Raw genomic sequence first — 223874 nt, 5'->3', positions numbered from 1 at the left:
CGACGCCGCCTTGGACGACAGGTCCAGGCTGTCGCCGACGAAGTCCGCCAGGTCCTGGATCTCCGGATCCTGATAATAATGCGCCAGGATCACGGCGTTGCGGTCCTTGCGCAACCGATCGATCTCGGCCCGCAGGTCCAGTCCTGCCAGGCTGGTGGTCGGTGCATTCATCCCGCTTCTCCTCGGGGATGCAGATAGTGGGTCCGAACGGTCTTGTCAGGTGCCGGATTGAGCCTTGTCGATCACGGCAGCGCGAGGATCTCCGCGATCGACCGGCTCCGATCCAGCTGCGCATCGTCGCCGCCCGGCTCGCCTTCGTACCGCACGCGCACCGTCGCATCGACGCCAGCAATACGCAGCGGCCGCACCAGCAGCGCCGCGATCTGCGCCCGCCCGTTGCGCCGTGCCGCCGCCAGCCGTTCGGGCTTGTTCGCCTCGCGCCGCGCCACCGCCTGCGCGCCGGCCGATGCCTGCTTCTGCAACGCCGCCATCGCCGCGCGCGACACGAACAGCCCGCTCGTCCGGTCCACGGTCATCCGCGATTCGTCGACATTCACCGCATCGACCCGCACGTCGGGCACCGTCACGATCAGCGTGCGGCTCCGCGCATCCCAACGGTAATCACGCCGATCGAGCCGCGACAGGTCGACGAAGTAACTCGCCTCGAACGGCGCCTTCATCACGCGGTTCGACACCAGCATCCCGCCCATCCGCGTATCGGACGCGACGCTCTGCGCGATCCCGCCGATCCGCGACACGCGCAGGTCGCCCATCGGCATGAACGACGTCACCACCGCCTCCGCCACCGCGCGCCCGCCATCGTCGGTCTGCACCTCGTAGCGGCTGGTATAGTAACGATAGCCGATCAAGCCCGCGGCGACGGCCAGCACGATCACCGCGATCCCGATCGCCCAGCTCGGAACCAGTCCGCGCGGAGATGCCTTCAGCCCGTCCTCGCCCAAGTCTCGCCTCCGATCACCAGCCCGCGCCGTTCGAGATCGATCAGATGCGCCAGCACCGACCGCGCCGCCGCACCGCGTAAGCTTTCATCCAGCCCGGCATACATCGTCGCGACCAGTTCCGCGATGGTCGCCGGCGCATCGCGCAGCCGCCGCAGGACCTGCCCCTCGCGCTGCTTGCGGTGCCCCAGCATCCCGCGCACCAGCCGCTGTGGCCGATCGACCGGCTCGCCATGCCCCGGCCAGTAGACGACCTCGTCACGCCCGACCAACCGCTCCAGGCTGGCCATGTATGCCCCCATGTCCCCGTCGGGCGGCGACACGATCGACGTCGACCAGCCCATTACATGATCCCCGCTGAACAGCGCCTCCGCCTCGGGCAAGGCATAACAGAGATGGTTCGACGTATGCCCCGGCGTCGCCAGCGCCCGCAAAGTCCAGCCCTCGCCGGCAACCTCGTCGCCGTCGCCCAACACCCGGTCCGGCGTATACTCGAGATCATAGGCCGCATCGACGCCGCCATCCGCCCCCGCCGCCGGCACCAGCGCCGCACAGCCGACGATATCCGCGCCGGTCGCAACCTTCAGCAACGCCGCCGCCGGGCTATGATCGCGGTGCGTATGGGTGCACACGATCGCCACGACCCTCTCCCCCGCCGTCGCCGCCAGGATCGCCGCGACGTGGCGACCGTCCGCCGGCCCCGGATCGATCACCGCCACCTCGCCGTGCCCGACCAGATAGGTCTGCGTCCCGGTAAAGGTATAAGCCGAAGCATTGGGCGCGGTCAGCCGCCGCACCAGCGGATGCAGCATCGCGACATCGGACATGGCGGGCTCCTTCATCCAACGTAGCGCGAACCCAACGGCGTTATCCCGGCGAAAGCCGGGATCTCCCTCAGGTCAAGCACCACCCCAAGCCAGAACAAGATCCCGGCCTACGCCGGGATGACGCAGATGGGGGAGACCGAAGCAAAAGCCCTCCCCCCACCGGGGGGAGGGTTGGGTGGGGGGCGTGGCTTGAGAAGACGTCGCCCCCAGCCAAGGGGGGGGGGGGGCGTGGCTTGAGAAGACGTCGCCCCCAGCCAAAGCCCCCCCACCCCGACCCTCCCCCCCGGCAGGGGGGAGGGAGAAAAAACTCAGCCCCGAACCACCTTCTTCTCGTCCAGCAGCTCCGCCAGTTCACCCGCCTCGTACATCTCCATCATGATGTCCGAACCACCGACGAACTCGCCCTTCACGTACAGCTGCGGAATCGTCGGCCAATCCGAAAACTCCTTGATCCCCTGACGAATACCCTGGTCCTGCAACACGTCGACCGTCGCATATTCGACGCCGAGATGATCGAGGATCGCGATCGCCCGGCTGGAGAAACCGCATTGCGGGAACAGCGGCGTGCCCTTCATGAACAGCAGCACGTCGGCGGATTGCACGGCGGTGGCGATACGGGCCTGGGCGTCGTCGGTCATGGCTAAAGTCCTACTAGCAATGTCAGGGTCAGGAGGTGGGAACGCCCGTCTTCAGTTGCAACGCGTGCAGCACGCCGCCCATCCGCCCGCCCAGCGCGTCGTACACGCGGCGCTGCTGCGCGATCCGGCTCTGGCCGCGGAAACTCTCCGCCGTCACGGTCGCGGCATAATGGTCGCCGTCGCCGGCCAGGTCGGTGATGTGCACCACCGCATCGGGGATCGCGGCCACGATCATCGCAGTAATATCGGCTTCGGTCATCGCCATGATTACTGCGCTTCCATCAGCTGGCGGCGCGCCGCGATCGATCGTTCGCTCAACGCCTCGCGGATCCGCGCCTCGTCCATGTCGACGCCGGCCGACGTCAGGTCGCCCAGCAACTTGCGCACCACATCCTCGTCGCCGGCATCCTCGAACTCGGCCTGGATCACCGACTTGGAATAGGCGTCGGTCTCCTCCGCGGTCAGCCCCATCAGCGCCGCCGCCCATTCGCCCAGCAGGCGGTTACGCCGCGCCACGACACGGAACTGCATCTCGTCGTCGCGCGCGAACTTCGTCTCGAATGCGCGCTCGCGCTCGTCGAAGGTGGTCATCGCTGCTTTGTCCTCGGTCAATCGTCACCTACCGGGATAGGGCGCGCACCGCCGCCGTGCAATGCCGCCCGTCATGTCCAACCCGTAACGTCAGGCCTTCAACCGATCTCCACCACCAGCTTCCCGATCGCATCGCGCGAACCCAGCTTCGCGATCGCGCGGCCCGCATCGGCCAGCGCGAACCGCTCCGTCACCACCGGATCGATCCGCCCCTCCGCCCACAGGCGGAACAGCGTGTCGACATGCGCGCGGTTCGCCGCCGGATCGCGCATCGCAAATGCGCCCCAGAACACCCCACACACGTCGCAGCTCTTCAGCAGCGTCAGGTTGAGCGGCAGCTTCGGTATCCCAGCCGGAAACCCGACCACCAGATACCGCCCCTCCCACGCGATCGCGCGCAACGCCGGCTCGGCATAATCCCCGCCGACCGGATCGTAGATCACGTCCGCCCCGCCCGGGCCGACCGCCGCCTTGAACAAAGCCGCCACCGCCTTCGACTGATCCTTGTCGAACGGCGCACGCGGATACACCACCACCGCATCCGCCCCCGCCGCACGCGCCGCGTCCGCCTTCGCCTCGCTCGACACCGCCGCCACCACGCGCGCCCCGTGCGCCTTGCCCAGCCCGATCACCGCCAGCCCGACGCCACCCGCCGCGCCCAGCACCAGCAACGTCTCCCCGCTCCGCAACCTACCCCGATCGAGCAGCGCGTGGATCGTCGTGGCATAGGTCAGCAGCAGCGCCGCCCCGCCCGCAAAATGCCGCTCCGCCGGCAGCGGAAACGCCATCGCCGCCGGCACCGCCACCTGTTCGGCAAGGCCACCATGCCCGATCGTCGCCACCACCCGGTCGCCCACGGCCCAGCCCTCGACCTGCGGACCCACCGCCGAAACGACGCCCGCCACCTCGCACCCCGGCGCGAACGGCCGCTCGGGCCGCATCTGATATTTGTCCTCGATGATCAGCACGTCGGGATAGTTGATCGCACACGCCCGCACATCGACCAGCAGCTCGCCGATCCGCGCGACCGGCGCCGCCACCTCGCTCAGCACCAGCGTTTCCGGCCCACCGGGCGCGATCGACAGCATGGCCTTCATCGCATGGGTCCTCTCGGTCGCGTTTCTTCTCCGCCCCTTGTTCCCCAACTTTCCGTTAACGTAAAGCCCCGACCGCCAGCATCGCCGCAACCCACTCCGGCACCAGCGTTCCCGCCCGCCCCAGCCGCGTCTCGTCGAAGAAGATGCTCCCCGCCGACGGATCCAGGTTCAGCTCCAGCGTCTGCGCCCCATAATGCCGCGCGGTCTGCACGAACCCCGCGGCCGGATACACCGCCCCCGACGTCCCGATCGACACGAACAGGTCCGCATCGGCCAGCGCCGCCTCGATCGCATCCATATGATGCGGCATCTCGCCGAAGAACACGATGTCCGGCCTGAGCGCCGCGACCCCGCACACCGGACAGGCCGGCCCGCCCTCCAGCGCCCCGTCCCACGGCGTGCGCGCCCCACAGTCCCGGCACAGCGCCGACCGCAGCGTCCCATGCATATGCCACACCCGCTCCACCCGCAGGCCCGCGCGCTCCAGCAGGTCGTCGACATTCTGCGTCACGATCGTCAGCCCGCCGTCCCACTCGGCCGCCAGCCGCGCCAGCGCATGATGCGCCGCATTGGGCGCCACATCGGCCAGCGCCGCCCGCCGCCCGTCATAGAATCGCTGCACCAGCCCTTCGTCGCGTTCCAGCGCCTCGGGCGTGCAGACCTCGTCGATCGTATACGCCGTCCCGTCCGCCGTATCCCAGTAATTCACGCCCCCGACCGTCCGAAACGTCGGTATCCCCGACTCCGCCGACAACCCCGCCCCGGTCAGCACGACGATATTGCAGATCCCACGCATGGCCTCTTTCTAGCACGGGACCACCGATCGGAAACCTACCTGCCGCGGCCACATTGTCATTCTCATGACCGCTATCGCCCGATCTCGGACGTTCAGGTCGGTCACCCCTGTTTCCCGAACGGAGCAACATGTTCAGCGCGATCATTCCCGTTTCTTCATCTGCGAGCGGCAATTTTGGGAAAGGCCTATCGGGGACAGATTCCGGAAAAGCAGAAACCCCTTGCACCTGCAGGTACGATCGACACGGCGACTGCTCCGCTATACGGCCGTTTTTGGGAAAGCACGCATTGGATCGTGTTGCTTTGGTGTATTGTATAGGCAATACACGGCTATGCTTTTCGCCAAGGAACCGCTTTGATCTGGAAATACCGCTTCAGGTTCGGTCTCATACCTTTTGCGATAATGGCATCGACGGCGGGGAACGCATTCGGCGCCAAGCGGGTAGAGCCACGCTTTGAAAGGGCCGAGTGCGCCGTGAAAGTCGCGCCTGGCGAACGCATCGAGTGTGGCCTGTTGTTCGTGCCGGAGAACCGGCGAAAGGTTCGAAGCCGTACGATCAGCCTTCCGGTCATGATCTTCCGCAGTACAGCCTCCGCTCCCGCAGCCGACCCGGTCGTTTATCTCCCCGGGGGGCCGGGTCTCAGCAGCATCGACGGAAGGACGACAGGAAAGGGAAATCCCTTCCTCGCGGAACGCGACCAGATCCTCTTGGAAGGTCGGGGCAACAAGTTTGCCCGGCCTTCGCTCGGTTGCCCTGAGATAAACGAGCTTCGTGCCGCGAACGCAATGCCCGCCGCGCAGACATCGGCGGTCACACGCTGCCGGGCGGTGCTGGTCGCATCGGGAATCGATCTCGACGGGTACACCTCGGCCGAGGCCGCGGATGACCTTGACGATTTGCGTCTGGCGCTAGGTATCCGGCAATGGAACCTGATCGGATTTTCCTACGGTACGCGCCTTGCTCAAACGGTGCTGCAACGCCACCCGGAAGGGGTGCGTAGCGTCGTGCTGGATTCAGTGCTTCCCATCGACGTCAACTATGACGAGACGGCGGCCTCGTCGCTGCGTCGCGCGATCGATGCCCTGCTGGATGCTTGCAGCGTCGATCCGGTGTGCGACGTCCGCTACCCCGACCTGCGTGTCCGCCTTGCCGCGCTTGTCGCCGATGCGGATCGTACCGGTGTTCCGTTACCGGGTCGCGTGTTGCGCGGTCGCGATATCGTCGAGGCGGTAGGTGCCGGTCTGCAGCAACCCGGCGTTATCCCCGCCTTGCCGGGCATCATCAGCGCGGCTGCCGGGGGGCGGCTGACCGGACTGCTACCACTGACACAACAGGTCGCATCGAGCTTTAACTGGGGATTGCGCCTGTCGATCTGGTGCGGCGAGGAAATGCCGTTCGAGAAGACTACGCGGATGACCGCGCAAATATCCCCGGCACTGGGATTGGGAGGAACCGACAATCGCACGGCTACGCCAGAAATGTGCGCAGCATGGCGTGTATCTGCGCCCGATGCGCAAGCGAACGACCCGGTAAAAAGCGACGTGCCCGTCCTCATCCTCGCTGGCGAGTTCGATCCGGTCACACCGCCGGCCTGGGGCCGTCGTCTGCTTCTTACCATGCCCAATGCAAGGTTCGTCCAGGTTCCCGGCCAGTCCCATGGGGCCATGTTCAACCGTTGCGGCGGGCAGGTGACGTTGGCCTTCCTTCGCGACCCGCACGCGTCGTTAAACGGCGACTGCATTGCCAAGATGGCGGGGATCGTTTTCGGCATCGGTGAAGACGTTACTAAGCTAGGCCAGTAAGGTCTCAGAGGGTCAGCAATCGACGCGATCATTCCCGTTTGCTAAGCGCGAGAGGGATTTTGAGAAAGCGATCGCGTTCCCGAAATTCGATCCTTTTCGGGAGAGGCCGCAACTCAGCGCTATGTCAGCTATAAACAGCCGCTTCCCCGGAAGTGGCTAGCCCGCTAATCACCAAACCCGCGGTTTGCCGAACGTCACATTCATCATTCGCAAACCCCTGCTCCGCGTTTCCAGCGGGTCGCATCGGACGGGGTTAATCCCTATATCGCTGGCGAACATTCTGGAAACGCCGTGAAGATCCGCCTCGCCCTCATCCTGCTCGCCGTGCTGCTCGCGGTCGACCTTGGCGTCATGGCCGGGCGGGCGGACTGGTGGATCGTGCCGGGCGCGCTGCTCGGCTGGTATCTCGCCGACCTGATGTCCGGCGCCGTCCATATGTACATGGACTACAAGCCATGCCGCGAGGGCATCGGTCTCGACACGATCTACTTCTACGAAGGCTCACGCGAGTCCGACGAGTATATCAAGCTACGCGACGCCGCCTTCGCGCAGCTCGGACCGTTCGAGCGGCTGGTGTTCGATTTCAAGAACCACCATCCCCGCCCCGATGCGCTCGGCCGGCGCAACATCGTGCGGCTGATCGGCTCGACCGTGCTGTTCGCCACGCTGCCGTTCACCGCACTGTTGACGGTCGTCTGCCTGCTGCTGCCGCTCCCCGCCGGCGTCATCGCGGTCGGGATCACCTTCGCGATCGGTACCACCTTCGCGCAATATTTCCACGGCGCGCTCCACCGCCAGGACGTGCCGTGGATCGTCCGCGCCATGCGCGCCACGCGGCTCGTCATGCGGCCGCAGGACCACGCCCATCACCATGCCACGCTGACATGCGATTTCAGCACGAACAACGGCTGGTCCAACCCGCTGCTCAACCGCGTCTTCGCCTGGCTGCAACGCAGCGGCCGCCTGCCGCCCGAGGGCCTCGAACCCGCCCGCTAAAGCCTCAGCGCGCGGGGCCCTCGCGGTCCAACAGACTACCGCGGTACAGCCAGCGACTGGCGATCGACGCCAACACCGTCACCACGCAAAGTCCGCCCTGCACCGTCCAGCCCGGTTCGTCCCGTGCCACCACGACCGCCGCCACCGCGCTTGCAACGCAGGCGACCACGAGCGCCGGCGTCCACATCCGGACGGACCGCGGCGTAAAACTCGTCAACTCGGTCACCCAGTAGACCATCGGCAGCATCAGCAACCAGTAGAGCGGATTACCCCGCGCTTCGGGCAACGGCCCCGGCACGGCCGTCCCGACGACGGACATAGTCGAGAAAAGCGCCGCGATCAGCCCAAGGCTCGCCGCGATGTTGGACCGCTTGTCCTTCCGCAGGACCTGCCAATACTCGTTGTCGCGCCGCGCCATCGCGCGACCCTACCCGGTCGGCAGCCAAATCGACAACTGCCTAGTCGGCGGTCGCTTCCCACCGCTGCCGCACCATGGGTGACGACAGGAAACTGCGCGGCGGCTGCGTGCTGGGCGGCGGATCGCACAGCCCTTCCTCGATATACCGCATCGCCGCCATCAGGCCGGCGCGCGAAAACGGCTTGGGCACGATCCCGTGCGCGCCCGCGAAATCGTCCGGCACCTTCTTCGGGTTCGCGGTGACGAAGATCACCGCGGTTTCCTTCCAGTGCGCCTTGATGAACGCCGCCACGTCGAGCCCGTTCGATCCCTCGGCCAGCTGGATGTCGACGAACGCCACGTCCGGCGGCGCAAGCCCGACCAGCGAGCGCACGGTCGTCAGGCTCGATGCCTCGGCCACCACCTCGTGCCCGCAATCCTCGACGATCGCCTCGATATCCATGGCGAGCAGCGCCTCGTCCTCGACGATCAGGACACGCAGCGGGGGATGTGTCATCCGGGGCGTCCTTACTATGCGACGGGGAAGGACACTAATACGCACGTCCCGGGGTTGGCGTTCCGCCACACCGTCTCGGCCCGCAACTGACGCGACAAGCGCGACACCAAAGTCCGGCCGATCGTCTCGCCGACGGACTCGATCGCGAACCCCGGCCCGTCGTCGCACAGCATGATCCGGCCCATGTCGCCCTCGCGGTACACCTTCAGCGTCAGCGTGCCGGCACGGTCGTCCGCGAACGCATGGCGCACCGCGTTGACGATCAGCTCGTTCAGGATCAGCCCCAGCGCGGTCGCATCCGCCGCGCGGATCTGCAACGACGCCACCTTGGTCTCCAGCACGATATCGTCGCGCCCGCTGCCCGCCAGGATATCGCTCGTCAGGTCCTGCGCGAACGCGCCCGCGTCGAACCGGTGGATATCGCGGTTCTGGTACAGCCGGCGGTGGACGGTCGCCAGCGCATCGACCCGCTCCAGCATGGTCTCCAGCGTCACGCGCAGCGCTGGGTCCGGGATGGCGCGCGCCTGCAACCGCAGCAGCGACCCGACCATGGTCAGGTTGTTCTTCACGCGGTGATCCACCTCGTGCAACAGCAGCGACTTGGTCTCCAGCGCCGCTTCCAGGTCCGCGGTCCGGCTCTGCACCTGCGCCTCGATGTCGCTCTTCTGCACCGCGATGGCTTTGTGCGCCTCGACCCGCTCGGTCACGTCGAGCAGCGACGCGAAATAGAATTGCGTCTCGCCCTCCTCGCTCCGTACCGGGCTGACGTACAGCGCGTTCCAGAAGGTGCTGCCGTCGCGGCGATAGTTCAGCAGGTCGATGTTGATCGGCGTCTCCGCACGGATCGCCTCGCGCAGCCGATCGATCTCGCCGCGGTCCGTATCGGGGCCCTGCAAAAACCGGCAGTTCCGGCCGATGATCTCGCTCCGCGGATATCCGCTCAGGTCCTGGAACGCCTGGTTGGCGAACACGATCGGATTGTCCGGCTGGCGCGGGTCGGTGATGATCATCGGCATCCGCGTGCCGCGGATCGCGGCGGCGAACGGATCGCCGCGGCCCAGTTCGTGCAACACCTTCTCGGTCAGGTGCCAGTCTTCTTTCTGCTGCATGGATGCTCGTTTCCGTACGGTCTGGTCTGTCGTCCTGCGGCAGTCTGACATTAGAACCTGCCGCTTTGCCGACCGGTTCCGCAGATCGGAACGAACCCCGCCGCCGCTCATTTCTTTTGCTATGATAAGATCGGAGCGGGACGCGATCCGGAATGTCGCGATCGCCATCCCATTACGGGACGAGGCGGACTGCATCGCCGCCTGCCTCGACGCGATCGATCGCGCAGCCCAGCGCTATGCCGGCCGCGTCACTGTCATCGCCTTCGCCAATGGCTGCACCGACGACAGCGTCGCGATCCTCGCCCGCTACCGCCCGCAGCATTTCCGGCTGGATGCCCGCGCCGTCTCGATGCTCCCCGGCGCGCGCCACGCCGGCTGGGCGCGCCGCCTCGCGCTCGATGCCGCCGCCGACCGCCTGACGGACGACCAAGACCTGCTGCTCGGCACCGACGCGGATACGCTGGTCGCGCCCGACTGGATCGTGCGGACCGCCGCGCATATCGACGCCGGCCACGATGCGGTCGCCGGCCTCGCCCTCACGCTCCGCGCCGAACGCGCCGCGCTCGGCCCCGCGGCGGTCGCCCGGCTGAACCTGCTCGGGCGCTACTTCACCGCGATCGACTATCTCCGCGCACCGGCCGCGACCGACGACGCCTGGCCCTGCCACGGCTATGAGGGCGGCGCGAGCATGGCGCTCACGCTCGGCCTCTACCGCCGGATCGGCGGCGCACCCACGCCCCCCGTCGGCGAAGACCGCGCCTTGTTCGCCGCAATCCGCACCGCCGGCGGCCACATCCGCCACGCGCGCGACGTCCGGGTCTTCACCTCCTGCCGCACCGAGGGCCGTGCATCGGGCGGCATGGCCGAAACGCTCCGCACCTGGATCGAACAGGACGACGCCGAGCCGCTCCACGAAACCTACCCGGTCCATGCGATGATCGCGCCGCAGGACCATGACGACCGCCAACCGCTCAGCTTCGCGACGCTCCCCGCCGCAATGGCCACCGCGCGCCGCATCGTCCGCGCCCGCCGGTCCGCCACCGACACATCAGTCGGCCACGTCTTCCCGCCGCCACAGATCGAGCCGGTAGGCGTCGTGGCGCTCGGCATGGACGGCTGACACCGCGTCGCCCAGCGCAGCGCGCAACTCCGCCGTCGCCGTATCGGCCGGCTTCGGATAATCGGTCGTGCCCGTCCAGTGGACCAGCAACAAATGCGCGCCCGGCACCGTAGCCTCGCGCAGATACGCTCCCAGCCGCACGATATCCGGGCTGTCGAGATAATAGACGACCTCCGACAGCATCACGAGATCGAACACCCCCTCCGGCACCTCGTCCGGCACCGCCATCTTGGCGAACGTGACCTGCGGCAGCCCCGCGCACCGCTCCGCCGCCCGCGCCAGCGCCGTCTCCGACACGTCGACCGCCACCAGTGCGTCGCACCGCGCCGCCAGCCGTTCGGTCAGCACGCCGATCGAACAGCCGACCTCCAGCACCCGCCCGAACTGCTCCGCCGGCAGGGCGGCCAGCGTGCGGTCATACTTCGCCGCCTCATACTCGCTCGTCTCGAACTTCCACGGGTCGGGGTCGTCGCGGTACAGCTTCTCGAAATAGTCCGCGTCGATCGTCGTCTCACGCCGCATGTCGAACTCCTTCCAGCAACACAGTCCGCGGCCGTGCGGTCAGCGCGATCATCGCGCGCGGCAGGCGGAACGGATCGACTGCCCCCTGTACCCGCGTGCCCGTCTGGCTGCGATGGCAATCGATCGACCGCCGATGCGCCCGCCGCACACCCGTCACATCCACCGACACAACCCGCCGCCCGCTCAGCTTCGCGCCCAGCGCTGGATCGGTCCAGCCCCACACCAGATATTCGTACAACCGCACCCGCCCCCGCGCCGCAGTCACCACCGCCCGCGCCAGCGCCGCCGCCGCCTCGTGATCGCAATGCGCCTCTCCGGCCCAGCACACCGCCAGCGCCCGAATGCGATGCCGCACGATCAGTGCGCCCAACCGCCGAACCCCCGCCCGAAACACCTTATCCCCCACCATCGGCGGCGCCGCATCGCGCCACCCGAGATGCAGCGCCGGCCGCATACCCAATGCCCGCACCGCATGCCCCGCCTCCTGCCGCCGCACGCCCGCCAGCCGCCGCGGCCCCCAGCCCGGCGCCCCGACATGGCTCGCCGCCCCGTCCGTCAGGATCGCGACGCGCGGATCCGCCCCCGCCGCCGCCAGCCGCGCGAGCATGCCACCCGCGCCCAATGCCTCGTCATCCGGATGCGGCGCCAGCACCAGCCAGGGTCCCAGCGCCGCCAACGCACCCACGTCCAGCCCGCGCCCACGCCGCACAAGCCGCGCCCAGGTCCGCTGCCCCGGCGCTACCACCACCGATCGCTGCCCCAGCAGTCCTGCTCGATCCACGCCCCCGCCGCCCGGTCGCGCGCCTGGTCCGGCACCGGCTGGCGCAGATACAGTCCCAGGTCGCGCGTAATCCGGTCGATCCGGTTACCCGTGAAGAACGACGCCGTCCCCACGGCCCGCGCCGCCGCCTCCATCGTCGCCAGCCCGGCCTCCTCCACCACGCCGCGTGTCATCAGAACCAGCGCGACGGCATCCGGCTCGTCGGCCTCGGTCGCCTGCGCCGCGCGATCGACCCACAAGGCCGCCGACCGCACCGCCGCCACGCACGCCCCGAACCGCGCCCGCTGGATCGCGTCGCCGTCCTTCTTCGCGGCGATCAGATGATCGCGGTAATGCCGCAGCAGCGCGATCACGCCGCCCAGCTGCACCGCCGTGAACCGCCACGCCCCACCGCTGAACCGCGGCTCCGTCTCGTACACGTCGCCGCCGCCGATCATCGCGGCGTCCGGCACCACCATCCCGTCGAAATCGAACGCCCCGCTGCCCGTCCCCTTCATCCCCCGCACGGTCCAACCGCTCAGGTCGACCCGCGCCTCCTCCCAGCGCAGATCGACGAACACCAGCCGCTTGGCCCCGTCGGGCCCGCGCACGGTGATCAGCACGCGGTCGAGAAACCCCGCACCCGTCGCGAAACTCTTCTCGCCCACCAGCCGCCAGCCATCGTCCTGCGGCATCGCCTGCATCTCCGGCACCGGCCCGGTCGCCCACACGCCGAAAATCATCCCCGCCGCCAGGTCATCCGCCAGCATCGCGCGCTGCGCCGCATCGCCGTACGCATTGACCAACTGCGCGGCATTCACATGCCCCTCGAAGATCCGCCCCAGCCCCAGGTCCGCCCCACCGACCAGCCGCAACGCCTCGACCAGCGCCGCCGTCTCTTCGCCCGCCGCGACGGTCGCAAACGCCCGCGTCGCCCCCATGTCGCGCAACGCCAACATCTTCTCGGCCGGAAACACACCCTCGACGTCCGGATCGGCCCGATCCCACTCCAGAACCGCACTCCGCAAGGTCGGCATCAGATCGGCGTCGATAGCGATGACAGGGCTCCTCAAACTCCCCAACCGAACGGCGCACCGCGACCGACGTTCCCATGCGCCCCACACGTCCCGTACCCCGCGGATGCCGGGGTCCAGCTAAGTCACCAGCGCCACGCCGACAGAAGCAGGACTGGATCCCCGCCTCCGCGGGGATACGATCGAGGCGAGGACTCCAGGTCCATCAACAACCCCCATCATTGACCGCCCCCCGCCCCGCACCTAACCACACCGCATGACCGCCCCCATCATCCTGCTGGTCGAAGACGACCCCGGCCTCCGCACGCTCACCGCCCGCGCGCTCGGCGAGAACGGGTTCCAGGTCCGCCCCGCCGCCTCCGCACCCGAAATGTGGATCGCGTTCGAAGCCGGCCCGGTCGACCTCGTCCTGCTCGACATCATGCTGCCCGGCACCAGCGGCATCGACCTGTGCCGCCAGATCCGCCAGAAAAGCGACGTGCCGATCATCTTCGTCAGCGCTAAGACCAGCGAGACCGACCGCGTCATCGGGCTCGAACTCGGCGCGGACGACTATCTCCCCAAACCGTTCGGCACGCGCGAACTGCTCGCCCGCGTCCGCGCCGTCCTGCGCCGCGGCGGGCTCGACCGACGGCACGGCGAGGGCGGCGAGAACAAGGCCGAATTCGCCGGCTGGACGGTCGATTTCCCGCGCCGCGAACTGCGCTCCCCCAGCGGCGCGGTCATCGACCTGACCGGCGCGGAGTTCGACCTGCTCGCCTCGTTCCTGGATCATCCGCAACGCGTTATCGGCCGCGAACGGCTGATCGAACTGTCACGCACCCGGCTCGCCGACGCCTCGGATCGCAGCATCGACGTGCTGGTCAGCCGGCTGCGGCGGAAACTGTCGACCACCGACGTGCCCTCGCCGATCGTCACGGTCCGCGGCGCGGGCTACATGTTCAACGCGGTCGTGAACCGGACATGATGTTACGCGGCCCGGCATGAGGCTCGCCCGCCCCTCGCTCGGCCTGCTCGGCCAGATCTTCCTGATCGTGCTGCTCACCGTCGCGGTCGAATTCGGCGCCAGCACCTTCCTCTACGAACGCACCAGCCGGCTGTCCGCGCAGGAGGACGAGGCGCGCCGCGTCGCCGAACATCTCGTCATTTCGCGCCGCCTGCTCGCCGACAGCCCGGTTGATCAACGCCCCGCCATCGCCGAACAACTGACCACCGATCGCTACGACATCCAGTGGCGCCCCACCCGCACCGTGCCGCCCCCCGTCCCCGCCGAACTGCGCGAGATGCGGTTGCAGATCGTCGCCTGGGAACCGGTGCTCGCCAACACCGATCTGCGGCTCCGCCTGAAATCGCCGGGGGTCAGCAACATCGTGGTCGGCGGCCTCCGTTTGCCCGACGGCACCTGGATCGATTTCAGCACGGACGAGCTGCTCACCGGCACCACGCTCGCCTTCACGCGCATCGTCATCGCGCTGCTCCCCGCGCTCGCGCTCATCGGCATCGGCTTCCTCGTGCTGCGCGTTACGCTGCGCCCCATGCGGATGCTCGCCAACGCCGCCGACGCGATCGGCCACGGCGCGCCCACCACCTTGCCCGAACAAGGCAGCCGCGAGGTGCGCCAGGTCATCCACGCGTTCAACGATATGCAGGCCCGCATCCTGCAACTGATCGACGACCGGACCGAGGCGCTCGCCGCGGTCGGCCACGACCTGCGCACCCCCATCGCGCGCCTGCGCCTCCGCACCGACGCCGTCCCCGACGCGGCACTCCGCACCTCGATGGACGGCGACCTCGCCGAAATGGAGGCGATGCTCTCCTCGCTGCTGGCCTTCTTCGGCGGGGACAGCGATCCGGAGGCACCCGAGCGGATCGACCTCGCCGTCATGCTCGCCACTTTGGTCGACGACGCGACCGACCGCGGCCGCACCGCCGACTATGACGGCCCCGACCACTTCGACGCGCATCTCCGCCCGCTGGAGATCAAGCGCGCGGTCGCCAACCTCGTCGACAATGCGCTCCATTATGGCGAGGCGATCGTCGTGGCGCTGGTGGTGGAGCCGGGCCGCATCCTGATCCGCGTCGACGACGACGGCCCCGGCATCCCGCCAGACGCTCTCGAAACGGTACTGCGCCCGTTCGAACGGCTCGATCCCGCCCGCGCCCGCAATACCGAGGGGTTCGGCCTCGGCCTCGCCATCGTCGCGCGCGCCGTCGCCCGGGCGGAAGGGACGCTCGCGCTCATCAACCGTCCCGAAGGCGGCCTCCGCGCCGAAATCACGCTCCCGCACCGCTGAGGTCCGAGCAACACTTACTTACGCACCATCCCTATCGCAGCAAAACTGGTCTGGCACTTCGACCCTCAACGGGGCCGCACTCTGCGCCCCGACAGGATGGAGCAGAACCATGAACGAGCTGATCGGTCGCGTCTTCGGCTTCGAGAAGACCGAATATAAGAATCGCAGCAGCCTGTACGCGAAGCTCGCGTCGGACGGCCAAAGCCCCAAGGCGCTGATGATCTCCTGCGCGGACAGCCGCGTTGTGCCGGAACATATCATGCAGGCGCAGCCCGGCGACCTGTTCGTCTGCCGCAACGCCGGCAACATCGTGCCGCCCCATTCGCAGATGAACGGCGGCGTGTCCTCCACCGTCGAATATGCGGTCGTGGCGCTCGGCGTGCGCGACATCATCGTCTGCGGCCACAGCGATTGCGGCGCGATGAAGGGCCTCGCCAATCCCGAAGCACTCGGCGCGATGCCGATCGTCGCCGGCTGGCTCAAGCACGGCCACGGCGCCGCGCAGATCGTCTCCGACTGCTATCCCCACCTCGAAGGGGCCGACAAGGTCCGCGCCATCGCGATGGAGAATGTCGCGGCGCAGCTGACGCACCTCCGCACGCATCCGTCGGTCGCGGCCGGCATCGCCCGCGGCGAAATCGCGCTGCACGGCTGGTTCGTCGACATCCACGCCGGCACCATCCTCGGCCTCGACGGCAAGACCGGCCGCTTCGTCACGCTGCGCGAAGACGAGCCCCTGCCCGTCGCCGTCGAACAGGCCGCCCGCCACGCCTACGACGTCCACAGCCCCGCCCTGGAAGCGGCGGAGTAAGGCGGCGCGGCGAGCGAACTGCCCGCGCCACACACGTCATCCCGGCGAAAGCCGGGATCTCCCTCCGGTGAAGAACCCACCCCAGGCCCCAAGGGAGATCCCGGCCTACGCCGGGATGACGATAGTGGGGGCACGTCGGAAAAGACGGCGAGGAACGTCGCACACGCGGCGCAACCGGGTCAGCCCCACCCCAAACCGTCATCCCGGCGAACGCCGGGATCTCCCTTCGGTCGAACCAAACCCAAAGCCCAAGCGGCTACCGCCCCCAGCCGCCCCCAAGCGCCTGGTACAACGTCACCACCGCGGTCAGCTGATCCGTCCGCGCCTGGATCAGCGTCAGGTCCGCGGTCAGCAACCCGCGTTGCGCGTCCAGCTGCTCGATATAACTCGCATAGCCCGCCCGGTACCGGTTGGTCGCCAGCCGCAACGCCTGCGCCAGCGCCTCGCGCTGCAACCCGACCGCCTCGGCCTGCTCGCCCGACCGCCGCACGCCGGCCAGACTGTCGTCCACCTCGCGAAACGCGGTCAGCGCCGTCCCGCGATACGCGAACGCCGCCGCATCGCGCCGCGCGGTCGCTGCCTCCGCCCCGGCACGCACCCGTCCGCCGTCGAAGATCGGCCCCAGCACGCTCCCACCGACCGAGAACAAAGTCACCGGCGCCGCGATCAGCGACGACAGCGCCAGCCCAGCCGTCCCCGACAGGTTCAGCCGCGGCAGGTACAGCGCCCGCGCCGCCGACAGGCTGAGGTCCGCCGACGCCAGCCGATACTCCGCCGCGGCAATATCCGGCCGCCGCCGCAACAGCTCCGACGGCAGTTCGGACGGGATCGCCGGCGGCACCAGCGCCGCCAGCGGCCGCCCGCGCGCGATCGCCCCTGGCACGCCACCGGTCAGCACGCTCAAGCTGTTCTCCTGCCGGCTGATCGATAGTTCGACCTGCGGGATCAGCTGCGCCGCGCTCTGATATTCCGCCTCCGCCTGCCGCAGTTCCAGCAACGAGGTATAGCCCGTCAGCGCCCGCCGCTGCGCCAGCCGCAACGCCTCGTCGCGCGCCACCAGCGTCTCCTGCGCCGTCTGCAACCGCGCATCGAGCGCGCGGAGCGTGATGTACCCGTTCGCCGTCGTCGCCGCGACCGACAGCGCGGTCGTATCGCGCGACGCCTGCGCCGCCAGCAGGTCCGCACGCGCCGCCCGGTCCAGCGTCGCCAGCCGCCCGAACAGGTCGACCTCATACGCCACCTGTACCCCCGGCTGCCCGACCAGCCCGTCCACGCCCGTGCCCAGCGCCGTCAACGTCCGCTGCTCGGCGACACTCGCACTCCCGTTCAGCGAAGGCGACAACGCCGCCCGCGCCAACCGCTGGTTCGCCCGCGCCTCCGCGATCCGCGTCGCCGCGACCGCGAGGTCGGTGTTGTTCGCCAACGCCGCCTCGACCAGCTGGGTCAAAACGGGATCACCGAACCCGCGCCACCACTCCGCGGTCACCGGCGCCGTCACAGCAAACTGCGTCCGCCACCCCGCCGGCGCCGTCACGGCGGCAGCGACGGGCACTTCCGGCCGCGGCCCAGCACACCCAGCAAGGAGAATCGCAACCGCGACACCCGCAAGCCCTCTCCCCCCCGGGGAGAGGGTTGGGAGAGGGGGTGACGCCAGGTGAAACGCCCGACGCTCCGCGCTGACCTCCCCCCTCTCCCCAACCCTCTCCCCGCAGGGGCGAGGGGGCAGCAAAACCCTCACCGCCCCGTATCCACTCTGGCTTCCACCGACATCCCCGGCCGCAACCGCCGCGCCAGCGCCTGCCCCGGATCGATCGCGATGCGAACCGCGATCCGCTGCGGCACCTTAACGAAATTGCCGGTCGCCGTGTCGGTCCGGATGATGCTGAACTCGCTCCCCGCCGCGGGCGACAGGTTCTGCACCCGCCCGGTCAGCCGCGCGCCGCCCAGCGCGTCGACCGCGAACGACGCGCGCTGCCCCGCCGCCATCTTCGCGGTCTGCGCTTCCTTGAAGTTCGCGATCACCCACATCTGCTCGGGCACCAGGAACATCAGCTGCGTCCCCGCCGTCACATATTGCCCCACGCGCCCGCCGACCTCGCTCAGCGTGCCGGCCTGGGGTGCGCGGATGATCGTGTTGGCAAGGTCGATCCGCGCCAGGTTCAGCGCCGCGTCCGCGCCCTCCACCGCCGCCGCCAGCCCGCCGCGCCCGACCGCCACCGACCGCACGTCCTGTTGCCCGATCGCGCGCGCCGCCTCGGCCTGCTGCAACGCCGCCTCGGCCTGCAACAGCGCCGCGCGCGTCTGGTCGCGTTCGCGCAGCGACACCGACCCGTCGCTCGCCAGATCCTCGACCCGCGCCATATCGGCCTGCGCGCGCACCAGCTGCGCCCGCGCCCCCGCCACCGCGGCATCCTGCGACGCCACCGCCGCCTCGCGCGATCGGCGCGCTTGCGCGCTGTTGCTCAGCGTCGCCTGCTGCCCCGCGACGGTCGCCAACGCCTGCTCCACCCGCTGGCGGTAGATCCGGTCGTCGATCCGCACCAGCATCTGCCCGCGCGCGACATGCTGGAAATCCTGCACCGGCACCGCCACCAGATATCCCGACACCTGCGGGCTCACTACCGTCACCTGCCCCCGCACATAGGCGTTCTCGGTCGCCTGCGTATCCGACACGAACGGCGGCAGCCGCCACGCGTACAGGATCGCCAGCACGCCCGCGACGACCAGCACCGCGATCAGCGCGAGGCTCCCCAGGCTCTTCGCCGGCGGCCGCCACCGGCGCGCGGCTGGAGCAGGCGCGGGCGCGGCGACGGGCGGCGTTTCAGGGTCAGCGTCGGCCATGGCTCAACTCGTGGTCGCAGCCAGCGCGGCCCGGCGGCGGGCCCGCTGGATGCGGGTGATGTGGATCGACGCCCATAGCATGGTGACGAGCGCGATCACGCCGATCAATCGGAACACGTCGTCATACGCCAGGATATTGGCCTCGCGTGTCAGCGATTGCCCGATCAGCGCGACCCCCTCGGCCTGCCGCAACGCCGGATCGCCGATCACGCGCCCCAGCCCCGCCCCGCCCGCGGTCACCCGCGACGCCACGACCGGATCGGTCAGCGACACCTGATTGCCCAGCTGGATCAGGTGGACCCGCGTCTGCACCGTCTGGAACGTCCCGATCAACGCCGCACCGATCAGCCCGCCCAGGCTCTGCGTCACGCTGAACAACACCGAAAAACTCACGAAATAGGACGGCCCCGCCGCCAGCGCGCGCGTCAGCCCGACGAGCAGCGCCGGCCCGATGAACAGCAACGCCGCGAACCCCAGGATCGCCTGGCTGACGTACAGCTGCGGCGGCCGCGTCAGGTTGGTCGCCCCCATGTCCATGAACGCCCCGAGCGCGATCATGCCCAGCGCGATCAGGATCGGCTTGCCCAGGAAATTGGGGTTCAGCGTCAGCGACCCCACCACCATCCCCGCAATGCTCGCGAACAGGATCACGACGAACAGCCCGCGCATCTGCTCGTTGCCCAGCCCCAGCGTCGTCAACAACCCCACCGCCCCGGTCGTCTGCTCCGCCAACACGACGCGCGTCAGAATCGCCACCAGCGCGAACCGCAGGATGTCGCCGCTGCCCAGCCAGCGCGTGTTGAGTAGCGGGTTCTCGCGGCGGTGCTCGATCGAGAACCCGACCGTCAGCAGCACTACCGCCGCGCACAGCGCGTAGCCCAGCCACGGCGCCTCGAACCACCACAGCACGCGCCCCAGCCCCAACACCGCGGTCAGCAGCGCCAGCCCCGGCGCGACCAGCACGAAGGTCAGGAAATCGCCCCGCTCGAATGCCTTAAACCGCTCGCTCGGCGGCAACGGCAACCACCGCACCGCCGCCAGCGTCAACAACGCGAGACCAAGCTCGAACACATAGAATGTCTGCCACTGCCCCGCCTCCAGGAGTTCCGACGGGAACAGCCGGGCCAGCGGCGTCGCCAGCTGCGGTATCCCCACCGCGAACACCAGCCCCTTCAGCCGCCACGCCGGCTTGAACGCCTGCATCATGTACAGCAGCGCCAGCGTCGACAGCGACGCCGCCGCAATCCCGCTGAACGCGCGCACCACGATCGCCGACGCGAAACTATGCGCCACCAGATGCCCCGCCGTCGCCAGCACATAGCCGACGAGGAAAATCTGCACGAACAGCCGCAACCCGAACTGCTGCCGGAACTTCACCAGCAACAGGCCGCTGACCACGTTCGTCATGACATAGACGGTCGGCAGCCACGCCGCCTCGGCCGGATACAGCCCCAGTTCCCCCTGCAAACTTGTCAGGTTCGCGGTGACGATCCCGTTGCCCAGCCCGCCGGTGATCCCCGCCAGCGCCGCGATCCCGCCGAACGCCAGCCGTACCCGCATCGGATGATCCGGGATCGCCGGCGACCCGGGCATGATCGACCGCTCATGCGGCTCCGGCACCCACGTATCGGGCGCGCTCCACCACCACCCCCGCCCGCGCAGGCTCGCCGGGATCATGCGAAGGAAGGCCGGTTCATGACTGAAACATAGGCCGTCAACGTTAAAACATTAACCCCCCTCCATTTCAGGGGAGGGGCTCGCGAGACCTCAAATGCCCCCGTCGGTCGCCACATGTCCGACCTCGGCCAGCCGCGCGACCAGGTCCTCCGCGCACGCATCCAGCGCATCCTGCTCGGTCGACCGCACCACGAAATTGGCACCCACCCGCCCGTCGCGGAAGAACGGATAACTCCCGATCTGGCACGCCGCATGGTCGCGCTCGGTCTCGCGCAACGTGTCGGCGATCTCGCTTTCCGGCACCATGCAGCCGACGGTGCGCGACAGCAGCGGCCGCCCGCCCTCCAGCTGCCCCGACAGCGCCTCCAGCATCATCCCCGCGATGTGCGGCACGCCCGCCATGATGAAGATATTGCCGTGGCGGATCCCCGGCGCGCCCGACATCCGGTTCTCGATCAGGTCCGCGCCCTCCGGCACCCGCGCCATCCGCAGCCGCGCCTCGTTCAGCCCGCCGCGGCTGGCATAATAGTCCTCCAGCACGGCGCGCGCCTGCGGATGCACCACCACCGGCACGCCCAGCGCCACCGCGATCGCATCCACCGTGATGTCGTCGTGCGTCGGCCCGATGCCACCGGTCGTGAACAGATAATCCGCCTTCGCGGTCAGCGCATGGACCGCATCCACGATCACCGCCTCCACGTCGGGCACCACCCGCACCTCGACCAGCCTGATCCCCTGCAGGTTCAGCCACAGCGCCACCTGCGCCACGTTGCGGTCCTGCGTCCGCCCCGACAGGATTTCGTCCCCAATGACGAGGAGGGCGGCGGTCCAGATGCGTGTCTCGGTCATGGCCGCGGCATAGACCCTTCGCGCATGCTCGCAAAGCGGCGAACGTCGCGCTATATCCTGCATCATGACGGAATATCTGACCATCACCACCGCGGACCCGGTGACGCGCGACGGCGCGATCAAGCTGTACGATGCCGACGGTTTCGCCGGCATGCGCCGCGCCGGCCGGCTGGCCGCCGAAATCCTCGACGCGCTTGTGCCGCATGTCGTGCCCGGCGTCACCACCGCCGCGCTCGACCGGATCGTGGCGGACATGTGCCGCGCGGCCGGCGCGGTGCCCGCCACGCTCGGCTACCGCGGTTACACGCACAGCAGTTGCATCTCGATCAACCACGTCGTCTGCCACGGCATCCCGGGGCCGAAGACGCTGAAGGACGGCGACATCGTCAACGTCGATGTCACCCCGCTGCTCGACGGCTGGCACGGCGACAGCAGCCGCATGTACATCGCCGGTGACGCCGCGGTGAAGGCGCGCCGCCTGGTCGAGGTCACCTACGAATGCCTCATGGCCGGCGTCGCCGCCGCACGGCCCGGCAACACGATGGGCGACATCGGCCACGCGATCCAGGTCCACGCCGAAAAGCACCGCTACGGCATCGTCCGCGATTTCTGCGGCCACGGCGTCGGCCGCGTGTTCCACGACGCGCCGGAGGTCGTCCATCTCGGCCGCCCCGGCACCGGCCCCGAACTGAAACCCGGCATGATCTTCACGATCGAACCGATGATCAACATCGGCCGCGGCGACGTGAAGGTGCTCGACGACGGCTGGACGGCCGTCACGCGCGACCGCTCGCTGTCGGCGCAGTTCGAACATTCGATCGGCATCACCGACGACGGTTGCGAGACCTTCACGACCAGCCCCGCCGGTTTTCACGCACCCCCCTATATTTGATCGAACGTTTGCCGGCGTCCCACGTTGGCGTCGCGATACCGATCCGGAGACCTGACATGCGCGCCCTGCTGATCCCCCTGCTGGCCCTCGCCGCCGCCCCCGTTGCCGCGCAGGTCCCTGCCGCCGCCCCGGCCGCGGAAGCAGCCGTCCCGCTCCCCGGCGCCGAAACCACCCTCACGCTGAACGCAAAGGTCCTGGCCGAACTCCAGGCCCAGGCCGCCAATCGCGCCGCCCAGGCCGCCCAATATCGCGGCGCCGTCGCGGTCACGAACCAGCAGACGATCGAAGTCCAGCGCATCGCCGAAGAAACCGAAGCCGACTACGCCGCCCGCGTCGCCGCCTGGAAAGCCAAAACCGCCGAAGCCTGCACCGCCGGCAACGCCGAAGCCTGCGCGAAGATTAGGAACTAAGGCCGACCGCAACGCCGACTGTTCCCCGGCGAAGGCCGGGGCCTAGGTGGTCCCTCACGTAACAAGCGCGTCAGGACCGGGTCCCAGCCTTCATTTGGATCACTAATGCCGGACGAGTTCCACCGGTCCAAGGATACGCGGCGTTCTACCCAAAACCGCCCATCCCGAGCGCAGTCGAGGGACCCGTCGAGCGCAGCCGAGACGCCAACAGCGCCCCAAGGCTTCGCTCAGGGGAAAGTGATGCAACTTCGCTGTCGTCAACGGATCAGCACAACCTAGCACATCACCGTATTAACTAGATCCACCCACCGATCCGTTTGGTTCGAGCCTGTCGAGAACCCCGCGCGGAGTTCTCGACAGGCTCGAACCAAACGGGGATGGGGCATGCCTAGGGACCTGATGCGGTCACGCTCCACAACCAGCGGGTCTCAGAAGATCTAAGACCCGCGAACCCAACTACCCGGCAGCCACCGCCAGCGCAGTCATGTTCACCACCGTCCGCGCCGTCGCCGCAGACGTCAGCACATGGATCGGCTTCGACATACCCAACAGCATCGGCCCGACCACCAGTCCCTCGGCCGACGCCGCCAGCAGCGTCAGCGAGATGTTGGCCGAGTCCAAGGTCGGAAAGATCAACAGGTTCGCACTGTCGGTCAGCGCGCTCGACCCGACGATCCGCTCGCGCAAAGGCGCGCTCAGCGCGGTGTCGGCGTGCATTTCGCCGTCGATCTCCAGGTCCGGGTCCATCGCGCGGATCAGCTTCAGCGCCTCGCGCATCTTCCGCGGCTGGCGCGTATTGGCCGCCCCGAAATTGCTGTGCGACAGCAGCGCACCCTTCGGCACGATGCCGAACCCGCGCACCGCGCGCGCCGCCAGCACCGCCATCTCGGCGACCTCTTCGCAGCTCGGATCGACGTTCATGTGCGTGTCGCAGAAGAACAACGTCCGCTCGCCCACGATCAGCGCGGTCATCGCCGACACGCGCGTCACCTCCGCCCGGCGTGGAATGATCGGCAGGACATACGTCGTCTGCTGCCACCAGTCGGCGCTGCCCCCGCACAGCGCGGCATCGACATGCCCCGCCTTCAGCAGCATCGCGGCGCTCACCGCCGGCCGGTTGCGCAGCCGCCGTTCCGCCGCCGCCGGCGTCACGCCCTTGCGATCGACCAGCGCCTGGTAATCGGGCACCAGCGACGCGAACAGCTCGGTATCGGCGCCCGGATCGGCGATCTCGATATCCTCGCCCTCGCGAATGCGCAGGCCCAGCGCCGCGATCCGCGCCTCGATCACCTCGCGCCGGCCGACCAGCACGGGTTTCGCCAGCCGCTCGTCCACCACGATCTGCGCCGCACGCAGGATCCGCTCGTCCTCCGCCTCGGCATAGGCGATCCGCTTCGTCTCGGTCCGCGCGCGTTCGAACACCGGCGTCATCAGCTGGTTCGAGCGGTATGTGAACACCTGCAGCTTGCGGCGATACGCCTCGAAATCGGTGATCGGCCGCGTCGCGACACCGTCCGCCGCCGCCGCCCGCGCCACCGCGGGCGCGACTTCCGTCGCCAGCCGCGGATCGAACGGCGCGGGAATGATATGCCCCGGCCCGAACAACAGCGACCGTCCGCCATAGGCGCGCGCCACCGTCTCGTCCGGTTCCGCGCGGGCCAGCGCCGCGATCGCCTCGACCGCCGCGATCTCCATTCCCGGCGTGATCGCGGTCGCCCCGCAATCCAGCGCCCCGCGGAAGATATACGGGAAACACAGCACGTTGTTGACCTGGTTCGGATAATCCGACCGCCCGGTCGCCACGATCGCATCGGGCCGATGCTCGGCGATCAGCTCGGGCAGAATCTCCGGCTCCGGGTTCGCCATCGCCAGGATCAGCGGCTTGTCCGCCAGCAGCGGCAGCCATTCCGGCTTGAACACCCGCGGCGCCGACAGCCCCAGGAAGATGTCCGCCCCCGCGATCACGTCGGCCAGGTTCCGCGCATCCGTCTGGTGCGCATAACGCGCCATGTTGGGCAGCATGTCGGTTTCGCGATCGGCATAGATCACGCCCTTGATGTCGGTGATCGTGACGTTCTCGATCCGCATCCCCATCGCGACGAGCAGGTCGACGCACGCCAGCGCCGCCGCACCCGCGCCCGACGTCACCAGCCGGACATTCTCGATCGTCTTGCCCTGCAGCAGCAGCGCGTTGCGCACCGCCGCCGCCACCACGATCGCGGTGCCGTGCTGGTCGTCGTGGAACACCGGGATGTTCATCCGCGCGCGCAGCTTCGCCTCGATCGCGAAGCATTCCGGCGCCTTGATATCCTCCAGGTTGATGCCGCCGAACGTCGGTTCCAGTGCGGCCACCACCTCGACGAAATGGTCCGGATCGGTCGCGTCGACCTCGATGTCGAACACGTCCAGCCCGGCGAATTTCTTGAACAGGACGGCCTTGCCCTCCATCACCGGCTTGCCCGCCAGCGGCCCGATATTGCCCAGCCCCAGCACCGCGGTGCCGTTGGAGATCACCGCGACGAGGTTGCCGCGCGCCGTCAGCTCGCGTGCCTGGTCCGGGTCCGCGACGATCGCCTCGCACGCCGCGGCCACGCCGGGGGAATAGGCCAGCGCCAGGTCGCGCTGGTTCGCCATCCGCTTCGTCGGTTCGACCGACAATTTCCCCGGCTGCGGATACCGGTGATAATCGAGCGCCGCCTGCCGGAAATCATCGTCCATGCCGTACCGTTCCTCATGCCTGTCGTCGCGCACCCCTGCTCTAGGCGGCGACGTCCGCGATTGCCAGCCTCGCCAGTGCGATCGCGCCCATCGGCCCCGCCATCGCGCCCAGCTCCGGGCCGGACACGAACCGCTCAATGTCCCCCGCCACCCGCTCCGCATGCGCATAACCGCCCAGGCTGGCGACCAGCGCGGCGCGGATCCGCGGGATCAGGTGCGGCTGCCCCACCGGCACGCCCCCGCCCAGCAGGATGCGCTGCGGCGCGGTGGTCAGCACCAGATTGTGCAGCATCATCGCCAGCGCATGGACCACCCCGTCCCACGCCGGATCGTCCGGGGACAGCAGCTCGGCTGCTCGCCCACTGCGCGCCGCGATCGCCGGCCCCGCCGCCAGCCCCTCCACGCAATCACCGTGATAGGGGCAGTGCCCCGGCCAGTCGTCGCCCGCCATCCGCGCGATCCGCAGATGCCCCGCCTCCGGATGCCCCAGCCCGCGCACCGCCTGGCCATTGACGACGATCCCGACCCCGATCCCGGTGCCGACCGTCACATAGGCATGGCTCGCCAGCCCACGCGCCGCCCCCCAGCGCCCCTCGGCCAGCGCCGCCCCCGCCACGTCGGTGTCCAGCATCACCGGCAGCCCGGTCGCGGCGACCAGCGGCCCGACGATATCGACCCCCGACCACCCCGGCTTCGGCGTCCGCACGACATGGCCGTAATCGGGAGCATCCGGATCCAGCTCCAGCGGCCCGAAACTCCCGACCCCCAGCGCCCGCGCCCGCGTCCCCACGTCCCACTCGCGCAGCACCTCGACGATCCGCCCCAGCGTCGCCCCCGGCGCCCCCGTCGCGATCCGCTCCGTCGCCACCACCCGATCCGGCCCGGCCGCCAGGATACACACACACTTCGTTCCGCCCAGCTCGACGCCGGCATAGAGAGGTTCTGTCATGGAGGTGTTTTGGGGCAGCGCAACGAGAGTCCGCAAGCATGATCGAAGCAGCCCTTGTAAGTTCGGCGCCGTCATGGGTGAAAATGCGGTATCTGCCGCTGTCTCGCGTGCTAGAGTAGCGCTATGAAGATACTGTCAAAAATCCGGGCTGCCAGAACTTCTGACAGCACCGGCTCGACCGGCGTTGACGAGCAAGGTGACGCGGCCACCGTTCATATCGGACATCGCCGTCGAGATTGCTGGTGGGAACCAATTTACTCCCCCGACGTCACGATAAACAAGGAGGCATATGATTGGAACGCGACAAGGGACTCTGGCCCTTCCAATCGTTTCATTTCCGGGTCAAGCCTAAACAGTCAGATAACTCCGGGTGACACTTACTCTGTGAAGGGGAAAACCTTTACAAATTGTGATTTTCAAGGCGATTTTACGCCGGTTCCCCTAGTAATGTTTGACCAATGTCATTTTGTAAACTGTGACTTTGCTTACTCACGATGGAAGGATGCCCACTTCCGTCGCTGTACGTTCTCAGGATCCTCGCTATCTCTTGCGTCATTTAGTCGCTGTGATTTTCGTGATTGTGACTGGCAAAGCATGGGAGTCTCAAGTAGAATTGATCTGACTCACACATTCATTAGCAATCCGTCAATCTTGATTGATTCCTCCGTAAGTAATCGAAATTCTAACGACAAAACGCTTCGACATCGCCTAAACCAATGGTACCGCCTCAAAGGAACCAGGGCTCACTTCCTTCGGGGAGTTATGATTAGCCATCAAACAACAGGCGATGAACGAACATACTATCACACGGTTAAACTTCATGAGCTAAGACGGTCTACTGAACGCCTTTCATATGATCTGTTTCAGATTTACTCTCAGTCATACACGCAAAAGGCAGTCTTTCTGGCCAAACTTTTGCTTCATTTAGTTAATTACGTGATACTACGAGTGTTTGGCTGGCTAAACGGTTGGGGAGAGTCGGTTAGCCGACCATACCTAGCTTTGGTTACATGCTTTGTGTTCTTTGCTGAGGTGTATAAGCATTTTCCATCAAAGAATTTTAATGGGCATTCGTGGCAAAAAAGCTTTGACATCTCTTTGCTGGTAGGATTCACAAATCAATCCGAGGTAGTTGGAAGCACATTAAGTTTAATTCAAAATGTTCATGTTATTATCGCGATATCGATCTATTCCGTTTTCTTCGCGACTTTGATTTCCAAGCTTTCAAGGGCTCGTTGACCATGAAAACTTCCCTGATACTTTACGGTAGCCGTGCCCGTGGTGACTCACGAGCCACTTCCGATGTTGACCTTATACATGCAGTCGAGGGCCAAGGATTAGACGAACCTTTAGAAATAAATGGCGTAAGTCTTCATAGATATTCACAAGGTTGGCTGACACAACAAGCAACTGAGGGGAGTTTGTTTTCATATCATGTCGCTTTCGAGGGCATAGGACTTGATGATCCCGATAGTTTTATCTCAAAACTGAAATCGTCATTTCGAAAAAAGCCGTCCTACAGCTACGACGCAAAAGTCGCGGCTCTTATTCTTCAGTATTTTATTGAGCAAGACTGGAGAGGTAGCGACGAGGCGCGGAAAAGATTTGTCTGGGCTCTACGGACAATTCTGATTTGTTTCTCGGCAGAATCTGGATCGCCAGTTTTTTCATCAGCATCTCTTGAGGCGCTTTCGAAAACGGTTGGACTAGAAGATATAATAAACCGCCGTGCCACCGCGTCGGTGCTTGAGCTTACCGATATTGGTTCGCGCGTACTGGAAAAGTACTACCCACAGCTCAGCGCTCCGAACGGGGAATCACTGTCAGACTACTTAATATCTATAGGTGGAATCGCGCGTGATTCGGCAAGAATACTTGGCGAAATTGAAGCAGTGGAGTCGAGCGGTATATCGATCTACATGTAGCCCGGAATTGGTCATAAAATCTACTTCGCTTGACCAATAAAATTTTATTTAGCCGGAATATTTTTTGACCATATCTTTCTTGTTGGAGTTAGGCTGACGATACAGGCTTTCGTTAAGAAGCCCTCTAGGTTTGTCCAATTTTTAGATATATTAGATACTGCTGCACCTAATTGATCACCGGTTAGCCCGGATGCAATTGTTACGTGAGGAAACCAAGACCCTGGCCGATAAAATGACAGTGCCTTATTTTTGGATTTACTAAGCGCATGGTACTTTTCATGGAATTGCATGAGCCGTGGGGTCGGCAGGGGAGCAGCAAAAAGGACCGCGGTTTTTCCCATAAAACAACCTATACCGGGCATCGAAACCGACAAACCCGACAATTCGTCTGTCATAGTTTCTAGTGTCTCAGTCGCAACATCGATGTCTATATCGGCATACACAGCAACGGTTAGGTGATGTGCATGGCCAAACGTCCTTGGTGTGATGACTGAATCTTGAGCTGGTAAAATTCTATTTCCAATATCACACAATAGATCATCTGTGGACTGATCCAATTCAAGGTAAACTGCAAAGCTCATTTTTTCTTCTTACATTGCATTCTATTGGAAACGTTTAGCATTATTCTGAACGAGGACAAACATCCTAGACGCTCAGAGCGATGCCGGCACGGTATCACGTTTGGACCCGCTGGCCCCAGTCAGGTTGACTGAAAGCTCCTTGATGGTGGTTTGGATCGATCACCACCCCCCCCACCTTCCTCCCACCCCCATCTCACGATACGTTGACCCCTCCCCCGGAAAGGTCCCGCATGATTGCTCTTGCCCTGCTGCTGCTCGCCGCGACGCCCGATCCGCTGGCCTATACCGAGCAGGTCGAGGGGGTGCAGGCGCTGGCGCAGGTGCGGGGGTGGAATGCGGCGACGCGGACCGTGCTGGAGGCGACGCCTGGGTTCACCGCTACCCGCGCCCGCGCGCTCGCCCTGTTGCAGGACGATGCGCAGATCGCGACGCCGCAGATCGCCGGCGACAATATCCTCAACCTCTGGCGCGATGCGCAGAACCCGCGCGGCCTGTGGCGCATCTCTCCACTCGCGGCGTTCCGCGCGGGCAAGCCGCAATGGCGCACGCTGATCGATGTCGATGCGCTCGGCCGGGCGGAGGGCAAGAGCTGGGTCTGGCACGGCGCCACCTGCCGCGCGCCCGCCTATGACCGCTGCATGGTGTCGATCGCCGACGGCGGCACCGATGCGGGGGTGGAGCGCGAATATGACCTCGCCGCCGGCCGCTTCGTCCCCGGCGGCTTCACGCTGCCCGCCGCCAAGAGCGACGTCGCCTGGGGCCCGGGCGACAGCCTGTACGTCGCGACCGACTACGGCGCCGGCACGCTCACCACCTCCGGCTATCCGCGGATCGTCAAGCGCTGGGTCCGCGGCACCGCGCTCGCCGCCGCACCCGTGGTGGGCGAGGGGCGCGCCACCGACGTGCGGGTCGGCGTCACCACCATCGTCGACGGCACCACCGCCTGGCCGCTCTACATGCGCGGGCTCGATTTCTACCGGTCCGAACTCAGCCACGTCGCGCCCGACGGCCGGCTCGTCCCCTCGCCGCTGCCCGCCGACGCCGACATCCAGGACGTCATCGACGGCCGCCTGATCGCCAAGCTGAACAGCGCGTGGGGGGCTCAGCCGCAGGGCGCGCTCGTCGCCTACCGCATCGCCGACGTGCTGGCCGGCCGCCCGGTCACGCCCGAACTGGTGCTCGCCCCCACCGCCGCCCAGGCGATCGAGGAGGTCTCCGCCGGCAAATCCGTCCTGTGGGTGAAGCTGCTCGACGACGTGTCGGGCAAGCTCGTGGCACTCACCCGCCCCGCCACCCCCGGTGCGCAGGGCTGGACGCAGACCGCGCTCCCGCTCCCCGCCAACGCCACCGTCCACCTCGACACCGCATCGGGCGCGCAGGACCTCGCCTTCGCCACGGTGGAGGGCATGACGCTGCCCCCCACGCTCTACGCCGTCGCGCCGGGGGCCAAGCCAACCGTCGTACAGGCCCTCCCCGCCCGCTTCGACGCGAAGCGGTTTTCGGTCACGCAACGCTTCGCCACGTCGAAGGACGGAACGAAGATCCCCTATTTCCTCGTCCGCCGCGCCGGCGCCACCGGGCCCGTCCCCGCGCTGATCCACGCCTATGGCGGGTTCAAGGCCGCGCAGACGCCGACCTACCTGACCGAACAACCCTACCGCGCCGGCCCGGTCGGGCTGTTCTGGGCGGAACAGGGCAATGCCTATGTCCTCGCCAACATCCGCGGCGGCGGCGAATATGGCCCCGCCTGGCACCAGGCCGTGCTGCGCGAGAAACGCCAGAACGCGTATGACGATCTCCACGCCGTTGCGGAGGACCTGATCCGCACCGGCGTGTCCGCCCCGCGGAAGATCGCGGTGTCCGGCCGCTCGAACGGCGGGCTGCTCGTCGGCGTCGCCATGACGCAACGCCCCGATCTTTACGGCGCGGTCGTGATGGGGTCCCCGCTAATCGACATGCAGCGTTACTCGCACCTGCTGGCCGGCGCATCGTGGATGGGCGAATATGGCGACCCGGACGTCCCCGCCGACTGGGCGTTCATTCAACGCTACTCGCCCTTGCAGCAGCTGAAACCCGGCGTCCGCTACCCCGCGCCGTTCATCTACACATCGACCAAGGACGACCGCGTCCACCCCGCCCACGCGCGCAAGTTCGCCGCCCGCCTGGAACAACTCGGCGACCGCTTCTACTATTCCGAGGCACTCGAAGGGGGCCACGCCGCCGGCGCCGACCGCACCGAGGATGCGCAGCGCGCCGCGATGATCCTCGCCTACCTCAACCGCGAACTGGGCGGCTTTCCGCGTTGAAGGCATTCAGCGCAGCGTCATGCCGACCATGATCATCGTGGCCACATGATCGCCGCGCTGACCGCCCTGCTGCTCGCCGCCCCCACCGGCACGCTGACGCTCGACCGCGCCGACCCGGTCGTGTCCGCCACGATCGACGGCGTGCCCCTCCGCCTCCGCGTGGCACTCGACCAGCACGCCGTGGTCGAACTCAACCCCGACGCCGCCGCGCGTCTGCCCTCCCTCGAGTTCGAACGCGACGGCGGCGCACAGGTCGGCCGCATCGCGATCCCCGGCCGCGTCGCCCGCGCCCGCCTGATCGTCGCCGGCCGCAAGGTCGACGTCACCGCCTCCAGCTACCCGCGCCCCTGCTGCGCGAACGTCGACGGCGAGATCGCCCCCGACCTCCTCCCCTTCGCCGAACTCCACTTCACCTCGCCCGCCCCCGCGACGCGCACCCGAACCGTCAACTTCGCAATGGAACGCAGCGAGGATCTCGGCCTCTTCACCCGCGCCCGCACCCCCGGCGGCCCGGTCCTGCTGCTCTTCACGCTGAACCACGCCGCCACGCTCGCCACCGGCGCCGGTGCCGCGGTCCTCGCCCGCGGCGGCGCGGGCCGCTTCACCGCGACCACCGGCACCGAAACGCGCGCGTTCGGCATCCCCCGCCCGGTCCGCACGATGATCCTCGACCGCCCCGTCACGATCGCCGGCTTCACCGTCGCCTCGCTGTCGGTCCGCACCGCCGACTTCCGCGGCGACAACGCCCTCCCCCCGATCCCCGGCTCGGCCGAACCCGCCGCCGACATCCGCGTGACCGCCCGCGCGCCGGCACCACAACGCGCCATCCCCGCGGTCACCTTCGGCCGCGACCTGCTCGACGCCTGCCCCGACATCCGCTTCGCCGTCCCCACCCGCCGCCTGACGCTGACATGCACGCTCCCCTGACGCGCCGCGCCGCGCTCGCGCTGATCGCCGGCACGACCCTCGCGGCCGCCGCCCCGCGCCCGGACAACGCCGAACTGTTCGACCGCGTCTGGGACGAGGTCGACCGCCGCTACTGGGACCGCGACCGTTTGGGCGAAAGCTGGAACACCGCCTACGAACGCTACCGCCCGCAAGCGATCGCCGCCACAGACGAGGCCGCACTCTACCGCATCCTCGCCGCCATGCTCGCCACGGTCGGCGACAGCCATGTCTACATCCGCACCCCCGCCGCCGTCCGCCGCGATGCCGATGCGGACGCCGGCGCCGACAGCGCGCAGTTCGGCCTGTCCGCCTGGCCCACCGCCGGCGTCTGGCGCGTGCTCTCTGTCCGCGCGGACGGCCCCGCCGCCGCGGCCGGCGTCCGCCCCGGCTGGCTGATCGACACCGTCGACGGCCGCCCGGTCGACGACGACTGGCATCCCCGCGCCGGCCAGTCCGCGCGCTTCGCCTTCCGCGACCTGACCGACCGCCCCCGCACGCTTACCCTGACCAGCACACTGCTCCCGCCCGAACCGCCGCGCCGCGCCACCCGCCTGCCCGGCGACATCCTGCTGCTCGCCTTCGACGTCTTCGCCGGCGGCGAGGACCGCTGGATCGAAGACGAGATCGCCGCCGATCCCCCCGCCGCGCTCATCCTCGACCTGCGCGAAAACGAAGGGGGCGAGGCGCTCGCCGTCGCCCGTGTCGCCGGGACATTGTTCGACCGCAAGCGCACGCTCCTCCGCCGCGTCGCCCGCGGCAAGACGCTCGACGTCCCCACCGTCGGCGCGGGCCGGCGCAGCTACACCGGCCCGCTCGCTGTCCTGGTCGGCCCGCGCAGCGCGAGCGGCGCCGAGATCCTGGCCGCGCTCGTGCAGGACAGCGACCGCGGCCCCGTCATCGGTGGCACCACCGCGGGCGCGGTCACCGGTGCCGCGCAGACCAAACTCCCCGACGGCGGCGAACTCTGGGTCGCGGTGTTCGACATCCGCAGCGCCGCCGACGTCCGGCTGGAGGGACGCGGCCTCGTCCCCGCCATCCCCGTCACCCAGTCGCTCGCCGACCTCCGCGCCGGCCGTGATCCCGTTCTGGCACGCGCGCAATCCCTGCTCGCCGCCGATAATCCCGCCTGACGGACATCGCGTGAACCTGACGCGTTGAGCGCGTAATCAGGAGAATTTCATGCACCGTATCGACTGCGACGTCGCCATCATCGGCGCGGGCACCGCCGGCCTCGCAGCCTACAAGGCGGCCACCGCAGAAGGTGCCCACGCCGTGCTGATCGAACCCGGCCCCGGCGGCACCACCTGCGCCCGCGTCGGGTGCATGCCGTCCAAGGCGCTGATCGCCGCCGGCCGCACCGCACACCACGCCCGCCAGGCCGCGATATTCGGCATCACGGTCGGCGACGTCACCATCGACGGCCCCGCCGTGATGGACCGGGTCCGCCGTGAACGCGACTATTTCGTCGCCTCCGTGATGGAGGATGTCGCCGCGATCCCGGCCGACCGCCACATCACCGGCCACGCCCGCTTCACCGCCCCCGGCCAGCTCAGCGTCGATGGCGGCCCCGACATCGCCGCCCGCACGATCGTCATCGCCACCGGCTCCACCCCCTCGCTGCCCGAGCTTCTCGAACCGGTCGCCGAGCATGTCCGCACAAGCGACACGATCTTCGAGATCGCGACGATACCCGCCACGCTCGCGGTGCTGGGGGCCGGCGTGATCGGCCTCGAACTCGCCGCTGCCTTCGCCCGGCTCGGCACGCGCGTCACGATGATCGACAAGGGCGATGTCGTCGCCGGCATCGCCGATCCGGAGGCCGAATGCGTCGCCCGCGACCGGCTGGCGCAGGACTTCACCATCCACCTCGGCGCCGACCTGACCGCGGCGGACCTCGCCGACGGCAAGGTCCGCCTCGCCTGGGACGGCGACAATGCAGGCAACGCCGTGTTCGACCTAGTCCTCGCCGCCGCCGGCCGCCCGCCCGTATCCGACACGCTGAACCTCGACGCGGCCGGCCTCGACCGCGACGATCACGGCACGCCGCATTTCGACGCGGGCACCGGCCGCTGCGGCGACTCCATGGTGTTCATCGCCGGTGACGCCCGCGCCTGCCGCCCCGTCCTGCACGAAGCGGCACGGTCCGGCCGGCTCGCCGGGCACAACGCCGCACAGCCCGACGCGCTGCGCCGCGATCCGATCCTCCCGCCGCTCGCCATCACCTTCACCGATCCGCAGATCGCCATGGTCGGCTGCGAGTATGACGAACTGCCCAGCGACGGGGTGATCGGCAGCGCGACATTCGGCGACAATGGCCGCGTCCACATCGATGCGGCCGGCGACGGCATTCTGCGGCTCTATGCCGACCATGACGGCACCGTGATCGGCGCGACCATCGTCGGCCCCGACGCCGAACATGCCGCGCACATGGTCGCCCTCGGCCTCGCCTGCGGCCTTACGCTCGCCGAACTGGCGGACCAGGCCTACTACCACCCGACCGTGGCGGAAGTGCTGCAGAACGCGGCACGCGACGCGCTGTCCACGCTGGCCACCGATGATGCATGATGTTCATCGCGGGGTCAGGGGCGGGCGCGCCATCCTGCGCGCACCTCGCCCGGAGATCCATCGATGAAGACGTCCGCCTTCCTCCTGCTGCTCGTCGCCGCCGCGCCGGCCTTTGCGCAGGACATGGAAAAGGTCAGCGGCACGCCGCCCGAACGGATCCAGCAGCTCACCGTCTACGGCAAGGACCCCTGCCCGCGCAGCACCGGCGAGGAGGTGATCGTCTGCGCCCGCATGCCGGAGGGCGAACGTTACCGCGTGCCGAAACCGCTGCGCGACAAGCGCAAGGCCGACGCACCGGCGGCGATGGCTTGGGGCGCCCGCTCGATGGAGCTCGAAAATGTCAGCCGACAGGGTCTGCCCGGCAGCTGCAACACCGGCGGATCGAACGGCCAGACCGGCTGTTTCCAGCAATTCCTGGCGCAGGCCCGCGCCGAACGCGAACTCGCAAAGCGCCAGGCGGCGGAAGAACCCTGACACTATCCAGACGTCGCATCTGGACATTCGGGTCAGCAGAACATAGATTGAACAAATGGCGCAACTCGACACTCGTGGAAAGCTCGCCATCCTTGCCGATGCCGCGAAATACGACGCGTCCTGCGCCTCGTCCGGCACGTCCAAGCGCTCCAGCGCCGGCAAGGAAAAGGGGATCGGCTCGACCGAGGGCATGGGCATCTGCCACGCCTATGCGCCCGACGGCCGCTGCATCTCGCTGCTCAAGATCCTGCTGACCAACAGCTGCATCTTCGACTGCCATTACTGCATCAACCGCAAGAGCTCGAACGTCCGCCGCGCGCGCTTCTCGGCGGAGGAGGTCGTGAACCTCACGCTCTCCTTCTACCGCCGCAACTATATCGAGGGGCTGTTCCTCTCCTCGGGCATCATCAACACGCCCAACTATACGATGGAGCAGCTGGTCGAGGTCGCGCGCTCGCTGCGCGAGGATCACCAGTTCCGCGGCTACATCCACCTGAAGACGATCCCCGACGCCGACCCCGAACTCGTCCGCCAGGCCGGGCTTCACGCGGATCGCGTCTCGATCAACGTCGAACTGCCGACCGTCGGCGGGCTGAAACGGCTCGCCCCGGAGAAATCCGCCGACCGCATCGACGGCGCGATGCGCGAGATGAAGACGTCGATCGAGGACGGCCACGACGCGCGCAAGAAGTACCGCGCCGCCCCAAAATTCGCCCCCGCCGGCCAATCGACGCAGATGATCGTCGGCGCGGACAGCGCGAACGACGGCGATATCGTGACGAAGGCCTCGACGCTTTACGATCGGTTCGGCCTGCGCCGCGTCTATTATTCCGCGTTCAGCCCGATCCCGGACGCCTCCGCCATCCTGCCGCTCAAGCGCCCTCCGCTGATGCGCGAACACCGGCTCTACCAGTCCGACTGGCTGATGCGCTTCTACGGGTTCCAGCCTAAGGAGGTCGTCGCCGCGACCGATGCGGACGGCATGCTCCCGCTCGATATCGACCCGAAACTCGCCTGGGCGCTCAAGTTTCGCGAAACCTTCCCGGTCGACGTCAATCTCGCCCCGCGCGAACTGCTGCTCCGCGTTCCCGGCCTGGGTGTGAAAGCGGTCAACTCGATCATCGTCAGCCGCCGCTGGCGCGCGCTCCGCCTCGACGATGTCGGCCGCCTCACCGTCTCGATCGCCAAGGTTCGCCCGTTCATCTCCACCACCGACTGGCGCCCCGTCACGCTCACCGACCGCGCCGATCTGAAAACGCACCTCGTGCCCAAGAAGGAACAGCTCGAACTGTTCGCCGCGTAAAGCTGAACCAACGACGGTCCGCCCCGGAACTTCACGCTTTCCTAGTATCTTACCCCCTAGACCCGCCCCGATCGCAGTTCCGCATCGCACTCGGGGTTCTCATGCACGCATCGCACATCACCGTCGCCGCCTTCGCCATCATCGCCGCCCCCGCCGCGGCCCAGGACTACCCCGCCAGCCCCCCGCCAGCCCCAATGCTCCCCTACGCCCCCGTCTATGACGACGCGCCGGCCGACGTGTTCGCCGGCCCGCGCATAGAAATCCACGGCGGCTGGGACCATGTCGGTGTGCGTCTCAAGAACAGCTACACCGAAGCCGGCCAGGTCTCGACCGCATCGGTCAAGGGCCGCGACGACGGCATCACCTATGGTGGCAGCCTCGGCTGGGACATCGCGCTCACCCCCACGCTGATCGCCGGCGTCGAAGCCGGGATCGAGGACAGCTCGATCCGCGAATGCAGCGAAGTCTTCGGGCTCGACGAAGCCTGCATCAAGGCCGGCCGCACCGTCGAGGTCGGCGGCCGCCTCGGCCAGGCGCTCAGCAGCCGCGTCATGGTCTATGCGCGCGCCGCCTACGTCAATTCGCGGGTCAAGGCGAACTATGTCGATTTCGAAGGCATCCTCGACAATGAATCCGCCAAGGCCAATGTCGACGGCGTCCGGCTCGGCGCCGGGTTCGAGGCCGCGGTGACGCCCAACCTCTATCTCAAGGGTGAATATCGCTACACCGACTACAACAACTACTCGCTGACCACCAACTATTCGGACGGATCGTCCGACCGCACCACGCTCAGCCTCGATCGCCACCAGATCCTCGGCGGCATCGGCCTGCGTTTCTGACGCCTGCGTTTCTGACGTTCCTGTGACGGGTCGCGGCAACCCGCGGCCCGTTCATGCGTCTTGCACCCCATGCGCGTCGCGACCCTGGCATCGGAGGATGATTTCGACGGGTGGCGCGCCGCCGCCCGCACGCTGGCGCTGGCCCAGGTCGCACCACACGACGTCGTCTGGCAGGTTGGCGAACGCCCCGCCGATCTGTTCGGGGACGAGGCTTCGCCCGACGCCGCACCCGGCGCCTTCTCGGTCCCTCGTCCGTTCGTCGATCTTGCCCGAACCGCGCTCTGCCACCGCGATCCCGAGCGGTTCGCGTTGCTCTACACCCTGCTCATCCGCGTCCGCGCGCAGCAGGGCCTGCTCGACGACCGCGCCGATCCGCTCGTCCAGCGGATCGAGTTGATGGCCAAGGACGTCCGGCGCGACATGCACAAGATGCGCGCCTTCGTCCGCTTCCGCGAACTGGCGGTGGAGGGCGGCGAGACACGCTACGTCGCCTGGTTCGAACCCGACAACCACATCGTCCGGATCAATGCGGACTTCTTCGCGCGCCGCTTCGCCACGATGCACTGGTCGATCCTCACCCCCGAACTCTCGGTCCACTGGGACGGCACGGCGCTCGCCTTCGCCCCCGGCGCGCGCAAGACCGACGCCCCCGACGGAGATCCGCTCGAGGAGATGTGGAAGACCTACTATGCCGCGATCTTCAATCCGGCGCGGGTCAAGGTCGGCGCGATGACCAAGGAAATGCCGCGCAAATACTGGAAGAACATGCCCGAAACCGCGCTGATCCCCGATCTGCTCGCCGGCGCACAGAAGAGGGAGAGTGGCATGATCGAAACCGCCCATGCCGACATCGGCGACAATGCCCGCGCCGCCTGGGAGGCGCTCGCCGGGGAAGCCGCCGGCTGCACGCGCTGCCCGCTCTACGGTCCCGCGACGCAGACCGTGTTCGGCGAAGGCCCCGTCGACGCGCGGCTCATGTTCGTCGGCGAACAGCCGGGCGATCAGGAGGATATCGCCGGCCGCCCGTTCGTCGGGCCCGCCGGCCAGTTGTTCGACCGGGCGATCGCCGCCGCCGGCATCGACCGCACGCAGGTCTACATCACCAACGCGGTCAAGCATTTCAAGTTCGAGGAACGCGGTCGCCGCCGCATCCACGCGAAGCCCGGCGCACCCGAAATCGACGCCTGCCGCTGGTGGATCGACCAGGAACGCGTGCTGGTCCGCCCCGCCGTCACCGTCGCGCTCGGCGTCACCGCCGCCCGCTCGCTGCTCGGCAAGGTCGTCACCATCTCCGGCACCCGCGGCAAGCCGATCACCCTCCCCGACGGCGGCGAGGCGTGGATCACCGTCCACCCGAGCTACCTCCTCCGCCTCCCCGACAAGGTCCAGGCCGAGGAAGAATATGCCCGCTTCGTCGAGGACCTGAAGGTCGCACAAGCCCGGGTCGCGGCAACCGCCTGAACCGTCACGCCCCGAGGTCACCCCATCCCCCAACCCGTTTGGTTCGAGCCTGTCGAGAACTCCCCGCCAGGCCCGAACCCATCATCCGGCAAACGTCGTCGGATCCGGCCCGATCCGCCCGTCGCGTCGATCCAGCGCCGCGATCGCGCGCTCGTCGTCGGCATCCAGCGCGAAGTCGAAGATCGCGAAATTCTCCGCCAGCCGCGCCGGGTTGGTCGTCTTCGGGATCACCGTCAGCCCCGCCTCGATATGCCAGCGCAGCACGACCTGCGCCGGCGTCTTGCCGTGCTTTTCCGCGATCGCGGTGATCGCCGGATCGGCCAGCGCCGCGCCCTGCCCCAGCGGGCTCCAGCTCGTCGTCACGATGTGGTTCTCGTCATGATAGGCGCGCAGCTCGACCTGCTGGAAACTCGGATGCAACTCGATCTGGTTCACCGCCGGCACCACGCCCGTGTCGTGGATGATTCGCTCCAGATGATCCATCGTGAAGTTCGACACCCCGATCGACTTCACGCGCCCTTCCTCGCGCAACCGCACGAGCGCCTTCCACGTCTCGACGAACCGCGTCTCCTCGACGAACGGCCAGTGCAGCAGATAGAGGTCGACCCAGTCGAGCCCCAGCCGGTCGAAGCTCTTCTCGAACCCCTTCAGCGCCGCGTCATACCCAAAATCGTCGCGCCACAGCTTGGACGTCACGAAGATCGTCTCATCCCGCGCCCGCACGCCCGCCCCGGTGCCCGCTTCGTTGCCATAGATCGCCGCGGTATCGACCGCGCGGTATCCGGCATCGATCGCCGCCTGCACCACGCCTGCGGTGTCCCCGTCCGGGATCTGATACGTCCCCAACCCGATCTGCGGCATCGACCGTCCGTCGTTCAGGGAAATGCTGGGCTGCTCTGTCATTACGGATGCTCCTGTTCGGTTACCGACCAAACGCCCCGCCCGAACAATGGGATGCACCGCCCGTCGCGTCGGTCGCGGGATGACCCATGCCCTAACCCGCCCATCCCGAGCGAAGTCGAGGGCCCCGTCGAGCGCAGTCGAGACGCCGACATATCTGCACAGGACGACAGNTCCGTTCGGTTCGAGCTTGTCGAGAACCCACCCCACCCCGTTCGGTTCGAGCCTGTCGAGAACTCGCGCAGTTCTCGACAAGCTCGAACCGAACGGGAGGGGAAAAGGAAAGGCCAGCCCGGCGGAAAGCCCACACCTCCACCACGCCCCACCCGCTCGTGCTGAGTAGCGACCGAGTAGCGCCCCTCGGCGCGTACCGAGGGCGCGTATCGAAGCACTGCATGCAGCCTTCGATACGGGTGTTCGACTACGCTCAGCCCCTACTCAGGCAAAACGATATGGGTATTCACAGAGCCGCGGGGGGCCCGCAAAGCCCCCCCCCCAACCCCTCAGGCCCCGACAGCCTTCGTCAGCACCGGCTTCAACGCAGCCCAATCCGCCACGTTCGGCACCGGCTTGTTCGCAATCAAAAACGTCGGCGTCCCCTGCAGGTTGAACTCGCTCGTCGCACGCGCGCTCATCTTGCCCAGTTCGTCGACCGCGGCGGTATCGGTCAGGCACTTGGTCGCCGCCGCCTCCGGAATGCCGCGCGCGCGGAAGAAGTCGATCAGGCCCAGCTTCTTGCCCCATGCCAAGAACTGCGTCTGCGGCGGCATCGCCTGCATCTGGGTCTGCTCCGCCTCGGTCATGCCCTTCACCGCATCGAACAGCATCATCTGGTTCTCGAACATCTGCTGGCTCAACTGGAAATACGGCTCCGCTCCGCGGCACCGCGTCAGCAGCGCGGCCGGCACGTCGAGCACGTTCAGCATGTAGTTGCGGAATTCATAGCTGACCTTGCCCGGCGCGATGAACTGCGCCTTGAGCTCGGGCAGGCCCTCCTTCTCGAACACCGCGCAGTGCGAACAGCTCAGCGCGCCATACTCGACCAGTTTCACCGGCGCGTCCGGGTTGCCCATCCGGAACCCGCCGTCGGGCGTCTTGGACACGGTCTGCGTCCAGTCGCCACCGGCCGGCGCTGCGACCGGTGCCACCGGCGTTGCGGGCGCCTCGACCGAAGCGGTCGCGTTGCCCGCGCTGTTGCCGGCGTCCTTGCTGCCGCATGCGGTCAGCGCCAGCGTCGAAAGCCCGAGGGCGAGGAGGGTGCGGGTCATCATCTCAAGGTTCTCCGAAGAAAAAAAATGTCAGCGGACCGCGGCGGCGAGCCTGGGCTGCAACGTGGCCCAGTTGCTCGTCGCCGGCACGATCGCGCCGTTGATCAGGAATGTCGGCGTGCCGGTGATGCGCCGCTTGTTGAACGCCTCGTCGGTCATCGCCGCGACGATCGCGGTCTGTTTCCGGTCGGCAAGACACGCCGCGACCCGCGCCGGGGACATGCCCCGCGCCTGCGCTTGGCGGTCGAACCCGGCGGCCCGCGCCATCGCGGTCAGCGTCGCGGCGCCGTTGGGGTCCGCCGGCCGCCCGACCTGCGTATCGAAATACACCTGCGCCTTGGGCAGCCAGTCCGCCTGCGTCGCCAGGATCCGCTCGCTCGCCGGGAAATAGCCCGCCGGCCCCGCGCAGCGGCTGAGCAGCACGCCCGCGAAATCGAACCCGTCGCGCACCGAATTGCGCACCTCCAGGCTCACCAGCCCGCGCGCGATATAGTCGCGCTTCAACGCCGGCATCCCCTCCGCCGCGAACGCCGCGCAGTGCGAACAGGTCAGCGAGAGATACTCGACCAGCTTTACCTTCGCGCGCGGATTGCCCATCACATAGGTCCCGGCCGGCGTAGTCGCGATCGTCCGCGTCCAGTCGACCGCCGCGCGTTTCGCCGGAGCCGCGCCCGCACCCGCCACCAGCCCGCCGCCCCCGACCGCCGCCAGCATCGCCAGCCCGGCCGCCGCACCGCGCAACGCGGATTGTCCCCGAGATCGCCGAATCTCCATGCTCACCGCACCTTTCCCATCACCGGAATGTCCATCACCGGCGGCCCGTTCGACGTCGCCAGCGCCCCGGCCAGCCCGGCGAGGCATGCGCGCAATTCCGGATCCGCGATCGCGCGCAGGCTGTCGCCGATCTCGGTAGACACCGCCACCGCCGGCCGCAGCTTCGCGGGTGCCGGGCGCCGCACCGCCGCACCCTGGCGGATCGCGATCCGCGCTACCGCGGGATATCCGAAGAACCGGTTCACGCGCTCGACGATCGCGGGCGCCACATGCTGCATCATCACCGCATGCGCGCCCTCGACGACCAGGGTCAGCACGCCTTCGGACCGCGCACCGTGCGGAAACCGGATCGATTCGGGGCTCGACACGCCGGCATAGCGCTCGCCGACGATCTCGGGCCAGCGCGTCACGACCGACGACTGGACGAACCCGAACCGCCGGAACGCGGCACGGCCCACGTCGGGCAGCATGTCCGCCACCGCCCGCGCCGCACCGCCGCGCTTGCGCTCCGGCACGACGGCCGGCTTCGCCTTCGCTGCGGCGCGCGGCTTGACCGGCTTCGGCGCGGGCGCGGGTGTCTCTGGTTCCGTCATCCCCCGCTCCATGCCATAGCGGCCCCATGCCCGTCGATATGTCCGTCGTTCCGCCCGTCGATCGCGGCACTGATATTTCCGCCACCCTCCTCGCCTGGTACGACGCGCACCACCGTACGCTGCCCTGGCGCGCGGCCCCCGGCACGCCAGCACCCGATCCCTACCGCGTCTGGCTGTCGGAGGTGATGCTGCAACAGACCACGGTCGCCGCGGTGAAGGCGGCGTTCCTGCGCTTCACCACGCGCTGGCCGACCGTCGCTGATCTGGCGGCGGCCGACGATGCCGACCTGATGGCCGCCTGGGCCGGGCTCGGCTATTATGCCCGCGCCCGCAACCTGCTCGCCTGCGCCCGCGCCGTCGTCGCCGATCACGGCGGCCGCTTCCCCGATACCGAGGCCGCCTTGCGCGCATTGCCCGGCGTCGGGGCCTACACCGCCGCCGCGGTCGCCGCGATCGCGTTCGGCCGGCGGGCGGTGGTGGTCGACGGCAATGTCGAACGCGTCGTCACCCGGCTGTTCGCGATCGAACAGCCGCTGCCCGCCGCGCGCCCCGCGATCCGCGCCGCCACCGACACCATCACCCCGGACGCCCGCGCCGGCGATTTCGCGCAGGCCATGATGGACCTGGGTGCCACCATCTGCACCCCGCGCCGCCCGGCCTGCGCGATCTGTCCGCTGCGCGAGCGATGCGCCGCGGTCCACACCGCCGACCCCGCACGCTTCCCGATCAAGGCCGCCAAGACCGTCCGCCCCGAACGCCACGGCGCGATCTGGTGGATCGAGCGCGGCGACACCGTCCTGCTCGTCCGCCGCCCGGCGCGCGGGCTGCTCGGCGGCATGCGCGCGCTGCCGACCGGCGAGTGGACCGACACGCCGCCCGACGATCCGCCCCCGCTCCAGGCGGACTGGACCGCGCTGCCCGGCACCGTCACGCACGTCTTCACCCATTTCCGCCTGACGCTCACCGTCTTCCGCACGGTCGTGATCCGCGATATCGCGCCGGAGCACGACGGCGTCTGGTGGCCGCGCGCCACCCTCGCCGACGCCGGCCTGCCCACCCTGTTCGCAAAGGCCGCCACCCTGGCCATGGAGTCGCCGCGATGACCGACATTCCCCCCGATCGCCGCCCCTCCCATCTCGACTTCAGCCTCGTCCCCGGCTTCACCGGCTCCCCGCTCGACCGCGTCGACGCCTGGCGACAGGACCCGGCCGCGATCACGAAGGCGCTCAACGATCCGCGCGCTTGCCTGCTGCGCATGGAGGGGCTCGATCCGCTGCTCGACGCCGATGGCGCGCTCGACTGGGGCCATCTGGCGGAGGCGGCGTGGGACGCCGAACTGGCGCTGCTCGGCCTGATCGACGGCGTGCCCCGCTTCGTCGCACTCACCCCCGCCGTCCCCCACGCCGCACGGCGCAGCCCCGCGCTGAACGGCATGCTCGATCGTCTCGAGCCGGCACAGGCCGCCACCTACGCCGCGGCGCGCAGCCTGATCGACTGGCACGCCCGCCACCGCTTCTGCGCGAATTGCGGCACGCCCACCGCGCTCTACCGCGCCGGCTGGGGCCGCCGCTGCCCCGCCTGCCGCGCCGAACATTTCCCGCGCACCGACCCGGTCGTCATCATGCTGGCCGAACATGCCGGCTGTGTCCTCGTCGGCCGCCAACGCAGCTGGCCCACGGGTCGCTACTCCGCACTCGCCGGCTTCGTGGAGGTCGGCGAATCGATCGAGGAAGCCGTCGCCCGCGAACTGGCGGAGGAAGCCGGCGTCGCCGCGACCAGCGTCCGCTACCTCGTCAGCCAGCCCTGGCCCTTCCCCTCGCAACTCATGGTCGCCTGCATCGCCCCGGTCGCCGACGCCGCGCTGCAGATAGACCAGCACGAACTGGAAGACGCCTTCTGGGCCACCCGCGAAGACGTCCGCGCCGCGCTTGCTGCCGAACCCGGCGCGCGCTTCATCGCGCCGCCGCCCTACGCCGTGGCGCACACCCTCTTCGCGCGCTGGCTGGCAGAACAGGATGGCTGAACGCTGATCGATAGATTCAGGTCGGTCTACTTCCAGACCCGTTTGGTTCGAGCCTGTCGATCAAAGGCTCTCATGAACCCCGCGCAGCACCTTAATCCCCCCGGGCCCGCGCCTGCGGATAGGTCCCCAGCACCCGCATCCACTTGGTATGGAACGCCAGTTCCTCCAGCGCCCGCCCCAGCGCCGGATCGTCCGGCCGCCCGTCGACGTCGCAATAGAATTCGGTCGCCGCAAAGCTCCCGCCACGCTGGTAGCTTTCCAGCTTGGTCATGTTGATCCCGTTGGTCGCAAACCCGCCCATCGCCTTGTACAGCGCCGCCGGCACGTTCCGCACCTCGAACACCAGGGTCGTCATGCACGGCCCGCTCAGGTCCGCCCCCTCGGGCGCCCCGCGCGCCAGCACCACGAACCGCGTCATGTTATGGTCCGCATCCTCCAGCCCGCGCGCGATCACCTCCAGCCCGTACAGCCCCGCCGCCATCTCCGGCGCGATCGCCGCCTGACCCGGCGCGCCATCCTCCGCCACCAGCGCCGCCGCACCCGCCGTATCGGGATAGCTCACCGGCCGAATCCCGCGCGTCCGCAACCAGTCGCGGCACTGGCCCAGCGCCTGCGGATGGCTCACCGCCTCGCGCACGTCCGGCAGCGCGGTGCCGGCGCGTGCCATCAGGCAATAGCGGATCGGCATGAAATGCTCGCCGGTGATGACCAGCCCCGATTCGGGCAGCAGGAAATGAATGTCCGCCACCCGCCCGTGCAGCGAATTTTCGATCGGGATCATTGCGCAGTCGGCCCGCCCCTCGCGCACCGCGTCGATCGCATCCTCGAACGAAAAACACGGCAGCGGTAGCCCGTCCGGAAACGCCGTCATCGCCGCGATATGCGAATTGGCCCCCGGCGCGCCCTGGAACGCGACGGTCCGGTCGGGGGCGGCGGCGGAAGCGGCGGTCATCGCGGCGACGCGGGCTCGGGCGGGGGCGGGGTAGTTTTCCATGGGCGCCCCCGCGCTTACGGTCCGGGCGGCCAAGCGGCAAGCATGCTTGCGATGCGGCGGTTCGCCACTTAAAGGTCGGCGGTCCGGCGCGGTCATGATCGGGCACGGCACGACGCAGGGGAGTTTCACACGGCATGGACGATCGCGGCAATACCATCGCGGGCTGGGTGCTCTTCGGGGGCATCGCCGCCCTTGGCCTGTCGATCGTGACCGGTGAATATTTCCACGCCGAACGCCCGGAAAAGATGGGCTACGTCGTCGAGGGTGTCGAGGCGGAGGAAGGTGCCGGCCCCGCCGCCGCCGAAAAGCCGATCGAATTCTACCTCGCATCGGCCAGCCCCGAAAAGGGCGCCGAGGTCTTCAAGAAATGCGCCGCCTGCCATACGGACGCGAAGGGCGGCCCCAACGGCGTCGGCCCCAACCTCTACGGTTCGGTCAACAAGCCGCACGGCCATGTCGCCGGTTTCCCCTATTCCGACGCGCTGAAGGGCAAGCCCGGCGTGTGGGACTGGGCCAACCTCAACGCCTGGCTCACCAGTCCGAAGGCCTATGCCCCCGGCACGAAGATGACCTTCGCCGGCCTCAGCAAGCCCGAGGACCGCGCCAACGTGATCGCCTATCTGAACTCGACCAGCGACAGCCCGCTGCCGATGCCCGCCGCCCCGGCCGAGGCTGCCGCCGCAGCCCCCGCCGCCGGCGCCTCCGCGGCTCCCAGCACTCCGGAAGGCGGCGCCTCCACCGTCCAGACCGAGGCGCAGGCCGCCAAGAGCCCCAAGGGCAACATCGCCGGCGAAGCCGCCCCCGCAACCTCCGGCACCAGCGCGCAGGAGAAGTAGGCTTCTTCTCTCTGAGCCCCTCTCCTTCAGGGGAGGGGTTGGGGTGGGGGCAACAGCACCTCACCCACAACGTTGCGACGACGAATAGGTCAGCCCCACCCCAACCCCTCCCCTGAAGGAGCGGGGCCAAAAAGTCCGTCCGCTCCCCACACGCGTCGGAACCCCCTACCCACCCCCCAGCACGTTGATCGTAAACGCCACCACGCCCAGGTTGAACGCGAACGCCGCGATCGAGTGGAACAGCACCACCCGCCGCATCGCCCGCGCGCCGATCTCCACGTCGGACGTCTGGAACGTCATCCCCAACGTGCAGGAAAAATACATGAAGTCGCCATAATCCGGCTCCTCCGTGTCCGGAAATCGCAACCCCTGCCGATCGCGCCCGTCGTGCCCGGCCAGATAGAATAGATGCGCATAATGCAGCGCGAACACCAGGTTGCTGAACGCCCAGACGAGCGCCAGCGTCCCGAGGATCAGCCACACCGTTCCGCTGTCCGGCCTGCCCTTCTGCGCCAGTTCCGCCGCCACCGACACCAGCACGACCAGCATGACGAGCAGCGTGATCGCCAGCAATGCGGCGCGGTTCGCATCGTTCACCTTAGCCGTCGCGCGCATGCCCCCGGCGCGCATCCCGAACAGCGGCACGGTCGACAGCAGGAACGCCGCCCCCGCCACGTCGAACCCCGCCATCATCCCCAGTCGCCAGCCGAACAGCAGCGTCGCCACCGGCACCGCCACCGCGGCCAGCACACCGAACAGCACGAACCGCGGCGGCGCCACCGTCCGCCCCATCCAATCCAGTCCGCGCATCCCGTCCGCCTTTCCTTGTGGCACCCGATCGCCACCTTCTGCGCCAAGCATCTTGCCCCAAACCGCGCGCCCCGTCATAGAGCGCGCGAAACCGCCCGAAGGCAGGCCATGAAAACCCGTATCCACGTCACGCTCAAGACCGGTGTCCTCGATCCGCAGGGACGCGCCATCGCCCACGCCCTCGAAGGGCTCGGGTTCGCCGGCATCGGCGACGTCCGCGTCGGCAAGCTGATCGAACTCGAACTCGCCGACGGCACCAGCGATGCGGACATCGACGCGATGTGCCGCAAGCTGCTCGCCAACACGGTGATCGAAAATTACCGGATCGAGCGGGCCTGACGCCATGAAGACCGCCGTCATCGTCTTCCCCGGCTCCAACTGCGACCGCGACCTGGCCGTCGCGCTGCGCGATGTCACCGGCACCGCGCCCGTCATGGTCTGGCACCGCGACACCGAACTGCCGGACGGGATCGACCTGGTCGGCGTGCCCGGCGGCTTCTCCTACGGCGACTATCTCCGCTCGGGCGCAATGGCCGCGCGCAGCCCGATCATGCGCGCGGTTGCCGATGCGGCCGACCGCGGCGTCGGCGTGCTCGGCGTCTGCAACGGGTTCCAGGTGCTGACCGAGGCGGGTCTCCTGCCCGGCGCGCTCATGCGCAACGCGGGCCTCGGCTTCGTCTGCCGCGACGCCGCGCTGACGGTGGGCGACGCGGACAGCCCGTTCCTCAAGGGCTATGCTCCCGGCGAAACCGTCACCATCCCGGTCGCGCATCATGACGGCAACTATGCCGCCGACACCGAAACGCTCGACCGGATCGAGGGCGAAGGGCGCGTCGCGTTCCGTTACGCGGACCATGTCAACGGATCGGCCCGCGCCATCGCCGGCATCGTCAACGCGGGCGGCAACGTGCTCGGCATGATGCCGCACCCCGAACGCGCCGTCGAAGCCGCGCATGGCGGGCAGGACGGCCGCCGGCTGTTCGAGGCGTTCCTCGCCCGCTGACAACCCGAAGTGATGCGTCGAAGCAACAGTTTCGATTTAATGCAGCATTGATACATCCGCTGCATCGCGGACACCTCGCCCCCCGTACCTAGCCCGACCGCGGAACCGGTTGACGGTCAAGGGAGGCAAGAATCATGCAGAAGAACCTAAAGCGCGCGATCCTGTTCGGGGCGGGCGTCACCGTCATGGCGGGTGCCGCTTCGGCCCAGTCGGTCCAGACCTTGCGCAGCGGCACCAACGCCCTCGTCTCGGTCAACGCGGCCAGCCCGGGCACGATCACCCGCACCACCGCGATCACCGGCATCGCCGCGGGCCGCACGTTGCAGGGTTTCGACTACCGCCCGGCCAGCCCGCGCATCCTCTACGCGCTCGACAATGTCGGGCAGCTTTATTCGATCAACGGCCGCACCGGCGTCGCCGCCGCCGTGGGTTCGCCCATCACGCAGGCCGCCAACCCGACCGGTGCCGCCGCCGGTCTCGACTTCAACCCGACCGTCGACCGGATCCGCTACGTCAACGGCAACCGCACCGATCTGCGTCTGAACCAGACCAACGGCACGCTCGCCGCCACCGACGGTACGCTCAGCTACGCCGCGGGCGACGCGCGCTTCGGCACGGCCCCCGTGCTCGCCGGCGCCGCCTACACCAACAATGTCGCAGGCGCGACGACGACCACGCTCTACGTGCTCGACACGTCGGGCGGCACCGCGCGCCTCGCGACGCAGGGCAACGCATCCGGCACCGTCGGTCCGAACACCGGCACGCTTTTCTCGGTCGGCACCAGCACCGGCATCGCGACCAACGGCAATGTCGGGTTCGACATCACCCGCTCGGGCCAGGCCTATGCCACGCTCACCGACCCGACCACCGGCGTCACCTCGCTCTACACCGTCAACCTGGCGACCGGCACCGCGACCGCACTCGGCGCGATCTCGGGCAACACCACCTATAACGGCCTCGCCGCCGAACTGGCCTCGTTCCAGTCGATGGGCCTGACCCAGAACCAGCAGAATGTCGGCTTCGTGCTCGACAACTTCACCGGCACGCCGAACGACGCCACGCAGGGCATCTTCAACGGCATCGATGCGCAGACCGGCAATGCCGCGGCGCAGTCCGGCCTGCTCCAGTCGCTCACCCCGGCGGCGTTCCAGTCGCTGCCCGATATCTCCTACGGCGTGCTCGAATCGCAGGAATCGACCGTGCTGCGCTACACGCGCGATCTGCGCGGCAACGCCGTCAACACCGACGGCAGCCGCGTGACGCTCGATGAAGCCGGCAAGGTCGGCGCCTGGGTCAGCGGCGGCAGCCGGTTCGGCTCGGTCGACGCGGCGCAGGATCGCTACCGTACGAAGACCGATGAATATCACTTCCTCGGCGGCGCCGACTTCCGCCTGACGCCGAAAACCGCGATCGGTGTGTTCGGCGGCTACAGCAACACCGATGCAGACCTTGCGCCCGGCAACACCGCCAACGGCACGCTGGAAAGCTGGTTTGCCGGCGCTTACGCCACCGCCGGCGTCGGCCCGTTCTACGTCGATGCCTGGGGCAGCTATACGGACCTCGACTGGAAGCTTTACCGCAACCTCTCGTTCGGCAACTATTCCGGGTCCACCTTCGCGCGCACCGGCGGTCGCATCATCACCGGCGGTGCCGCCACCGGGCTGAGCTTCCAGATCCGCAATTTCGAGATCGAGCCGTTCGCGCAGGTCCGCTATGCCGATCTGAAGATCGACGGTTTCACCGAAACCAACGGCGCAGCGTTCGCGCTGGTCGTGCCGAACGACATGAACCGCGTCTCGATCCGCTCGAACGTCGGCGCACGGCTGGGCACGAAGTTCGAAGTGGGCGGCGCCACCATCCGTCCGCAGGTCCGCGGCGGGTATATGTATGAGTTTCGCAACCAGCGCCGCAACATCGTCGCCGGCTTCCAGCAGCCCGGAATCGGGTCGCAGTTCAACTTCGTCACGACGCCGTTGTACCAGGATTACTACAACGCCGGCGCGTCGCTCAACATCTCCGGCAACGGCCCGCTCTCGCTGGTCGCCGACTATGATGCGCAGTTCGACAACCAGCGTCAGTTCCACAACTTCACGATCGGCGCGCGCCTGGCGCTCTGATCACCCGGGCACGGTGGCGGCGCGCGGCGTCGCCACCTGCTTCGCTGCCCCGCACAGCCTTCCCGAACCCCCGCTTTTCGCCTATGCCTCCGCCCGAGCGCCCGTAGCTCAGTCGGATAGAGCACTAGCCTTCTAAGCTTGTGGTCGGTGGTTCGAATCCACCCGGGCGCGCCACATCGCTGTCCTTCAGCGTTTAGATTGCGCCGATTTTGCATACGTGAGTTGAAAGAATGGCCTCCTCATTGGCAATCATGCCGTTGATAAGTCAGCGCGTCAGCTTTTGACGGGCGGGCGGCAAACTGGTTGCCGAGGCTCAGCATGAGGTAGTAGCGCGACGCGCGGCCATGGACGCGGTTGCCACACGTTTCCTAACCACACTGTTGTCAATACGACCCTGCGATCCACGCTGCACCGCGCCGCAAGCCGCTAATTCCATCAAATAAAAATCGGACCGCGAAGTCTTCGCTGGCAGCACCAGAGCTTTGCAAACGGTGGGCGGCGATGTCGACGGGGCCGTCGTCCTACGGGACCACTTCAAGGTCGTAGTCTTGCGCGGTTTCATCGGCGAAGACGATCCTTAGGGGCACCACACCCTCACCGAGGATCATCTCCGACGGAACCTGAAGAATTGTGACGTTCTCGCCGTTCGCCGCGCGTGTGAACGGCAGCGGCTTACCAAGGTAGTTCACCGCGACTACCGACCTGAGGTTGCTTCCGTTTATCGCAATGCGCTGTGGCACACTTCGCGAGACGCTTGCCCCCTCCTTCAGGGTAGGCTTCTTACTGGATTCGGGGTCCTTGACCACCGGTAAGGTCAGCAGCGTTGACGCTGCCCGGTCCATGGAAAGCAGCACCGACTTGTATCTGCCCACGTCGTCCTTCGAGATGGTAAACAGGAGGAGCGCGTCGTTGATAATCTCTACCCTGATCCCAGCTGGGCGGACGATCTTGGCGCGCGAGAGTTGCGAGCCGCGCACCGCGAAGGTCACCTCGTTGTCCACGACCGAGAAGATCGAGATGCCAGCGGTCGCACCCTGTCCGTATTGGAGCTCGTAGGGGATCTCGTACTCGCGACCGGCGAGAAGCCGCTTGAGAACGAGCGACGTCTGCCCTTGGAGGAGTGACTGCGGAGCCAGGAACGCGATCTCCGTCGCGTTCCGGTACAGGAACGGCGCGTCCGCCAGTCCGTATGCCCTGCCAGCCATGATCGCCACCCAGGGATAGGGACCGCCAACCTGCGGCGAGAACTCCGGGCAGACCACGATCGGTAGTGTGACCTTGACCTGACTGTCGCTGAACGGAGTCACGGTTGCCATCTCGCCCCGCATGCTCCCCCGATCTATCGAACGTCGAGGCAGTCTGCAGCTAGCACCGTCACCACGGACCACCGTTGCGTTCAAGAGGCCTACAAGGCCGTCGCCCTTCGAGGGCGACCAGCCTGCGACCCTAGTTCGGTCGTTGAAGGCCTCCAACGGATAGGAGTTGCCTCCGATGCGCATGGTCGTCCCGGGCGGGAAGTTGCCTGCGAGCGTCACGATGCCGTCGGAAAGTCTTTCAACAGCCGGCTCCTCGGATGCGATCTCGCGCTCGCTGCCGTCGGAGCTTACGAGACGAGCGCCTCGCGTTGCGATGAGCTGAAGCGGCGTCGTGAAGCGCAGGCGACCCGCCGCGTTTGAAAAACCTATGTTCCCTGGACCCGTCACCAGATCCCCGAACGCCACCCGCGTCCCGGCTGGGTATGTTCCGCTCACGATCGCGGTGAGTGTGCCATCCCCGTTGTCCATGGTCGCAAGTCCGTCGATACGCGTGGTGCTGAACTCGGCCTGCGTTTCCGCCGGCGGCGCCTCCTCGCATGCGCCCTTGATGTAGTCGCCCGCACTCCCCGTTCTGCGATCGTACGCGCGCCAGCAGGTCATCGTCGTAATCATGATCGGGGCGGAACCGGACGGGCTGGAGCCAGGCGGGAAGGCGACCTGTGCGAACGTCTGACGCATGCCTTGCTGGATCGCGGAACGGCCAAGCACGGGTCGAAACTGCCACGCAAAGGAAACGCTGTTGCGAGGCGTGGCGCTCGGGGACGGATTGCCGTTCCCGGGCGTCTCGCAGCTTGCCCTCCGCAGCGGACGTGCGCGCTGTAGCGCAATCGTATCCTGGTCTCGGACGATATGGTAGGTCTGGCGTCCCTGCATGAAACCGCCACCTATGCTAACCACGTTGGCCAGGATGGCGCCTGCACCTAGCTGGCTGGAACTGTTGACCATGCTGGCGACGTTGTAGGTCTTCTCCCGCGGGAGAAGGTTCTGCAGGACGGGCGCTCCGGCTGTAGCGGACTTCGGATTGCAGATGGTCACTGTGACCTCCGCCACGGCGTTGCGGTAGCGTTTCGGCGCATCGACGCTGATCGGGAAGCCGAAGGTGACGTGCCGCCGACCGATGCCATCGCCGACATACTCGTCGCTAAGGGAGCCGCCGAGGAGGAGACGAAGGTTCATCAGCTCGTAGTTGAGCTGCACTTGCTCGTTGAGCGTATCTATCGCGGAGGTCGAGAACGCGGTTGGGGCCGTGGCGCTGGCATAGGCGGGAAGCGCGGGAATAGTAGGCGCGAACGCCCCGGCGGTCGTCTTCGTCGAGACGGTGTCACCGGGAGTCGTTTCCGTGGTGCCGGGATACTGACCCGCCGTGGTGACCACGGACGATGTCCGCCCCTGTCCCGCGATCGTCTCCAACGCGGGTAAGGACGGACCGGCAACCTGTAGCGAGAAGGATCGCTGCCTCGAGTCGTAACCCTGCAGAGAACCGAAGCGCTCGGCGATCGGCCCGCGATCGAGTCCGGACAGATCACCTAACCTGCCGGCCAAATCGAGAAGCATCAACTGCAGCGTGCGATCGTCATAGATTTTCGGCGAAGCCACGCTGATGCCGTTGCCAATCTCAGGCCGAACAGACTCCGACCGCCGAGTAGAACGAGGTGGATCATCACGCCCCTGCCCATCCGCTTCCGCAGCAAGTAGGGATATCGTCACGGCAGTAAGCGCAAGCCTGCCTGTTCCCCTAATCATGCCAGTACCTCCAGAACATGAAGCACTCGGTGCGAGGCGCCCCGGACGAAGCCCCGAACTCGCACCGTAAAGCCGACGTATCCACCGTAATTGCTGGAGAACATTTCCCATGCAGCACGGATTTGCGATGGATTGTACTCACCAATTCCTTGGGGATCGAGCTGCATGATCGCAATGACCTCGCTGTCGTCACCGTGCCATGTTAGCCAAGCGGACTGCTGGTGATTGTTGAGCTCGAGTACCCCGGAATACTGGCCCGACAAATGAAGGCTGTCACTGCCCATGTAAGCCCCTCCCAACGGAGGCATCCGCACGAGCCTCAGCGAATGCCGCGCATCACCACGCGAGAGTTACAAGGCCCGCTCCGATGATGGCAAAACAAGATATACTGGGTCAATACCATCTGTCGTACTTGTGAAAAATGAACATATACAGTCAAGGCGCAATCTCACAGATCATTGTGGATCGCGTAAAATGCGGCAGATTTGGCGTCGAGCCAGATCAACCTACATTTGGTGACATAGGCAATGCTGGACAGCGCCCGCCGGTCATTCAATTCCGCGGTCTCGATGAACCGCCGTTTACCGAAATGACCGGAAGAAGGCCCGCAGCTCAGTCGCGAGCAGTTCCGGTTTCTCCAACGCAGCGAAATGGCCGCTGGCCGGCATTTCGGTCCAGCGCCGCACGTCGAAGACACGCTCCACCCACGACCGAGGCGGCATGGCGATCTCCTTTGGGAACACCGAGACGCCGAGCGGCGGTCCGATCCGCTCGCCCGCCTCGAAGACAAGCGGTCGCAACCGGTTCTCCTTGTAGAGCCTGAGCGATCCGGTCAGGGACTCGCCGAACCAGTAGAGGGAGATGTCGGTCAGCACGTCGTCGAGCGAGATCACGCCCTCGAGGTCGCCGTCAACGCAGCACCGGGTGGTCTACCACGTCAGTAAGCGGACAACCTTGGCAAGCCGTCAGCACGGTGTCCGGCAACCCGCCCGGGACGCGGACGTGACCAGTCCCGTCGTGCGTCGACAGCTCGAAGCCCTCGCTGCGGAGGGACACGTCCAGCGACCCACCGACGATCCTCACTTCGACATAGTCGCCGAGCGCGCCTTCCGTGATGACTGCGTCTCCAATAAGGGAGGCCGGGGGCTTCACGTATCTACTTTCGATCCTGACGTTCCGGTCCCGACGTTGCCCCAACCGGCCATGTTCCGGTCCGGACTTCGTGGTAGAAGGCCACATGTGCCCCGGTCGGATCCGCTGGAGAGCGGAAGGGACGTCGGAGCCGGCTAGGGCCAATACGTCCGGTACCAGTGTGGACATGGAGTCCACGGTGGCGAGCAGGTAGGACCTGAACGAGGCGAGGCGCAGCGTCTCGACTAAGCGGTCGAGCATCAGTGCCTCATCGCGCGCGCCTGCCCGCGTCGTCGTGTGAGCGCGCTTCTGCATCGATAGCGCTCATGAAGGCGAACCCAGCGAATGGGTCGCGACGATCAGGTCGAGGAAGTGCCGGGTGAGCCTGTCAGCACCCTTACTGTAGGCCAGCTCACCCCAGTCATCCCAGCGATCGACCCGTGTCGCCAGCCACGCGAACATGTCATCGCGAGCCACGGCGTCCGTGAAAGCCATGGACCATGTCACACGGCGAACCGGCATGCGCGCACCGCCGCCGGCCTGCATGCCTGTGAGGGTCACGAGATGCGAAATCCCGACGCGTTCGCGCGCGAAGACATGGCGGCGAAGACCGATCGCCTGTTCGAAGATCCGCAGCGCACGCTCCCGGTCATCGTGTGCGGATCCACGGTCGCTCGCCGCCACTGCGTCGACGATATCCGCCATCGGCAAGCCTTCCCACTCCGGATCACGCGTGGCCTGGAGCATCATCAGGACCGAAAGACCCTCGGCGCTCAACCGCGCGTCGAGGGGGCTGACCTGGCCGACGTTGCCGTTGGACCTATCGAGCATTCCGAACGAATCAAGCCAGCACTGGTAAAAGCGCCAGAACAGGAAATTGCCGCCGAAGACATCGTGCTTACGACCGATGCCGTCGGGCCAGCGGCGGCCGATCGCGAGCAGCGTCCTCAGGAGCAGCTCATGCTGCTCCGTGGCGAGGTGGATGTCGGAGAAGCCGAGCTCGCCCTGCCAGAACGCGTCGCGCACCGACCGCCAGGTGCGCCCGTTCTCGTCCTCCAAGACGTTCCCGTTCGCGCGGAGCCACCATCCCCACGGCAGCTTGCCAGGCTGGCGCCAGTCCTTGTTCATGGTCAGCCTCCCCGCTGCGGATCGAGGCCGATCGCCGGCAGCGGCGGTCCCTCACGCGGCGGCATGGGCCTGCCTTCCGAGATGGCCTTCATCTGCGCGGCCAGGTTGAGGATCTCGCACACGACATAGGCGTCATCGCGGTATTCAGCCGCCGTCTCCGCCGCCATGAAGCGCCGGCGATGCCGCTGCGCTCCGGGCACGACGTCGTAGACGTGGTCGCAGCGGAAGCCGAACCACCATGCGTCGCCATGTGCGCGGTAGTCAGTCGCGTGCTGCAAAGGTGCCGCGGCGATCAACACATGGCAGATCCGCTGCGCCTCCAGGACCAGGCTGAGCCGGGGGCTCGGGCCGTCCTGGCAGACGCACGAGTAGGTCAGGCCGCCATGGACCTCGATGCCGAGATCCAACGGTACGGCCTTGTGCTCCCAGCCGAACAACGGGTGGCCCTCCGGCACACCGACGTAGCCGCTGAGGAACCCCTCCGGGCTGTCCCGCATCATGATGCACTCGTACCCCGTCGAAGGATCGAGCCACGCGACCTTGTCGGCCTCTCCGAGCCAGGGTCCGTTCTCCTTGGGCTTGGAGCCATCGATGAAGTAGACCTCGGCGGCCGGCACCGTCCGTCCGCTGGTCGCATAGTCGCGGCCGGTCACCCGCGTGACACCGTCCTGCCGGACGGCCTCACCACCGGTCCCCGCCAACTTCGCGAGGGCAAGGTCCGATCCGATCAGCGGTGCCGGCGCGGCTTCCGCGGCGACGGTGAGCGCGGTCGGCTGGACCGTGGCGCGGGCGGTCGACCGGCCGGTGGTGCATCAAACCTGCTGAACAGCGACCGCCGTCAGGCCCCGCATTGCGCGTGGTCGCTTCCGGCCAGCACCTATCTTGGCCGGTGGTGCCTTTCCGCGATGAGCTTCCGGCAGGCCGCGATCAGGGCCGGTTCGTGGATGCGGGCGTAGACGCGCTGGGTCAGGTCGATGCGCAGCCGTCGGCGCAGCGTGAGCGCCTGGATGACGGCCTCGCCGCCTTCGTAGCTGCGGGGCGCGATCGCGGCGGCCATCCGTCGATGCCCAGGAGCGGATTGACCGCCTGGACGGTCGGTTGCCCTGGGCGCTCAGGACCGTGCGCATCGAGATCACGGCAGGCACCGACCTTGACGATTCCACACGGCTCGTGGAGCGGCTGCGTGCGGCCGGCGTGCGTGCGAACCTGCAGCTCGCGCGCGTGCCGCGCCGCTTCGGGCGCTACTTCCGCGCGATCGTCGGCACGAGGCTGGGGCGGGTGGAGATCACACCGCTTCGGACCGAGCAGGGGGCGGCCGTCCCGGACAACGGCGACATCACACCGTGGACACTGGAGGAGGCGAACGCCGCCCTCCGGCTCGCCGTCGAGCGCCACAACGAGGAGGTCATGGCCGCTCTGCCGAAGGAAGAAGGCGGTCGGGTGCCGGACGACCTAGCGCAGACTCTGGAGGTGATGGCGGACGGCTGAACGTGCGGCCTCCGCTTGGCGCGTGGTCAGCGGCGGTTGGGGGAACCGCCACAGGACGGCTGCGACGGCGATCAGGTTTCCTTGCCCTTCCGCGCGCCCCCGCCGGTGATGCCAGCCGCAAAGGCCGAGCGCGGTCCGACCAGCCCGTTAGGTGGGGGTGCGCAGCTTGGACGGGTTCAGCCGCGTGCGACGTCGAACGCGGTCGGACCCGGCGCCCTGGCGTTGTGCGAGGCGATCGCCTCCTCGATCGCCTCGATGGCCGCCATGGGATCGATCGCCTGTTCCAGACGGGTCTCCCGCCGGCGCGTCGCGGGTCTGGCCCGCGCCCGGCGGTGGATGGCGGGGAGGGTGGTCAGGCGGCCGCCGAACGCCCGCGAGAGTTCGGCCTGCGGTCCGTGCGCCTCACCGCCCGTCGCGCAGAGGCCCGCATCGTCGAGCGCGGGACCGGCGGCGCGGCGGTCGTCCCCTTCCATTACGAGGTGGCGGGCGCCGGCACCGGCGGTGCAGAGGCCGGCGACGTCGGATACGATGTCGGAGACGGAAGGGGGATGCGCGGGGTCGGTCGAGATCCGGTGCGCCACGATCGTGCGTTCGGGCAGCAGGACGGCGGCGAGCAGCGTCGGCATCGCGCCGGCCGGCTGGCCCTCGACCGGAAGGTGGAACCATATGCGGCCGATGACTATCCTGCCGGGGCCGGGGATTGCGCCCTCGCTGTCCGCGCGGCTCCTGCGGACCCACGCCCAGACGGTCGGGCGGGAGGGCGGGGTGACTTCCTCCATGCCGCAGCGGCGCTCGATCTCTATGGAGATCGCGGTCGGGGTGGCATCGCGGTAGGCGCCGTCGATGACGTCGCGCGCGATCTCCGCGCCACGTGGGTCGATGCCGTAGTCGCGGGCGCTCGGACCGCGCTTGCCGACGACGATGAGGCTGGGGTTGCGGTGGTCCCGCCAGGCGCGCGCCAGGCGCTGGAACTGCCAGCGGCTGAGGCCGATCGTGCCCGCGATGCGGACTGCGTCCGCGTTGGTGGAGTCGGGAAGCGCCAGGTATTCGTTGATCGCGGCGATGCGGCGGCGGGCCTCAGGCACGCGCAGCGGATCGATGCCCGAGAAGTCGGGTTCGCTCATCTCTTTTTCACTCCGTCTGGTTGGTCCCACCTCCCGGTGCGGTGCTGCTGCTGGCGGGCGCGGGCGCGGTAATGCCCGTCGCCGGTGGCCGAGCGGCTCGACTCTCGTGCGTCGCCGCGAGGTTCCGCGTGCTGGCGGCGTCGATGCGGATGCGGGTCGGACTGGATGAGGGAAGTAGGCGTTGACCCTCTCCACGCCCGACGAACAGGGCAGTCCTCCCGGCATCACCCGCTGCTTAAGGGTCTGCTCGCTGCGTCTGCCTCCGCTTGAGCGTGGGTGCGGTGGGCAGCGGTTCAGATGGTCAGGCGGGCTTCGCCATCGCGGCTTGCACGATCACCTCGCTCTCCGCACCCAATGGGTGCAGCGCGTGCAGCGCCGCCTGCAGGAATTCGGTCGCCCGGAACGTATCGCCGTTCGCCGTGGTGTCGAAGGCGTCGCGCAGGGCCGGCGAGCCGACGCGCTGCCCGATGCTGAACCTGGCTTCAGCCTTTCGGAGCAGAGCCGCGATGCGCTCATGATGCCGAGCAACCTGCGCAAGGCTGTGGCTGACGAGACGGACAAGCTCTTGGACGCGACGCGTTCCCTAGGGTCCGCCGTGACGACCACGGCGCTAGGGACGTGGACATCGCGATCGCGCGCTTCACCCTGGTGAGAAACTCAACCTTCGCGAGCACGGACACGGGGGGATATCGGCCTCGTCCTGACAATCCACGTCGGGGTGGCGATCGCGAGCGATTGGTATCGCTTCAAGATCCAGCGCGACTGAGGGGCGACTGGCGCGAGTGGCTCTACCGGTTCCTGGGCGACGACGAGTAAGTTGGCGCTTCTCCAGCCCTGTCACCCATCTGTCGCGATCTCACTTTGAGCGAAGCTGCCGGGCTCCTATAAGGTTAACCGGGGGAGAAGAAAATGAGCAGCCAGTCACGATCGGACTCCGCAAACGTCGCACCAAGTGCCTCCTTGCCTTCGGCTAAAAGCAGACCATCGGTGACGATCCCCTATCGTGCCAACCTGCTTGGAAACATCGAGCAGGCCCTGAAGGGGCTGCAGGGCTATGGCATCATGGCACTGGAGCTGATCCAGAACGCCGACGACGCTGGCGCAGACACGTTGAGGTTCGACGTCACGGATGAAGCGCTGATCGTCTTCAACGACGGCAATTTCTCCAGTTGTGGGCTACACGACGCTGATTGCCCTTGGATCAGGTCGGGTGATCCGGACGGCCTGAGAAGGCCTTGCAACTTCCACGCGATCGCCGAGATGGGCAGCCGCAGTAAGGTCCCGGCAACCGAGCAGATTGGCCGCTTCGGCATCGGCTTCGTGTCGGTCTACCAGATCACGGACACCCCGATCGTGCAGTCCGCCGGGGTCGAGCTGCGGCTCAACCCGCAGACGCAGGAGGTCGTGAAGAGCGACATTGCGGGGGTGGCCGGGACCAGGTTCATCCTGCCCTGGGCATCGGTGCAGTCCGAAGTCCGGGACGGTTTGAACGCTTCGCCGACGCCGGTCGACGTCGCTGAGAAGGTAATCGCCGAGATCGAAACCGTCCTGCAGGGGAGCCTGCTGTTCCTCCGCCATGTCTCCCGCGTCGACTCCCATGTCTATCGCAGCTGCAACATATTGGACCGCAGCAGTCCGCACCGTAATCTCAAATCCGCACGCAATTGAATGCGACATCGCACGGCGGTTTGTCCCGATCATTCTACACGGAAGTCGCCCCGCGCCTCGGCACCACGCCACACGTCGTGTGCAGGGTGGCGCTGGGTCGGCGCAATAGGCAGGCGTGCGAAGCCGGCTTCGACCAGACGAGAGAGCGGGACATCATCGACGCCGTGATCGAGAGATCCGCGGATGCCGCTAAGCTCGTGGTTTCTCTGTTCGTCAGCCCGCGACACGAACTGCGTGCGGAGTGGACGGTCGCCACCGCTTGACCCCGCCCACTGCGGCAGGCAGATTCGCACCATAGATGGCCAACGTAACCGACCTACGGACGGACCTCGCCCGCCGCCTCCGACAGCAGCTCGGCAGCGACTTTGTCGTGGTGGCCGCACCGGACCATCCGCTCGTCATGCGGTCGGTTGACGTGCTGGTGGGCGGTAGGTCCGGCCTCACTGCCTTCGTGACGCCCTCTGCCGAGGAGCGCCGCCGACCAGCATTGCTGGGCGCGCGAGTAACTCTCAACAAGGTCGCGCTACCTCCGGAAACGCAGTTCGTTTACGTAGCGCGAGCGGACGACGACGCCCCCCTACTTCCGGGTCGGTTCGTCGAGCAGCTCAGCTTCGCGGATCGCGCGCTTACCCGCGCTGCGGTCGCCGTCGTCGAGCGCTCCGCCCAGGCACCGCGATCACCCTACGGCGACAAAGCCCGCCAGATATCCCAGTCGCGTTTCGCGGCAACATACCGGGTCGCCAGGCTGCTGAATTCTGAGCGCGCCCGCTCCACCACGGATGGGCCGCGGCGGAGCCGCGGCGCGAACTTGGCGTTCGATACTGTCAAGTCCATCCCAAGCGCCTTCGCGGACCGGCCACTGTCGACGCGCTCAATCATCGGCTTGTCTGTTCGCGGCGCCGACCGCTGGTTCGACCCGACCGATGACCAGCCTATGCCTACAAGCGAAGCGGCCGGCCTAGTGTTCTCCCCCGACTTCCCGCAATTGCACCACGACCCGGAGAAGGTCCTACGCGCGGCCGCGTTCGCCGGTTGGATCCTCACGCCGACGTCGTCCGAGCGCTCGCCCGAGCAGGTCGCGGACTTAGCGATGCGTTTCACGCGGCCGCAATGAGCAAGAAGTCCCGCCATCTGCTCATGCAGGCGCTCGTGCGCGCGTCGGTTCACTACGGCACCGACCCGCGCCTCAATCACGTCGAGAGCGAACTGTCTGAGCTCGGCGCCTGCGATCGCATCAAAACCGTCCCGCGGCAAAGGCTCTTGAAGGTGCTGCACGCCGGACGGGTCATCGACACTACGCTGGGCGTCATCCTCGACGCCGCCGGCAAACCGCAAAAATACGGGATAGGAAATCGCCTCGATCAGCTGAAAACGCTCCCTCCAGCGACCCGGGGTTACATGGACCACACCACCGTCGGCACCTACCGCCTTTCCGTCGCGAAGGTGCGCAACAAGTATGCGCACAACGCGGGCTCCTTCCCCACCTCGACGATCGAGACCGACAAGTTCGTGTCGGAAGTGCACGCCTGCATGGCGCTTATCCTATAGGCGCAGTCCCGAAGTCGTCTACGAGCCGGCCGCGATCACGGTCCCACTCGCCCAAACGCCAGCTCGCTCCAAACCGGCACTAGCAAGTCATCTACCGGGCTTCTCGTTGGGTAAGTGTGAGCATGGCCGCAGCGATAAACAGCAGCCGCATGGCGAATCGCTTCGTTTTCGATCACGCGTAACTAGCTGAGACGTCGGCTTTCGCAGGCTGGCGTGCTTTCTTCCTTCGCGCATGTTGGTCCGCCCAGCCCCTGCTTAGCATGACGTTCTAAGCTGGCGCAGATCTCGCGTCCCGATGGAATGTGATGCGGAGCATTGCCGCCTGCAACGTCGGTGCAGGCTTGTGAAAAATGAGGTCATGTGAAAAATGGCGCTTCCTTGGCGGAGCGGTGCAGGCTTACTGCTGAAGGACAATCGCTTCGTCAGAACCGCGTATCGATCCCCACCCGCACCGTCCGGGGGCGGAGCGGCGTAACCTGATCCCGGCCCGTGGCGAACGGGGTGCCCAGCGCGAAGCGGTTGCCGCGCGTGTTGACGATGTTGGTCATGCTCGCGGTGATGCCGATCCGCTCCAGCCCGATCCGCGCGGACAGCCCGCTGTCGAGATAGCTGCCCTGCAACTGGCCCAGCACTGGCCCGACGCCCAGCCGCGACGCGCCCACGTAACGCAGCCAGCCGTCGATCTTCAGGTCCGCGCGCGCGCTCAACGCCTGCTCGAACACCGCCCCCGCCCGCGCGGTCACGCGCGCGATGTTCGGGATCTGCATCCGCGCCAGAACGTCCGCGCGCGCGGTGGCCGGGTCGGCGCCGGCCAGGCTCGACAAAGCGGAGACCACCGCCTGCGACGGCTCGTCGATCCGGCTGGCATTGTACGTCGCCGCCCCCTCGATCCGCATGCCGGGCGCGATCCGCGCGCCCACCACGCCCTCGATCGTCCACAACCGCCCGTCGCCGATGTTGGCGGTGCTGGGCAAGCCCGATCCGTCGATGAAATCCGCCTGGATGTCGCGCCACAGCGTGCGCGCCACCGTCACCGCGACGTCCAGCCGGTCGACGTTCGGCCGGCCGGACCGCACCCCCGCCTCGATCGTCGCCACCCGGTCGCTCCGGAACCGCCGCACGAAATCGCCCTCGATCGCCAGCCCGCCCGGCCGGAACCCCTGCTGATACCGCAGGAACAGCTGCGCATGGCGCGTCAGGTCGACGATCGCCGCGGCGGACGGCAGCACGATCGTCTCCGCTCGGCTGGCCGCCACCGCCGCCAGCGCGGCGACCGACGGCTGCACCGCCCGCGCCACATCCGCCCCCTCGCCGTCCAGCACGGACCGCGTCACGCGCACGCCCCCGGTGGTGAGCAGCCCGGGCAGCAACCGCACGCTCCCCTCGCCGTACAGCGTCGTCTCCGCCACCCCGTTCACCACGCCCGTCGTCGGCGCCAGCGCGTCTGGTGCGCCGTACAGCCGCGTCAGCCGCGTCCGGTTGTGGACATAGCTGAACCCCGCCAGCCAGCCCGACCCGTCGCGCGCCGATTGCCACAACCGCGTCTCGTTCGCCCGCATCCGCGTCCGATTGGCCTGCGCGAACAGCTGCACCGGCCCGTCCGGCGGGGTCGCGTCATAACGTTCCATCAGGTCGTGGGCCGTCACGCCGCTGGTCGATCGGAACCGCACGTCGCCGAACGCACCCGACAACACCAGCTGCGCCTGCAGGAAATCCGCGCTGAACCCCTCCGTCACCGGCGCGGACCGCGTCAGCGGCACACCGTCGCGGTCGGCATATTGGCTGTCCTCCCCACGGATCCGCTGCCCGATCCCGACCAGCGCCACGCTCCAGTCCGCGCCCAGATCGAGCAGCGCGGTCGCCCGCCCCCCGGCGATCCGCGTCCGGTTCACATCGGTCCGGTCGAGCAGCGGCTTGTCGATATAACCGCCCTCGCTCGCGGCATCCGCGACGATCCGCACCGCCAGCCGGTCGGTCACCAGCGGCACGTTCAGCACCGCCTGCACGTCCGCTCCCGGCGCGCCGTTCTGCGTCGCCGACGCCCCGCCCGACACGCTCGCGCTGGCCCGCGCCAGATCCGGCGCATTGGGCACCAGCCGGATCAGCCCGCCCAGCGATCCCGCGCCGTACAACGTCCCCTGCGGCCCCTCCAGCACCTCGACCGCCGCCAGGTCGGACAGCCGCAAATCGGGGTCCGGCGCGTTGTAGCTCAGCCGCAGGTCGCCATAATATTGCCCGACGGTCGCCTGCGTCGGGCCGGTGAAGCTCGAATCGGCGATCCCGCGGATGAACAGCTTGTTGCGCCCCGCGCCCAGATAGGTCGACGCCACGCTCGCCGTCCGCGCGACCAGCCGGTCGGTCCCGCCCGCCCCGCCCAGGTCCAGCTCTGCGCCCGCCACCCGCACATAATGCCCCGCGAAATGGTCGCGGGTCGTGTCGCGCTTGCTCGCCGTCACGACGATGTCGCGGTCCGGCGACGCCATCGGCGCCGACGACGGGGCGGGGGCCGCCCGCCGTGCGCGCCGCGCCACCGCGACCGGCCGCCGCACCATCCGCCAGCTGCCCGGCCCGATCCGTTCGGCCGTCGCACCCGCGCGCCCGGCCACCACCGCCAGCGCCGCCGCGGCATCCCACCGCCCGCGCAACGCCGGCACGGGTCGCGACCACAAGCCCGGATCGGGCACGACTACGCTCATCCGCGCCAGCCGGCCGAGTGCCGTCACCTGCTGCCCCACGGTCCCGGCGGGCAGATCGATCGCGACCGTCCCGGCCACCGCGGGTGCGGTCGCCAGTCCGAATGCCGCGACCGTCCAGCCGAGCCTCACCGACCCAGCCTCATTGGCGCGGTTCCAGCGTCCAGCCGCCCGCATCCTGCCGCACATCCACATCGAGCAACGTGCCGAGCAGCGCCGGATCGTCCTTCAACCCCGCGGTCGCGATCGTGCCGCGGAACGTCCGTCCCGCCACCGCGGGTGCCGCCACCACCCGCCGCGCCAGCTGCCGCGACAGGTCCTCCGCCACCTCGCTCAGCGGCGCATTGTCGAACGCCAGCCGCCCGTCCTGCCAGCTGCCGACATCCGCCACCGCGCTCGGCTCGCGGCGCAGGGTCCGCCCGTCGGACAGCACCGCCTGACCGGGGTCGAGCCGCATCGCCGCGCCGGCCGGATCGACCATCACCGCGCCCTCCGCCACCGCGACGCGCGTGCCGCGACCGGTGATCTTCACGTCGAACACCGTGCCCAGATCGGTCAGCGTCAGGTCACCGACCCGCACGTCGAACGGATCGCGCGCGTCGTGCCGCACGCGGAACAGCACCTGTCCACGCTCCACGCTCGCCACCCGCGCATCGCCGCGGTCAAGCGCCAGCCGCGATCCGCCCGCCAACACGACGCTGCTCCCGTCGGCCAGCGCGACCACGCGCTGCTCGCCGGCCGCCGTCTCGACCGCGAACGGCTGCGGCCGCTCGCTCCACACGCCGACACCGACCGCCCCGACCAGCATCGCCGCCAGCGCACCACCGATCCAGCGCCGCGTTGGCCGCGCCACCGGCGCGACATCGTTCGCCGCCACCGGTTCCTCGGAGCCCACAACCGCCGCATCCTGCGCCGCCGCCGCGATCCGGTCGTAATGCGCGGAATTCGCCGGATCCTCTTCCAGCCACCGCATGAAACCGTCCCAGTCGGCCGCCTCCGGATCGGCCATCCGCACCGCCCAGTCCAATGCCTGTTCGTCCGCGCCGCCACGCCCGCCATTCATGATAGTCGTTCCTTCAACTCGGCCAGCGCGCGGTACACGGTGCGCAGGTCGCTCTCGACGGTGCTCAGGCTGACCCCCAGCTCCGCCGCGATCTGGCGCTGCGGCACGCCGTCGATCCGCGCGCGGCGAAAGATCGCCTCCGCCCGCGGCCCCAGCGCGGTCAGCGTCGCCGCCACCCGCGCCGCTTCCTGCCGCGCCACGATCGTCCGGTCCGCACTGGGATCGGGCGAGGCATCCCCGTCGCCGCGTTCCTCGATCCACGCCTGGTCGCGGCGCTCCGCCTGCCGCCGCGCGCGATACCGGTCGATCATCAGCATGTCGGCGGCGCGGAACAGATAGGCGACCGGATTGCCGATCGGCCCGTCCATCCGCCCCGCCAGTTTCAGCCACAGGTCGTGGACGATATCCTCCGCCGCTTCCCCCGCGCCGCGCGCGACCAGGAAGCGGACCAGCTTGTCGCGGTTCGCCAGGAAGACGGCCTCTAACCCGGTGGGCGACATGACAGAGACTATGACCGGTCGAACAGGGAAGTGAGCCGCCCGCCTAACCGATCGGCCGCGATCGGGATAGTGCCCGGTATGAAGGACGGCCGCGGCCATGCGCCCGTCCTACAACGCGATCTGCAACGCCGCGCGGGCGGACAGCGCGACATCGCCCAGCCGCTGCTCCGCCCCCACTTCGCCGCTCAGCCGCACCTCCGGCGCCCCGGTGATCGCGCGCACCTTACCCATCCAGCCGCTGTCGCGTGCTTCCGGGTCCAGCGTGAACGCGGTCCCGCTGCCGAAACTGGCGGTCGTGCGGCCGAGCGCGCCGGCCAGATGCTGGCGGCGGCCGCCCTCCACCTCGATCCGGCTCCACTGGTCGAACCGGTTGTTGCCGCCGAAGTTCAGCCCGGCCGCGACGCTCGCCGTGCCGGCCAGTTCGTCGCTGCGCCGCTCGCGCACCGTCAGGTCGAACGCCTTGTCGCCGCCGCTCTCGACATAGGCGTCTTCGTTCAACCGGTAATAATCGATCGCCAGCATGGGGCGCAGCGTGATCCGCCCGACCCGATGCTCGTACGACAGCGTCCCCGATCCGGTGTACAGCGTGCCGTTCCAATCCCCGTTCGCGCGCCGCGTCACCGTCTCGGTCCCGACCGTCCCCTCGAACTGCCGCACCGAATCGAACGAAACGAACGCCGCCGATCCGCGCGCACTGGCCGCGAACCCACCCCAGCGCCCGCGCCATGATCCGGCCAGTTCATACTGGTCGTGGTCGACGCGGTTCACCGCAACGCCCTCCGTATCGCGGCCGCTCAGATACGCGATCGTCACGCCGAAATTCCCGATCGACGTCCGGTGCTCGACCCCGCCGCTCAGGCCCCAGCCCCGCACATCGTAGCTGGTCGTGCCGCGCGTCGCCTTCGATGCGTCCCAACCGACCGGCGTGAACGTCATACCCCACGGCCCTTCCGCCAGATACGACCCCAGCGGATCGCTCGCCGGCCCGGCCACCGCGCGCGACGCCAGCGTCACGCTCTCGAACACGCCGCCGGCGTAGTTGGGCAGCATCTGATCGACCGCCGCACGGAACGCCGCGCCATCGTACAGCCCGCGCACGGCGGCGGCGACCTTCGCATCGCCGCCCAGCGCCGCATCGATCGAATCGAACGCGCTGGCCTGCGCCCGGTTGAACCCCAGCTCGGTCTTGGCCTTGCGCGTCACGTCGACCGCAATCTCGTTCGGCAACGTCGCGACGATCGCACTTTTGTACAGGAACGGCACCGACTGATCGGCCAGCGACAGGTTGTTCGTGCCGCTCAGCGTGCCCGACTGCAACACGACATAGCGCCCCGCAATATCGGCCCCGCCCGTCACGCGCAGCGCCAGCTTGCTGTCCGCGCCGATCGTCGTCGCCCCGCCAACCTGGATCAGGTTCGCGGTCGGGTTCGCCTTGTCCAACGCGACCGACAGGATCGATCCGGTCCCCAACGTCAGCGATCCGATGCGCGCCCCGCCGTCCACCGCGAATGTCCCGCCGCCCGCCGCGACCGTCACGGCGACCGCGCCGGCATTGGCCAGCTTGCCCGCGAATACGCCCTTGTCCGCGATGGTCAGCACGTCCTGTCCGCCCCCGGCGAAATCCGCCGTCCCGCCGAACCGCGCGGTCCCGCCGATCGCCAGCGAGTCCGCCCCGCTGCCGAACGTCGCCTTGCCGGAATAGCTGCTCGCGCCCGCCATGGTCAGCCGGTTGCTGCCCGCGCCGAACGCCACGTCGCCCGTGACGGTGCCCGCACCGATGTCCAGCGTGTCGTTCCCGCTCCCGAACCGGATCGCGCCGGTGATCGTCGGCGCCGCCGCACCGCTCGCCCCCGCAATTTGCTTCACCGTCGTGCCGCCGCTGTTCGTGGACAGGTCGATCGCAACATTGCGGATCGCATCCGCCCCCGACGCGGTGATCGACCCCGCATTCTCGACCAGCGTCACGCCGCCCGTCCGGTCGAGGATCGCGGTCGCCGCCCCCGCCGCATTTCCCGCCGTCGCCACGATGGCGCCGCTGTTGCGCACCGTGGGCACCGCGGCACCGGTGTCGATCAGCACCGCGATCGCCTGCGCGCCCGTGCCGCCCGTCGCGGCGACGCTGCCCGTCACCTGGATCACCGGCGTCTGCGCTCCAGCCCCGATCCGGATCGCCGTCGCGTCCGCTGCGACCGCACCGGCCTGCACCGTCCCGCCGACCGAAATCCCGTTGGCGATCGTCACCGCACCGCCCAGCCCGCCGACCTGCAACCCGGTCGCCGCAATCCCGCTATACAGCCCGCTGCCCGTTACCCTGCCATTCAGGACCAGCCCCGGCCCGGGTGTCGTCCCCGCCACCGGGCCGATCGTCACCGCGCGCGTCGCCGATCCGACCAGCATCGCCGGCGCGCCGCCATAGGCCGTCACATCCGCCGCCTTGCCGCTCGTGTTCGACAACGTCACGCCACCGGTCACATTGCCACCGACGATCAGCGCCGACCCGCCCTGCAACAGGTCGTCCGCATCCAGCTTCGCCCCGGCCGGCGGCGCGGTATAGCGGTATCCGGTCGCCGCGATCGCGCCCTCGATCACCACCGCGCCGGTGACATCACCGTTCAACCGCGCACCCACCGCGCCCTGGCCCAGCGCGGTGATCGTCCCGCCCAGCGTCACCGCACCGGTCACTGCCTGCAACTGGACACCCGTCGACCGATCGCCCGTGACGCTCGTCGTCCCGCCCGTCGTGAACGCCCCGGTCAGCGGACCACCCAGCACGATCCCCGTGGAATCCTGCCCCTCGACCATGATCTCGCCGCTATGCGCGATCGCGCCGGTGAACGCCCCCGCCGTGCGGATGCCCGCCCGCCGCGCCCCTTGCGCGAACGGCCCGTCCAGGTCCCCGTCCGTGTCGCCGTCGGTCGCCGTATAGGCCTCGTCGACGATGATTTTGCCCGTGTTGGTGATCCCCCCGCGCACCCCCGCCTGCGCCAGGATTCCGTTCGCATCGTTCGCGCCCGTCACCTGGATCGTGCCCGCGTTCGTCACACTGTTGTCGCTGTCGATCGTCACCGCATTGCCGCTGGCCGGCGTGACCGACCCGGCCGCCGCGATGCTGACATTGTCCGCCGCCCCGCCGCGCGCGGTCGCAGTCCGCACCGCCGTCGTCTGCCTGGTATCGATAACGGTCTGCGCCCCGGCCGACGCGGCCACGGACAAAGCGAGAATTGCGGTTGAGGCAAGCAGCAGGCGCACGGTGTCGATCCCCTTCGAACAAGTCGTCAGGGATCAGGACGGAGCCGCCGGGACGCAGCCTTGGATATCGCCATCATTCGCGACGCACCGGCCGGTCCGCGGCACGCTCCGCCTCGAAATGATCTGGCCTTCATCCGGTGCCGCGCTTAGTGCCGTGGGCAAATGATCAGAGCCAGGACAGGTTAGCCCGATGACGACCCAGACCCCCGGCGATCGGACCGTCGCGGATTTCGTGACTGCCCTGTACCGCGACGTGCTCGGCCGGGAACCGGATAACAGCGGGTTCGACGGCTTCTGCGACCGGCTACATCGCGGCGCGACCGAACCGGACGTCCTGAACGCGTTCCTCGAAGGGACGGAGTTCCGCGAAGGTCGGCGGACCCAGTGCGAGACGTTCCTGGCGGACTGGATCGTCAACGCCAACAGTTCGGGGTCCTTCCCGCTCGATTACGCCCCCCCGGGCGAGGCGGGCCGATCCTACCGGCAGCGCGTCCGGTCGGGCTTCCTCGATCGTTACTGCACCAACGGGATCGTGCTCGACGTCGGCTACAGCGGCTACGACAACCCCGACAATCTCACCGCGCTTCCCGATGCGATCGGCGTCGACCTCAACTATCCGGGCTATGACGGCACCCGCCTGCCGTTCGACGACGGCAGCATCGGCACCGTGTTCTCCAGCCACTGCCTCGAACATATCGCGGAGGATCTGGCCGTGATCCGCGACTGGCACCGCGTGCTGAAGGTCGGCGGCTTCATCGTCTGCATGGTGCCGCACATGGCACTGTACGAGAAGCGCGCCTCCCTGCCGTCGCGCTTCAACGAGGATCACAAGCGGATGTACACCTCCGCGTCGCTGGTCGCGAGCTTCGAACAGGCGCTGGCCGTCAACAGCTTCCGCATCCGTCATCTCCGCGAAAACGACACCGACTTCAACTATGCGATCGGCCCGGACCGGCATTCGGACGGAGCCTACGAGATCGAACTGGTCATCGAAAAGATCGCTTTGCCGGAGTGGACACTCGCCTGAGACCGGCGCTCGGGAACGGCTTGCGGCGCACGTCGTTCAACCGGGGAAGGAGAATGACGATGGCCGATGATAATCTCGAAAACCACGCCTCCGTCGCCGGTGCAGCAGCCGGTGGCCCGAACGGTAACGAGGCGGGCGATCCGAACCTGACCGAGGAACAGCGCATCGAACTGCGTCGCCGTCGTGCGATGGCCAGCGCCGTCGACGATGCCGACGCCAGCCACCAAGGCGGCATGGGCGCGCAGGGCGCCGCGGTCGATTTCGGCAAGCCGAAGAATTTCGGCCTTCCCGACTGACCCGATCCGGGCCGCTACCCACCGGTAGCGGCCCGTTCTACGGCATGAGTTCCCCGGCGCTGGCCGGGACCCGGACGCGAGACCTCGCCAACGAAAACCTCTAGCGCTCCCCACCTTGGCATGTAGTCTCCACGCTTCGTCTGATCGGAGCGCCCGAATGATCCTCGACCGCCGTGCCTTTGTCCTGTCGACCGCCGCCGCGGGGCTCCTGTCCGCCAGTGGTCGCGCCCTCGCCGCGATCGACCCGCGGCTCGGCACAGGGCTCGATGCCATTGCCAACGCCATCCTCGACACCTCGCCTGAAACCGCGAGCTATCTCGGCCTCGACAGCGGCCCCCGTGCCGCCGCGCGCAGCCAGCTGTCTGATCGCTCCGCCGCCGCCCGCGCCAGGGTGCAGACCGACATCGCGCGCTACCGCCGCATCCTCGCCGGGATCGACCGCGCCGCACTCTCCCCGCACGACCGGCTGCTCTACGATTCCGCCGCCTACGAACTCGCCAACGGCGCGGCCGGCGCAAACTTCGCTTATGGCGGCGTCGGCGTGCTCGGCGGCGGCAACCCCTATGTCATCAGCCAGCAGGACGGCGCGTACCAGAGCATCCCCGAATTCCTCGACTCGGTCCACCGCGTCGAAAACCGTGCCGATGCCGACGCCTATCTCGCACGCCTCACCGCCTTCCCCACCGCGTTGAACCAGGAAACCGAACAGGCGCGCCACGACGCCGGCTTGGGCGTGATCCCGCCCGACTTCCTGCTCGACACCGCGCTCGGCCAGCTCCGCGAACTGCGCGCGGTTCCGGCAGCACAGGCGCGCATGGTCACCTCGCTCACCCGCCGCACGACCGAAAAAGCCATCCCCGGCGACTGGGCCGCCCGTGCGACCAAGATCGTGTCGACCAGCGTCTACCCGGCGCTCGACCGCCAGATCGCGGCGCTTACCGCGATCCGCACGAAGGCCACGTCCGACGCCGGCGCCTGGAAACTGCCGCAGGGCGACGCCTACTATGCCTGGCTGCTGCAATACGCGACCAGCACGGACCTGACCCCCGACGCGATCCACAAGATGGGGCTCGACCAGGGCCGCGATCTCGACGGGCGGATGGAGGCGGTTCTCAAATCGCAGGGCCTGACGCAGGGCTCCGTCGGCGAACGGCTGGCCGCCCTCACCCGCGATCCGAAACAGCTGTTCCCCAACACCGATGCCGGCCGCGGCCAGGCGATCGCCTATGTGAACGAACAGATCGCCAAGCTCCGCGCGCTCCTGCCCCGCGTGTCGCGCATGACGATGCGCGCCGACCTCCAGGTCAAGCGCGTGCCGAAGGATATCGAGGCGGGCGCCGCGCTCGGCTACATGAACTTCGCCTCGCTCGACGGCTCGCGCCCGGCGATTTACTACATCAATCTCAAGGACATGGGGAACTGGCCGCGCTTCACCATCCCCTCGCTGTCCGCGCATGAAGGGCTGCCGGGCCACACCTGGCAGGGCGCCTATGTGGCCGAACATCGCGACGACGTGCCGCTGATCGGGTCGCTGATGGGCTTCAACGCCTATACCGAGGGCTGGGCGCTCTATTCGGAACAGCTCGTCGACGAACTCGGCTTCTACGCGGACGACCCGTTCGGGCGGCTCGGCATGTACCAGGCGCTGCGCTTCCGCGCGTCGCGGCTCGTCACCGACACCGGCCTCCATGCCAAGCGCTGGACCCGCACCCAGGCGATCGACTATCTCACCACCAGCACCGGCCGCGCCCGCGCCGCCTGCACCAGCGAGGTCGACCGCTACTGCGCCTCGCCCGGCCAGGCCTGCGGCTACAAGGTCGGCCATACCGAGATCGTCCGCCTGCGCGACAAGGCGAAGACGGCGCTGGGGCCCCGCTACGACGTGCGCGATTTCAACGACGCGGTCATCCGCGCCGGCGCCGTCCCGCTCACCGTCCTGTCCACCGCGATCGACGACTATGTCGCCACCGCGCGCAAGGCCTGAGCCTTACGATTGCGTCCAGCGTATCCGTGAATTGTAAAAATGCACTTGCGCGAAAGCCTGCTGCACTGCACAAAGAGTGTGCCTTTCAGGCATCCTCTCCTAAAACTTACGGGCTGGCCTTCGGGTCGGCCCTTTTTTTATGATTCGGCTTGGGCTATCGGAACCGCTCTGCAGCTCGACCGAACAAGTATAACTCGGAGCGGGGCCGCCGGCATGACCGGCAACGGCGATGCCGCAGCTGGGGGATGGAGCGCTCGCGCTCTCCCCCAGACGCCCGGGGGGACGGGGCAGAACTCAACTCACCCGAACACTCACTATCAAACACCCACCCCGTTTGGTTCGAGCCTGTCGAGAACCCCGCGCAGAGTTCTCGACAGGCTCGAACCAAACGGAACTGGGATAGAACCTCGCTCAGAACCGTCCATGCCGAGCGAAGTCGAGGCACCTCCCCCGAGCCAAGCCGAGGGGCGCCAACCCGCAAGCGCCCTCAGACCCTACAAATCCCCCGCATCCAATATGATCGCATGCTGCCCCTGCTCCGGCATCGTGGCCGCCACCCGCGTCGCCACCCGCTCGATCCGCGATCGCACCGTATGCGACATCGCCCCCGCCGGCCCGATCCCCAGCTTCGCATCCGCCCCCGCCGTAAGGCACACCACGAACGCGCGCGCATCGTAACAGGCGCGGTAACAGCTCAGCATCGGCATCTGCGCGGTGCCGCCCGCAACGGTCGGATCGCGCAACGGGTTGATGATCAGGGTCGGGGTACGGCGCATGCGGGTCTCTACCCCGAACCGCCGCCTCGCTCCACCCACGCCACCCACTGGACGGCACGTCCGGTCCGGCCGCCCGCGCGATCGCGATGATTGCGCTACCGACATGTTGCATTACCAAAAATGCACTTGCCGGATCGGCTGCTGCACCGCACAAGGGATAGGCCTTTCAGGCATCCTCTCCTAAGACTTACGGGCTGGCCTTCGCGCCGGCCCTTTTTTTGTGCCGCATCGGTCAACCTGATTCGCGCTGATACAAACTGCGACACGATTCCCCGTCCACCGGGATATCGCTGCGACCATGGTGCTCCATATTCCAATCAACGCCGACGGGATCGGCGTCGACCTTGAAAGGGAGACACACCATGAAGAAGTTCATCATCGCACTGCTCGCCGCCACCATCGCAACCGGCCCGGTTGCTGCCGCCCCCTACCAGCAGAATGACGGCCGCGGCCGCGTCGAACAGCGCGACCAGCGTCGCACCGTGGTCGTCAAGAAGACCGTCGTCCGCCAGGATCGCCGCGCCACGCCGCAGAAGGACCGCCGCTGGGCCAAGGGTCAGCGCTTCGAAAGCCGCTACGCGCGCAACTACCGCGTCATCCAGACGCCCCGTCAGTACCGCCTGAGCGCGGCACCGCGCGGCTACCGCTGGGTCCAGTCGGGCAATGACGCCGTCCTGATCGGCATCACCAGCGGCATCATCGCCGCGGTCTCCGCCAACGTGATCCGTTAAGCCAGCGGATCGGCACAGTCCCGGGGTCTATCCGACCCCGGGGCTTCGCCATGCCCGCCGGACTTGCTAGGCTGCCCCCATGTCGGACGAACCCCATATCCTGCTGGTCGACGATGCGCGCGACATCCGCGATCCGCTCGCCGCGTATCTCGGGCGCGAGGGGATGCGCGTCACCAAGGCGGAAAGCGCCGCCGCCGCGCGCGCCGTCCTCGCCGTCCATGCGATCGACCTCGTCCTGCTCGACATCATGATGCCGGGCGAGGACGGGCTGTCGCTCGCCGGCTTCCTGCGCGCCACCACGCAGATCCCGGTCATCCTGCTCACCGCCCGCGCGGAGGAGGTCGACCGCATCCTGGGGCTGGAGATCGGCGCGGACGATTATGTGACGAAACCCTTCTCCCCGCGCGAACTGCTCGCCCGGATCAAGGCTGTCCTGCGCCGCACCGCATCCGGCGGCACCGCGACCGTCCACGCGCCCGATGCGGACGGCTTCGCATTCGGCCCCTGGGTCCTGCGCACTGGCGACCGCGAACTGGTCGACGAGGCCGGGGTCGCCGCCCCGCTGTCGACCGGCGAATACAACCTCCTCCACGCCTTCGTCACGCACCCGCGCCGCGTGCTGACCCGCGATCAGCTGCTCGATCTCAGCCAGGGCCGCGAACTCGCCGCGTTCGAACGCAGCATCGACAACCATATCAGCCGCCTGCGCCGCAAGCTGGAGCTCGACCCCGCCGACCCGCGCCTGATCAAGACGGTCCGCGGCGGCGGCTACATGCTCGCCGCCGACGTGCGCCGGATATGATTCGCTTCCTGCCGCGCAGCCTCGGCGGCCAGATGGCGCTGCTGCTCGGCCTCGCGTTGCTCGTGGCGCAAATCGCGAATTTCGCGCTCATCCTGAACGAGCGGCAGAAACTCACGCTCGCGCAGAACCAAGGGCCCGCGATCGACCGGTTCGCCGGCGTCGCGGCCGATCTCGCCACCGCCGCCCCCGAATTCCGCGCCGCGCTCCTCGCCGACGCCTCGCACCGCGGCGCCCGCTTCGCCTGGTCGGCGGACAGCGGCGTTCCTTCCCTCGCCCGCAACGCCGCGGTCGAGGCGCGACTGGTCGAAGCGCTCGCCGATCTCGACACCCGCCCCGCCGCGGTCCGTGCCGCGATCACCGCGGCCCCCGCGCCCGCCCGGATCCCCGGCGCGAACCGCGCGCGTGCGCCGGAGTCCGCCGAACGCCAGCTGCTGATCCTCGCCGTCCGCGGGCGCGAGGGGCGCTGGCTGACCGCCCGGATCATCACCCCGCCGCGCGATCCGCGGCTCGGCATCCGGCTGGGCGCCGCCACGCTGCTGCTCTACCTGATCGTGCTCGGTGCCAGCATCGGCATCGCGATGCGGCTCGCCCGCCCGTTGCGCGATCTCACCCGCGCGGCCGATGCGTTCGGCGGGCGCGGCGATCCGGTCGCGGTGCCGGTCCGCGGGCCGGACGATCTGCGCCACGCCATCGTAGCATTTAACGCGATGAACGCGCGCGTCGTGGCGTTGCTCGACGAAAAGGACCGCATGCTTGGCGCGATCGGCCACGACCTGCGCACTCCGCTCGCCTCGCTCCGCATCCGGATCGAGGGGATGGACCCCGCCGACGAACGCGCCGCCGCGATCGCCACGATCGACGAATCGACCGCCATGCTCGAGGACATCCTCGTCCTCGCCCGCACCGGCCGGGTGCGCGAGGACGCCCGCCGCATGGACGTCGCCGCCCTGGTCGAGGCATTGGTCGAGGACTACCGCGACATGGGCCGCGCGGTCGCCTTCACCCCCGGCCCGCGCGCCATCGCCGACGTGCAACCCGTCCTGCTCCGCCGCGCGGTCCGCAACCTCGTCGACAACGCGCTCGCCTACGCCACCACCGCGACACTGTCGGTCTCCGCCACCGCCGACGCCGTGATCGTCAGCATCGCCGACGACGGCCCCGGCATCCCGCCGGCCGACCGCGCCCGCATGATGCAACCCTTCCAGCGCCACGACTCCTCCCGCAACCGCGACACCGGCGGCACCGGCCTCGGCCTCGCCATCGCCCGCAGCATCGCCGAAGGCCATGGCGGCACACTGACGCTGGGCGAGGCCGCGGGCGGGGGTTTGCTGGCGGAGATCAGGTTGCCCGCAACGCGATAAGGGTCACCCCAAGCCACTCCCCCTCTCCCCAACCCTCTCCCCGAGGGGAGAGGGAGTCAGTCACGCAGCGCACCCAAAAAACCCTCTCCCCTCCGGGGAGAGGGTTGGGAGAGGGGAACAACCTAACCCCGAGCGAAACGCCTGAAGTCACCGCCCCACATACCGATCCGGCCGATGCCACGCGATCAGCACCAGGCTGATCGCCGCCGCACTCAGCGCGGACCACCCCAACCGCTCCACGCTCACCACCGGCACCGCCGCCGCCAGGATCAGCACGTCGATCGCGATCTGCGTCCGCCCCGCATTCCACCCGCGCCGCCGCTGCAACCAAAGCGTGATCACCCCGGTCCCGCCCACACCCGCATCGTGCCGCGCGAGCGACAGGATTCCCATCCCGATCACCGTGCCCCCCACCAGCGCCGCGAACATGGGATGCACGTCCGCGATCGTCAGCGACAGCTTGGCCGCGGCCGAAATCGCCGCGATCCCGACATTCACCAGCACAGTCTTCACCGCGAACCGCGCGCCCATCACGCGGTGCGCGAACAGGAAGAACGGGATGTTGATCACCGTGAACAGCACCCCCACCGGCCACGGCACCAGATACGACACCAGCAGCGCGACCCCCGCAATCCCGCCGGTCACCAGCCCCGCCGCGTGCAGCAGCACCAGCCCCAGCACCAGCAGGATGCACCCGACGACCAGCGCATAGCCGTCCTCGACCAGGCTGTGCGCCGTCCCGCGTTCGGCACGCACGCGGGTGCGGCGGTTCGGCGTCGTCAGCGGTGTCGTCGTCATGGCGGTCAGCCCCGGATCGGCGTCAAAGAGAGTCCGGCATCCGCTCCACCGGCCCGCGCGCATGGGCGGTCCTGGCGACGCAGCCCTAACCCGCCCGGCGAACGGTGTCGATCGGACCATTTCGCTTGTCGCCGCCCCCACCGCTGCGCCAGGATGCGCCATGCCGATCGCCGCCCTTCCGCCGATGCTCCCGCTCGACCCGCGTCAGGTCGCCGTCCTGCGCGTCCGCGGCATCGCCAACGCCGCAGTATTGCTCGTCGCCGCCGGCATCGCGGAGGTCGCGCTGTTCGCCAACGACCTCCCCTCCGGCATCGTCGCGACCCTCGCGTTGCTCGCCGCCGCGTGGCTGATCCTGCTCGCCCCGCGCCGGACATGGCAACGCTGGTCACACGCCTTCACGAAGCAGGAACTGCACGTCGCCTCGGGCTGGCTGACGCAGGTCCACACCATCGTCCCCGTCGCACGCGTCCAGCATATCGATCTGGCGCAGGGCCCGGTCGAGCGGCGCTACGGCGTCGCCACGCTCGTCCTGCACACCGCGGGCACCGATCACAGCCGCGTCACCGTTCCCGGCCTGGCGCGCGCCGATGCCGAATCGATCCGCGACACGATCCGCGCCCGCCTCACCCCCGGCCTGACATGACGCCCGACACGCCGACCGCCGCCACGCCCCGCCGGCTCGACCCGCGCAGCGTCGCGCTGATGGCGGTCCGCAAGCTGCCGTCGATGGTGTTCGGCATCCCGCTGATCGCAACGATGTCGGCCACCGGCCGGGTCTGGCTGGCCTTGCTGGCGCTGGCCGCCGCGGCCGTCAGCCTCGGCGCGCTCTGGCTCCGCTGGCGGTCGTTCACCTACGCGATCGGCGCGGACGACATCACCATCACGCAGGGCATCCTCACCACCAACCGCCGCTCGATCCCACTCGACCGCATCCAGGACGTTTCGATCGAGCGCCGCCCGCTCGCCCGCCTGTTCGGCGTCGCCACCGTCCGGCTGGAAACCGGCGCCGGCGAAACCGACGAAGGCGTGCTCGACGCCGTCTCGCTGGCCGAGGCCGAACGCATCCGCGCGCTCCTCCGCAGCCCACGCAGCGCCGCCGCGCCCGACCTGCCTCAGCCCGCCCCGGAACGCACCATCTTCGCCATGGACGCCCGCCGCCTCGCGCAGATGGGCGCGTTCGGGTTCTCGCTCGTCTGGCTCGCCGCGATCGGCGCTGCGTTCCAGGCGATCGACGGCTTCATCGATTTCGACCGCGACGACATCCGCCGCACCATCGGCGCTGCCCCCGATCTCGCGGCGCACTGGGTATCGCTGCTCACCGTCGCCGCCACCTTGCTCGCGGTCCTCGCCGCGGGCGTGGTCGCGGGCTTCATCCGCACGGTGCTGACCCAGTACGGCTTCCGGCTGACGCTTGCCGACGGTCGCTTCCGCCGCGTCCGCGGGCTGCTGACCCGGACCGAGGTCGTGGTCGGCATCGCGCGCATCCAGCTCGCTTTGGTCGAACGCGGCCCCGTCTCCGGCCGGCTCGGATGGGCCTCGCTTCGCTTCCAGACGCTCGGTGGCAGCAACGACGCCGGCGGGCGCCAGGACATGGCCCCCTTCGCCCGCCCACCCGAAATCGCCGCGATCGTCACCGCCGCCGGCCTCCCCGCCTTCGATCCGCAGCCCTTGCGCCCCGTCGCGCCCGGCCATGTCCTGCGCAGCACGCTGATCCACGCCGGCCTCCCGCTCGTGGCAATCCTTGCCGCCGGCATCGTCTTCCCGCCCGCATTGTTCGGCCTGCTGCTCCTCCCCATCCCCGTCGGGGCCGCACTGCTCGCCCGCCGCCATCACCGTTACGCGCTGGTCGGCGACAGTCTCCAGGTCGCGCACGGCGTGCTGGCGCGGCGCGAATGGACCGTCCCGCGCGACGCGGTGCAGGCCGTCACCCTGTCGCGCACCTGGCTGCAACGCCGGCTCGACCTCGTCACCGTGCGCGTCGATACGGCCGGCGCACGCGGCCTCCACCGCCCCGATATCGTCGATATCGCACCCGCCGCCGCGGCCCGGCTGGCTGCCGATCTTGCCATGACCGAAATGAAATTGGAAACCGAACGCGATTCGGACGTTGCGACAGTCCATGCTCCCATCACGGAGCCGACAGACGAAAGGACATTCTCATGAGCATCACGACTCTCAAGGGCGACGGCAACGAAATCGGCGGCAAGTTCAAGGAAGCCGCAGGCGACCTGACCGGCGACCGCTCGCTTCAGTCCAGCGGCGTGGCCGACCAGGTGACCGGCAAGGTCCAGCAGGGCGTCGGCGCCGCACGTGATGCGATCTCCGGGAATGTCGCACCGCTCGCCGACAAGGCGAAGGGCTTTGCCAAGCAGCGCCCGTTCGCGACGGCCGCACTGGTCGGCGTCGTCGGCATCGCTCTGCTCAACACGCTGCGCGGTCGCTAAGACCGGCTGATTTCGCGGCGTCCCGGCTGGTCCGGGACGCCGCGAACCCTTATTCGAATTCCATGATCACCGCGTCGACCGCCAGGCTGTCGCCCGGTTCCGCATCCACACGCGCCACGGTCCCGGCCTTCTCCGCGCGTAGGATGTTCTCCATCTTCATCGCCTCGACCACCGCCAGCGGCTGACCCGCCTCGACCCGGTCGCCCGCCGCCACATGCACCGCGGTGATGAGGCCCGGCATCGGGCACAGCAGGAACCGGCTCAGGTCCGGCGGCACCTTCTCGATCATGTGCCACGACAGCGCCGCGATCTCCGGCCGCAGCACGCTCACCCGGTGGCTCGCGCCGCGCGTCGTGAACCGCCACTGCGTCCCTTTGCGCACCACGCGGATCGCCAGCGGCTCCCCGTCGATCGTCGCCTCCACCAGTCGCTGCCCGGACACATAAGGCGCATCGACCACCAGCGCGGTGCCGTCCACCGTCACCTGCTCGCCCTCGATCGCCACGTCGTGCGCCACGCCGTCGATCGTCGCGACCCAGGCGGAGACCTCGTCCGGGCCACCGTTCAACTGCCCGCTGATCCGACCGGCACGCGCAGCATCCGCGCTCGCGATCAGCCCCGCCACCGCAGCCAGCCGCGTGACCAGCGCCGTATCGGCCGGCGCGCCTCCGAACCCGTCGGGATATTCCTCCGCGATGAACCCCGTCGTGATCTCGCCCGACCGGAACCGCGGATGCTGCATCAGCGCGGACAGGAAATCGACATTGTGCCCGATCCCGTCGATCTCGAACCGATCGAGCGCCGCCACCTGCGCATCGATCGCCGCGATACGGTCCGGCCCGTGCGTGATCAGCTTGGCGATCATGGGGTCGTAGAACATCGAAATGTCCGACCCCTCGACCACCCCGTCGTCCACGCGCACATCGGCGGACACCGCCGGCGGGCGATAGCGCACCAGCCGCCCGGTCGAGGGCAGGAACCCGCGATACGGATCTTCGGCATAGACCCGCGTCTCCACCGCCCAGCCGTCCAGCCGCACATCGTCCTGCCCGAAACTCAGCCGCTCCCCCGCCGCCACCCGGATCATCTGTTCGACCAGGTCCAGTCCCGTCACATATTCGGTGACGGGATGCTCCACCTGCAACCGCGTATTCATTTCGAGGAAATAGAAACTGCGGTCCGCCCCCGCGATGAACTCGACCGTCCCCGCGCTGAAATAGCCGACCGCGCGCGCCAGTTCGACGGCCTGTTCGCCCATCGCGCGGCGCATCTCGGGCGTCACGAACGGCGACGGCGCTTCCTCGACCACTTTCTGGTGGCGCCGCTGCACCGAACATTCACGCTCGCCCAGATAGACGAGGTTGCCATGCTGGTCGCCGAGCAGCTGGATCTCGATATGGCGCGGGCTCTCGACGAACTTCTCGATGAACACCCGGTCGTCGCCGAAACTCGCCAGCCCCTCGCGCTTCGTCGCGTCGAACCCCTCGCGCACGTCACGCTCGCTCCACGCCAGCCGCATCCCCTTGCCGCCGCCGCCGGCCGACGCCTTCATCATCACCGGGTAACCGATGCCGCCGGCGATCTCGACCGCATGATCGGTATCGCGGATCTCGCCGATGAAGCCCGGCACCACCGACACGCCCGCCGCACGCGCCAGCTTTTTCGATTCGATCTTGTCGCCCATCGCCGCGATCGCCCCCGGCGGCGGCCCGATGAACGCGATGTCGTTCTCGGCCAGCAGTCGCGCGAACGACTCCCGCTCCGACAGGAACCCGTATCCCGGATGCACCGCCTGCGCGCCGGTCTCTTTGGCCGCGAGCAGGATCGCGTCGGCAAGCAGATAGCTGTCCGACGCCGGCGGTGGTCCCAGCCGCACCGACTGGTCCGCCATCAGGACATGCGGACTGCGCGCATCCGCATCGGAATAGACCGCCACCGTCGCGATACCCATCGCGCGCGCCGTGCGGATCACCCGGCACGCGATCTCGCCGCGATTGGCGATCAGGATCTTCTCGAACATGCTGGTCCTCTCCTGAGGGCTCTATATGTGCCCCGGCGCAGGCCGGGGCCTAGGTGAAACGGTGGCGTCCAGGCCCCCGCCTGCGCCGGGGAACGGTCACCGCTTCGCTACTTCGCCAACGCCGCCGACAACCGGATATCGGTCCCGCCATCCGCCGCATTGCGCGTTCCCGCCGAAATCCGCACCGCGCGCCCGTCGGGCCCGGCCGCCGACCAGTCGGTCACCGGCTGTCCCTTGCCCGACCGCGTCCGCCCGGTCTTGAGCACGAGCGCCTCCGCCACGCGAGCCGACAGGTTCAGATGATCGACGCTCGCCGCCGCGCGGCCCAGCACGGTGCAGCGCATCGCCCCGTCACGCGCCTGGCCGTAGGTCACCAGCGCGCGGTCTGCCCGCCACGTCTGCCCCGGCCCCGTATCGCGTCGCGGCACGCTCGCGAACTTCAGGTCCGACGCCGCCACCGCCGCCGCAAATGCATCGGCATCCGTCAGGTTCGGCAGGCACAATGTCTTGAACAGCGTCACTGCCGCCCCCGGATCGATCGCGACCCGAACTGGCGCAACCGGCGTACTGGCGGGCGCGGAGACCACTGGCGGATGCGCCCGCAACGTCTCCGCACCCGGCACGCCGCCCTGCGCGATCAGCAACGCGACCGAGACAGCGATCACGACACCGCGCCCATCGGGCTCAGCCCCAGCGCGGCGAACAGCGCGCCGTCCGCATCGCCGCCGGCATTGCCCGTCGTCAGCAACCGGTCACCCGTGAAGATCGAGTTCGCGCCCGCCAGGAAACACAGCGCCTGACACGCCTGGCTCATGCTCTCCCGCCCGGCGGACAACCGCACGCTCGACGTCGGCATCAGGATGCGCGCCACCGCCACCGTGCGGACGAATTCGATATCGTCGATCCGCGTTTCGCCGCCCGCGATCATCCGGTCGCCGATCGGCGTCCCCGCGATCGGCACCAGCGCGTTCAGCGGCACGCTTTCCGGGTGCTTCGGCAACGTCGCCAGCGCATGCAGGAAATCGACCCGGTCCGCGCGGCTCTCGCCCATCCCCAGGATGCCGCCGCAGCACACCGCCATGCCCGATGCGCGGACATTCTCCAGCGTATCGAGCCGGTCGCCATAGGTCCGCGTCGTCACGACCTCGCCGTAGAACTCCGGCCCGCTGTCGAGATTATGGTTGTAGTAATCGAGCCCCGCGTCCGCCAGCCGCTCCGCTTGGCTCCGGTCGAGCATGCCCAGCGTCATGCACGTCTCCAGCCCCAGCGCCTTCACTTCCGCCACCATTGCGGTCAGCGCCGGCATGTCGCGCTCCTTCGGGCTCCGCCACGCGGCCCCCATGCAGAACCGCTCGGACCCCGCCGCCTTCGCCTCGCGCGCCGACGCCACCACCGCGTCGTGATCCATCAGCTTGGACGCCTTCAGCCCCGTCTCGAACGAAGCCGACTGCGAACAATAACCGCAATTCTCCGCACAACCCCCGGTCTTGATCGAAAGCAGCGTCGAAAGCTGCACCCGGTTCGCGTCATGATGCGCCCGATGCACCTGCTGCGCTTGGAACATCAAATCCATGAACGGCAGATCGAACAACGCCGCGATCTCCGCGTGGCTGACCTGCTTCTGCTCCCCCTCCCGTTCAGGGGAGGGGGCCGGGGGGTGGGGGCTCCCTACAGCCGAAATACCGGTCGCCGAGGCAGTCCCCGCCTCCGGCTCGTCCTTCGTAAAGGGGTTAAGCACCTTCAAAAGACTGTCCATCACGTCACTCACTCCACACCCACCGGCGGCACATTGTGCCCCAGCAACTGCAACACCTGCGATGCTGCGTCCACCAGGTTGGTACCCGGCCCGAAGATCCCCTGCACCCCCGCATCGCGCAGGATCTGATAATCCTGCGCCGGGATCACTCCGCCCGCGATCACCTTGATGTCGCTCCGCCCCGCCTCGCGCAGGTGGCCGATCAGCTCGGGGATCAGCGTCTTGTGCCCGGCCGCCAGGCTCGATGCGCCCACCACGTCCACGTCGCGCGCGATCGCCAACTCGGCCGCCTCGCGCGGTGTCTGGAACAGCGGCCCGGCGACGATCTCGAACCCCAGGTCGCCGAACGCGGACGACACCAGGTTCGCACCGCGGTCATGCCCGTCCTGCCCCATCTTGGCGACCAGCATCCTTGGGCTCCGCCCCTTGCGCCGCGCGATCGACGACACGCCGTCCTTCAACCCGTCCCACGCCGCGTCGCCATCATATGCGCCGCCATAGATGCCCGACACCGGCGTCGGCTGCGTTCCGTACCGCCCGAACACCGTCTCCATCGCCGCCGAAATCTCGCCCAGCGTCGCCCGCGCCCGCGCGCAATCGACCGCCAGCGCGAGCAGATTCGCGTCGCCACCCGCCCCCTCGGTCAACGCCGCCAAGGTCGCCGCACAAGCCGCCTCGTCACGCCCGGCCTTCACGCGCGCGATCCGCGCCACCTGCGCCTCGCGCACCGCGACATTGTCGACGTCCAGGATGTCGATCGGGTCCTGATCGGGCAGCGTATATTTGTTCACACCGACGATCACCGCCTCGCCGCGGTCGACGCGCGCGGCGAAACCGGCCGCCGCCTCCTCGATCCGCCGCTTGGGCATGCCGCTCGCGACCGCCTTGGTCATGCCGCCCAGCGCCTCGACCTCCTCGATGATCGCCCACGCCTCGTCGTGCAGCTGCTTGGTCAGCGCCTCGACATAATAGGAGCCGCCCAGTGGATCGACGACCTTCGTGATCCCGGTCTCCTCCTGCAGCACGATCTGCGTATTGCGCGCAATCCGCGCGGAGAAATCGGTCGGCAGCGCGATCGCCTCGTCCAGCGCGTTGGTGTGGAGCGACTGCGTCCCCCCGAACGCGGCCGCCATCGCCTCCACGGTCGTGCGGATCACATTGTTGTACGGGTCCTGCTCGGTCAGCGACACGCCGCTCGTCTGGCAATGCGTGCGCAGCATCTTGGACCGCTCGTCCTTCGCGCCCAGCTCGGTCATCACGCGGTACCACAGCGTCCGCGCGGCACGCAGCTTCGACACCTCCATGAAGAAGTTCATGCCGATCGCGAAGAAGAACGACAGCCGGCCCGCAAACGCATCGATGTCTTGCCCGCGCGCGATGGCGGCGCGCGCATATTCCATCCCGTCGGCGATCGTGAACGCCAGCTCCTGCACCTGCGTCGCCCCGGCTTCCTGCATGTGATAGCCGGAGATCGAGATGCTGTTGAACTTCGGCATGTGCGCCGACGTGTATCCGATGATGTCCGCGATGATCCGCATGCTCGGTTCGGGCGGATAGATATACGTGTTGCGGACCATGAACTCCTTCAGGATGTCGTTCTGGATCGTCCCGTCGAGCAGGTGCTGCGGCACGCCCTGCTCCTCGCCCGCCACGATGAAGAACGCCAGGATCGGGATCACCGCGCCGTTCATCGTCATGCTGACCGACATCTTGTCGAGCGGGATGCCGTCGAACAGGATCTTCATATCGTCGATCGTATCGATCGCCACACCCGCCTTGCCGACGTCCCCGGTGACGCGCGGATGATCGCTGTCATAGCCGCGATGCGTCGCCAGATCGAACGCGACCGACAACCCCTTCTGCCCCGCCGCCAGGTTGCGGCGGTAAAAGGCGTTGGACGCTTCCGCGGTCGAGAACCCCGCATATTGCCGGATCGTCCACGGCCGCCCCGCATACATCGACGCCCGCACCCCACGCGTAAACGGCGCGAACCCCGGCAACCCGGGCTCGATTCCCACGACGTCCTCGGCGGTATAAAGTGGCTTCACCACGATCCCCTCCGGCGTCCGCCAGTCGAGATCGCGCCCCTTCACCTCCTTGGCGGCGGCGCGCTCCCAATCGGCCCGCGTCGGGTCCGCCTTAGGCTCCGGCTGCACCGATTCCTTAAGCGGAACACCCGGATCTTCGCCCGGAAGAATGGGCTCGACAGTCGAGCTCATCGCCCCCCCTCCCCTTCAGGGGAGGGGGTCGGGGGGTGGGGGCGACGTGCGTGGGGAATCCCAACAGCATTGCACCACCCACCCCCAGCCCCTCCCTTAAAAGGGAGGGGGGCCTGTCGTGCTTGAACCATCGTCATCGCCCCGAAAACTCCGCTTTGCGCTTCCCCACGAAAGCCATCACACCCTCCGCAAAATCCGCAGTCCGCCCAGCCGCCCGCTGGTCCACCGCCTCCCGCGCCAACACATCCACCAACGGCGCCGTCAGAGCCCCGGCCACGGCCCGCCGGATCATCCCCATCGCCCGCGTCGGCCCCGCCGCCAGCCTGACGGCCAGCGCCCGCGCCTCCACCAGCAAAGCCTCATCCTCGACAACCCGGTGAACCAACCCCCACTCCAACGCCAACTCCGCCGGCACCCGCTCGCCCAGTAGCATCATCTCCAGCGCCTTCGCCCGCCCCGCCGCCTTCGCCACCAGCCAGGTCGCGCCGAAATCCGGCACCAGCCCGATATTGACGAACGCCAGCAGGAAATAGGCCGACCGCCCCGCCACCACGAAATCCCCGTGCAGCGCGAGCGAACAGCCCGCCCCCGCCGCCGCACCCTGCACCGCCGTCACCACCGGGATCGGCAGTTCGGCCAGCTGCACCGCCAGCGGATTATAATGCGTCTCCAGCATCTGCCCCAGATCGGCCGGCAGCCCCGCCTCGCTCCGCGCGACCAGGTCCGCCCCCGAACAGAAGGCCCGCCCCTCGCCCGCGATCAGCACCGCGCGCGCACCCTCGTCCACCGCGCGGACCAACGCCGCACTCAGCTCCGCCAGCATCTCCGGCACGATCGCATTCAACCGCTCCGCCCGCGCCAGCGTGATCGTCGCGACCGCCTCCTCGAGCGCGTATCGGATGGTGCCATATTCGGTCACAGCGTCACTCCCAAACCCATCCGTCCATCCCGAGCGAAGTCGAGGGACCCTTCGAGCGCAGTCGAGAAGCCAACGCCTCGGCTACGCTCGGCGTGCGTGCCTCGACTGCGCTCGGCATGGACGGGACTAGAGTTGGCAATTCTCATCAATGCCCCGCCCCCACCGGCGCTTCCATCAACTCCACCAGAACCCCGCCCATGTCCTTCGGATGCAAAAACACCACCAAGGTCCCATGCGCCCCGATCCGCGGCGCCCCCAGCACCCGCGTCCCCTTGGCGCTCATCTCCACGACCGCCGCCGCGATATCGTCCACCTCGAAACACACATGATGCTGCCCGCCCGCGGGGTTCTTGGCCAGAAACCCATGGATCGGCGACGCCTCCCCCAACGGCTCGATCAACTCGATCTGCGTATTGGGCAGGTCCACGAAGCACACCCGCACCCCCTGCGATCCCAGATCGAACGGCTCCCCAACCGCCGCGCCGAGCACGTCGCGATACACCGCCAGCGACGCCTCGATCGATGGCGTCGCGATCCCGACATGGTTCAACCGGCCGATCGTCATGACGTCATCCCCACAGCATCAGCGGCCTCAAAGCGGAATATTGTCATGCTTCTTCCAGGGATTCTCCAGCACCTTGCCGCGCAGCTTGCGCAGGCCCAGCGCCACCCGCCGCCGTGTCGAATGCGGCATGATCACCTCGTCGATGAAGCCCTTGGACGCCGCCACGAACGGGTTGGCAAACCGCGCCTCATATTCCGCGGTCCGCTCCGCGATCTTCGCCGGGTCGCCGGCCTCGCGGCGAAAGATGATCTCGACCGCGCCCTTCGCCCCCATCACCGCGATCTCCGCGGTCGGCCACGCATAGTTCAGGTCGCCCCGCAGATGCTTCGACGCCATCACGTCGTACGCGCCGCCATAGGCCTTGCGCGTGATGATCGTGATCTTCGGCACCGTCGCCTCGGCATAGGCGAACAGCAGCTTGGCACCGTGCTTGATGATCCCGTTATGCTCCTGCGCCACGCCCGGCAGGAACCCCGGCACGTCGACGAACGTCAGGATGGGGATGCCGAACGCGTCGCAGAACCGCACGAACCGCGCGGCCTTCTTGGATGAGTTGATGTCGAGCACGCCGGCCAGCACCATCGGCTGGTTCGCGACGATCCCCACCGTGCGTCCCTCGACCCGCCCGAACCCGGTCAGGATATTGCCCGCATGGGTCGGCTGCGTCTCGAAGAAATCACCCTCGTCCACCACGCGCGCGATCAGCTCGCGCATGTCGTACGGCTTGTTCGAACTGTCGGGGATCAGCGTGTCGAGCGCCGGCTCCAGCCGGTCCCACGGGTCGGTCGTCGGCCGCACCGGCGGCTCGGCCCGGTTCGACGCGGGCAGGAAATCCACGAAGTCCCGCGTGGCGAGCAGCGTCTCGATATCATTCTCGAACGCTACATCGGCCACGCCGGACTTCGTGGAGTGCGTCACGGCACCACCCAGTTCCTCTTGGGAGACCACTTCGTTGGTGACGGTCTTCACCACCTCGGGGCCCGTGACGAACATGTAACTCGAATCCTTCACCATGAAGATGAAGTCGGTCATCGCGGGCGAGTACACAGCACCGCCCGCGCATGGCCCCATGATGACGGAGATCTGCGGCACCACGCCCGATGCCAGTACGTTGCGCTGGAACACCTCGGCATAGCCGCCGAGCGACGCGACGCCCTCCTGGATGCGCGCGCCGCCGCTGTCGTTCAGCCCGATCACCGGCGCACCGACCTTCAGCGCCATGTCCATGATCTTGCAGATCTTCTGCGCATGGCGTTCGGACAGCGACCCGCCGAACACCGTGAAATCCTGACTGAACACGAACACCAGCCGGCCGTTGACGGTGCCCGATCCGGTGACGACCCCGTCGCCCGGAAACACCTGGTCCTGCATGCCGAAATCGACGCAGTTATGCTCGACATAGGCGTCCAGCTCCTCGAACGACCCGGCGTCGAGCAGCACGTCCAGCCGCTCGCGTGCCGTCAGCCGCCCCTTGGCATGCTGCGCCGCCACCCGCGCCGGCCCGCCCCCGGCCCGCGCCTCCGCCCGCTTCGCTTCCAACCGTTCCAGGATCGCCAGCACGCTCGTCTCCTTGTGGGATCACCTCCTCCCACCCTGCGCCCGTCCAGGCAAATGTGAACTTGCAAAGTTGCGAAGGGCAAGTTTGCAGAATAAGCCTTCTTCTCCCCCTCCCTTTCAAGGGAGGGGGTCGGGGGGTGGGTAACGACGGGCGGGGCAGATCCCACCAGCGTTGCAAACGCGGACCTGTACCACCCACCCCCAACCCCTCCCTTGAAAGGGAGGGGGACAGCAGAACGCCAGGACAAACAAATGCCCACCCCCCGCCGCTTCGCAGGCCAGACCCTCAAGACCCTCCGCCGCACAGCCGCGCTCGGCCAGGCCGCCATGGCCCAGCGCCTCGGCGTATCCGTCAGCTACCTCTCGCAACTTGAAAACGACGACCGCCCCGTCACCGCCACGGTCGCCGCCGCACTCGCCCGCCACTTCCCGCTCGACTGGCAGGACGACGACGACGCCCCCGCCCGCCGCCGCGCCGCGCTCGCCGACGCGTTCGCCGACCCCGTCCTCGCCGCCCTGGGTTCCACCGAAGGCCTCGCCCGCACCGCCGAACAGACGCCCGCGCTGGCCGATCGCTTCCTCGCGCTTCACGCCGCCTGGCGCGCGGCCGAGGAACGCCGCCAGATCGCCGACGAAGCCACCGCCTCCGGCCTCGCCACCACCACCCGCCTCCCCTGGGAGGAGGTCCGCGACTGGTTCCACGCCGCCGGCAACTACGTAGACCCCCTCGACCGCGCCGCCGAACGCACCGCCGACGACCTGATCGGCCCGCCCACCTTCGACACGGCAAGCGATCCCGAAACCCCCACCACCGCCGCCCTCATCACCCACCTCACCGCGCTCGAAATCCAGGTCCGCCACAGCCCCCAAACCGACGCCCCCATGCGCCGCTACGACCCCGCGACACGCACCCTGACCCTCAACCGCGCGCTCCCGCACGAAAGCCGCCGCTTCCTGCTCGCGCACCAGATCGCCGCCGCCGCACAGGCCGACACCATCGCCGCGATCGTGGCGGACGCGGACATCAGCCCCGCCGCCCGCCCGCTGCTCGCCATCGGCCTCGCCAACCATGCCGCGGGCGCGCTGCTGATGCCCTACGCCCGCTTCGCTCGGGCAGCGCGTGCGACCCGGCACGATATCGACCGGCTCTGCCAGCGGTTCGACGTCAGCTTCGAACAGGCCTGCCACCGCCTGTCCACGCTGCAACGCCCCGGCCAGCGCGGCATCCCCGTCTTCTTCTGCCGCGTCGACATGGCCGGCAACATCACCAAGCGGCACAGCGCCACCCGCCTCCAATTCGCGCGGTTCGGCGGCGCCTGCCCGCTCTGGATCGTCCACGAAGCGGTCGCGATCCCCGACCGCATCCTTGTCCAGCTTGCCGAAACGCCCGACGGCGTCCGCTACGTCTCGATGGCCAAGGGCCTCGTCAAACCCAGCGGCAGCTTCGCCCGCGCCCCCCGCCGCTACGCTGTGGCGCTCGGCTGCGAGGCCGAACACGCCGCCGAATTCATCTACGCCGACAGCATCGGCGCCACCCCCACCCCGATCGGCATCAGCTGCCGCCTCTGCCCCCGCCCCGACTGCGACCAACGCGCCTTCCCCCCCGCCGACCGCGCTATCGCCATCGACCCGGACGTCCGCGACGTGGTGCCGTACCGGGTCCTTTGAGAGGGGCGCGAGGTCTCAAAACCCGTCCATCCCGAGCGAAGTCGAGGGACCCTTCGAGCGAAGCCGAGAAGCCAACGCCGCCTCCCGCACCACCCCTGAAGCTCCCCCAAAAACCGTTCGGTTCGAACCTGTCGAGAACTCGCGCAGTTCTCGACAGGCTCGAACCGAACGGCGTTCCGTATCACCCCACCCGACAAACCCCCGTCGACCCGCGCACCACCAGCTCATAATCCGGCACCGCCCCCGCCGCGTCCCCCCCGTCCGCATCCAGCAACAGGTCCGCCGCCGCATAGGCCAGCGCATGGATCGGCTGACGGATCGTGGTCAGCGGTGGCCACACCGCGCGCGCCAAGTCGATATCGTCGAACCCCGCGATCGACAGCGCGTCCGGCACCGCGAACCCGCGCTTATGCGCCGCCGCCAGCGCACCCGCCGCCATGTCGTCATTGCCCGCAAAGATCGCGGTCGGCGGGGACGCGCCGTCCAGCAGAACGCCCGCCGCCGCCTCGCCCGTCTCGAAATCGAACCCGCCCGCCACCACCAGCGCATCGTCCACCGCGATCCCCGCCTCGGCCAGCGCGCTGCGATACCCCTCCAGCCGGCGCTGCGCCGACACATGGTCGAGCGGCCCGTTGACGAACCCGATCCGCACATGCCCGAGTTCGATCAGGTGCCGCATCATCAGCGCCGCCGCCGCCGCATCGTCCATCGTCACGCGCTCTTCCGCCGCGGTCGGGTTTCCCGGCGCGATCCGCACATAGGCCACACCGCGGCGGTCCAGCTCGTCCGTCACCGCGGCGATATCGCCCAGTGGCGGCGCCAGGATCACCCCGTCGACATGCGTCTCGTCGATCAACCCGCCAATCTCCGCCGCCAGCCCCGGCGACGTCAGGTCGCACGGCTGCACGATCATCCGGATCCGATCCTTCAGGCAGCGCGCCCGCACCCCCATCTGGATCGTGTGGACATAATAAGGGCTGGGATTGTCGTAGATCAGCGCGATCTGGAACGACCGCGCCCCGGCCAGCGCCCGCGCGGCATAGCTCGGCCGGAAATTCAGCGCCTTCATCGCCGCCTCCACCCGCTCGCGCGTCGCGGGGCGGACATGGCGTTCCTTGTTCAGCACGCGTGACACGGTCTTGAACGACACGCCGGCCGCCTCGGAAACGTCGCGGATCGTGATGCGCATCGATCAGGATACTCCCGCTGGCCCCGCTCGCGCGATCGCGGCGGCGCGCCCCTCCTGCGACGAACAGCGCCCCGAACGCAAGCCGACGGCCCTTCAGGCCCTCAGCGTTCCGCAGCCAGCCGGTCATGCGCGACCCGCTGCAACGCCGCCGCCTGGTCCGGCGACAGCCCCAGGTCCGCCGCCGCGCGCTCCCCCCGCCCCAGCGACATCGGGTCACGCCCCGTCACGCTGCCGAAGATCGTCAGCGCGGACAGATAATAGCCAGCACTGCTCGCATGATACTGGTCCCACGACCACAGATCGAGCTGCCCGAACGTCGTGCCGTCATAGGGGTTCGGGTCCGCCAGCCCACGCGTCATGGCCAGCGTCCAGGCCTGCCCCACCGGCACCACCGTCGCGCGCGCCGCCCGGCCGGCCCGGTCGTACCCGGCCCGCACATCGTCGGCCATCGCCGCAATCGGCCGCCCGTACCAGTGCCCGCCCGGCTTGTACGTCTCGTCCGCCCGCGACCAGGTCGACGCCAGCCGCACGTCGACCTTCGCATTGCGCGCGCGGAACATCCCCGCCAGCCGCGCCGCATGATCGACCAGCGCAGTCGCATCTCCCGGCCGCGCCACGTCCAGCGTGCTGTAATCCTGCATCACGACGTGGTCCCACTTGGCGTCGATCCGCCCGCGCCGCTCGCGCCAGTGCCAGCCCAACCCCTTGCCCGGCCCCGTCTCCAGGCTGACGGTGTAGGCCAGCCCGGCCTCGTCCGCGAACGTCTTGAACAGCGCGGGCACCCCGCCCACCCCTTCGCCGTTCAGGTCGGTCACGCTGTCCGCACGATACCGGTGCACCGCGGAATTGGCGCCGTAGGTAAAGCTGTTGCCCACGAACAGGATCGTCTCCGCCCCCGCGTGCCCGCCCGCCGCCAGCATCATCAGCGCCGCGATCGTCCGTATGAGCATCCGCCAGTCTCCGTTCATCTGCCGCATCCTAGCCGCATCCGCGCCACGAATGAACCGCAGCCTGCGGTCTACGTTGTCATCGCACTGTCATGGAGGATCGCCCGATGTCCCACACGCCCCCCGTTCCCGACGCGTCCGTCTCGCCTTTCCCCGTCCACCCCGCGCCGCACGGCTACGCCGCAACGCCGACGCCCGTGGCCTCGGCTGCCGAGCCCGACACATCGTCCAGCGACCGCAACCTGCTGATCGCCGGTGCCGCGGTCGGCATCGGGTCCGCCGCCATCGTCGCGGCGCTGCTCTACACCAACCGCAAGCCCGGCAAGGCCCCGCGCCCGGCCCCCAAGGATCACCTCACGATCTGACGTCTCCGCGGCGGCATAACGGCTTGACCGGTGCCGCCGCCCTGCGCACCTTGCGCACCATGAAATCCCTGCTCCTCGTCGCCGCCGCCATCACGCTCATCGCGGCCGCGCCCGCCCCCGATCCGGCCGAACTGCGCAAGTCGGTCGCCGCGCTCGTCTCGTTTGGCACGCGCCACACGCTGTCGTCCGCAACCGACCCAAAACGCGGCATCGGCGCGGCGCGCACCTGGGGCGCCAACCGCTTCCAGGCCATCTCCCGCGCGTGTAACAACTGCCTCACCGTCGAACGCCCCGCGCAGCGGTTCGAAGGGCCCCGCGCCCCCGCCGGCGTGATGGTCGAGGACGTGATCGCCATCCAGCGCGGGACCACCGACCCGAACCGGGTCATCATCATCCAGGGCCATATCGACAGCCGCGTCACCGACGTCATGAACGCCACCGCCGACGCCCCCGGCGCGAACGACGACGCATCGGGCAGCGCGCTGGTGATCGAGGCCGCGCGCATCCTGTCGAAGGAACGCTTCCCCGCTACCATCGTCTACGCGCTACTTTCCGGCGAGGAACAGGGCCTGTGGGGCGGCAAGCTGCTCGCCGATCTCGCGACCAAGCGCGGCTGGCAAGTCGCGGGCGTGCTCAACAACGACATCGTCGGCAACACCCACGGCCAGGGCGGCGATCATGTCGCCAACCGCGTCCGCGTGTTCAGCGAAAGCCTGTCCGCCGCCGCCGACCTGCCCGCCGCGAAAACGATGCGCCAGATCGGCGCGGAGGATGACGGCCCCTCGCGCGCGCTTGCCAAACTCGTCCGCCGGGTCGGCACGCCGAACACCGCCGCGCTCGAGGTCGTCACCGTCCACCGCCCCGACCGCTTCGGCCGCGGCGGCGACCAGACCCCGTTCCTCGAAGCCGGCTACCCCGCCGTCCGGTTCAGCGAGGCGGTCGAAAATTACGATCGCCAGCATCAGGACCTCCGCACCGAGGCCGGCACCCGCTTCGGCGACACGATCGACGGCGTCGACTTCCCCTATCTGGCGAAAGTCACCGCACTCAACCTGGCCGTCGCCCGCGAACTGGCCAACGCTCCCGGCGCACCCACCGGCGTCACCATCGCCGGCGCGCTGAAGGCCGACACCACCGTCGCCTGGTCCCCCGTCCCCGCCGCCACCGGCTACCGCGTCCGCTACCGCCGCGCCGACAAATCCGACTGGACCGACCACCGCGACGTCCCCGCCGCGACCACGACGCTGGTCCTGAAGAACATCAACATCGACGACACCTTCGTCGGCGTCTCCGCGCTCGCCGCCGGCGGCGCGGAAAGCGTCGTCACTTTCGCCGGCGCCGCGCCAAGGCGGTAAGGCGGTAAGGCGGGCGAACTCAGACGCCGGTCACCCGGTCACACTGAACCCCACCCCGTTCGGTTCGAGCTTGTCGAGAACGGGGGCAGTTCTCGACAAGCTCGAACCGAACGGGATTGCGGGACGGGATCACCCGAGATCAAAACGCAATCGAGGCGCACTGCCGCCCAACTAGCTCTGGCGGGTCAGAACACCCCCAGCCCGTCCATCCCGAGCGAAGTCGAGGGACCCTTCGAGCGAAGTCGAGAAGCCAACCTAACCTACGAGCTAAGGCCTTCGCCCGGGCGCAAGCAGCAGAGGCGCACGCACAGACTGCGTAGGCTAGACCTGCCCCCCCCCCACAACCCGTTCGGTTCGAGCCTGTCGAGAACGCCGCGCAACGCCCGCCGCAATCTTATACCACGCCGTAGGCACGCGCCGCGCAACGGCACACAGACTACACCCCCACCAATCCCGTTCGTGCTGAGGAGAGCCCGAGTAGCGCCCCTCGGCGCGTATCGAGGGGCTCGTATCGAAGCATGGCGCACAGCCCCTTCGATACGGGTCTTCGACAGGTTCAGCCCCTACTCAGGGCAAACGAATCTGGTCGGAAAGACAAGGCTCAGAACGGAACGTCATCATCCAGATCGCTGTCGAACGCGCTCGACGTGCGCGATCCGCCCCCGGACGAGGACCCGCCCCGCGCACCGCCGCCGGAGCCGCCGTTCCCGCCGTCGTTATAGCCGCCACCACCAGCGCCCCACTCGTCGCCGCCGCCGGAACCGCCGCGCGCACCGCCGCCGCCGCCAGCCCCGCCTTCACCGCGGCCGTCGAGCATCACCAGCTGCCCGTCGAAGCCCTGCAGCACGATCTCGGTCGAATAGCGGTCGTTGCCCTGCGGGTCCTGCCACTTCCGGGTCGCCAGCTTGCCCTCGATATAGACCTTGCTGCCCTTGCGCAGATATTGCTCCGCCACGCGGCCCAGCGGTTCGGAGAAGATCGCCACCGAATGCCATTCGGTCTTCTCCTTGCGCTCGCCGGTATTCTTGTCCTTCCACGTGTCGGACGTGGCGATGCGCAGGTTGACGACCTTGCCGCCGTTCTGGAAACTCTTCGACGTCGGGTCCGCACCCAGATTGCCGACGATGATGACCTTGTTGACGCCTGCCATGCGACCCGCTCCTATAATCCGAGCGCGGTGGCTAACCAGAAAGTAGCCCCTGCCGCAAGGTACGCCAGTACGAACAGATAGGCCAAGCTGAACAGCGGCCAGCGCCAGCTGTTCGTCTCCCGCTTGATCACCGCGATCGTCGACAGGCATTGCGGCGCGAACACGAACCACATGAGGAACGCCAGCGCGGTCGGCAGCGACCACCGCCCGCGCAGCCGCCCGACCAGCGACCGCTCGGTCTGCACCTCGTCCCCGCCCTCGATCGCATACACCGTCGCCAGCGCGGACACCGCGACCTCGCGCGCCGCCATCGCCGGGATGATCGCCAGCGCGATTTCGTGGTTGAACCCGATCGGCCGGACGATCGTCTCCAGCCCGCTCGCGATCCGCCCCGCCGCGGAATAGCGCACCTGATCGCGCCCGGTCGGCGACTGCGGAAAGGTCAGCAGCGCCCACAGCAGCACGGTCGCCAGCAAAATCAGCGTGCCCGCGCGGTGCAGGAAGATCCACGCACGCTGCATCAGCCCGATCGCCACGTCGCGGAACACCGGCATCTGGTACCGCGGCATCTCCATCATGAACCCGGCGCTCTCACCCTTCGCGATCGTCCGGCGGATCACGAACGCCGCGACCATCGCCGCGACGATCCCCGTCATGTACAGCCCGAACAGCACCAGCCCCTGCAATCCGACGCCAAGCCCCACCTCACGCGCCGGGATGAACGCCCCAATGATCACCGCATAGACCGGCAACCTGGCGGAACAGGTCATCAGCGGCGCGATCAGGATCGTCGTCAGCCGGTCCTTCGGATCGTCGATCGTCCGCGTCGCCATGATGCCCGGAATCGCGCAGGCGAACGACGACAGCAGCGGGATGAACGCCCGCCCGGACAGGCCCACGCCCGCCATCAGCCGGTCCATCAGGAACGCCGCGCGCACCATGTAGCCGGAGGCTTCCAGCAGCAGGATGAACAGGAACAGGATCAGGATCAGCGGCAGGAACACCAGCACCGATCCGATACCCGCAATCACGCCGTCCACCAGCAGCGACCGCAAGATCCCGGCCGGCAGCACGCCGTTCACCGCGTCTTGCGCCCACGCGAACCCGGCCTCGATCCACCCGACCGGCGCCTCGGACCAAGAGAACACCGCCTGGAACATCACGAACAGGATCACCGCCAGCACGATCGGACCGCTGACCGGGTGCAGCGCCACCGCGTCCAGCCGGTGCGTCCAGCGCCGCTCCAGGCTCTCCTCCTGCGTCGCCGCCACCGCGATCGCGCGTGCCCGGCGTTGCAGCGTGACGATGTCGTGTTCCGGCGGCGCGCCCGCACGCACCGTCCGCGTTCCGTCGCCGACCACGGTGGCCAGCGCGGTCTTGAGTTCATCCATCCCCAGCCGCCGCACCGCGACCGTCTCGACCACCGGCACGCCCAGCGCCTTGGACAGCGCGGCGACATCGATCGTCAGCCCGTCACGCTTCGCCATGTCGATCATGTTGAGCGCGATCACGACCGGCAGGCCGAGCGCGATCAGCTGCAACGCGAAGCGCAGGTGATTGTCGAGATTCGTCGCGTCCAGCACCACGACCAGCGCGGACGGCAGCCGCTCGCCCTCCTGTCGCCCGACCACCACGTCGCGCGTCACCTGCTCGTCGGGGCTTGCAGGGTCCAGGCTGTAGGTGCCGGGCAGGTCGACCAGCTCGATCGGGCGACCGTCGGGCAATGCCATCCGCCCGGATTTCCGCTCCACGGTCACGCCGGGATAATTGCCCACCTTCTGGCGGGCCCCGGTCAGCGCGTTGAACAGCGCGCTCTTGCCGGCATTGGGGTTCCCGACGAGCGCGACCAGCGGTGCTGAATTCACTCCGCCGCCATCGGAAACGGCTCGACCGACACGGCGGCCGCCGTCTTGCGGCGCAGCGCGATCGTCATGCGGCCGACGCGGCAGGCGATCGGGTCCATCCCCATCGGCCCGCGGTGCAGCGTTTCGACTCGCACCCCTTCGTCGAAGCCCAGTTCGCGCATCCGCCGGGCCTCGCTCGCCTTGAGCGCGGTCCAGTCGATCACGCGAATGAGCGCGGCTTCGCGCGGGGGCAGGTCGTTCAGGCGCATAACGTCCATTCACATATTTGCTTGCGAATGATTATCATTATTCCAGTACGAACGCCAGCCCCGATCCGTTCCGCCCGGCGCAACCTGCCCGGTTCAGGATGCAGGATAACGCAACCGGCCGAGGAACCGCACCGGGCTGAACATCCGGTCCGGATCGGGCTTCAACTGCGCCTTCAGCTTCTCGAACCGCATCACGCCGGCGATCCGCCGGTCGAGGAAGGCGCGCGTGTCGGCGAAATTATCGGTCTGGTCGTCGACGAACACCAGCAACGTCGCGGCATAGACCCCGGCCAGCGTCAGCCGCTTGGTGTAGAAGGACAGATCGACCGCCGTATCGCCGGCCAGCCGCCACATCCCGTCCGCCGCGCGCCACCCCAGCCGCGCCGCGCGGGGCGCATTCTGCGGCATGGCCAAAATCGCCAGCGCACGCCGCAACGCCTCGCGGTGGATCTCCATCGTGTCCAGCCGCGCCGCGATCAGCCGGGTGATCCGGTCACGCACCTTCCGTGCGCGCAGCATCGGTGCCGGCGCGCGCACCGGCATCTCGGCGTCGATCGACACGAACCACGCGTCGATCATGTCGATCGCCCCGCCTGGGAACGCCAGCCGCGCGCGGTCCGCCGGCACGCCCAGCTCGTCCGCTGCCTGCGCCAGCGCCGCCTCGCCCCAGCCGTCGAACGCCGCATGCATCGGCAGCACGGGCGCCAGCGCCTCGCGCAGCTCGTCCAGCGTCATCTCGCTTGGCGCGATCGGGGCCGGCTCGCCTGCCGGATTTGCGGTGCTGTCGGTCATGTCCGTAACATAGCGCCGACCCCCGCCGACACCAAGCGATCCCGCCGATTTCGCGCGTCCCGGACCGCACTTCTTTCCGGTGGGATAGCTTTTCTCACCCTGCAACCCTGACGATGGCCGCCCCGCGCCCCTATCTTGCACTGCAACATGAACTGACACGAAGGACCCCATCCATGCCCACCCTGTTCGACCCGATCCAGCTCGGCGACATCACCGCCCCGAATCGAATTCTGATGGCCCCGCTCACCCGCGGCCGCTCCACGCGCGACCATGTCCCCGTCGACATGATGGTCGACTATTACACGCAGCGTGCGACCGCCGGCCTGATCATCACCGAAGCGACCGGCATCAGCCAGGAAGGGCTCGGCTGGCCCTACGCGCCCGGCATCTGGAACGACGAACAGGTCGCCGCATGGAAGCCCGTCACCGACTCCGTCCACGCCGCCGGCGGCCGCATCGTGATGCAGCTCTGGCACATGGGCCGCCAGGTCCACAGCTCGGTCATCAAGACGCAGCCCGTGTCGTCCTCCGCCACCGCGACCGCCGGCCAGGCGCACACCTATGAGGGCAAGCAGGATTTCGAGGTCGCGCGCCCGCTCGAACTCGACGAAATCCCGCGCCTGCTGAACGATTACGAACTGGCGACGCGCAACGCGCTGGCCGCCGGGTTCGACGGGGTCCAGATCCACGCCGCGAACGGCTACCTGATCGACCAGTTCCTGCGCGACAACGCGAACTTCCGCACCGACAATTACGGCGGCAGCGTCGAAAACCGCATCCGCCTGCTCCGCGAAGTGACCGAGCGCGTCATCTCTGTCGCCGGCGCCGGCCGCACCAGCGTCCGCCTGTCGCCCAACGGCGATTCGCAGGGCGTCGATGACAGCAACCCGACCGAACTGTTCCTGCCGGCCGCCAAGATGCTGTCCGACCTCGGCATCGGCTTCCTAGAACTGCGCGAACCCGGCCCCGACGGCACGTTCGGCAACACCGACGTGCCCAAGCTGTCGCCCGAAATCCGCAAGGTCTTCACCGGTCCGCTGATCGTCAATTCGGACTATGACAGCGCGGACAAGGCGCAGGCCGAACTCGACACCGGCATCGCCGACGGGATCAGCTTCGGTCGCCCGTTCATCGGCAACCCGGACCTCGTCACCCGCCTCCAGACGGGCGCGCCGCTCGCCAAGGACGACGCCAAGACCTGGTACAGCCAGGGCCCCGAGGGCTATATCGACTACCCGGCGTTGGAAACTGCCGCCGCCTGATCGGCCAACCGCGGCCCTGCCTCATTGATCGAGGCAGGGCCGCAGACCGTTACCGCACCAGGATCTCGCCCTTCATGTTCGTCGTCGCATCGCGCAGGTTGGTGCTCCGAAACCGGTAAACCGCATTGGGCGTATCGGGCGCGCGGAAGTGCACGGTGGCACTCCGCCCCGCCATCACATCCACCCGATTGTTGCGGACCAGCACCGCGTCGCGCGGCGTGACGCGCGCGAGACGGAAAAACTCCGGTGCCGAGAAATTATGCCGCCGGTCCGATCGGTTACGGATGGTCAGCGCATAGGACGCGCCCCGCCGCAACGTGATCCGCGCCGGCGTGAACCGCTCATTGTTGACGCCGACCGTGATCGGCACCGCGCGCCGCACGGGCGCCGCCGCCGTCGCGCCGGTCGCGACCGCGACCAGCCCCAGCATGAAACCAATCGATTTCATCAATACTCTCCTTTTAAATGAAGCGGGACAGGCCCGGCCAGACCGGCGGCTTCAGTCCGCAAACCGCTCGCGCAGCGCCAGCATCGCCAATGCCGCCTTCGCAGCCTCGCCGCCCTTGTCCTTCTCGGTGGGCCGCGCGCGCACCCAGGCCTGCTGCTCGTCCTCGACGGTCAGGATGCCGTTGCCGATCGCGACCCCCGCCAGCGTCAGGTCCATCAGCCCGCGCGCGCTCTCGTTCGACACGACCTCGAAATGATATGTCTCGCCGCGGATGATGACGCCCAGCGCCACGAACCCGTCGTACCGGTCGGTCTCCGCCGCCAGCGCGATCGCCCCCGGCACCTCCAGCGCGCCCGGCACCGTCACCGTCTCGTGCGTATGGCCCGCCGCCTCGATCGCCGCCTGCGCACCCGCGATCAGGCTGTCGTTCAACGCATCGTAGAACCGTGCTTCCACAATCAGGATATGGGCCATCGTCATTCTTCCTCGAAAACTGCAAACCGGACGAACTCAAGCCTTGGCCAGGCTCCGCAACGCCTCCATCCGCCCCAGATAGCGCGCCAGCACGTCGATCTCGACATGCACCTTGTGCCCCGCCTCCAGCAGCCCCAGCGTCGTGACCGATCCGGTGTGCGGAATGATGTTCAGCCCGATCACCGGCCCGTCCGCGCGGTCCTCCACGCTGTTGATGGTCAGCGACACGCCGTCGATCGTGACCGACCCCTTGCCCGCCACATAAGGCGCGATCGCGACCGGCAGCAGGATCTCGTAGCGATGCGAATCGCCCTCCGGCACCTTCGACAGGATCGTGCCGACCCCGTCGACATGGCCGGTCACGATATGCCCGCCCAGCTCGTCGCCGACCTTCAGCGCGCGTTCCAGGTTCAGCGCCTGCCCCTCGTTCCACACCGGCGCGGTCCGCGACACGCTCTCGGCCGACAGGTCGACCGCGAACCAGTCCGCGCCCTTCTCGACCACCGTCAGGCACACGCCCGCGCACGCGATCGACGCGCCCAGGTCCACGCCGCCCATGTCGTACCCGCATGCGATGCGCAGCCGCGTGTCGCCGCGCGCCTCGACCGCGGTGATTTTCCCGATGTCCGTAATGATGCCGGTGAACATGAAAGCCCCTAAATCCTCAAGCGCGCTCGTAGACTTCGAGCCGGTCGCTGCCAAGCATCCGCGCGTCGGCCAACCGCCACCGCCCATGCGCCTCATCCAACGCGCCGAGCCCGATATCGCCCAGTGCGGCCTGCCCATCCCCGATCAGGATCGGCGCGCGGTACAACAGCAACCGATCGACCAGCCCCGCGCGCAGAAAGGCCGCCGCCGCCCCCGCCCCGCCTTCGACCAGTAAAGTGTCCACCCCACTCAGCCCGGCCACCGCCTCGGGCGCAGCCACCCGCTCCCACCCCGCCTGCACAGCGCCGCGGGTCAGCACCGCCCGCCGCGGCGACCGGTCCGCCAGCCCGTCGATTCGCACGTCCAGCCGCGGCGCATCGATCCGCATCGTACCGCCGCCGACCAGGATCATGTCGCACCGCGCCCGTTCCAGATGCGCATGGGCACGCGAACGATCCCCCGTGATCCAGCGGCTGCTCCCGTCCGCCAGCGCGATCCGCCCGTCCAGCGAAGTCGCCAGCTTCAGCGTCACCTGCGGCCGCCCGTCACGCTGCCGCATCAGGAACCCGGCGAGCGACGCCGCCGCCCCCGCCGCCCCGCACCCGACATCCACCGCGATTCCGGCCTCCCGCAACCGCGCGATCCCGCGCCCCGCCGTCCGCTCATCCGGATCGACCAGCGCCACCACGACCCGCGCCGGCCCCGCCGCGACCAGCAGATCGGCACAGGCCGGCCCCCGCGCACTCTCATGCGCGCACGGCTCCAAAGTCACGAACACTGTCGCACCGGCCACCGAACCCGCCTGCGCCAAGGCCACCGCCTCGGCATGCGGCCGCCCGCCCGGCTGCGTCCAGCCGCGACCGATCACGCGCCCGTCGCGTACAATGACACATCCTACCGCCGGGTTCGGCGCAGTCATCCCGCGGCCACGCTCGCCGATCGCGACCGCCGCCGCCATCCAGCGCGCGTCATCGCCGGCCTGTGCGATCACATCCCCAACTGGCGTTCGACCGTCTGGAACTGGCGCTGGCGTTCCTTCACGCGCGCCACGCGCGCCGCCTCGTCCACCTTCTGCTGCGCAATGATCTCGGCGTCGCTGCGGTCCGCGGACCAGCTCGGGATGAAGGTCATCTCCGGCTCGGGCCGCTCCATATAACTGTCGTGCAGGAACCCCGCGACGATCAGCATTGGCATCAGGATCGAGATAATCGCGATCGGCGTGCGATGATCGCGGTCGCCGGTCGTGATGAACGCCTTCATATCCGCAATCACGCGGCGCGGCGAACTGGGACGAGGAAAGACTGCCATGCGCTCAAGATAGGCGCACTCCCCGCCCGGCACCAGCCCGGAGCAATCAAGCGCCCCGCACCCCAACCGTACCCCCGCGGACGCGGGGGTCCAGCTATGACCCAAACACCAACCTCACTTCATCACGCCAAACCTGGATCCCCGCATCCGCGGGGATACGCCCGGTTACGTGTAATCACCCAGCAGCAGCCCGCAACCGAGCCACCGCCCGCTCCCGCCCGATCATCGGCAACAACGCCGCCATATCCGGCCCCGAATCCTGCCCCGTCAACGCCAGCCGCAACGGATGGAACAACGCCCGCCCCTTAACCCCCGTCGCCGCCTTCAGCGCCGCGGTCAGCGCGTGCCAAGGATCAACATCCCAATCGATCCCCTCGGCAGTCTCCGCCGACGCCGCCAGGAATGCACGATCCCCCTCGGCCACCACCGCGATCTCCCCCGAAATCACCGTCCACCACACCCCCGCATCGGCGACAGTCCCCAAATTCCCACGCACCGCATCCCACGCCGCCGCCGTCATTCCCGCCGGCAGCCGATCAACCACTGCCACAAACGGCAGCTGGTGGACGATCCGCGCATTCACCGCCGCCAGCTCGTCGAAATCGAACCGCGCCGGCGCCCGCCCGAACCGCCCGAAATCGAGCGTCTCGGCCAGCACCGCCGGATCCACGATCGGCTCTACGGCCAAGCTCGTCCCGATCCGCGCGAGCAACGCCGCCACCGCCGCCGGCTCGATCCCCGCCTCGCGAAACGCATCGCAGCCGAGCGACCCGAGCCGCTTCGACAGCTTCCCCTCGTCCCCGGTCAGCAGCGCGACATGCGCGAGCGCCGGCGGCACCGCCCCCAGCGCGGCGAATATCTGCACCTGCATGCCCGTATTGGTCACATGATCCTCGCCCCGCACGACATGCGTCACGCCCATGTCGATATCGTCGACCGCCGACGGCATCATGTACAGCCAGCTCCCGTCCGCCCGCCGGATCACAGGGTCGGACAGCAGCGCCGGATCGAGCGACTGCGGCCCCCGCACCAGATCGTCCCACATGATCGGCGCATCATGATCCAGCCGGAACCGCCAATGCGGTCGCACACCCTCTGCCTCCAACCGTGCCCGGTCCTCATCACTCAGCGCTAACGCGGCACGGTCGTAGATCGGCGGCAACCGCCGCGACGCGAGCACCTTGCGCTTCAGGTCCAGCTCCTGCGCCGTCTCGTAGGCCGGATACACCCGCCCCGCCGCGCGCAACCGCTCGAACGCCGCTTCGTACAGCGCATCGCGGTCCGACTGCCGCACCATCGCCTCCGGCCGCATCCCCAGCCAGTCGAGGTCCGCCACGATCGACTCGGCAAACGCAGCTGTCGATCGCTCCGCATCGGTATCGTCCATCCGCAGCAGGAATCGCCCGCCATGCCGCAGCGCGAACAGCCAGTTCAGCAAAGCCGTGCGGATATTGCCGACATGCAGAGTCCCGGTCGGCGACGGCGCGAACCGCGTGACCACCTGTTCCGCGGCACTCATGCCGAACGAAACGCGTTGGTGATCGGATAGCGCCGGTCACGCCCGAAATTCCGCCGACCCAGCTTCACCCCCGGCGGGGCCTGCCGCCGCTTATATTCCGCGACGTACAACAACCGCTCGATCCGCACGACCGTCTCGCGCTCATACCCGCGCTCGACCAGCTCGGCGACGGACAGCTCCTCCTCCACCAGCCCGTGCAGGATCGGGTCGAGCACGTCGTAGGGCGGCAACGAATCGCTGTCCTTCTGATCCTCGCGCAACTCCGCCGACGGCGGCTTGTCGATCACGCTGTCCGGCATCACCGGCCCGCGCGGCCCCAGCCCGAACCGCGGCGCGTTCGCGTTCCGCCAGCGCGACAGCTCGAACACCAAAGTCTTGTACGCATCCTTCAACACCGAATAGCCGCCCGCCATGTCGCCGTAGATCGTCGCATAGCCCACCGACATCTCGCTCTTGTTCCCCGTCGTCAGCAGCATCGGCCCGAACTTGTTGCTGATCGCCATCAGCGTCAGGCCGCGGATCCGCGACTGAATATTCTCCTCCGCCAGGTCCGGCGCACGCCCGTCGAACACGCCGGCCAGCATCCCGTCGAACGCCGTCATCGCCGCCGCGATCGGGATGGTATCGAGCCGACACCCGAGCATCCGCGCGCATTCCGCCGCGTCGGACAGGCTCTCGTCGCCCGTAAAGCGCGATGGCATCATCACGCACCACACCCGCTCCGCGCCCAGCGCATCGACCGCCACCGCCGCCGACAACGCGCTGTCGATCCCGCCCGACAGGCCGAGCACGACCCCCGGAAAGCGGTTCGCCTCGACATAGTCGCGCAGCCCCACGACCATCGCATGATAGGCATCCGCCGGCGCCGGATCGCATGGATGGACCTTCCCCGGCCGGCACACCCAGCCGCCGCCATCGGTGCGGTCCCACAGCGTCTCGACCACCGCCGCATCCCATTCGGGCAACTGGTGCGCGACCCGCCCATCGCCGTTCAGCACGAACGACGCACCGTCGAACACCAGTTCGTCCTGCCCGCCCACGCGGTTCAGGAACACCAGCGGCAACCCCGTCTCGCGCACCCGCACCGCCGCGATCCCGTCGCGGCGCAGGTCGTCCTTCTCCACCTCGAACGGGCTGCCATGCGGCGCGATCACGATCTCCGCGCCCGCCGCCTTCAAATGCCCGCACACCGTCGGGAACCAGATATCCTCGCACACCGGCAGGCCGATCCGCATCCCCCGCAGATCGATCGGCTCCGGCAACGGCCCGGCCGCGAACACGCGCTTCTCGTCGAACGTCCCGTAATTGGGCAGCTCATGCTTCTCGCGCACCGCGACCACGCGGCCCTCGTCCAGCACCGCGACGACGTTATAGAGCAGCCCGTCGCGCACCCGGATCGTGCCGACCAGCATCGCCGGCCCGCCGTCCGCCGTCGCCGCCGCCATCCGCTCCAGCTCGACGGCCGCACGCGCCTGCACCGCAGGCTTCAGCACCAAGTCCTCGGGCGGATAACCGATCAGTTGCAATTCGGGGAACAGGATCAGGTCGGCGTGGCGGTAGTCCGCGCGCACCGCCAGCATGCGGTCGGCATTGCCGGCCAGGTCGCCCACCGTCTGCGGCAGCTGGGCAAGGACGATTTTACGCGTTTCGGTCATGTCGCGTACCTAGGGCGGCGGACCATGCGGAGCAATGCGCGGGACCATTCCCAACGCCCAATGCGTTAACAAGGCTCGCATGATCGCGCCCCCGCGGTTATGGCGGCCGCGTAACGAGCGGGGATGACGCGATGAAACTGCTGACCGGCAATGCCAATATCGGGCTGGCCACGGCGATCGCCGGCTATCTCGACCTCGAACTGACGCAGGCCAGCGTCCGCCGCTTCGCCGACGAGGAGGTCTTCGTCGAGATCCACGAGAATGTCCGTGGCGAGGATGTGTTCGTGATCCAGTCGACCGGCTTTCCCGCCAACGACAACCTCATGGAACTGCTGATCTGCATCGACGCGCTGAAACGCTCGTCGGCGCGGCGCATCACCGCCGTCGTTCCCTATTTCGGCTATGCCCGGCAGGACCGCAAACCCGGCCCCCGCACCCCGATCTCGGCAAAGCTCGTCGCCAACCTCATCACCGTCGCGGGTGCGGACCGCGTGCTGTCGGTCGATCTCCACGCCGGGCAGATCCAGGGGTTCTTCGATATCCCGACCGACAATCTCTACGCCGCCCCCGTCATGTCGGCGGACATCAAGGCGCGCTTCGCCGGCCGCAACATCATCGTCGTGTCGCCCGACGTCGGCGGTGTGGTCCGCGCCCGCTCGCTGTCCAAACGGCTCGACAACGCCCCGCTGGCGATCGTCGACAAGCGCCGCGAACGACCGGGCGAAAGCGAGGTCATGAACATCATCGGCGACGTCGCCGGCCGCTTCTGCATCCTGGTCGACGATATCGTCGATTCGGCCGGCACGCTCTGCAACGCCGCCGCCGCGCTGCGCGCCGCGGATGCCGAGGATGTCGTCGCCTATGTCAGCCACGGCGTGTTGTCCGGCGGTGCCGTCGCCCGCGTCGACGGATCGACGCTCAGCGAACTGGTCATCACCGATTCGATCATGCCGCCCGACGCGGTCGCCGGCTCGGCAAAGATCCGCCTCCTCACCATCGCCCCGCTGCTCGGCGAAGCGATCAAGCGCATCGCCGACGAAAGCTCGGTCTCCAGCCTCTTCGACTGAGACGAATCTATCCGTAACGGGCGCTCACCCCCTAACCCGTCCATCCCGAGCGAAGTCGAGGGACCCGTCGAGCGAAGCCGAGACGGCCAACAGCACCCCTCGCCCGAACCCGGTCGGGGGGCTCAGTAAACCGTAAAGATCCGCTCCACGATCCCGACGGCCGCGCGCGACGCCATCATCCGGCCCGCCCCGTCCCAGCTCGGCAACGACACGACCTCCATCGTCAGCAGCAGGAACGCGCCCCCGGCCAGCGCCAGCACCCCCGCCGCCACACCGACCACCACGCCGGTCACGTTCCGCGGAGCCACGCGCTCGTCCCGCGCCGCGATCTGCGCCTGCAAAGCGCGCACTTCGTCGTACAGCCGCCCGATCTCGTCGGGCGTGTCGCTCGTCTCGCTACCTGGCATCCAACCGGTCCCCCGCCGTCATTAACCGAATGCTATCATGCCTTTCGCCGCCGCGCGACGGGTGTCGGACGGTTGCGTAACGTCGCCGATATCGCGATGACGGCGCCCATGACCGACGCCGATATCCGCCTCGCCCACCTGCTCGCCGACGCCGCGGGTGCCGCGATCCGCCCCTTCTTCCGCGCGCGGTTCGACATCGAGACGAAGCCCGACGCCTCCCCCGTGACGCAGGCCGACCAGGCCGCCGAACGCGCGATCCGCGCCGTCCTCGCCGAACATGTTCCCACCGACGGTATCATCGGGGAGGAATATGGCCGCGTACGCGAGGATACCGACCGCGTCTGGGTGCTCGATCCGATCGACGGCACCCGCGCCTTCATCGCCGGCCGGCCGATCTTCGGCACGCTGATCGCGCTGCTCGAACACGGCCGCCCCGTGCTTGGCGTGATCGACCAACCAATCTCGGGCGAACGCTGGGTCGGCGCGCACGGCCGCCCTACCACGCTGAACGACGTCCCCGTCACGACGCGCGCCTGCCCCGCGATCGCCAATGCGTTGCTCGCCACCACCTCGCCCTGGCTGTTCGACGGCCCCGGCGGCGCGGCGTTCGACCGGGTCCGCGCCGCGGTTCGCGACACCGCACTCGGCGGCGACTGCTACAACTACGCGCTCCTCGCCGCCGGGCACGGCGACATCATCGTCGAACAGGGCCTGCAACTCTACGACTTCGCCGCCCTCGTGCCGGTGGTCGAGGGCGCCGGTGGCGTCATGCGCGACTGGTCCGGCAACCCGCTCGACGCCAACAGCAACGGCCAGGTCATCGCCGTCGGCGACCCCGCCCTCCTCGACCCGGTCCTGGCTCTCATAAACAACGCCTGACCGTTCCCCGGCGGAAGCCGGGGCCTAGACGCAACCGCTTCACCTAGGCCCCGGCCTCCGCCGGGGAACAACCTCAGAAGATCCCCAGAAACTTCTTCCGCTTGCCACCCTCTTCGGACTTCGCCTCAGCCTTCGTCCCCTTGCCGACATCCGTCCGCGCCTCGCCCTTCACCGTGCGCTGCGCCGTCGCCCGCGCACCTGCCAGCACCGGCCCGCACGCGGTCGTCTTCGCGTCACCGACATCGACGAACGCGACCACCGCCGCCACCGGTGCCGCGACCAGCGCCAGACCCAGCGAAGCACCCGCCCGCGCCAGCAGTTCCGGGCTGATCACCTTGTAGCCCGGCGCCGCGAAATGGCCGTTGATCCCGATCGGCGACTGCCCCGCGAACATGCTGAACTTCTTGCTGTCCGCGCGGAACGCCAGGTCGATCGACTCGTCCTTGAAACTGAACCCGCCGCGGCCCAGCATCACGTTCTTGCGCGTGTCGATCAGGATCGGGTCGGCCGTCGCGATCCCGTCGCGCACCGTGAACCCGATTAGCCCGCAGTTGATCTGCACCGGTTCCTTCAGCTTCCCCTGGAACATCTTCTGCGCGAACGTGCCGAGGTCCAGCTCCGCCAGCTGGATGTTGCGCGCCCAGAACGTGCCCTGCGGCAGGATCACCGCGATCCGCCCGTCCGACGACGCCAGCGACGCGCGCAGCGAATCACCCTCGCCCGTCATCTGCACGCGCGCCTTGATGACACCCGTCGTGCCCGACTCCGCCACCCCGAACCCGGCGAGCAGCTTGCCCATCGGCGTCGGCGACATGCGGATGTCATAACTCGTCCGCACCAGCTTGCGCCGCGCGTTCAGCCGCACGTCCGCGGTCACGAACCCGCCCGCCAGATCGAACGTCAGCGGCGACATGGTCAGCAGGCTGCGGTCCAGCACCAGGTTAAGCGTCACGTTCGACACCGGCAGGTTCGGCGCCCGCACCGCCCCCACCTTGTACCGCACCTTGGCGTCGAACAGCCCGATCGAATCGGCGCGGAGGGGGGCATCGGGCAAGAGCCGCGGCACGCTGCCCGTCTGATGCACCGCCGCCTTCACGCCGACCGTCGCCAGCGCCTCCGGCTCGTACCCGATGAACGGCCCGATATCGACGATATCGACCTTGCGCGACACGATGTCCGCATCGACCAGCAACCGGTCGTTGGGCAGCGAGATCGTCATCCGCCCGGCGAGGTCACTGACCCCGAACCCACCCTTCATCCGGGTGAAACGCCATTCCTCGCCCACCTTGGTCAGGTCGGACGTCAGCTTGTACCGCCGCGTCTCGGGCGTCACCACGCCCAACAGTTCGAACAGCCCCGCCAGGTTCGGGCCATCCGCACGCACCTTCAGGTCCGCCCCCTCCAGCACGGTCGCCCCGCGCAGCGTACCATCGACGCCCAGCTTGTCGCGCCCCGACACCGCCCGCATGGTCAGCCGGTTACGCCCGCCCGCGATCGTCTCGTTTGGCGACAGGATCGCGCCCTGCATCGTGAACGGCCGCCGCCGCAGCGTGCCGTCGCCGGTAAAACGCAAATCGTCCGCAAACTGCGTATCGCTCGCGCGCAACGTGTCGAACTTCACGTCGGTGCGCAGGAACAGCTTGGGATCGATGTAGCGCAACGTCGTGCCGGCGACATTCGCCCGCACGATCGTCGGCATCTTGAACGGCTCGCCCTTCTCGTTCGGGTCGCCCAGCGTCCAGGTGTTGCGCCGCCCGTCGGCATTCCATTCCATGTCGAGCGCACCGTCGATCAGGTTCAGCTGCTTCACCCGCTGCGTGCCCCAGATCAGCGGGAACGACGCGACCCGCATGTCGATGCGCTTCGCCTTGAACAGCTCGTCCTTGGTCGCCCATTCCGGGTTCTGGATCGTGATCTCCTCCGCCACGAACTTGATGTCGAACGGATCGAAATAGAGCTGGAAATCGCCCGCCACCGCCACGCGCCGCTCCGCGCTGCCGCCGGCATAGCGTTCGAAATACGGCTTCAGGAACCGGCCCTTGGTGACGTACAGCACCGTCCAGGCCAGTATGATCAGCCCCAGGATGCTCGCCACCACCGCCAGCACGACGGCAAGCGACAGCGTGGCGGGCTCGCGCGGGCGCCCTGTCGTGGAGGTGGAAGTCGGGGTCACGGCCGGTCGCGGTTCCGCTGCGGTGTCTGCCATTCTCGAAAAACCCTCAACGCAAACGGTCCCTGTTGCGGCTCTTGTGGCACAGGGCGGTTGCTTTTGGCGACGGTTTTCCCTAACGCCCCGCACTTCCGCGATCTGGAACGACGGTCCGGCCGATATGGGCTGCCGTGGCCGTTTACAGCTGTCGCATTTGCGAAGGAGACAGAAATGCCCAAGCTCAAGACCAAGTCGGGGGTCAAGAAGCGGTTCAAGATCACCGCAACCGGCAAGGTGAAGCACGGCGTCGCCGGCAAGCGTCACCGTTTGATCAGCCACAACTCGAAGTACATCCGCACCAACCGCGGAACCAGTGTCCTCGCCGCCGCCGATACGCCGCGCGTGAAGCTCTGGGCACCGTACGGTCTGAACTGAGGGAGTACGGATAAATGGCACGCGTCAAACGTGGTGTAACCACCAAAGCCCGCCACAAGCGGATCCTCGTTCAGGCGAAGGGCTATTATGGCCGCCGCAAGAACACCATCCGCATCGCCCGCCAGGCGGTGGAGAAGGCCGGGCAGTACGCCTACCGCGATCGCAAGGTTAAGAAGCGCACGTTCCGCGCGCTCTGGATCCAGCGCATCAACGCAGCCGTCCGCCAGGAAGGCCTGACCTACGGCGTGTTCATGCACGGCCTGAAGCTGGCTGGCGTCGAACTCGACCGCAAGGTCCTGGCCGACATCGCCATGCACGAAGCGAGCGTCTTCTCGACGATCGTCGCGCAGGCGAAGGCCGCCCTGCCGGAGGGTTCGCGCCACATGGCGTAACCCTTCGCGCTCCGGCGTGAAGACAGCAAAAAGGGCGCGGACCGGATCGGTTCGCGCCCTTTTTTATGTCAAGCGTGCCCGGACGTTCGACCGCCCCGGCTACGCTACATTCACCGATACCGGCGGCGGTCGTTCTTCTGGCGATAGATCCGCCCACTCGCGCGGTCCTGCCGGTTATCGAGCCGCTGGCGTTCGCGGTAGGTCAGCCGTCCGCCACTCGCGCGCATGCGCTGCTCTGCACCGTTGATCCGGCCCTGATTGCGCTGCAGCCGGGCCGCCTCGCGCGGCGTGATGCGGCCGCTTCGGATACCCTGGTCGATGCGGCGTTCCTGCGAATATTGCCGCCGATTGACCTGCGCGTCCGCCGGCGCGGCTGCCGCCACCGTGGTCAGGCCCAGTGCGGCCAGCATGAGAAGAATTTTCATGATGTTTCTCCCTTATGTGTCGATCAGCGCCGCGTCTGGCGATCGGTCTTCTGCGTGCGGATTCGCTGACTCAGCGCGTCGAAACGGCGATCAAGGTCGCGGCGCTCGGTCACCGACAGCCCATTCGATGCACGGTAACGCTGCTCAAGCCGGTTCAGCGTCACGAACTGCCCACGGATACGGCCCGCCTCGGCACGGGTCAGCGCACCGCTGCGGATCCCCTGGTTGATCCGCTGCTCCTGCTGCGCCTGCCGCTGATTGATTGGCCGCCAGGACTGCGCGCTGGACAGGCTCGGGGTCAGAACCGCCACGGCCGTCGCAAGTATTAGATAAGTCTTCATCACATGTCCTCCCGATTTGATGACGTGAGAAGACACCGGTCCGGGTGAACCCGCCATGACCGCGTCGTGCAGGAACCCGACAGCATTGGCCAACGCCTGCGCGAATACCTCGATGACCGTCTGTCGAACATTTGGCGGACGCACGTCAGACGCCAGGAACGCACCGCCCGTGAACGATCCCGCGATCAGTCCACCCGCCGCCCCTTGGCGACGGCCAGGCCAATGGTCAGTCCGGTGCCGACCAGGATCGTCGCGGTCAACAGGACGACACCCACCACCGGGTGCAGCGAAAAACCATAACGGGCGAGAACCAGCCCAGCGACGACCGTTCCGCAGACACTGACAAAGAACGCGACCCATCCCTTGGCGTTGACCGGCGCGGCCGATATACGTCCCGCGCTGCGTGAATAGACGAACCACGTATCGTCGCGCTCATTCTCGCGATCCAACATCCCCGACTCCGGCATGGCCTACACGTTTCCAGGCTAGCGGAGTCGCGTGAAGACGCAATCCGATCGATCGCAGGCCCGCCTCCACGGCGGACCACGCACAAGAAAAACGAGCCGGACGCTGGTGCGCCCGACCCGTCTGGATCACGATCGAAAGAACAGCATCACATGCCCGGGGGCATGCCACCACCCATGCCGCCCATGCCGCCCATACCGGGCTGCGGCGGCGCGATGCCGAGCATCTCGACGTCGAACACCAGCAGCGAGTTTGCCGGGATCACGACCTTGCCGGTCCGCGGGTCGGGCATCGCCTGCGGGCCGTAGCCGAGCTCCGGCGAAATCCAGAAGCGGTACTTCGAACCCGCGTTCATCAACTGCAGGCCTTCGCTGAACCCCGGGATCATGCGGCCGACCGGCATCGGCGTCGGGCCGCCGTGCGACTCGGACGCGTCGAACGTCGACCCATCGGCCAGCTTGCCGTCATAGGTCACGATCGCCGTGTCCTGCGCCGTGGCGCGCGGGCCGGTGCCGGGCTTGATCACCTGATACTGCAGGCCCGATGGCGTCGTCTGCACACCGGACTTCTTGGCATTGCTTGCCAGGAACTCCGAGGCCGGCTGCGCCAACGCAACCTGCGCGCGCGTGCCGACCCAGGCGAACCCGATCGCCGCGGCGAATGCCACGCCGATCCCGATCCACAGCTTGGTCAGCGAACCCTTTGCGATCGGACGCAGCGGTACGGCGGTCACTTCCGACATGGGTTCACTTTCTTCACTGGCAACAACATAAGCGACAGGGGCCTGCTACCGGGCGCCGTCACGCTCCATACGCTTGCGCTCCAGCTTGCGGGCGCGGCGGATGGCGGCGGCACGCTCGCGCGCACGCTTCTCGGACGGCTTTTCGTAATGCCGGCGCAACTTCATCTCGCGATAGACACCTTCGCGCTGCAGCTTCTTCTTGAGCGCGCGCAGCGCCTGGTCGACATTGTTATCGCGGACGATGATTTGCATGAGGTTAGTGTCTCCAAGGGAACCGGCCCGCCCCATCCCATTACGGATCGGACACACCATTTAGTCATATAGGATTCGTCGCGGAAACGGCTCCCGCGGCGATCAAGGGCACGCCCCTACCAGTCGGGTCGTCATTATTCAACCCGGGCGCTCAACCCGGACCGGCGCGCAGATCCGCGAACGTCGCGGTCGTCCCCGCCGCCCGCGCCCGCCCGATCGCCGCCAGATCGGCGTTCGCCAGCGTGGCCGCGTTCCACGTCGCCACATCGCGCAGCCCGTCCTCGATCGTCCGCCCGCGACTATGGTTCAGCGACCGCTTGGTCCCCACCACCGCGATCGGCGATTTCGCCGCGATCGTCCGCGCCAGCGCCCACCCCGCCGCAAGCGCCGAGTCGCGATCCGCCGCGACACGGTTCACCAGGCCCCAGCGCGCCGCCTCGTCCACCGCCATCTTCCGCCCGGTCAGCGCCAGTTCGCGCACGATCCCGCCGGGAATCAGGTGCGGCAGGCGTTGCAGCGTCCCCAGATCGGCGGTGATGCCGACATCCACCTCCGCCACCTGGAACCAAGCATCCGCCGCCGCCACGCGCAGGTCGCACGCGCAGGCCAGGTCCACGCCGCCGCCGATCACCCCGCCGTGCAGCACCGCGATCACCGGCTGCCGTGCGGCCTCCACCACGTCGATCGCATCCTGCAACCATGCGATGTCGCGCACCTGCCGCTCCGCGAACCGCCCCGGATCGCCCACCTCGGCAAACTGCGCCGCCGCCCAGCCCAGATCGAGCCCCGCACTGAAATGCCGTCCCTGCCCGGACAGCAGGATCGCCCGCACCCCCGAGTCGCCCGACAGCGCCCGGAACGTCGCACCCAGTTCCTCGAAGAACGCCCCATCCATCGCGTTCAGCCGATCGCCACGCGCCAGTTCGACATGCGCGACCGTCCCGTCGCGCGCCACGACGATCCGTGCGGTCCCGGTGCTTGCGGCTTCCATCGTCATCCTCCCTCGCCTATCCCCACCGGCATGACGCGTTTCACCGTGAACGGCCAGCCCATCCGCTACCTGCTCGATCCGGAGACGCCGCTGCTCTGGGCGCTGCGCGACGCGTCGAACCTGACCGGCACCAAATATGGCTGCGGCGCGGGGCTGTGCGGCGCCTGCACCGTCCATGTCGACGGCAATGCGGTGCGATCGTGCCAGGTCGCGATCGGCACGTTGGAAGGCAGCTTCGTCGCCACGATCGAGGCGCTGTCGCGCGACCGCGGCCACCCGGTGCAACAGGCCTGGATCGCGGAGGCGGTCCCGCAATGCGGCTACTGCCAGTCCGGCATGATCATGGCCGCCGCGGCACTGCTCGCGCGCAACGGCAACCCGTCCGATGGCGACATCGACGCCGCGATCACCAACATCTGCCGCTGCGGCACCTACCCCCGCATCCGCCGCGCGATCCGCGCCGCCGCCGCAGTCGCCGCCGGGCGCGTCACGCTGGAGGGCGGCCCCGCCCCCGGCATCGACCCGGCCGACGCGACGCGCGCGGTGCCGGCCATGACGGTCGCCCGCCCGCCGGAGTAACGAAGCTGTCGGATCGCTGACGAACCAGTTCAGCATCCATATTCCGGTGCCCCCCGATACGAGTCCCGACCGCGGCGCGCATGCCTGCGGTGACGGAGACATTCCATGCACAAGATGCTCACCGCATTGCTGCTCGGCGCGACGATCGCGACGCCTGTCCTGGCGCAGGACCGCGACCGCGACGACCGCCGCCCGCGCGCCGAGGACGGGCGTGACGTCCGCGCGGACCGCGGCGACTTCGACGGGCGCGAGGACCGCGGCCCCGACCGCCCGATCCGTGCCGACCCCCCCGGTCAGTTCGACCAGCCCGGCCAGCGCCCCGGCCCCGACGGCCGCTTCGCCCCCCGTGATGATCGGCGCGACCGCGGTGGCCCCGGCCGCTTCGACGACCGCCGCGATCCCCGCGACGGGCGCTTCGACGGTCAGCGCGACCCGCGCTTCGCCGGCCCGCGCGGCGACCGTTTCGACGGCGGCCCACGCGGCGGACGCCCCGGCGGCTTCGACCGGTACGACGACCGCGGCGGCTATCGCTGGCAGGGTGGGTCCGCGGCCTGGAACCGCGACTGGCGGCGCGACGACCGCTATGACTGGCAGTCCTATCGCCGCACCAACGACCGCGCCTTCCGCGCACCGCGCTATTACGGGCCGCAGGGGGCGGGCTACGGCTATCGCCGCTGGTCGGCGGGCTACCGGATCCAGCCGGCGTTCTACGGCCAGAACTACTGGATCGCGCGGCCCGAACTCTACCGGCTGCCGCCCGCGTACGGCGGCTATCGCTGGGTGCGGTACTATAACGACGTCGCGCTGATCGACATCCGCTCCGGGCTGATCGAGGACATCCTCTACGGGTTCTTCCTCTGATCCTTTCTGTTCGCTGACGACGCCATTCGCGACCTGTTCAGTTCGACTCACCTATCACCCAATCATCGGACGGATCGGGGGCCACCCCACCCGCCGAACCACACAGGAAGGACCAGCATCATGCGCAAGTTTCTGATCGCCGGCTTGATGGCACTCACGCTCGCCCCCGCAATGGCCACCGCCCAGCCGGGCGAGCTGCGCCGCGACCGCCAGGACATCCGCGAGGAGCAGCGCGAACTCCGCCAGGCACAGCGTTACGGCAATCCCCGCGATGTGCGTGAACAGCGCCGCGACGTCCGCGACGCGCGCCAGGAATATCGCGAGGATTGGCGCCAGTATCGCCAGCAGAACCGCCGCGTCTTCACCCAGGGTCGCTACGCCGGTCCGGTCCGCAACTGGCGCTACCGCCCGGTCGCGGTTGGGTATCAGTTCCAGCCGGCCTTCTACGGCCAGCGTTACGTGATCGCCGATCCGTACCGCTACCGCCTGCCGCGCGTCACCGGCGTCAACCGCTGGGTGCGCTACGGCAACGACGTCGTGCTGGTGAACACCCGCAACGGCCGCGTGGTTCAGGTCTACAACAGCTTCTTCTACTGAGGCTGACGACCACCGACCGAACGACCCGGGGGCCACGCGCTCCCGGGTCGCTTGTCGTTGGGGCGGACTGCGCGTAGCTCCGACGCAACCCTGCCGGAGTCTGCCGACACATGCGCCTGTTCGCCGCCGCCTCGATCGCCCTCGCCCTGCCGCTCGCCGCATCGGCCCAGCCGCCAGCCACGACCGCTGCGTCCACGCCCCAGGCCGCCGCGTTGCGCAAGCTGTTCAGCGACAGCGACGAGGCCATGCTCCGCCGCAACCCGATCCAGGCGCTCTTCCGCGGCGACCTCCGCTATGCCGACCAGTTCGGCGACTATATTACCGACGCCTATTACGCTGGCGAGAAAGCCGCGGCTGAACGCGACCTCGCCGCGCTGGCCCGCATCGACCGCGCGCGCCTCTCGCCCGAGGATCAGCTGTCCTACGACGTCTTCCGCTACCAGACCGAGACCACGCTCAAGGGGTTCGCCCCCGCGCTGCTCAAGGCGCAGGTCGAACGGCCGATCGACCATTTCTCCGGTTTCCAGACCTTCGTCCCCGACATCTCGTCCGGCGACGGCGCCGCGCCGTTCAAGACGGTCAAGGATTATGACGACAATCTGAAGCGCCTCGCCGGCTATATCGTCTATCTCGGCCGTGCGCAGGGCCGCATGGAACAGGGGATGGCGGACAGCATCGTCAACCCGAAACTGGTGATGCGCAACGTCGTGGCGCAACTCGACGCGCTGGTCGCGCAGGGAGTCGAGGGTTCGACCTTCTACAAACCCGTCACCAAATTCCCCGCCACCGTCTCGGCCGCCGACCGCACCCGCCTCACCGCCGCCTATGCCGCATTCATCCGCGACCGGCTCAACCCGGCGCATGTGGCGCTGCGCGACTTCATCCGCGACAAGTACCTGCCGAAAGCCCGCGACAGCGTCGGCCTCGGCGAAATGCCCGGCGGCCCCGCGCTCTACAGATATCTCGTCGCGCAAACCACGACGACCGACATGACCCCCGACGCGATCCACGCGCTAGGCCTGAGCGAGGTCGCGCGCATCCAGACCGCGATGGAAGCGGTCAAGACGCGCGTCGGCTTCAAAGGCACGCTGCCGCAATTCTTCGAACATATGCGCACCGACCCGCGCTTCGCCCCGCCGACGCGCGACGCGATCCGCGACGCGTTCCTCGCGATCGACACGCGCGTGAAGGCGTCGGTCGGCCGCGATTTCTCGACCATTCCGAAATCGCCGCTCGATATCCGCCCGGTCCCCGCCTTCAAGGAAAAGGGCGAGGCCGCCGGCTCCTACATGCAGGGCACGCCCGACGGCACGCGCCCCGGCGTCTTCTACTACAACGCCTACGACCTGCCTTCGCGCTTCACCTGGGGCTTCGAAACGCTGTTCCTGCACGAAGCGATGCCCGGCCATCATTTCCAGATCAGCCTGGCGCAGGAGAACAGCGCGCTCCCCAGTTTCCAGCGGTTCGGCGGCAACACCGCCTTCGTCGAAGGCTGGGCGCTCTACGCCGAGAGCCTCGGGCCGGAACTGGGCATGTTCACCGATCCCTACCAGCTCTACGGCCACCTCAACGACGAGATCCTGCGCGCGATGCGGCTGGTCGTCGACACCGGCCTCCATTCCAAGGGCTGGAGCCGGGACAAGGCGATCGCCTACATGCTCGACAACAGCGCGATGGGCCGCACCGACGCCACCGCCGAGGTCGAACGCTACATCGCGATCCCATCGCAGGCGACCGCCTACAAGATCGGCCAGCTCACCATCCGCCGCCTCCGCACCCGCGCCGAACAGGCGCTCGGCCCCAAATTCGACGTCCGCGCCTTCCACGCCCAGGTCCTGATGTCCGGCGCCCTCCCGATGGCGGTGCTGGAGTCCAAGATCGACCGCTGGATCGCATTGCAGAAATAGGCGCGACGACCAAAAAAACGTCATCCCGGACCTGATCCGGGATGACGCTCCCTCCCTAATCCGTTTGGTTCGAGCCTGTCGAGAACCCTGCGCAGAGTTCTCGACAGGCTCGAACCAAAACGGGGTCAGGGCATTGACGCGACCTTCTTCGATCACGCCCTAAGCTCAAACCCCTACTTCGCCACCCGCCCGAACGGCAGCAGCTGCTTGGCCAGCGCCTGCGCCGCCTTCGCATTCCCCGCCCGCACCGGGACCAAAATGGCGTTCGCACTCCGCTGGATCATGCGATCGAGCGCGGTCGGCGTAGAACCACGCGTCGCCGCTTCCGCCAGCCCGCGCGCCTTCGGATCCGCCCCGTCCAGCGTCAGCCGCAGCAGCGCCGCCAGCCCCGGGAACATCGCACGATTGCCCGCCAGCGCCACCGACCGGTCGAGCGCCGCCAGCCCGGTCGCCTTCTTCGCGCCCAACACGGTACCCGCCATGAACCCGCCCAGCGTCGTCACCGCATCGATGTTCCAGCCCGCGACCACCGCCTGCGCTTCCGGATCGCGCGGGTTGGCCGCGGCCAGCGCGTTGAACCGGTCGCGCGCCGCCACCGCATCGGCGCGGCTCTTGGTCAGCTTCGCGCGGTACCCGATCGCCATCGCCTTGGTCAGCTGCGCCTCACGGTCGCCCGGCGTGCGCGCCAGCGTCGCGTTGGCGGCAGCCTCCGCCTGCGCCACCTGCGCCAGCGCGCTCGCCTTGTCGCGCGCGCCGAAGGCTGCAGTCGTCAGGATATCGCGCGGCGTGGCGGCAGCCGCTGGCATTGCGATCAGCGCGACGGCGCATAGTCCGGTCATCTGCTTGATCATGGTCTCGTCTCCTTGTGGTCGGGCCGAAAGGATCGAACCTGACTTAGCGAACGCCCGGCCCGCACCATCGGGCCCGGTCCCACATCGCTACGCCGCGCTATCGGAACCGGGCGTGAACGGCCGCGCCAGCGCCTCGGCGATCAGCCGCCGGCTCGGCTCCACGCCGTACAGCGCGAAGAAGCTCCCCATCCGCGGCCCCTGCTCCGCCCCCAGCAAGGTCTCGTACAAAACCCTGAACCAGTCGCGCAGCGCCTCCTTCCCGTAATGCCGCTTGCCCACGTCATAGACATGGTTCTGCAACCGCACCGCCGGATCCTCGCCACCTTCGGCGTCGCCCACCTCCGCCGCCAGCAACGCATCCAGATCGCGCAGAGCCTCCGCTTCCGCCTCGGTCGGCGCCCGCCGATGGAGCGTCCCCGCCACGAAATGCGCGGCATAGGCGATCGCATAGTCGATCAACCGGTCCAGCTCCGGGTGCGTCTCCGCCGACAGCGTCGCGTCGTACCGATGCAGAAACGCCCACATCGTCTCGCGCTCCCCCACCCCCGGCAGGCTGGCGAGGTTCAGCAACAGCCCGAACGTCACCGGCAACGTCCCCGTCGGCACCGCGCCGTTGTGGATATGATGCACCGGATTGCCGAGCTTCTGCTTCAGATCCTGCGTGTGATAATTGCCGCGGAACTGCCAATAGTCGTCGATCGCCCGCGGGATCAGCCCCAGATGCAGTGACTTGGCCTTCTTCGGCTCGCGGTACGAATAGAAGGCGATGCTCTCCTCCGGCCCGTAGCTCAGCCATTCGTCGAGCCCCAGGCCGTTGCCCTTCGACTTGCTGATCTTCTCGCCGCGCTCGTCGAGGAACATCTCGTACGTCAGCCCCTCCGGCGGCCGCGCGCCCAGCACCCGCGCGATCTTCGACGCCTGCGTCACGCTGTCGGTCAGGTCCTTGCCCGACATCTCGTAATCGACGCCCAGCTCGACCCAGCGCATCGCCCAGTCGACCTTCCACTGCAACTTGGCAGCACCGCCCAGCACAGACCGCTCGATCCGCTCGCCCGCATCCTCGAACGACACGATCCCGGCCTCGGCATCGACGACCGTCACCGGCACCTGCAACACGATCCCACTCGTCGGGCTGATCGGCAGGATCGGCGAATAGGTCGCGGCCCGCTCCGCCCGCAACGTCGGCAGCATCACGCCCATGATCGCGTCATAGTTGCGCAGCACGCCGCGCAACCCCTCGTCGAACCGCCCCGATCGGTACTGCTCGGTCGACGACACGAATTCGTAATCGAACCCGAACCGGTCGAGGAAGGCGCGCAGCAGCGCGTTGTTGTGATCCGCGAACGACGCGTGGCACCCGAACGGATCGGGCACTTCCGTCAACGGCTTGCCCAGATGTTCCGCCAGCATCGCCTGGTTCGGCACATTGTCCGGCACCTTGCGCAGGCCGTCCATGTCGTCGCTGAACGCCACCAGCCGGGTCGGCCTGTCGGACAGCGCGGCGAACGCGTTGCGCACCATCGTGGTGCGCAACACCTCGTTGAACGTGCCGATATGCGGCAGGCCGGACGGGCCGTACCCCGTTTCGAACAGCACCGCGCCGGCGGGCTTGCCCTCCGGATAACGCTTCAGGATCTTGCGCGCCTCCTCGAACGGCCAGGCCTTGCTGTCCAGCGCGGCCGCGCGGAGCGTCGGATCGTTTGCCATATGTTCCCGTGTCTTCTACGTATCGAATCCGAGTCCTTAGAACATCGGGGCGCGCCGTGCGACGCCTGTCGTCCCACCGGCGACGCGAATGGCCCGGGACCGCGACGGAGATCCGATGGCGACCGAACACCCCATCCCGCAAGACCCGCAGATCCTGTCCGGCGACGATCGGAGCCTGCCCGCGCTGCCCATGAAACAGGCGCGGCGGATGGATCACAGCCCGGAACGCACGCTCTACGTCGCGCAACCGGGCCTGCGCGCGCTGCCGTCCGGCACACTGGTCATCATCGGGTTCGCCAGCCCTCAGCTGCTGTCGGTCGTCTTCCTGTTCTGGGCGATCTGGTGGCCTGCCCCCGCCACGGCCAGCGCGCTCCGCTTCGCACTGGCCAGCACCTTCCTGCTCGGCGGGCTGTCGCTTCTCGTCTTCTGGCTGCTGCTCCGCCACAACCTCGCGCTCGCCGCCGGCATCATCCGCGCACCCTTCACGCGCGTCACGGTCACCACCCGCCGCGTGCTGTGGACCGTCCCGTGGTCGCGCCATCCGGTGATGGAGATCGGCGCGCGCCGCATCGCTGGCGGCATCCTCGGCCCCACCGACAAGCGCGGCACCGGGTCCGCCGCGATGATCCTGCGCGAAAACGATCCGTCCGCCGATTTCGACGGCAACATCCACTTCGATCGGATGCCCGACGCCGCCGGCTTCGTCGCCGCGCTCGACGGTTTCCACTGACGCCGCGCTCCGGCCCCGACCTGACAGCCGGCACCCCCCACCCTATGTTGTACGGATGATCCCGCCGCCGACCTTCAGCGCGCTCCACGCGACCCATGGCGGCATCTGGATCGCGGAAGCGGACGGCCGCGTCCGCACCGTCGGCCGGGGCGAGGCGATCGCCCACGCCGCCGAAACGCCCGTCGTGCTGTTGAACGCGCCACTCGCCGCCACCCGGCTCGGCTACGGCGAACTGAGCGGCCTCGACCTGCTCGAACTCTACGCCTTCGTCCATCCCGGCCAGTTCGCGGTGCCCACCCCCGCCGGCCTCGCCCGCGCACTCGGTCTCGATCCGCCGGAAAACGAGACCGCCGCCGCCGCCTTCCTGCTCGTCGCCGCTCACGCGCTGCTCAACCAGCTCGACCGCCCCGACTGGGCAGAGCGCGAGGGGGCCTGGACCTCCGCCGCCACGCTCCAACGCCTGCGCTGGCCGTGGAGCACCGCGGTCGTCCCGCGCATCGCCCGCCCGGACAAGGCGGAGCGCTGGCTCTTCTCCCGCCTGCCCGAATGGGACGAGGGCGCGCTCCGCCCGCAACCCCGCCCGGTCGTGCTCGGCGACGTCGAAACCGTCGCCACGCTCGAACGGCTGGTCGGTGCGCAGGCCGAACCGCGCCAGGGGCAGCGCGACTATGCCGTCGCCGCCGCCCGCGCGTTCGACCCGCGCGTGATGGACGATCGCCCCCACGTCCTGCTGGCGGAGGCCGGCACCGGCATCGGCAAGACGCTCGGCTATCTGGCACCCGCAGCACTCTACGCCGCGCGCGCCGACGGTCCGGTGTGGATCAGCACCTACACCAAGACGCTGCAACGCCAGCTCGACCGCGAAACCGGCCGCATCTTCGCCGATCCCGCCGAACGCCGCGAAAAGGTCGTCGTCCGCAAGGGCCGCGAAAACTATCTCTGCCTGCTGAATCTGGAGGACGCGTTGCAGGGCGGGTTCCAGGGCCGCGCCGCGATCCTCGCGCATCTCGTCGCACGCTGGGCCGCCTACAGCCGCGACGGCGACATGGTCGGCGGCGACCTGCCCGGCTGGCTGCCCACGCTGTTCCGCAAGGCCGGATCCACCGCGCTCACCGACCGTCGCGGCGAATGCGTCTATGCCGGCTGCCCGCACTACCGGCGCTGTTTCATCGAACGCGCCGCGCGCGCCAGCGAGGGCGCGGACATCGTCATCGCCAACCACGCGCTCGTCATGATCCTGGCGCAGCGCCGCCGCGACGAGGGCCGCCCGCTCGCCCGGATCGTGTTCGACGAAGGGCATCATCTGTTCGACGCCGCCGACTCGACCTTCGCCGCCGCGCTGACGGGGCAGGAGGCGATCGAGCTGCGCCGCTGGATCATGGGCCCCGAGAAACACGCGCGCGGGCGCCGCCGCGGGCTGTCCGCGCGGCTGTCCGACGTCGGCTCCTATGACGAGGCGGGCGGTCTTGCGATCGAGGATGCGGTCCAGGCCGCCGGCGCGCTGCCCGCCGACAACTGGCTCGCCCGCATGGCCGACGGCCTGCCGCTCGGCCCGATCGAAACATTGCTCGCTCGCGTCCGCGACACCGTGTTCGCCCGCGCGCGCGCCGCCGACGCCGGCTATGGGATCGAGACGGAGGCCGCCGAACTCGACGGTCCGCTGGTCGAGGCCGCCGCCCCCGCGGTCCAGGCACTCGACGCGCTGGTCGGCCCGATGCTCCGCCTGCGCCAGCGGCTCGAGGCGGTGCTGGAGGACGGCCCCGACTGGCTCGACGCCGCCGCCCGTGCGCGGATCGAGGGCGCGATCGGCGGGCTGACGTTGCGCAGCCGGATGCTCGGCGGCTGGATCGCGCTGCTCGGGCGGCTCGGCGGGCCGGTCGATCCCGATTTCGTCGACTGGCTGGCGGTCGACCGGGTCGAGGGTCGCGAATTCGACATCGGCCTTCACCGCCACTGGCTCGATCCGTCCAAACCGCTCGCCGAAACCGTGCTGAAAGCCGCGCACGGCGTCATCGTCACCTCCGCCACGCTGCGCGGCGGGTCCGACTGGGCCACCGCCGACGCCGCGGTCGGCACCGCGCATATCTCCGTCGAACCGCGCCGTTTCGCCGTCGCCAGCCCGTTCGACTATGCCAACCGTTCCGAAGTGCTGGTCGTCACCGACGTGAAACGCGGCGACTTGGCCCAGCTCGCCGGCGCCTATGCCCGGCTGATCGAGGCGGCGGGCGGCGGCACGCTCGGCCTGTTCACCGCGGTCGCCCGGCTGAAGGTCGTGACCGCGCGCATCGCCGACCGGCTCGCCCGGGCCGGCCTGCCGCTTTACGCACAGCATGTCGATCCGATCGACACCGGCACGCTCGTCGATATCTTCCGCGACGATCCGCGCGCCTCGCTACTCGGCACCGATGCGCTCCGCGACGGCGTCGACGTCCCCGGCGAATCGCTCCGGCTGGTGGTGATGGAGGGCGTCCCCTGGCCGCGCCCCACCGTGCTGCACAGCGCGCGCCGCGCGGCCGGCGGCGGCTCCGCGCATGACGACCGCGTCGTCCGTGCGCGGCTGGCGCAGGCGTTCGGCCGGCTGATCCGCCGGGCGGACGATCGCGGGCTGTTCGTGCTCCTGTCCGCCGCGATGCCGTCGCGCCTGCTCGACGCATTCCCGCCCGGTGTCGTCGTAACGCGCCTCACGCTCGACGAAGCGGTGGCACGCGTCGCATCGCGCCTTTCCCTCGACGCGAAACCGGGGCATCAGTCCGCCACCATCGACGCGCTGGGGAGCCCATGAAGACCTTGATCCTGCTCCGCCACGCGAAATCCGGCTGGGACGACAGCGTCGCCCGCGATTTTGACCGTCCCCTGAACCCCAAGGGAAAGCGCGCCGGCCGCACCGTCGGCCAGCATATGCGCACGCAGGGCCTGCGGTTCGACGCCGCGGTCGCTTCCCCCGCGGTCCGCGTCGTCGAAACGCTGGCGCACGTCGCGGACGGCTACGGCCACGCGATCGACCCGGCCTGGGACCGCCGGATCTACCTCGCCTCGGCCTCAACGCTGCTCGACGTCGTGCAGGATGCCGACGACAGCGCCGAGTCGCTCCTGCTCGCCGGCCACAATCCGGGGCTGGAGGATCTCGTCCTGCTGCTGGTCCCCGACCGCACCGACGACGCCGAACGCGACAAGGTCGAGGAGAAATTCCCCACCGCCAGCCTCGCCGTCCTGCGCTTCGACGCCGACCACTGGTCCGACATCTCCGAAGGCAGCGGCACCCTCACCCGCTTCGTCCGCCCCCGCGACCTGGACGCGACACTGGGCCCCGACGCGTAACCAAACTCCCTCCCCCCACCGGGGGGAGGGCCGGGGTGGGGGGATTTTCTGGGTGAAACGCCAGTAGGGATCCCGCGGGAAAATCTCACCTCAAGCCAAGCCCCCCACCTAACCCTCCCCCCGGTAGAGGGGAGGGTTAAGCAGAAGCCATCAAGCCGCCAGTGGAAACCGCAGCATCCGGTCCGCCACCGGCACCAGCGCCTGCCCCGGCGCCCCCAGCGCGCGCCCGATCTCCGGATGATCCGCATCCAGCCCACCGGTCAGCGCACCGAACGCCGGCAGGATCAGCTTGTTCTCCGTCGCCACAAAACACCGCCGCGCGATCCGCCGCCCGCGCACCGTGATGCGCAGCTTGGGGTGGAAATGCCCGGACAGTTCCGGCCGTATCTCGCGCGGGTCCGCCTCGTGGCGCAGGACCAGCCCGTCGACCGTCATCTCGTCCACCACCGTCCCACCGCAATGATCGGCGATCAGCGGATCGTGGTTCCCCGTGATCCACACCCAGCGCGTCCGTTCGGTCAGGCCGCGCAGCATCGCCTGCGCCTGCGCCGGCAACCGCTCGCACCCCTGCACGTCGTGGAAACTGTCGCCCAGGCACCAGATCTCCGCCGCCCCGGTTGCCGCGACCAGTGCGGTCAGGTCGGCCAGCGTCGCGATCGAATCATAAGGCGGCAGCAGCTGCCCGAACCGCGCGAACCAGCTCGCCTTTTCGAAATGCAGGTCTGCCACCAGCAGCGCCCGGCGCGCGGGCCAGAACAACGCCCCCTGAGGCAAGGCCATCAGCTCGTGGCCACAGAACGAAAAGGGAACCATATCTCCCGGCCTATAGGTCCGCCGGGCCGGAGATCACAAGCGCAATCGGGTCGCCCAATCAGGCAGCGCTCTTCTCGCCGTCCGTCGCGGTGTCGGCCTTGGCACTCACGTCGTTCGCGACTTCGCCCGCCGCCTTGGCCAGCGCCTTGCCGCCATAGATGAAGCCGTAGACCGGATACGCCTTGATCCCGATCGACTTGATCGGCGCGTACCACACCTTCACCTGGCTCCAGTCGTTGGCCGGCGACGCATCGATCACCGTCACGTCGTTCTCGACCTGCCCGCGATGCCCGTTGATCAGCGACCAGTTGGCGTGCGTCACCTTGATGATGCGGTCGCTGACGATCTTGCTGACGGTGGCGACATGGCCGACCCGCATCGCGCCGGTCGCCTTGAACACCAGCACCGCACCCGGCTTCGGCGCCGTCCCGCGGTTATATTTGCCCGCCGCCTGGTTCCACCAGGTGAACGCGTTGCCGAACAACTTCACGCCCGAGATCATCCGCGCGAACGGGACGCACTGCCAACCGAAGCTCTTGGCCTCCGCCGCGGCCGGGGTCATCGCAAAAAAGATGAGGGCGAGGAAACCGACTGCGTTCTTGGTGGTTGTGGTCATGTCGCGTCCCGCCCCGTTGTTGACACTCGGGTATGTCGGACGATCTGATCGCGCCAGAGCGAGGCGGCGGGCCGTCCCACGCTTGCGCCGAGTTGAACGGCGAATTTACACTCATCTCAGTTTATCGCCGAGGTCCTTCGGTTCGTCGATCAGGCTCCTGCCCGACGGGATTCGCTAACCGAAAATTCGCATCTTCCGGATCGCACGGTCGTCACCCGGCGGCGCCATCCATCCCGCTCCCATGACGCATAGGACGCGGCACCGGCTCCTCAGCTGGACCCCAGGCAATATCCCCCGCTTGATCCTGCCCCTCCCCCGCGACTACGGGTTCCGGGACGAAGTCCGCCCGACATGGCGGCGAAAGGGGTGACGCGTGGACGACATCGAACAACAGAAGGCCGACTGGCTGGCGCAGATCACCGTCGCCGACGCCCCCGCGCTGGAGGCGATCCGCGTCGCCGCCCTCGGCAAGAGCGGCAGCATCACCGCGCTCTTGAAGACGATGGGTAAGCTCACCCCCGACGAACGGCTCGTCCAGGGCCCCGCCATCCACGGCCTGCGCGAGGCGGTGACCGCCGCGATCGCCGACCGCAAGGCGCTGCTCGACACCCAGGCGCTCGACGCGCGGCTCGCCACCGAACGGCTCGACCTTACGCTCCCCGTCGCGCTCCCCCCGGCCGGCTCGGTCCACCCGGTGGCGCAGGTCATGGACGAACTGGCCGAGATCTTCGCCGACCTCGGCTTCGCGGTCGCCACCGGTCCCGAGATCGAGGATGACTGGCACAACTTCACCGCGCTCAACATTCCCGAAACGCATCCCGCGCGGGCGATGCACGACACCTTCTATGTGGAACGGGTCAACGAGCAGAAGGAAGCTAGCGCCGAGCAAAGCCCGTCGTCGGTCGACGCGGACTCCGCGCCGCCGGCCGGATCCGCAAGCGCGCCCGCGGGGCCGCGCATGCTTCTCAGGACACACACCTCCCCAGTCCAGATCCGCACCATGCTCTCGCAGCAGCCGCCGATCCGCATCATCGCCCCCGGCCGCACCTACCGGTCGGACAGCGACGCCACCCACACCCCGATGTTCCATCAGGTCGAAGGGCTCGTCATCGATCGCGGCATCACGATGGGCCACCTGAAATGGACGCTCGAAACCTTCGTGAAGGCCTATTTCGAGCGTGACGACATCGTCCTGCGCCTGCGCCCGAGCTATTTCCCCTTCACCGAACCCTCGGCCGAGGTCGACGTCGGCTTCACCTGGGAAAAGGGCCGCCGCGTCATCGGCGGCGGCGGTGATGCCGCGGGCGGCGGCTGGATGGAGATCCTCGGCTCCGGCATGGTCCATCCGAAGGTCATCGCCGCCTGCGGGCTCGATCCGGCGGAGTGGCAGGGCTTCGCCTTCGGCTGCGGGATCGATCGGCTCGCCATGCTGAAATACGGTATGGACGATCTGCGCCCGTTCTTCGACGGCGACCTGCGCTGGCTCAGGCATTATGGTTTCGCGGCGCTCGACATGCCGACGCTGTCCGGGGGGATTTCGGCATGAAGTTCACATTGTCCTGGCTCAAGGACCATCTCGAAACCGACGCCACCGTCGAACAGGTTGCCGAACGGCTAACCGAAATTGGGCTGGAGGTGGAGGGGATCGACGATCCCGCCGCGCGCATCGCGCCGTTCGTCGTCGCCCGCGTCCTCACCGCCGCCCCGCATCCGCAAGCCGACAAGCTGCAGGTCCTGTCGGTCGACGCCGGCGGCCCGGAACCGCTCCAGGTCGTCTGCGGCGCGCCAAATGCGCGCGCCGGCCTGGTCGGCGTGTTCGGCGCGCCCGGTACCTATGTGCCCGGGCTCGACGTCACGCTGAAGGTCGCGGCGATCCGCGGCGTCGAATCGCGCGGCATGATGTGTTCGGCGCGCGAACTGCTGCTGTCCGACGCGCATGACGGCATCCTCGAACTGGCCGACGATGCCCCCGTCGGCGCCTCCTACGCCGACTATGCGCAGCTCAGCGACCCGGTGATCGACGTCGCGATCACGCCCAACCGCCAGGATTGCATGGGCGTCCGCGGCATCGCGCGCGATCTTGCCGCCGCCGGGCTCGGCACGCTGAGATCGCTCGTCGTCCCCACGATCAAGCCCGCCTTCCCCTGCCCCATCGCGATCCGCACGGACGATCCGGACGGCTGCCCCGCGCTCTACGGCCGCGTGGTCCGCGGCGTCGCGAACGGTGCCGCGCCCGACTGGATGGCCCGCCGCCTCACCGCGGTGGGGCAGCGCCCGATCTCTGCGCTGGTCGACATCACCAACTATGTCATGCTCGATCATGGCCGGCCGCTCCACGTCTACGATTTGGCGAAGCTCCAGGGCGGGCTCGTCGCGCGCAAGGCCGCGGCCGGCGAAACGCTGACCGCGCTCAACGGCCGCGACTATGCGCTCACCCCGGCGATGACCGTCATCGCGGACGACACGACCGTCCACGACATTGGCGGCATCATGGGCGGGATGCATTCGGGCGTCTCGGCGGACACGACCGACATCGTCGTCGAATGCGCCTTCTTCGAACCGACCACGATCGCCCGCACCGGCCAGGCGCTGGCGCTCACCAGCGACGCGCGCACCCGCTTCGAACGCGGCGTCGATCCGCAGTTCCTCGACGACGGCCTCGCCATCGCCACCGACCTGATCCGGCAGATCTGCGGCGGCGACGCGTCGGACGTGGTCCGCGCCGGCACCGCGCCCGAGGGGGTCAGCGTCATCGCGCATGATCCGACGCTCTGCCTGCGCCTCGCCGGCATGGCCGTCCCCGCCGATCGCCAGCGCCGCATCCTGACCGCGCTCGGCTTCGGCGTCGACGCCGGCTGGAACGTCCGTGTCCCCAGCTGGCGGCGCGACGTCGACGGCCCGGCCGACCTGGTCGAGGAAGTCGTGCGGATCGAAGGGCTCGCGCGGCTTGAATCGGTCCCGCTGCCGCGGATCGAGGGTGTCGCGCGCCCCACCGCCACCCCGGCACAGCTGCTCGAACGGCGCGTCCGCCGCGCCGCCGCCGCCCGCGGCCTGTCCGAAGCGGTCACCTGGAGCTTCATCGCGCAGGCCGAGGCCGACGCATTCGGCGGCGGCGCCTGGGCGCTGACCAACCCGATCAGCGAGGCGCTCAAGATCATGCGCCCCTCGCTGCTGCCCGGCCTCCTGTCCGCCGCAAAGCGCAATGCCGATCGCGGCGGCGCGACCATCCGGCTGTTCGAGGTCGGCCGCCGCTACCTGGCGGACGGCGAGCGCGCGACGCTCGGCTTCGTCCTGATGGGCGACCGCGCGCGCCGCGACTGGCGCGACGGCAAGCCCGCCGCATTCGACGCCTACGACGCGAAGGCGGAGGCGCTGGCCCTCCTCGCCGCCGCCGGCGTGCCGGTCGACCGCGTCCAGGTGATGGCCGCCGTCTCGCCGGTCTACCACCCCGGCCGCTCGGCGACGCTCCGGCTCGGCCCAAAGACGATCCTCGCGGAATTCGGCGAACTCCACCCCGCCACCGCCCGCGCCATGGGCCTCGACGGCAGTGCGGTCGCCGGCGAGATCCACCTCGACGCCGTACCCCAGAAGCGCGGCACCGGCCCCGTCCGCCCCGGCTTCGCCCCCCCCGCGCTCCAGCCCGTCCGACGCGACTTCGCCTTCGTCGTCGCGCCGACGCTGGTCGCCGACGACCTCGTCCGCGCGGTGCGCAGCGCCGACAAGACCGCCATCGTCGACGCCCGCATCTTCGACCGCTTCGTCCTCCCCGACGACAACCTGTCCGTCGCCGTCGAAGTCACGCTGCAACCGAGCGACAAGAGCTTCACGGATGCGGAGCTGACCGCGATCGCCGACAAGGTGGTCGCGGCGGCAACGAAGGTCGGCGCGCGCCTGCGCTAAGCTTCATCCAAGGGCGCAACAGGCCCCCTCTCCCCTCCGGGGAGAGGGCTGGGGAGAGGGGCAGTGGCTTGAGACGACCGAGGTCGCAAAACTCACCGCCGCAACAAAAACACCGCATGCTCCGCCAGCAAGTTCGCCTGAACCGCCGAACAGCGCCGCGATCCGGCCAGAAACCAGGCCTCCTCCACCACAATCCCCCGCGCCGCCACGAACGCCCGGAAATCGTCGATCGTCAGGTGGTGGATATCCTGCGTCTCGTACCAGCTGACCGGCAGCGCCGCCGTCACCGGCATCCGCCCGCCCCACATCAACGACCACCGCACGCGCCAGTAGGCGAAGTTCGGGAACGACACGAACGCCGTCCGCCCGATCCGCAGCAGCTCGTCCAGCACGCGGTCCGGCCGCCGCGCGGTCTGCAACGTCTGGCTCAGGATCGCATGGTCGAAACTGGCATCGGGATAGGCCGACAGGTCGGTATCGGCATCGCCCTGCACCACCGACAGCCCGCGCGCGACCGCGGCCGACACGTTCGCCCCGTCGATCTCGATTCCGCGCGCATCCACATGCTTGTGCGCGCTCAGCTCGTCCAACAAATCACCGCTACCGCATCCAACGTCGAGCACTCTGGCACGCGGGGAAATGTAGTTTGCAATAATTTCGAGGTCCGGACGAAGGGTCGGTTTGTTCAAAGGCATGACGGCACCGCACGCAAAAACCCGTCGACCACGCGGTTCAGCTCCGGCACGTCGAGCAGGAACGCGTCATGCCCGAACGGCGACGACAGCTCGACGAAACTCGCCGCCGCACCCGCCGCGTTCAGCGCATGCACGATCGCCCGGCTCTCCGACGTCGGGTAAAGCCAGTCGCTGTCGAAACTCACCAGGCAGAACCGCGTCGCCGACCCCGCAAACGCATTGGCCAGCCGCCCGCCATGCTCCTCCGCCAGATCGAAATAATCCATCGCGCGGGTGATATAGAGGTAGCTGTTGGCATCGAACCGGTCGGTAAAGCTGATCCCCTGATGTCGCAGATAGCTTTCGACCTGAAAATCGGCGTCGAACCCGAAACTCTTCGTCTCGCGCGCCTGCAACCGCCGCCCGAATTTCTCGGTCAGCCCGGCCTCGGACAGATAGGTGATGTGCGCCGCCATCCGCGCCACCGCCAGCCCGGCGGTCGGGGCCACAGCGCCTGCCCCATAATACTCGCCCTCGCGCCAGTTCGGATCGGCCATGATCGCCTGCCGCCCGACCTCGTGGAACGCGATATTCTGCGCGGAATGGCGTGCCGCGGACGCGATAACCACCGCGGACCGCACGCGATCCGGATAGGTCGCCGCCCACTCGAGCACCTGCATCCCGCCCATCGACCCGCCGACCACCGCCAGCAGCTTGGCGACACCCAGATGATCCATCAGCAACGCCTGCGCCCGCGCCATGTCGCGCAGCGTGATGACCGGAAACCGCATCGCGTAGGGGCGCCCCGTCGCCGGATCGACGCTCGCCGGCCCGGACGATCCCATGCACGACCCCAGCACATTGGCGCACACGATGAAGTGCCGCGCCGGATCGACCGGCTGCCCCGGCCCCACCATCCGCGTCCACCAGCCGGGCTTCCCCGTCCGCGGATGATCCGACGCGACATGATGATCGCCGGTCAGCGCGTGGCAGATCAGCACCGCGTTCGACCGCTCGGCGTTCAGCGTGCCATAGGTTTCGTAGGCGATATCGACCGAGGCCAGCACCGCACCCCCGTCCAACGCGAACGGCCCGGGCAGCGTCACGACGCGCGAAAGGCCGAAACGGGCATCCTCGGACATGCCTGCGCGCTAAGGGCGCCAAGGAAAGCTGTCAATCACTCCCTCCCCCCACCGGGGGGAGGGCCGGGGTGGGGGGCCGCGCTGGACACAACGCTTATGTCGCACGCTACGCCGAACGCACGCCTTCCGACCGCTCACCCAGTGAAGCCCCCCACCCAACCCTCCCCCCGATGGGGGGAGGGCTAAATTCGACAAAACCCCATCTTCGACATGACGCAGCCCCCCCAATCCGCTATCGACGCGCGCATGACAGCACCTGCTCCAAAGCCCTGGATCGACGCGATCGCGCCCTATCTGCCGGGCCGCACCACCACCGACAGCGGCGTCCGCGCGACCAAATTGTCGTCGAACGAGAACCCGTTCGGTACCGGCGCACCGGCCCGCGCCGCCTATGCCGCGGAAGCAGGGACGCTCGATCGCTACCCAGATCCCGGCGCGACGCTGCTGCGCGAAGCACTCGCCGCGAAATACGGCCTCGACCCCACACGCGTCATCTACGGCACCGGATCGGACGAGATCCTGCATCTCGCCGCGGGTGCGTTCGCCGGCGTCGGCGACGAAGTGCTTCAGGTCCGCTACGGCTTCTCGGTCTACGAAATCGCCGCCCGCCGCGTCGGCGCGACTTTGGTCGTGGCCCCGGACCGGGACTACGCCACCGACATCGACGCGCTGCTCGCCGCGGTCACGCCGAAGACCCGCGTCGTATTCGTCGCCAACCCGAACAACCCGACCGGCACCTACAGCGACCGCAGCGACATCGCCCGCCTCCACGCCGGCCTGCCCGCCGACTGCCTGCTCGTCATCGACCAGGCCTATGCCGAATATCTGGCACCGGGCGCCGACGACGGCGCGCTCGAACTCGCGCGCGGCGCACAGAACGTGCTGATCACGCGCACCTTCTCCAAGATCCACGGCCTCGCGGCCGAGCGGATCGGCTGGGGCTACGGCCCCGCCCCCGTCATCACCGCGCTCCACAAGATTCGTGCGCCGTTCAACGTCACCACCGCAGGCCAGGCCGCGGCGGTCGCGGCGCTCGGCGATGACGCGTTCGTCGATCGCAGCCGCGACCACAACGCCACCTGGCGCGCCTGGTTCGCGACCACGATGAACGCGATCGACGGCCTGCGCGCCGTGCCGAGCGAGGCGAACTTCTCGCTTATCCTGTTCGAGGGCCGGTTGACCGCGCAGGCCGCGTTCGAAGGGTTGATGGAACGCGGCTACATCGTCCGCTGGCTGCCGGGGCAGGGCCTGCCCCACGCGCTGCGCATCACGATCGGGACGGAGGAGGAGACGCGCGGGGTCGCCGCGGCGATCGCGGACATGGCCGCCGCCGCCTGATGCTCCCCTTCGCGCGCGTCACCGTCATCGGCCTCGGGCTGATCGGCTCGTCGGTCGCGCGCGCGATCCGGGCGTCGCTCCCCACGGTGCGCGTCACCGGCCATGATGCCGACCCCGCGGTCCGCGCCCGCGCCCGCGAACTCGGCTTCGCGCACGACATCACCGACCAGGCCGGCACCGCGGTGCTCGACGCCGACCTCGTCCTGCTCTGCGTCCCCGTCGGCGCGATCGGAGCGGCGGCGGCGGACATCGCCGCGGACCTGCCCGCCGACGCGATCGTCAGCGACGTCGGCGGATCGAAGGTCAGCGTCGCCGCCGCGCTCCGCGCCGCGCTACCGGATGCGATCATCGTCCCCGGCCACCCGGTCGCCGGCACCGAAAACAGCGGCCCGGATGCCGGCTTCGCGACGCTGTTCGCCGGCCGCTGGTGCATCCTGACCCCCGACGCGGACACGCCGCCGGTCGCGACGGCACGCGTCCGCGCCTTCTGGGAATCGCTCGGCGCGCAGGTCGAGGAGATGACCGCGCACCACCACGACCTTGTCCTCGCGGTGACCAGCCACGTCCCCCACCTCATCGCCTACAGCATCGTCGGCACCGCGTCGGACCTCGAACAGGTGACCGAGAGCGAAGTCATCAAATATTCCGCCGGCGGCTTCCGCGACTTCACCCGCATCGCCGCGTCCGACCCCACCATGTGGCGCGACGTGTTCTTGAACAACCGCGAGGCGGTGCTGGAGATCCTGCAACGCCTGACCGAAGACGTCACGATGCTGCAACGCGCGATCCGCTGGGGCGACGGCGACACGCTGTTCGAGCTCTTCTCCCGCACCCGCGCCATCCGCCGCGGCATCCTGGAACAGGGCCAGGACGACCCGCGCGCGGACTTCGGCCGGGCGCACTGAGACCTCGTTTGGTTCGAGCCTGTCGAGAACCCTTCGCGGCGTTCTCGACAAGCTCAAACAAACGGGTTCCTAGACTTTAGGCGAACGCCACCACCGTCGAACGCTGCTCGCCCAGCCCGGTCGCGCCCAGCCGCAGCGTATCGCCCGGTTCGAGGAAGATCTTGTGCGGCTTCTGCCCCTCGCCCACGCCCGGCGGCGTGCCGGTGATCAGCAAGTCCCCCGGGTTCAGCGTGATGAACCGGCTGACATAAGCGATGCATTGCGCGACCGAGAAGATCATCGTCGCGCTGTTGCCCGTCTGCCGCCGGATCCCGTTCACGTCGAGGAACAGGTCGAGCGCCTGCACGTCGCCCACCTCGTCCGGCGTCACCAGCCACGGGCCGGTCGGGCCGAACGTGTCGCACCCCTTGCCCTTGTCCCACTGCGTCCCGCGTTCCTTCTGGAAACCGCGTTCCGACACGTCGTTGACCAGCACATAGCCTGCGACATGCGCCAGCGCGTCAGCCTCCTCGACATAGCGGCAGGTCGTGCCGATCACGACGCCCAGCTCGACCTCCCAGTCCAGCTTCGTCGCATCGCGCGGCTTCATCACCGGGTCGTTCGGCCCGGTCAGGCAGGAGATTGCCTTGGTGAAGAAGATCGGCTCGCTCGGCACCGGCAACCCGGCCTCCGCGGCATGATCGGCATAGTTCAGCCCGACCGCCAGGAACTTGCCGATCCCCGCCACCGGCACGCCGTAGCGCGGATCGCCCTCGACCAGCGGCAGCGACGTCGGACCGATCGCCCGCAACCGCGCGATCGCGTCGGGCGTCACCGTCGCCGGCGTCACGTCCGGAATCACGCCCGACAGGTCGCGGATGCGCCCGTCCGCGTCCAGCATCCCGGGCATTTCCTGACCCACCGGGCCGTAGCGGAGCAGTTTCATGGGGAGGATCTCCAGTCTGGATTGAGGATCAGAACGCCGGGATCACGGCACCCTTGTACTTTTGCGCGATGAACGCCTTCACATCGTCGCTGCGCAGCGCGGCGATCAGCTTCACCACCCGCGGGTCGCGCGCCGCCGGGGCCAGCCCGACGAGGTAGTTGACGTACGGGCTGTCCTTGCCCTCGATCGTCAGCGCGTCGCGCGTCGGGTCGAGCTTGGCGTCGAGCGCATAGTTCGTATTGATCAGCGCCATGTCGACCTGATCCAGCACGCGCGGCAGGGTCGCCGCCTCCAGCTCGCGGAACACCAGTCCGCGCGGATTATCGACGATATCGCCGACCGTCGCCAGCGGATCGGCCGGGTTCTTCAACCGGATCAGCCCCGCCTTGGCCAGCAGCGTCAACGCCCGGCCGGTCGTGCTGCTGTCGTTCGGGATCGCGACCACCGCGCCTTTCGGCAAGGCGGCCAGCGTCTTCCACTTGCGCGAATAGGCCCCCAGCGGCTCGACATGGATCCCCGCCAGCGTCACCAGCTTGGTGCCCCGGGCTGCGTTGAACCCGTCGAGATACGGCTTGGTCTGGAAGTAATTCACCAGGATCCGCCCCTCGGCGACCTGCACGTTGGGCTGGACGTAGTCGTTGAACGTCCGCACCTCCAGCGTCACGCCCTCCTTGGCCAGCACCGGCTTCACATGCTCCAGGATCTCGGCATGCGGCACCGCCGTCGCCGCCACGACCAGCACATTCGGATCGGCCGCGGCACTACCGCCGCCACCGCCGCATGCGGTGAGGAGGGTCAGGGCAGCGAGGCCCGCGAGCAGGTTCCGTCTCAACATCATCAACTCCAAACCCGTGCCTCAAGACCCGTTGGGCGCAGGAAACTACCTCCGCACCAGCCGCCGCACCAGCCAGTCGCCCAGCATCTGGATCCCCTGCACCAGCAGCAGCAACAGCGCCACCGTCACCACCATCACGTCGGTCTGGAACCGCTGATACCCGAACCGGATCGCCAGGTCGCCGAGGCCCCCCGCGCCGACCACGCCCGCCATCGCGGTGAACGACACCAGCGCCACCGCGGTCACCGTCGCCGCCGCCACGATCCCCGGCATCGCCTCGGGCAACAGCGCGCGCCACACCAGGTCGCGCGTTGTGGCGCCCATCGCCTGCACCGCCTCCACCGTGTTGCGATCGACGCCGCGCAGCGCGGTCTCCACCAGCCGTGCGAAGAACGGCGCCGCCCCCACCACCAGCGGCGGGATCGCCCCCGCGACGCCCAGCGAGGTCCCGACCAGCAGCACCGTCGCCGGGATCATCACGATCAGCAGGATGATGAACGGCACCGACCGCAGCAGGTTGACCATCAACGCCAGCACGCCGTTGCCCAACCGGTTCGCCCAAACCTGCCCCGGCGACGTCAGGAACAGCGCGATCCCCAGCGGCAACCCGAACAGGATCGTCAGCACCAGCGACCCGCCGAGCATCGCCAGCGTATCGAGGCACGCCTGCGCGATGTCCGCCCACACGATATCCGCAAACCAGCCGCTCATGCGCTGACCCGCCCGTACCGGCCGAGCGCCGCGATCGCCGCATCCGTGTCGCCACCCGACAGGCCCAGCGTCAGCTGCCCGTAACGCTCGTCGCGCAACCGCCCGATCCGCCCGTCCAGGATCGCGAAGTCCGCCCCCGTCTCGCGAGCCACCATCGTCAGCACCGGCTGCCCGATCGTGTCGCCATGACAGGTCCAGCGCACGACCCGACCCGCGAACTCCGCAAAGTCCGCCGGACCCTGCTCGCCCGCCTCGGCCAGCAAGGCGCGCGTCTCCGCCGCCTGCGGATCGAGGAAGATATCGGCCACCGCACCCTGCTCCACCACGCGCCCGGCATGCAGCACCGCGACCCGGTCGCAAACCTGCCGCACCACGTCCATCTCATGCGTGATCAGCACGATCGTCAGCCCCAGGTCGCGGTTCAGGTCCGCGATCAGCGCCAGCACGTCGCGCGTCGTCTCGGGATCGAGCGCACTCGTCGCCTCGTCGCACAGCAGGATGTCCGGCCCGGTCGCCAGCGCGCGCGCGATTCCCACGCGCTGCTTCTGCCCACCCGACAGCTGCGCCGGATATTTCGCACCATGATCGCTCAAACCGACCCGTGCCAGCAACTCCGCCACCCGAGCGGCCCGGTCGCGCGCCGCCATCCCCGCCACCTTCAGCGGGAACGCGACATTGTCCGCCACCGTCCGCGACCCGAGCAGCCCGAACTGCTGGAAGATCATCCCCACCCGCCGCCGCAACGTGCGCAGCGCCGCATCGTCCAGCGTCGCGACGTCGGCGCCGTCGACCAGCACCTGCCCGGCGGAGGGCCGCTCCAGCCCGTTCAACATCCGGATCAGCGTCGACTTGCCCGCACCCGACCGGCCGATGATGCCGAACACTTCGCCCCGCGCCACGTCGAGCGTCACATCGTCCAGCGCCACCGCACCGCCCGCGAACCGCTTCGTCACGCCGTCGAGACGGATCATCCGCCGATCACCTGCGCCGCGAACCGCTCCATCTCCTCGGCCTGCGGGCTCATCTGAAGCAGCAGCAGGTCGAGCCCCACGCCCTCATAATCCGCGATCCGCTGCTTCAGCTGTTCCGGCGTCCCGACCAGGTTCGGCCGCAACCCGCGGTTCGACACCGCATATTCGCGCAACTTCAATTCGCGCTCCAGCTGAGTCCCCGACAGCCACTGGTCGAAATTGTCGTAGCCGGCGGGCAGGTCGCGCACCGTCGTGATCCGGTCCAGCTCACGCTGCGCTTCCGCCTCGCTGTCGCGCACGATGGCATAGGCCGCCATGCCGAAGGTCATCGGCCGGCCGTTCGCGCGCTGCTTCATGTCGACGATCTTGGGCGCCACCGCCTCCACCGGATCGCCGTGCATCACATAGGCGCTGCACTGGCCGGCGATCATCGTCTTGGCCGCATCGCTCTCGCCGCCGGCATACAATGTCGGCATCTTGGCGGGCTTCGGCGAACAGATCGCCTGGTCGGTGGTGTAGAACCGCCCGGCAAAGCTGAACCGCTCCTCGGTCCACAACCCCTTCACCACGTCCAGCCATTCCGACGTGCGCGCATAACGGTCGTCATGCGCGTCGAACTGCAGGCCATATTGCTTCGCCTCGTCCGCCCACCAGGACGACACGACGTTCAGCGACAGCCGCCCGCCCGAAATCCGGTCGACATTCGCCGCCGCCTTGGCGAACAGCGCCGGCTGGTGGAAATTCGGCCGCACCGCGACCATGATCTCCTGGGTCTTGGTCACCGCCGCGATCGCCGCCGCGGTCGACCAGGCATCGAGCGCCGGCTGGTCCACGCCCTTGATATCGTTCAGGTTCAACTCGGCGATCAGCGTCAGGTCATAGCCGATCTGCTCGGCCCGCACCGCCAGGTCGCGCGCATACTCCCAGCTCGCCGGCCGCTCGTCGTCGACATTGCGCAGCCAACCGCCGAACACCGGCATCCAATACCCGTACCTCACGCCTTGCTCTCCACGATGCGGTCCGCCAGCCAGTCGATCAGCCGGTCGTGCGGATCGAACCCGATCACCGTCACCGGATCCGCCACGAAATTGGACAGCGCGTTGACGTCGTAAAACCGCGGCGTCCCGTCGCGGTCGTCGATCATCACCTCGACCCCGCCGACATCCATCCCGGCGGCCACCGCGATCCGCTCCGCCGCCGCGATCAGTTCGGGCGCGGGATGCGCCTGCACCACCGACACCGCCGCCTTGCCCGGCGCGGTCAGACAGACGTCCGCCGGGCACAAATCGAACCCGCCGCCGCCGTCCACGTCGATCGCATAGAGATATTTGCCGCCCAGCGTCTCGATCCGCGTGATCGCGCCGCTCCGGACGGGCACATATTCCTGCACCATCAGCACGCGGTCGATGCTGTCCGGCGCGTTCCCGTCCGCCACCGCCGCGGCCAGTTCGTCCGCGCTGTCGTACCGCACGATCCCCGCGCCCGATCCGCCGATATTGGCCTTCACCACCACCGGAAAGCGCAGCGTCGCCGCCGCCGCGACCAGATCGGCCGCGCGGTGCACCACCCGCGTCGCCGGAATGGCAAGGCCGAGCCCCGCGATCAGCGCCAGCTGCCGCGCCTTGTTCGCATCGATCGCCAGCACGTCCGCACCGTTCACCACCCGCGCACCGACCGCCTGCCATTGCGCCATGAGCGCCTGCGCGAAGAAGATCGGATGCTCCGGCGCGCGCAGGAAACTCGACATCGCAATTCGGTTGAACACCACCGGCGCGGGCGGCCGCGTGTCGGCGGGATCGAACACCAGCCCATCGGCATGCACCGCATCGAACGAAATGCCACGCGCCTCCAGCCCGGTGAACAGCGGCAGGAACCAGGCGGGATGTTCATAAACGATCGTAATATCAGGCATCGGGCCGCTGTAGCCGCCGCCCGTCCGCGCGGCAAAGCCAGTCTCGCTTGACCGCCGCGAACCGGCGGTTTGCGCGTCCGCGCTCATTCCGTCCCCGGCAGGCACTGCGTCTTGTCCGCGCGCGGCACCTGGCGGCAGTTCCAGTGGCTGCGTCCCGCCGGCTCCCCCGGCCGACGGTGGAACAGGAACGTCGCGGTGCGCAACGCGGACAGCTTGAACGGCACCGAGTCCGCCACACGGTCCGGATCGAGCCACCCGCCCACCGTGCACGCTGGCAGGTCGCGACACACCGCCTGCGCCACCGCGGGATAGCCGTCCGCCGGCGCACCGGGCGAAAGCTCCAGCGCATAGTCCGTGCCGCCCGGCGTCCCGAGCCGCAGTACATGCCCCTTCAACGCCGCAGTCGACACGCCGGGCAACGTCACGGTCGGGCGCTTTTCCAGATAGACCGTCTCGTCCGACGGCATCGCCGGCACGCCGAACGTGGTCAGTCCGTCGGTTGTCGTCGGCAACACCGGCACGCCCGCCGCGGTCGCCAGTGCGGCCGCACCCGGCACGCGCGGATCGACCGCCTCGCCCCCGGCATAACGCCCGTGGAACGCCTGCGGCGTCCCCCAATAGCCGCGCCAGCGGAAGAACAGATGCGTCTTTACGCGCGACAGCTTGTCCAGCGTCACGCTCCAGTACGGCACGACCCAGTCGGTATGATAATGGGTCGCATAGCCCACGGACTTGTCGACATCCCCGGCCAGTGCCTTCGCCGCCACGTCCTCGGCGCGCTTCCATGCCACGTCGGACGGCCGCCGCGCCGCCATCGACCCGTCGCAGGTGAAGCTGAACTGGCAACCCGTATGCCGCTCGCTGCCCTGGAACACCACGCCGCACACCGTCTTGGGATAGGCCGGGTGGAGCACGCGATTGAGCACCACCTGCGCCACCGATCGCTGCCCCACCGGATCGTCGCCCGCCTCGTAATAGACCGCGGTCGCCAGGCAAGCGGTGGCCGCGATCCGGTCCACCGGGCTGCCCGCGAACTTGAACGGCGGCGCGGGTCGCACCGGGCCGGGCACGAACGGCACCATCGAGTTGATCAGCCGCGCGCGGTCGGGGGTCAGCTGGATCAGCTCCAGCGGCTCGACCGCCGGCTTCGGAATCGGCGGCACCACCACCGTCGCACGCCCGTCGCCCGCCCGCAGACCCGCCTGCCCGCCCGCCGCGCGCGACGTCACCCGTGGCCCCGGCCCGCCGGTGCCCACCCCGATCCCCATCAGGATCGCCAGCGCCAGCAGCGCGACCACGCACGCCGCGAAAATCGCACGGCGGCGCTGCTCGTCGGTCAGGTGGATTTTCGGCAGGGTCTTCGGCAGTGGCACGCTTGGTCGTTTCCTCATCAGTCGCGGCGGCAACGTCCCGCCGCCCGGTTCGTGCCGTCGCCGTCACGCGACGGAACGGCAGCCGTCGCGAAACGCTCTCCGCTCATGGCGATCTTCTTCACCGCCGATACCCATTTCGGCGACCACCGCACGCTCAATATCCACCGCCGCCCGTTTTCGGGCGTGGCGGACATGGACGCCGCGCTGATCGCCGCCTGGAACGCCGCGGTCGGCCCGGACGACGAGGTCTGGCACCTCGGCGACGTCGCCCGCCGGCTCTCGGATGTCGCCCCACTCCTCGCCCGGCTCAACGGCCGCAAGCACCTGCTCCGCGGCAACAACGACGCCCCGGCCATCGCCGACGTCGCCGGCTGGGAGTCCGTGCGCGACTACATCGAACTCGACATCGACGGCACTGCGATCGTCGCCTGCCACTACCCGTTCCGCAGTTGGAACGGCCAACACCGCGGGACGCTCAACCTCCACGGCCACAGCCACGGCAAACTCAAACCCCTGCCGCGCCAATATGACGTCGGGGTCGATGCACAGGGGTTCCGCCCGGTAACGCTGGCAGAGATCCGCGCGAACCGCCCCTCACGCCCCACCCGGACCCCCGCGGACGCGGGGGTCCAGCTCGAACCCTAAGACGACAGCGTAGAAGAAGAAGCTGGATCCCCGCCTCCGCGGGGGTACGACGTAGGATCGCCTGGTGAGCGATGATGTTCCCCGGCGAAGGCCGGGGCCTAGGCGAAACGCTGGCGTCTAGACCCCGGCCTCCGCCGGGGAACACCACGCATCACCCCAAAACCTCAGCCAACCGCCGCCCCGAAACCCAGGCCCCCTCAACCCGAGGCCCACTCAACCAATCCCCACACACCCCGATCCCGGTCGCACGATCCCACAACGCCTCGCACCCCACGGCCCCCGACCGCGCAAACCGCCAGCGATGCGCCGTCGCCACCACCGGCGCCGGCAACATTACCCCCGCCACCTCTCCAAGCGCCGCCAACACCGCAGCCTGCACCTCCCCCGCATCATCCTCCAGATGCGCCGCCGACCAGTCCGCCGTCGCATGAACCGTCCAGGCCTCGACACCACCCCGCCCCGGCTTCGACCCACCGCGCGCGGCAAAATCAATGATCCCCGCCCGCCGCACCGGCGCGTCACCGATCGGCAGCAACGCATCGAACACCGCCAGCACCGTCCAGCACGGCAGCGACGGCGTCGCCCGCGCCTGCGCCGCAAAGGCCGGCACCCATGCCTCGACCAGCGCCGGAACCTGCTCCGCCGGCACCGCGACCACGACGGCCTCAAACCCGCCATGCACCGCGTCGCCCGCCTGCAACGACCAGCCATCAGCCCCGCGCACGATCGCATCGATCCGCGTGCCCCAGCGCACGTCGCCCGCATCCGCCATCGCACGCAGCGGCGCGTTCATCGCCGGCGTCCCGACCCACGCATCGTCTCCCATCGCCGGCCAGCGCGCCACGACGCCCGTCGCCTCCCAATGCGCCACGCGCGCAACGAAATCCGGATCGCGCGCCGTGAAATATTGCGCGCCCATATCGCACGTCACCTGGCCCAGCGGCGTGTCCAGCCGCCGCGTCGCCATCCGCCCGCCCGGCCCGCGCCCCTTGTCGAACAGCGTCACCTGATGCCCGCCCGCCACCAGCCGCTCCGCACAGGACAGCCCCGCCATTCCGGCCCCGATGATCGCCACCCGCATGCTCATGCCCTCTCACGCCCAGGTCGCGCCCGGGCTTTATCCTGCTGTCCCCGCTGGCATAGCGGCGCCCGCGCGCCATATGAAGGGCATGACGACACTGACGGTCTGGTTCGATGGCGGTTGCCCGCTCTGCCTGCGCGAAATCGCGCTGATGCGCCGGCTGGACCGCGCTCGCGCGATCGATTTCGTCGATGCGACGTCCGGCGACACGTCCTGCCCCATCGATCGCGGCGCGTTGCTCGCGCGCTTCCATGCGCGGGAGGACGGCGTCCTGCTGTCCGGTGCCGCCGCCTTCGCCGCGATGTGGCGCGCCATCCCGCTGCTCCGCCCGCTCGGTCTGGCCGCACGCAACCCGCGCGTCCTGGCGCTGCTCGAACGCGGCTACATCCGCTTCCTGCGCGTTCGCCCCAGGTTGCAGGCGCTCGCCCGCCGTCGCGGCTGACCTCTCCTCTTCAAGATCGGAACACCCCATGACCGCAGCAGAAACCCCCGTCTGGTTCATTTCCGGCTGTTCCACCGGGTTCGGCCGCGCGCTGGCGGAGGCGGTGCTGGCCAAGGGCTGGCGCGTCGTCGCCACCGCGCGCGATGCGGACCGCGTCGCCGATATCGTCGCGATCGATCCGGACCGCGCACTCGGCCTGTCGCTCGACGTCACGATCGGCAACGAGGTCACCGCTGCAGTCGCCGCCGCGGAGGACCGCTTCGGCCGCATCGACGTGCTCGTCAACAATGCCGGCTACGGCTACCAGGCCGCGATCGAGGAGGGCGACGACGTCGAGATCCGCGCGCAGTTCGACGCCAACGTCTTCGGCCTGTTCGCGCTCACCCGCGCCGTCCTGCCCGGCATGCGAATCCGCCACGCGGGCCACATCATCAACATCACGTCGGTCGCCGGGATGGTCGGCTTCCCGGGCTCGGGCTACTACGCCGCCTCCAAGCACGCGGTCGAAGGCTTCTCGGACGCGCTGCGGACCGAGGTCGCGCCGCTCGGGATCGCCGTCACCTGCGTCGAACCCGGCCCGTTCCGCACCGACTGGGCCGGCCGCTCGCTGAAACAGACGCCCAACGTCATCGTCGACTATGCCGAAACCGCCGGCGCGCGGATGGCGAGCACCGCAGGCATCAGCGGCACGCAGGCCGGTGACCCGGTCCGCGCCGCCGCCGCGATGATCGCGCTGACCGAACAGGCCGACGCCCCGCGCCACCTCGTGCTCGGCAGATGGGGCTATGACGCGGTGGTCAAGGCGCTCCACGAACGCATCGCGGAGATCGAGGCCGCCCGCGACACCGCCCTCGCCGCCGACTTCCCGGAGGCGTGACCGGCGCGCCCGCCCTCACCGGCGGCGGGCGTTATCGTTGGACAGCGACGGGTCTTTGTAGTTCCTTGGGCGCTTGCCCAGACCGGACCGCGAGGACCTGCACCACATGCGTTTCAAATCGTTCGACCTCGTCGCTGCCGCCCTGCTGCTCGGCACCGCGCTCGCCCCCGCCGCCGCGCAGATCGAGTCAAAGGTCGCGACGGTCGCCGCGATCCCGCCCGGCGGCGATGTGCCCAAGGCGTTCGTGCCGGTCCGGACCGGCTACGACTATGTCAAGCGCACCGTCATGATCCCGATGCGCGACGGGGTGAAGCTGCATACCGTCATCCTCGTCCCCAACGCGGTGAAGCGCGGCCCGATCATGCTCGATCGCACGCCCTATGATGCGGACCGGATGCTCGCCCGCGGCGGCGGTGGTCCACTGATCGAACAGAATCTCTCGCCCGCCTATGCCGAACTGGCGCGCGCCGGCTACATCATCGTCGGGCAGGACGTCCGCGGCAAGGACGGGTCGGGCGGCGACTATGTCATGAACCGCCCGCTGCGCGGTCCGCTGAACCCAACCAAGGTCGATCACGCGACCGACGCCTACGACACGATCGACTGGCTGGTGAAGAACGTCCCCGAATCGAACGGTCGCGTCGGCACGATCGGCACCAGCTACGACGGCTTCACCGCGCTGATGAGCCTCATCAACCCGCACCCCGCATTGAAGGCGTCCGTCCCGATCAACCCGATGGTCGATGTGTGGAAGGGCGACGACTGGTTCCACAACGGCGCGTTCCGCCAGGAAATGATGAGCTACGTCTACAAGCAGACCGCGACCAAGGGGTCCGATCTGGAATGGTACAGCACGCGCTACGACGATTACGACACGTTCATGGCCTATGGCTCCCCCGCCGCCTACGGCCGCGCGATGAAGATGGAGCAGCTCCCCTTCTGGAACCGCATCCTCCAGCATCCGGCTTACGACGCCTTTTGGCAGGAACAGGCGGTCGACAAGCTGCTCGCCAAGGCGCCGCTGACCGTCCCCACGCTGTTCGTCGACAGCCTGTGGGATCAGGAGGATATCTACGGCGCCCCTGCCGCTTTTGCCGCAACCAAGGCGCGATCGAACGGCAAAGCCCACCTCGTGCTCGGCCCGTGGCATCACGGTCAGGGCAATGGCGATGCCTCGCGGCTTGGCGCGATCGAATTCGGATCGGACACCGGCAAGGCGTTCCGCCGCGACGTGATGATCCCGTTCCTCGACAGCAAGCTGAAGGAAGGCGCCCCCGCCGCCGACATCGCGCCCGTCACCGCGTACGAGACCGGCACCAACCGCTGGACCCGCCACGCCGACTGGCCGCTCGCCTGCACCACCGGCTGCGCGACCGGCATGACGCCAATGTATCTCACCGCGAACAGCGGCCTGACGCTCGGCACCGCGCCCGCCGCGACCGCGGCTGCGTACGACGAATATATCTCCGACCCGGCCAAGCCGGTCACCTATCGCCAGCGCCCGAACATCTCGCCCTGGGCGACCGGCTCCACCTGGCGGCAATGGCTGGTCGACGATCAGCGGTTCGCCGCCGGCCGGTCGGACGTGCTGACCTACTCCACCCCCGTCCTGACCGCGCCGGTGAAGATCGCAGGCCAGGCGATCGCCCACCTGTTCGCCTCGACCAGCGGCACCGACAGCGACTGGGTGGTGAAGCTGATCGACGTCTACCCCGACCTCGTCCCCGAAAAGCCGGAAATGGGCGGCTACCAGCTCGCCGTCGCGATGGACGTGCTCCGCGCCCGCTACCGCGATGATCCGTCGAAGGCGACGCCCGTCCCGGCGGGCCAGGTCGTGCCCTACGCCATCACGCTGCCCGACGCGGACCACGTCTTTCTCCCCGGCCACCGCATCATGGTGCAGGTCCAGTCGAGCTGGTTCCCGCTCTACGACCGCAACCCGCAGACCTTCGTCCCCAACATCCTGGACGCCAAGCCCGCCGACTATGTGAAGGCCACGCAACGCATCTACCACGCGCCGTCCCGGGCCAGCTACATCGCGCTCCCCGTGGTTAGGTAACGCCTCCCACCCCGTCCATCCCGAGCGAAGTCGAGGGACCCTTCGAGCGCAGCCGAGAAGCCGACAGGCCCTCAAAGCTACGCTCGAAGGCCAGCGAAAACCCCAAACCCCCCACCCCGTTCGGTTCGAGCCTGTCGAGAACTCCGCGCAACGCCCCCACGAATCCCCTCACCCCGAGGGCGGGCAGAACGCCGCAGACAGCAAGGCATGGGACAAGCCCTTCCCCTGCCAGATTTCCCCAAAATCCACGCTGTCATCATTCGTGAAGACCGCAACCAACCGCCCCAGCGCCGGCGCAATGACGTTGCGCACCTGCGTCCCCGCCACATCCCCGCGCCGCTCGATCAACGTCACAGGCCCCGTACAACCGGCCAGCGGCGCCGGAAACGACCACACCCCCAGCGCCTGATATCCCAGCTTCGGATCACCCCGCCACAACACCGCCCGGCTTTCCGCCGACAGCAACGTCCCCGCGACCAGCGCCCGATCGAAATCCGCCAGATCCCGCGCGGACCCGGTCAGCCCCCCGGCGGCCCCATAAGTCGCCACATTGATCGCCGGATAGCGACGGCCCCCCGCGGTATACCCGATCGCCGCCGCCCCGCCCCACGGCACACCATCGCGCGCCATCCGCAACGTCCGCAACCCGAGCGGCCGCGCGATCCGCTCCGCCACCAGCGCCGCGAACGACTTCCCGCTCGCCCGCTCCAGGATCGCCGCCAGAACCAGATAATCGCAATTATTGTAGGAAAACCCGGCCCCCGCGGGCTTCCCTGTGCCCGCGCAAATGCCATAGGCCCGCGCCCGGTCCCCGATCCGCGCACCGGTTTCCAGATAGAATGCCGGCACCTCGTCCGCGTTCGCCGTCGTCTCGTTCGGGTTTGGCAAACCCGACTGATGCTGGAGCAACTGCCGCACGGTGATCCGATCCCCCGCTGCCCCCGGCCAGTCGGGCAGATAGCGCCGGATCGTCCCGTCCAGCGCCAGCGTCCCGGCCTCGACCTGCTGCATCACCAGCACGGCCAGCACCTGCTTGGTCACCGACGCCCAGAGCCAGCGGTCGCCCACCCGGTGCGCCCGGCCGCGTTCCCGGTCGGCCGCCCCGCGCGCCCGATTGAGGATCGGCCCGTCACCGTCCGCCAACACGATCTCCCCGGCTAGACCCGCGCTCTCCGCCACCGCCATGACGCGGTTCATTGCCACCTGGCGATCCGGCACCCGGGCGGGATTGGGCACGGGTTCAGCCGCCAGTGCTCCGCTCGCGCAGCAGGCCGCCGCGACCGCCCACCGCATTCCGCCACGCTGCTTCACGGCACGCCCCCAAAGCCGATCGATCGTCACCGCGTTGGTGCCTCATCCACCGATCGCCCGCCATTGGCAAAACGTCCCAGGCCCGCGCGTCGACCGGGGCTACGCCTGCCGCACCGGCCCGTTCAGCGCGTTGATCGCGTCCAGCACCTGCGTCTCGATCGCCTCACGCTTCAGCCCCGGCACGATCGGCGGCCCGAACCGGAACGTCACCGTGCCCGAATGCTTCACGAACCCCTTGGGATAAACCCGCCCACTATCCAAAGCGACCGGCACCACCGGCAACCCGAGCGTGCGGTACAATCCCGCGAACCCCGGCCGCAACGGCGCGCGCGTGCCCGGCGCCGTCCGCGTGCCTTCCGGGAAGATCACGATCGACCGGCCCGCCGCCACCGCCGCCTTGGCCGCGCGCATCATGATGCGCAGCGCGGTCGCCGATCCCTCGCGATCGACCGGGATCACGCCGTGCGCCCGCGCCGCGCGGCCCCAGCCAAAGATCTCGGTCAGCTCCTGTTTCACCACCACCGCCGGGTCGGGCAGCAGGATGATCAGCTCCAGCGTCTCGAACATCGACTCGTGCTTCGCCGCCACCAGCGCCGGCTCCTGCGGGATCACCCCCTCCACCCGGATCCGGATGCCGAGCAGCCAGCGCGCGCACCACCGGTGCCAATAGGCCCAGCCGCGACTGACCTTCAGCACCGGCGTAGTCCCCAGCGGCGCCACGATCAGCGCCAGCGTCACCGCCCCCACCGACCCCGGATAGAAGAACAGCGCGAACAGGATTGATCGGATCAGGGCCATGGGTCGAAGGTCTCTCTCAAATCAATTCTCGGCCGGGAACAGACGCATCAATACCCAAGCGGCGCCGCCACGCGCCGCAGCAGATACTTGGTATATTCGGTCATCAGCACCACGAAACTCGGCTCGCTGCGCACCCCGTCCGGCACCACCGCGACGCCGTCACCCAACACGCGGCGCAGCTCGAACCGCGCGCGCGCCATGTGCCAGTCGGTCGTCACCAGCCGCACCGACCGGTATTTGTGCCGCGCCACCCAGGCCGCCGTCTCGTCCGCGTTGCTACGCGTATCGACCGATTCGTCGCCCAGGTCGATGCAGCACGCGATCAGCCGGCGCGGCACGCCATATTCGGCCACCAGGTCCCGCGGCCGCACGCGCCGGTCGACACCAGAAATCAGCATGCGCCGCGCCTGTTTGGCCTCCATCAACGCCACGCCGCGTTGGATCCGCCCCGGCCCGCCGGTCACCACCACGATCCCGTCGGTGCGCTGGTCCGGCCCCGGCCCGGGCAGCGCGACCGTGAACCACACGAACCCCAGCGCCCATATGACCAGCACCAGCGATCCCAGCCGGACGATCACAGCAGCCGCCCCAGCGCGCGCACCACGGTCCAGCGCGCCACTGCCGCCGCCAGCAATGTCGTCGCCAGCGGCAACGCGACCAGCACGCCCCCACCCCACAGCGGCAACGATACCGACCCGACCAGTTCGGACCCCAGCCCCGCCAGCTGCCGCCCGAGCAGCGCCAGCACAGCCACGCCCGCCCCAAGCCCGATCAGCCCGGCGAACAGCGCGTCGAGCGCGATCCGCCGCTGGAATAGCCGCGCGACCTGGATATCGGTCGCCCCCAACAGGTGCAGCACATCGATCGTCCCGCGATGCATGTCGAGCGCCGACGCCGCAGCCAGCACCACCACGAACCCGGTCGCCCCCACCATCAGCAACACGATCGCCAGCGCCAGCCAGCGCAGCGTCCCGATCAGCCGCGACACCGGGGCCAGCGCCGCACGATGATCGTCGATCCGCGCATCGGGTGCGACCGTCCGCAACCCCGCCGCCAGCGCCGGCACCGCGTCCGCCCGCGCCAGCGCGACGTCGATCAGCACCGGCAGCGGCAGGTCGTCCGTCCCCTGCGCGCCGAGCCACGGCTCCAGCAGCGTCGCCATCTCCGCCGCACCCACCCGGTCGGCGCTCGTCACCGCCGGGTCGCGGCCGAGTACCGCCAGCGTCGCCGCCGCCTGCCGCTCGCGCGCCGCCGCATCGGCCTGCACGATCTGTACTGTCGCGCGATTGGCCAGGTCGCCGCCGATCTCGCGCGCCGCCTGGCTCAGCGCCAGCCCGCCCGCCGCCGCCAGCGTCGTCAGGAACAGCATGATCGCCAGCACCCACGGCATCGGCCCGGACAGCCGCCCCTCGCGCAGCAACCGCCGGTCGGCCGCACGCACGGACGGGAACAGCGCCACCAGCCGCCTCATGTCCCGGTCCGCGGCGGATAACGCAGCGCACCGGTCGGATCGGACAGCCGCCCCGCCTCCAGCCGCAACGTCTGCGCGTTCGACACGCGCGACAGCAGATGGATGTCGTGCGTCGCGACCACGATCGTCGTGCCCAGCCGGTTGAGCGCATCGAACAGGTGGAGCAGCCGCCCGGCCATCTCCGGGTCGACGTTCCCGGTCGGCTCGTCCGCGACCAGTATTTCCGGCCGCGCGATCACCGCGCGCGCGATCGCCACGCGCTGCTGCTCCCCGCCGGACAATGTCGCGGGCAACGCATCGGACCGCGACGCCAGTCCGACCCACGCCAGCATCTCGCGCACCGGCGCGTCCAGATCGCGCTCCTCCACCCCCGCCACGCGCAGCGGCAGCGCGACATTGTCGTACACGGACAGATAGGGGATCAGTCGGAAATCCTGGAACACCACGCCGATCCGCCGGCGAAACCCGGGCAACCGGTCGCGCGGTACCGTCACCATATCCTCGTCGAACAGGTGGATCGCGCCGCGCGTCGGCCGCTGGGCGAGATAGAGGAGCCGCAGCAGCGACGTCTTGCCCGCGCCCGACGCGCCGGTCAGGAAATAGAAGGCCCCCGGCGCAAGCGCGAAGTTCAGGTCGGACAGCGTCTCGCCATCCGATCCTCCATCCGAGCCGTAGCGCAGGCCGACATTCTCGAACCGGACGATGCTGCCCATGGCCCTCCCTTCCGCGCCCGCCTTGGCATGGCGCGGGTCCGCTCCGCAAGCCGGCCGGTCGGAGCGGCGGACCGACCGCACCATCGCGCCGCGCCGCTTGCCGCGATGCGGACAAGGTGCTTTATCGATCCGGACACCCCCGCCCCGCTGCCAGACCGTCCGGAAACCGATGATCCTCATCTGCCCCGCCTGTTCCACCCGATATCTGGTCCCGGACACCGCGATCGGCACCACGGGCCGCCAGGTCCGCTGCGCCGCCTGCCGCCACAGCTGGTTCGAATCGGCACCTGCGACGGTGCTGGCCACGGAGCCGCTGCCGACCGTCGCCACCGCCCCCGTACCGACTCCGGTTCCGGCCCCGGTCGCGGCACAGCCCGCCCCGGTCGCAGCACCACCGGCACCCACGCCGGCCGCAACCCCCGCCGCCGATCACCCGCGCCGCGTCTACGGCGAGGAGGATCTCGCCGCGCGCAGCGGGATCGATCCGTTCGCGCACGCCCCGCCGTTCCGCCCGCGCCGCAACCCGGCCAAGCTCTGGACGCTGATCGCGGTGCTGGTCGGCGTCCTGCTGATTGCGGCGATCGCGGCGTTGCTCGTGCTCGTCCCCGGCGACATGGCCGGCCGGGTCGGGCTCACCACCGGCAGCACGCAGAAACTCTACGTCAAATCGCTGCGCCAGGAACGGCGCGTGATGGAAAGCGGCAACGAGCTGCTCGAAGTCAGCGGCGTCGTGATCAACCCGACCGACACGGTGCAGCCGGTGCCCGACATCCGCGCCGAACTGCGCGATGCGTCGCGCCGCACGGTCTATAGCTGGACGATCACGCGGCCCGCCCGCACGCTGCAACCCGGCGCCAGCGTCGATTTCGACAGCGCCGCGGTCGATGTGCCGAAGGGATCGGCCGACGTCAGCCTGCGCCTGGCGGAACCGATCGCGAACTGAGCCCCAGCCGCCGGGCGATCACCGCGAACCGCGCGCCCTGCAACGCCGCCGCCGCGACCATTCCGCCGCCGCACGCCAGCGCCAGCCCCGGCGCGCCCCAACCCGCGACGTACAGCCACCAGCCGAGCCCGCCGGTCACCCCGAAATAGGCCACCACGCCGTTCACCCCGGCCGCCACCTGATCGCCCAGCGACCGTAGCGCATAGACCAGCACCAGCTGGATCCCGTCGAACAGCATGAACGGCGCCAGCGTCGCGACCAGGACGATCCCCATCCGGATCGCCGCGGGGTCGGGCGCGGACAACGGCGGCACGATCCAGTCCGCCGTCAGCCAGAGGATCGCCCCCATCCCCCCCATCGCCAGCGCGGCCAGCCCGACCGCGATCAACGTGCGCGGCACCGCCTGCTCGGGCTCCCCCGCCCCGACCGCATTGCCGACCCGCACGCCTGCCGCCGATCCGAACCCCAGCGCGGTCGCGAACGCCAGGTTGTGGAGCGAGAACATCGCCTGAAACCCCGCCGCCGCGACATCGCCCAGCCGCGTCGACAGCACGATCAGCCAGGCGAACCCGATCAGCTCCAGCGCGGACGTCAACGCCGGCACCACGCCGAATCGTGCGACCTGCGGCACATCGCGCAACGCCGCGGTCCACGCCGCCACGGACAGGTCGCGGATCCGCCGCGGCCCGGCATCCGACACGGTCCAGGTCGCCCCCAGCAACGCGACCGCGCCGAGCGCCGACACCGTCGCGGTCGCATGCGCCGCCCCCACCGCACCCAGCGCCGGCAGGCCCGCATGCCCGCCGACCCACGCCCAGGCCAGCACCGCATTGGCCGGCAGCATGACCAGGTTCACCACCGTCACGCGCCCCGGCCGGCTGATCCCCTCCAGAAAATACCCCGTCGCGATCAGGATCAGCTGCGCGGGCATCGCCGCCGCCATCGCGCGCACCACTGCGCCGCCCTCCGGCACCAACGCGGGCGCCACGCCGGCCGCGCGCAACATCGCCTCGCCCCCCAGCCACAATGTCCCGCCCAGCAACGCGCCGAGCAGCACCGCATAAATCAGCCCGACGCGCAGGCAGCCGCCGGTCTGCGCCGGATCGCGCGCGCCGTCCGCCCGCGCGGTGAACACCAGCACGCCGACCAGCGCCGCAAGTCCCATCACGATCATCACGAACGTCACGCTTCGGCTCGCCGCCAGGGCCGCCAGCTCGTCCACCCCGGCGCGCCCGACGACCGCGACGTCGATCAGGTGCATCAACGTCCAGTTGAGGCTGCCCAGCGCCACCGGCCACGCGAGCGCGGTCAGTCGCCGGGCCTCGTCCTGCCAAGCTGTCGGAAACATCCTCACGCCGCGCTCGGTACAGCCTCCCCCGCCCCGCGTCACGCGTCCGGTCGCATCGGAAAAGGGCACCGGGCCAAAGGCGGTTGCGATCGGCCGACACCGCTGCTAGAGACCGCCGCCTACCAACGTCGCGGTTCGCCGTGGCAAGGTCCCTGATGTGCGGTCATGGCGAAATGGTAGACGCGCAACGTTGAGGTCGTTGTGTCCGAAAGGACGTGGAAGTTCGAGTCTTCTTGACCGCACCATCATAGAAAAAGCCGGGCCGGGGATAACCCCAGTCCGGCTTTTCTGTATCTGGGCCCCCTATTCCCCCCTCCCTTTCAAGGGAGGGGCCGGGGGTGGGTGCCGCCGCGNCCCCCCCCCGCCGCGCAGACGGCGGCGCGCGTCACAAGGGCCGACCGGCGAGTCTGCGCTCGCCACCCACCCCCCGGCCCCCTCCCTTGAAAGGGAGGGGGAGCAGTATTCAGCTCCGACCGCGATACGGCTTCGGCTGATACTTCGGCGCACCATTGCCACGCGCCGGCGGCGGACCGCGCCGCACGCGGGTCTGCTGCGGCGGCGGGCGATCGCCCAGCGGTTCGATCGACACATCGTCCTCACCACCCGCGGTCCGGCGCAGTGCCTCGGCGAAACGCTCGGCCACCTCGCGGCGCACCTCGAACACCGTCTCCGAGTCACCGATGCGGATCGCACCGATCTCGCTCTTGGTGATGTGCCCGCGACGGCACAGCAGCGGCAGCAGCCAGCGCGCATCGGCATTGCCGCGGCGGCCGACGTCCATCCGGAACCAGATCGTGTCCTCGAACCCCTGGCGCGGCCCTTCCATGCGCTGCGCGACCTGCTGGTCGCTGTCGGCGAACATGTCCTCCGGCTCGGGCAGGCGGGCACGGTACGACCGCACCAGCGCCGCCGCGATATCCTCGGCCGGATGCTTTTCGAGCAGCGCGCGTGCGACGGCCAGATCGTCCTCGGCCGCGGCACCCGGCTGGATCGTCTCGACCAGCCGCTCGTGATCCTTTTCGCGGATCATGTCCGCGGTCGGCGCCTTTTCCCAGCGCGGGCGGATGTTGGCGGTCCGCATCATGCCCTCGGCCCGGCGCCTGCGCGGGAACGGCACGATCAGCACGCAGACGCCCTTGTTCCCGGCGCGGCCCGTCCGACCCGAACGGTGCTGCAACGTATCGGCACCCACCGGCAGTTCGGCGTGGATCACGAGTTCGAGCCCGGGCAGATCGATACCGCGCGCGGCGACGTCGGTGGCGACGCACACCCGCGCCCGGCCATCGCGCAGCGCCTGCAACGCATGGCTGCGTTCCGACTGCGACAGCTCGCCCGACAGCGCCACGGCTGCAAAGCCGCGCTCCACCAGGCTGGCGTGCATGCGGCGCACATTGTCGCGCGTAGCGCAGAACACCAGCGCGCCGGGCGCTTCCTGGTAGCGCAGCACGTTCACGACGGCATGTTCGATGTCGGCCGGTGCGACGGTCATCGCGATATAGTCGATGTCGGCGTGCGATTCACCGCGCGCCATCGTCTCGATGCGGTGGCCGTTCTTCTGGTACCGGCGCGCCAGATCGACGATCGGCCGCGGCAACGTGGCGGAGAACAGCAACGTACGGCGGCTGTCCGGCGTCGTGTCGAGGATCTGCTCGATATCGTCGCGGAACCCCAGGTCCAGCATCTCGTCGGCTTCGTCCAGCACCACGGCGCGCAAGCCGTCGAGCACGAGGCTGCCGCGCTCCAGATGGTCGCGCAGCCGGCCCGGCGTCCCGACCACGATGTGCGCGCCCTGCGCCAGGTTGCGCTGCTCCTGCCGCACGTTCATCCCGCCGACGCACGACGCGACCCGCGCGCCCGTCTGCAGGTACAGCCACTTCAGCTCACGCTCGACCTGCAACGCCAGTTCGCGCGTCGGTGCGACGACCAATGCCAATGGCTTCTCGGCGTAACCGAACCGCTCCTCGCCTTGCAGAAGCTCGGCGGCGAACGCCAGGCCGAACGCGATCGTCTTGCCGGAACCGGTCTGGGCGGACACAAGGAGGTCGCGGCCGACGGCGTCGGGCTCCAGCACGGCGGACTGTACGGCGGTGGGCGTTTCGTAACCGCGTTCGGTCAACGCCGCCGCCAGCAAGGGGGGCAGTTGGGAAAAAGGCATAGATTATCCGGATCGGGTAAGGGAGTAATCGCGCCCTATAGCACCAAACCCGCGCTCCATCCACTCGCCCACGCCCACTGGAAATTATACCCGCCCAGCCAGCCCGTCACGTCGACCGCTTCGCCCACGAAATACAGGCCCGGCGCGGCCTTCGCCTCCATCGTGCGCGACGACAGCCCGGCCGTATCGACCCCGCCCACGGTCACCTCGGCCTTGGCGAACCCCTCGGTCCCGTTCGGCGTGAAGTCCCAGCCGTTAAGCCGCCGCCCCGCCGCCTCCAACTTCGCATTCGTCTGGTCCGCCATGTTGCCGGGCATCGCCAGCGCGTCCGCGACCACGCCCGCCAGCCGGTCGGGCAACAGGTCCGCCAGCACGCGGCGCAACTCGGTCCGCGGCCGCATCCGCTTCGCCTCCAGCAGCGCCGCCGTCGCATCGCGTTCCGGCAACAGGTCGATCGCGACGCTGTCGCCGTGCCGCCAATAGGACGAGATCTGCAGAATGGCCGGGCCGGACAGCCCCTTGTGGGTCAATAGCGACGCCTCGCGGAACGCCGCCTTCCCACACTTCGCCACGGTATCGAGCGCGACGCCCGCCAGCCCGCGAAACGCCAGCGCATCGCCACCGAGAGTCAGCGGCACCAGCGCGGGCCGCGGCTCGACCACCTTGCATCCGAACTGCCGCGCCAGGTCATAGGCATAGCCGGTCGCCCCGATCTGCGGGATCGCCGGGCCGCCCGTCGCCACCACCAGCGATGGCGCCGTGAACCGCGTCCCGTTCGCGACCACCACATAATCGCCGTCGCGCGTCACCGACTCGATCCGGTGCCCCAGCCGCAGCTCGACGCCGCCCGCGCGCATCTCGTACGCCAGCATGTCGACGATCTGGTGCGCCTTGCCGTCGCAGAACAGCTGCCCCAGCGTCTTTTCGTGCCACGCGATCCCGTGCCGATCGACCAGCGCGATGAAGTCCGCGGCCGTGTAGCGCCCCAGCGCGGACTTCGCGAAATGCGGGTTCTTCGACACGAACCGGTCCGGCACCGTGCCGATATTGGTGAAATTGCACCGCCCGCCGCCGGAAATCAGGATCTTCTTCCCCGGCGCATCGGCATGGTCGATCACCACCACCCGCCGCCCGCGCTGCCCCGCGGTCAGCGCCGCCATCATGCCGGCCGCCCCCGCGCCCAGCACGATTGCGTCATAGTGTTCGGTTGCCGCGCCCTGTTCCATCGCCCCGCCCTGCCCCCGTCCGGGACCGAATGTCCACATCCGCGCTGCATATTTGAACCGACAGCCCGCGCGATCCGTATTAGCATCCACTGTTGTCCAACCGGGAGCCCGCGTGCCGCCGTCCACCGCCCATATCCACGCGATCGGCACCGCCGTCCCGTCCCACGACATCCACCGCGCCTTCGTCGACTGGGCCGCGGCACGCCTCGAGGCGCCGGGAGGAATTGGGGCCGGCGACCGACGCGCGGCCGCGCTGTTCCGCCGGATGGACCAGCGCGCGGGCATCGCGGCGCGCTGGTCCGTGCTGCCGCCCACCCCCACCGGCGGATCGCCGGTCGCGGACGGCGGCTTCTACGCGGTCGATCCGCTGCCGCCGACGTCCGCGCGCATGGCGATCTACGCCGACGCCGCCCCGCCGCTCGCCCTCGCCGCCATCGCCGCGCTGGCCGGCCAGACCCCGCTCGGCACGATCACCCATCTTGTCGTCGCCAGCTGCACCGGCTTCATGGCACCAGGGCTCGACCAGATCCTGGCCGACCGGCTCGGGCTCGATCCCGCGGTCGAACGCACGCTCGTCGGCTTCATGGGCTGCTATGCCGCGATCGTCGCGCTGCGCACCGCGCACCACATCGTCCGGTCGGAACCCGCGGCGCGCGTGCTGGTCGTGACGGTCGAGCTCTCGACGCTCCACCTGCAACCCGCGGGCGAACTCGAACCGCTGCTCGCCATGCTGCAATTCGGCGACGGTGCCGCCGCCGCGCTCGTCACCGCCAAACCTGGCGGGTTCGCGATCGAACGCCCGTTCGCCGCCACCCTGCCCGACACCGCGCACCTGATCCGCTGGGCGATCGGCGACACCGGCTTCGCGATGCACCTCTCGGGCGAGGTCCCCGGCCATATCGGCCGAGCCCTCACCGATCCCGCCTTCCGCGACCGGCTGTTCCCCGACGGCGTCGCCGCGATCGACGCCTGGGCGGTCCATGCCGGCGGCCGCTCGATCCTCGACGCGGTCGAGGGCGCGCTCGGGCTCGACCCCAACGCGCTCGACGCCTCGCGCTCCGTGCTGAAACGCTACGGCAACATGTCGTCCGCCACGCTGATGTTCGTGCTGGCCGACCTGCTCGACCGCCCCGATGCCCGCAACGGCCTCGCCGTCGCGTTCGGCCCCGGTCTCGCCGCCGACGGTTTCCGGTTCCACCGGGCATGAGCTTGGCGGTTCGCAGCACGGCCGAGGAGGCGATGGACGCGCCCGACTTGGCCGAAGCGGACTACCGCGCCGTGCTGGCCGATCTCGCCACCGTCAACACCGTCACGATGGCGCGCCGCCCGACGCTCGATTTCCTCGCGCGCGCGGTCGGCACCCGCAAACGCTTCCGCCTGCTCGACGTCGGCTACGGCGAGGGCGACATGCTCCGCGCCATCGCGCGCTGGGCGGCGAAACGCGGGATCGTCGCGGACCTCGTCGGGATCGACCTCAACCCCAACAGCGCAGCCGCCGCCCGGGCCGCAACGCCCGCAAACATGACGATCGACTACCGCACAGGCGACTATGCGGACCTCGCCGGTGGCGGCTTCGACATCGTCGCCTCCAGCCTCGTCGCGCACCACATGACCGCGCCGCAACTCCGCGCCTTCCTGCGCTTCATGGAAGCCGAAGCCGCCGCCGGCTGGATCGTCAACGACCTCCACCGCCACGCCTTCGCCCACGCCGGCTACCCGCTGCTCGCCACCCTCCTGCGCTGGCACCCGATCGTCCGCGCCGACGGCCGCCTCTCGATCGCCCGCGCCTTCCGCCCGGCGGAATGGCACGCGATCCTCGCCGACGCCGGCATCGGCCCCGCGGCCAAGGTCGTGCGGCGCTTCCCGTTCCGGCTCTGCGTGGAACGGCTACGATGACCCCGCTGATCGCCGGCGGCGGTCCGGCTGGTGCCACCGCCGCGATCCTTCTCGCCCGCGGCGGCGCGTCTCCCCGGCTGCTCGAACGGACAACCGCCCCGCACGACATCGTGTGCGGCGCCTTCCTCGGCTGGGACGCGCTCGCCAGCCTCCGCGCGCTGGGCATCGACCCGGCCGCACTCGGCGCCCACCCCATCACCCGCGTCCGCGTCATCGCCGGCGGGCGCATCGTCGAAACCGCGCTCCCCCACCCCGCCGCCGGCCTCTCGCGCCGCATCCTGGACGAAGCACTCCTTGCCGCCGCCACGACCGCCGGCGCCCGCATAGACCGCGGCGTCACGATCCGTGACGCGACCGGCACCACGCTCCGCCTGCGCGACGGCGACACCGCGACCGGCGACGCGCTGTTCCTCGCCACCGGCAAACACGACCTGCGCGGCCTCGCCCGCCCACGGCCCCTCGCCCCCTCGATCGGCTTCCGCACCGCACTCCCGGTCTCGCCCAAGCTCACCGCGGCACTCACCGGCATGATCGAACTGCACGCCTTCGACGGCGGCTATGCCGGCATCCTGTTGCAGGAGGACGGCCGCGCCAATTTCTGCCTGTCCGCCAGCGCCGACCGCATCGGGCCCGGCGGGGTCGACGCGTTGCTCGCAGATATCGCCCACGACGCCCCGCTGCTCGCCGATCGCGCCGCCACCGCGCAGGACTGGGTCGCCATCGCCGGCGTGCCGTACGGCTGGCGCACCGGCGAAACCGAGCCCAACCTGTTCCGGCTCGGCGATCAGGCCGCCGTCATCGCCTCGCTCGCGGGCGACGGCGTCGCGATCGCCCTCGCCAGCGGCGCATCCGCAGCCAGAGCCTATCTCAAGAGCGGACCCGCCGGCGCACAGGCCTGGCAACGCGACTTCGCCGCCAGGTCGCGCCGCCCGCTGCTCGTCGCCTCCACCATCCGCCACATGGCCGAACATCCGCGCTGGCGCGGGCCCATGACCGGCCTGCTGGCCGCCCTGCCCGGCATCGCCCGCATCGCCGCCCGCGCCACCCGCATCGGCCATTGACGGAGCCCGGCGCGCTTCCCAAATTCCAGTTATGGAAAAAATCGAGAAAACCGACGCCGAGTGGCGCGCCACCCTCTCCCCGGAACAGTATCAGGTGCTGCGCCAGGCCGGCACCGAACGCGCCTTCACCGGCCCGTTGAACGACAACAAAGCGCCGGGCGAATATCATTGCGCCGCCTGCGGCACCCTGCTGTTCGACAGCGCGCAAAAGTATGATTCTGGCAGCGGCTGGCCCAGCTTCACCGCCCCCGCCGAGGACGGCGCCGTCGACGAGCATGTCGACCGCGCCCACGGCATGGTCAGGACCGAGGTCCGCTGCGCCGCCTGCGAAGGGCATCTCGGCCACGTCTTCCCGGACGGCCCCGGCGAAACCGGCCTGCGCTACTGCATGAACTCCGCAGCGCTCGCGTTCGAACCGCGCGAGGACTGACCGACCATCCCGGCGCAAGCCGGGATCACCCGAGAAACGGGCCAACCCCCGTTACCCACCGTCCCGCCGGTCCCGGCTTGTCGCGCCATCGCAACCCGTCTAATCCGACGGACCATAGATGGCACGCTCCCCCAGCTCCCCCGCCGCCAATCCCGAGCCTCGCCGCGGCAAGCGGTTCGGGACGATCGTCAAATGGCTGGTCGCAATCGGCGTCGCCGGCCTGGTCGGCACGTTCATCGCGGTCCTGATCGCGGTCGCCTCGCTGCCCGGCTATGACGAGCTGAAACTCAGCCCCAACGGCCAGTCGATCCGCGTGCTAGCGGCGGACGGCACCCAGATCGTTAACATGGGCCCCGCCCCCGGCGAATGGATCCCGATTGATGCCGTCCCGTCCGTCATGCAGGACGCCGTCGTCGCGGTGGAGGATCGGCGCTTCTACCGCCATCCTGGTATCGATCCGATCGGCATGGCGCGTTCCGCCAAGACCGCCTGGGAACGGCGCGGCACCGGCCGCCGCCTCCAGGGCGCGTCGACCATCACGCAGCAGATCACGCGCAACATCTTCCTGACCAACAGCTACACCGCCGGCCGCAAGATCCGCGAGATCATCCTGGCGATGGCGATGGAATGGAAATTCTCGAAGCGCCAGATCCTCGAACTCTACCTCAACCGCGTCTATTTCGGCGGCGGCGCCTACGGCATCGACGCGGCATCGCGCAAATTCTACGGCCACCCCGGCACGCGGCTCAGCCTCGGCGAAGCCGCGATCCTGGCCGGCCTGTTCAAGGCACCGTCCAACTATTCGCCCAGCGCCGACGCGCAGGCCGCGGTCGAACGCGCGCGCGTCGTGCTGTCCGTGATGCGCGACGCCGGCAAGATCAGCTACGCCGAACAGGCCGAAACCGACCCCGCCGACGTGAAGCTCGCCCCCGAACCCAAGCGCAACAGCGTGCGCTACTTCACCGACTGGGCCCTGGCGCAGCTCGACACGCTGATTGACGAGACCACCGCCCCGATCGACGTCTACACCACGCTCGACCTCGGGATGCAGCGCGACGCCGACAACGCGATCCGCGCCAACACGCCCGCCGGGCTGCAGGCGGCACTCGTCTCGCTCGACCAGGACGGCGCGGTGCGCGCGATGGTCGGCGGCAAGGACTATGTCTCGTCGATCTACAACCGCGCGACGCAGGCCGAGCGCCAGCCCGGCTCCGCGTTCAAGCTGTTCGTCTATCTCGCCGCGCTCGAATCGGGAATGACGCCGTCCACCCCGGTCGTCGATGCGCCGATCAACATCGACGGGTGGAGTCCGCGCAACGCATCGCGGCGCTTCTCCGGCCAGATCGACCTGCGCACCGCGTTCGCCTTCTCGATCAATACGGTCGCGGCGCGGATCGGGCAGCAGGTCGGGTTCGACACCGTCGCCGACATGGCGCGCCGGTTCGGCATCACCACGCCCGTCAACACCCACCCCGCCATGGTGCTCGGCTCCTCCAACGTCCGGCTGATCGACATGACGCGCGCCTTCGCCTCGGTCGGCAGTGGCGGCGTCGCGGTCATGCCCTACGGCATCCTGCGCGTGGTGCAGCAGGGCACGCAGGAGGTGCTGTACGAACACCGCGCCGACGACGCCCGCGTGCTCGTCGCCCCGCAGGTCGCGGCGCAAATGACCGACCTGCTCCAGACCGCGGTCAACACCGGTTCCGGCCGCGCGGCGCAGATCGGTCGCCCGGTCGCGGGCAAGACCGGTACGACCTCGTCCAACAAGGACGGCTGGTTCCTCGGCTTCTCCAGCGGGCTCACCACCGGCGTCTGGATGGGCCGCGACGACGCGAAGTCGGTCGGCGGGTTGCAGGGCGGTCGCGCGCCTGCCGCCGCCTTCGCCGCCTTCATGCGTCAGGCCGTCGCGAACCGTCCCGACCCCGGCTTCAAGACCGACGTGACGCTCCCAGAATGGCAGCTCGAACCTGACGAAGAAGCCTATTTCGGCGAGCCCGATCAGAACTTCGTCGATGAAAACGGCGAATCGACCGCCCCCGTCGACATCGCGCCCCCCGCGCCGCGCCTCCCCGCGCAGGACGACCAGCCCGAAGACCCCGCCCCCGAACAACGCGAACCGGCCCTCGACCAGCAATGGCTCGACGGCGTCCTCACCCGCGGCGACCGCCCCGAACGCGCACCCCGCACCGAACGGGAACCGCGCGACCGCCGGGACCCGGACGGGCAATTGTAACGCATGACCCTCTCAAACAAATGCCGTCCCTGATCCGTTCGGTTCGAGCCTGTCGAGAACCCTGCGCGGGGGTAGCTACCCGCTCCAGCCGAGGGCAATCTAACTCGCCCCAGCTCGCCGGTACGGTGTTGACCAGGCCGCGCTTAGGTAAACGCTAAGCCTGCCGCCCATATCCCTGGATCAGCGCCCCATTGCGCCGCAACCACTCCCGCTCCACCCGCGGTTCACGCCCGTACAACCGCGCCACCGCCGCATGGAACGCCGCGCTGTGGTCCATGTGAATACGGTGCGCCACCTCATGCGCGACCGTCGCGCGCCGCACCGCGGGCGGCGCCAGGATCAGCCGCCAGCTGTAGCGGATGTCGCCCCCCGACGAACAACTCCCCCACCGCGACCGCGCATCGCCGATCCCAACCGCGCCCACCGCGACCCCCGCCAGCGCCGCATATTCGCGCGTCTCGGCATCCAGCACGCGCCGCGCCTCCGCCGCCAGCCAGCGCAGCACGCGCCGCGCGACCAGCTCCTCCGGCCCGCCCAGATGCAATCCGTCCGCAGCGCGCCGCGGCGTCCGCGGGCCGCCGGCGGACCACAGGATCGGCAGCGCGCCGTCTTCATACGGGATCACCGCCCCCGGCCCGATCGCCGCGACGCTCGGGATCGCCGCCAGCTGCGCCTCGATCCAGTCGCGCTTGCTCTCCACCCACGCCAGCGCAGGCTTCAACGCCCCGCGCGCCGGCATCGTCAACCGGACCGACCGGTCGCGCGGATCGACCCGCAACCGCAACGCCTTCGACTGCGCCATGCGCCGCACGACCAGCGGCGCATCGCCGAACGACGGCAACTTCGGGGCAGGGCGCGAAAACAGACTCATCGCGCCGATCTATAACGGATCAAGTCGCCCGCGAACCGGCTTTTCGCGCCATCCGGCGCTAGCGTTGCGGCAAGAGTTCGGGCTTGGGCTGAAGCTCGTTCTCAGGCTCGGGCCTGGTTTCGCGCCGCGCTTCGATCGCCTGACGCTCCAGCTCCCATTCGCGGCGCATCTGCTTCATCAGGCCACTTTGCCCGCCCGCGCCGTCCGGGCTGCTGCTGTCCGGACGCCCGCTCCGCGCCGCCTCCTCCGCCCACACGTTGCGCGTTCCCCACGCGGTCGCCGCCCCCGCCTTGCGCGGCTGCGGTTCCGCACGGATCACGTCCGGGATCCGGTAAAGCTCCTCCGTCCGCCGACCACAGACGGTGATCGAGTCGGACCGTGCGCCCTGCCGCGGACAGGGCGTCGCGGCCCCCGTCAGCGCCCGCGACCGGGCCAGCGCGTCCGCGGATGTGGCTCCCTGCCCCGCAGCGGTCCCGGCGACATTCAGCAACAGCAGCGACAGTCCGTGTCGCAACGGTCGCGCCCCCGCCATCGCGCTACAGTTCGCGCTCGATAATGTGGTTCTCCAGATCGCCGACATCGTCCTCCGACACCGTCCAGCCCCGCACCGAAACGCCCGCGCGGTGCACCGCCTCGCGGTCGCCCGAGATGAGATAATGCCAGTCGTAAAGCGGCGCCCCGTCGCGGATCAGCTTGTACGCGCAGGTCGACGGCAGCCAGTCGAGCTGGTCCAGCTTCGCCGGGGTCAGCCGCACGCACTCCGGCACGAACGCGTGGCGCCGGCGGTAATCGCTGCACTGCCCCGATCGGCGGTCGAGCAACCGGCACGCGACGTTGGTCGGCAACACCTCGCCCGTCTCCTCGTCCTCCAGCTTGTGGATGCAGCATTTGCCGCAGCCGTCGCACAGCGATTCCCACTGCGTCCGGCTCATCTTGGTCAACGGCACTGTCTCCCAGAACGGGCGCGGGGCGTCCGTCATGCGACCCAGCGATCGAGGTCGGCCGCCACCGCATCCGCACTCTCGTCCGCGCGCAGCAACGCGACCGGCTTCCCGTCCGGCGCGAACAGCATCGCCATCCGGCTATGGTTCATCAGATACGCGTCGGGCTTCGGCCCGGCCTCCTTGGAATAGATCACGGCATAGCGCTTCGCGACCGCCGCGATCTGCGCATCGGTGCCGGTCAGCCCGACCAGCGGCGCCCCGAACGCGCCGACGAACTGCTTCACGACCGTCGGCGTATCGCGCGCCGGATCGACCGAGACGAAGATCGGCTGCACCTTGGTGGCGCGCACCGGGTCCGCCTTTGCAAACGCCCGATACCCGGCCATCAGCCGCTGCACGTCGAGCGGGCAGACGTCCGGGCAATAGGTGTAGCCGAAATACATGACGCGATATTTGCCGGCATAGCTTGCCTCGGTCACCGCGCGTCCGTCCTGATCGGTCAGCGCGAACGCCCCGCCGATCGTCGCGCCGGCCAGCGGCGGTTCCTCCACCGGCTTCGACCCGCATCCCCCGAGCGCGAGGCAGAACGCCAGCACGGGCGCGGCAAGGAGGTGAGTCTTGTTCATGGCGGGGCCAGCCATGCTTTGATAAGGCGGCGGTAGCAAGGATTTGGGCATCACGGGGGACTTGGGGATGCGGATGACGGGTAACAAGCGAACGCTGGCAGTCTTGGCCGCGGCCCTCTGCGCACTGACGGCCGTCGCGACGCCGGCCACGGCGCAGTTCACCGACAGCTTCAGCTTCCTGAAAGCGGTGCGCGACCGTGACGGGCCCAAGGTTGCCGAGGCGGTCGAGCGGCCGGGGTCGCAGATGATCAACACCAAGGACTATACGACCGGCGAGGCCGCGCTCCATATCCTCGTCAAGCGGCGCGACAGCGGCTGGCTCGGCTACCTCCTGTCCAAGGGCGCCAGCGTCGACATCCGCGATCGGGAGGGGAACACCCCGCTGCTGCTCGCCGCCCAGATCGGTTATGTCGAGGGTGCGCGCGCCCTGCTGGCGGACGGCGCGGCGGTCGATGCGATCAACACGCGCGGCGAAACGCCGATCATCCTGGCGGTACAGGCCCGCGACCCGGCGCTCACCCGCCTCCTGATCTCCGCCGGGGCCGACCCGACCCGCCCCGATCGCATCGCCGGCAAGACCGCGCGCGACTATGCCGCGCAGGACAGCCGCGGCACCGCGCTGCTCAAGATTCTCGACGAGGCGAAACCGGCCAAGGCCGCCAAGCCGGTCATGGGCCCCGTCCGCCGCTGACCCCGGACGCCGTCGCACTCATCCGTCCGGAAACGCCTGCCCCATGATCACCGTCTTCGACGATCGCCAGCTCGGCCACCGCCCGGTCCATGAATTCTTCAACGGCGCGCTAGCTGCCCATGCCGACACCCCCGCCCGGGCCACCGGCATCCTGAACGCGATCGGCGACATGGTTGCGCCCACCGATCACGGCATGGCGCCGCTCGCCGCCGTCCACGACGCGGCCTATCTCACCTTCCTGACCGAGGCGCACGACCGCTGGCTCACCGCCGGACGCACCGGTGATGCGATCGGCTATGCCTGGCCCGTCGTCGGCCGCCGCCCGCTCGACCTCACCCGCATCGACGCGCTGCTCGGTCGCCACACCGCCGATGCGGTCACCCCGATCGGTGCCGGCACCTGGGACGCGACCTACTGGGGCGCACAGACCGCGCTCACCGCGCTCGACCATGTCCTGGCCGGCGACCGCGCCGCATTCGCACTCTGCCGCCCGCCCGGCCACCATGCCGGGCGCGACTATGCCGGCGGCTACTGCTTCCTCAACAACGCCGCGATCGTCGCGCAGGCCGCGATCGACGCCGGCCGGCGCGTCGCGATCCTCGACGTCGACTATCACCACGGCAACGGGACGCAGGACATCTTCTACGATCGCGGCGACGTAACGTTCGTGTCGATCCACGCCGATCCGCGCACCGACTTCCCCTATTTCTGGGGCCATCCCGACGAACACGGCGCCGGCGACGGGCTCGGCGCGAACCACAATATCATCCTGCCGCGCGGCACCGCCTGGTCGGACTACGCCCCGGCACTGGACCGGTCGCTCGACCTGATCGCAGCCAGTGGCGCAGACCTGCTCGTCCTGTCGTTCGGCGCCGATACCTACGAAGGCGACCCGATCTCCGGCTTCGCCCTCAAGACCGAAGATTTCGCCACGATGGCCCACCGCATCGCCGCCACCGGCCTCCCGACCGTCATCGTGATGGAGGGCGGCTACGCGGTCAACGCGCTCGGGTCCAACGTAGCGGCGCTGCTCTCCGGCTTTTAGTTCCTTAAAAGCAGCGCGAACAGCACGACGGACTTGACCGCAATCGCCTGCAACACGGCAATCCGTTCCAACCGGCTGGAGAAAGGCTGCTTCAGCGTCTTGTGCCGGAACAGCCGGCGGGCAGCGAACGCCGCCGGGGTCCCGCCGATCGCTGCCAACATCAACAAGCGTCGCTCCGACACCCGCCTCGCCCTCGCCAGGGCTGATCGCTTGTCGTGCCAGAAAAGCAGCAGGGTCGCACCGTTCACGACAAGCAACAGCAGCGCGAAACCCCAGACAGGCACGCCGGACAGCAGCCCGACGAGCCCCGCCATCGTCCCCGTCACAGCTTCGCGGTCAGCTCCGGCACCACCGTGAACAGGTCACCGACCAGCCCGATATCGGCCACCTGGAAGATCGGCGCGTCCGCGTCCTTGTTGATCGCGACGATGACCTTCGAGTCCTTCATGCCCGCCAGATGCTGGATCGCGCCGGAGATCCCGACCGCGACATACACTTCCGGCGCCACGATCTTGCCCGTCTGCCCGACCTGGTAATCGTTCGGCGCATAGCCCGCATCGACCGCGGCGCGTGATGCGCCCACACCCGCGCCCAGCTTGTCGGCCAGCGGATCGATCAGCTCGTGGAACTTGTCCTCCGAGCCCAGCGCTCGCCCGCCCGACACGATGATCTTGGCCGACGTCAGCTCCGGCCGATCGGACGATGCGATCTCCGACCCGACGAAGCTCGACAGCCCCTGGTCGCCACCGGCCGAAACCGCCTCGACCACGCCCGCGCCGCCGCTTGCCGCCGCCTTGGCGAACGCCGTGCCACGCACCGTCACGACCAGCTTGGCGTCCGACGACTGCACGGTCGCGATCGCGTTGCCGGCATAGATCGGCCGCGTGAACACGCCTTCGCTCTCGACCGACAGGATGTCGCTGATCTGCGACACGTCCAGCAACGCCGCCACGCGCGGCGCGATGTTCTTGCCGTTCGTCGTCGACGGCGCCACGAACGCATCGTGGTGACCCATCAGCTCGACCACCAGCGGTGCGACATTCTCGGCCAGCGCATGGGCATAGGCCGCGTCGTCCGCGACATGCACCTTGCCGACGCCGGCGATCTGCGCCGCGGCCTGCGCCACCGCATCGACGCCCTGACCCGCGACCAGCAGATGGACCTCGCCCATTTCGCCGGCGGCGGTCACCGCCGACAACGTCGCGTCCTTCACGGCCGCGCCATCATGTTCGACCCAGACGAGCGTCTTCATACCGCCACTCCCATATCCTTGAGCTTCGCCACCAGCGTATCGACGTCGGGCACCGTGATGCCCGCGACGCGCTTGGCCGGTTCGACCACCTTCGACGTCGTCAGCCGCGGCGTGGTGTCGACGCCGTAATCGGCCGGCGCCTTGGTCGCCATCGGCTTCGACTTCGCCTTCATGATGTTCGGCAGCGACGCATAGCGCGGCTCGTTCAAGCGCAGATCGGTCGTCACGATCGCCGGCGTCTTCAGGTTCACCGTCTCGGCGCCGCCATCCACTTCGCGCGTCACGGTCACGGTATCACCCGCGACCTCGACCTTCGACGCGAACGTGCCCTGGCCCCAGCCGAGCAGCGCTGCCAGCATCTGGCCGGTCTGGTTGCTGTCGTCGTCGATCGCCTGCTTGCCAAGAATGACCAGCCCGGGCTGCTCCTCGTCGACGATCGCCTTGAGGATCTTGGCGACCGCCAGCGGCTCGACCACATCCTCGGTCAGCACCAGGATCGCGCGGTCCGCACCCATGGCGAGCGCGGTGCGCAGCGTTTCCTGGCATTTCTGCACGCCGATCGACACGGCCACGATCTCGGTCGCCGCGCCCTTTTCGCGCAGCCGGATCGCCTCTTCGATCGCGATCTCGTCGAACGGGTTCATGCTCATCTTGACGTTGGCCAGGTCGACGCCCGTCCCGTCCGCCTTCACCCGCGGCTTCACATTATAATCGATCACCCGCTTCACGGGCACCAGGATCTTCATGGCGCTATCCTCCGGCATGACGCTGTGGCGGCGACTCAAACGCCCCGCGCGATTGATCGGCCCATAGCAGGCGCTTTACGTAAACGTAAAGGGGGCGGACCAGGTCAAAACGCCCCACGCCTCTATCGTCGTTACAGTTGTGCCCCGGCGCAGGCCGGGGCCCAGGTGAAACCGCTCCACCCAGGCCCCGCCTTCGCCGGGGCACATATGACGTCCGGGGGATTTAATTCCCCCTGACGCTTCAGGCCGCCTGCTTGACCTGCGCCACGATCTTCTTCGCGGCATCGCCCAGGTCGTCGGCGCTGACGATCGGCAGGCCGCTGTTGGCCAGGATGTCCTTGCCCTGCTGCACGTTGGTGCCCTCGAGCCGCACGACCAGCGGCACCGACAGGTTCACTTCCTTCGCCGCCGCGACGATGCCGTCGGCGATGATGTCGCAGCGCATGATGCCGCCGAAGATGTTGACCAGGATGCCTTCGACCGCCGGATCGGACAGGATCAGCTTGAACGCCGCCGTCACCTTCTCCTTCGAAGCGCCGCCGCCGACGTCGAGGAAATTCGCCGGGAACGCGCCGTTCAGCTTGATGATGTCCATCGTCGCCATGGCCAGGCCCGCGCCGTTCACCATGCAGCCGATGTTACCGTCGAGCTTGATGTAGGCCAGGTCGTACTTCGACGCCTCGATCTCGGCCGGATCCTCCTCGGACTCGTCGCGCAGCGCGAAGATGTCCTTGTGACGGTACAGCGCGTTGCCGTCGAACGACACCTTGGCGTCGAGCACCAGCAGCGCGCCGTCGGTCGTCTCGACCAGCGGGTTCACTTCCAGCATTTCCATGTCGGACGCGATGAACGCCTCGTACAGCTGACCCGAAACCTTGATCGCCTGCTTGTAGAGATCGCCCTTCAGGCCCAGCGCGAACGCCACGGCGCGGCCGTGATGCGGCTGGAAACCCTCGACCGGGTCGATGATGATGCTGTGGATCAGCTCGGGCGTGTCGTGTGCGACCGCTTCGATGTCCATGCCACCCTCGGTCGACACGACGACGGCGATCCGGCCGGTCGCACGATCGACCAGCATCGAAAGGTAATATTCCTTCGCGATGTCGGCGCCGTCGGTGATGTACAGCCGGTTGACCTGCTTGCCCGCATCGCCCGTCTGGATCGTGACCAGCGTGTTACCCAGCATGTCCGTCGCGTTCTGGCGCACGTCGTCGATCGTCTTGGACAGTCGCACGCCGCCCTTCGCATCGGGGCCGAGTTCCTTGAACTTGCCCTTGCCGCGGCCGCCCGCGTGGATCTGCGACTTCACGACGTAGAGCGGCCCGGGCAGGCGTTCGGCGGCGGCCACGGCTTCGTCGACGGTCATCGCGGCATAGCCGGCCGGGATCGCGACACCGAACTTGGCGAGCAGTTCCTTGGCCTGATATTCGTGGATGTTCATGGGATCGCGTCCTCTGGGTCCAGCGGAAAGTTGGCGCGGCTAAAGCATAACGGGGCAAGGATTGCCACCCCGCCACGCCCGAATCGCTGCACTGCGGCACCATAGCGGGCCCGGCCGCCCGCGCCATGACCCTAGCGAGCCGCCGCGCGAGCCGGTAGGGCGAGGGCAAAGCCCGGTCAGGGCGTTCAGCGTGAGGATGATCCATGGAAACGATCGGCGTAATCGGCGCAGGCCAGATGGGGGCCGGCATCGCGCAGGTCTCGGCACAGGCGGGCTACCGCGTCCTGTTGTCGGACGTTTCCATCGCGGCCGCCACTAAGGGCCGTGACGGCATCGCCCGCGCGCTCGACCGGCTCGTGACGAAGGAGAAACTGACCGCCGACGCCGCGCAGGCCGCGGTCGCGCTGATCGAACCGGTGGCCGACGTCGCCGCGATGGCCGACGCCGCGCTGGTGATCGAGGCCGCGACCGAGCGCGAGGACATCAAGCGCAAGATCTTCGCCGATGTCGGCGCGGTGCTGGGCGCCGATGCGATCCTGGCGACCAACACCTCGTCCATCCCGATTACGCGGCTGGCACAGGCGGCGCCCGATCCCGCGCGCTTCATGGGCGTCCATTTCTTCAACCCGGTGCCGGTCATGCGCCCGATCGAACTGATTCGCGGCCTTGCCACCGCCGACTCCACCGTGGCGCGGGTCGAGGCCTATGCCGAGGCGCTCGGCAAGACCGTCGTCCACGCCAACGACGCGCCCGGCTTCATCGTCAACCGCGTGCTACTGCCGTTCATCAACGAGGCCTGCTTCGCGCTCGGCGAGGGCGTCGCCACGATCGCCGACATCGACGCGGCCGTCAGCCTCGGCCTCAACCACCCGATGGGCCCCTTCACACTCGCCGACTTCATCGGCCTCGACACCTGCCTCAATATCTGTCGCGTCCTGCACGACGGCACCGGAGACCCCAAATTCCGCCCCGCCCCCCTGCTCGTCAAATATGTCGAAGCCGGCTGGCTAGGCCGCAAAACCGGCCGCGGCTTCTACGACTACTCCGCCGAAACCCCCGTCCCGACGCGTTAACAGAACCGCCTAAAAGCCCTCTCCCCCACGGGGAGAGGGTTGGGAGAGGGGGAGTGGCTTGAGAAGACCAAGCCACAAGCCGAACCGCGAGATTCGCGAAACGCCTATCCCTCAACCCGCCAGTCATAAACCAACGCACCCTCGCGAAACGCGAACCGGTCGAGATGCTCGGCCACCACCGCCTGCACCCGCTCGACCTGCTCCACCTCCGCCACGCTCGCGCGCAGCACCAGCGCGTCAGGCTCCGCCACCAGCGTCAAAGGCCCCGCCGGCAAGCCGACTTCCCCCGCCTCGGGCGTAAAGCTCACCTCGAACCGGTGGCTCCAATGCTTACATAATTGCTGCAGATAGCGGCTCGCATTCGGCGTTACGACGCGGGCGGTGGTGACGACGGCCATGACAGGGCTCCTTGGACTGCTCCCGGTCCCCGGAGTGGCGCGTAACCCCGCCCGCATCAAGCCGCATGCGGCAACCCGGCGCCTCAGCCGGTTACGAGCGTCCGGTGCAGGAAGGACCGCGCCCGACGCGACACCCCGGCCGCCAGCGCGGCGATCGCCAGCCCGATCAGCGGCACGATCCAGAGCAGCGACAAGATCAGTATCACGGTTCGCATAGGCCACCTCCCGACTCGGGTCCCACGCACGGGCGGTTACATATCGGTGACCCTACGGCTTCCGCGCCGTCCGCAACTACGGCGCCAGCAGCAGTCCCGCGAACGCCGCACTCATCAGGTTGGCGAGCGATCCCGCCACCAGCGCGCGCAGCCCCAGCTTCGCGATCATCGTCCGCTGGTTCGGCGCCAGACTCCCCGTCACCGCCATCTGGATCGCGATCGAACTGAAATTGGCGAACCCACACAGCGCGAAGGTCACGATCGCCACCGTCCGCTGCGACAATGCCGCCTGCTGCTCGCCCAGCGCGATATAGGCGACGAACTCGTTCAGCACGATCTTCTGCCCGAACAGTCCGCCGGCGATCCCCGCCTCGTTCCACGGCACGCCCAGCAGGTACATCACCGGCGCGAACACATAGCCGAGCAGTCGCTGGAACGTCAGCGCCTCCACCCCGAACCACATCCCGACGCCGGTCAGCAACCCGTTGGCCAGCGCCACCAGCGCCACGAACGCCAGCACCATCGCGCCCACCGCCACGGCCAGCCGCACGCCGGTCTGCGCGCCCTGGCTGGCGGCCATGATGATGTTTGCTGGCCGCTCTTCGTCATGCGTCGCTTCGGCCATCGCGATCTGCTGCTCCTCGCGGTCATCGCCCAGCGGCAACTCGCCCGCAGGCGGCGCGATCTCGTCGGGCATCATGATCTTGGCCATCAGGATCCCGCCCGGCGCCGCCATGAAACTGGCGGCAAGCAGATAGTCGATCCGCACCCCCATCGACGCATAAGCCGCCAGGATCGTGCCCGCGACGCCCGCCATCCCGCTCACCATCACGGTGAACAGCTGCGGCGGCGTCAGCCCCGCCAGATACGGCCGGATCACCAGCGGCGATTCGCTCTGCCCGACGAAGATGTTGGCGGCCGCGCACAGCGACTCCACCTTCGACACGCCGATCACCTTCTCGATCGCCCCGCCGATCCAGCGCACCACGAACTGCATGACGCCCAGATAATAGAGGATCGACACCAGGCTGGCGAAGAAGATGATCACCGGCAGCGCGGAGATCGCGAAGCTCCGCCCGCCGATCGCCGGGTTGGCGAGCGTCCCGAACAGGAACTCCGTGCCGCGCTGCGAATAGCCGAGCAGGTTCGCCACCGCGCCGGACATCTGGCCCAGCACCACCTTGCCGATGCTCGAATACAGCACCAGCACCGCGATCCCGGCCTGCAACGCGAACGCCGCACCCACCACGCGCAACCGGATCGCCCGGCGGTTGGAGGACAGCAGGACCGCGATCGCCAGGATCACCGCGATGCCGGCAAGGCCGATCAGGAATTTCATCATGTCGGTCGGGGGCTTTCTCGGGCGGCCACGGGGTCAATCACCGGGACGATACACATCGCTGGCGGAACGAACAGCCCTTGGCACGGGCGCGCGCCCTGTCAATCCAGGCAGTTGCACGGCTGTCCCCACGCTCCGGGCTTCCGCCGGTCATGGAAACCGGTTAGCACCGCGGCGATGACGATCCCGCCATCCGCCCCTTTCCCCAAGTCGCTGTTCGCCTTCTCCATCCTCTACGGCGGCATGACCTGCATTGCCGGGGTGCTGGGCGTGAAGCAGGTGGCGCTCGGGCCGCTGGCGGTGGAGGCCGGTATTTTCGCCTTCCTGTTGCTGGTCGTGATAGGCAGTGCGATCGCCGAACTGCACGGCCGGGCCGCCGCCGACCGGATGGTGCGCTACGGCTTCGTCCCCCTCGTCATGTCCGCGCTGCTGATCCAGCTCGTGCTGGCGCTCCCGACCGATCCCGGCATGTATCCGCCTGCGATCGACGCCTTTCCGATCGTCGTCGGCCAGGGCGCGCGCATGATGATCGCCGGGCTGATCGCCTACGGCACGTCGCAGACGCTCAACGTCTACATCTTCTCGCGCCTCGCCGCGGGGGCCGGCAGCCTGCTCTGGCTGCGCGCGATGATCGCCAGCGCCGCGTCGCAGGTCATCGACACGTTGCTCTTCATCTCAATCTCGTTCCTTGGCGAACGCGACATCGGCGCGCTGCTCGCCGGGCAGATGCTGGCCAAGGTCGTGCTGTCGATCGTGCTCGTCCCGCCGCTCATCTACCTCTTCGTGGCACTCGGCCGCCGGATGGACCGGGCGTAACGCCGCCGTCTGGCGAAACGCGCGGTTTTCGCCTATATCGGCGGCATCATGACACTTCACATGCCTATCCCCGGTCATATCGATCCGGTCCCCGTCCCCCGTGCGCTCGTGCCGCGCGCCGATGGGCGGATCGACCTGCTCGGCCTGTCGCAGGCCGAACTGCGCGTCGCGCTCGAAACCGCGCAGCTCGAACCCAAGCAGGCGAAGCTCCGCGCCAAGCAGCTGTGGCACTGGATCTACAACCGCGGCGTCGTCGATTTCACGCTGATGACCGACATCGCCAAGTCGATGCACGGCTGGCTCGCCATGCGCTTCGTCGTCAGCCGGCCGGAAGTGGTCGAGGCGCAGGTGTCGAGCGACGGCACGCGCAAATGGCTGCTCCGCACCGACGACGGCCAGGATTACGAGATGGTGTTCATCCCGGATGCGGACCGCGGCACGCTCTGCGTCTCCAGCCAGGTCGGCTGCACGCTGAACTGCCGGTTCTGCTTCACCGGCACGATGCGGCTGGTCCGCAACCTGACGCCAGCCGAGATCGTCGGACAGGTCATGCTGGCGCGCGACGCGCTCGGCGAATGGCCCAGCCAGCCGGAGGGCCGCATGCTCACCAACATCGTCATGATGGGGATGGGCGAACCGCTCTATAATTTCGACAATGTCCGCGATGCGCTGAAGCTCGTGATGGACGGCGCCGGCCTCGGCCTCTCGCGCCGCCGCATCACGCTCAGCACCAGCGGCGTCGTGCCGATGATGGCGCGCGCCGGGGCGGAGATCGGCGTCAACCTCGCCGTCTCGCTCCACGCCGTGACCAAGGACGTCCGCGACGAGATCGTGCCGCTCAACCGCAAATACGGGATCGAGGAGCTGCTCCAGGCCTGCGCCGACTATCCCGGCGCCAACAATGCGCGCCGCATCACGTTCGAATATGTGATGCTGAAGGACAAGAACGACAGCGACGCCGACGCCTACGAACTGGTCCGGCTGCTGAAGAAGTATGACCTGCCGGCCAAGGTGAACCTGATCCCGTTCAACCCCTGGCCCGGCGCGAACTACGAATGTTCCGACCCCGAACGGATCAAGCGTTTCTCTAACATCGTGTTCGAAGCCGGCATCAGCGCCCCCGTCCGCACCCCCCGCGGCCGCGACATCATGGCGGCGTGCGGCCAACTGAAATCCGCGTCGGAAAAGAAGAGCCGCGCGGAGCTGGACCAGCTGGCGGACGAGAAGCAGGCCGCGCTGGGCTGACATCACGCACAGGGCGTGTGTCCCCCCTCTCCTCAACCCTCCCCCCGATAGGGGGAGGGGGCCGGTTGCCTCCAGGCGAAGCCCTCTCCCCTCGGGGAGAGGGTTGGGAGAGGGGGGGGACACAGGCGCTGACGGTTTTTGCATCGACGCCAACTGACCACGCTGGCAATACCACCCCAAACAAACGGGGCGTACACAGATGTGGCTGTTCGATAAGTTCGCGCGCAAAGCGCTGAAACAGGGTCAGCTGTCGATCATCGACGGCGACGGCAAGCGCTACGATTACGGCACGCCCGATCCCGACCGGACACCGATCGTGGTACGCTTCACCGATCGCAAGGTCGGCAACTACATCGCGCGCCACCCGCGGCTCGGCGCGGCCGAGGCCTGGATGGACGGCCGCATGGTGATCGAGCAGGGCGACATCGCCGGCCTGATCGACCTGATCCGCTCGAACGGCAAATGGGAACGCGGCGGTGGCCAGCTCGGGGCGCGCAGCCCGATGAAGCGGATCGCCGGCACCATCGCGACGCGGCTCGACTCCATCAACAAGATCGGCAAGTCCAAGCAGAACGTCGCCCACCACTACGACATCGGCGACCGGCTCTACGACCTCTTCCTCGACGTCGACCGGCAATATAGCTGCGCCTACTTCACCGATCCGGACAACAGCCTGGAACAGGCGCAGCTCGACAAAAAGGCCCACATTGCCGCCAAGCTGAACCTGAAACCCGGTCAGCGCGTGCTCGACATCGGCTGCGGCTGGGGCGGCATGGCGCTCTACCTGAACCGCGTCGCCGACGTCGACGTGCTCGGCATCACCCTGTCGGAGGAACAGCTCAAGACCGCCCGCCGCCGCGCGGAGGAAGCCGGCGTCGCGGACCGCGTGAAGTTCGAACTGATCGACTACCGCGAACTCAGCGGCACGTTCGACCGGATTGTGTCGGTCGGCATGTTCGAACATGTCGGCGTGCCGAACTACCGCACATTCTTCGCCAAATGCCGCTCGCTGATGGTGGAGGACGGCGTCATGCTGCTCCACACGATCGGCCGGATGGGCGGCCCGGGCCAGACCGACGCCTTCACCGCGCGCTACATCTTTCCCGGCGGCTACAACCCCGCCCTGTCTGAGATCGTCGGCGCCAGCGAATCGCAGCGCCTGATCTCGACCGACATCGAGACACTGCGCGTTCACTACGCGCTCACCATCCGCCACTGGTACGACCGCTGCGTGGCGCACAAAGCGGAGATCGAGGCGATGTTCGACGCGCGCTTCTACCGCATGTGGACCTTCTACCTCGCCGGCGCGATGAGCGCGTTCCGCCACGGCGGCATGTGCAACTACCAGATCCAGTACACCCGCAGCCGCTGGGCCCTGCCCCTCACACGCGACTACATCGCCACCGCCGAACAGGACCTGCGCGCCAAGGGCTGACCAGTGAATGTTCCCCGGCGCAGGCCGGGGCCTAGGTGAAACAGCTCCACCAAGTCCCCGGCCCCCGCTGCAGAACTGAGAACCTCAGCGCTTTCTAACCGGAACCGGCAACGGCGCAGGCGTCGCAGCCGCCCCCGGCTCGGCGGAATACTTCGCTTCCGCCGCGGCGCGCTCCGCCCCCGTCATCCGCCCGTCATGGTCGGTATCGGCCTCGTCGAAGCTCCGCAGCGCATCCGCCTTCTGCTCGGCCAACGTGATGCGCCCGTCGCGGTTCGTGTCGGCATCGCTGAACATCGCGTCCACCATCGCGGACGGCACGCTGTTCTTCGTCGCCCACGCATCGACCTCCGCCCGGCTGACCACTCCGTCGCGGTCGGCGTCCAGCATGCGGCTGAGCCCGGTCGCGCGCTCCTCCGCCGCGGCGCGCGGCATGAAGTCCGGCCCACGCGCCGGCCCGGTCGGCGCCTGCGCGAACGCGGCCGCGCCGGTCCCCAGCGCCATGATCGTCATCATTATCCGCATCGCATCGCTCCGTTCGTTTCAGACAGGCTCAACGACCCGGGGTCAGCTTGCGATCCGGGATCGCGCCGGCGCCCGGCTTCCGCGCGGCGATCTTCTCCGCCACCGTCAGGATGCCGTCATGATTGGCATCGACCATGTCGAACGCGCGCAGCGGGCGGCGCGATGCCTCGGCCGGGCTCAGCTTGCCGTCGCCATTGGTGTCGACCGCCTTGAACGCGGCGTTCGCGGCGTTCAGCATGTCCTGCGCCTCCTTCGCGGTCGGCGCATTCTTCGTGCCGGGCGGCGTGCGGTTCAGCACCACGCCCATCCGCTCGCCGAATTCCGCGCGGCTCATGAAACCGTCCTTGTTGGTGTCGGCCAGCTTGAACACGCCGTCGACCTCCGCCTGCATCTGCGCGCGGGTCACGTCGCCGGTGCCCTTCACGGGCTTGGCCGCGGGCGCGGACAGCGCGGGCGCGGCGGCCAGGGTGATGAGGACGGGCAGCATCAGGGCTATCGGACGCATCGGTTTTCCTTCTCGCAACGGTCGGGTCACGGTCGTACGGGTACGCCCCATGGCGCGCCCTCGCTGTATGGCGCTTGAATGCGCGGCGCCCGGATGGCAAGGCGCGCGCGAATTTACGGGTTGAAGGGACGGACATGTCGGACGTGAAGCGGGTTGTGCTTGCCTATTCGGGCGGCCTCGACACCAGCGTGATCCTGAAATGGCTCGCCACCGAATATCAGTGCGAGGTGGTGACCTTCACCGCCGACCTCGGCCAGGGCGAGGAACTCGAGCCCGCCCGCGCCAAGGCGGAGCTGATGGGGGTGCGCCCCGAACATATCTTCATCGACGATCTGCGCGAGGAATTCGTGCGCGACTACGTCATGCCGATGATGCGCTCGAACGCGCTGTACGAGGGGCTGTACCTGCTCGGCACCTCGATCGCCCGCCCGCTGATCGCCAAGCGCCAAATCGAGATCGCGCGTCAGGTCGGCGCCGACGCGGTCAGCCACGGCGCGACCGGCAAGGGCAACGACCAGGTCCGGTTCGAACTCGGTTATTACGCGCTCGCCCCCGACATCCGCGTCATCGCGCCGTGGCGCGAATGGGACCTCACCAGCCGCACCCGCCTGATCGAATATGCCGAACAGCACCAGATTCCGGTGCCCAAAGACAAGCGCGGCGAATCGCCCTTCTCGACCGACGCGAACCTTCTCCACACCTCGTCCGAGGGCAAGGTGCTCGAGGATCCGTGGGACGAGGTCCCGGACTATGTCTACTCGCGCACCGATGATCCCGTGACCGCGCCCGACGTGCCGGAGGAGATCACGATCGACTTCGAACGCGGCGACGCGGTGGCCGTGAACGGCGTGGGGCTTTCGCCCGCCACGTTGCTCGCCAAGCTCAACGAACTCGGCAAGCGCCACGGCATCGGCCGGCTCGACCTAGTCGAAAACCGCTTCGTCGGCATGAAGAGCCGCGGCATGTACGAAACGCCGGGCGGCACGATCTACCATCTCGCCCACCGCGGGATCGAACAGATCACGCTCGATCGCGGCGCGATGCACCTCAAGGACGAACTCGCCCCGCGCTATGCCGAACTGATCTACAACGGCCTGTGGTTCAGCCCGGAACGCGAAATGCTCCAGGCCGCGATCGACCATAGCCAGCACAAGGTGTCCGGCACCGTCCGGCTGAAGCTGTTCAAGGGCAGCGTCTTCGTCACCGGCCGCCGCTCGCCCTATTCGCTCTACAGCGAAAAGGTCGTGACGTTCGAGGACGACGCCGGCGCCTACGACCAGCGCGACGCGGCCGGCTTCATCAAGCTCAACGCGCTCCGCCTGCGCCTCCTGGGCCGCCGCGACGGGCTGTAAGGCTCGACGCCAGAACGGGTGAAGCGGGAAGCGTTCCCCGGCGAAGGCCGGGGCCTAGACGCAACCGCTTCACCTAGCCCCCGGCCTCCGCCGGGGAACGTTCAGCGCTTCTCCACCCGCCGCAGCGCGATCAAATCGATCGGGTTCCAGTACAACCGCGCCACCGGCCGCCGCCCGACCGCCAGTTCCTGCAGGAACATGTCGCCCTTGTCATAGGCCCGCGGCCCCAGCCGCAGCAGCCAGATGGTCGGCGCGGCCTGCACCCCCGGCTCGTGCGCGATTTGCTGCAAGCGGTCGCGCGGCAACGACACGACACCACGGCTGCCGGTCGGATACCACCCGCCCACGCCGATCGACGGCACCGGCGTCGGCACCGGCCGCACCGCGATCGGCACACGCAGGTCGCGCAGCGCGAACATCATCGGCAGCGCCCCTTCGTTGGGATAGGCGAGCAGCACGTCGCCCGGCCGCCAGCGCGGGGCCAGGAACTGGACGACGCCGTACCAATGCTGCTGTCCGCCGACGATCCGGCGCTCCTTGATATCGCCGGCAATCATCTGGAACGCCACGATCAGCCCGGCGGCCCACCCGACATAGCGCCGCCACCCGACCGTCCAGCCCAGCGTCCCGATCGACAGCAGCAGCACCGCCGGCACCGCGACCGGCGTCATGGTCCGCATGATGAACACCGGCGCGACCAGCGCGGACACCGCGATCGACAGCGCGGACGGTACCAGCGCGAGCGCGAACAGCGCCGCCGCCAGCCGCCGCCGCGGCGCCCCGTCCGCCAGCCGCCAGATCGCCAGTCCCGCCAGCACGAACAATGCGATGCCGGGCGCAAGGCCGGGCGCGGCATACAGGATCGCCAGCCTGGTCGGCACGGTGTCCCACGAAAAGGTCAGCCAGGTCGCCGACACCCAGGTCGGCGCCTGATCCGTCAGGATCGCCACCGCCGGCGCCCAGACCAGCGCGACCAACGCATGCCCGCCGACGATCCGCGCCCAGTCGCGCCCCGTCAGCCCCGGACGCAGCACCAGCGCAAGGAACGCGATCCCGAGCGCGGCGGCGTACAGCGCACCCAGATTGTGCAGCCACAGCATCAGCGCCAGCCCGACGAGATAGCCGGCATAGGGCCCACCCGCGATGCTGCGCCCGCGCTCCGCCGCCGCGCCCAGCCGGATGAGCGCCCACAGCGTCCCGGCATAGACCAGGATCATCACCGGATAGGGCCGCACCTCGCGCGTCATCGCGACCAGCATGATCGACACCGCGGCATAGGCCACCGCACCCCACGCGATCCGCGCCGCATCGAGCCGCGCCAGCCGCGCCGCATCGTGCGCCGCCCGCCAGATCACCGGCAGCACCGCGATGCCGCAGACATAACCGAGCGAGCGGTACCCCGCGAGACTGTCGCCGAACACCAAAGTCCAGCAGCGCAGCAGCGAATAATAGAAGGGCGGGTGCGTCTCGTACGCCGGCACCACGTGCCAGAGGAAATCGAACCCCTTGCCCGCGGCATAGGCGCTGTACGCCTCGTCCAGCCAGAACGGCTCGTCCAGCGACCCGTGAAACCGGAAATACAGCGCCAGCGCGAGCAGCCCGAGCGCGCCGAAGATGCCGATCGTCCGGGAAAGCCGCGCCTGTTCCATCGCCCGCCCTTACGGTCTGCCCGCCCCCAAGGGAAGCACCGGGCCGATCCAGACAGAACCGTCATCCCGGCGAAGGCCGGGATCTCCCTCCGGTAAAGAACCCATCCCAAGCCCAAGGAAGATCCCGGCATCCGCCGGATGACGATCATAGTGGCGCACCGCTTCCCTGAACGGAGTGCCGCGTCGACCTACGAACCGCCACCCGCGCCACCCCCAGGCAAACCGCGCAAAACCGCGACCCAACCCACCAATTACCGGTTCCCGCCGCACCCGCGCTTCGATACAGGCGGGGCCCATGACCGATCGCGCCTGGTGGCAGTCGCGGTGGTACGCGATCGGGCTGGCCTGCCTGATGGCGGTGCCGCTGCTCTGGCCCGACATCCCTCCCATCACCGACCTGCTCGGTCATATCGGGCGCTACGGTGTCGAGCTGGAACGCGCCGGCTCGCCCTTTCTGCAACGCTATTACGGGTTCGAATGGGGCCTGATCGGCAATATGGGGATCGACCTCCTCGTGGTGCCGCTGTCGCGGCTGATGGGGCTGGAACCCGCGGTCAAGCTGATCGTGCTGCTGATCCCGCCGCTCACCGCGGGCGGCCTGCTGTGGATGGCGAAGGAAGCGCACGGCCGCATCCCGCCCAGCGCCGCCTTCGCGCTGCCGTTCGCTTATGGCTATCCGTTCCAGTTCGGGTTCGCCAATTTCGCGCTGTCGATGGCGCTCGCCTTCCTGGCGTTCGGCTATTGGCTGCAGCTCGGTCGGACGGGGCGCATGCGGTTGCGGGCAATGCTGTTCGTGCCGATCGGCCTCGTGATCTGGGTCTGTCACAGCTACGGCTGGGCGGTCCTCTGCCTGCTCGCCGCCGCCGCCGAACTGATCCGCATGCGCGACGGCACTACGGACGACGAACCGAAACGGAGCCTGCCGAGTACCGTCTGGCACGCCGGCCTTGCCTGCCTCCCGCTCGTCCCGCCGATGATCCTCATGCTCGTCTGGCGCTCCGGTGCGGTGGCCGGCACGACCGGCGGCTACACGCTGATCTGGAAATATGCCTGGCTGCTCGCGGCGCTGCGCGACGATGCCCGGACGTTCGACCAGGCCTGCGTTGCGCTGGTCTTCGTCCTACTCGGCCTCGGCGTCGCGCGGATCGGGTTCCGCTACAATCGCACGCTGGGGCTCGCCGCGCTGTTCCTGTTCGCCGCCTATGCGCTTCTGCCGCGCGTGCTGCTCGGCTCCGCTTATGCCGACATGCGGATGGCGCCCTATGCGCTGGCGGTCGCGGTGGTGGCATTGCGCCCGATCGGCAATGCGCGCTGGTGGCGCCCCGCGCTCGCGGTGGCCGCGCTCGCCTTCCTGGTCGTCCGGCTGACCGGCCACACGCTCCACTATGCCCGGCTCGACCGCGCCTATGACGAACAGCTCGCGGCCGTGGAACATCTGCCGATCGGCGCGCGCGTGATGGTGCTGGTCAACCTCCCCTGCCAGGGCAGCTGGAGCTATTCGCGGATGGACCATCTCGGTAGCCTCGCGATCGGGCGCCGCCAGGCGTTCGTGAACGGCCAGTGGGCGATGGCCGGCGCGCAGCTTCTGACGATCCGCAACCCGCATGTCGGGCGGTTCGGGGGCGATCCGACGCAGCTTCTGCGCCCGCTCAAATGCCGTCGCCGCGGCGAACCGGTGCTTGCCGACACGCTCCGCAATTTCCCGCGCGCGGCCTACGACCATTTCTGGCTGATCGACATGCCGCGATCCGGCTGGCTGCGCTATCCGGACCTGGTTCCCGTCTGGCACGGCCGCACCCGCGGCATCCTCTACCGCGTCGTGCCGGCCCCGGTGCCGGCCAAGCCTCAGGCGGGCTCGGCCACCAGCGCCAGCGACACCCCGAACGGCAACGATCCGCGCGCCACGATGTGACGTTCGGCGCCGAACACGCGTTCCAGCATCCGGTTCACGCGCGGTGACGGCATCGCATCGTCATCCCCGCCGGTCTTGCCGGTCAGCTTGTGCAGCCACCGCACGCCGACGATCAGCGGGAACAGCAAAGTGTTGAAATGGCTGCGGTGCCGCACGCGGAACCCGGCCTTCGCGAACACCGCGGCCAGCGTCTTGGCGGTATAGCGCCGCTGGTGGTGATGCGCCGCATCGTGCGCGCTCCACATCCAGGGATTGGCCGGCACCGTCACCATCAACCGCCCACCGGGCGCCAGCTTCCGGCGCAGCGCGGTCAGCGCCTCCAGGTCGCCCGGAATATGCTCCAGCACGTCGAGCAGCACGATGAAGTCGTAATGCCCGTCGTCCAGCGCGACCCCGTCGGGCAGATATCCGCCCTTCACCGCGATCCCGCTCCGGTCGCTGGCGAACGCGCGTGCGAAATCGTCGGGCTCCACCGCGTCGACCGTGCCGTAGCCCTGCAACAGCGGGATGTTCGATCCCGTGCCGCACCCGACCTCCAGGATCCGCATGCCCGACGCGCGCGGCGCCTGCGCCTCGATCAGCGCGGCCACGATCCGGCGGCGCGCGGCGAACCACCAATGTTCGCCGTCGATCTCGGCCATCCGCGCATAGATGCTCGCGTCCATCAGTGCATTCCCCCCGGCGGACCATCCATGCCGATCCGCGTCCGGACGACGTAGATCGGTCGGTGTTTCACCTCGACCATGATCCGGCCGACATATTCGCCCAGCACGCCCAGCGACACCAGCTGCAACCCGCCGAAGAACAGCACCGCGATCATCAGCGAGGGATATCCCGCCACGTCCGATCCGTACACCAAAGTCCGCACCGCGACATAGCCGGCATACAACATGCCGATCAGCGCGATCGACGCACCCAGGTAACTCCACACGCGCAACGGCACCGTGGACGCCGACGTGATCCCGTCGATCGCCAGCGTCCACAGTTTCCAGTAATTGAACTTGGTCGTGCCCAGCGTCCGTTCGACGCGGTCATATTCGACCGACGTCTGGCGGAACCCGCCCCACGCGAACAGCCCCTTCATGAACCGGTTGCGTTCCGGCATCGTGCGGATCACCTCCACCACCTTCCGGTCGAGCAGCCGGAAATCGCCGGCATGTTCGGGGATCTTGTCCGCCGACAGCCAGTTGTGCGCGCGATAGTAGAAATCGGCCGTGAACCGCTTGGGCAGCGTATCACTCGCCCGGTTGCGCCGCACGCCGTACACGACCTCGTATCCGTCGCGCCATTTGGCGATCATCTCGCCGATCACCTCCGGCGGGTCCTGCAGGTCGACGTCGATCGGGATCGACACTTCGCCGCGCGCCACGTCCAGCCCGGCCGACAACGCGGCTTCCTTGCCGAAATTGCGCGACAGCGACAGCGCGCGGACCCGCGGATCCGCCCGGTTGGCGGCCATGATCGCGGGCAGCGTCGCATCGGTCGATCCGTCGTCGATGAACAGGATTTCCCACCCGCGCGGCTCCGCCAGCGAATCGAGCACCAGCGTCACGCGCTGGACGAACGTCGCGATCGCCTGCTCCTCGTCCTTCACCGGCACGATCATCGTCACCAGCGGGCGCGGTTCGGCGGTCCATTCGGAATCGGTCATGGGATTCGGCACACTGTACGGGTCTGTCATTCGAAGACCCATAGCCGGTTGAGCCAGAACATCGCCACCGGTGTCACGAACAGGATCGGCACGATCGGCCACCAGGTCGGCCCGCCCAGGCGGTGGACCAGCAGCCAGATCCACGCGCTGTTCAACCCCAGGCTGATCAGCGACGCGGTCAGGAACCGCAGCGTGGTGCGCACCGTGTTCTCGCGGCTGCCGTGCCCGCGAAAGCTCCACCGGCTATGGATGACGTAGCCCAGCGACACGGCGACCGCATAACCCGCCAGATTGGCGAGTTGCGGATGAACATGCAGCGGCGTCGCCAGCACCCAGTAGATCGCGGCGGACAGCGCGGTGATGCCGAACCCGGTGATCGCATAGCGCACGAACTGCCCGCCCGTGCCGGACAGGAAGGCGCGGATCCGGGCGACCAGGCCGGTCGTCGAGTCGCGGGAGGGGGAGAGCGGAGCGGTCATGCGGTTGGCATGCGCGCTAGGACTGAACGAACTGCACGTCAAACATGGTTGTCGCGCGCCGAACGTGGTTCCATAGCGCGCTGCCCGCCGGGGCCGAGTTACCCAAGGATACGCCGTGCCCACGACGCCGCCGATCGACGATGCCGCCCGCTACTGGGTCCGCTGGACCTTGCTGTTCTGGACGATCGGCGCGGTTGTCATGCTGTACATGAAATGGGGCCAGATTCACTGGCTGGGCCTGGCCGATACCGACGACAATATCCGGCTGGCACAGGTCAACGCCTGGCTGTCCGGCCAGGGCTGGTACGACCTGCGCCAGTACAAGCTCGATCCGCCGCACGGCGCCAGCATCCACTGGTCGCGGTTCGTCGACCTGCCGATCGCCGGGCTCATCCTGGCGACGCGGCCGTTCGTCGGCGCGTTCGATGCCGTCCGCATCGCGGTTGCAGTGGCGCCGCTGATCCCGCTCGGCTTGGCCCTCTTCTCCTCCGTACTCACCGTCCGGCGGCTGATCGATCGTTCCGCCTTCGCGCTGGGTGCCGCCATGTTCTTCTGCATGGGCACGATGCTGCTCATGTTCATGCCGACGCGGATCGACCATCATGGCTGGCAACTCGCGCTGCTCGCCACCACCGTCGCGGGCAGCGTCGATCCGCAGCGCCGCCGCGGCGGGCTGGTCGCGGGCGGTGCGATCGCGCTGTCGCTGACCATCGGGCTGGAAATGCTGCCCTATCTGGCGCTGGCGACGGGCTGCGTCGCGCTCCGCTGGGTCTGGGATCGTGCGGAGGCGCCCCGAATGGCCGCGCACGGCATCGCGCTCGGCCTCGGCAGCGCGGTCGGCTTCGCGCTCTTCGCCTCCTACGACAACCGCCTGCCGGTCTGCGACGCGCTCTCGCCGGTCTGGCTGTCGGCGACGCTGCTCGGCGGCGCGCTGTTCGTGGCACTCGCCGCGATCCGCGACGATCGGCGCGGCGTTCGGCTGGCCGCAGCGGTCGCGGCGGCGATCGTCGTGGCGGGCGGCTTCGCGCTCGCCTGGCCGCAATGCCTGGGCACGCCCGAACGGCTGAGCCCGGAATTGCGCGCGCTGTGGTTCGTCCACATCAACGAAGTGCGCCCGCTCTACGCGCATGGCTGGCGCACCTGGTTCCCGGTCGGGCTTCCGCCGGTGATCGGGCTGGTCGGCTACGCGCTCATGCTGTGGCGCACGCGCGGCACCGCGTTGTTCCCCGCCTGGGCCACCGTCGCGCTGCTCGGGCTCACGTCCGCGGCGCTGATGGCGTGGCAGACGCGCTCCGGCCCCCCGGCCCAGATCCTTGCGGTGCCCGGCATCGCTGGCCTTGCCTGGTTCGTCCTGCCCCGTCTCGCGCGCCACCGCCTGATGGTCGTGCGGGTCGGCGGCACGGTCGCGGCGTTCCTGCTGCTGTCCGGCACGATCGCCGGCCTCGTGGTCCGCGCGATCCCGAACGAAGCCGCGCCCCCTGCCGCAGTGAAGGGCGGCAAGGGAAAGAAGGGCGGTCCGGCCCCGACCTACCGCAACCGCGTCGCCCTGGCCAACCGCCGCTGCCCGACGCTCCCCGCGCTCCGCCCAATCGCGCGTATCCCTGCCGCGACCGTGCTGACCTTCGTCGATCTCGGCCCCCGGCTGATCGCGATGACGCACCACCGCGCCATCGCCGGCCCCTATCACCGCAACCAGACCGCGATCCTCGACGTCATCCACGCCTTCCGCGGATCGCCCGACCAGGCCCGCGCCATCATGGCAAAGCACGGCGCGACGCTCCTCCTGATCTGCCCCGGCATGTCCGAATCGACAATCTACAACGCGCAGGCCAAGGGCGGCTTCTACTGGCAACTCGCCCGCAACCGCGTCCCCGCCTGGCTCACCCCGGTGGCGCTGCCCAAGGGCTCGCCCTTCAAGCTCTGGCGGCGGGTCGAATTGTCAGGCAGGCGTACAAACCCATTCTCACCAGACATGTGCATAGTGAAACGCGCTGCTTTTCCGCGACTGCGCGTCCGAAGCAAAACGTGTGGGTTTTGCATCAAGGAAGCAAAGGCGTTCGAGTTTGAGACGTTGTTTTGGGAACAAGCAAACTTGGATGACGGGCTGCCTTCGTTGCGCCGCCTACTTTCCTCGCAAGCGGGCCCAAACCCACCGCCAGAAACGTGCTTCGGCCAGCATCATCTTAGCGAGCAAAGGCGGCATACCCTGTCGCTCCAGCTCTGTCGCGTCGGGCGCAGAACCAAACGCGATGCGCAATACTGCAATCAGAGCAGCACTTTCGGCAAGTACCAACACGGCGATACCTACACCACGCAACCAGCTCCATTGTGTGAGGATCGTTTCTGCTGGATCAGGAACAATCTTGCCGGCGATCCATACGCCTCCACATGCGATCGCAAGTGCTCGTATTGCCAGAGCACGCCAAGGCATATTTCTATAACAAACCACATAGATAAATGGCACGAAAATGCACCAATCAAAAAGTGTGACCGCCTCACCAAATTGCGGCTGATCTTCCCATGGATGTGTTGCGCGAAAGTTTAACGCAGCTGCAAACAAGATCGGGAGAATAGCGTAGAACCAATTATCCCGCGAAGTTTTTACGAATTCCTGCATCGTTCCAACTCCGAATCTTGTTCACGCCTTTCAAACGAACGTACGTCCAGCTCTGGCAAAAGAGCAAGAGAGGGACCAGGAGTTGTCCCGTTCTTCGCTCCCCGCGGTGATGCAAAACCTCTAAACTCTGCATCAGCGTAACGTCCCGCCCGGCGCCGCCCCCGTCAGGCGAAGCTCTGCCGGATTCCGTCGATCACGAACTGCGCGGCCAGCGCGGCCAGGATCACGCCCAGGATGCGGGTGATCATCGCTTCCACCTTGTGCCCAAGCACGCGCATCAGCGGCCCGGCGGCGAGCAGCGAGAGCAGCAGGATCAACAGCATCGACCCGAGCGCCGCGAACACGATCGCGGTCTCCGCCAGCCCGTGCGCGCGCGACGTCAGCAGCATGGTCGTCGCGATCGATCCCGGCCCCGCGATCATCGGGATCGCCATCGGGAAGACGGAGATATCCTCCTCCTCCATCGTCCGCGCTTCGGCCTCCGCCTCGCGCAGCACGCCCTCCGCACGCTCCTCGCGGCGTTGCGTGCGCTTCTCGAACACCATCTCCAGCGCGATCAGGAACAGCATGATGCCGCCCGCGATCCGGAACGCGTCCAGGCTGATCCCCATCGCCGACAAAAACCGTTCGCCGACCAGTGCGAACACCAGCAGGATCCCCGCCGACACCATGACCGACCGGAACGCCATCGCGCGCCGATGATCGGGCGACGTTCCGCGCGTCAGCCCGGCGAAGATCGGCGCGCAACCCGGCGGATCGATCACCACAAAGAACGTGACGAAGGCGGAGATAAAGAGCGTGAGCATCAGATCGCCGGCTTCGCCAGCCCGGCCCGCGCATACGCCGCGACCAGCGTATTGCGCAGCAGCACCGCGATCGTCATCGGCCCCACCCCGCCGGGCACGGGCGTGATCGCGCCGGCCACCGCCAACGCCTCGTCATACGCCACATCGCCCACCAGCCGGCGCCCCGCGGCATCCTCGACCCGATTGATCCCCACGTCGATCACGGTCGCGCCGGGTTTCAGCCAGTCGCCGCGGATCATCTCCGGCCGCCCGACCGCCGCCACCACGATGTCCGCACGTCGCACCACCGCGGCCAGGTCCCGCGTCCGGCTATGCGCGATCGTCACGGTGCAATTCCGGTCGATCAGCAGCTGCGCCATCGGCTTGCCGACGATGTTCGACCGCCCGATCACGACCGCATCAAGCCCCGACAGGTCGCCCAGCACATCCTCCAGCAGCAGCGCACAGCCGAGCGGCGTACAGGGCACATACCCGTCCGCCCCCACCGCCAGCCGCCCGGCGTTGACGACATGGAACCCGTCGACATCCTTGTCCGGATCGATCGCGGCGATCACCGCGGCGGAATCGATATGGCCCGGCAACGGCAGCTGGACGAGGATCCCGTCCACCGCGGCGTCGTGGTTCAGCTCGGCGACCAGCGCCAGCAGCGCGTCCTGCGTCGTCTCGGCTGGCAGGCGGTGCTCGGTCCCGACCATCCCGGCCGCGTGCGTCGCCTTGCCCTTCGACCGGACATAGACGTCGCTCGCCGGATCCGCACCGACCAGCACGACGGCCAGCCCAGGTGCGCGCCCCGTTTCCGCGCGAAACGCCGCCACGCCCTCGGCGACGCGACCGCGCAGGGTGGCGGCGAACGCCTTTCCGTCGATGATGCGTGCGGTCATCCGATCAGCTCATCAGGCTCATCGCGATGTTGGGGATGATGATCGTGCGCAGGATGTAGATCAGCAGGATCACCACCATCGGCGACAGATCGAGGGCCCCGAAATCGGGCAGGATCTTGCGGATCGGCCGGTACAGCGGCTCCGTGATCCGATCGAGCGCATAGAGCACCTGCCGCACGAAATCGTTCGACGTGTTGATGACGTTGAACGCGATCAGCCAGCTCAGAATCGCCTGCGCGATGATGATGTACAGCAGCAGACCGAGCAGCAGATTGATGATCTGTAGGATGGCGATCATGGCGGCTCCGCATGTGCGAGTTGATTGCCCAAGGCCTTAGCCGGGGCGGCCTTGCCGGGCAATGGCAGGGTGGGCTCGGGTAAAACCCTACCGCCGCACCAGCGTCCCCGCGCCCTGGCGCGTGAAGATCTCGATCAGCATCGCATGCGGCACGCGCCCGTCCAGGATCACCGCGGCGTCCACCCCGCCCTCGACCGCATCGACGCAGGTCTCCAGCTTCGGGATCATGCCCCCCGTGATCGTCCCGTCCGTGCGCAGCGCCGCGATCGCCGCCGGCGTCAGGTCGGTCAGCAGCGCCTTGTCCTTGTCGAGCACGCCCGCCACGTCGGTCAGCAGGAACAGCCGCTCCGCCCCCAGCGCGATCGCCAGCGCACCAGCCATCGTGTCGGCGTTGACGTTATAGGTCTCACCGTCCGGCCCCAGCCCGATCGGTGCCACCACCGGGATCATCCCCGCCTTCGACAGCGTGTCGAACAGCCGCCGATCGATATCGACCGGCTCGCCCACGAAGCCCAGGTCGACCGCTTCCTCGACACCGCTGACCGGGTCGATCCGCGTGCGCCGCACCTTCTCCACGGTCACGGCATTGCCGTCCTTGCCCGAAATGCCGACCGCGCGGCCCCCGGCATGGCCGATCCAGCCGACCAGTTCCTTGTTGATCTGACCGGACAGCACCATCTCCGCCACCCGCGCGGTCCGCGCATCGGTCACGCGCAGCCCGTCGACGAACGTCGATTCGACGCCCAGCGTCTTCAGCATCGCGCCGATCTGCGGCCCGCCGCCATGCACCACGACCGGGTTGATCCCGACCGCCTTCAGCAGCACGATATCTTGCGCGAAATCCTCCGCCGCGGCCGGATCGCCCATCGCATGACCGCCATATTTCACGACGAACGTCGCGCCGGCATAGCGGATCAGATACGGCAACGCCTCGGTCAGCGTCTCCGCCTTGGCAAGCAGCACGGGATCGAGATGGTGGTTCATGCCGGGGCGCATAGCGGGATCGGGCGGGCGACGTAAGAGGCCCCGCATCCCCCCGGTCGATCAGATAGCGACCGCCGCCTCGACCAGCAGCACCGGCACGCCGTCCCGCACCGGATACCCAAGTCCCGCGCTGTCCGACACCAGCAGCCCGCACGCATCATCCCAGCGCAGCGCCGTCCGCGTCCGCGGGCACACCAGCTTCGCCACCAGCACCGGATCGGGCCCCGCGCTCACTGCATCGTCGCCCCGTCGTCGTCCCCGTCGCGCAGACGGAAGAACAGCAGGAACTGCACGATCAGGTCCGCCCGGTCGACGATCGTCCGCGCCTCCAGCAACGCCTGCTTGGCGGCCGCATCGAACGGCGCGATCTGCGCGATGCCGTTCACCAGCGATTCGTCGTCGAGCCGCGCCACCGCGTCCCAGTCGAGTTGATACCCCCGCGCATCGGCAAAGCGCCGCGATTCGCGTTCCAGGTCGGCACGCAGCACGCTGGCCAGCGGGTCGGGCTCGGCCGTGTCGTCATAATCGTCGAAACTGGCCTGCACCTGGCGGAACGGCGTGGTCACATCCATCTCGCTCAGGATCCGGAACCGCGTGATCCCTTCCAGCACGATGTTGAACCGCCCGTCGTCCAGCGCCTCGAACTGCGCGATCCGCCCGACGCAGCCGACATCGTACAGCGCCGGCCGGCGATCGTCGCCGCCCTCACGCGGCTGCACCATCCCGATCCGCCGATCACGCGCCAGCGCATCGGTGATCAACGCGCGGTACCGCGGCTCGAACAGATGCAACGGCAGCTGCGCACGCGGGAACAGCAGCGCCCCGGCCAGCGGGAAGACCGACAGGCGATGGCGCTTGCCCTCGCTCATGTGAACAGGACCGCGGACAGCCGCCGGCGCTGCGCCCCGACCCACGGGTCCATCAGCCCGACCGCCGCGAACAACGTCAGCAGCCGCGCTCGCGCCGCGCCCTCGTTCCAGTCACGATCACGCGCGATCGATTCGAGCAGCACGTCCGCCGCCCGGTCGCGGTCGCTGGTCATCAGCGCGCCGGCCAGTTCGTAGCGCGCCTCATGATCGTCCGGGTCGGCCGCGATCCGCGCCTCCAGCGGGGCGAGGTCGTCGACCGGTGCCGTTTCCTTCGCCAGCGCAAGCGCCGCCCGCGCCTGCATCAGCGCCGGGTCGTTCGCCTTCTCCACCGGCACCGAATCGAGCAGCTCCGCCGCCTCGTCCACCGCACCGCCCAGCAACAGCGCACGCGCCTCGCCCGCCACGACGGTCAGATTGTCCGGCGCCATCTCGCCCAGCTGGCGGTAGATCGATAGCGCACGTTCCGCGTCGCCGCTCTCCAGCACTTCCTCGGCCATGGCGATCAGCGGCACCAAATCCGCCTCCGCCGCGGCCGCATCGGTCTTGAGCGGCAGCTGCTTCAGGATCTGGTCGAGCATCTGGGTCAGCTGCCCCTCGGTGCGCGCCGGCGTCATGTCGGCGACCAGCTGCCCCTGGAAGATCGCATAGACCGTCGGCAGCGACTGGATGCGGAATTGCGCCGCGACCGCCTTCTGCTCATCGACATTGACCTTGACCAGCTTCACGCCGCGCGCGGCATAGTCGGCCGCGACCTTTTCCAGCAGCGGCGTCAGCGCCTTGCACGGCCCGCACCAGTCCGCCCAGAAATCCACGATGACCAGCGCGTCCATCGACGGCTCGACCACGTCGCGCCGAAAACCCTCGATCGCCTCGCGTTCGGCTGCCGTCATGCCAAGTGTCGCCACCGTCACCGTCTCCCTGTCGTTCCGTCGCCCCCCTATGTGGCGCGGCCCGCCCCGATGCCAAGCCCCGCCGGCTTTTCGCACATGCGCAAAGATAAGGGGTTGCCGACCGGGGATGCTGCGGATATTAGCCGCCGCCTGCCGCAGGGTGGTTCGGACGAACTTCCCAAGCGAACAGCGCCGAGCGGGCGTAGCTCAGGGGTAGAGCACAACCTTGCCAAGGTTGGGGTCGAGGGTTCGAATCCCTTCGCCCGCTCCAGTTTCCGAACTGGTAGAACAAAATGTGAGTGGTCAGCGTAAGCTAGGCCGCTTTTTGGTCGTCCGGGCGTCTATCCTGACACCACGGGATGCGATCCAGGCATCTAACCAACCCTGTTCATCCCGAGCGAAGTCGAGGGACCCGTCGAGCGCAGCCGAGACGGCCGACAGCGCCCGACATCAAAGTTCGCAGACAATCGCCTAGCACGTCCGGCGGGGACGGCACCCCCAGCGAATCAGATCAGCGCTGCAACACGCCGCCTCACGCCACCATCCGCAACTGCATCCCGATAAAGTCATGCAGGTCGCTCAACGCCATCGGCTTGCCGTAAAGATACCCCTGCACCACGTCGCACCCGCAGGCGCGCAACAGGTCGCGCTGTTCCTCGGTCTCGACGCCCTCCGCGATCACCTCGATCCCCAACCCACGCGACAGGAACACCATCGCGCTCACCACCGCGGTGTCGGACCGATCCGTGCCGATTTCGCGGATGAAGCTGCGGTCGATCTTCAACCGGGTCAGCGGGTAGCGTTTCAGCAGGCTGAGCGACGCGAAGCCCGTGCCGAAATCGTCGAACGCCACACCCACGCCAAGCTCGCGCAGCACCTTCAGCGGGGGCAGCATCGTCTCGTCGTGACGCAGCGCGATATTCTCGGTGATCTCCAGTTCCAGCGCGGTCGGCGGCAGGCCGGTGCGGGCCAGCACCCCGATCACCTCCTCGGCCAGCCGCCCGGTGCGGAACTGCGCCCCGAACAGGTTCACGCCCATAACCAGCGCCGGCATCCGTCCGCGCAACGCCACCGCATGGTCGCACGCGGTCTCCAGCACCCAGCGGCCCACGTCGGGCGCGAGCAGGCCGTTCTCGATCGTCGGCAGGAACCGCGCCGGCTCCAGCAGCCCCTGTTCCGGATGCCGCCAGCGCAGCAGCGCCTCGACGCCCAGCAGCACGCCGTCGCTGATCCGCACCTGCGGCTGGTAGAAGAGCTCGAACTCCCCCTCGTCGATCGCGCGGCGCAATTCGCCCTCGAACGCGCGCCGGTGGACGACCGCGTCGCGCAACGGCGGCGTGAAGAAACGCCGGCAATTCCGCCCCTCGCCCTTGGCATGGTACATCGCCAGGTCGGCGGCCGACAGCAGGTCCTCGGCATGGTCCCCGTCGTCGGGCGCGGATGCGATGCCGATGCTGGCCCCGATATGGATCACCTGCCCGTCGATCACATAGGGCGCGCCGATCGCGGCGATCATCTGGTCCGCCACCGCGCCCACCGTGCCACGCGCGCTGCCCGTGCCGGGGATCATGATCGCGAACTCGTCGCCACCCAACCGCGCCACGGTATCGATCGGGCGGATGCATTCCAGCACGCGCCGCGCCACTTCGCGCAGGACGACGTCGCCCGCTGTATGGCCCAGCGTGTCGTTGACGTTCTTGAACCCGTCCAGGTCCAGCATCAGCACGGCGAGCGGTTCGTTCGCCGCCATGCACTCCCCGATCCGGGTCAGCATCACGGCACGGTTCGGCAACGCGGTCAGCCCGTCGAGATGCGCCATGTTGAACAGCCGCGTCTCGTTGGCGCGCCGTTCGCGGATGTCGCGGATGATCGCGCCGAAACTCGCCTGCGTCCCTTCCCGCCACATCGACAGCGAGAGCTCGATCGGAAACTCGGTCCCGTCCTTGTGCTCGGCGTCCAGTTCAACCGTGGTGCCGACCATGAACGTCGGGCCGCCCAGCGCCGCGCGGCGCAGGCCACCGTCATGCCCGCCGCGCATCCGCGCCGGCACGATCAGGTCGATCTGTTGTCCGATCGCCTCCTCCGCGGAAAACCCGAACACCCGTTCGCAACCGGCGTTCCAGAACGTGATCCGCCCCATGTCGTCGGCGCAGACGATGCCGTCCGGCGACGTCGCGGCGATGCTCTGGAACCGCGACTGCTCGACCGCCCCGGCCGTCACCGCCCGCCGCGTCTCCAGCCGGTCGGTCACCAGCGCACCCAGCGTCCGCAGATTCTCGCGGTCCGCATCCGACATGCCGTTGCGCGGCCGGTGATCGTTCACGCACAGCGTGCCGAGCGCGAAGCCGTCGGGCGACCGCAACGGAACACCGGCATAGAAACGGACGCGCAGACCGTCCACGACGTTGGGATTGTCGGCGAACCGCACGTCCAGCGTCGCATCGTTCACGACCATGATGTCGTCCTGCGCGATCACATGCCCGCAGAAGGACGTGTCGCGCGGTGCGCTGCAAGCGTCCACCCCGATCCGCGCCGCGAACTGCTGCGTATCGCGGCCGACCAGTGAAATAAGCGCGACCGGTGCCGAGAACATCCGTGCCGCCAGACCGACGATCCGCGTCAGCGCAGGATCCTCGACGTTCGGCTGGATGTCATACGCGGCCAGCGCCAGCAGCCTGGCATCCTCGTTCAAAAGGTGGGGTGCAGCACGCATATCGACTTTCCGGCTGCCAGCGATGCAGCGAATGCTATCTATCGAACGAATATCAACAAGCCCTTACTTACGTCGTCATCGCCCACCGCACCGCCCGGCCCGCCATTGCGGCACCCGTACGCGTCGCGATGCGCACCGGCACCGACCTGTCCAGCCCATGCATCGCGCGCGCCCACCGCGGCAGCAGGTCCACGCCAGCCTCCAGCACCAGCCGCTGGAACGGCACGGCCACCGCATCCGGCGCCGCCTGCGTCAGGATCAGCCGCGCCACGTCCCGGGTCCGTGCATCCGCGCGAAGTTCTGGCCGCGCAGCTTTCATATACGCAGCCGCAGCGCGCCGGGTTGCAGGCACGTCGCGCGCACCCAGTCGCCGCGCCACTTCCGCCATCTCGGCGTGATAGGCGTCCTGCCGCCGCGCCGGAAACCACGGATCACGGTAACGCAGGTGCGCCGCCAGGAAGCTCGTCGTCTCCGCCACATGGACCCAGCCGAGCAGATCCGGGTCGTTCGCGCTGTACGCCGCGCCGCCCGGCACGGTGCCCCTCACGCCCGCATGGATCCGCCGCACGCGCGCGATCGCCGCCTCCGCCGCCGCGGTCGATCCATAGGTAGTGATCCCCACGAACCGTGCGGTACGCAGCAGCCGCCCACGCATGTCGCGCCGAAAATCGCTATGGTCCAGCACGCCCGCCAGCGCGGCCGGATGCAGCATCTGGAGCAGCAGCGACGACACGCCGCCGATCAGCATCGCGGTGACGTCCCCATGCACCGCCCACGCCGCCGATCGTGGCCCGAACAACCCGTCGTCGCCCGGCGGACGATCCAGGCTGCCGTCCGCCCCCAGCAACGCTTCGATCCGCGCGCGGATCGCCGCACGCGGCATGCTCAGCACGGGGTTGCCGCGTCCCTCATCCGGACGGAGCCGGTACGCGCAGCTTGGCCCAGATCGGCAGATGGTCCGACGCCAGCGATGCCTTGTGGCTGTGGTGAACCCCGGAATCGATCACATCCACCCCCGGTCCGACCAGAATCCGGTCGAGCGCCGCCATCGGCCGACGGGCGTGAAAACTCCGCCCCGTCGCCGCGAACCGGTACGTCCCCCCGAAATCGCGCAGGCACCCGCCGTGCAGCGACCATTCGTTCAGGTCGCCCATCAGCACCGTCGGCATCGCCCGCTCGCACGCCGCGACATGCGCGATCACCGCTTTCGCCTGTCGCCGCCGCCACAGCCCCGACAGGTCCAGATGCATCCCCACGATCCGCACGTCGGCGCCGTCCACCCGCACATCGGCCAGCACCGCGCCGCGCGGCTCCAGCACGGGCAGGTCCAGCGGGCGGCAGTCGGTGATCGTCGCGGACTTGCGTACGAAGATCGCATTGCCGTGCCAGCCGATCCCGCCGGGGCGCACCCCGAACCCGACCGGCCGGTAATCGGACCGCTCGGCGATCAGGTCGATCGGGATCGCGGTCAGTTTCGCGCCGAAACGCTGGTCGGCCTCCTGCAACGCGACGATATCGGCGTCGATCTCGTGCAGCACCTCCAGGATCCGGTCCGGCCGCCGCTTCCGGTCGGTGCCGACGGCCTTGTGGACGTTGTAGCTCGCGACGGTGATCGTCCGCGTCATTCGCCCGCGCCGTCCGGCTGGATCCCGAGCGCCTCGCCCGCCGCGGCGACATCACGCGGCGCCACCATCAGCCGCACGCCGCCCATCACGCCCAGCCCCAGCGCCCCGAAACCGTCATCGAACAGCTCGGCCTCGATCCCATCCGCCGCCAGCCGCCCTCGCGCCAGTTCGCCCAGGATCCGATCGGGAAAGCGTGCAAGTTCGATCAAAGACATGGAACCGGCAACGCCCCGTTCCGAAAAAGGGTGCGCAGCCTTCTGCGCCACAGCCAAAGCCGCTGTCGTACATGTCGACCGCGCTGCCGAAGACCGTGACTGGACCCGGCACATCGGCTACCCGTAACCTGCGGAAATAGGGACACTTCCGTACGGGGAACCACGACGATGCTGCTCACCTTGGCACTCATGCTCGCGGCGCCCCAGCTCTGCACCGACATCAAGCGCGAATGCCGCGCCTGCACCACCGTCGCCGGCAGGCGAACCTGCTCCAACATCGGCACCGCCTGCCAGCCCTCGACCCGCATCTGCCGCCCGAAGGAGACTGCAACCCCGGTCGATCGTCCGAAAGCCGCCAAGCCGCGCGATCTTTAACGCCCGGGTCAGGCCGTTCCGCCTACCGTCAGCCCGTCGATCATCAGCGTCGGCTGGCCCACGCCCGCCGGTACCGACTGCCCGCCCTTGCCGCAGACGCCGACGCCCTCGTCCAGCGCCATGTCGTTGCCGATCGCGCGGACCTTGGTCAGCACGGACGGCCCGTCGCCGATCAGCGTCGCACCCTTGATCGGCGCGCCCAGCTTCCCGTTCTCGATCCGGTAGGCCTCGGTGCAGGTGAACACGAACTTGCCGCTCGTGATATCGACCTGCCCGCCGCCGAAGTTGCGCGCATAGATGCCGTTCTTGGCGCGCACGATGATCTCCTCCGGATCGTCCTGCCCGCCCAGCATGAACGTGTTGGTCATGCGTGGCATCGGCGCATGGGCGAAGCTCTGCCGCCGCCCGTTGCCGGTCGGCGCGACGCCCATCAGCCGCGCGTTCAGCCGGTCGTGGATATACCCCTTGAGGATCCCGTCCTCGATCAGCGTGTTGCGCTGCGTCGGCGTCCCCTCGTCGTCGATGGTCAGCGACCCGCGGCGGTGCGCGATCGATCCGTCGTCGATTACGGTCACGCCCGGTGCCGCCACCCGGTCGCCGATCCGCCCGGCGAACGCTGACGATCCCTTGCGGTTGAAATCACCCTCCAAGCCGTGCCCGATCGCCTCGTGCAACAGCACGCCCGGCCAGCCCGCTCCGCATACCACGGTCATCTCGCCCGCCGGTGCGGCCACCGCCTCCAGATTGACCAAGGCGCTGCGCAGCGCCTCGTCGATCGAGCGGCTCCAAACCGCCTCGTCGAACAGGTCGTCGTAGAGATAGCGCCCGCCCAGCCCGTGGAAACCGCTCTCGCGCCGGCCATTCTGCTCGACCACGACGGTCACGTTCAGTCGCACCAGCGGCCGCACGTCGGTCGCGACGAAGCCGTCCGGCCGCACGATCTCGACGACGCTCCACGATCCGCCGAGCCCGACCGACACCTGAACGATGCGCGGATCGCGCGCCCGCGCCGCAGCGTCGATCCGCTGGCACAGCTCCACCTTGCGCGCGAACGGGATCGCCGACAGCGGGTCGTCACCGGTATACAACCCCGCATTGGTCCGCCGCGGCGGTGCGCTGCGCGCGCCGGTCGCGGGGTCGAGCAACGTCATCGTCTCGCCCGCCCGCCGGATCGCGGCCTCGCTCAGCTCGTTGGCATGCGCCAACGCCATCGTCTCGCCCGACACGCCGCGCAGGCCGAACCCCGCCTGCGTGTTGAAATCCGCGGTCTTCAGCCGCCCGTCGTCGAACCCGAAGCTCTCCGACGCCATATATTGCAGGTAGAGCTCACCGTCGTCGCAGCCCTTCAGCGTCTCCGCCGTCAGGCGCAGCGCCGCATCGGGATCGAGCGTATCGCGGTAGAGGAAAGCGCGGGGATCGGTCTGTGTCATCGACGGGATATAAGGGGCTCAGCCGCCCTGCACATCCCCGACCTGCGTCTCGCGCGTGTTGATCGTCCCGCCCGGGGCCGCCTCACCCGCGCCGGTATCGGCCGGCCCACCGATCAACACGAAACGCCGGTCGCAGTAACCGCAATCGACATAACCCTTCTCGTCGATCTGCAACCAGCTGCGCGGATGGCCGAGCGCGGCACCGCCCACGATATCGGTCGCCCCGTCGCACACGATGCGGGCGGTGGTGACACGGGATGTCTCGGGCGCGGTTCCAGTCATGCCCCCGCGTTACCAACCGCGCGTGACCCCCGCAAGCGCATCAATCGCGTCGGAGCCCACGCCGGCGCTACATTTCCCCCGGCCTCCCGCTTTCAACCCGCCCCGCCGCCCGCTATGCGCAGACGCATGACCGAAGCCGCCATCCGCATCCAGAATCTCTGCAAGACCTATGCGGGGGGCAAGCGCGCGCTCGACGGCGTCTCGCTCGATATTCCGCGCGGCACGATCTTCGGCCTGCTCGGCCCGAACGGCGCGGGCAAGTCCACCATGATCAACATCCTGTCCGGCATGGTGAACAAGACCAGCGGCAGCGCGGAAATCTGGGGTTTCGACATCGACGCGCACCCGCGCAACGCAAAGGCGTCGATCGGCATCGTGCCTCAGGAAATCCTGTTCGACCCGTTCTTCTCGCCCTTCGAATCGCTCGAGATCCAGGCCGGCCTCTACGGCGTGCCCAAGGCGAAACGCCGCACGATGGAACTGCTGCGTGCGGTGCATCTTGAGGACAAGGCGAACGCCTATGCCCGCACGCTGTCCGGCGGCATGAAACGCCGGCTGCTCGTCGCGAAAGCGCTCGTCCACACGCCGCCCGTGCTCGTGCTCGACGAACCGACAGCCGGCGTCGACATCGAACTGCGCCAGCAGCTTTGGGCCTATGTGCGCGAACTCAATGCCGGCGGCGTCACCGTCGTCCTCACCACCCATTATCTGGAGGAGGCCGAGGAGCTCTGCGACCGGATCGCGATCATCAACCATGGCCGCGTGATCGCCGACGAACCGACCCCGCAACTCCTCGCCCGCGCACAGGAAAAGGTCGTCGAGGTCACCGTCGACCGCGACCTGACCGTCGCACCCGTCGCCCCCTGCTTCGAAAAGATCGCGCTGAAGGGCGACCGCACCGTTGTCATCACCTATTCCAAGGACAAGGTGAACGCCGGCGAAGTGCTCGCCGCGCTCCAGGCCGCGGGCCTCGGCATAGTCGATGTGTCCACGCGCGAAGCCGATCTGGAAGACGTATTCCTCAACCTCACCCGCGCGGCCGACGCGGCGTAAGACCTGAATCCCGTCACGTAGGGCCTTGCGCCCCAACCCGTTTGGTTCGAGCCTGTCGAGAACCCCGCGCAGAGTTCTCGACAGGCTCGAACCAAACGCCGCCGGAAAGCGGGTCGGAGACAATAGAAGCAGCATGACCGACGCACCCACCGGCCCCCGCCACTACGACATCGTCATCATCGGCTCCGGCGCCGCCGGCCTCACCGCCGCGATCAACCTGGCGCAGAACCACCGCGTCGTCGTGCTGGCAAAGGGCGGCCTCTCCGAAGGATCCACCGCCTGGGCCCAGGGCGGGATCGCCGCGGTGCTCGAGCCCGGCGACACGTTCGAATCGCATATCGAGGACACGATGATCGCGGGCGCTGGCCTGAACGATCGCCGCACCGTCGAATATGTCATCGGCGGCGCGCCGGCCGCGATCGAGCGGCTCGCGGCGCTCGGCGTCCCCTTCAACCCTGGCGAATCGGAACGCTGGCACCTGACGCGCGAGGGCGGCCACAGCCACCGCCGCATCGTGCATGTTGACGACGCCACCGGCTGGGCGGTGCAGCAGGCGTTGGAGAAGGCCGCCGCCGCCAATCCCAACATCACGCTCGTCCCCGACATGGCGGCGATCGACCTCATCACCGGCCGCAACGGCGTGCGCTACTCCGGCGACGGCCGCGTCTGGGGCGTCTACGCGCTCGACCGCGGAACCGGCCGGGTCGAGGCGTTCACCGGCCGCGCGACGATCCTGGCGACCGGTGGTGCCGGCCGCACCTACCTCTATTCCACCGCCCCGCGCGGGGCGACGGGCGACGGCATCGCGATGGCCTGGCGCGCCGGCGCCCGCGTGTCGAACATGGAATTCATGCAATTCCACCCGACCTGCCTCTACAATCTTGAGGTCAAGAATTTCCTGATCACCGAGGCCGTCCGCGGCGAGGGCGGCCATCTGCTGCTCCCCGGGTCCGGCCACCGTTTCATGCCCGACTTCGATCCCCGCGCCGAACTCGCGCCGCGCGACGTCGTGGCGCGCGCGATCGATCACGAGATCAAGCGGCTCGGCCTCGACTATGTCCATCTCGACATCAGCCACCGCCCGCCGGAATTCGTCCGCGAACATTTCCCCAACATCCATGCCAAGCTCCTGACGCTCGGCATCGACATCACCACGCAACCCATCCCGGTCGTGCCGGCGCAGCATTACACCTGCGGCGGGGTGCTGACTGACCTGGACGGCCGCACCGACCTGCCCGGCCTGTACGCGGCGGGCGAGGTGACGCAGTCCGGCCTTCACGGCGCGAACCGGCTGGCGTCCAACTCGCTGCTCGAATGCTTCGTCTTCGGCGAGGCCGCGGCCGACCATATTCACGCCAACTGGGACACGCTCCCGACACCCCCCGCCATCCGCCCGTGGGACGAAAGCCGCGTCTCGCATTCGGACGAGGAAGTCGTCGTCCAGCACAACTGGCGCGAGATCCGGCGTTTCATGTGGGATTTCGTCGGCATCGTCCGCACGACAAAGCGCCTCGAACGCGCCCTCCACCGCATCGAACTGCTCGCCGCGGAAACGGAGGAATATTACGGCACCTTCCACGTCACCGCCGACCTGATCGAACTGCGCAACCTGGTCGAGGTCGCCCGCCTCATCATCCGCTCCGCCCTCTCCCGCAAGGAAAGCCGCGGCCTCCACTACACGCTCGACTATCCGGAGACGGCGCCCGAGGCGGTCGACACGATCCTGGTGCCCTGAACCGGCCCGGGCGGGCCGCCGCCAGACACCCCGAACCAGTGCAAACGCACCCCTCAAGTCCCAGTCGCCAAGCGCCCGCCACGTTGCTACATCGCGTCGGTGTCGAATAATCACCTCTATCTCGTCGACGGGTCCGGATATATCTTCCGCGCCTATCACCGGCTGCCGCCGCTCACCAATCGCAAGGGGGAGCCCGCCGGCGCGGTCTACGGGTTCACCACCATGTTGTGGCGGCTGGTGGACGAGCTTCACACGTCGGACGGCCCGACCCATCTGGCGGTGATCCTCGACGCGTCGTCGCACACGTTCCGCAACGACATGTATGCCGAATACAAGGCGCATCGCCCGCCGCCGCCCGAGGACCTCGTCCCCCAGTTCCCGGTGATCCGCGAGGCGACCCGCGCCTTCTCCGTCCCCTGCATCGAAACCGTCGGGCTGGAGGCGGACGACATCATCGCCTGCTACGCCAAAGCCGCGCTGGCCGAGGGCTGGAAGGTCACGATCGTGAGTTCCGACAAGGACCTGATGCAGCTGATCGAACCCGGGCTCGACATGCTCGACACGATGAACAACCGCCGGCTGGGCGCGGAGTATGTGCAGGAAAAGTTCGGCGTCACGCCGGGCCAGCTCGGCGACGTGCTCGCACTCATGGGCGACGCGGTCGACAATGTCCCCGGCGTCCCCGGCGTCGGGCCGAAGACCGCCAGCCTGCTGATCCAGGAGCATGGGAATCTGGAGGCCGTGCTGGCCGCGGCCGACACGATCAAGAAGCCCAAGCTCCGCCAGTCGCTGATCGACCATGCCGATGCCGCGCGGCTCAGCCGCGAGCTGGTGCGCCTGGCCTGCCACCACCCGCTGCCCGAGCCTTTGGAAGATCTTGCGCTCAAGGGCATTCCACCCGCCCCGTTGCGGGCGTTCCTCGAAGACCAGGGCTTCAAGTCGCTGCTCCTCAAGGTCACCGACGGCCATGTCATCGGCGAACCGGTGCCGCCACCCGCGCCCGTCGCGACCGACGAACCCGCCTTCGTCCATAAGGACTATGAGTGCGTCGTGACGGAGGAGGCGCTCGACCGGTGGATCGCGGAGGCGACCGCCGTCGGCACGATCGCGATTGATACCGAGACCGACCATATCGATTCGATGCGCGCCACGCTGGTCGGCGTGTCGATGGCGATCGCGCCGGGCAAGGCGTGCTACATCCCGATCGGCCATGTCGGCGACGGGCTGCTGTCCGAGGTCCCGACGCAGCTCCCGCGCGAGGTCGTGCTCGACCGGCTCCGCCGGCTGTTCGCCGATCCGGCGGTGCTCAAGATCGGCCAGAACCTGAAATACGACCTCGTCGTGCTGCGCCGCGCGGGCGTCGACGTGACTCCCGCCGACGACACGATGATCCTCAGCTACGATCTCGACGCCGGCCTGCGGAACCACGGCATGGACGACCTGTGCAAGGTCCACCTGTCGCACGACACGATCAGCTTCAAATCGATCTGCGGCACCGGCAAGGCGCAGATCACGTTCGACAAGGTGCCGCTGCCGCAAGCCACCGAATATGCCGCGGAGGACGCCGACGTCACGCTCCGCCTCTGGCGCCGCCTCAAGCCCCGCCTCGCCGCGGAGGCCGCGACACAGGTCTACGAGACGGTCGACCGCCCGCTCGTCACCGTCGTGGCGGAAATGGAGCGCGCCGGGATCAAGGTCGATCGCGCCGAACTGTCGCGCCTGTCGGCCGAGTTCGCCACGCAGATCGCCGTGCTGGAAGGCCAGGTCCACGAAGCCGCCGGCGGCCCGTTCACGATCGGCAGCCCCAAGCAGCTCGGCGAGGTGCTGTTCGACCGGATGGGGCTGAAGGGCGGCCGCAAGGGCAAGTCGGGCGTCTACTCCACCGACGTCACCGAACTGGAACGGCTCGCGGCCGAAGGCGTGCCGATGGCGCGGCTTGTGCTCGAATGGCGCCAGCTGTCGAAGCTCAAATCGACCTATACCGATGCGTTGCAGGCGCAGATCAACCCGGAAACCGGCCGCGTCCACACGAGTTTCAGCCTCGCGGTCGCGCAGACCGGGCGGCTGTCGTCGACCGATCCGAACCTGCAGAACATCCCGATCCGCACTGAAATGGGCCGCCGGATCCGCGACGCGTTCGTGGCGGAGGAAGGCAAGGTCCTGCTCGCCGCCGACTATTCGCAGATCGAACTGCGGCTGGCCGCGCACATGGCCGACGTGCCGCAACTGCGCGCCGCGTTCGCCAACGGCGACGACATCCACAGCCTGACCGCGCAGGAACTGTTCGGCGAGGTCAACCGCGACACGCGCGGCAAGGCCAAGACGATCAACTTCGCGATCCTCTACGGCATCTCCAGCTTCGGTCTCGCGGGCCGGCTCGGCACTGACCGGATCGAGGCGCAGGCCATGATCGACCGCTATTTCGATCGCTTCCCCGGCGTGAAGACCTACATGGCCGACACCATCGCCCAGGTGCGGGACAAGGGCTATGTCACCACGCTGTTCGGCCGCAAGACGCACCTGCCCGGCATCCGCGGCAAGACCGTCGGCGAACGCCAGTCGGCGGAGCGTCAGGCGGTCAACGCCCCGATTCAGGGCACGTCGGCCGACATCATCAAGCGCGCGATGGTGCGGGTCGGTCCGCAACTCGAACTGGCGGGGCTGCGTACCGTACGCATGCTGTTGCAGGTCCACGACGAACTGGTGTTCGAACTCGATCCGTCCGAAGTCGACGCCGCCTCCGCCGTGATCCGCGACGTGATGGCCGGCGCCGCCGAGCCCGCGGTGACGCTCTCCGTCCCGCTCGGCGTCGAAATCGGCACGGGCAAGAGCTGGGGCGCCGCGCATTGATCGCGCCCGCCATTCGGCATCCGACGTTGGTTGACGCCGCACGCACCGCGATCTCCCCGGCGCCACCGCCCGGCGCGGATATCGAGGCGCTGGCCAAGGGCGGCCGCACCAACTTCTTCGGCTTCCTGCTACGGCTTGCCGCGCGGCTGCCGTTCCTGTTCATCGCGGGCCGCATCTACGGCACCGATGCGCTCGGCCGCTTCGCGCTTGCCACGATCACGGTGGAATTCGCGGCACAGCTCGCCACGCTCGGCCTGAAACGCGGGCTGGCGCAGCAGCTGACCCGCGCGAAGGATCGCCCGCACGTCCATATCGTCTACGATGCGATGCTGGTCGGCATGGTCGGGTCCGCCGCCGCCGCGGCGCTCCTCATCTTCATCCCCGACCTGATGTTCCCCAACAGCCGGATCAACGGGCTCGACTGGCTGCTCCCGCTCACCGTCTTCGGCTGGGCCGGGTCGGACATCGCGCTCGCGGCCCTCGCCTATCGCGGCGACGTGGGCGCCACGGTCAAGGCGCGCGCGCTGATCGAACCCTGGACGATCAGCATCGCCGCGTTCGCGCTGTCCTTCTACTCGATCCGCGACGGGCTGATCCTGTCCTACGTGCTGTCGACGATCGCCGCGTTCGTCGCCTCGATCATTCCGCTCTGGCGCAGCTACGGCCGCCCGACCGGCTGGCGACCGCGACCGCGCGAACTGGCCGGCATCGCGCGGCGCAACCTGCCGCTGGCGGGCGCAGACGCGATCGAATGGGGCTCGCGCCGCATCGACATCTACATCCTCGGCATCTTCTTCGCGCCGCAGATCGTCGGCATCTACTGGGCCGCGCAACAGGTCGCCTCGCTGCCGCAAAAGCTCAAGACCAGCTTCGATCCGATCCTCGGCCCCGTCATCACGCAGAATCTGGCGGACGGCAACAAGGCCGCCGTCGCCCACCAGGTGCGGCAGGTCGGCTTCTGGATCATCGCGGCGCAGACCGGCATCGCGCTCGCCCTCGCCATCCCGGGCGAGGCGGTGATGGGCCTGATGGGGCCGAGCTTCGTCGTCGGCACCGGCGCGCTCGCCTTCCTGCTCGCCGCCGAGGCGATCGCGGCCACCGCGGCGGTCAGCGAATCCGCGCTCATTTACGTGGCGCGCTACCGCAACCTCGCGGTCTCGGTGGGGATGATCGTCATGCAGACCGCGCTGTCGGTCGTGCTGATCCATGCGATCCGCCACGTCATGCCCTGGGCCGCGCGCACCGGCTGGGTCCCGGTGTCCGGCGATCCGCGGACCGATCCGGTCTCCGCCGCCGGCGTCGCGATCGCGCTGATGGCCGCCCTCGGCATGGCCTCGGTCGTGAAGGCGCGGATGCTCCGCCGGATGCTCGACGCGCGCGTGTCCGGCTGGCGCTGGGCGCTCGTCCCCGCCACCGCGCTCGCGCTCCTGGCCGGCGGGATCGCGCTGCTGCTACCGGAATGGGCGCAGCTCGTGATCGGCATCCCGCTGATCCTCGGCGCCTACGGCATCGTCATCTGGTACCGCGGCTTCGGCACCGAGGACCGCGTCCTGTTCAAGATGGGCCACAAGACCCCCGCCCCCCTCCCAGCGACGACGGCCTAACGCTGGCGGAAGCGGAAGGGCGAGCGCCCGACCCCGACCCCCAGGCCCCAAACCGTCATCCCGGCGAAAGCCGGGATCTCCCTTCGCTAAAGCGCGCACCTCCAGCCCAAGGGAGATCCCGGCCTACGCCGGGATGACGACTGCGGGTGACGCCAAACCTCAATGCCGGAAATGGCGCATCCCGGTGAACAGCATCGCCAGCCCGGCCTCGTCCGCCGCCGCGATCACGTCTGCATCGCGGATCGATCCGCCCGGCTGGATAACCGCGGTCGCCCCCGCCTCGACCGCCGCCATCAACCCGTCCGCGAACGGGAAGAACGCGTCCGACGCGACCGCCGACCCGATCGTCAACGGCGTGGCCCAGCCCGCCTTGTCCGCCGCATCCTTCGCCTTCCAAGCCGCGATCCGCGCGGACTCAAGCCGGTTCATCTGCCCCGCGCCGATCCCCGCGGTCTGCCCGCCACGCGCATAGACGATCGCGTTCGACTTCACATGCTTGGCCACCGTCCACGCGAACAGGCAGTCCGCCATCTCCTCCGCGGTCGGCTGGCGCTTCGTCACCACGGTCAGGTCGGCCGCCGCCACATGCCCCGCATCGCGCGACTGGACCAGCATCCCGCCCGCGATCGATTTCAGCATCAGCCCCCCGCGCGCCGGATCGGGCAGCGTACCGGTCAACAGCAGCCGCAGATTCTTCTTCCCCGCGAACACCGCGCGCGCCGCATCGTCCGCGCCCGGCGCCACGACGACCTCGGTAAAGATCCCGCTGATCGCCTCCGCCGTCGGCCCGTCGAGCGGCCGGTTCACCGCGATGATCCCGCCGAACGCCGACACCGTGTCGCACGCGAACGCCGCGCGATACGCCTCGATCAGCGTGTCCGCTGACGCCACGCCGCACGGGTTGGCATGCTTCACGATCACCACTGTCGGCGGCCCGTCGCGGAACTCGGCGACCAGCTCCAGCGCCGCATCCGCGTCGTTATAATTGTTGTAGCTCAGCGCCTTGCCCTGAACCTGCTCCGCCTGCGCAATGCCCGCCGCCCCGATCGCAGGCAGGTACAGCGCCGCCTGCTGATGCGGATTCTCACCGTAGCGCAGCTCCGCCGCCTTGGTCAGCGCCACCGTCATGCTCGCCGGCAGGGTCTCGCCCTGGTCCACCTCGGCGAACCACGCGCCGATCGCGGCGTCATAGGCGGCCGTCGCGGCAAACGCCTTGGCCGCCAGCTTGCGCCGCATGTCGAGCGTCGTGCCGCCATCCGCCTCGATCTGCGCGATCAGCTCGGGATAGTCCGCCGGGTCGGTCGCGATTGCGACGAATGCATGGTTCTTCGCCGCCGACCGTACCATCGACGGCCCGCCAATGTCGATATTCTCGATCACCTCATCGCGCGCGGCGCCCTTCGCCACGGTCTGCGCGAACGGATAGAGGTTGACCACCACCAGGTCGATCGCCCCGATCCCGTGCGCCTCCATCGCCGCGACATGCGCCGCGTCGTCGCGCACCGCGAGCAGCCCGCCATGGACCAGCGGATGCAGCGTCTTCACCCGCCCGTCCATCATCTCGGGAAAGCCGGTCAGCTCGGACACGTCGCGCACGTCCAGCCCGGCGTCGCGCAACGCCTTCGCCGTCCCGCCGGTCGACACCAGCTCCACCCCCCGCGCGGCCAGCGCCCGCCCAAGCTCGACAAGCCCGCTCTTGTCGGACACCGACAGCAATGCACGGCGAATGGGAATGGCGGTCATGGGGTCAGCTCCGGCGATGATGGCAAGCGCGCGCCCCTTAGCGCGACACGCCCCCGCGGTCACCCGGCTTCCGACGGACGGGTGCCTGATCCGTCTCGACACGGTCTGTGAAAAAGCCAAGACTCGGCCACGTTTTCAGAACCGCCGTTCATTCAACTTCGTCAGGCGAGTAGAGGGTGTGCTGGTCTTCGCGGGGTCTACTCGCAAGTTGGTCTATGCTCGTGATTGGCCAGAACTTCCGAAACCCGCCAGCGTCGCCAGACACCGTCGTCAACCAAGTGTAGCATGTCACCGCGACCGGCGAGCAAGGTTGGTCTGTCCCAATCCGGCTTCGATGCGTTCGCTGAGGTGGAACGGCGACGGAGAGGGAGATCGTAGCGTGCGAGCAGGCGAACACTCTCGCCTTCTCCGCCCCCTTCCAACGATACCAATGCCAGTCGGCTTGCGTCCTCCTCATAGCCGCCGGCGACCAGAGCGCATGAGCCGTCGATTGCAACTGCGCTTGGCCCTGCCAGCTCGCTCGTCCACCAGCGCACGGGCTGGTTAGGAGATAAGCGCAAAAGCGGGAACTCAGTATAGGGGCACGCCCATGCCTCATCCCCAGTGACCGTCAGTGCGTAACAGTCATCAATCCGCCCAACTTCAGGAATCGGCGGCAACGGTATGAAGGCTCCGGTAGCGTCGAAACAGCCAATTCCTCTGCTCGATGGCGGTCGCTCTTCTCCAGCAACGCGCCACTTCTCGTTGTACGGCCCGGCGATGCCTTCATCGAACCAGCTGACCCATATCCGGCCTACGCTGTCTATGCCGATGTCCTGAATGCCGTCCCCGAGTAAGAAGCGGTTAAGAAGGGTACCGTCGGGCCCAAACACGCGGGCATTTGACTTGGCGTCGGTTCGCCCCCCCACCACCAACCAGCGCCCGTCCGCGAACCGATCAATAAGCGAGTGAGGCGTTTCCAGTTCAATACTAAGCTCTAAATACCAGCCGGCGTCCCCCAAAACCATGAGTCCCGTCCTGCCGGCGTTCAACAGTTCTTGCAGGCGGCTGGGTGGATCTTCTGCCGCAAGAATACGTGTTCGTTCTGCGTCGATGTCGATGTTACAAGCGGCCACCGCAAGCTTGCCACCCACTGTTATAGCGTACCGCTTCGGGTGCCAGCCTGCCGGGAGCGCAGGAAGTGGCGTTGGGGGCAACAAGGACAGCGCATCAACCAAAGCTGTGGGCTTCGTCATAACATCCATGTCGTCACTTCTGCTTTGGTGTCCAGAACGACTGTTCCGCTATCCACCACAAACGGACATTCACTCCGGTGACGGGAGTGAGCCTTCCCTTAACTACCACCGCCCTCAGGCCATCTTCCGCAACACCCATCCCGCTTCCGCCCCACCCGGCGGCACTTCGCCGGTCAGCACCAGCTGGCACGTCGCGCGGGGGCGGCCGGCGGGGTCGATCCAGAGGCTGTCCTCCACCGCCAGCGCGCCGCCGCGCGATCGGAATTGCCACGATCCGCCGTCCTGGAACCGCAGCAGCGCGCCCTGCCCGTCCGCGGTCACCGACGCGCTGATCCCTGGCGCCAGATGGAAGCGAATCGCGAACCCGTCGCTGCCCGACCGCCGCCGGCGCGGCGCGGGCAGCAGCACGTCCTCGCCGCGCAGCTCGCGCCCGTCGGACGACAGCATCAGCTGCCGCCGGTGGATCAGCCCGTGGCGACGCGCATAGCCATCGTGCGACGCATCGATTCGGCTGCCGGTGTCCAGCTCCTGCCGGTCGAGCTCCACTTCCTTCACCCCGCGGCCGAGCGACCCGTCGGCGTGCAGCGCGGTCGAATTGGTATCGGCCAGCGTCAGCGTCGAATGCGCCGCCGTCGTGCGCAGCCCTTCGGTCAGGTCGTCCGGCAGCGACGCCAGCCCCGTACTGCCGCCGCAGTTCACGATCAGCCGGCGCGGCCCGTCCGACATCTCGAACGCCAGCGTCGACGCACAGCCCCCGGTCGACAGCCGCGCGACCGGCGGCGGCGCGGCATCGACCACCAGCAGCGTCCCCTGCGCCGACAGCCGCTGATACCCCCAGTCGCGCGCCTGGCGCAGTGGCCGGGTGCGCACGCCCGACGCGGTCACCGCCTGCGCCACGCGCGCCGCCGACACCGGCCCGCCGCCCTGCCAGCTCGACAACCCGCCATCGCCCAGCGTCACGCCTAGCAACGCGGGCACCGCGCGCGCCAGCACCGCGGACAGCATCTCCGGCACGTCGCGCCGCCGCGCCGCATAGACCGCGTTCAGTTGCGACAGCAGTTCGGCCAGCTCGAGCTGCGCGGTCGGCGACCGGCTGGTCAGCCCGCCATCCGCCAGCACGCTGACCGCCAGCGCCTTGCCCAATCCCGCCTCGCCGTGGGCCAGCCGCACGTCGCCACCCGGGATCAGCAGACCCGCCGCCACCACGCCCGCCCATGCGGCGATCCGCGGCAACCCCGGCGGCGCCTTGTCCGCCCCGCGGTCCAAATGCCGCGCCCCCTGCGCCAGCGCGTTCAGCACGGCGGAGCGGTAGACGATATCGTGCGACGACAGGATCAGCGGGGCATGCGCGCCCCAGGCCAGGATCCGCCGCCCCCAATGGTCCGGCCGCCAGCCCGCATCGGTCACCCCGCCGCCATGCGCGCCCAGCCATTGCCGCACGATCAGCTCGGCGATCGGCGCGGTCCGTTCGCGCGGCCCCGCGGCGGCCAGATCGCGCAGGAACCCGAATGTCTGGATATGATCGACCAGCGCCGCCGGGATCGTCGCGGGATTGCCGAAATCGACCATCGCCAGTTCCACCGCGACCCCGCGATGCCGGACCCAGCCCTCCAGCAGCTCCGCCCCGTCACCCGGGTGACCCGGGATCGGATCGACCGGCACCGCCAGCAGCTTCAGCGGATAGCGCCCGCGCAGCCGCAGCGAATGGAGCGGCGACCGCCAGGCCAGCCGCTGCAACGTCGCGGCCAGCCGCCCGCCCAGCGAAACGCCCTGTTCGCCGCCCACGCGGATCAACTGCCGACCGGGCTCGATCGCATCGCTCGGCCCGGTCTCGTTCATACTGCGGCGGTGGGCTCTGCCGCGGCCGGCTTCGAGGGGGTCTGGCCAACCGGCCCGCGCATCGCGGCGATGTTGCCCGCATAGGCATCCGGCCCGCCGCGGAACGTCGCCGTGCCCGCCACCAGCACGTCGGCCCCGGCGGCGATCGCCAGCGGCGCGGTCTCGGCATCGATCCCGCCGTCGACCTGCAGGTGGATCTCGCGGCCGGTCTTGTCGATCATCCGCCGCACCGCCTCGATCTTGCGGAGCTGGCTGGTGATGAAGCTCTGCCCGCCGAAACCGGGGTTCACGGTCATCACCACCACCATGTCGACATCGTCGATCAGGTAGTCGAGCATCTTGGCGGGGGTCCCCGGGTTCAGCACGACGCCGGCCTTGCATCCCAGGTCGCGGATCCGCTGCACCGTCCGGTGGATATGCGGCCCGGCCTCGACATGCACGCTGATCCGGTCCGCCCCGGCCTGCGCGAACGCATCGAGATAGAAGTCGACCGGCGCGATCATCAAATGGACGTCGATCGGCAGCGTCGTATGCGGCCGGATCGCCTTGAGCACACCGGAACCGATCGAGATGTTCGGCACGAAATGCCCGTCCATCACATCGAAATGCACCCAGTCCGCGCCCGCCGCGCCGATCGCCCGCACTTCATCGCCCAACCGCGCGAAATCCGCGGAAAGGATGGACGGCGCGATCAGGATGGGGCGTGACATGGTAAAGCTGTATCGGGCGCGCCGGGGCGGTGCAAGAGAGCCGAGGTCGCCTTAGCGCTACGCCTCGCGCCGCCAGCGCGCGACGAAGAACCCGTCCGCCCCGCCCGCCTCGGCCAGCGTCCCCGGCGGCACGCGCAGATAGCCCGCCGCATCGGCCGCAAACCCCTGCGGCAACTCGTCCGCGCGCACCGGATCGATCGCATAGCCCGGCACCGTGAACGCGTCCGCCACCTCCTCGCCCTCGCTGCGTTCCAGCGAACAGGTCGCATAGACCAGCCGCCCGCCCGGCCGCACCATCGTCGCGGCATGCGCCAGCAACTGCGCCTGCTGTTCCGCCAGTTCCTTGATCACCCGCGGTCGCGCACGGTGCAGCACCTCCGGATGGCGGCGGAAGATCCCCGTCGCCGAACAGGGCGCGTCGAGCAGCACGACGTCGGCGGCGGCATCCGGCGACCACACCGCCGCGTTCGCCACAATCATCCGCGCCTTGGCCCCCACCCGGTCCATATTCTCCATCAACCGGCCGAGCCGCGTGCGCGACAGGTCGATCGCTGTCGTGTCCCAGCCCGCCGTCGCCAGCTGCATCGTCTTGCCGCCGGGCGCCGCGCACAGGTCGATCGCGGTCCCGCCCGCCGGCGCCACACCGATCAGGCGGGCGGGCAGCGACGCGGCGATATCCTGCACCCACCAGCGTCCCTCGCCGTAACCGGGCAGTTCCTCCACCGCGGTCCCGGCCGGCAGCCGGACGTGACGCGGCGCCAGCGTGACGCCGCCCAGTTCCGCCACCAGTTCGGGGTCGTCCGTCTTCAGCGTCAGGTCGATCGGTGCCGGCTGCGCGATGCCGTAGCGCGCCGCCTCCGCCGCCGCATCGCCCCATGCGCGCGCCCAGCGGATGCCGACCGCGACCGGCAGGTGCGGCGGATCGGGCAACCGGTCGCCACGCCGGATCAGCGTGCCGAACACACCGTGGACCAGCCGCCGCGGCCCGCCATCGACCAGCGGCAACACCGTCGCGATCGCCGCATGCGCCGGCGTGTTCAGCGCGAGCGCCTGGACCAGCGCAATGCGCAGCGCAAACCGCGGCTTGGCATCTTCCGGCATCGGCTTGGGCGTCGCCGAATCGATCAGCGCGTCGAGGTCCGGCAGGCGCCGCAATGCCTCGGCCGCAATGGCATGCGCAAAGCCGCGATCGTCCGCGCGGTCGAGCTCTGCCGTCGCCGACGCCATCGCCGCCTCCAGCGGCAACCCCTTGCGCAACACCGCATCGAGCAACCGCATCGCGGCACGGCGGGCCGGTGTCCCGGGCGGATCGTCCTGTTTCGTCATCCGCAGAGGCCTTAGAGCGTGTCGCGCGGCGAAACCACCCATGCGGCCAATCGCGGCTCCGTGGCCAGCCAACGGTAAGGCTTTTTCGACGCACGCCTGCTAAAGCCATCGCCATGGCCACCCGTTTCGAAAGTCTGCCCGACCGCCGCACGATCGTCGATCGCCGCACCGTCGCCGATCTGCTCGCCGCGATCCCGCCCGCCGACGCCAGCCGGATGCGCGCGGCGTCGGTGGCGATCCTGCGCGCCGTGCTCGACCGCGGCCGTGCCGAAATGGCCGCGCGGCTGGCGCTCCACCCCAGCCGCGGGCGGGAGGTCGCGGCCGGCTACGCCTATCTGACCGACCAGCTGCTCCGGCTGATCGCCGATTTCACCGTCACCTGTCTCTATCCGAACGCCAACCCCTCGTCCGGCGAACGGCTCACCCTGATCGCGGTCGGCGGCTACGGCCGCGGCGAAATGGCGCTCCATTCCGACATCGACATCGCTTTCCTCACCCCGTCGAAACAGACCGGCTGGGGCGAACAGATCATCGAATCGATGCTCTACACGCTCTGGGATCTCGGGCTGAAGGTCGGCCACAGCAGCCGCTCGCTCGACGACATGATCCGCATGGCGCGCGAGGACCTGACGATCCGCACCGCCCTGCTCGAGGCGCGCTACGTCTGGGGCGACATGGTGGTGTACGAGGAAGCCGCCCGCCGGTTCGACCGCGAGATCCGCGACGGGTCCGCCGCCGCGCGCGCCTTCGTCACCGACAAGCTGGCCGAACGCAACACGCGTCACGTCCGGATGGGCGACAGCCGCTACGTCGTCGAACCGAACATCAAGGAGGGCAAGGGCGGCCTGCGCGACCTCCACACGCTCTTCTGGATCGGCAAGTTCGCTTACCGCGTCAGCGAACTGCCCGACCTGGTCGGCAAGGGCCTGCTGACCCGCGAGGAACTGCGCCGGTTCCAGCGTGCCGAAAACTTCCTCTGGGCGGTCCGCTGCCACCTCCACATCCTCAGCAACCGGCCCGAGGACCGCCTGACCTTCGACGTGCAGCGCGAGGTCGCGGCGCGGATGCGCTACGCCGACCGCCCCGGCCGGTCCGGCGTCGAACGGTTCATGCAGCATTATTTCCTGACCGCGAAGCAGGTCGGCGACCTCACCGCGGTGTTCCTCGCCCATCTCGACGAGACGTTCGCCGGCCGCGGACGGCGGTTCGGCATGCCGTCGATCCGGCTGCGGCGGCGGATCGACGGCTTCACGCTCGATCGCGGCCGCCTTGCCTTGCCCAAGCCCGACCACTTCCTGGCCGACCCGGTCCGGCTGATCGAGCTGTTCGCGCTGGCCGACCGCCACGGCCTGGAAATCCACCCGCTCGCGATGCGTCAGGCGGGACGCGATTTCCGGCTAATCGACAATGTCGTCCGCGCCGATCCGCGCGCCAACGCGCTGTTCCTCGATATCCTGACCAGCCCGCGCGATCCCGAAACGGTGCTGCGCTGGATGAACGAGGCGGGCATTCTCGGCCGCTTCGTGCCCGATTTTGGCCGCGTCGTGGCGCAGATGCAGTTCGACATGTACCACCACTACACCGTTGACGAACATTCGCTCCGCGCCATCGGCCTGCTGTCGCGGATCGAAAAGGGCGCGCTCGACGTCGATCACCCGATCGCGACCGAGCTGTTCGCGCGGCTCGTGTCGCGCCGCGTGCTCTATGTCGCGGTGTTCCTGCACGACATCGCCAAGGGCCGCCGCGGCGACCACAGCATCCTGGGCGCCGCCGTTGCTGAAAAGCTCTGCCCGCGCTTCGGGCTGACCGCGGCCGAGACGCAGACCGTGTCCTGGCTGGTCCGCCATCACCTGCTGATGTCCGCCACCGCGTTCAAGCGCGACCTGTCCGACTTCAAGACGATCCTCGACTTCGCCGGCGTCGTACAAAGCCCGGAACGCCTCCGTCTGCTGCTGATGCTGACCATCGTCGATATCCGCGCGGTCGGCCCCGGCGTCTGGAACAGCTGGAAACGCCAGCTGCTGTCCGACCTGTACGAGGCGGGCGAAGAAGTGCTCCGCCTCGGCCACAAGCAGAAGGGCCGCGGCGAACGGATCGAGGCCAAGCAGGCCCAGCTCCGCGCCGAACTCGGCTGGGACGATGCGACGTTCGACGCCTATGCGCGGCGTTTGCCGGAGGCCTATTGGGTCGCCGAACCTGCCGACGTCGTCGCGCGCAACGCCGCACTGGTCGAAAGCGCCGACGCGGCACAACTGCCGCTGTCGATCGTCGCCACCGCCGATCCGGAACGTGGCGCCACGCTCGTCACCGTCTATGCCGGCGATCATCCGGGGCTGTTCTACCGCATCGCGGGCGCGGTCCATCTGGCCGGCGGCAACATCATCGATGCGCGAATCCACACGACGCGCGACGGCATGGCGCTCGACAATCTGCTCGTGCAGGATCCGTTCGGGCAGCCGTTCGACGAACCCTCGCGGCTCGATCGGCTCAGCGCCGGGATCGCCGACGCGCTCGCCAACCGCAACCGGCTGGCCGACCGGCTCGCCGCCAAGCCCATGGCGCGCACGCGGGCCGAGGCGTTCGAGATCGAACCGCAGGTCATCGTCGATAACAAGGCGTCCAACCGCTACACGGTAGTCGAGGTCAACGCCCGCGACCGCCCGGCCCTGCTCAACGGGCTGGCCCACGCCTTCTTCCAGTCGAAGGTCACGATCCACTCCGCCCACATCGCCACCTACGGCGAACGCGCGGTCGACGTCTTCTACCTGACCGACCTCGTCGGCGACAAACTCATCGCCCCCGCCCGCCTCCGTACGATGGAGCGCCTCCTGCTGGCGGCCGCGGAAGGTGAGGGTTCACTCGCCGCAGTGGCCTGAAGCCACGCCTCCGGACCGACACACCCACCCACCCCGTTTGGTTCGAGCCTGTCGAGAACTTCGCGCAGAGCTCTCCACAGGCTCGCTTTTCAACTGAGCTCGGGCTCAGCAGATCACCCGATATCCACCCCGATCTTGCCGAAGTGCGCCCCGCTCTCCTGATACCGAAACGCATCGGCCAACGCCTCAAGGGGGAAGCTCCGGTCGATCACCGGCTTCAACCCGATCGCATCGATCGCCTTCACCATGTCGAGCTGATCGCGCCGCGACCCGACGGTGATGCCCTGCAACCGGCCCTGCTTGCCCATGAACATGCCCGTCGGGATCTCGCCCGAAAAGCCGGTCAGCACGCCGATCAGCGCGATATGCCCGCCCAGTCCCAGCGCCGCGATCGACTGCGGCAGCGTGCCCGGCCCGCCGATCTCGACGATATGGTCGACGCCGCCGGTCAGCTTGTACGCTGCCTCGCCCCACTCCGGCGTGCTGCGGTAGTTGATCAGATGGTCCGCACCCATCGCCTTCAGCCGCTCCAGCTTCTCGTCCGACGACGAGGTCGCAACGACCACCGCGCCCATCGCCTTGGCGAATTGCAGCGCGAACACCGACACGCCACCCGATCCCTGCACCAGCACCGTCTGCCCGGCGAGCAACGGCCCGTCCGTCGCCAGCGCGCGCCACGCGGTCACCCCGGCACAGGTCAGCGTCGCGGCCTCCGCATGGCTATACCCCTTGGGCGCGAGCGTGAACCAGTCGGCCGGGACGACCACCGCCTCCCGGCCATAACCGTCCATCCCGTCGCCCGGCACGCGCCGGAAATCGCCGACCGGGCATGGTCCCGCCGCCCACAGCGTGTGGAACGTCGACACCACCGCGTCGCCGACCGCGAACTCCGTCACGCCGTCGCCCACCGCGGTCACCTCGCCCGCGCCGTCCGACATCGGCACGCGCCCGTCCTCGACCGGGATCGTCCCGTTCGCGACGAGATAGTCGTGAAAGTTGAGCGAACTCGCATGCAGCCGGACGGCGATCTCGCCGCGCCCCGGTGCGCCGATATCGGGCAGATCGGCCGGCGTCAGGCTGTCGAGCGTGGCGGGATTGCGAACCGTGATCGCGCGTACGGACATGGTGTTTCCTTCGGAATATCGGCCGGGTTCAGCGTCATGGCTCCAAAGCCCGACCGACCCCGACTGTTCCGACCCGCGCCGCGATCGTCAGTCGTGGACCGGCACCAGCCGCGCGTGCAGATACGCCTCGTCGAACCCCGCGACCGCCTTCAGCGCGTCGAAATCCAGCATCCGCAACCGGCTCTTCGCCGGATCGACCAGGCCGCTCTGCTTCAGCGCCTTGATCGTCCGGTTGACGTGGATCGCGGTCAGGCCCACCGCCTCGCCCACATCGGCCTGCGTCAGCGGCATGAAGAAATCGCCGATGCCGCCCCGCGCCACCGCGCCCGCGCGGACATAGAGTTCGCAGAACAGATGCGCGATCCGACCATAGGCCTCACGCGTGCCGATATTGACCAGCCACTCGCGCAGGATCCCCTCGTCGACCAGCGTGCACCACCACAGCGCCTGCGCGATCCGCGGAAACGCATTGATGATCGCCAGCATGTCGTCGGCCGGGATCGACACGACCTTGCCGGGCGACATCATCGATATGCTGTGGTCCATCTTCTCCAGGATGAAGACATGGGTATCGCACAGGTCGCCCGGCATCAGGAACGCGACGATCTGCCGCTTGCCGTCGGGCAACACTTTGTAACGCTGCGCCCAGCCGTCCAGGATCAGGAAGACGTGGGTCGGATCGTCACCTTCGCGGATCAGATGCTGTCCGCGCACAACCGGGCGGCTCGCGACGGCCAGCCTGGCAAGCGCCGCGCGCTCCTCGGCATCGAACTTTACCCAGCGACTGAGCTTGCGTGTCAGGATGTCGGCCATCGTCTACTCGTTATCAATCGGTGACAGCAGCGATCCGCATCGCGATTCGCGATCGAATGATCGTTTGGCGGTGCTCGCCGCTGGATCGTCGTTAAAAATCGGCAAGCAACTTCACGTAGAATTGGTAGCGCTAACTCTCGTCTGTTGTCACGAATGTCCGTAAAAGCGATGTTTGTTCTTTAGTTTTTCGCGCGTCCCGAAGCAGGGGTTAACTGCCTACCCAGGCTTACTAAAATCTCACTGGCTGTCGGCGCTTTTTAACGGATTGTTATTCTATGCAACCCTATCGTCGGCACGTCCGCAACCCGAGACGCTGTAACGAGGAGTGCCTTACATGAAAGCCTCCGACGCGATTTAACTTGTATTAGTACAGTCGTAGATTACATAAATTATACCTTCGGTGGAGAACAGGTCGCAAAGCGATCGTCCCGCTAGGTCATCATTTTGGAACCGACTTTCATGTCGATGGGAACGGGCTTTTTCCGTCCATCGCGTCGCATGACCGGCTGCCTGATGCCCGCCCCCTACTGTCGACGACTCCCGCTGCTGCGGATGGGAGACGCGTGCCCTTTTTCCTGCAGTGTTTTCGAGGTGCTCATGTTCAAGTCGACCCGTTGGGCAGCCACTCTCGCAGTCGTCGGCCCCGTTGCCCTGATCGGCCTGGGTCAGGCCGCGGACGCGCAGGTGCCCGTGGGCGCCGGTGGCCAGTTGCAGCAGATCCCGCCTGTGCCGCAGGCCGCCAAGCCGACGCCCGACCTGCAGCTCGATCGCACGACGCAGACCGCGCTGCCACCTGCAGGCGGTGTCCGCGCCACGGTCCGCTCGCTGCGCATCACCGGTGCGACGCTGTTCCCCGAATCCGAACTGATCGCCGCCACGTCGTTCGTGCCCAATACCGAACTCGACATGGCTGGGCTGAAGACGCTCGCGAACCGGGTCAGCGCCTACTACAACAGCCGCGGTTACTTCGTCGCGCAGGCCTATCTGCCCGAACAGGACATCCAAAGCGGCACGGTGACCATCGCCGTGCTCGAAGGGCGCTACGGCGCGATCAAGATCAACAACCAGGCGAAGCTGGCGGACCGCGTTCCGCGCGGGATCATGTCCGGGCTCGACGTCGGCGATCCCGTCGCCTCCGCCCCGCTCGAACGCCGGCTGCTCATCCTGTCGGACGTCCCTGGCGTCGCCGTGAAATCCACGCTCAGCCCCGGCACGGACGTGGGGTCGTCGGACCTGCTGGTCGATGTCGTCCCCGGCCGCGCCGTATCCGGCACGGTCGAGGCGGACAATGCCGGCAACCGCTACACCGGTGCCTACCGCGCCGGCGGCACGATCAACTTCAACAACCCGACCGGGTCGGGCGACCTCGTCAGCCTGCGCGTGCTCACCTCGTTCGACGGTCTCGCTTATGGTCGCGCCGCGTACCAGACGCTTATCGGACCGGTCACGGTCGGCATCGCCTATGCGCATCTTGACTATGATCTCGGCAAGGAATTCAGGAGCTTGGACGCCAGCGGCAACGCCGACGTCGGCAGCATCTACGCCAGCTACCCGCTGATCCGTTCGCGCAACAACAACCTGTACCTCGTCGCCAGCGGCGACGTGAAATCTTTCACCGACAAAATTGACAGCGTTGACACAATCGGCCGCCGCCGTGCGCAGGTCGCGGCGATCGGGTTCAGCGGGGACTCGCACGACACGCTGCTCGGCGGCGGCTGGAACGCCTATTCCGCCAGCCTCGTCGTCGGCAACATCGACATCCGCGGTGCGATCGACCGCGCCGCCGACGCGCAGACCGCCGGGATCGACGGCGGCTACGGCAAGCTGCAATTCAGCCTCGCCCGGCTCCAGACGGTCGCCGGCCCGCTCTCGCTGTTCGGCTCGGTCCGCGGCCAGGTCGCGTTCAACAATCTCGACATCTCGGAGCGGATGGAACTGGGCGGCGCCTACGCCGTCCGCGCCTATCCGGAGGGCGAGGCTTACGGCGACGAGGGCTATGTCGCCACCGTCGAGGCGCGGCTGAACCTGCCGCAGGTTGTGCCCGGCAATCTCCAGCTGTTCGGCTTCGTCGACGCGGGCGAGGTCCGGTTCGCCAAGAACCCGTGGTTCGACGGGCAGAACCGCGCGAAACGCAGCGCCTATGGCGCCGGCCTCGCCTGGGCCGGTCCCTATGGCCTCGCCGCCCGCGCAACCTATGCGCGCAAGCTGAGCGATGCCGACGCCACGTCCGCCCCCGACAAGTCCGGCCGCGCCTGGTTCCAGATTTCGAAGTCATTCTGATCGTGCTGCTCGCCCCGATCTCTGCGGCCGCCCGCCGCCATCAAGGATACCGCACATGACCGCCCTTCCGTCGCTCGGGATCAGCAGCCCCCCCGCCAACGCCGCCTCCCGCTTCAGCCGCGCCGGCCTGTTCCGCACGACGGGGCTCGCACGCTTCGCCTGGCTGATCGGTGTCGGTTTCGCCGGGTCGGTCGCCCCGCTGGCCGCCGCCAGTGCGCAGACGCTGCCGTCCGGCGGCCAGGTGACGCAGGGCCAGGCAAGCCTCGCGACCAACGGCAGCACGCTGACGGTCACGCAGGGCAGCGACCGCGCGGCGATCAACTGGGACTCCTTCTCGATCGGCAAGGGCAACAGCGTCGTCTTCGAACAGCCGACCAGCAACTCCGTCGCGCTCAACCGCGTCACCGGTGCCGACCCGTCCGTCATCCTCGGCAACCTGTCCGCCAACGGCAAGGTGTTCCTGAGCAACGCCAACGGCATCCTGTTCGGCAAGGGTTCCAACGTGAACGTCGGCGGCTTGATCGCCTCCACGCTCAACATCTCCGACGCCGATTTCATGGCCGGCCGCATGAAGTTCAGCGGCAACAGCCGCGCCGGCGTGCAGAACGACGGCACGATCACCGCCGATAACGGCTACGTCGCGCTGCTCGGCGCGAATGTCGGCAATGGCGGCGTGATCCAGGCGAATTTCGGCACGGTCGTGCTGGCCGGCGGCGAGGCGATCACGCTCGACGTCGCGGGCGACGGCCTGCTCAACGTCGCGATCGACAAGGGTGCCGTGAACGCGCTCGTCCAGAATGGCGGCGTGCTGCGCGCCGATGGCGGCCGCGTGCTGATGACCGCGCAGGCGGCCGGCGACCTGCTCCACACCGCCGTCAACAACACCGGCATCATCGAGGCCCGCACGCTCCAGAACCGCGCCGGCACGATCATGCTGCTCGGCGACATGAAGACCGGCACCGTCACAGTCAGCGGCGATCTCGACGCCAGCGCGCCGACCGGCGGCAATGGCGGCTTCATCGAAACCTCCGCCGCCAACGTCCGCATCGCCGACACGGTCCGCGTCTCGACCGTCGCCCCGCTCGGCACGACGGGCAGCTGGCTGATCGATCCGCAGGATTTCATCATCGGTTCGGGCGGCAACATCGCCGGGTCGACGCTCTCGGCGCAACTGGTGAACACCAGCGTCACGATCAGCACGATCCCGGCCGCCGGCGACACCACCACCGGCAATGGCGACATCTTCGTCAACGACGCGGTCGCCTGGACCGCGGCGGGCGTCCCGACCACGCTGACGCTGAACGCGTTCCGCGACCTGAATATCAACAACGCGATCACCGCGACGAACGGCAACATCATCGCCTGCTGCGGCCGCGACATCAACGTCAACGCGCCGATGACGACCACGAACGGCAGCATCCTGCTGAACGCCGGCCAGAATGTGAACGTGTACCACGCGATCACCACGACGGACGGCAACATCGCGCTGTGCGCCGGGCATGACGTCACGATCGACGCCGCGATCACGCTGACCCGCGGCACGACTGTCCCGGCGCAGTCGCTGGGCCTCCCGGTCGGGCTCACGCTCATCTCGGGCGGCGACGGCACCGGACCCGGCATCAACGGTGGCACGATCGTGTTCACCGCGCTGGCACCGCCCACCACCGTCACCGCGGCGCCGGTCACGATCAACTACAACCCGGTCTCCTATTCGACGCCGACCGATTTCTCGACGCGCTTCGTACTGACCGAAGGGGCTGCGCTGACGCAGCGGATGCTGCTTTTCCCGACCACGACGCGTCAGGAAGACGGCACGACCGACGTGACGTTCACCACGTTCAACACGACCGCCACTTCCGGCTCGCCGACCGGCGTGACCGTCGTCGGCGCTGCGGACTCGACCGCGACATTCGACAGCGCGAACCCGGGGACGGTGGGCATCACCTACACCGGCTACACGCTGGCCGGCCCGAACGCGGACCAGTATGCGCTGGCCGGATCCTGCTGCACCCCCGGCGTCTTCCGCACCACGGGCACGATCACCGCCGCCCCGACGCCAGTGCCAACGCCAGTGCCGACCCCAGTCCCGACGCCCGTACCGACCCCCGTTCCTACTCCGGTGCCGACCCCGGTTCCGACGCCCGTGCCGACCCCAGTGCCGACTCCGGTCCCGACGCCCGTGCCAACACCGGTCCCGACGCCCGTGCCAACCCCGGTACCGACGCCTGTGCCAACCCCGGTCCCGACGCCTGTGCCAACCCCGGTCCCGACGCCTGTGCCAACCCCAGTCCCGACGCCTGTGCCAACCCCGGTACCGACGCCTGTGCCAACCCCGGTACCGACGCCCGTGCCAACCCCGGTCCCGACGCCTGTGCCAACCCCGGTTCCGACGCCCGTGCCGACCCCGGTCCCGACGCCTGTGCCAACCCCGGTTCCGACGCCCGTGCCGACCCCGGTTCCTACTCCAGTGCCGACACCGGTCCCGACGCCCGTGCCGACACCGGTCCCGACGCCCGTGCCAACCCCGGTACCGACGCCTGTGCCAACCCCGGTCCCGACGCCTGTGCCAACCCCGGTCCCGACGCCCGTGCCAACCCCGGTCCCGACGCCCGTGCCGACACCGGTCCCGACGCCCGTGCCGACACCGGTCCCGACGCCCGTGCCAACCCCGGTACCGACGCCTGTGCCAACCCCGGTCCCGACGCCCGTGCCGACACCGGTCCCGACGCCCGTGCCAACCCCGGTCCCGACGCCTGTGCCAACCCCGGTCCCGACGCCCGTGCCGACACCGGTCCCGACGCCCGTGCCAACCCCGGTACCGACTCCCATCCCCGATCTGCCCAACGCAATTCGGCCGCCGATCGAGGTCCCGATCGTTCCGGTCGGCTTCACCTTCGTCCCGCCGATCGAGGTCTTCGAACGTGGCGTCCGGCCCCCGCCGCCGCCGGCCCCGCCCGTCGTCGAAACGCCGTCCTATGTGCCGCCGGTCACCCCGCCGACGCCGCCGGTCGTCCCGGTCTATCCCCGCAAGCAGGCACGCCACTGATATGTCGCGCACCGTCAACCCACCGTGCGACAAGGCAAGCCACCGCTGGCGGCGTCGCGCGGTGCGGTTGACCGCGACGGCGCTCGGCCTGGCGACGCTGTTTCCGTTGCCGGCCGTCGCCGCGTCGCCGACTCCGGTCGCATCGGCGGCCGCGCTTCACGGCGAGATCCTGTCCCGCGACGCGCGCGATACCTGGCATTGGGCGACGACATCGGGCGACAACCGCGCCTTGCCGTTCATCATCATCGACAAGGCGAATGCCCGTGTCCTGGCGTTCGACGCGGCCGGCACGTTGCGCGGTGCGGCCCCCGCCTTGCTCGGCATGGCACGCGGTGACGACAGCGTTCCCGGCATCGGCCAGCGCAAGCTCGCGACGATCACGCCGGCCGAGCGCACGACCCCCGCGGGCCGGTTCCAGGCCGCGATCGGCCACGATCTGGAACAGGACATTCTCTGGATCGACTATGATAGCGCGCTTTCGATGCACCGCGTCATCGTCGGCCGCCGCGTCGATCGTCGCGCGGACCGACTGGCTTCCGAGTCCGTTGCCGACAACCGCATCTCGTTCGGCTGCGTCAACGTGCCGCCCCAGTTCTACAACGACGTCGTGAGGCCGCTGTTCACCGGCACCGTCGGCATCGTCTACATCCTGCCCGAGACGAAACCGCTCCGGACCGTCTTCGCGATTCCCGAACTCAGGCTGGCTTCGAAATGATCAGAGTTCGCAATGCGGACAACCAAGCGACTGGTCAGCAGTCATTCACCTCTCTGAGACTAACCACCAAATGGTAATACCACCCGATTCTTAACCAGTCGGGGTAGTATCAGGCATTATACCTGATTCTCACCGTCGAGTGATCGAATACGTGTAATTAGTGCAGTTCAGTTCGTGGTTAACTGTAACTTTATTTGATTCAGGTCGTACCCTAATAACTTAATATACGTTATAAGGACGCCCATAAATTCGCTCAGCGTGTTTGAAGCATCCTGCCTCAAACGCGCCGCTGATCGGATGCGAAAGTCGCGTAATGCTTGATGTCCGTAACCCACTGCGCCGTTTCGGCCCCGACGGACATGGCGCCGCGAAAGCGCCACGCTCCGCAGTCGCGCGTACGTTGCGGCTGGTGCGGCGCGCTAACGACACCCCGTCGGACGCGCCGGGCATCGCGCCACCCCCGTCACGACAATGCCTACCGCACGATACGGTCAGAGCATCCGCCTGTATCCGCCTGGCCTCCGGTTTCACCGTGCTGAAGCATGTCCTGACTTGCGTCGCAGCGTCCGGCCTGTTGTTCATCCCCCGGCCTGCCGCAGCACAACTCATCATCCTGCCGGGCGCGTTGCTGCTCGCGGGCTATCGCGCCACCTGCGGCCCGGTCGACACCATGATCCAGCCGATCGACGACATCGCCGCCGCCGCCCGCGGCCGCATCTACCTGCACCCGCGCGTGTTCGATCTGCCCCGCGCGCAACAGCTCTTCTGGTACACCCACGAATGCGCGCACCAGATCTTCGGCCCGAACGAAGCCGCCGCCGATTGCTGGGCCGTACAGCAGGGCCGCATCCAGGGCTGGCTGTCGCGCGACGAGCTCCGCCTGCTCAAGACGTCGATGGAGAACTTCCTCGCCGACGCCACGCACCGCACCGGCGTCGTCCGGATCGCCTACATGGACAAATGCTACGCCAGCTGAGGCATCGGCCCGCTGTTGCCGCCTGCCCGGTCCAGACACGCAAACGGGGCAGGAATGACCCCGCCCCGCGCGACATGACATCCGTAAAGATCCGTGCGGGAGAGGAACCACCCCTCCCGCACGGCCATCAGAACTTCGTGCGCGCCGTCACGCCGAAGGTCCGCGGCTCGGCCAGGTAGCTTGCGAACAGCTGGTTCGCCGTCACGCCGAACGCCTGCGTCTGTGCGACGCTGTTGGCACCCTGGAATGGCGCGTTGAACGCCACCTGCTGATACTGCTTGTCGAAGATGTTCTGGCCCCACAGCTCCAGCGCCCAGGCGTTCGCCGGTCCGCGCAGGCCGATACGCGTATTGACGACCGCGAACCCTTCCTGCGCCTTTTCCGGGAACAGGTCGGACCCGGTGTTGTACGCCGACGTCATGCGCGTGTCGGCATAGACCAGCCCGTGGATGCCGCTGCTCGTCAGTTCGGGCGTCCAGGTGGCCGAGACGGTCACGACGTTCTTCGGCGAGTTGGACATCTGCCGGCCCGACAGCAGGAACAGTGCGGGGTCCAGCGCGACGCCGCTCGAACTGCCGACCAGGTTCCGCCGGTAATGCGTGTCGGCATAGGTGTAGCCCGCCGAAACCTGGAAATCGCGCACCGGGAACAGTGCGGCTTCGACCTCGACACCCTGCGAGATCACGCCGGCCTTGGTGCCGCCGGTGCAGGTGCCGGTCGCCCGGCTATTGT

Annotated in this window: 216 protein-coding genes and 3 tRNA genes (2 of these 219 running past the window's edge); 90 read left to right on the top strand and 129 right to left on the bottom strand. The window is 68.5% G+C overall.

The features are described 5' to 3' along the window. The 8 genes from nadA to ACFSGX_RS01880 all read right to left on the bottom strand — a co-directional run. Positions 1–171, bottom strand: partial view of a quinolinate synthase NadA gene (gene nadA / locus ACFSGX_RS01915; RefSeq protein WP_157174758.1) — the 5' portion only. It extends 831 nt beyond the left edge of the window; 171 of the gene's 1002 nt are visible here — the first part of the coding sequence; it begins with the start codon at positions 169–171; the stop codon falls past the left edge of the window. A gap of 71 nt (positions 172–242) precedes the next feature. After that, positions 243–962: a DUF4230 domain-containing protein gene (locus ACFSGX_RS01910; protein WP_380927053.1), complete on the bottom strand. Its 720-nt coding sequence runs from the start codon at positions 960–962 to the stop codon at positions 243–245. Beyond that, complete coding sequence (locus tag ACFSGX_RS01905) at positions 944–1786, bottom strand: MBL fold metallo-hydrolase (protein ID WP_380927051.1); 843 nt, start codon at positions 1784–1786, stop codon at positions 944–946. Before ACFSGX_RS01905 ends, ACFSGX_RS01910 begins: the two co-directional genes overlap by 19 nt. A 308-nt stretch (positions 1787–2094) precedes the next feature. Beyond that, a complete protein-coding gene (gene grxD / locus ACFSGX_RS01900; RefSeq protein WP_380927049.1) occupies positions 2095–2424 on the bottom strand; it encodes a Grx4 family monothiol glutaredoxin in 330 nt (109 codons plus the stop codon). A 28-nt stretch (positions 2425–2452) separates the two neighbouring features. Next, positions 2453–2689: a BolA/IbaG family iron-sulfur metabolism protein gene (locus tag ACFSGX_RS01895; protein ID WP_157174754.1), complete on the bottom strand. Its 237-nt coding sequence runs from the start codon at positions 2687–2689 to the stop codon at positions 2453–2455. A 2-nt stretch (positions 2690–2691) separates the two neighbouring features. Next, positions 2692–3015 (bottom strand): DUF1476 domain-containing protein, encoded by a 324-nt coding sequence (locus tag ACFSGX_RS01890; protein ID WP_380927046.1) that lies wholly within the window; start codon positions 3013–3015, stop codon positions 2692–2694. A 98-nt stretch (positions 3016–3113) separates the two neighbouring features. Continuing rightward, positions 3114–4112 carry an NADPH:quinone oxidoreductase family protein gene (locus tag ACFSGX_RS01885; protein ID WP_380927044.1) on the bottom strand — a complete coding sequence of 333 codons (999 nt, stop codon included), beginning with the start codon at positions 4110–4112 and terminating at the stop codon, positions 3114–3116. A gap of 55 nt (positions 4113–4167) precedes the next feature. Next, positions 4168–4908 (bottom strand): NAD-dependent deacylase, encoded by a 741-nt coding sequence (locus ACFSGX_RS01880; protein ID WP_380927042.1) that lies wholly within the window; start codon positions 4906–4908, stop codon positions 4168–4170. Positions 4909–5262: 354 nt separating this feature from the next. On the opposite strand from ACFSGX_RS01880, the gene ACFSGX_RS01875 reads away from it, so the two are divergent. Further along, positions 5263–6711, top strand: coding sequence for an alpha/beta hydrolase (locus tag ACFSGX_RS01875; RefSeq protein WP_380927040.1), 1449 nt, complete (start codon positions 5263–5265; stop codon positions 6709–6711). Between the two features lie 291 nt (positions 6712–7002). Continuing rightward, the gene (locus tag ACFSGX_RS01870) at positions 7003–7707 is read left to right on the top strand and encodes a fatty acid desaturase CarF family protein (protein WP_380927039.1); all 705 of its coding nucleotides are present in this window, start codon (positions 7003–7005) and stop codon (positions 7705–7707) included. 4 nt (positions 7708–7711) lie between these two features. On the opposite strand, the gene ACFSGX_RS01865 is transcribed toward ACFSGX_RS01870, so the two are convergent. From ACFSGX_RS01865 to ACFSGX_RS01855, 3 genes are read right to left on the bottom strand one after another with little or no spacing between them, the layout of a single operon-like run. Beyond that, complete coding sequence (locus tag ACFSGX_RS01865) at positions 7712–8125, bottom strand: hypothetical protein (protein ID WP_380927037.1); 414 nt, start codon at positions 8123–8125, stop codon at positions 7712–7714. A gap of 40 nt (positions 8126–8165) precedes the next feature. Next, positions 8166–8621 carry a response regulator gene (locus tag ACFSGX_RS01860; protein ID WP_380927035.1) on the bottom strand — a complete coding sequence of 152 codons (456 nt, stop codon included), beginning with the start codon at positions 8619–8621 and terminating at the stop codon, positions 8166–8168. Between the two features lie 14 nt (positions 8622–8635). Next, positions 8636–9730, bottom strand: a complete 1095-nt coding sequence (locus ACFSGX_RS01855) for a histidine kinase dimerization/phosphoacceptor domain -containing protein (RefSeq protein WP_380927033.1) — start codon at positions 9728–9730, stop codon at positions 8636–8638. Between the two features lie 121 nt (positions 9731–9851). Here ACFSGX_RS01855 and ACFSGX_RS01850 point away from each other — a divergent pair, with 121 nt between their 5' ends. Continuing rightward, complete coding sequence (locus ACFSGX_RS01850) at positions 9852–10850, top strand: glycosyltransferase family 2 protein (RefSeq protein ID WP_380927031.1); 999 nt, start codon at positions 9852–9854, stop codon at positions 10848–10850. Here ACFSGX_RS01850 and ACFSGX_RS01845 read toward each other — a convergent pair. From ACFSGX_RS01845 to ACFSGX_RS01835, 3 genes are read right to left on the bottom strand one after another with little or no spacing between them, the layout of a single operon-like run. Next, positions 10779–11372 (bottom strand): class I SAM-dependent DNA methyltransferase, encoded by a 594-nt coding sequence (locus ACFSGX_RS01845; protein ID WP_380927029.1) that lies wholly within the window; start codon positions 11370–11372, stop codon positions 10779–10781. The two genes, ACFSGX_RS01850 and ACFSGX_RS01845, sit on opposite strands and share 72 nt — an antisense overlap. Next, positions 11362–12153: a PIG-L deacetylase family protein gene (locus ACFSGX_RS01840; protein ID WP_380927028.1), complete on the bottom strand. Its 792-nt coding sequence runs from the start codon at positions 12151–12153 to the stop codon at positions 11362–11364. Before ACFSGX_RS01840 ends, ACFSGX_RS01845 begins: the two co-directional genes overlap by 11 nt. Further along, the gene (locus ACFSGX_RS01835; RefSeq protein WP_380927026.1) at positions 12111–13169 is read right to left on the bottom strand and encodes an acyl-CoA dehydrogenase family protein; all 1059 of its coding nucleotides are present in this window, start codon (positions 13167–13169) and stop codon (positions 12111–12113) included. The genes ACFSGX_RS01840 and ACFSGX_RS01835 overlap by 43 nt, the downstream gene beginning before the upstream one ends. Before the next feature lie 253 nt (positions 13170–13422). Between ACFSGX_RS01835 and ACFSGX_RS01830 the strand changes: the two genes are divergently transcribed. The 3 genes from ACFSGX_RS01830 to ACFSGX_RS01820 all read left to right on the top strand — a co-directional run bounded on the left by ACFSGX_RS01830 (position 13423) and on the right by ACFSGX_RS01820 (position 16271). After that, entirely contained in the window at positions 13423–14133 is a 711-nt protein-coding gene (locus ACFSGX_RS01830) for a response regulator (RefSeq protein ID WP_380927024.1), read from the top strand. Between the two features lie 16 nt (positions 14134–14149). Then, positions 14150–15460: an ATP-binding protein gene (locus tag ACFSGX_RS01825; protein WP_380927023.1), complete on the top strand. Its 1311-nt coding sequence runs from the start codon at positions 14150–14152 to the stop codon at positions 15458–15460. 109 nt (positions 15461–15569) lie between these two features. Then, positions 15570–16271: a carbonic anhydrase gene (locus ACFSGX_RS01820; protein WP_380927022.1), complete on the top strand. Its 702-nt coding sequence runs from the start codon at positions 15570–15572 to the stop codon at positions 16269–16271. Positions 16272–16527: 256 nt separating this feature from the next. Here ACFSGX_RS01820 and ACFSGX_RS01815 read toward each other — a convergent pair whose 3' ends face one another. The 4 genes from ACFSGX_RS01815 to ACFSGX_RS01800 all read right to left on the bottom strand — a co-directional run bounded on the left by ACFSGX_RS01815 (position 16528) and on the right by ACFSGX_RS01800 (position 21638). Then, positions 16528–17859: an efflux transporter outer membrane subunit gene (locus ACFSGX_RS01815; RefSeq protein WP_380928198.1), complete on the bottom strand. Its 1332-nt coding sequence runs from the start codon at positions 17857–17859 to the stop codon at positions 16528–16530. 146 nt (positions 17860–18005) lie between these two features. Next, positions 18006–19112 (bottom strand): HlyD family secretion protein, encoded by a 1107-nt coding sequence (locus ACFSGX_RS01810; protein ID WP_380927021.1) that lies wholly within the window; start codon positions 19110–19112, stop codon positions 18006–18008. A gap of 3 nt (positions 19113–19115) precedes the next feature. Next, positions 19116–20789: an MFS transporter gene (locus ACFSGX_RS01805; RefSeq protein WP_380927019.1), complete on the bottom strand. Its 1674-nt coding sequence runs from the start codon at positions 20787–20789 to the stop codon at positions 19116–19118. Positions 20790–20879: 90 nt separating this feature from the next. Next, positions 20880–21638: a competence/damage-inducible protein A gene (locus ACFSGX_RS01800; protein WP_229673827.1), complete on the bottom strand. Its 759-nt coding sequence runs from the start codon at positions 21636–21638 to the stop codon at positions 20880–20882. Between the two features lie 64 nt (positions 21639–21702). Between ACFSGX_RS01800 and map the strand changes: the two genes are divergently transcribed. Together map and ACFSGX_RS01790 are read left to right on the top strand one after the other, a co-directional pair. Continuing rightward, complete coding sequence (map, locus tag ACFSGX_RS01795) at positions 21703–22530, top strand: type I methionyl aminopeptidase (protein ID WP_380927018.1); 828 nt, start codon at positions 21703–21705, stop codon at positions 22528–22530. A 56-nt stretch (positions 22531–22586) separates the two neighbouring features. Further along, positions 22587–22940 (top strand): hypothetical protein, encoded by a 354-nt coding sequence (locus tag ACFSGX_RS01790; RefSeq protein WP_380927017.1) that lies wholly within the window; start codon positions 22587–22589, stop codon positions 22938–22940. Positions 22941–23396: 456 nt separating this feature from the next. On the opposite strand, the gene ACFSGX_RS01785 is transcribed toward ACFSGX_RS01790, so the two are convergent. Both ACFSGX_RS01785 and ACFSGX_RS01780 read right to left on the bottom strand, forming a co-directional pair. Next, positions 23397–25658 carry an NADP-dependent malic enzyme gene (locus ACFSGX_RS01785; protein ID WP_380927016.1) on the bottom strand — a complete coding sequence of 754 codons (2262 nt, stop codon included), beginning with the start codon at positions 25656–25658 and terminating at the stop codon, positions 23397–23399. A 40-nt stretch (positions 25659–25698) separates the two neighbouring features. Then, positions 25699–26607, bottom strand: coding sequence for an ROK family protein (locus ACFSGX_RS01780; protein WP_380927015.1), 909 nt, complete (start codon positions 26605–26607; stop codon positions 25699–25701). A gap of 123 nt (positions 26608–26730) precedes the next feature. Here ACFSGX_RS01780 and halA point away from each other — a divergent pair, with 123 nt between their 5' ends. Both halA and ACFSGX_RS01770 read left to right on the top strand, forming a co-directional pair. Further along, positions 26731–27846 carry an anti-phage Hailong system effector protein HalA gene (gene halA, locus ACFSGX_RS01775; RefSeq protein ID WP_380927014.1) on the top strand — a complete coding sequence of 372 codons (1116 nt, stop codon included), beginning with the start codon at positions 26731–26733 and terminating at the stop codon, positions 27844–27846. A gap of 2 nt (positions 27847–27848) precedes the next feature. Further along, positions 27849–28532, top strand: a complete 684-nt coding sequence (locus tag ACFSGX_RS01770) for a hypothetical protein (RefSeq protein ID WP_380927012.1) — start codon at positions 27849–27851, stop codon at positions 28530–28532. A gap of 44 nt (positions 28533–28576) precedes the next feature. On the opposite strand, the gene ACFSGX_RS01765 is transcribed toward ACFSGX_RS01770, so the two are convergent. Continuing rightward, positions 28577–29113: a 2'-5' RNA ligase family protein gene (locus tag ACFSGX_RS01765; RefSeq protein WP_380927011.1), complete on the bottom strand. Its 537-nt coding sequence runs from the start codon at positions 29111–29113 to the stop codon at positions 28577–28579. A gap of 230 nt (positions 29114–29343) precedes the next feature. Between ACFSGX_RS01765 and ACFSGX_RS01760 the strand changes: the two genes are divergently transcribed. The 8 genes from ACFSGX_RS01760 (at position 29344) to ACFSGX_RS01725 (ending at position 39009) form a co-directional block, all read left to right on the top strand. Beyond that, positions 29344–31419, top strand: coding sequence for a prolyl oligopeptidase family serine peptidase (locus tag ACFSGX_RS01760; RefSeq protein WP_380927009.1), 2076 nt, complete (start codon positions 29344–29346; stop codon positions 31417–31419). A gap of 45 nt (positions 31420–31464) precedes the next feature. After that, positions 31465–32346: a hypothetical protein gene (locus ACFSGX_RS01755; protein WP_380927007.1), complete on the top strand. Its 882-nt coding sequence runs from the start codon at positions 31465–31467 to the stop codon at positions 32344–32346. Then, on the top strand, positions 32331–33497 hold the full coding sequence (locus ACFSGX_RS01750) for a S41 family peptidase (protein ID WP_380927005.1): 1167 nt from the start codon (positions 32331–32333) through the stop codon (positions 33495–33497). The genes ACFSGX_RS01755 and ACFSGX_RS01750 overlap by 16 nt, the downstream gene beginning before the upstream one ends. 49 nt (positions 33498–33546) lie before the next feature. Continuing rightward, a complete protein-coding gene (locus ACFSGX_RS01745; RefSeq protein WP_380927004.1) occupies positions 33547–34932 on the top strand; it encodes a dihydrolipoyl dehydrogenase in 1386 nt (461 codons plus the stop codon). Positions 34933–34995: 63 nt separating this feature from the next. Then, complete coding sequence (locus ACFSGX_RS01740; protein ID WP_380927003.1) at positions 34996–35406, top strand: hypothetical protein; 411 nt, start codon at positions 34996–34998, stop codon at positions 35404–35406. Positions 35407–35461: 55 nt separating this feature from the next. Next, positions 35462–36709 carry a putative DNA modification/repair radical SAM protein gene (locus tag ACFSGX_RS01735; RefSeq protein WP_380927002.1) on the top strand — a complete coding sequence of 416 codons (1248 nt, stop codon included), beginning with the start codon at positions 35462–35464 and terminating at the stop codon, positions 36707–36709. 101 nt (positions 36710–36810) lie between these two features. Further along, positions 36811–37548, top strand: coding sequence for an outer membrane protein (locus ACFSGX_RS01730; RefSeq protein WP_380927001.1), 738 nt, complete (start codon positions 36811–36813; stop codon positions 37546–37548). Positions 37549–37617: 69 nt separating this feature from the next. Continuing rightward, the gene (locus ACFSGX_RS01725; RefSeq protein WP_380927000.1) at positions 37618–39009 is read left to right on the top strand and encodes a UdgX family uracil-DNA binding protein; all 1392 of its coding nucleotides are present in this window, start codon (positions 37618–37620) and stop codon (positions 39007–39009) included. Between the two features lie 81 nt (positions 39010–39090). Here the strand turns inward: ACFSGX_RS01725 and ACFSGX_RS01720 are convergent, their stop codons facing one another. From ACFSGX_RS01720 to ACFSGX_RS01705, 4 genes are all read right to left on the bottom strand, one after another. Beyond that, positions 39091–39912 carry an aldo/keto reductase gene (locus ACFSGX_RS01720; RefSeq protein ID WP_380926999.1) on the bottom strand — a complete coding sequence of 274 codons (822 nt, stop codon included), beginning with the start codon at positions 39910–39912 and terminating at the stop codon, positions 39091–39093. Between the two features lie 500 nt (positions 39913–40412). Continuing rightward, the gene (locus tag ACFSGX_RS01715) at positions 40413–41180 is read right to left on the bottom strand and encodes a thioredoxin domain-containing protein (RefSeq protein ID WP_380926998.1); all 768 of its coding nucleotides are present in this window, start codon (positions 41178–41180) and stop codon (positions 40413–40415) included. A gap of 27 nt (positions 41181–41207) precedes the next feature. Continuing rightward, entirely contained in the window at positions 41208–41951 is a 744-nt protein-coding gene (locus ACFSGX_RS01710) for a thioredoxin domain-containing protein (protein WP_380928197.1), read from the bottom strand. A 2-nt stretch (positions 41952–41953) separates the two neighbouring features. Next, entirely contained in the window at positions 41954–42544 is a 591-nt protein-coding gene (locus ACFSGX_RS01705; RefSeq protein WP_380926997.1) for a DUF721 domain-containing protein, read from the bottom strand. 26 nt (positions 42545–42570) lie between these two features. On the opposite strand from ACFSGX_RS01705, the gene mutY reads away from it, so the two are divergent. Then, positions 42571–43647, top strand: a complete 1077-nt coding sequence (gene mutY / locus ACFSGX_RS01700; RefSeq protein ID WP_380926996.1) for an A/G-specific adenine glycosylase — start codon at positions 42571–42573, stop codon at positions 43645–43647. Beyond that, positions 43644–44567, top strand: coding sequence for an NAD(+) diphosphatase (gene nudC, locus ACFSGX_RS01695; protein WP_380926995.1), 924 nt, complete (start codon positions 43644–43646; stop codon positions 44565–44567). Before mutY ends, nudC begins: the two co-directional genes overlap by 4 nt. Before the next feature lie 91 nt (positions 44568–44658). Here the strand turns inward: nudC and ACFSGX_RS01690 are convergent, their stop codons facing one another. Further along, a complete protein-coding gene (locus tag ACFSGX_RS01690) occupies positions 44659–45561 on the bottom strand; it encodes a prephenate dehydratase (protein ID WP_380926994.1) in 903 nt (300 codons plus the stop codon). Between the two features lie 134 nt (positions 45562–45695). Between ACFSGX_RS01690 and ACFSGX_RS01685 the strand changes: the two genes are divergently transcribed. Further along, positions 45696–46397 carry a c-type cytochrome gene (locus tag ACFSGX_RS01685; RefSeq protein WP_380926992.1) on the top strand — a complete coding sequence of 234 codons (702 nt, stop codon included), beginning with the start codon at positions 45696–45698 and terminating at the stop codon, positions 46395–46397. Between the two features lie 165 nt (positions 46398–46562). Here the strand turns inward: ACFSGX_RS01685 and ACFSGX_RS01680 are convergent, their stop codons facing one another. After that, positions 46563–47207 (bottom strand): DUF1345 domain-containing protein, encoded by a 645-nt coding sequence (locus ACFSGX_RS01680; protein WP_380926991.1) that lies wholly within the window; start codon positions 47205–47207, stop codon positions 46563–46565. A gap of 108 nt (positions 47208–47315) precedes the next feature. Between ACFSGX_RS01680 and purS the strand changes: the two genes are divergently transcribed. The 4 genes from purS (at position 47316) to ACFSGX_RS01660 (ending at position 50501) form a co-directional block, all read left to right on the top strand. Continuing rightward, a complete protein-coding gene (gene purS / locus ACFSGX_RS01675) occupies positions 47316–47546 on the top strand; it encodes a phosphoribosylformylglycinamidine synthase subunit PurS (RefSeq protein WP_157174712.1) in 231 nt (76 codons plus the stop codon). A 4-nt stretch (positions 47547–47550) separates the two neighbouring features. Further along, positions 47551–48210: a phosphoribosylformylglycinamidine synthase subunit PurQ gene (gene purQ / locus ACFSGX_RS01670; RefSeq protein ID WP_380926990.1), complete on the top strand. Its 660-nt coding sequence runs from the start codon at positions 47551–47553 to the stop codon at positions 48208–48210. 134 nt (positions 48211–48344) lie between these two features. Next, entirely contained in the window at positions 48345–50327 is a 1983-nt protein-coding gene (locus ACFSGX_RS01665; protein WP_380926989.1) for a DUF4394 domain-containing protein, read from the top strand. Between the two features lie 97 nt (positions 50328–50424). Further along, a tRNA-Arg gene (locus ACFSGX_RS01660) sits at positions 50425–50501 on the top strand. Between the two features lie 347 nt (positions 50502–50848). On the opposite strand, the gene ACFSGX_RS01655 is transcribed toward ACFSGX_RS01660, so the two are convergent. The 6 genes from ACFSGX_RS01655 to ACFSGX_RS01630 all read right to left on the bottom strand — a co-directional run bounded on the left by ACFSGX_RS01655 (position 50849) and on the right by ACFSGX_RS01630 (position 56298). Then, entirely contained in the window at positions 50849–53239 is a 2391-nt protein-coding gene (locus tag ACFSGX_RS01655) for a hypothetical protein (protein ID WP_380926988.1), read from the bottom strand. Between the two features lie 143 nt (positions 53240–53382). Then, positions 53383–53670, bottom strand: coding sequence for a hypothetical protein (locus ACFSGX_RS01650; RefSeq protein WP_380926987.1), 288 nt, complete (start codon positions 53668–53670; stop codon positions 53383–53385). Positions 53671–53967: 297 nt separating this feature from the next. Beyond that, a complete protein-coding gene (locus ACFSGX_RS01645) occupies positions 53968–54279 on the bottom strand; it encodes an alpha/beta fold hydrolase (RefSeq protein ID WP_380926985.1) in 312 nt (103 codons plus the stop codon). A 16-nt stretch (positions 54280–54295) separates the two neighbouring features. Next, on the bottom strand, positions 54296–54832 hold the full coding sequence (locus tag ACFSGX_RS01640; RefSeq protein ID WP_380926984.1) for a hypothetical protein: 537 nt from the start codon (positions 54830–54832) through the stop codon (positions 54296–54298). Between the two features lie 9 nt (positions 54833–54841). Further along, entirely contained in the window at positions 54842–55645 is an 804-nt protein-coding gene (locus ACFSGX_RS01635) for a hypothetical protein (protein ID WP_380926983.1), read from the bottom strand. 2 nt (positions 55646–55647) lie between these two features. Continuing rightward, positions 55648–56298 (bottom strand): hypothetical protein, encoded by a 651-nt coding sequence (locus tag ACFSGX_RS01630; protein WP_380926982.1) that lies wholly within the window; start codon positions 56296–56298, stop codon positions 55648–55650. Positions 56299–56302: 4 nt separating this feature from the next. Here ACFSGX_RS01630 and ACFSGX_RS01625 point away from each other — a divergent pair, with 4 nt between their 5' ends. Beyond that, on the top strand, positions 56303–56470 hold the full coding sequence (locus tag ACFSGX_RS01625; protein ID WP_380926981.1) for a hypothetical protein: 168 nt from the start codon (positions 56303–56305) through the stop codon (positions 56468–56470). Between the two features lie 52 nt (positions 56471–56522). Here ACFSGX_RS01625 and ACFSGX_RS01620 read toward each other — a convergent pair whose 3' ends face one another. Next, the gene (locus ACFSGX_RS01620; RefSeq protein ID WP_380926980.1) at positions 56523–56702 is read right to left on the bottom strand and encodes a hypothetical protein; all 180 of its coding nucleotides are present in this window, start codon (positions 56700–56702) and stop codon (positions 56523–56525) included. A gap of 62 nt (positions 56703–56764) precedes the next feature. Here ACFSGX_RS01620 and ACFSGX_RS01615 point away from each other — a divergent pair, with 62 nt between their 5' ends. Next, the gene (locus ACFSGX_RS01615) at positions 56765–57133 is read left to right on the top strand and encodes a hypothetical protein (protein WP_380926979.1); all 369 of its coding nucleotides are present in this window, start codon (positions 56765–56767) and stop codon (positions 57131–57133) included. Positions 57134–57309: 176 nt separating this feature from the next. On the opposite strand, the gene ACFSGX_RS01610 is transcribed toward ACFSGX_RS01615, so the two are convergent. Further along, on the bottom strand, positions 57310–58257 hold the full coding sequence (locus ACFSGX_RS01610) for a hypothetical protein (RefSeq protein ID WP_380926978.1): 948 nt from the start codon (positions 58255–58257) through the stop codon (positions 57310–57312). Between the two features lie 325 nt (positions 58258–58582). On the opposite strand from ACFSGX_RS01610, the gene ACFSGX_RS01605 reads away from it, so the two are divergent. The 4 genes from ACFSGX_RS01605 (at position 58583) to ACFSGX_RS01590 (ending at position 61473) form a co-directional block, all read left to right on the top strand. After that, the gene (locus ACFSGX_RS01605; protein WP_380926976.1) at positions 58583–58909 is read left to right on the top strand and encodes a hypothetical protein; all 327 of its coding nucleotides are present in this window, start codon (positions 58583–58585) and stop codon (positions 58907–58909) included. A gap of 335 nt (positions 58910–59244) precedes the next feature. After that, positions 59245–59925, top strand: a complete 681-nt coding sequence (locus tag ACFSGX_RS01600) for a hypothetical protein (RefSeq protein WP_380926974.1) — start codon at positions 59245–59247, stop codon at positions 59923–59925. A 298-nt stretch (positions 59926–60223) separates the two neighbouring features. Then, a complete protein-coding gene (locus ACFSGX_RS01595) occupies positions 60224–61039 on the top strand; it encodes a hypothetical protein (RefSeq protein ID WP_380926972.1) in 816 nt (271 codons plus the stop codon). After that, complete coding sequence (locus tag ACFSGX_RS01590; protein WP_380926970.1) at positions 61036–61473, top strand: hypothetical protein; 438 nt, start codon at positions 61036–61038, stop codon at positions 61471–61473. The genes ACFSGX_RS01595 and ACFSGX_RS01590 overlap by 4 nt, the downstream gene beginning before the upstream one ends. A 422-nt stretch (positions 61474–61895) precedes the next feature. On the opposite strand, the gene ACFSGX_RS01585 is transcribed toward ACFSGX_RS01590, so the two are convergent. From ACFSGX_RS01585 to ACFSGX_RS01570, 4 genes are all read right to left on the bottom strand, one after another. After that, positions 61896–64343, bottom strand: a complete 2448-nt coding sequence (locus tag ACFSGX_RS01585) for a TonB-dependent receptor (protein ID WP_380926968.1) — start codon at positions 64341–64343, stop codon at positions 61896–61898. After that, positions 64309–65229 (bottom strand): FecR family protein, encoded by a 921-nt coding sequence (locus tag ACFSGX_RS01580; RefSeq protein WP_380926967.1) that lies wholly within the window; start codon positions 65227–65229, stop codon positions 64309–64311. The genes ACFSGX_RS01585 and ACFSGX_RS01580 overlap by 35 nt, the downstream gene beginning before the upstream one ends. After that, positions 65226–65729 carry an RNA polymerase sigma factor gene (locus tag ACFSGX_RS01575; RefSeq protein WP_380926965.1) on the bottom strand — a complete coding sequence of 168 codons (504 nt, stop codon included), beginning with the start codon at positions 65727–65729 and terminating at the stop codon, positions 65226–65228. Before ACFSGX_RS01575 ends, ACFSGX_RS01580 begins: the two co-directional genes overlap by 4 nt. A gap of 108 nt (positions 65730–65837) precedes the next feature. Next, the gene (locus ACFSGX_RS01570; protein WP_380926963.1) at positions 65838–68978 is read right to left on the bottom strand and encodes an autotransporter outer membrane beta-barrel domain-containing protein; all 3141 of its coding nucleotides are present in this window, start codon (positions 68976–68978) and stop codon (positions 65838–65840) included. Between the two features lie 190 nt (positions 68979–69168). Between ACFSGX_RS01570 and ACFSGX_RS01565 the strand changes: the two genes are divergently transcribed. The 3 genes from ACFSGX_RS01565 (at position 69169) to ACFSGX_RS01555 (ending at position 72285) form a co-directional block, all read left to right on the top strand. Beyond that, positions 69169–70005, top strand: coding sequence for a DUF4214 domain-containing protein (locus ACFSGX_RS01565; RefSeq protein WP_380926961.1), 837 nt, complete (start codon positions 69169–69171; stop codon positions 70003–70005). 59 nt (positions 70006–70064) lie between these two features. Then, complete coding sequence (locus ACFSGX_RS01560; RefSeq protein WP_157174702.1) at positions 70065–70301, top strand: hypothetical protein; 237 nt, start codon at positions 70065–70067, stop codon at positions 70299–70301. A gap of 157 nt (positions 70302–70458) precedes the next feature. Then, a complete protein-coding gene (locus ACFSGX_RS01555) occupies positions 70459–72285 on the top strand; it encodes a DUF885 domain-containing protein (protein WP_380926959.1) in 1827 nt (608 codons plus the stop codon). A gap of 494 nt (positions 72286–72779) precedes the next feature. Here ACFSGX_RS01555 and ACFSGX_RS01550 read toward each other — a convergent pair whose 3' ends face one another. Then, complete coding sequence (locus ACFSGX_RS01550) at positions 72780–73061, bottom strand: hypothetical protein (RefSeq protein ID WP_380926958.1); 282 nt, start codon at positions 73059–73061, stop codon at positions 72780–72782. Positions 73062–73423: 362 nt separating this feature from the next. On the opposite strand from ACFSGX_RS01550, the gene ACFSGX_RS01545 reads away from it, so the two are divergent. The 3 genes from ACFSGX_RS01545 to ACFSGX_RS01535 all read left to right on the top strand — a co-directional run bounded on the left by ACFSGX_RS01545 (position 73424) and on the right by ACFSGX_RS01535 (position 75955). Continuing rightward, a complete protein-coding gene (locus ACFSGX_RS01545; protein ID WP_380926956.1) occupies positions 73424–73792 on the top strand; it encodes an RcnB family protein in 369 nt (122 codons plus the stop codon). Between the two features lie 79 nt (positions 73793–73871). Then, a complete protein-coding gene (locus ACFSGX_RS01540; RefSeq protein ID WP_380926954.1) occupies positions 73872–74594 on the top strand; it encodes a response regulator in 723 nt (240 codons plus the stop codon). Next, positions 74591–75955: a HAMP domain-containing sensor histidine kinase gene (locus ACFSGX_RS01535; protein ID WP_380926952.1), complete on the top strand. Its 1365-nt coding sequence runs from the start codon at positions 74591–74593 to the stop codon at positions 75953–75955. Before ACFSGX_RS01540 ends, ACFSGX_RS01535 begins: the two co-directional genes overlap by 4 nt. 147 nt (positions 75956–76102) lie before the next feature. On the opposite strand, the gene ACFSGX_RS01530 is transcribed toward ACFSGX_RS01535, so the two are convergent. Beyond that, on the bottom strand, positions 76103–76753 hold the full coding sequence (locus ACFSGX_RS01530; RefSeq protein WP_380926951.1) for a YitT family protein: 651 nt from the start codon (positions 76751–76753) through the stop codon (positions 76103–76105). Between the two features lie 160 nt (positions 76754–76913). Here ACFSGX_RS01530 and ACFSGX_RS01525 point away from each other — a divergent pair, with 160 nt between their 5' ends. Genes ACFSGX_RS01525 through ACFSGX_RS01515 form a run of 3 tightly spaced genes read left to right on the top strand, consistent with a single transcriptional unit; the run spans position 76914 to position 79197 of the window. Then, positions 76914–77396, top strand: coding sequence for a PH domain-containing protein (locus ACFSGX_RS01525; RefSeq protein ID WP_380926950.1), 483 nt, complete (start codon positions 76914–76916; stop codon positions 77394–77396). After that, positions 77393–78916 carry a PH domain-containing protein gene (locus ACFSGX_RS01520; protein WP_380926949.1) on the top strand — a complete coding sequence of 508 codons (1524 nt, stop codon included), beginning with the start codon at positions 77393–77395 and terminating at the stop codon, positions 78914–78916. The genes ACFSGX_RS01525 and ACFSGX_RS01520 overlap by 4 nt, the downstream gene beginning before the upstream one ends. Further along, a complete protein-coding gene (locus ACFSGX_RS01515) occupies positions 78913–79197 on the top strand; it encodes a CsbD family protein (RefSeq protein WP_157174694.1) in 285 nt (94 codons plus the stop codon). The genes ACFSGX_RS01520 and ACFSGX_RS01515 overlap by 4 nt, the downstream gene beginning before the upstream one ends. Positions 79198–79246: 49 nt before the next feature. Here the strand turns inward: ACFSGX_RS01515 and ACFSGX_RS01510 are convergent, their stop codons facing one another. From ACFSGX_RS01510 to ACFSGX_RS01480, 7 genes are all read right to left on the bottom strand, one after another. Beyond that, positions 79247–81217 carry an ATP-binding protein gene (locus ACFSGX_RS01510; protein ID WP_380926947.1) on the bottom strand — a complete coding sequence of 657 codons (1971 nt, stop codon included), beginning with the start codon at positions 81215–81217 and terminating at the stop codon, positions 79247–79249. Between the two features lie 107 nt (positions 81218–81324). Then, positions 81325–81882 carry a hypothetical protein gene (locus tag ACFSGX_RS01505; protein WP_380926945.1) on the bottom strand — a complete coding sequence of 186 codons (558 nt, stop codon included), beginning with the start codon at positions 81880–81882 and terminating at the stop codon, positions 81325–81327. Further along, positions 81879–82973: a biotin synthase BioB gene (gene bioB / locus ACFSGX_RS01500; RefSeq protein WP_380928195.1), complete on the bottom strand. Its 1095-nt coding sequence runs from the start codon at positions 82971–82973 to the stop codon at positions 81879–81881. The genes ACFSGX_RS01505 and bioB overlap by 4 nt, the downstream gene beginning before the upstream one ends. Before the next feature lie 8 nt (positions 82974–82981). Beyond that, a complete protein-coding gene (gene scpA, locus ACFSGX_RS01495) occupies positions 82982–85192 on the bottom strand; it encodes a methylmalonyl-CoA mutase (protein WP_380926943.1) in 2211 nt (736 codons plus the stop codon). 133 nt (positions 85193–85325) lie between these two features. Further along, positions 85326–86111, bottom strand: coding sequence for an enoyl-CoA hydratase-related protein (locus tag ACFSGX_RS01490; RefSeq protein ID WP_380926941.1), 786 nt, complete (start codon positions 86109–86111; stop codon positions 85326–85328). A 145-nt stretch (positions 86112–86256) separates the two neighbouring features. Next, on the bottom strand, positions 86257–86676 hold the full coding sequence (gene mce, locus ACFSGX_RS01485) for a methylmalonyl-CoA epimerase (RefSeq protein WP_380926939.1): 420 nt from the start codon (positions 86674–86676) through the stop codon (positions 86257–86259). Positions 86677–86703: 27 nt separating this feature from the next. Next, positions 86704–88236, bottom strand: a complete 1533-nt coding sequence (locus tag ACFSGX_RS01480; RefSeq protein ID WP_380926937.1) for an acyl-CoA carboxylase subunit beta — start codon at positions 88234–88236, stop codon at positions 86704–86706. A gap of 249 nt (positions 88237–88485) precedes the next feature. Here ACFSGX_RS01480 and ACFSGX_RS01475 point away from each other — a divergent pair, with 249 nt between their 5' ends. Beyond that, positions 88486–89901: a helix-turn-helix domain-containing protein gene (locus ACFSGX_RS01475; RefSeq protein ID WP_380926936.1), complete on the top strand. Its 1416-nt coding sequence runs from the start codon at positions 88486–88488 to the stop codon at positions 89899–89901. A gap of 181 nt (positions 89902–90082) precedes the next feature. Here ACFSGX_RS01475 and ACFSGX_RS01470 read toward each other — a convergent pair whose 3' ends face one another. Both ACFSGX_RS01470 and ACFSGX_RS01465 read right to left on the bottom strand, forming a co-directional pair. After that, complete coding sequence (locus ACFSGX_RS01470) at positions 90083–91090, bottom strand: LacI family DNA-binding transcriptional regulator (RefSeq protein WP_380926934.1); 1008 nt, start codon at positions 91088–91090, stop codon at positions 90083–90085. A 101-nt stretch (positions 91091–91191) separates the two neighbouring features. Next, positions 91192–92058 carry a PEP-CTERM sorting domain-containing protein gene (locus ACFSGX_RS01465; RefSeq protein ID WP_380926933.1) on the bottom strand — a complete coding sequence of 289 codons (867 nt, stop codon included), beginning with the start codon at positions 92056–92058 and terminating at the stop codon, positions 91192–91194. An 86-nt stretch (positions 92059–92144) separates the two neighbouring features. Here ACFSGX_RS01465 and ACFSGX_RS01460 point away from each other — a divergent pair, with 86 nt between their 5' ends. Together ACFSGX_RS01460 and ACFSGX_RS01455 are read left to right on the top strand one after the other, a co-directional pair. Then, the gene (locus ACFSGX_RS01460) at positions 92145–92402 is read left to right on the top strand and encodes a hypothetical protein (protein WP_380926931.1); all 258 of its coding nucleotides are present in this window, start codon (positions 92145–92147) and stop codon (positions 92400–92402) included. Between the two features lie 59 nt (positions 92403–92461). Beyond that, on the top strand, positions 92462–93757 hold the full coding sequence (locus ACFSGX_RS01455; protein ID WP_380926930.1) for a M28 family metallopeptidase: 1296 nt from the start codon (positions 92462–92464) through the stop codon (positions 93755–93757). A gap of 601 nt (positions 93758–94358) precedes the next feature. Here ACFSGX_RS01455 and ssb read toward each other — a convergent pair. The 4 genes from ssb to ACFSGX_RS01435 form a co-directional block, all read right to left on the bottom strand. Further along, positions 94359–94907 carry a single-stranded DNA-binding protein gene (gene ssb / locus ACFSGX_RS01450; RefSeq protein ID WP_380926928.1) on the bottom strand — a complete coding sequence of 183 codons (549 nt, stop codon included), beginning with the start codon at positions 94905–94907 and terminating at the stop codon, positions 94359–94361. Between the two features lie 11 nt (positions 94908–94918). Then, a complete protein-coding gene (feoB, locus tag ACFSGX_RS01445; protein WP_380926927.1) occupies positions 94919–96772 on the bottom strand; it encodes a ferrous iron transporter B in 1854 nt (617 codons plus the stop codon). Continuing rightward, complete coding sequence (locus ACFSGX_RS01440) at positions 96769–97020, bottom strand: FeoA family protein (RefSeq protein ID WP_380928193.1); 252 nt, start codon at positions 97018–97020, stop codon at positions 96769–96771. Before ACFSGX_RS01440 ends, feoB begins: the two co-directional genes overlap by 4 nt. A gap of 93 nt (positions 97021–97113) precedes the next feature. Next, the gene (locus tag ACFSGX_RS01435) at positions 97114–97812 is read right to left on the bottom strand and encodes a COQ9 family protein (RefSeq protein ID WP_380926925.1); all 699 of its coding nucleotides are present in this window, start codon (positions 97810–97812) and stop codon (positions 97114–97116) included. Between the two features lie 173 nt (positions 97813–97985). On the opposite strand from ACFSGX_RS01435, the gene ACFSGX_RS01430 reads away from it, so the two are divergent. Then, a complete protein-coding gene (locus ACFSGX_RS01430; RefSeq protein ID WP_380926923.1) occupies positions 97986–99074 on the top strand; it encodes an alkene reductase in 1089 nt (362 codons plus the stop codon). A 49-nt stretch (positions 99075–99123) separates the two neighbouring features. Here ACFSGX_RS01430 and ACFSGX_RS01425 read toward each other — a convergent pair whose 3' ends face one another. The 7 genes from ACFSGX_RS01425 to ACFSGX_RS01395 form a co-directional block, all read right to left on the bottom strand. Beyond that, on the bottom strand, positions 99124–99522 hold the full coding sequence (locus ACFSGX_RS01425; RefSeq protein WP_380926922.1) for a cupredoxin domain-containing protein: 399 nt from the start codon (positions 99520–99522) through the stop codon (positions 99124–99126). Between the two features lie 51 nt (positions 99523–99573). Continuing rightward, on the bottom strand, positions 99574–99996 hold the full coding sequence (gene ribH / locus ACFSGX_RS01420; RefSeq protein ID WP_157176775.1) for a 6,7-dimethyl-8-ribityllumazine synthase: 423 nt from the start codon (positions 99994–99996) through the stop codon (positions 99574–99576). Between the two features lie 36 nt (positions 99997–100032). After that, the gene (locus tag ACFSGX_RS01415; RefSeq protein WP_380926920.1) at positions 100033–100644 is read right to left on the bottom strand and encodes a riboflavin synthase; all 612 of its coding nucleotides are present in this window, start codon (positions 100642–100644) and stop codon (positions 100033–100035) included. 16 nt (positions 100645–100660) lie between these two features. Then, positions 100661–101602, bottom strand: coding sequence for a bifunctional diaminohydroxyphosphoribosylaminopyrimidine deaminase/5-amino-6-(5-phosphoribosylamino)uracil reductase RibD (gene ribD, locus ACFSGX_RS01410; RefSeq protein WP_380928192.1), 942 nt, complete (start codon positions 101600–101602; stop codon positions 100661–100663). 29 nt (positions 101603–101631) lie between these two features. Then, a complete protein-coding gene (locus ACFSGX_RS01405; protein ID WP_380926918.1) occupies positions 101632–101952 on the bottom strand; it encodes a hypothetical protein in 321 nt (106 codons plus the stop codon). 175 nt (positions 101953–102127) lie between these two features. After that, complete coding sequence (locus tag ACFSGX_RS01400) at positions 102128–103471, bottom strand: glutamate--tRNA ligase (protein WP_380926917.1); 1344 nt, start codon at positions 103469–103471, stop codon at positions 102128–102130. Then, positions 103468–105126 (bottom strand): NAD+ synthase, encoded by a 1659-nt coding sequence (locus tag ACFSGX_RS01395; protein ID WP_380926915.1) that lies wholly within the window; start codon positions 105124–105126, stop codon positions 103468–103470. Before ACFSGX_RS01395 ends, ACFSGX_RS01400 begins: the two co-directional genes overlap by 4 nt. A 131-nt stretch (positions 105127–105257) precedes the next feature. Here ACFSGX_RS01395 and ACFSGX_RS01390 point away from each other — a divergent pair, with 131 nt between their 5' ends. Next, complete coding sequence (locus ACFSGX_RS01390) at positions 105258–106193, top strand: ribose-phosphate pyrophosphokinase (protein WP_380926914.1); 936 nt, start codon at positions 105258–105260, stop codon at positions 106191–106193. A gap of 122 nt (positions 106194–106315) precedes the next feature. On the opposite strand, the gene ACFSGX_RS01385 is transcribed toward ACFSGX_RS01390, so the two are convergent. Further along, positions 106316–106600: a hypothetical protein gene (locus ACFSGX_RS01385; protein ID WP_157176769.1), complete on the bottom strand. Its 285-nt coding sequence runs from the start codon at positions 106598–106600 to the stop codon at positions 106316–106318. Positions 106601–106708: 108 nt separating this feature from the next. Between ACFSGX_RS01385 and hisN the strand changes: the two genes are divergently transcribed. Continuing rightward, positions 106709–107479, top strand: coding sequence for a histidinol-phosphatase (gene hisN / locus ACFSGX_RS01380; protein ID WP_380926912.1), 771 nt, complete (start codon positions 106709–106711; stop codon positions 107477–107479). 73 nt (positions 107480–107552) lie between these two features. Here the strand turns inward: hisN and ACFSGX_RS01375 are convergent, their stop codons facing one another. Continuing rightward, positions 107553–109685 (bottom strand): AsmA family protein, encoded by a 2133-nt coding sequence (locus ACFSGX_RS01375; RefSeq protein WP_380926911.1) that lies wholly within the window; start codon positions 109683–109685, stop codon positions 107553–107555. Between the two features lie 174 nt (positions 109686–109859). Between ACFSGX_RS01375 and rpmI the strand changes: the two genes are divergently transcribed. Both rpmI and rplT read left to right on the top strand, forming a co-directional pair. Further along, the gene (gene rpmI, locus ACFSGX_RS01370; protein WP_157176766.1) at positions 109860–110063 is read left to right on the top strand and encodes a 50S ribosomal protein L35; all 204 of its coding nucleotides are present in this window, start codon (positions 109860–109862) and stop codon (positions 110061–110063) included. 14 nt (positions 110064–110077) lie between these two features. Next, positions 110078–110455: a 50S ribosomal protein L20 gene (gene rplT, locus ACFSGX_RS01365; RefSeq protein WP_157176765.1), complete on the top strand. Its 378-nt coding sequence runs from the start codon at positions 110078–110080 to the stop codon at positions 110453–110455. A gap of 110 nt (positions 110456–110565) precedes the next feature. On the opposite strand, the gene ACFSGX_RS01360 is transcribed toward rplT, so the two are convergent. From ACFSGX_RS01360 to ACFSGX_RS01335, 6 genes are all read right to left on the bottom strand, one after another. After that, positions 110566–110880: a hypothetical protein gene (locus tag ACFSGX_RS01360; protein WP_380926909.1), complete on the bottom strand. Its 315-nt coding sequence runs from the start codon at positions 110878–110880 to the stop codon at positions 110566–110568. Positions 110881–110903: 23 nt separating this feature from the next. Continuing rightward, positions 110904–111365, bottom strand: coding sequence for a hypothetical protein (locus tag ACFSGX_RS01355; RefSeq protein ID WP_380926907.1), 462 nt, complete (start codon positions 111363–111365; stop codon positions 110904–110906). Between the two features lie 41 nt (positions 111366–111406). Next, the gene (locus ACFSGX_RS01350; RefSeq protein ID WP_380926905.1) at positions 111407–111673 is read right to left on the bottom strand and encodes a hypothetical protein; all 267 of its coding nucleotides are present in this window, start codon (positions 111671–111673) and stop codon (positions 111407–111409) included. Between the two features lie 161 nt (positions 111674–111834). Beyond that, on the bottom strand, positions 111835–112428 hold the full coding sequence (locus ACFSGX_RS01345; protein ID WP_380926904.1) for an FKBP-type peptidyl-prolyl cis-trans isomerase: 594 nt from the start codon (positions 112426–112428) through the stop codon (positions 111835–111837). 45 nt (positions 112429–112473) lie between these two features. Then, on the bottom strand, positions 112474–112680 hold the full coding sequence (gene rpsU, locus ACFSGX_RS01340; protein ID WP_076068899.1) for a 30S ribosomal protein S21: 207 nt from the start codon (positions 112678–112680) through the stop codon (positions 112474–112476). A 151-nt stretch (positions 112681–112831) separates the two neighbouring features. After that, positions 112832–113671, bottom strand: a complete 840-nt coding sequence (locus ACFSGX_RS01335) for an enoyl-CoA hydratase-related protein (RefSeq protein WP_380926903.1) — start codon at positions 113669–113671, stop codon at positions 112832–112834. A 30-nt stretch (positions 113672–113701) separates the two neighbouring features. On the opposite strand from ACFSGX_RS01335, the gene ACFSGX_RS01330 reads away from it, so the two are divergent. The 4 genes from ACFSGX_RS01330 to ACFSGX_RS01315 all read left to right on the top strand — a co-directional run bounded on the left by ACFSGX_RS01330 (position 113702) and on the right by ACFSGX_RS01315 (position 117615). Continuing rightward, positions 113702–114250, top strand: coding sequence for a (2Fe-2S)-binding protein (locus ACFSGX_RS01330; RefSeq protein WP_380926901.1), 549 nt, complete (start codon positions 113702–113704; stop codon positions 114248–114250). Positions 114251–114355: 105 nt separating this feature from the next. Next, positions 114356–115111, top strand: coding sequence for an RcnB family protein (locus ACFSGX_RS01325; protein WP_380926900.1), 756 nt, complete (start codon positions 114356–114358; stop codon positions 115109–115111). A gap of 120 nt (positions 115112–115231) precedes the next feature. After that, a complete protein-coding gene (locus ACFSGX_RS01320; RefSeq protein ID WP_380926899.1) occupies positions 115232–115708 on the top strand; it encodes an RcnB family protein in 477 nt (158 codons plus the stop codon). Between the two features lie 110 nt (positions 115709–115818). Then, positions 115819–117615 carry a DUF885 domain-containing protein gene (locus ACFSGX_RS01315; protein WP_380926897.1) on the top strand — a complete coding sequence of 599 codons (1797 nt, stop codon included), beginning with the start codon at positions 115819–115821 and terminating at the stop codon, positions 117613–117615. Between the two features lie 173 nt (positions 117616–117788). Here the strand turns inward: ACFSGX_RS01315 and ACFSGX_RS01310 are convergent, their stop codons facing one another. Then, positions 117789–118466: a hypothetical protein gene (locus tag ACFSGX_RS01310; protein ID WP_380926895.1), complete on the bottom strand. Its 678-nt coding sequence runs from the start codon at positions 118464–118466 to the stop codon at positions 117789–117791. 87 nt (positions 118467–118553) lie between these two features. Continuing rightward, the gene (locus tag ACFSGX_RS01305; protein WP_380926893.1) at positions 118554–120173 is read right to left on the bottom strand and encodes a lysine--tRNA ligase; all 1620 of its coding nucleotides are present in this window, start codon (positions 120171–120173) and stop codon (positions 118554–118556) included. Between the two features lie 115 nt (positions 120174–120288). Here ACFSGX_RS01305 and ACFSGX_RS01300 point away from each other — a divergent pair, with 115 nt between their 5' ends. Genes ACFSGX_RS01300 through ACFSGX_RS01290 form a run of 3 tightly spaced genes read left to right on the top strand, consistent with a single transcriptional unit; the run spans position 120289 to position 124221 of the window. Next, positions 120289–120903, top strand: coding sequence for a hypothetical protein (locus ACFSGX_RS01300; protein ID WP_380926891.1), 615 nt, complete (start codon positions 120289–120291; stop codon positions 120901–120903). Between the two features lie 55 nt (positions 120904–120958). Further along, a complete protein-coding gene (locus ACFSGX_RS01295; protein ID WP_380926890.1) occupies positions 120959–123685 on the top strand; it encodes an ATP-dependent DNA helicase in 2727 nt (908 codons plus the stop codon). Continuing rightward, positions 123682–124221 (top strand): SixA phosphatase family protein, encoded by a 540-nt coding sequence (locus ACFSGX_RS01290; RefSeq protein ID WP_380926889.1) that lies wholly within the window; start codon positions 123682–123684, stop codon positions 124219–124221. The genes ACFSGX_RS01295 and ACFSGX_RS01290 overlap by 4 nt, the downstream gene beginning before the upstream one ends. Before the next feature lie 150 nt (positions 124222–124371). Here the strand turns inward: ACFSGX_RS01290 and pdeM are convergent, their stop codons facing one another. After that, complete coding sequence (gene pdeM, locus ACFSGX_RS01285; RefSeq protein WP_380926887.1) at positions 124372–125034, bottom strand: ligase-associated DNA damage response endonuclease PdeM; 663 nt, start codon at positions 125032–125034, stop codon at positions 124372–124374. Positions 125035–125092: 58 nt separating this feature from the next. Continuing rightward, on the bottom strand, positions 125093–125650 hold the full coding sequence (locus ACFSGX_RS01280; RefSeq protein WP_380926885.1) for a CHAP domain-containing protein: 558 nt from the start codon (positions 125648–125650) through the stop codon (positions 125093–125095). 373 nt (positions 125651–126023) lie between these two features. Between ACFSGX_RS01280 and pheS the strand changes: the two genes are divergently transcribed. Continuing rightward, a complete protein-coding gene (gene pheS / locus ACFSGX_RS01275) occupies positions 126024–127196 on the top strand; it encodes a phenylalanine--tRNA ligase subunit alpha (protein WP_380926883.1) in 1173 nt (390 codons plus the stop codon). Beyond that, positions 127193–129550, top strand: a complete 2358-nt coding sequence (pheT, locus tag ACFSGX_RS01270; RefSeq protein ID WP_380926881.1) for a phenylalanine--tRNA ligase subunit beta — start codon at positions 127193–127195, stop codon at positions 129548–129550. The genes pheS and pheT overlap by 4 nt, the downstream gene beginning before the upstream one ends. Before the next feature lie 92 nt (positions 129551–129642). Here the strand turns inward: pheT and metW are convergent, their stop codons facing one another. Both metW and metX read right to left on the bottom strand, forming a co-directional pair. Further along, entirely contained in the window at positions 129643–130245 is a 603-nt protein-coding gene (gene metW, locus ACFSGX_RS01265; RefSeq protein WP_380926879.1) for a methionine biosynthesis protein MetW, read from the bottom strand. Further along, positions 130236–131366: a homoserine O-acetyltransferase MetX gene (gene metX / locus ACFSGX_RS01260; protein WP_380926878.1), complete on the bottom strand. Its 1131-nt coding sequence runs from the start codon at positions 131364–131366 to the stop codon at positions 130236–130238. The genes metW and metX overlap by 10 nt, the downstream gene beginning before the upstream one ends. A 246-nt stretch (positions 131367–131612) precedes the next feature. On the opposite strand from metX, the gene hisC reads away from it, so the two are divergent. Together hisC and ACFSGX_RS01250 are read left to right on the top strand one after the other, a co-directional pair. Continuing rightward, a complete protein-coding gene (hisC, locus tag ACFSGX_RS01255) occupies positions 131613–132704 on the top strand; it encodes a histidinol-phosphate transaminase (protein ID WP_380926877.1) in 1092 nt (363 codons plus the stop codon). Further along, positions 132704–133609, top strand: coding sequence for a prephenate/arogenate dehydrogenase family protein (locus ACFSGX_RS01250; protein ID WP_380926875.1), 906 nt, complete (start codon positions 132704–132706; stop codon positions 133607–133609). Before hisC ends, ACFSGX_RS01250 begins: the two co-directional genes overlap by 1 nt. 76 nt (positions 133610–133685) lie before the next feature. On the opposite strand, the gene ACFSGX_RS01245 is transcribed toward ACFSGX_RS01250, so the two are convergent. From ACFSGX_RS01245 to ACFSGX_RS01215, 7 genes are all read right to left on the bottom strand, one after another. Continuing rightward, positions 133686–134534 (bottom strand): 2,4-didehydro-3-deoxy-L-rhamnonate hydrolase, encoded by an 849-nt coding sequence (locus ACFSGX_RS01245; protein WP_380926873.1) that lies wholly within the window; start codon positions 134532–134534, stop codon positions 133686–133688. A 28-nt stretch (positions 134535–134562) separates the two neighbouring features. Beyond that, positions 134563–135372 (bottom strand): MetQ/NlpA family ABC transporter substrate-binding protein, encoded by an 810-nt coding sequence (locus tag ACFSGX_RS01240; protein WP_380926871.1) that lies wholly within the window; start codon positions 135370–135372, stop codon positions 134563–134565. 42 nt (positions 135373–135414) lie between these two features. Continuing rightward, the gene (locus tag ACFSGX_RS01235; RefSeq protein WP_380926869.1) at positions 135415–136080 is read right to left on the bottom strand and encodes a methionine ABC transporter permease; all 666 of its coding nucleotides are present in this window, start codon (positions 136078–136080) and stop codon (positions 135415–135417) included. Continuing rightward, positions 136077–137051 (bottom strand): methionine ABC transporter ATP-binding protein, encoded by a 975-nt coding sequence (locus tag ACFSGX_RS01230; RefSeq protein ID WP_380926868.1) that lies wholly within the window; start codon positions 137049–137051, stop codon positions 136077–136079. Before ACFSGX_RS01230 ends, ACFSGX_RS01235 begins: the two co-directional genes overlap by 4 nt. After that, the gene (locus ACFSGX_RS01225) at positions 137048–138049 is read right to left on the bottom strand and encodes an LLM class flavin-dependent oxidoreductase (protein ID WP_380926866.1); all 1002 of its coding nucleotides are present in this window, start codon (positions 138047–138049) and stop codon (positions 137048–137050) included. The genes ACFSGX_RS01230 and ACFSGX_RS01225 overlap by 4 nt, the downstream gene beginning before the upstream one ends. Further along, the gene (locus tag ACFSGX_RS01220; protein WP_380926864.1) at positions 138046–138963 is read right to left on the bottom strand and encodes an ATP-grasp domain-containing protein; all 918 of its coding nucleotides are present in this window, start codon (positions 138961–138963) and stop codon (positions 138046–138048) included. Before ACFSGX_RS01220 ends, ACFSGX_RS01225 begins: the two co-directional genes overlap by 4 nt. Before the next feature lie 83 nt (positions 138964–139046). Next, complete coding sequence (locus ACFSGX_RS01215; protein WP_380926863.1) at positions 139047–140336, bottom strand: cell wall hydrolase; 1290 nt, start codon at positions 140334–140336, stop codon at positions 139047–139049. Positions 140337–140441: 105 nt separating this feature from the next. On the opposite strand from ACFSGX_RS01215, the gene ACFSGX_RS01210 reads away from it, so the two are divergent. Further along, entirely contained in the window at positions 140442–140981 is a 540-nt protein-coding gene (locus ACFSGX_RS01210) for a metallophosphoesterase (protein ID WP_380926861.1), read from the top strand. A 151-nt stretch (positions 140982–141132) separates the two neighbouring features. Here the strand turns inward: ACFSGX_RS01210 and ACFSGX_RS01205 are convergent, their stop codons facing one another. Further along, the gene (locus ACFSGX_RS01205; RefSeq protein WP_380926860.1) at positions 141133–142068 is read right to left on the bottom strand and encodes an NAD(P)/FAD-dependent oxidoreductase; all 936 of its coding nucleotides are present in this window, start codon (positions 142066–142068) and stop codon (positions 141133–141135) included. A gap of 82 nt (positions 142069–142150) precedes the next feature. Here ACFSGX_RS01205 and ACFSGX_RS01200 point away from each other — a divergent pair, with 82 nt between their 5' ends. The 3 genes from ACFSGX_RS01200 to ACFSGX_RS01190 all read left to right on the top strand — a co-directional run bounded on the left by ACFSGX_RS01200 (position 142151) and on the right by ACFSGX_RS01190 (position 145440). Further along, complete coding sequence (locus ACFSGX_RS01200) at positions 142151–142504, top strand: thiol-disulfide oxidoreductase DCC family protein (protein ID WP_380926859.1); 354 nt, start codon at positions 142151–142153, stop codon at positions 142502–142504. 28 nt (positions 142505–142532) lie between these two features. Next, positions 142533–143381 carry an oxidoreductase gene (locus ACFSGX_RS01195; RefSeq protein ID WP_380926857.1) on the top strand — a complete coding sequence of 283 codons (849 nt, stop codon included), beginning with the start codon at positions 142533–142535 and terminating at the stop codon, positions 143379–143381. A 106-nt stretch (positions 143382–143487) separates the two neighbouring features. After that, positions 143488–145440, top strand: coding sequence for a CocE/NonD family hydrolase (locus tag ACFSGX_RS01190; protein ID WP_380926856.1), 1953 nt, complete (start codon positions 143488–143490; stop codon positions 145438–145440). Positions 145441–145608: 168 nt separating this feature from the next. Here ACFSGX_RS01190 and ACFSGX_RS01185 read toward each other — a convergent pair whose 3' ends face one another. From ACFSGX_RS01185 to ftsE, 5 genes are all read right to left on the bottom strand, one after another. Then, positions 145609–146781, bottom strand: coding sequence for a serine hydrolase domain-containing protein (locus ACFSGX_RS01185; RefSeq protein WP_380926854.1), 1173 nt, complete (start codon positions 146779–146781; stop codon positions 145609–145611). 69 nt (positions 146782–146850) lie between these two features. Next, positions 146851–147549 (bottom strand): lysophospholipid acyltransferase family protein, encoded by a 699-nt coding sequence (locus tag ACFSGX_RS01180; protein WP_380926852.1) that lies wholly within the window; start codon positions 147547–147549, stop codon positions 146851–146853. A 47-nt stretch (positions 147550–147596) separates the two neighbouring features. Beyond that, positions 147597–148127, bottom strand: a complete 531-nt coding sequence (locus ACFSGX_RS01175; protein WP_380926850.1) for a YdcF family protein — start codon at positions 148125–148127, stop codon at positions 147597–147599. After that, entirely contained in the window at positions 148124–149020 is an 897-nt protein-coding gene (locus tag ACFSGX_RS01170; RefSeq protein ID WP_380926848.1) for a cell division protein FtsX, read from the bottom strand. The genes ACFSGX_RS01175 and ACFSGX_RS01170 overlap by 4 nt, the downstream gene beginning before the upstream one ends. Further along, positions 149017–149733, bottom strand: a complete 717-nt coding sequence (gene ftsE, locus ACFSGX_RS01165) for a cell division ATP-binding protein FtsE (protein ID WP_380928190.1) — start codon at positions 149731–149733, stop codon at positions 149017–149019. Before ftsE ends, ACFSGX_RS01170 begins: the two co-directional genes overlap by 4 nt. A gap of 169 nt (positions 149734–149902) precedes the next feature. Here ftsE and ACFSGX_RS01160 point away from each other — a divergent pair, with 169 nt between their 5' ends. Next, complete coding sequence (locus ACFSGX_RS01160) at positions 149903–150676, top strand: zinc-ribbon domain-containing protein (protein WP_380926846.1); 774 nt, start codon at positions 149903–149905, stop codon at positions 150674–150676. Here the strand turns inward: ACFSGX_RS01160 and ACFSGX_RS01155 are convergent. Beyond that, the gene (locus tag ACFSGX_RS01155; protein ID WP_380926844.1) at positions 150642–152024 is read right to left on the bottom strand and encodes an MATE family efflux transporter; all 1383 of its coding nucleotides are present in this window, start codon (positions 152022–152024) and stop codon (positions 150642–150644) included. The genes ACFSGX_RS01160 and ACFSGX_RS01155 overlap by 35 nt on opposite strands. Before the next feature lie 159 nt (positions 152025–152183). Between ACFSGX_RS01155 and ACFSGX_RS01150 the strand changes: the two genes are divergently transcribed. Next, positions 152184–152269, top strand: a tRNA-Leu gene (locus ACFSGX_RS01150). A gap of 218 nt (positions 152270–152487) precedes the next feature. On the opposite strand, the gene ACFSGX_RS01145 is transcribed toward ACFSGX_RS01150, so the two are convergent. Further along, the gene (locus ACFSGX_RS01145; protein ID WP_380926842.1) at positions 152488–154179 is read right to left on the bottom strand and encodes a DEAD/DEAH box helicase; all 1692 of its coding nucleotides are present in this window, start codon (positions 154177–154179) and stop codon (positions 152488–152490) included. A 35-nt stretch (positions 154180–154214) separates the two neighbouring features. Beyond that, positions 154215–155444 carry a BaiN/RdsA family NAD(P)/FAD-dependent oxidoreductase gene (locus tag ACFSGX_RS01140; RefSeq protein WP_380926840.1) on the bottom strand — a complete coding sequence of 410 codons (1230 nt, stop codon included), beginning with the start codon at positions 155442–155444 and terminating at the stop codon, positions 154215–154217. A gap of 73 nt (positions 155445–155517) precedes the next feature. On the opposite strand from ACFSGX_RS01140, the gene ACFSGX_RS01135 reads away from it, so the two are divergent. The 5 genes from ACFSGX_RS01135 to ACFSGX_RS01115 all read left to right on the top strand — a co-directional run bounded on the left by ACFSGX_RS01135 (position 155518) and on the right by ACFSGX_RS01115 (position 161025). After that, positions 155518–156612, top strand: coding sequence for a type III polyketide synthase (locus ACFSGX_RS01135; RefSeq protein WP_380926838.1), 1095 nt, complete (start codon positions 155518–155520; stop codon positions 156610–156612). Further along, positions 156609–157301 carry a methyltransferase domain-containing protein gene (locus ACFSGX_RS01130; protein ID WP_380926836.1) on the top strand — a complete coding sequence of 231 codons (693 nt, stop codon included), beginning with the start codon at positions 156609–156611 and terminating at the stop codon, positions 157299–157301. Before ACFSGX_RS01135 ends, ACFSGX_RS01130 begins: the two co-directional genes overlap by 4 nt. After that, positions 157298–158362, top strand: a complete 1065-nt coding sequence (locus tag ACFSGX_RS01125; protein ID WP_380926834.1) for an NAD(P)/FAD-dependent oxidoreductase — start codon at positions 157298–157300, stop codon at positions 158360–158362. The genes ACFSGX_RS01130 and ACFSGX_RS01125 overlap by 4 nt, the downstream gene beginning before the upstream one ends. A gap of 31 nt (positions 158363–158393) precedes the next feature. Continuing rightward, the gene (msrB, locus tag ACFSGX_RS01120; RefSeq protein ID WP_076068846.1) at positions 158394–158792 is read left to right on the top strand and encodes a peptide-methionine (R)-S-oxide reductase MsrB; all 399 of its coding nucleotides are present in this window, start codon (positions 158394–158396) and stop codon (positions 158790–158792) included. A gap of 118 nt (positions 158793–158910) precedes the next feature. Further along, the gene (locus ACFSGX_RS01115) at positions 158911–161025 is read left to right on the top strand and encodes a transglycosylase domain-containing protein (protein ID WP_380926832.1); all 2115 of its coding nucleotides are present in this window, start codon (positions 158911–158913) and stop codon (positions 161023–161025) included. Positions 161026–161179: 154 nt separating this feature from the next. Here ACFSGX_RS01115 and ACFSGX_RS01110 read toward each other — a convergent pair whose 3' ends face one another. The 4 genes from ACFSGX_RS01110 to ACFSGX_RS01095 are packed head-to-tail and all read right to left on the bottom strand — an operon-like array spanning position 161180 to position 163466. Continuing rightward, entirely contained in the window at positions 161180–161896 is a 717-nt protein-coding gene (locus ACFSGX_RS01110) for a M48 family metallopeptidase (protein ID WP_380926830.1), read from the bottom strand. 58 nt (positions 161897–161954) lie between these two features. Further along, positions 161955–162428, bottom strand: coding sequence for a hypothetical protein (locus ACFSGX_RS01105; RefSeq protein ID WP_380926828.1), 474 nt, complete (start codon positions 162426–162428; stop codon positions 161955–161957). 4 nt (positions 162429–162432) lie between these two features. Further along, complete coding sequence (locus tag ACFSGX_RS01100) at positions 162433–162876, bottom strand: YcgN family cysteine cluster protein (protein ID WP_157176725.1); 444 nt, start codon at positions 162874–162876, stop codon at positions 162433–162435. Further along, the gene (locus tag ACFSGX_RS01095; RefSeq protein ID WP_380926826.1) at positions 162873–163466 is read right to left on the bottom strand and encodes an SCO family protein; all 594 of its coding nucleotides are present in this window, start codon (positions 163464–163466) and stop codon (positions 162873–162875) included. The genes ACFSGX_RS01100 and ACFSGX_RS01095 overlap by 4 nt, the downstream gene beginning before the upstream one ends. 103 nt (positions 163467–163569) lie before the next feature. Between ACFSGX_RS01095 and ACFSGX_RS01090 the strand changes: the two genes are divergently transcribed. Both ACFSGX_RS01090 and ACFSGX_RS01085 read left to right on the top strand, forming a co-directional pair. After that, positions 163570–164157, top strand: a complete 588-nt coding sequence (locus ACFSGX_RS01090) for an ankyrin repeat domain-containing protein (RefSeq protein WP_380926824.1) — start codon at positions 163570–163572, stop codon at positions 164155–164157. A 43-nt stretch (positions 164158–164200) separates the two neighbouring features. After that, positions 164201–165202, top strand: coding sequence for a histone deacetylase family protein (locus ACFSGX_RS01085; protein WP_380926823.1), 1002 nt, complete (start codon positions 164201–164203; stop codon positions 165200–165202). On the opposite strand, the gene ACFSGX_RS01080 is transcribed toward ACFSGX_RS01085, so the two are convergent. The 4 genes from ACFSGX_RS01080 to sucC all read right to left on the bottom strand — a co-directional run bounded on the left by ACFSGX_RS01080 (position 165199) and on the right by sucC (position 168641). Next, positions 165199–165516, bottom strand: a complete 318-nt coding sequence (locus ACFSGX_RS01080; RefSeq protein ID WP_380926821.1) for a DUF1294 domain-containing protein — start codon at positions 165514–165516, stop codon at positions 165199–165201. The genes ACFSGX_RS01085 and ACFSGX_RS01080 overlap by 4 nt on opposite strands. Positions 165517–165524: 8 nt before the next feature. After that, positions 165525–166454 (bottom strand): electron transfer flavoprotein subunit alpha/FixB family protein, encoded by a 930-nt coding sequence (locus ACFSGX_RS01075; protein WP_380926820.1) that lies wholly within the window; start codon positions 166452–166454, stop codon positions 165525–165527. Beyond that, a complete protein-coding gene (locus ACFSGX_RS01070) occupies positions 166451–167200 on the bottom strand; it encodes an electron transfer flavoprotein subunit beta/FixA family protein (protein ID WP_380926818.1) in 750 nt (249 codons plus the stop codon). Before ACFSGX_RS01070 ends, ACFSGX_RS01075 begins: the two co-directional genes overlap by 4 nt. A gap of 241 nt (positions 167201–167441) precedes the next feature. Further along, complete coding sequence (gene sucC, locus ACFSGX_RS01065; protein WP_157176718.1) at positions 167442–168641, bottom strand: ADP-forming succinate--CoA ligase subunit beta; 1200 nt, start codon at positions 168639–168641, stop codon at positions 167442–167444. 203 nt (positions 168642–168844) lie between these two features. On the opposite strand from sucC, the gene ACFSGX_RS01060 reads away from it, so the two are divergent. Further along, on the top strand, positions 168845–169714 hold the full coding sequence (locus tag ACFSGX_RS01060; protein WP_380926816.1) for a 3-hydroxybutyryl-CoA dehydrogenase: 870 nt from the start codon (positions 168845–168847) through the stop codon (positions 169712–169714). 104 nt (positions 169715–169818) lie between these two features. Here ACFSGX_RS01060 and ACFSGX_RS01055 read toward each other — a convergent pair whose 3' ends face one another. From ACFSGX_RS01055 to ACFSGX_RS01045, 3 genes are all read right to left on the bottom strand, one after another. Next, complete coding sequence (locus ACFSGX_RS01055) at positions 169819–170112, bottom strand: DUF2218 domain-containing protein (protein WP_380926814.1); 294 nt, start codon at positions 170110–170112, stop codon at positions 169819–169821. Positions 170113–170195: 83 nt separating this feature from the next. Further along, entirely contained in the window at positions 170196–170327 is a 132-nt protein-coding gene (locus ACFSGX_RS01050; protein WP_380926812.1) for a hypothetical protein, read from the bottom strand. A gap of 76 nt (positions 170328–170403) precedes the next feature. Then, positions 170404–171666 (bottom strand): NupC/NupG family nucleoside CNT transporter, encoded by a 1263-nt coding sequence (locus tag ACFSGX_RS01045; protein WP_380928189.1) that lies wholly within the window; start codon positions 171664–171666, stop codon positions 170404–170406. A 177-nt stretch (positions 171667–171843) separates the two neighbouring features. On the opposite strand from ACFSGX_RS01045, the gene ACFSGX_RS01040 reads away from it, so the two are divergent. The 3 genes from ACFSGX_RS01040 (at position 171844) to ACFSGX_RS01030 (ending at position 175162) form a co-directional block, all read left to right on the top strand. Beyond that, positions 171844–172482, top strand: coding sequence for a queuosine precursor transporter (locus tag ACFSGX_RS01040; RefSeq protein WP_380926810.1), 639 nt, complete (start codon positions 171844–171846; stop codon positions 172480–172482). Positions 172483–172542: 60 nt separating this feature from the next. Further along, entirely contained in the window at positions 172543–173727 is a 1185-nt protein-coding gene (gene rlmN, locus ACFSGX_RS01035; RefSeq protein ID WP_157176714.1) for a dual-specificity RNA methyltransferase RlmN, read from the top strand. A 199-nt stretch (positions 173728–173926) separates the two neighbouring features. Further along, on the top strand, positions 173927–175162 hold the full coding sequence (locus ACFSGX_RS01030; RefSeq protein ID WP_380926809.1) for a class I SAM-dependent methyltransferase: 1236 nt from the start codon (positions 173927–173929) through the stop codon (positions 175160–175162). Between the two features lie 84 nt (positions 175163–175246). On the opposite strand, the gene ACFSGX_RS01025 is transcribed toward ACFSGX_RS01030, so the two are convergent. After that, positions 175247–175684 carry an EF-hand domain-containing protein gene (locus ACFSGX_RS01025; RefSeq protein WP_380926808.1) on the bottom strand — a complete coding sequence of 146 codons (438 nt, stop codon included), beginning with the start codon at positions 175682–175684 and terminating at the stop codon, positions 175247–175249. Between the two features lie 28 nt (positions 175685–175712). After that, positions 175713–176189, bottom strand: coding sequence for an EF-hand domain-containing protein (locus ACFSGX_RS01020; RefSeq protein WP_380926807.1), 477 nt, complete (start codon positions 176187–176189; stop codon positions 175713–175715). A gap of 134 nt (positions 176190–176323) precedes the next feature. On the opposite strand from ACFSGX_RS01020, the gene ACFSGX_RS01015 reads away from it, so the two are divergent. Then, complete coding sequence (locus ACFSGX_RS01015; protein WP_380926805.1) at positions 176324–177541, top strand: argininosuccinate synthase; 1218 nt, start codon at positions 176324–176326, stop codon at positions 177539–177541. 101 nt (positions 177542–177642) lie between these two features. On the opposite strand, the gene ACFSGX_RS01010 is transcribed toward ACFSGX_RS01015, so the two are convergent. After that, positions 177643–179190: a glycosyltransferase family 39 protein gene (locus tag ACFSGX_RS01010; protein ID WP_380926803.1), complete on the bottom strand. Its 1548-nt coding sequence runs from the start codon at positions 179188–179190 to the stop codon at positions 177643–177645. A gap of 295 nt (positions 179191–179485) precedes the next feature. On the opposite strand from ACFSGX_RS01010, the gene ACFSGX_RS01005 reads away from it, so the two are divergent. Next, positions 179486–181102, top strand: a complete 1617-nt coding sequence (locus tag ACFSGX_RS01005) for a hypothetical protein (RefSeq protein WP_380926801.1) — start codon at positions 179486–179488, stop codon at positions 181100–181102. Here ACFSGX_RS01005 and ACFSGX_RS01000 read toward each other — a convergent pair. Genes ACFSGX_RS01000 through ACFSGX_RS00990 form a run of 3 tightly spaced genes read right to left on the bottom strand, consistent with a single transcriptional unit; the run spans position 181036 to position 183232 of the window. Then, complete coding sequence (locus ACFSGX_RS01000) at positions 181036–181767, bottom strand: class I SAM-dependent methyltransferase (RefSeq protein ID WP_380926800.1); 732 nt, start codon at positions 181765–181767, stop codon at positions 181036–181038. The genes ACFSGX_RS01005 and ACFSGX_RS01000 overlap by 67 nt on opposite strands. After that, entirely contained in the window at positions 181767–182753 is a 987-nt protein-coding gene (locus ACFSGX_RS00995; RefSeq protein ID WP_380926798.1) for a glycosyltransferase family 2 protein, read from the bottom strand. The genes ACFSGX_RS01000 and ACFSGX_RS00995 overlap by 1 nt, the downstream gene beginning before the upstream one ends. A gap of 26 nt (positions 182754–182779) precedes the next feature. Next, positions 182780–183232 (bottom strand): GtrA family protein, encoded by a 453-nt coding sequence (locus tag ACFSGX_RS00990; RefSeq protein WP_380926796.1) that lies wholly within the window; start codon positions 183230–183232, stop codon positions 182780–182782. 115 nt (positions 183233–183347) lie between these two features. Between ACFSGX_RS00990 and ACFSGX_RS00985 the strand changes: the two genes are divergently transcribed. Further along, positions 183348–185777 (top strand): AcrB/AcrD/AcrF family protein, encoded by a 2430-nt coding sequence (locus ACFSGX_RS00985; protein WP_380926794.1) that lies wholly within the window; start codon positions 183348–183350, stop codon positions 185775–185777. A gap of 236 nt (positions 185778–186013) precedes the next feature. Here ACFSGX_RS00985 and ACFSGX_RS00980 read toward each other — a convergent pair whose 3' ends face one another. From ACFSGX_RS00980 to ACFSGX_RS00950, 7 genes are all read right to left on the bottom strand, one after another. Next, positions 186014–186655, bottom strand: coding sequence for a MarC family protein (locus ACFSGX_RS00980; RefSeq protein ID WP_076068823.1), 642 nt, complete (start codon positions 186653–186655; stop codon positions 186014–186016). After that, positions 186655–187536, bottom strand: coding sequence for a bifunctional methylenetetrahydrofolate dehydrogenase/methenyltetrahydrofolate cyclohydrolase FolD (gene folD, locus ACFSGX_RS00975; RefSeq protein ID WP_380926792.1), 882 nt, complete (start codon positions 187534–187536; stop codon positions 186655–186657). The genes ACFSGX_RS00980 and folD overlap by 1 nt, the downstream gene beginning before the upstream one ends. Before the next feature lie 4 nt (positions 187537–187540). Then, on the bottom strand, positions 187541–187834 hold the full coding sequence (locus ACFSGX_RS00970; RefSeq protein WP_380926790.1) for a YggT family protein: 294 nt from the start codon (positions 187832–187834) through the stop codon (positions 187541–187543). Positions 187835–187921: 87 nt separating this feature from the next. Next, a complete protein-coding gene (gene argB, locus ACFSGX_RS00965; RefSeq protein ID WP_380926788.1) occupies positions 187922–188830 on the bottom strand; it encodes an acetylglutamate kinase in 909 nt (302 codons plus the stop codon). A gap of 48 nt (positions 188831–188878) precedes the next feature. Further along, positions 188879–189052 (bottom strand): Trm112 family protein, encoded by a 174-nt coding sequence (locus ACFSGX_RS00960; protein WP_380926787.1) that lies wholly within the window; start codon positions 189050–189052, stop codon positions 188879–188881. Further along, positions 189049–189687 (bottom strand): LON peptidase substrate-binding domain-containing protein, encoded by a 639-nt coding sequence (locus ACFSGX_RS00955; RefSeq protein ID WP_380926786.1) that lies wholly within the window; start codon positions 189685–189687, stop codon positions 189049–189051. Before ACFSGX_RS00955 ends, ACFSGX_RS00960 begins: the two co-directional genes overlap by 4 nt. Continuing rightward, positions 189684–190577 (bottom strand): tetratricopeptide repeat protein, encoded by an 894-nt coding sequence (locus tag ACFSGX_RS00950; protein WP_380926784.1) that lies wholly within the window; start codon positions 190575–190577, stop codon positions 189684–189686. The genes ACFSGX_RS00955 and ACFSGX_RS00950 overlap by 4 nt, the downstream gene beginning before the upstream one ends. A gap of 196 nt (positions 190578–190773) precedes the next feature. Between ACFSGX_RS00950 and ACFSGX_RS00945 the strand changes: the two genes are divergently transcribed. Continuing rightward, positions 190774–190848, top strand: a tRNA-Gly gene (locus tag ACFSGX_RS00945). Positions 190849–191109: 261 nt separating this feature from the next. Here the strand turns inward: ACFSGX_RS00945 and ACFSGX_RS00940 are convergent. The 4 genes from ACFSGX_RS00940 to ACFSGX_RS00925 form a co-directional block, all read right to left on the bottom strand. Further along, entirely contained in the window at positions 191110–193290 is a 2181-nt protein-coding gene (locus ACFSGX_RS00940) for a putative bifunctional diguanylate cyclase/phosphodiesterase (protein ID WP_380926782.1), read from the bottom strand. 67 nt (positions 193291–193357) lie between these two features. Next, positions 193358–194173: an oxygenase MpaB family protein gene (locus ACFSGX_RS00935; protein WP_380928187.1), complete on the bottom strand. Its 816-nt coding sequence runs from the start codon at positions 194171–194173 to the stop codon at positions 193358–193360. Positions 194174–194198: 25 nt separating this feature from the next. Then, positions 194199–194915: an endonuclease/exonuclease/phosphatase family protein gene (locus ACFSGX_RS00930; RefSeq protein ID WP_380926780.1), complete on the bottom strand. Its 717-nt coding sequence runs from the start codon at positions 194913–194915 to the stop codon at positions 194199–194201. Beyond that, positions 194912–195130, bottom strand: coding sequence for a putative signal transducing protein (locus ACFSGX_RS00925; protein ID WP_380926778.1), 219 nt, complete (start codon positions 195128–195130; stop codon positions 194912–194914). The genes ACFSGX_RS00930 and ACFSGX_RS00925 overlap by 4 nt, the downstream gene beginning before the upstream one ends. Before the next feature lie 168 nt (positions 195131–195298). On the opposite strand from ACFSGX_RS00925, the gene ACFSGX_RS00920 reads away from it, so the two are divergent. Then, positions 195299–195505 carry a hypothetical protein gene (locus ACFSGX_RS00920; RefSeq protein WP_380926776.1) on the top strand — a complete coding sequence of 69 codons (207 nt, stop codon included), beginning with the start codon at positions 195299–195301 and terminating at the stop codon, positions 195503–195505. Between the two features lie 8 nt (positions 195506–195513). Here the strand turns inward: ACFSGX_RS00920 and tldD are convergent, their stop codons facing one another. Next, positions 195514–196935 (bottom strand): metalloprotease TldD, encoded by a 1422-nt coding sequence (gene tldD, locus ACFSGX_RS00915; protein ID WP_380926774.1) that lies wholly within the window; start codon positions 196933–196935, stop codon positions 195514–195516. A gap of 18 nt (positions 196936–196953) precedes the next feature. Then, entirely contained in the window at positions 196954–197217 is a 264-nt protein-coding gene (locus ACFSGX_RS00910) for a zinc-finger domain-containing protein (RefSeq protein WP_157176692.1), read from the bottom strand. Positions 197218–197343: 126 nt separating this feature from the next. Between ACFSGX_RS00910 and ACFSGX_RS00905 the strand changes: the two genes are divergently transcribed. The 4 genes from ACFSGX_RS00905 (at position 197344) to ACFSGX_RS00890 (ending at position 204459) form a co-directional block, all read left to right on the top strand. After that, positions 197344–198270, top strand: coding sequence for an ABC transporter ATP-binding protein (locus ACFSGX_RS00905; protein ID WP_157176691.1), 927 nt, complete (start codon positions 197344–197346; stop codon positions 198268–198270). Positions 198271–198403: 133 nt separating this feature from the next. Next, complete coding sequence (gene nadB / locus ACFSGX_RS00900) at positions 198404–200005, top strand: L-aspartate oxidase (protein ID WP_380926773.1); 1602 nt, start codon at positions 198404–198406, stop codon at positions 200003–200005. Between the two features lie 99 nt (positions 200006–200104). Continuing rightward, positions 200105–202855, top strand: coding sequence for a DNA polymerase I (polA, locus tag ACFSGX_RS00895; RefSeq protein WP_380926771.1), 2751 nt, complete (start codon positions 200105–200107; stop codon positions 202853–202855). A 26-nt stretch (positions 202856–202881) separates the two neighbouring features. After that, entirely contained in the window at positions 202882–204459 is a 1578-nt protein-coding gene (locus ACFSGX_RS00890) for a lipopolysaccharide biosynthesis protein (protein WP_380926769.1), read from the top strand. Positions 204460–204618: 159 nt separating this feature from the next. Here ACFSGX_RS00890 and purH read toward each other — a convergent pair whose 3' ends face one another. The 5 genes from purH to ACFSGX_RS00865 form a co-directional block, all read right to left on the bottom strand. Beyond that, positions 204619–206202: a bifunctional phosphoribosylaminoimidazolecarboxamide formyltransferase/IMP cyclohydrolase gene (gene purH, locus ACFSGX_RS00885; protein WP_380926768.1), complete on the bottom strand. Its 1584-nt coding sequence runs from the start codon at positions 206200–206202 to the stop codon at positions 204619–204621. Positions 206203–206399: 197 nt separating this feature from the next. After that, positions 206400–207437, bottom strand: coding sequence for a hypothetical protein (locus ACFSGX_RS00880; protein WP_380926766.1), 1038 nt, complete (start codon positions 207435–207437; stop codon positions 206400–206402). Positions 207438–207551: 114 nt separating this feature from the next. Next, positions 207552–209276 carry a heparinase II/III family protein gene (locus tag ACFSGX_RS00875; protein ID WP_380926764.1) on the bottom strand — a complete coding sequence of 575 codons (1725 nt, stop codon included), beginning with the start codon at positions 209274–209276 and terminating at the stop codon, positions 207552–207554. Further along, entirely contained in the window at positions 209273–209986 is a 714-nt protein-coding gene (gene rpe / locus ACFSGX_RS00870; protein ID WP_380926762.1) for a ribulose-phosphate 3-epimerase, read from the bottom strand. Before rpe ends, ACFSGX_RS00875 begins: the two co-directional genes overlap by 4 nt. Positions 209987–210043: 57 nt before the next feature. Next, complete coding sequence (locus ACFSGX_RS00865; protein WP_380926760.1) at positions 210044–211312, bottom strand: RsmB/NOP family class I SAM-dependent RNA methyltransferase; 1269 nt, start codon at positions 211310–211312, stop codon at positions 210044–210046. Between the two features lie 113 nt (positions 211313–211425). Here ACFSGX_RS00865 and ACFSGX_RS00860 point away from each other — a divergent pair, with 113 nt between their 5' ends. Next, positions 211426–214188, top strand: coding sequence for a [protein-PII] uridylyltransferase (locus tag ACFSGX_RS00860; RefSeq protein WP_380926758.1), 2763 nt, complete (start codon positions 211426–211428; stop codon positions 214186–214188). 113 nt (positions 214189–214301) lie between these two features. On the opposite strand, the gene ACFSGX_RS00855 is transcribed toward ACFSGX_RS00860, so the two are convergent. Together ACFSGX_RS00855 and ACFSGX_RS00850 are read right to left on the bottom strand one after the other, a co-directional pair. Further along, positions 214302–215312, bottom strand: coding sequence for a zinc-dependent alcohol dehydrogenase family protein (locus ACFSGX_RS00855; protein ID WP_380926756.1), 1011 nt, complete (start codon positions 215310–215312; stop codon positions 214302–214304). Between the two features lie 87 nt (positions 215313–215399). After that, positions 215400–216125 (bottom strand): Crp/Fnr family transcriptional regulator, encoded by a 726-nt coding sequence (locus ACFSGX_RS00850; RefSeq protein ID WP_380926755.1) that lies wholly within the window; start codon positions 216123–216125, stop codon positions 215400–215402. Between the two features lie 597 nt (positions 216126–216722). Between ACFSGX_RS00850 and ACFSGX_RS00845 the strand changes: the two genes are divergently transcribed. The 4 genes from ACFSGX_RS00845 to ACFSGX_RS00830 all read left to right on the top strand — a co-directional run bounded on the left by ACFSGX_RS00845 (position 216723) and on the right by ACFSGX_RS00830 (position 223142). Next, positions 216723–218405: a ShlB/FhaC/HecB family hemolysin secretion/activation protein gene (locus tag ACFSGX_RS00845; protein ID WP_380926754.1), complete on the top strand. Its 1683-nt coding sequence runs from the start codon at positions 216723–216725 to the stop codon at positions 218403–218405. Between the two features lie 55 nt (positions 218406–218460). Further along, positions 218461–221451: a two-partner secretion domain-containing protein gene (locus ACFSGX_RS00840; protein WP_380926752.1), complete on the top strand. Its 2991-nt coding sequence runs from the start codon at positions 218461–218463 to the stop codon at positions 221449–221451. A 1-nt stretch (position 221452) separates the two neighbouring features. Beyond that, complete coding sequence (locus ACFSGX_RS00835) at positions 221453–222166, top strand: L,D-transpeptidase (protein WP_380926751.1); 714 nt, start codon at positions 221453–221455, stop codon at positions 222164–222166. 313 nt (positions 222167–222479) lie between these two features. After that, positions 222480–223142 (top strand): hypothetical protein, encoded by a 663-nt coding sequence (locus tag ACFSGX_RS00830; protein ID WP_380926750.1) that lies wholly within the window; start codon positions 222480–222482, stop codon positions 223140–223142. A 127-nt stretch (positions 223143–223269) separates the two neighbouring features. Here the strand turns inward: ACFSGX_RS00830 and ACFSGX_RS00825 are convergent, their stop codons facing one another. Further along, a protein-coding gene (locus tag ACFSGX_RS00825; protein ID WP_380926748.1) for a TonB-dependent receptor crosses the window boundary here: on the bottom strand, positions 223270–223874 show its 3' portion. 2281 nt of this gene lie beyond the right edge of the window; only the last 605 of its 2886 coding nucleotides appear in the window; its start codon lies beyond the right edge, outside the window; its stop codon occupies positions 223270–223272.

Origin of the sequence: Sphingomonas arantia, assembly GCF_042682045.1 — a bacterium.
GTDB lineage: Bacteria > Pseudomonadota > Alphaproteobacteria > Sphingomonadales > Sphingomonadaceae > Sphingomonas_R > Sphingomonas_R arantia.
Note: the sequence above shows the minus strand (reverse complement) of the source record. Positions and strands in the feature narration are given on the sequence as shown.

What these genes read in the sequence shown, in the direction of transcription:
- ACFSGX_RS01565 (WP_380926961.1), top strand. Translation starts at nt 69,169, where the DNA reads ATGACGACCCAGACCCCCGGCGATCGGACCGTCGCGGATTTCGTGACT.
- ACFSGX_RS01360 (WP_380926909.1), bottom strand. Translation starts at nt 110,880, where the DNA reads ATGAAAATTCTTCTCATGCTGGCCGCACTGGGCCTGACCACGGTGGCG.
- ACFSGX_RS01020 (WP_380926807.1), bottom strand. Translation starts at nt 176,189, where the DNA reads ATGCGTCCGATAGCCCTGATGCTGCCCGTCCTCATCACCCTGGCCGCC.
- ACFSGX_RS01200 (WP_380926859.1), top strand. Translation starts at nt 142,151, where the DNA reads ATGACGACACTGACGGTCTGGTTCGATGGCGGTTGCCCGCTCTGCCTG.
- ACFSGX_RS01825 (WP_380927023.1), top strand. Translation starts at nt 14,150, where the DNA reads ATGAGGCTCGCCCGCCCCTCGCTCGGCCTGCTCGGCCAGATCTTCCTG.
- halA (WP_380927014.1), top strand. Translation starts at nt 26,731, where the DNA reads ATGAAGATACTGTCAAAAATCCGGGCTGCCAGAACTTCTGACAGCACC.
- ACFSGX_RS01715 (WP_380926998.1), bottom strand. Translation starts at nt 41,180, where the DNA reads ATGATGACCCGCACCCTCCTCGCCCTCGGGCTTTCGACGCTGGCGCTG.
- ACFSGX_RS00860 (WP_380926758.1), top strand. Translation starts at nt 211,426, where the DNA reads ATGGCCACCCGTTTCGAAAGTCTGCCCGACCGCCGCACGATCGTCGAT.
- ACFSGX_RS01325 (WP_380926900.1), top strand. Translation starts at nt 114,356, where the DNA reads ATGCACAAGATGCTCACCGCATTGCTGCTCGGCGCGACGATCGCGACG.
- ACFSGX_RS01580 (WP_380926967.1), bottom strand. Translation starts at nt 65,229, where the DNA reads ATGAATGGCGGGCGTGGCGGCGCGGACGAACAGGCATTGGACTGGGCG.
- ACFSGX_RS00925 (WP_380926778.1), bottom strand. Translation starts at nt 195,130, where the DNA reads ATGTCTTTGATCGAACTTGCACGCTTTCCCGATCGGATCCTGGGCGAA.
- ACFSGX_RS00920 (WP_380926776.1), top strand. Translation starts at nt 195,299, where the DNA reads ATGCTGCTCACCTTGGCACTCATGCTCGCGGCGCCCCAGCTCTGCACC.
- rpe (WP_380926762.1), bottom strand. Translation starts at nt 209,986, where the DNA reads ATGTCACGCCCCATCCTGATCGCGCCGTCCATCCTTTCCGCGGATTTC.
- ACFSGX_RS01845 (WP_380927029.1), bottom strand. Translation starts at nt 11,372, where the DNA reads ATGCGGCGTGAGACGACGATCGACGCGGACTATTTCGAGAAGCTGTAC.
- ACFSGX_RS01800 (WP_229673827.1), bottom strand. Translation starts at nt 21,638, where the DNA reads ATGACCGAGACACGCATCTGGACCGCCGCCCTCCTCGTCATTGGGGAC.
- ACFSGX_RS01530 (WP_380926951.1), bottom strand. Translation starts at nt 76,753, where the DNA reads ATGACGACGACACCGCTGACGACGCCGAACCGCCGCACCCGCGTGCGT.
- ACFSGX_RS01235 (WP_380926869.1), bottom strand. Translation starts at nt 136,080, where the DNA reads ATGAGCGGCTGGTTTGCGGATATCGTGTGGGCGGACATCGCGCAGGCG.
- hisC (WP_380926877.1), top strand. Translation starts at nt 131,613, where the DNA reads ATGACAGCACCTGCTCCAAAGCCCTGGATCGACGCGATCGCGCCCTAT.
- ACFSGX_RS01125 (WP_380926834.1), top strand. Translation starts at nt 157,298, where the DNA reads ATGACCCCGCTGATCGCCGGCGGCGGTCCGGCTGGTGCCACCGCCGCG.
- pheT (WP_380926881.1), top strand. Translation starts at nt 127,193, where the DNA reads ATGAAGTTCACATTGTCCTGGCTCAAGGACCATCTCGAAACCGACGCC.
- ACFSGX_RS01865 (WP_380927037.1), bottom strand. Translation starts at nt 8,125, where the DNA reads ATGGCGCGGCGCGACAACGAGTATTGGCAGGTCCTGCGGAAGGACAAG.
- ACFSGX_RS01415 (WP_380926920.1), bottom strand. Translation starts at nt 100,644, where the DNA reads ATGTTCACCGGCATCATTACGGACATCGGGAAAATCACCGCGGTCGAG.
- ACFSGX_RS01000 (WP_380926800.1), bottom strand. Translation starts at nt 181,767, where the DNA reads ATGGACGCGAGCATCTATGCGCGGATGGCCGAGATCGACGGCGAACAT.
- ACFSGX_RS01685 (WP_380926992.1), top strand. Translation starts at nt 45,696, where the DNA reads ATGGACGATCGCGGCAATACCATCGCGGGCTGGGTGCTCTTCGGGGGC.
- ACFSGX_RS01705 (WP_380926997.1), bottom strand. Translation starts at nt 42,544, where the DNA reads ATGACGGAACCAGAGACACCCGCGCCCGCGCCGAAGCCGGTCAAGCCG.
- ACFSGX_RS01620 (WP_380926980.1), bottom strand. Translation starts at nt 56,702, where the DNA reads ATGGCCGCCGCGATCGCGCCCCGCAGCTACGAAGGCGGCGAGGCCGTC.
- ACFSGX_RS01585 (WP_380926968.1), bottom strand. Translation starts at nt 64,343, where the DNA reads ATGCGGGCGGCTGGACGCTGGAACCGCGCCAATGAGGCTGGGTCGGTG.
- ACFSGX_RS01540 (WP_380926954.1), top strand. Translation starts at nt 73,872, where the DNA reads ATGTCGGACGAACCCCATATCCTGCTGGTCGACGATGCGCGCGACATC.
- ACFSGX_RS01145 (WP_380926842.1), bottom strand. Translation starts at nt 154,179, where the DNA reads ATGCCTTTTTCCCAACTGCCCCCCTTGCTGGCGGCGGCGTTGACCGAA.
- map (WP_380927018.1), top strand. Translation starts at nt 21,703, where the DNA reads ATGACGGAATATCTGACCATCACCACCGCGGACCCGGTGACGCGCGAC.
- ACFSGX_RS01115 (WP_380926832.1), top strand. Translation starts at nt 158,911, where the DNA reads ATGGCACGCTCCCCCAGCTCCCCCGCCGCCAATCCCGAGCCTCGCCGC.
- ACFSGX_RS00930 (WP_380926780.1), bottom strand. Translation starts at nt 194,915, where the DNA reads ATGACGCGGACGATCACCGTCGCGAGCTACAACGTCCACAAGGCCGTC.
- ACFSGX_RS01885 (WP_380927044.1), bottom strand. Translation starts at nt 4,112, where the DNA reads ATGAAGGCCATGCTGTCGATCGCGCCCGGTGGGCCGGAAACGCTGGTG.
- ACFSGX_RS01210 (WP_380926861.1), top strand. Translation starts at nt 140,442, where the DNA reads ATGGCGATCTTCTTCACCGCCGATACCCATTTCGGCGACCACCGCACG.
- ACFSGX_RS01080 (WP_380926821.1), bottom strand. Translation starts at nt 165,516, where the DNA reads ATGGCGGGGCTCGTCGGGCTGCTGTCCGGCGTGCCTGTCTGGGGTTTC.
- ACFSGX_RS01015 (WP_380926805.1), top strand. Translation starts at nt 176,324, where the DNA reads ATGTCGGACGTGAAGCGGGTTGTGCTTGCCTATTCGGGCGGCCTCGAC.
- sucC (WP_157176718.1), bottom strand. Translation starts at nt 168,641, where the DNA reads ATGAACATCCACGAATATCAGGCCAAGGAACTGCTCGCCAAGTTCGGT.
- purH (WP_380926768.1), bottom strand. Translation starts at nt 206,202, where the DNA reads ATGACCGCCATTCCCATTCGCCGTGCATTGCTGTCGGTGTCCGACAAG.
- ACFSGX_RS01050 (WP_380926812.1), bottom strand. Translation starts at nt 170,327, where the DNA reads ATGCGAACCGTGATACTGATCTTGTCGCTGCTCTGGATCGTGCCGCTG.
- ACFSGX_RS01010 (WP_380926803.1), bottom strand. Translation starts at nt 179,190, where the DNA reads ATGGAACAGGCGCGGCTTTCCCGGACGATCGGCATCTTCGGCGCGCTC.
- ACFSGX_RS00940 (WP_380926782.1), bottom strand. Translation starts at nt 193,290, where the DNA reads ATGCGTGCTGCACCCCACCTTTTGAACGAGGATGCCAGGCTGCTGGCG.
- ACFSGX_RS01305 (WP_380926893.1), bottom strand. Translation starts at nt 120,173, where the DNA reads ATGGCAAACGATCCGACGCTCCGCGCGGCCGCGCTGGACAGCAAGGCC.
- ACFSGX_RS01475 (WP_380926936.1), top strand. Translation starts at nt 88,486, where the DNA reads ATGCCCACCCCCCGCCGCTTCGCAGGCCAGACCCTCAAGACCCTCCGC.
- ACFSGX_RS01545 (WP_380926956.1), top strand. Translation starts at nt 73,424, where the DNA reads ATGAAGAAGTTCATCATCGCACTGCTCGCCGCCACCATCGCAACCGGC.
- ACFSGX_RS01755 (WP_380927007.1), top strand. Translation starts at nt 31,465, where the DNA reads ATGATCGCCGCGCTGACCGCCCTGCTGCTCGCCGCCCCCACCGGCACG.
- purQ (WP_380926990.1), top strand. Translation starts at nt 47,551, where the DNA reads ATGAAGACCGCCGTCATCGTCTTCCCCGGCTCCAACTGCGACCGCGAC.
- ACFSGX_RS01230 (WP_380926868.1), bottom strand. Translation starts at nt 137,051, where the DNA reads ATGATCCGTCTCGACGGCGTGACGAAGCGGTTCGCGGGCGGTGCGGTG.
- ACFSGX_RS01560 (WP_157174702.1), top strand. Translation starts at nt 70,065, where the DNA reads ATGGCCGATGATAATCTCGAAAACCACGCCTCCGTCGCCGGTGCAGCA.
- ACFSGX_RS01195 (WP_380926857.1), top strand. Translation starts at nt 142,533, where the DNA reads ATGACCGCAGCAGAAACCCCCGTCTGGTTCATTTCCGGCTGTTCCACC.
- ACFSGX_RS01535 (WP_380926952.1), top strand. Translation starts at nt 74,591, where the DNA reads ATGATTCGCTTCCTGCCGCGCAGCCTCGGCGGCCAGATGGCGCTGCTG.
- ACFSGX_RS01345 (WP_380926904.1), bottom strand. Translation starts at nt 112,428, where the DNA reads ATGTCGGAAGTGACCGCCGTACCGCTGCGTCCGATCGCAAAGGGTTCG.
- ACFSGX_RS01710 (WP_380928197.1), bottom strand. Translation starts at nt 41,951, where the DNA reads ATGGAGATTCGGCGATCTCGGGGACAATCCGCGTTGCGCGGTGCGGCG.
- rlmN (WP_157176714.1), top strand. Translation starts at nt 172,543, where the DNA reads ATGCCTATCCCCGGTCATATCGATCCGGTCCCCGTCCCCCGTGCGCTC.
- ACFSGX_RS01440 (WP_380928193.1), bottom strand. Translation starts at nt 97,020, where the DNA reads ATGCGCCTGAACGACCTGCCCCCGCGCGAAGCCGCGCTCATTCGCGTG.
- ACFSGX_RS01905 (WP_380927051.1), bottom strand. Translation starts at nt 1,786, where the DNA reads ATGTCCGATGTCGCGATGCTGCATCCGCTGGTGCGGCGGCTGACCGCG.
- ACFSGX_RS01665 (WP_380926989.1), top strand. Translation starts at nt 48,345, where the DNA reads ATGCAGAAGAACCTAAAGCGCGCGATCCTGTTCGGGGCGGGCGTCACC.
- ACFSGX_RS01510 (WP_380926947.1), bottom strand. Translation starts at nt 81,217, where the DNA reads ATGTTCGAGAAGATCCTGATCGCCAATCGCGGCGAGATCGCGTGCCGG.
- ACFSGX_RS00850 (WP_380926755.1), bottom strand. Translation starts at nt 216,125, where the DNA reads ATGGCCGACATCCTGACACGCAAGCTCAGTCGCTGGGTAAAGTTCGAT.
- ACFSGX_RS01435 (WP_380926925.1), bottom strand. Translation starts at nt 97,812, where the DNA reads ATGACCGACAGCACCGCAAATCCGGCAGGCGAGCCGGCCCCGATCGCG.
- ACFSGX_RS01205 (WP_380926860.1), bottom strand. Translation starts at nt 142,068, where the DNA reads ATGAGCATGCGGGTGGCGATCATCGGGGCCGGAATGGCGGGGCTGTCC.
- ACFSGX_RS00970 (WP_380926790.1), bottom strand. Translation starts at nt 187,834, where the DNA reads ATGATCGCCATCCTACAGATCATCAATCTGCTGCTCGGTCTGCTGCTG.
- purS (WP_157174712.1), top strand. Translation starts at nt 47,316, where the DNA reads ATGAAAACCCGTATCCACGTCACGCTCAAGACCGGTGTCCTCGATCCG.
- ACFSGX_RS01850 (WP_380927031.1), top strand. Translation starts at nt 9,852, where the DNA reads ATGATAAGATCGGAGCGGGACGCGATCCGGAATGTCGCGATCGCCATC.
- ACFSGX_RS01105 (WP_380926828.1), bottom strand. Translation starts at nt 162,428, where the DNA reads ATGGCGGGGGCGCGACCGTTGCGACACGGACTGTCGCTGCTGTTGCTG.
- rpmI (WP_157176766.1), top strand. Translation starts at nt 109,860, where the DNA reads ATGCCCAAGCTCAAGACCAAGTCGGGGGTCAAGAAGCGGTTCAAGATC.
- ACFSGX_RS01550 (WP_380926958.1), bottom strand. Translation starts at nt 73,061, where the DNA reads ATGCGCCGTACCCCGACCCTGATCATCAACCCGTTGCGCGATCCGACC.
- ACFSGX_RS01880 (WP_380927042.1), bottom strand. Translation starts at nt 4,908, where the DNA reads ATGCGTGGGATCTGCAATATCGTCGTGCTGACCGGGGCGGGGTTGTCG.
- ACFSGX_RS01430 (WP_380926923.1), top strand. Translation starts at nt 97,986, where the DNA reads ATGCCCACCCTGTTCGACCCGATCCAGCTCGGCGACATCACCGCCCCG.
- ACFSGX_RS01790 (WP_380927017.1), top strand. Translation starts at nt 22,587, where the DNA reads ATGCGCGCCCTGCTGATCCCCCTGCTGGCCCTCGCCGCCGCCCCCGTT.
- rplT (WP_157176765.1), top strand. Translation starts at nt 110,078, where the DNA reads ATGGCACGCGTCAAACGTGGTGTAACCACCAAAGCCCGCCACAAGCGG.
- ACFSGX_RS01095 (WP_380926826.1), bottom strand. Translation starts at nt 163,466, where the DNA reads ATGAACAAGACTCACCTCCTTGCCGCGCCCGTGCTGGCGTTCTGCCTC.
- grxD (WP_380927049.1), bottom strand. Translation starts at nt 2,424, where the DNA reads ATGACCGACGACGCCCAGGCCCGTATCGCCACCGCCGTGCAATCCGCC.
- ACFSGX_RS01650 (WP_380926987.1), bottom strand. Translation starts at nt 53,670, where the DNA reads ATGGGCAGTGACAGCCTTCATTTGTCGGGCCAGTATTCCGGGGTACTC.
- mutY (WP_380926996.1), top strand. Translation starts at nt 42,571, where the DNA reads ATGCCCGTCGATATGTCCGTCGTTCCGCCCGTCGATCGCGGCACTGAT.
- ACFSGX_RS01055 (WP_380926814.1), bottom strand. Translation starts at nt 170,112, where the DNA reads ATGGCCGTCGTCACCACCGCCCGCGTCGTAACGCCGAATGCGAGCCGC.
- ACFSGX_RS00955 (WP_380926786.1), bottom strand. Translation starts at nt 189,687, where the DNA reads ATGAGCGAGGGCAAGCGCCATCGCCTGTCGGTCTTCCCGCTGGCCGGG.
- ACFSGX_RS01890 (WP_380927046.1), bottom strand. Translation starts at nt 3,015, where the DNA reads ATGACCACCTTCGACGAGCGCGAGCGCGCATTCGAGACGAAGTTCGCG.
- ACFSGX_RS01295 (WP_380926890.1), top strand. Translation starts at nt 120,959, where the DNA reads ATGATCCCGCCGCCGACCTTCAGCGCGCTCCACGCGACCCATGGCGGC.
- ACFSGX_RS01300 (WP_380926891.1), top strand. Translation starts at nt 120,289, where the DNA reads ATGGCGACCGAACACCCCATCCCGCAAGACCCGCAGATCCTGTCCGGC.
- ACFSGX_RS01690 (WP_380926994.1), bottom strand. Translation starts at nt 45,561, where the DNA reads ATGGAAAACTACCCCGCCCCCGCCCGAGCCCGCGTCGCCGCGATGACC.
- ACFSGX_RS01140 (WP_380926840.1), bottom strand. Translation starts at nt 155,444, where the DNA reads ATGTGGACATTCGGTCCCGGACGGGGGCAGGGCGGGGCGATGGAACAG.
- ACFSGX_RS01220 (WP_380926864.1), bottom strand. Translation starts at nt 138,963, where the DNA reads ATGCCTGATATTACGATCGTTTATGAACATCCCGCCTGGTTCCTGCCG.
- ribD (WP_380928192.1), bottom strand. Translation starts at nt 101,602, where the DNA reads ATGGCGGCGGCGGTCGCGATCGGCGAGCGTGGCCGCGGGATGACTGCG.
- ACFSGX_RS01395 (WP_380926915.1), bottom strand. Translation starts at nt 105,126, where the DNA reads ATGACCGAAACGCGTAAAATCGTCCTTGCCCAGCTGCCGCAGACGGTG.
- hisN (WP_380926912.1), top strand. Translation starts at nt 106,709, where the DNA reads ATGACCGACGCCGATATCCGCCTCGCCCACCTGCTCGCCGACGCCGCG.
- ACFSGX_RS01745 (WP_380927004.1), top strand. Translation starts at nt 33,547, where the DNA reads ATGCACCGTATCGACTGCGACGTCGCCATCATCGGCGCGGGCACCGCC.
- ACFSGX_RS00855 (WP_380926756.1), bottom strand. Translation starts at nt 215,312, where the DNA reads ATGTCCGTACGCGCGATCACGGTTCGCAATCCCGCCACGCTCGACAGC.
- ACFSGX_RS01465 (WP_380926933.1), bottom strand. Translation starts at nt 92,058, where the DNA reads ATGAACGGAGACTGGCGGATGCTCATACGGACGATCGCGGCGCTGATG.
- ACFSGX_RS01810 (WP_380927021.1), bottom strand. Translation starts at nt 19,112, where the DNA reads ATGGCCGACGCTGACCCTGAAACGCCGCCCGTCGCCGCGCCCGCGCCT.
- ssb (WP_380926928.1), bottom strand. Translation starts at nt 94,907, where the DNA reads ATGGCAGGCGTCAACAAGGTCATCATCGTCGGCAATCTGGGTGCGGAC.
- ACFSGX_RS01290 (WP_380926889.1), top strand. Translation starts at nt 123,682, where the DNA reads ATGAAGACCTTGATCCTGCTCCGCCACGCGAAATCCGGCTGGGACGAC.
- pdeM (WP_380926887.1), bottom strand. Translation starts at nt 125,034, where the DNA reads ATGGTTCCCTTTTCGTTCTGTGGCCACGAGCTGATGGCCTTGCCTCAG.
- ACFSGX_RS01765 (WP_380927011.1), bottom strand. Translation starts at nt 29,113, where the DNA reads ATGAGCTTTGCAGTTTACCTTGAATTGGATCAGTCCACAGATGATCTA.
- ACFSGX_RS00990 (WP_380926796.1), bottom strand. Translation starts at nt 183,232, where the DNA reads ATGACCGCTCCGCTCTCCCCCTCCCGCGACTCGACGACCGGCCTGGTC.
- ACFSGX_RS01320 (WP_380926899.1), top strand. Translation starts at nt 115,232, where the DNA reads ATGCGCAAGTTTCTGATCGCCGGCTTGATGGCACTCACGCTCGCCCCC.
- ACFSGX_RS01005 (WP_380926801.1), top strand. Translation starts at nt 179,486, where the DNA reads ATGACCGATCGCGCCTGGTGGCAGTCGCGGTGGTACGCGATCGGGCTG.
- ACFSGX_RS00905 (WP_157176691.1), top strand. Translation starts at nt 197,344, where the DNA reads ATGACCGAAGCCGCCATCCGCATCCAGAATCTCTGCAAGACCTATGCG.
- msrB (WP_076068846.1), top strand. Translation starts at nt 158,394, where the DNA reads ATGGAAAAAATCGAGAAAACCGACGCCGAGTGGCGCGCCACCCTCTCC.
- ACFSGX_RS00835 (WP_380926751.1), top strand. Translation starts at nt 221,453, where the DNA reads ATGTCGCGCACCGTCAACCCACCGTGCGACAAGGCAAGCCACCGCTGG.
- metX (WP_380926878.1), bottom strand. Translation starts at nt 131,366, where the DNA reads ATGTCCGAGGATGCCCGTTTCGGCCTTTCGCGCGTCGTGACGCTGCCC.
- ACFSGX_RS01075 (WP_380926820.1), bottom strand. Translation starts at nt 166,454, where the DNA reads ATGAAGACGCTCGTCTGGGTCGAACATGATGGCGCGGCCGTGAAGGAC.
- ACFSGX_RS01785 (WP_380927016.1), bottom strand. Translation starts at nt 25,658, where the DNA reads ATGGACGATGATTTCCGGCAGGCGGCGCTCGATTATCACCGGTATCCG.
- ACFSGX_RS00995 (WP_380926798.1), bottom strand. Translation starts at nt 182,753, where the DNA reads ATGACCGATTCCGAATGGACCGCCGAACCGCGCCCGCTGGTGACGATG.
- ACFSGX_RS01130 (WP_380926836.1), top strand. Translation starts at nt 156,609, where the DNA reads ATGAGCTTGGCGGTTCGCAGCACGGCCGAGGAGGCGATGGACGCGCCC.
- nudC (WP_380926995.1), top strand. Translation starts at nt 43,644, where the DNA reads ATGACCGACATTCCCCCCGATCGCCGCCCCTCCCATCTCGACTTCAGC.
- ACFSGX_RS00840 (WP_380926752.1), top strand. Translation starts at nt 218,461, where the DNA reads ATGACCGCCCTTCCGTCGCTCGGGATCAGCAGCCCCCCCGCCAACGCC.
- ACFSGX_RS01855 (WP_380927033.1), bottom strand. Translation starts at nt 9,730, where the DNA reads ATGCAGCAGAAAGAAGACTGGCACCTGACCGAGAAGGTGTTGCACGAA.
- ACFSGX_RS01555 (WP_380926959.1), top strand. Translation starts at nt 70,459, where the DNA reads ATGATCCTCGACCGCCGTGCCTTTGTCCTGTCGACCGCCGCCGCGGGG.
- argB (WP_380926788.1), bottom strand. Translation starts at nt 188,830, where the DNA reads ATGCGCCCCGGCATGAACCACCATCTCGATCCCGTGCTGCTTGCCAAG.
- ACFSGX_RS01575 (WP_380926965.1), bottom strand. Translation starts at nt 65,729, where the DNA reads ATGTCGCCCACCGGGTTAGAGGCCGTCTTCCTGGCGAACCGCGACAAG.
- ACFSGX_RS01735 (WP_380927002.1), top strand. Translation starts at nt 35,462, where the DNA reads ATGGCGCAACTCGACACTCGTGGAAAGCTCGCCATCCTTGCCGATGCC.
- ACFSGX_RS01070 (WP_380926818.1), bottom strand. Translation starts at nt 167,200, where the DNA reads ATGAAGATCCTGGTGCCCGTGAAGCGGGTGATCGATTATAATGTGAAG.
- ribH (WP_157176775.1), bottom strand. Translation starts at nt 99,996, where the DNA reads ATGGCCCATATCCTGATTGTGGAAGCACGGTTCTACGATGCGTTGAAC.
- ACFSGX_RS01525 (WP_380926950.1), top strand. Translation starts at nt 76,914, where the DNA reads ATGCCGATCGCCGCCCTTCCGCCGATGCTCCCGCTCGACCCGCGTCAG.
- ACFSGX_RS01155 (WP_380926844.1), bottom strand. Translation starts at nt 152,024, where the DNA reads ATGTTTCCGACAGCTTGGCAGGACGAGGCCCGGCGACTGACCGCGCTC.
- ACFSGX_RS01590 (WP_380926970.1), top strand. Translation starts at nt 61,036, where the DNA reads ATGAGCAAGAAGTCCCGCCATCTGCTCATGCAGGCGCTCGTGCGCGCG.
- ACFSGX_RS01030 (WP_380926809.1), top strand. Translation starts at nt 173,927, where the DNA reads ATGTGGCTGTTCGATAAGTTCGCGCGCAAAGCGCTGAAACAGGGTCAG.
- ACFSGX_RS00950 (WP_380926784.1), bottom strand. Translation starts at nt 190,577, where the DNA reads ATGACGGCAGCCGAACGCGAGGCGATCGAGGGTTTTCGGCGCGACGTG.
- ACFSGX_RS01455 (WP_380926930.1), top strand. Translation starts at nt 92,462, where the DNA reads ATGAAATCCCTGCTCCTCGTCGCCGCCGCCATCACGCTCATCGCGGCC.
- ACFSGX_RS01460 (WP_380926931.1), top strand. Translation starts at nt 92,145, where the DNA reads ATGTCCCACACGCCCCCCGTTCCCGACGCGTCCGTCTCGCCTTTCCCC.
- ACFSGX_RS01400 (WP_380926917.1), bottom strand. Translation starts at nt 103,471, where the DNA reads ATGAGTGCCGCGGAACAGGTGGTCACGCGGTTCGCGCCGTCGCCGACC.
- ACFSGX_RS01240 (WP_380926871.1), bottom strand. Translation starts at nt 135,372, where the DNA reads ATGATGTTGAGACGGAACCTGCTCGCGGGCCTCGCTGCCCTGACCCTC.
- ACFSGX_RS01350 (WP_380926905.1), bottom strand. Translation starts at nt 111,673, where the DNA reads ATGTTGGATCGCGAGAATGAGCGCGACGATACGTGGTTCGTCTATTCA.
- ACFSGX_RS00910 (WP_157176692.1), bottom strand. Translation starts at nt 197,217, where the DNA reads ATGACTGGAACCGCGCCCGAGACATCCCGTGTCACCACCGCCCGCATC.
- ACFSGX_RS01100 (WP_157176725.1), bottom strand. Translation starts at nt 162,876, where the DNA reads ATGACGGACGCCCCGCGCCCGTTCTGGGAGACAGTGCCGTTGACCAAG.
- ACFSGX_RS01245 (WP_380926873.1), bottom strand. Translation starts at nt 134,534, where the DNA reads ATGAAACTGCTCCGCTACGGCCCGGTGGGTCAGGAAATGCCCGGGATG.
- mce (WP_380926939.1), bottom strand. Translation starts at nt 86,676, where the DNA reads ATGACGATCGGCCGGTTGAACCATGTCGGGATCGCGACGCCATCGATC.
- metW (WP_380926879.1), bottom strand. Translation starts at nt 130,245, where the DNA reads ATGCCTTTGAACAAACCGACCCTTCGTCCGGACCTCGAAATTATTGCA.
- ACFSGX_RS01310 (WP_380926895.1), bottom strand. Translation starts at nt 118,466, where the DNA reads ATGATCAAGCAGATGACCGGACTATGCGCCGTCGCGCTGATCGCAATG.
- ACFSGX_RS01860 (WP_380927035.1), bottom strand. Translation starts at nt 8,621, where the DNA reads ATGACACATCCCCCGCTGCGTGTCCTGATCGTCGAGGACGAGGCGCTG.
- ACFSGX_RS01375 (WP_380926911.1), bottom strand. Translation starts at nt 109,685, where the DNA reads ATGGCAGACACCGCAGCGGAACCGCGACCGGCCGTGACCCCGACTTCC.
- bioB (WP_380928195.1), bottom strand. Translation starts at nt 82,973, where the DNA reads ATGGACAGTCTTTTGAAGGTGCTTAACCCCTTTACGAAGGACGAGCCG.
- ACFSGX_RS01385 (WP_157176769.1), bottom strand. Translation starts at nt 106,600, where the DNA reads ATGCCAGGTAGCGAGACGAGCGACACGCCCGACGAGATCGGGCGGCTG.
- ACFSGX_RS01045 (WP_380928189.1), bottom strand. Translation starts at nt 171,666, where the DNA reads ATGAAATTCCTGATCGGCCTTGCCGGCATCGCGGTGATCCTGGCGATC.
- ACFSGX_RS00980 (WP_076068823.1), bottom strand. Translation starts at nt 186,655, where the DNA reads ATGCTCACGCTCTTTATCTCCGCCTTCGTCACGTTCTTTGTGGTGATC.
- ACFSGX_RS00880 (WP_380926766.1), bottom strand. Translation starts at nt 207,437, where the DNA reads ATGACGAAGCCCACAGCTTTGGTTGATGCGCTGTCCTTGTTGCCCCCA.
- ACFSGX_RS01835 (WP_380927026.1), bottom strand. Translation starts at nt 13,169, where the DNA reads ATGCCGACCTTGCGGAGTGCGGTTCTGGAGTGGGATCGGGCCGATCCG.
- scpA (WP_380926943.1), bottom strand. Translation starts at nt 85,192, where the DNA reads ATGAGCTCGACTGTCGAGCCCATTCTTCCGGGCGAAGATCCGGGTGTT.
- ACFSGX_RS00935 (WP_380928187.1), bottom strand. Translation starts at nt 194,173, where the DNA reads ATGCCGCGTGCGGCGATCCGCGCGCGGATCGAAGCGTTGCTGGGGGCG.
- ACFSGX_RS01770 (WP_380927012.1), top strand. Translation starts at nt 27,849, where the DNA reads ATGAAAACTTCCCTGATACTTTACGGTAGCCGTGCCCGTGGTGACTCA.
- ACFSGX_RS01425 (WP_380926922.1), bottom strand. Translation starts at nt 99,522, where the DNA reads ATGAAATCGATTGGTTTCATGCTGGGGCTGGTCGCGGTCGCGACCGGC.
- ACFSGX_RS01335 (WP_380926903.1), bottom strand. Translation starts at nt 113,671, where the DNA reads ATGGAAGCCGCAAGCACCGGGACCGCACGGATCGTCGTGGCGCGCGAC.
- ACFSGX_RS01170 (WP_380926848.1), bottom strand. Translation starts at nt 149,020, where the DNA reads ATGAGGCGGCTGGTGGCGCTGTTCCCGTCCGTGCGTGCGGCCGACCGG.
- ACFSGX_RS01895 (WP_157174754.1), bottom strand. Translation starts at nt 2,689, where the DNA reads ATGGCGATGACCGAAGCCGATATTACTGCGATGATCGTGGCCGCGATC.
- ACFSGX_RS01750 (WP_380927005.1), top strand. Translation starts at nt 32,331, where the DNA reads ATGCACGCTCCCCTGACGCGCCGCGCCGCGCTCGCGCTGATCGCCGGC.
- ACFSGX_RS00845 (WP_380926754.1), top strand. Translation starts at nt 216,723, where the DNA reads ATGTTCAAGTCGACCCGTTGGGCAGCCACTCTCGCAGTCGTCGGCCCC.
- ACFSGX_RS01390 (WP_380926914.1), top strand. Translation starts at nt 105,258, where the DNA reads ATGAAACTGCTGACCGGCAATGCCAATATCGGGCTGGCCACGGCGATC.
- ACFSGX_RS01725 (WP_380927000.1), top strand. Translation starts at nt 37,618, where the DNA reads ATGCGCGTCGCGACCCTGGCATCGGAGGATGATTTCGACGGGTGGCGC.
- ACFSGX_RS01820 (WP_380927022.1), top strand. Translation starts at nt 15,570, where the DNA reads ATGAACGAGCTGATCGGTCGCGTCTTCGGCTTCGAGAAGACCGAATAT.
- ACFSGX_RS01180 (WP_380926852.1), bottom strand. Translation starts at nt 147,549, where the DNA reads ATGGCCCTGATCCGATCAATCCTGTTCGCGCTGTTCTTCTATCCGGGG.
- ACFSGX_RS01315 (WP_380926897.1), top strand. Translation starts at nt 115,819, where the DNA reads ATGCGCCTGTTCGCCGCCGCCTCGATCGCCCTCGCCCTGCCGCTCGCC.
- nadB (WP_380926773.1), top strand. Translation starts at nt 198,404, where the DNA reads ATGACCGACGCACCCACCGGCCCCCGCCACTACGACATCGTCATCATC.
- ACFSGX_RS01680 (WP_380926991.1), bottom strand. Translation starts at nt 47,207, where the DNA reads ATGCGCGGACTGGATTGGATGGGGCGGACGGTGGCGCCGCCGCGGTTC.
- ACFSGX_RS01085 (WP_380926823.1), top strand. Translation starts at nt 164,201, where the DNA reads ATGATCACCGTCTTCGACGATCGCCAGCTCGGCCACCGCCCGGTCCAT.
- ACFSGX_RS01110 (WP_380926830.1), bottom strand. Translation starts at nt 161,896, where the DNA reads ATGAGTCTGTTTTCGCGCCCTGCCCCGAAGTTGCCGTCGTTCGGCGAT.
- ACFSGX_RS01025 (WP_380926808.1), bottom strand. Translation starts at nt 175,684, where the DNA reads ATGCGGATAATGATGACGATCATGGCGCTGGGGACCGGCGCGGCCGCG.
- ACFSGX_RS01250 (WP_380926875.1), top strand. Translation starts at nt 132,704, where the DNA reads ATGCTCCCCTTCGCGCGCGTCACCGTCATCGGCCTCGGGCTGATCGGC.
- ACFSGX_RS01405 (WP_380926918.1), bottom strand. Translation starts at nt 101,952, where the DNA reads ATGGCAGTCTTTCCTCGTCCCAGTTCGCCGCGCCGCGTGATTGCGGAT.
- ACFSGX_RS01160 (WP_380926846.1), top strand. Translation starts at nt 149,903, where the DNA reads ATGATCCTCATCTGCCCCGCCTGTTCCACCCGATATCTGGTCCCGGAC.
- ACFSGX_RS01805 (WP_380927019.1), bottom strand. Translation starts at nt 20,789, where the DNA reads ATGATCCCGGCGAGCCTGCGCGGGCGGGGGTGGTGGTGGAGCGCGCCC.
- ACFSGX_RS01515 (WP_157174694.1), top strand. Translation starts at nt 78,913, where the DNA reads ATGAGCATCACGACTCTCAAGGGCGACGGCAACGAAATCGGCGGCAAG.
- ACFSGX_RS01635 (WP_380926983.1), bottom strand. Translation starts at nt 55,645, where the DNA reads ATGAACAAGGACTGGCGCCAGCCTGGCAAGCTGCCGTGGGGATGGTGG.
- ACFSGX_RS01280 (WP_380926885.1), bottom strand. Translation starts at nt 125,650, where the DNA reads ATGACCACAACCACCAAGAACGCAGTCGGTTTCCTCGCCCTCATCTTT.
- ftsE (WP_380928190.1), bottom strand. Translation starts at nt 149,733, where the DNA reads ATGGGCAGCATCGTCCGGTTCGAGAATGTCGGCCTGCGCTACGGCTCG.
- ACFSGX_RS01330 (WP_380926901.1), top strand. Translation starts at nt 113,702, where the DNA reads ATGACGCGTTTCACCGTGAACGGCCAGCCCATCCGCTACCTGCTCGAT.
- ACFSGX_RS00865 (WP_380926760.1), bottom strand. Translation starts at nt 211,312, where the DNA reads ATGACGAAACAGGACGATCCGCCCGGGACACCGGCCCGCCGTGCCGCG.
- ACFSGX_RS01520 (WP_380926949.1), top strand. Translation starts at nt 77,393, where the DNA reads ATGACGCCCGACACGCCGACCGCCGCCACGCCCCGCCGGCTCGACCCG.
- ACFSGX_RS01830 (WP_380927024.1), top strand. Translation starts at nt 13,423, where the DNA reads ATGACCGCCCCCATCATCCTGCTGGTCGAAGACGACCCCGGCCTCCGC.
- ACFSGX_RS01595 (WP_380926972.1), top strand. Translation starts at nt 60,224, where the DNA reads ATGGCCAACGTAACCGACCTACGGACGGACCTCGCCCGCCGCCTCCGA.
- ACFSGX_RS01640 (WP_380926984.1), bottom strand. Translation starts at nt 54,832, where the DNA reads ATGCAGAAGCGCGCTCACACGACGACGCGGGCAGGCGCGCGCGATGAG.
- ACFSGX_RS00875 (WP_380926764.1), bottom strand. Translation starts at nt 209,276, where the DNA reads ATGAACGAGACCGGGCCGAGCGATGCGATCGAGCCCGGTCGGCAGTTG.
- ACFSGX_RS01730 (WP_380927001.1), top strand. Translation starts at nt 36,811, where the DNA reads ATGCACGCATCGCACATCACCGTCGCCGCCTTCGCCATCATCGCCGCC.
- ACFSGX_RS01470 (WP_380926934.1), bottom strand. Translation starts at nt 91,090, where the DNA reads ATGCGCATCACGATCCGCGACGTTTCCGAGGCGGCCGGCGTGTCGTTC.
- ACFSGX_RS01060 (WP_380926816.1), top strand. Translation starts at nt 168,845, where the DNA reads ATGGAAACGATCGGCGTAATCGGCGCAGGCCAGATGGGGGCCGGCATC.
- ACFSGX_RS01190 (WP_380926856.1), top strand. Translation starts at nt 143,488, where the DNA reads ATGCGTTTCAAATCGTTCGACCTCGTCGCTGCCGCCCTGCTGCTCGGC.
- ACFSGX_RS01760 (WP_380927009.1), top strand. Translation starts at nt 29,344, where the DNA reads ATGATTGCTCTTGCCCTGCTGCTGCTCGCCGCGACGCCCGATCCGCTG.
- ACFSGX_RS01740 (WP_380927003.1), top strand. Translation starts at nt 34,996, where the DNA reads ATGAAGACGTCCGCCTTCCTCCTGCTGCTCGTCGCCGCCGCGCCGGCC.
- rpsU (WP_076068899.1), bottom strand. Translation starts at nt 112,680, where the DNA reads ATGCAAATCATCGTCCGCGATAACAATGTCGACCAGGCGCTGCGCGCG.
- ACFSGX_RS00830 (WP_380926750.1), top strand. Translation starts at nt 222,480, where the DNA reads ATGCTTGATGTCCGTAACCCACTGCGCCGTTTCGGCCCCGACGGACAT.
- ACFSGX_RS01720 (WP_380926999.1), bottom strand. Translation starts at nt 39,912, where the DNA reads ATGACAGAGCAGCCCAGCATTTCCCTGAACGACGGACGGTCGATGCCG.
- folD (WP_380926792.1), bottom strand. Translation starts at nt 187,536, where the DNA reads ATGACCGCACGCATCATCGACGGAAAGGCGTTCGCCGCCACCCTGCGC.
- tldD (WP_380926774.1), bottom strand. Translation starts at nt 196,935, where the DNA reads ATGACACAGACCGATCCCCGCGCTTTCCTCTACCGCGATACGCTCGAT.
- ACFSGX_RS01610 (WP_380926978.1), bottom strand. Translation starts at nt 58,257, where the DNA reads ATGAGCGAACCCGACTTCTCGGGCATCGATCCGCTGCGCGTGCCTGAG.
- ACFSGX_RS01040 (WP_380926810.1), top strand. Translation starts at nt 171,844, where the DNA reads ATGACGATCCCGCCATCCGCCCCTTTCCCCAAGTCGCTGTTCGCCTTC.
- ACFSGX_RS01780 (WP_380927015.1), bottom strand. Translation starts at nt 26,607, where the DNA reads ATGACAGAACCTCTCTATGCCGGCGTCGAGCTGGGCGGAACGAAGTGT.